The sequence below is a fragment of the Streptomyces fradiae genome (genome assembly GCF_041270065.1).
In the GTDB taxonomy this organism is placed as follows: domain Bacteria; phylum Actinomycetota; class Actinomycetes; order Streptomycetales; family Streptomycetaceae; genus Streptomyces.
This window is the reverse complement of record NZ_CP065958.1, coordinates 4493979-4716876: the sequence shown is the minus strand read 5'-3', so window position 1 is coordinate 4716876 and position 222898 is coordinate 4493979. Positions and strand designations below refer to the sequence as shown.

Annotated in this window: 217 protein-coding genes (1 of these 217 running past the window's edge); 89 read left to right on the top strand and 128 right to left on the bottom strand. The window is 72.7% G+C overall.

The window, feature by feature from the left end; translation table 11 throughout:
- The 13 genes from JAO84_RS21660 to JAO84_RS21600 form a co-directional block, all read right to left on the bottom strand.
- Window positions 1-287 carry the 5' portion of a YccF domain-containing protein gene (locus JAO84_RS21660; RefSeq protein ID WP_370414373.1) on the bottom strand. It extends 121 nt beyond the left edge of the window, so only the first 287 of its 408 coding nucleotides appear in the window; its start codon is at window positions 285-287; its stop codon lies beyond the left edge, outside the window.
- The gene (htpX, locus tag JAO84_RS21655; protein ID WP_370414372.1) at window positions 284-1147 is read right to left on the bottom strand and encodes a zinc metalloprotease HtpX; all 864 of its coding nucleotides are present in this window, start codon (window positions 1145-1147) and stop codon (window positions 284-286) included. The genes JAO84_RS21660 and htpX overlap by 4 nt, the downstream gene beginning before the upstream one ends.
- A 138-nt stretch (window positions 1148-1285) precedes the next feature.
- A complete protein-coding gene (gene mscL, locus JAO84_RS21650; RefSeq protein ID WP_370414371.1) occupies window positions 1286-1756 on the bottom strand; it encodes a large conductance mechanosensitive channel protein MscL in 471 nt (156 codons plus the stop codon).
- Between the two features lie 55 nt (window positions 1757-1811).
- On the bottom strand, window positions 1812-3353 hold the full coding sequence (locus JAO84_RS21645) for an NADH-quinone oxidoreductase subunit N (protein ID WP_370414370.1): 1542 nt from the start codon (window positions 3351-3353) through the stop codon (window positions 1812-1814).
- On the bottom strand, window positions 3350-4921 hold the full coding sequence (locus JAO84_RS21640) for a NuoM family protein (protein WP_370416832.1): 1572 nt from the start codon (window positions 4919-4921) through the stop codon (window positions 3350-3352). Before JAO84_RS21640 ends, JAO84_RS21645 begins: the two co-directional genes overlap by 4 nt.
- A gap of 27 nt (window positions 4922-4948) precedes the next feature.
- Window positions 4949-6985 carry an NADH-quinone oxidoreductase subunit L gene (locus JAO84_RS21635; RefSeq protein ID WP_370414369.1) on the bottom strand — a complete coding sequence of 679 codons (2037 nt, stop codon included), beginning with the start codon at window positions 6983-6985 and terminating at the stop codon, window positions 4949-4951.
- Complete coding sequence (gene nuoK / locus JAO84_RS21630) at window positions 6982-7341, bottom strand: NADH-quinone oxidoreductase subunit NuoK (protein WP_370414368.1); 360 nt, start codon at window positions 7339-7341, stop codon at window positions 6982-6984. Before nuoK (JAO84_RS21630) ends, JAO84_RS21635 begins: the two co-directional genes overlap by 4 nt.
- A complete protein-coding gene (locus JAO84_RS21625; RefSeq protein ID WP_370414367.1) occupies window positions 7341-7931 on the bottom strand; it encodes an NADH-quinone oxidoreductase subunit J in 591 nt (196 codons plus the stop codon). The genes nuoK (JAO84_RS21630) and JAO84_RS21625 overlap by 1 nt, the downstream gene beginning before the upstream one ends.
- On the bottom strand, window positions 7928-8476 hold the full coding sequence (locus tag JAO84_RS21620) for an NADH-quinone oxidoreductase subunit I (protein ID WP_370414366.1): 549 nt from the start codon (window positions 8474-8476) through the stop codon (window positions 7928-7930). Before JAO84_RS21620 ends, JAO84_RS21625 begins: the two co-directional genes overlap by 4 nt.
- A gap of 2 nt (window positions 8477-8478) precedes the next feature.
- Window positions 8479-9447: an NADH-quinone oxidoreductase subunit H gene (locus JAO84_RS21615; RefSeq protein WP_370414365.1), complete on the bottom strand. Its 969-nt coding sequence runs from the start codon at window positions 9445-9447 to the stop codon at window positions 8479-8481.
- Window positions 9444-10835 (bottom strand): NADH-quinone oxidoreductase subunit C, encoded by a 1392-nt coding sequence (locus tag JAO84_RS21610; RefSeq protein ID WP_370414364.1) that lies wholly within the window; start codon window positions 10833-10835, stop codon window positions 9444-9446. The genes JAO84_RS21615 and JAO84_RS21610 overlap by 4 nt, the downstream gene beginning before the upstream one ends.
- Window positions 10832-11401 (bottom strand): NADH-quinone oxidoreductase subunit B, encoded by a 570-nt coding sequence (locus JAO84_RS21605; protein ID WP_370414363.1) that lies wholly within the window; start codon window positions 11399-11401, stop codon window positions 10832-10834. The genes JAO84_RS21610 and JAO84_RS21605 overlap by 4 nt, the downstream gene beginning before the upstream one ends.
- Window positions 11392-11880: an NADH-quinone oxidoreductase subunit A gene (locus JAO84_RS21600; RefSeq protein ID WP_370414362.1), complete on the bottom strand. Its 489-nt coding sequence runs from the start codon at window positions 11878-11880 to the stop codon at window positions 11392-11394. The genes JAO84_RS21605 and JAO84_RS21600 overlap by 10 nt, the downstream gene beginning before the upstream one ends.
- A gap of 162 nt (window positions 11881-12042) precedes the next feature.
- Here JAO84_RS21600 and JAO84_RS21595 point away from each other — a divergent pair, with 162 nt between their 5' ends.
- From JAO84_RS21595 to JAO84_RS21575, 5 genes are all read left to right on the top strand, one after another.
- A complete protein-coding gene (locus JAO84_RS21595; RefSeq protein ID WP_370414361.1) occupies window positions 12043-13212 on the top strand; it encodes a sensor histidine kinase in 1170 nt (389 codons plus the stop codon).
- A gap of 159 nt (window positions 13213-13371) precedes the next feature.
- Window positions 13372-14658: a sensor histidine kinase gene (locus JAO84_RS21590; RefSeq protein WP_370414360.1), complete on the top strand. Its 1287-nt coding sequence runs from the start codon at window positions 13372-13374 to the stop codon at window positions 14656-14658.
- A gap of 206 nt (window positions 14659-14864) precedes the next feature.
- Window positions 14865-15524 (top strand): response regulator transcription factor, encoded by a 660-nt coding sequence (locus JAO84_RS21585; RefSeq protein WP_265864081.1) that lies wholly within the window; start codon window positions 14865-14867, stop codon window positions 15522-15524.
- A gap of 379 nt (window positions 15525-15903) precedes the next feature.
- Window positions 15904-17841 (top strand): 2-oxoacid:acceptor oxidoreductase subunit alpha, encoded by a 1938-nt coding sequence (locus JAO84_RS21580; RefSeq protein ID WP_370414359.1) that lies wholly within the window; start codon window positions 15904-15906, stop codon window positions 17839-17841.
- A gap of 70 nt (window positions 17842-17911) precedes the next feature.
- On the top strand, window positions 17912-18913 hold the full coding sequence (locus tag JAO84_RS21575; RefSeq protein ID WP_370416831.1) for a 2-oxoacid:ferredoxin oxidoreductase subunit beta: 1002 nt from the start codon (window positions 17912-17914) through the stop codon (window positions 18911-18913).
- A 20-nt stretch (window positions 18914-18933) separates the two neighbouring features.
- Here the strand turns inward: JAO84_RS21575 and JAO84_RS21570 are convergent, their stop codons facing one another.
- The 4 genes from JAO84_RS21570 to JAO84_RS21555 form a co-directional block, all read right to left on the bottom strand.
- Window positions 18934-21171: a bifunctional serine/threonine-protein kinase/ABC transporter substrate-binding protein gene (locus JAO84_RS21570; protein WP_370414358.1), complete on the bottom strand. Its 2238-nt coding sequence runs from the start codon at window positions 21169-21171 to the stop codon at window positions 18934-18936.
- Between the two features lie 2 nt (window positions 21172-21173).
- The gene (locus JAO84_RS21565; RefSeq protein WP_370414357.1) at window positions 21174-23498 is read right to left on the bottom strand and encodes a bifunctional serine/threonine-protein kinase/ABC transporter substrate-binding protein; all 2325 of its coding nucleotides are present in this window, start codon (window positions 23496-23498) and stop codon (window positions 21174-21176) included.
- On the bottom strand, window positions 23495-24337 hold the full coding sequence (locus JAO84_RS21560) for a hypothetical protein (RefSeq protein WP_370414356.1): 843 nt from the start codon (window positions 24335-24337) through the stop codon (window positions 23495-23497). The genes JAO84_RS21565 and JAO84_RS21560 overlap by 4 nt, the downstream gene beginning before the upstream one ends.
- 75 nt (window positions 24338-24412) lie before the next feature.
- Window positions 24413-24835, bottom strand: a complete 423-nt coding sequence (locus JAO84_RS21555) for a winged helix-turn-helix transcriptional regulator (protein WP_370414355.1) — start codon at window positions 24833-24835, stop codon at window positions 24413-24415.
- Window positions 24836-24934: 99 nt separating this feature from the next.
- Here JAO84_RS21555 and JAO84_RS21550 point away from each other — a divergent pair, with 99 nt between their 5' ends.
- From JAO84_RS21550 to JAO84_RS21540, 3 genes are all read left to right on the top strand, one after another.
- Window positions 24935-25801 carry an NAD(P)H-binding protein gene (locus JAO84_RS21550; protein ID WP_370414354.1) on the top strand — a complete coding sequence of 289 codons (867 nt, stop codon included), beginning with the start codon at window positions 24935-24937 and terminating at the stop codon, window positions 25799-25801.
- 198 nt (window positions 25802-25999) lie between these two features.
- A complete protein-coding gene (gene rarD / locus JAO84_RS21545; protein ID WP_370416830.1) occupies window positions 26000-26953 on the top strand; it encodes an EamA family transporter RarD in 954 nt (317 codons plus the stop codon).
- Between the two features lie 93 nt (window positions 26954-27046).
- On the top strand, window positions 27047-27886 hold the full coding sequence (locus JAO84_RS21540; RefSeq protein WP_370414353.1) for a hypothetical protein: 840 nt from the start codon (window positions 27047-27049) through the stop codon (window positions 27884-27886).
- Between the two features lie 643 nt (window positions 27887-28529).
- Here JAO84_RS21540 and JAO84_RS21535 read toward each other — a convergent pair.
- Window positions 28530-28847 carry a DUF6401 family natural product biosynthesis protein gene (locus JAO84_RS21535; protein ID WP_370414352.1) on the bottom strand — a complete coding sequence of 106 codons (318 nt, stop codon included), beginning with the start codon at window positions 28845-28847 and terminating at the stop codon, window positions 28530-28532.
- Window positions 28848-28940: 93 nt separating this feature from the next.
- On the opposite strand from JAO84_RS21535, the gene JAO84_RS21530 reads away from it, so the two are divergent.
- Window positions 28941-29393 (top strand): VOC family protein, encoded by a 453-nt coding sequence (locus JAO84_RS21530; RefSeq protein WP_265863946.1) that lies wholly within the window; start codon window positions 28941-28943, stop codon window positions 29391-29393.
- 25 nt (window positions 29394-29418) lie between these two features.
- Here the strand turns inward: JAO84_RS21530 and JAO84_RS21525 are convergent, their stop codons facing one another.
- From JAO84_RS21525 to JAO84_RS21515, 3 genes are all read right to left on the bottom strand, one after another.
- On the bottom strand, window positions 29419-30138 hold the full coding sequence (locus JAO84_RS21525; protein ID WP_370414351.1) for a DUF6882 domain-containing protein: 720 nt from the start codon (window positions 30136-30138) through the stop codon (window positions 29419-29421).
- Window positions 30139-30148: 10 nt separating this feature from the next.
- Window positions 30149-30667 (bottom strand): DUF1203 domain-containing protein, encoded by a 519-nt coding sequence (locus JAO84_RS21520; protein WP_370414350.1) that lies wholly within the window; start codon window positions 30665-30667, stop codon window positions 30149-30151.
- Between the two features lie 72 nt (window positions 30668-30739).
- Entirely contained in the window at window positions 30740-31858 is a 1119-nt protein-coding gene (locus JAO84_RS21515; RefSeq protein WP_370414349.1) for a hypothetical protein, read from the bottom strand.
- Between the two features lie 158 nt (window positions 31859-32016).
- Between JAO84_RS21515 and JAO84_RS21510 the strand changes: the two genes are divergently transcribed.
- Window positions 32017-32559 (top strand): EF-hand domain-containing protein, encoded by a 543-nt coding sequence (locus JAO84_RS21510; protein WP_370414348.1) that lies wholly within the window; start codon window positions 32017-32019, stop codon window positions 32557-32559.
- Between the two features lie 37 nt (window positions 32560-32596).
- On the opposite strand, the gene JAO84_RS21505 is transcribed toward JAO84_RS21510, so the two are convergent.
- From JAO84_RS21505 to JAO84_RS21495, 3 genes are read right to left on the bottom strand one after another with little or no spacing between them, the layout of a single operon-like run.
- Window positions 32597-33190 carry a histidine phosphatase family protein gene (locus JAO84_RS21505; protein ID WP_370414347.1) on the bottom strand — a complete coding sequence of 198 codons (594 nt, stop codon included), beginning with the start codon at window positions 33188-33190 and terminating at the stop codon, window positions 32597-32599.
- A complete protein-coding gene (locus JAO84_RS21500; RefSeq protein WP_370414346.1) occupies window positions 33183-33380 on the bottom strand; it encodes a DUF397 domain-containing protein in 198 nt (65 codons plus the stop codon). The genes JAO84_RS21505 and JAO84_RS21500 overlap by 8 nt, the downstream gene beginning before the upstream one ends.
- Complete coding sequence (locus JAO84_RS21495; RefSeq protein WP_370414345.1) at window positions 33377-34243, bottom strand: helix-turn-helix domain-containing protein; 867 nt, start codon at window positions 34241-34243, stop codon at window positions 33377-33379. Before JAO84_RS21495 ends, JAO84_RS21500 begins: the two co-directional genes overlap by 4 nt.
- 143 nt (window positions 34244-34386) lie before the next feature.
- On the opposite strand from JAO84_RS21495, the gene JAO84_RS21490 reads away from it, so the two are divergent.
- Together JAO84_RS21490 and JAO84_RS21485 are read left to right on the top strand one after the other, a co-directional pair.
- The gene (locus JAO84_RS21490) at window positions 34387-34785 is read left to right on the top strand and encodes an ATP-binding protein (RefSeq protein WP_370414344.1); all 399 of its coding nucleotides are present in this window, start codon (window positions 34387-34389) and stop codon (window positions 34783-34785) included.
- 273 nt (window positions 34786-35058) lie between these two features.
- Complete coding sequence (locus JAO84_RS21485; RefSeq protein ID WP_370414343.1) at window positions 35059-35883, top strand: helix-turn-helix domain-containing protein; 825 nt, start codon at window positions 35059-35061, stop codon at window positions 35881-35883.
- 24 nt (window positions 35884-35907) lie between these two features.
- Here JAO84_RS21485 and JAO84_RS21480 read toward each other — a convergent pair whose 3' ends face one another.
- The 3 genes from JAO84_RS21480 to JAO84_RS21470 all read right to left on the bottom strand — a co-directional run bounded on the left by JAO84_RS21480 (window position 35908) and on the right by JAO84_RS21470 (window position 38061).
- Window positions 35908-36702: a phosphotransferase family protein gene (locus tag JAO84_RS21480; RefSeq protein WP_370414342.1), complete on the bottom strand. Its 795-nt coding sequence runs from the start codon at window positions 36700-36702 to the stop codon at window positions 35908-35910.
- Between the two features lie 78 nt (window positions 36703-36780).
- On the bottom strand, window positions 36781-37233 hold the full coding sequence (locus tag JAO84_RS21475) for a hypothetical protein (RefSeq protein WP_370414341.1): 453 nt from the start codon (window positions 37231-37233) through the stop codon (window positions 36781-36783).
- A 9-nt stretch (window positions 37234-37242) separates the two neighbouring features.
- Entirely contained in the window at window positions 37243-38061 is an 819-nt protein-coding gene (locus JAO84_RS21470; protein ID WP_370414340.1) for a barstar family protein, read from the bottom strand.
- Between the two features lie 145 nt (window positions 38062-38206).
- Between JAO84_RS21470 and JAO84_RS21465 the strand changes: the two genes are divergently transcribed.
- The 3 genes from JAO84_RS21465 to JAO84_RS21455 all read left to right on the top strand — a co-directional run bounded on the left by JAO84_RS21465 (window position 38207) and on the right by JAO84_RS21455 (window position 40243).
- Window positions 38207-38872, top strand: coding sequence for a hypothetical protein (locus JAO84_RS21465; protein ID WP_370414339.1), 666 nt, complete (start codon window positions 38207-38209; stop codon window positions 38870-38872).
- Window positions 38869-39069: a hypothetical protein gene (locus tag JAO84_RS21460; RefSeq protein ID WP_370414338.1), complete on the top strand. Its 201-nt coding sequence runs from the start codon at window positions 38869-38871 to the stop codon at window positions 39067-39069. The genes JAO84_RS21465 and JAO84_RS21460 overlap by 4 nt, the downstream gene beginning before the upstream one ends.
- 187 nt (window positions 39070-39256) lie before the next feature.
- A complete protein-coding gene (locus JAO84_RS21455) occupies window positions 39257-40243 on the top strand; it encodes a HEAT repeat domain-containing protein (RefSeq protein ID WP_370414337.1) in 987 nt (328 codons plus the stop codon).
- Here the strand turns inward: JAO84_RS21455 and JAO84_RS21450 are convergent.
- A complete protein-coding gene (locus tag JAO84_RS21450) occupies window positions 40230-41327 on the bottom strand; it encodes a helix-turn-helix domain-containing protein (RefSeq protein ID WP_370414336.1) in 1098 nt (365 codons plus the stop codon). The genes JAO84_RS21455 and JAO84_RS21450 overlap by 14 nt on opposite strands.
- A gap of 118 nt (window positions 41328-41445) precedes the next feature.
- On the opposite strand from JAO84_RS21450, the gene JAO84_RS21445 reads away from it, so the two are divergent.
- The 3 genes from JAO84_RS21445 to JAO84_RS21435 all read left to right on the top strand — a co-directional run bounded on the left by JAO84_RS21445 (window position 41446) and on the right by JAO84_RS21435 (window position 45178).
- Window positions 41446-42432, top strand: coding sequence for an alpha/beta hydrolase (locus JAO84_RS21445; RefSeq protein ID WP_370414335.1), 987 nt, complete (start codon window positions 41446-41448; stop codon window positions 42430-42432).
- A gap of 26 nt (window positions 42433-42458) precedes the next feature.
- The gene (locus JAO84_RS21440; protein ID WP_370414334.1) at window positions 42459-43658 is read left to right on the top strand and encodes a serine hydrolase domain-containing protein; all 1200 of its coding nucleotides are present in this window, start codon (window positions 42459-42461) and stop codon (window positions 43656-43658) included.
- A 194-nt stretch (window positions 43659-43852) separates the two neighbouring features.
- Window positions 43853-45178, top strand: coding sequence for a M28 family metallopeptidase (locus tag JAO84_RS21435; protein WP_370414333.1), 1326 nt, complete (start codon window positions 43853-43855; stop codon window positions 45176-45178).
- A gap of 69 nt (window positions 45179-45247) precedes the next feature.
- Here JAO84_RS21435 and JAO84_RS21430 read toward each other — a convergent pair whose 3' ends face one another.
- A complete protein-coding gene (locus JAO84_RS21430; protein WP_370414332.1) occupies window positions 45248-46450 on the bottom strand; it encodes an outer membrane lipoprotein carrier protein LolA in 1203 nt (400 codons plus the stop codon).
- Between the two features lie 182 nt (window positions 46451-46632).
- On the bottom strand, window positions 46633-47643 hold the full coding sequence (locus tag JAO84_RS21425; RefSeq protein ID WP_265863924.1) for a polyprenyl synthetase family protein: 1011 nt from the start codon (window positions 47641-47643) through the stop codon (window positions 46633-46635).
- A 208-nt stretch (window positions 47644-47851) separates the two neighbouring features.
- Here JAO84_RS21425 and JAO84_RS21420 point away from each other — a divergent pair, with 208 nt between their 5' ends.
- Window positions 47852-49900 carry a CocE/NonD family hydrolase gene (locus tag JAO84_RS21420; RefSeq protein WP_370414331.1) on the top strand — a complete coding sequence of 683 codons (2049 nt, stop codon included), beginning with the start codon at window positions 47852-47854 and terminating at the stop codon, window positions 49898-49900.
- A gap of 32 nt (window positions 49901-49932) precedes the next feature.
- On the opposite strand, the gene JAO84_RS21415 is transcribed toward JAO84_RS21420, so the two are convergent.
- Both JAO84_RS21415 and JAO84_RS21410 read right to left on the bottom strand, forming a co-directional pair.
- Window positions 49933-51237, bottom strand: a complete 1305-nt coding sequence (locus JAO84_RS21415; RefSeq protein WP_370414330.1) for an LPXTG cell wall anchor domain-containing protein — start codon at window positions 51235-51237, stop codon at window positions 49933-49935.
- Window positions 51238-51380: 143 nt separating this feature from the next.
- Complete coding sequence (locus JAO84_RS21410) at window positions 51381-52667, bottom strand: LPXTG cell wall anchor domain-containing protein (RefSeq protein WP_370414329.1); 1287 nt, start codon at window positions 52665-52667, stop codon at window positions 51381-51383.
- A 304-nt stretch (window positions 52668-52971) separates the two neighbouring features.
- Here JAO84_RS21410 and fahA point away from each other — a divergent pair, with 304 nt between their 5' ends.
- Window positions 52972-54204: a fumarylacetoacetase gene (fahA, locus tag JAO84_RS21405; RefSeq protein ID WP_370414328.1), complete on the top strand. Its 1233-nt coding sequence runs from the start codon at window positions 52972-52974 to the stop codon at window positions 54202-54204.
- On the opposite strand, the gene JAO84_RS21400 is transcribed toward fahA, so the two are convergent.
- From JAO84_RS21400 to JAO84_RS21390, 3 genes are all read right to left on the bottom strand, one after another.
- Window positions 54201-54659, bottom strand: a complete 459-nt coding sequence (locus JAO84_RS21400) for a hypothetical protein (protein ID WP_370414327.1) — start codon at window positions 54657-54659, stop codon at window positions 54201-54203. The two genes, fahA and JAO84_RS21400, sit on opposite strands and share 4 nt — an antisense overlap.
- 63 nt (window positions 54660-54722) lie before the next feature.
- On the bottom strand, window positions 54723-55559 hold the full coding sequence (locus JAO84_RS21395) for a carbohydrate-binding protein (protein WP_370416829.1): 837 nt from the start codon (window positions 55557-55559) through the stop codon (window positions 54723-54725).
- 136 nt (window positions 55560-55695) lie between these two features.
- Window positions 55696-56616 carry an AraC family transcriptional regulator gene (locus JAO84_RS21390; RefSeq protein WP_370414326.1) on the bottom strand — a complete coding sequence of 307 codons (921 nt, stop codon included), beginning with the start codon at window positions 56614-56616 and terminating at the stop codon, window positions 55696-55698.
- Window positions 56617-56863: 247 nt separating this feature from the next.
- Here JAO84_RS21390 and JAO84_RS21385 point away from each other — a divergent pair, with 247 nt between their 5' ends.
- On the top strand, window positions 56864-57463 hold the full coding sequence (locus JAO84_RS21385; protein WP_370414325.1) for a hypothetical protein: 600 nt from the start codon (window positions 56864-56866) through the stop codon (window positions 57461-57463).
- 57 nt (window positions 57464-57520) lie between these two features.
- Here JAO84_RS21385 and nuoN read toward each other — a convergent pair whose 3' ends face one another.
- From nuoN to JAO84_RS21315, 14 genes are read right to left on the bottom strand one after another with little or no spacing between them, the layout of a single operon-like run.
- On the bottom strand, window positions 57521-59170 hold the full coding sequence (gene nuoN, locus JAO84_RS21380; protein ID WP_370414324.1) for an NADH-quinone oxidoreductase subunit NuoN: 1650 nt from the start codon (window positions 59168-59170) through the stop codon (window positions 57521-57523).
- Window positions 59167-60738, bottom strand: a complete 1572-nt coding sequence (locus JAO84_RS21375; protein ID WP_370414323.1) for an NADH-quinone oxidoreductase subunit M — start codon at window positions 60736-60738, stop codon at window positions 59167-59169. The genes nuoN and JAO84_RS21375 overlap by 4 nt, the downstream gene beginning before the upstream one ends.
- A 5-nt stretch (window positions 60739-60743) precedes the next feature.
- Window positions 60744-62645 carry an NADH-quinone oxidoreductase subunit L gene (gene nuoL, locus JAO84_RS21370; RefSeq protein ID WP_370414322.1) on the bottom strand — a complete coding sequence of 634 codons (1902 nt, stop codon included), beginning with the start codon at window positions 62643-62645 and terminating at the stop codon, window positions 60744-60746.
- Window positions 62646-62655: 10 nt separating this feature from the next.
- Window positions 62656-62955 carry an NADH-quinone oxidoreductase subunit NuoK gene (gene nuoK / locus JAO84_RS21365; RefSeq protein WP_265863913.1) on the bottom strand — a complete coding sequence of 100 codons (300 nt, stop codon included), beginning with the start codon at window positions 62953-62955 and terminating at the stop codon, window positions 62656-62658.
- Window positions 62952-63782 carry an NADH-quinone oxidoreductase subunit J gene (locus tag JAO84_RS21360; protein WP_370414321.1) on the bottom strand — a complete coding sequence of 277 codons (831 nt, stop codon included), beginning with the start codon at window positions 63780-63782 and terminating at the stop codon, window positions 62952-62954. The genes nuoK (JAO84_RS21365) and JAO84_RS21360 overlap by 4 nt, the downstream gene beginning before the upstream one ends.
- Window positions 63779-64375, bottom strand: coding sequence for an NADH-quinone oxidoreductase subunit NuoI (gene nuoI, locus JAO84_RS21355; RefSeq protein WP_265864077.1), 597 nt, complete (start codon window positions 64373-64375; stop codon window positions 63779-63781). The genes JAO84_RS21360 and nuoI overlap by 4 nt, the downstream gene beginning before the upstream one ends.
- Window positions 64350-65729 carry an NADH-quinone oxidoreductase subunit NuoH gene (gene nuoH / locus JAO84_RS21350; protein WP_370414320.1) on the bottom strand — a complete coding sequence of 460 codons (1380 nt, stop codon included), beginning with the start codon at window positions 65727-65729 and terminating at the stop codon, window positions 64350-64352. Before nuoH ends, nuoI begins: the two co-directional genes overlap by 26 nt.
- Window positions 65726-68167: an NADH-quinone oxidoreductase subunit G gene (locus JAO84_RS21345; RefSeq protein ID WP_370414319.1), complete on the bottom strand. Its 2442-nt coding sequence runs from the start codon at window positions 68165-68167 to the stop codon at window positions 65726-65728. Before JAO84_RS21345 ends, nuoH begins: the two co-directional genes overlap by 4 nt.
- A complete protein-coding gene (gene nuoF / locus JAO84_RS21340; RefSeq protein WP_265863909.1) occupies window positions 68164-69513 on the bottom strand; it encodes an NADH-quinone oxidoreductase subunit NuoF in 1350 nt (449 codons plus the stop codon). Before nuoF ends, JAO84_RS21345 begins: the two co-directional genes overlap by 4 nt.
- Window positions 69513-70253 (bottom strand): NADH-quinone oxidoreductase subunit NuoE, encoded by a 741-nt coding sequence (gene nuoE, locus JAO84_RS21335; RefSeq protein WP_370414318.1) that lies wholly within the window; start codon window positions 70251-70253, stop codon window positions 69513-69515. Before nuoE ends, nuoF begins: the two co-directional genes overlap by 1 nt.
- Window positions 70250-71569, bottom strand: coding sequence for an NADH-quinone oxidoreductase subunit D (locus JAO84_RS21330; protein WP_370414317.1), 1320 nt, complete (start codon window positions 71567-71569; stop codon window positions 70250-70252). The genes nuoE and JAO84_RS21330 overlap by 4 nt, the downstream gene beginning before the upstream one ends.
- The gene (locus JAO84_RS21325; RefSeq protein WP_370414316.1) at window positions 71566-72297 is read right to left on the bottom strand and encodes an NADH-quinone oxidoreductase subunit C; all 732 of its coding nucleotides are present in this window, start codon (window positions 72295-72297) and stop codon (window positions 71566-71568) included. Before JAO84_RS21325 ends, JAO84_RS21330 begins: the two co-directional genes overlap by 4 nt.
- Window positions 72294-72848 carry an NADH-quinone oxidoreductase subunit B family protein gene (locus JAO84_RS21320; RefSeq protein ID WP_265863904.1) on the bottom strand — a complete coding sequence of 185 codons (555 nt, stop codon included), beginning with the start codon at window positions 72846-72848 and terminating at the stop codon, window positions 72294-72296. The genes JAO84_RS21325 and JAO84_RS21320 overlap by 4 nt, the downstream gene beginning before the upstream one ends.
- A 17-nt stretch (window positions 72849-72865) precedes the next feature.
- Complete coding sequence (locus tag JAO84_RS21315) at window positions 72866-73225, bottom strand: NADH-quinone oxidoreductase subunit A (RefSeq protein WP_030494815.1); 360 nt, start codon at window positions 73223-73225, stop codon at window positions 72866-72868.
- 692 nt (window positions 73226-73917) lie between these two features.
- Here JAO84_RS21315 and JAO84_RS21310 point away from each other — a divergent pair.
- Entirely contained in the window at window positions 73918-74748 is an 831-nt protein-coding gene (locus tag JAO84_RS21310) for a C40 family peptidase (RefSeq protein WP_370414315.1), read from the top strand.
- 82 nt (window positions 74749-74830) lie between these two features.
- Here JAO84_RS21310 and JAO84_RS21305 read toward each other — a convergent pair whose 3' ends face one another.
- The gene (locus JAO84_RS21305; RefSeq protein ID WP_370414314.1) at window positions 74831-75742 is read right to left on the bottom strand and encodes an NAD(P)-dependent oxidoreductase; all 912 of its coding nucleotides are present in this window, start codon (window positions 75740-75742) and stop codon (window positions 74831-74833) included.
- A gap of 84 nt (window positions 75743-75826) precedes the next feature.
- Between JAO84_RS21305 and JAO84_RS21300 the strand changes: the two genes are divergently transcribed.
- The gene (locus tag JAO84_RS21300; protein ID WP_370414313.1) at window positions 75827-76840 is read left to right on the top strand and encodes a helix-turn-helix domain-containing protein; all 1014 of its coding nucleotides are present in this window, start codon (window positions 75827-75829) and stop codon (window positions 76838-76840) included.
- On the opposite strand, the gene JAO84_RS21295 is transcribed toward JAO84_RS21300, so the two are convergent.
- The gene (locus JAO84_RS21295; protein ID WP_265863900.1) at window positions 76806-78092 is read right to left on the bottom strand and encodes a geranylgeranyl reductase family protein; all 1287 of its coding nucleotides are present in this window, start codon (window positions 78090-78092) and stop codon (window positions 76806-76808) included. The genes JAO84_RS21300 and JAO84_RS21295 overlap by 35 nt on opposite strands.
- A 114-nt stretch (window positions 78093-78206) precedes the next feature.
- Here JAO84_RS21295 and JAO84_RS21290 point away from each other — a divergent pair, with 114 nt between their 5' ends.
- Together JAO84_RS21290 and JAO84_RS21285 are read left to right on the top strand one after the other, a co-directional pair.
- Window positions 78207-78953, top strand: a complete 747-nt coding sequence (locus tag JAO84_RS21290) for a peptidase inhibitor family I36 protein (RefSeq protein WP_370414312.1) — start codon at window positions 78207-78209, stop codon at window positions 78951-78953.
- The gene (locus tag JAO84_RS21285) at window positions 78950-80320 is read left to right on the top strand and encodes a phosphodiester glycosidase family protein (protein ID WP_370414311.1); all 1371 of its coding nucleotides are present in this window, start codon (window positions 78950-78952) and stop codon (window positions 80318-80320) included. Before JAO84_RS21290 ends, JAO84_RS21285 begins: the two co-directional genes overlap by 4 nt.
- 19 nt (window positions 80321-80339) lie before the next feature.
- Here JAO84_RS21285 and JAO84_RS21280 read toward each other — a convergent pair whose 3' ends face one another.
- From JAO84_RS21280 to mqnC, 3 genes are all read right to left on the bottom strand, one after another.
- Window positions 80340-81038, bottom strand: a complete 699-nt coding sequence (locus JAO84_RS21280) for a demethylmenaquinone methyltransferase (RefSeq protein WP_370414310.1) — start codon at window positions 81036-81038, stop codon at window positions 80340-80342.
- Between the two features lie 101 nt (window positions 81039-81139).
- Window positions 81140-81739 (bottom strand): hypothetical protein, encoded by a 600-nt coding sequence (locus JAO84_RS21275; RefSeq protein ID WP_370414309.1) that lies wholly within the window; start codon window positions 81737-81739, stop codon window positions 81140-81142.
- A 20-nt stretch (window positions 81740-81759) separates the two neighbouring features.
- Window positions 81760-82959 (bottom strand): cyclic dehypoxanthinyl futalosine synthase, encoded by a 1200-nt coding sequence (mqnC, locus tag JAO84_RS21270; RefSeq protein WP_365754416.1) that lies wholly within the window; start codon window positions 82957-82959, stop codon window positions 81760-81762.
- A gap of 181 nt (window positions 82960-83140) precedes the next feature.
- Between mqnC and JAO84_RS21265 the strand changes: the two genes are divergently transcribed.
- Window positions 83141-84265 carry an alpha/beta hydrolase gene (locus tag JAO84_RS21265; protein ID WP_370414308.1) on the top strand — a complete coding sequence of 375 codons (1125 nt, stop codon included), beginning with the start codon at window positions 83141-83143 and terminating at the stop codon, window positions 84263-84265.
- Window positions 84266-84283: 18 nt separating this feature from the next.
- Here the strand turns inward: JAO84_RS21265 and JAO84_RS21260 are convergent, their stop codons facing one another.
- Window positions 84284-85153, bottom strand: a complete 870-nt coding sequence (locus JAO84_RS21260; protein WP_370414307.1) for a menaquinone biosynthetic enzyme MqnA/MqnD family protein — start codon at window positions 85151-85153, stop codon at window positions 84284-84286.
- A 257-nt stretch (window positions 85154-85410) separates the two neighbouring features.
- On the opposite strand from JAO84_RS21260, the gene JAO84_RS21255 reads away from it, so the two are divergent.
- From JAO84_RS21255 to JAO84_RS21235, 5 genes are all read left to right on the top strand, one after another.
- Complete coding sequence (locus JAO84_RS21255) at window positions 85411-85614, top strand: cold-shock protein (RefSeq protein ID WP_046908818.1); 204 nt, start codon at window positions 85411-85413, stop codon at window positions 85612-85614.
- Window positions 85615-85742: 128 nt separating this feature from the next.
- Complete coding sequence (locus tag JAO84_RS21250) at window positions 85743-86165, top strand: DUF1992 domain-containing protein (protein WP_370414306.1); 423 nt, start codon at window positions 85743-85745, stop codon at window positions 86163-86165.
- 122 nt (window positions 86166-86287) lie between these two features.
- Window positions 86288-88195: a protein kinase gene (locus JAO84_RS21245; RefSeq protein ID WP_370414305.1), complete on the top strand. Its 1908-nt coding sequence runs from the start codon at window positions 86288-86290 to the stop codon at window positions 88193-88195.
- A gap of 17 nt (window positions 88196-88212) precedes the next feature.
- Window positions 88213-88725 (top strand): DinB family protein, encoded by a 513-nt coding sequence (locus JAO84_RS21240; RefSeq protein ID WP_370414304.1) that lies wholly within the window; start codon window positions 88213-88215, stop codon window positions 88723-88725.
- A 94-nt stretch (window positions 88726-88819) separates the two neighbouring features.
- Window positions 88820-89011, top strand: a complete 192-nt coding sequence (locus tag JAO84_RS21235) for a hypothetical protein (RefSeq protein WP_370414303.1) — start codon at window positions 88820-88822, stop codon at window positions 89009-89011.
- Window positions 89012-89102: 91 nt separating this feature from the next.
- Here JAO84_RS21235 and JAO84_RS21230 read toward each other — a convergent pair whose 3' ends face one another.
- The 3 genes from JAO84_RS21230 to JAO84_RS21220 form a co-directional block, all read right to left on the bottom strand.
- Window positions 89103-89366 carry a hypothetical protein gene (locus JAO84_RS21230; RefSeq protein WP_370414302.1) on the bottom strand — a complete coding sequence of 88 codons (264 nt, stop codon included), beginning with the start codon at window positions 89364-89366 and terminating at the stop codon, window positions 89103-89105.
- Window positions 89363-90235 carry an oxaloacetate decarboxylase gene (locus JAO84_RS21225; protein WP_265864075.1) on the bottom strand — a complete coding sequence of 291 codons (873 nt, stop codon included), beginning with the start codon at window positions 90233-90235 and terminating at the stop codon, window positions 89363-89365. Before JAO84_RS21225 ends, JAO84_RS21230 begins: the two co-directional genes overlap by 4 nt.
- A gap of 202 nt (window positions 90236-90437) precedes the next feature.
- Window positions 90438-91229: an alpha/beta fold hydrolase gene (locus tag JAO84_RS21220; RefSeq protein ID WP_370414301.1), complete on the bottom strand. Its 792-nt coding sequence runs from the start codon at window positions 91227-91229 to the stop codon at window positions 90438-90440.
- Window positions 91230-91327: 98 nt separating this feature from the next.
- Here JAO84_RS21220 and JAO84_RS21215 point away from each other — a divergent pair, with 98 nt between their 5' ends.
- Window positions 91328-91951 carry an HAD-IA family hydrolase gene (locus JAO84_RS21215; RefSeq protein ID WP_370414300.1) on the top strand — a complete coding sequence of 208 codons (624 nt, stop codon included), beginning with the start codon at window positions 91328-91330 and terminating at the stop codon, window positions 91949-91951.
- Window positions 91952-92044: 93 nt separating this feature from the next.
- On the opposite strand, the gene JAO84_RS21210 is transcribed toward JAO84_RS21215, so the two are convergent.
- Both JAO84_RS21210 and JAO84_RS21205 read right to left on the bottom strand, forming a co-directional pair.
- The gene (locus JAO84_RS21210) at window positions 92045-92281 is read right to left on the bottom strand and encodes a hypothetical protein (protein WP_370414299.1); all 237 of its coding nucleotides are present in this window, start codon (window positions 92279-92281) and stop codon (window positions 92045-92047) included.
- A gap of 71 nt (window positions 92282-92352) precedes the next feature.
- Entirely contained in the window at window positions 92353-92724 is a 372-nt protein-coding gene (locus JAO84_RS21205) for a winged helix-turn-helix transcriptional regulator (RefSeq protein ID WP_370414298.1), read from the bottom strand.
- Between the two features lie 100 nt (window positions 92725-92824).
- On the opposite strand from JAO84_RS21205, the gene JAO84_RS21200 reads away from it, so the two are divergent.
- Entirely contained in the window at window positions 92825-93454 is a 630-nt protein-coding gene (locus JAO84_RS21200) for an NADPH-dependent F420 reductase (protein WP_370414297.1), read from the top strand.
- Here the strand turns inward: JAO84_RS21200 and JAO84_RS21195 are convergent.
- Window positions 93451-95307 (bottom strand): glycoside hydrolase family 15 protein, encoded by a 1857-nt coding sequence (locus tag JAO84_RS21195; protein ID WP_370414296.1) that lies wholly within the window; start codon window positions 95305-95307, stop codon window positions 93451-93453. The two genes, JAO84_RS21200 and JAO84_RS21195, sit on opposite strands and share 4 nt — an antisense overlap.
- A gap of 150 nt (window positions 95308-95457) precedes the next feature.
- On the opposite strand from JAO84_RS21195, the gene JAO84_RS21190 reads away from it, so the two are divergent.
- Window positions 95458-96366 (top strand): helix-turn-helix domain-containing protein, encoded by a 909-nt coding sequence (locus tag JAO84_RS21190; RefSeq protein WP_370414295.1) that lies wholly within the window; start codon window positions 95458-95460, stop codon window positions 96364-96366.
- Here JAO84_RS21190 and JAO84_RS21185 read toward each other — a convergent pair.
- The gene (locus JAO84_RS21185; RefSeq protein WP_370414294.1) at window positions 96344-96754 is read right to left on the bottom strand and encodes a Zn-ribbon domain-containing OB-fold protein; all 411 of its coding nucleotides are present in this window, start codon (window positions 96752-96754) and stop codon (window positions 96344-96346) included. The two genes, JAO84_RS21190 and JAO84_RS21185, sit on opposite strands and share 23 nt — an antisense overlap.
- A 13-nt stretch (window positions 96755-96767) precedes the next feature.
- Window positions 96768-97217, bottom strand: coding sequence for a DoxX family membrane protein (locus JAO84_RS21180; protein WP_370414293.1), 450 nt, complete (start codon window positions 97215-97217; stop codon window positions 96768-96770).
- Window positions 97218-97401: 184 nt separating this feature from the next.
- On the opposite strand from JAO84_RS21180, the gene JAO84_RS21175 reads away from it, so the two are divergent.
- The 5 genes from JAO84_RS21175 (at window position 97402) to JAO84_RS21155 (ending at window position 103380) form a co-directional block, all read left to right on the top strand.
- Window positions 97402-98586, top strand: coding sequence for a flavin-containing monooxygenase (locus JAO84_RS21175; RefSeq protein WP_370414292.1), 1185 nt, complete (start codon window positions 97402-97404; stop codon window positions 98584-98586).
- Window positions 98587-98656: 70 nt separating this feature from the next.
- Window positions 98657-99568: a class A beta-lactamase gene (bla, locus tag JAO84_RS21170; RefSeq protein ID WP_370414291.1), complete on the top strand. Its 912-nt coding sequence runs from the start codon at window positions 98657-98659 to the stop codon at window positions 99566-99568.
- A 118-nt stretch (window positions 99569-99686) separates the two neighbouring features.
- Window positions 99687-101921 carry an acetate--CoA ligase family protein gene (locus JAO84_RS21165; protein WP_370414290.1) on the top strand — a complete coding sequence of 745 codons (2235 nt, stop codon included), beginning with the start codon at window positions 99687-99689 and terminating at the stop codon, window positions 101919-101921.
- 80 nt (window positions 101922-102001) lie between these two features.
- On the top strand, window positions 102002-102727 hold the full coding sequence (locus tag JAO84_RS21160; protein WP_370416828.1) for an enoyl-CoA hydratase/isomerase family protein: 726 nt from the start codon (window positions 102002-102004) through the stop codon (window positions 102725-102727).
- 68 nt (window positions 102728-102795) lie between these two features.
- The gene (locus JAO84_RS21155; RefSeq protein ID WP_265864072.1) at window positions 102796-103380 is read left to right on the top strand and encodes a flavin reductase family protein; all 585 of its coding nucleotides are present in this window, start codon (window positions 102796-102798) and stop codon (window positions 103378-103380) included.
- Between the two features lie 17 nt (window positions 103381-103397).
- On the opposite strand, the gene JAO84_RS21150 is transcribed toward JAO84_RS21155, so the two are convergent.
- Window positions 103398-104711 (bottom strand): MFS transporter, encoded by a 1314-nt coding sequence (locus JAO84_RS21150; protein WP_370414289.1) that lies wholly within the window; start codon window positions 104709-104711, stop codon window positions 103398-103400.
- Window positions 104712-104798: 87 nt separating this feature from the next.
- Window positions 104799-106049 (bottom strand): MFS transporter, encoded by a 1251-nt coding sequence (locus JAO84_RS21145; RefSeq protein WP_370414288.1) that lies wholly within the window; start codon window positions 106047-106049, stop codon window positions 104799-104801.
- Window positions 106050-106124: 75 nt separating this feature from the next.
- On the opposite strand from JAO84_RS21145, the gene JAO84_RS21140 reads away from it, so the two are divergent.
- Window positions 106125-107111, top strand: a complete 987-nt coding sequence (locus JAO84_RS21140) for a GlxA family transcriptional regulator (protein ID WP_370414287.1) — start codon at window positions 106125-106127, stop codon at window positions 107109-107111.
- A gap of 20 nt (window positions 107112-107131) precedes the next feature.
- Here JAO84_RS21140 and JAO84_RS21135 read toward each other — a convergent pair whose 3' ends face one another.
- Together JAO84_RS21135 and JAO84_RS21130 are read right to left on the bottom strand one after the other, a co-directional pair.
- Complete coding sequence (locus tag JAO84_RS21135; protein ID WP_370414286.1) at window positions 107132-108187, bottom strand: Zn-dependent alcohol dehydrogenase; 1056 nt, start codon at window positions 108185-108187, stop codon at window positions 107132-107134.
- A 273-nt stretch (window positions 108188-108460) separates the two neighbouring features.
- Window positions 108461-109375 (bottom strand): SDR family oxidoreductase, encoded by a 915-nt coding sequence (locus JAO84_RS21130; RefSeq protein WP_370414285.1) that lies wholly within the window; start codon window positions 109373-109375, stop codon window positions 108461-108463.
- A gap of 101 nt (window positions 109376-109476) precedes the next feature.
- On the opposite strand from JAO84_RS21130, the gene JAO84_RS21125 reads away from it, so the two are divergent.
- Window positions 109477-110403: a cyclase family protein gene (locus JAO84_RS21125; protein ID WP_370414284.1), complete on the top strand. Its 927-nt coding sequence runs from the start codon at window positions 109477-109479 to the stop codon at window positions 110401-110403.
- A 174-nt stretch (window positions 110404-110577) separates the two neighbouring features.
- On the opposite strand, the gene JAO84_RS21120 is transcribed toward JAO84_RS21125, so the two are convergent.
- The 4 genes from JAO84_RS21120 to JAO84_RS21105 form a co-directional block, all read right to left on the bottom strand.
- The gene (locus JAO84_RS21120) at window positions 110578-111012 is read right to left on the bottom strand and encodes an ATP-binding protein (protein WP_370414283.1); all 435 of its coding nucleotides are present in this window, start codon (window positions 111010-111012) and stop codon (window positions 110578-110580) included.
- A 381-nt stretch (window positions 111013-111393) separates the two neighbouring features.
- Window positions 111394-112266, bottom strand: coding sequence for an acyl-CoA dehydrogenase family protein (locus tag JAO84_RS21115; protein WP_370416827.1), 873 nt, complete (start codon window positions 112264-112266; stop codon window positions 111394-111396).
- An 8-nt stretch (window positions 112267-112274) separates the two neighbouring features.
- Complete coding sequence (locus tag JAO84_RS21110; RefSeq protein WP_370414282.1) at window positions 112275-113408, bottom strand: acyl-CoA dehydrogenase family protein; 1134 nt, start codon at window positions 113406-113408, stop codon at window positions 112275-112277.
- On the bottom strand, window positions 113408-114598 hold the full coding sequence (locus JAO84_RS21105) for an amidohydrolase family protein (RefSeq protein WP_370414281.1): 1191 nt from the start codon (window positions 114596-114598) through the stop codon (window positions 113408-113410). Before JAO84_RS21105 ends, JAO84_RS21110 begins: the two co-directional genes overlap by 1 nt.
- Before the next feature lie 136 nt (window positions 114599-114734).
- On the opposite strand from JAO84_RS21105, the gene JAO84_RS21100 reads away from it, so the two are divergent.
- Complete coding sequence (locus JAO84_RS21100; protein WP_370414280.1) at window positions 114735-116240, top strand: class I adenylate-forming enzyme family protein; 1506 nt, start codon at window positions 114735-114737, stop codon at window positions 116238-116240.
- Here JAO84_RS21100 and JAO84_RS21095 read toward each other — a convergent pair.
- Together JAO84_RS21095 and JAO84_RS21090 are read right to left on the bottom strand one after the other, a co-directional pair.
- Entirely contained in the window at window positions 116237-116548 is a 312-nt protein-coding gene (locus JAO84_RS21095; RefSeq protein WP_370414279.1) for a hypothetical protein, read from the bottom strand. The genes JAO84_RS21100 and JAO84_RS21095 overlap by 4 nt on opposite strands.
- Window positions 116549-116599: 51 nt before the next feature.
- Window positions 116600-116974: an STAS domain-containing protein gene (locus tag JAO84_RS21090; RefSeq protein ID WP_370414278.1), complete on the bottom strand. Its 375-nt coding sequence runs from the start codon at window positions 116972-116974 to the stop codon at window positions 116600-116602.
- Between the two features lie 266 nt (window positions 116975-117240).
- On the opposite strand from JAO84_RS21090, the gene JAO84_RS21085 reads away from it, so the two are divergent.
- Both JAO84_RS21085 and JAO84_RS21080 read left to right on the top strand, forming a co-directional pair.
- Window positions 117241-117831 carry a sigma-70 family RNA polymerase sigma factor gene (locus JAO84_RS21085; RefSeq protein WP_370414277.1) on the top strand — a complete coding sequence of 197 codons (591 nt, stop codon included), beginning with the start codon at window positions 117241-117243 and terminating at the stop codon, window positions 117829-117831.
- On the top strand, window positions 117828-119135 hold the full coding sequence (locus tag JAO84_RS21080) for a zf-HC2 domain-containing protein (RefSeq protein ID WP_370414276.1): 1308 nt from the start codon (window positions 117828-117830) through the stop codon (window positions 119133-119135). The genes JAO84_RS21085 and JAO84_RS21080 overlap by 4 nt, the downstream gene beginning before the upstream one ends.
- Before the next feature lie 20 nt (window positions 119136-119155).
- Here JAO84_RS21080 and purU read toward each other — a convergent pair whose 3' ends face one another.
- Window positions 119156-120007, bottom strand: coding sequence for a formyltetrahydrofolate deformylase (gene purU, locus JAO84_RS21075; RefSeq protein WP_265863859.1), 852 nt, complete (start codon window positions 120005-120007; stop codon window positions 119156-119158).
- 61 nt (window positions 120008-120068) lie between these two features.
- Window positions 120069-120515 carry a hypothetical protein gene (locus JAO84_RS21070; protein ID WP_265864068.1) on the bottom strand — a complete coding sequence of 149 codons (447 nt, stop codon included), beginning with the start codon at window positions 120513-120515 and terminating at the stop codon, window positions 120069-120071.
- Between the two features lie 181 nt (window positions 120516-120696).
- Here JAO84_RS21070 and JAO84_RS21065 point away from each other — a divergent pair, with 181 nt between their 5' ends.
- Window positions 120697-121968, top strand: coding sequence for an ABC transporter substrate-binding protein (locus JAO84_RS21065; RefSeq protein ID WP_370416826.1), 1272 nt, complete (start codon window positions 120697-120699; stop codon window positions 121966-121968).
- Between the two features lie 34 nt (window positions 121969-122002).
- On the opposite strand, the gene JAO84_RS21060 is transcribed toward JAO84_RS21065, so the two are convergent.
- A complete protein-coding gene (locus tag JAO84_RS21060) occupies window positions 122003-123232 on the bottom strand; it encodes a hypothetical protein (protein ID WP_370414275.1) in 1230 nt (409 codons plus the stop codon).
- A gap of 139 nt (window positions 123233-123371) precedes the next feature.
- On the bottom strand, window positions 123372-124754 hold the full coding sequence (locus JAO84_RS21055; protein WP_370414274.1) for a transcriptional regulator: 1383 nt from the start codon (window positions 124752-124754) through the stop codon (window positions 123372-123374).
- 321 nt (window positions 124755-125075) lie between these two features.
- On the opposite strand from JAO84_RS21055, the gene JAO84_RS21050 reads away from it, so the two are divergent.
- The 4 genes from JAO84_RS21050 to JAO84_RS21035 all read left to right on the top strand — a co-directional run bounded on the left by JAO84_RS21050 (window position 125076) and on the right by JAO84_RS21035 (window position 129307).
- Window positions 125076-125741 (top strand): bifunctional DNA primase/polymerase, encoded by a 666-nt coding sequence (locus tag JAO84_RS21050; protein WP_265863856.1) that lies wholly within the window; start codon window positions 125076-125078, stop codon window positions 125739-125741.
- A gap of 191 nt (window positions 125742-125932) precedes the next feature.
- Window positions 125933-126778: an ABC transporter ATP-binding protein gene (locus JAO84_RS21045; RefSeq protein ID WP_265863855.1), complete on the top strand. Its 846-nt coding sequence runs from the start codon at window positions 125933-125935 to the stop codon at window positions 126776-126778.
- Complete coding sequence (locus JAO84_RS21040) at window positions 126775-128409, top strand: transporter (RefSeq protein WP_370414273.1); 1635 nt, start codon at window positions 126775-126777, stop codon at window positions 128407-128409. Before JAO84_RS21045 ends, JAO84_RS21040 begins: the two co-directional genes overlap by 4 nt.
- Before the next feature lie 427 nt (window positions 128410-128836).
- Complete coding sequence (locus JAO84_RS21035) at window positions 128837-129307, top strand: subtilase-type protease inhibitor (protein ID WP_370414272.1); 471 nt, start codon at window positions 128837-128839, stop codon at window positions 129305-129307.
- Window positions 129308-129333: 26 nt separating this feature from the next.
- Here JAO84_RS21035 and JAO84_RS21030 read toward each other — a convergent pair whose 3' ends face one another.
- The gene (locus JAO84_RS21030) at window positions 129334-129633 is read right to left on the bottom strand and encodes a hypothetical protein (protein WP_370414271.1); all 300 of its coding nucleotides are present in this window, start codon (window positions 129631-129633) and stop codon (window positions 129334-129336) included.
- Window positions 129634-129835: 202 nt separating this feature from the next.
- Here JAO84_RS21030 and JAO84_RS21025 point away from each other — a divergent pair, with 202 nt between their 5' ends.
- The 3 genes from JAO84_RS21025 (at window position 129836) to JAO84_RS21015 (ending at window position 132212) form a co-directional block, all read left to right on the top strand.
- Window positions 129836-130654: a helix-turn-helix domain-containing protein gene (locus tag JAO84_RS21025; protein WP_370414270.1), complete on the top strand. Its 819-nt coding sequence runs from the start codon at window positions 129836-129838 to the stop codon at window positions 130652-130654.
- Window positions 130651-130890: a DUF397 domain-containing protein gene (locus JAO84_RS21020; protein ID WP_370414269.1), complete on the top strand. Its 240-nt coding sequence runs from the start codon at window positions 130651-130653 to the stop codon at window positions 130888-130890. Before JAO84_RS21025 ends, JAO84_RS21020 begins: the two co-directional genes overlap by 4 nt.
- 92 nt (window positions 130891-130982) lie before the next feature.
- Window positions 130983-132212, top strand: a complete 1230-nt coding sequence (locus JAO84_RS21015) for a hypothetical protein (RefSeq protein ID WP_370414268.1) — start codon at window positions 130983-130985, stop codon at window positions 132210-132212.
- A 55-nt stretch (window positions 132213-132267) separates the two neighbouring features.
- On the opposite strand, the gene JAO84_RS21010 is transcribed toward JAO84_RS21015, so the two are convergent.
- From JAO84_RS21010 to JAO84_RS20995, 4 genes are all read right to left on the bottom strand, one after another.
- Window positions 132268-133203: a GNAT family N-acetyltransferase gene (locus tag JAO84_RS21010; RefSeq protein WP_370414267.1), complete on the bottom strand. Its 936-nt coding sequence runs from the start codon at window positions 133201-133203 to the stop codon at window positions 132268-132270.
- Between the two features lie 82 nt (window positions 133204-133285).
- Entirely contained in the window at window positions 133286-134170 is an 885-nt protein-coding gene (locus JAO84_RS21005; RefSeq protein WP_370414266.1) for a N,N-dimethylformamidase beta subunit family domain-containing protein, read from the bottom strand.
- A gap of 36 nt (window positions 134171-134206) precedes the next feature.
- Window positions 134207-135061 carry an alpha/beta fold hydrolase gene (locus JAO84_RS21000; RefSeq protein ID WP_370414265.1) on the bottom strand — a complete coding sequence of 285 codons (855 nt, stop codon included), beginning with the start codon at window positions 135059-135061 and terminating at the stop codon, window positions 134207-134209.
- 603 nt (window positions 135062-135664) lie between these two features.
- The gene (locus JAO84_RS20995; RefSeq protein ID WP_265863845.1) at window positions 135665-136357 is read right to left on the bottom strand and encodes a metal-dependent transcriptional regulator; all 693 of its coding nucleotides are present in this window, start codon (window positions 136355-136357) and stop codon (window positions 135665-135667) included.
- Window positions 136358-136507: 150 nt separating this feature from the next.
- Here JAO84_RS20995 and JAO84_RS20990 point away from each other — a divergent pair, with 150 nt between their 5' ends.
- Window positions 136508-137263, top strand: a complete 756-nt coding sequence (locus JAO84_RS20990) for an SIS domain-containing protein (RefSeq protein WP_265863843.1) — start codon at window positions 136508-136510, stop codon at window positions 137261-137263.
- Between the two features lie 64 nt (window positions 137264-137327).
- Here JAO84_RS20990 and JAO84_RS20985 read toward each other — a convergent pair whose 3' ends face one another.
- Window positions 137328-140246 carry a hypothetical protein gene (locus JAO84_RS20985; protein WP_370414264.1) on the bottom strand — a complete coding sequence of 973 codons (2919 nt, stop codon included), beginning with the start codon at window positions 140244-140246 and terminating at the stop codon, window positions 137328-137330.
- A 128-nt stretch (window positions 140247-140374) separates the two neighbouring features.
- A complete protein-coding gene (locus tag JAO84_RS20980; RefSeq protein ID WP_370414263.1) occupies window positions 140375-141697 on the bottom strand; it encodes a PAS domain-containing protein in 1323 nt (440 codons plus the stop codon).
- A gap of 432 nt (window positions 141698-142129) precedes the next feature.
- Here JAO84_RS20980 and JAO84_RS20975 point away from each other — a divergent pair, with 432 nt between their 5' ends.
- Genes JAO84_RS20975 through JAO84_RS20965 form a run of 3 tightly spaced genes read left to right on the top strand, consistent with a single transcriptional unit; the run spans window position 142130 to window position 143527 of the window.
- Window positions 142130-142558: a DUF3995 domain-containing protein gene (locus tag JAO84_RS20975; protein ID WP_370414262.1), complete on the top strand. Its 429-nt coding sequence runs from the start codon at window positions 142130-142132 to the stop codon at window positions 142556-142558.
- Window positions 142542-143054, top strand: coding sequence for an RNA polymerase sigma factor (locus JAO84_RS20970; protein WP_370414261.1), 513 nt, complete (start codon window positions 142542-142544; stop codon window positions 143052-143054). The genes JAO84_RS20975 and JAO84_RS20970 overlap by 17 nt, the downstream gene beginning before the upstream one ends.
- The gene (locus JAO84_RS20965) at window positions 143051-143527 is read left to right on the top strand and encodes a hypothetical protein (RefSeq protein ID WP_370414260.1); all 477 of its coding nucleotides are present in this window, start codon (window positions 143051-143053) and stop codon (window positions 143525-143527) included. The genes JAO84_RS20970 and JAO84_RS20965 overlap by 4 nt, the downstream gene beginning before the upstream one ends.
- A 27-nt stretch (window positions 143528-143554) precedes the next feature.
- Here the strand turns inward: JAO84_RS20965 and pdxH are convergent, their stop codons facing one another.
- Complete coding sequence (gene pdxH / locus JAO84_RS20960) at window positions 143555-144238, bottom strand: pyridoxamine 5'-phosphate oxidase (protein ID WP_370414259.1); 684 nt, start codon at window positions 144236-144238, stop codon at window positions 143555-143557.
- A 217-nt stretch (window positions 144239-144455) separates the two neighbouring features.
- On the opposite strand from pdxH, the gene JAO84_RS20955 reads away from it, so the two are divergent.
- Window positions 144456-145556: a citrate synthase 2 gene (locus JAO84_RS20955; protein WP_370414258.1), complete on the top strand. Its 1101-nt coding sequence runs from the start codon at window positions 144456-144458 to the stop codon at window positions 145554-145556.
- Here JAO84_RS20955 and JAO84_RS20950 read toward each other — a convergent pair.
- From JAO84_RS20950 to JAO84_RS20930, 5 genes are all read right to left on the bottom strand, one after another.
- Window positions 145535-146617: an isopenicillin N synthase family dioxygenase gene (locus JAO84_RS20950; RefSeq protein WP_370414257.1), complete on the bottom strand. Its 1083-nt coding sequence runs from the start codon at window positions 146615-146617 to the stop codon at window positions 145535-145537. The genes JAO84_RS20955 and JAO84_RS20950 overlap by 22 nt on opposite strands.
- Window positions 146618-146714: 97 nt before the next feature.
- Complete coding sequence (locus JAO84_RS20945) at window positions 146715-146789, bottom strand: putative leader peptide (RefSeq protein ID WP_370416825.1); 75 nt, start codon at window positions 146787-146789, stop codon at window positions 146715-146717.
- A gap of 81 nt (window positions 146790-146870) precedes the next feature.
- On the bottom strand, window positions 146871-147485 hold the full coding sequence (locus JAO84_RS20940; protein WP_370414256.1) for a TetR/AcrR family transcriptional regulator: 615 nt from the start codon (window positions 147483-147485) through the stop codon (window positions 146871-146873).
- Entirely contained in the window at window positions 147473-148195 is a 723-nt protein-coding gene (locus JAO84_RS20935; protein ID WP_370414255.1) for an enoyl-CoA hydratase family protein, read from the bottom strand. The genes JAO84_RS20940 and JAO84_RS20935 overlap by 13 nt, the downstream gene beginning before the upstream one ends.
- On the bottom strand, window positions 148192-149778 hold the full coding sequence (locus tag JAO84_RS20930; protein ID WP_370414254.1) for a 4-coumarate--CoA ligase family protein: 1587 nt from the start codon (window positions 149776-149778) through the stop codon (window positions 148192-148194). Before JAO84_RS20930 ends, JAO84_RS20935 begins: the two co-directional genes overlap by 4 nt.
- Window positions 149779-150147: 369 nt before the next feature.
- On the opposite strand from JAO84_RS20930, the gene JAO84_RS20925 reads away from it, so the two are divergent.
- The 3 genes from JAO84_RS20925 to JAO84_RS20915 all read left to right on the top strand — a co-directional run bounded on the left by JAO84_RS20925 (window position 150148) and on the right by JAO84_RS20915 (window position 153958).
- The gene (locus JAO84_RS20925) at window positions 150148-151413 is read left to right on the top strand and encodes a hypothetical protein (protein WP_370416824.1); all 1266 of its coding nucleotides are present in this window, start codon (window positions 150148-150150) and stop codon (window positions 151411-151413) included.
- Between the two features lie 65 nt (window positions 151414-151478).
- Entirely contained in the window at window positions 151479-152708 is a 1230-nt protein-coding gene (locus tag JAO84_RS20920; protein WP_370414253.1) for an AAA family ATPase, read from the top strand.
- Entirely contained in the window at window positions 152705-153958 is a 1254-nt protein-coding gene (locus JAO84_RS20915; RefSeq protein ID WP_370414252.1) for a VWA-like domain-containing protein, read from the top strand. Before JAO84_RS20920 ends, JAO84_RS20915 begins: the two co-directional genes overlap by 4 nt.
- Here the strand turns inward: JAO84_RS20915 and JAO84_RS20910 are convergent.
- The 9 genes from JAO84_RS20910 to JAO84_RS20870 all read right to left on the bottom strand — a co-directional run bounded on the left by JAO84_RS20910 (window position 153951) and on the right by JAO84_RS20870 (window position 163734).
- Window positions 153951-154418 (bottom strand): hypothetical protein, encoded by a 468-nt coding sequence (locus tag JAO84_RS20910; RefSeq protein ID WP_370414251.1) that lies wholly within the window; start codon window positions 154416-154418, stop codon window positions 153951-153953. The genes JAO84_RS20915 and JAO84_RS20910 overlap by 8 nt on opposite strands.
- Before the next feature lie 92 nt (window positions 154419-154510).
- A complete protein-coding gene (locus JAO84_RS20905; protein ID WP_370414250.1) occupies window positions 154511-155650 on the bottom strand; it encodes an acyl-CoA dehydrogenase family protein in 1140 nt (379 codons plus the stop codon).
- Complete coding sequence (locus JAO84_RS20900) at window positions 155647-157575, bottom strand: biotin carboxylase N-terminal domain-containing protein (RefSeq protein ID WP_370416823.1); 1929 nt, start codon at window positions 157573-157575, stop codon at window positions 155647-155649. The genes JAO84_RS20905 and JAO84_RS20900 overlap by 4 nt, the downstream gene beginning before the upstream one ends.
- A gap of 20 nt (window positions 157576-157595) precedes the next feature.
- Window positions 157596-159206 (bottom strand): acyl-CoA carboxylase subunit beta, encoded by a 1611-nt coding sequence (locus JAO84_RS20895; RefSeq protein ID WP_370414249.1) that lies wholly within the window; start codon window positions 159204-159206, stop codon window positions 157596-157598.
- Entirely contained in the window at window positions 159203-160915 is a 1713-nt protein-coding gene (locus JAO84_RS20890) for an acyclic terpene utilization AtuA family protein (protein ID WP_370414248.1), read from the bottom strand. The genes JAO84_RS20895 and JAO84_RS20890 overlap by 4 nt, the downstream gene beginning before the upstream one ends.
- Window positions 160912-161703 (bottom strand): TIGR03084 family metal-binding protein, encoded by a 792-nt coding sequence (locus tag JAO84_RS20885; protein WP_370414247.1) that lies wholly within the window; start codon window positions 161701-161703, stop codon window positions 160912-160914. Before JAO84_RS20885 ends, JAO84_RS20890 begins: the two co-directional genes overlap by 4 nt.
- Before the next feature lie 196 nt (window positions 161704-161899).
- Window positions 161900-162490, bottom strand: coding sequence for a DUF664 domain-containing protein (locus tag JAO84_RS20880; RefSeq protein WP_370414246.1), 591 nt, complete (start codon window positions 162488-162490; stop codon window positions 161900-161902).
- Between the two features lie 80 nt (window positions 162491-162570).
- Window positions 162571-162759: a DUF1272 domain-containing protein gene (locus tag JAO84_RS20875; protein ID WP_370414245.1), complete on the bottom strand. Its 189-nt coding sequence runs from the start codon at window positions 162757-162759 to the stop codon at window positions 162571-162573.
- A 72-nt stretch (window positions 162760-162831) separates the two neighbouring features.
- Complete coding sequence (locus tag JAO84_RS20870) at window positions 162832-163734, bottom strand: DMT family transporter (protein ID WP_370416822.1); 903 nt, start codon at window positions 163732-163734, stop codon at window positions 162832-162834.
- Window positions 163735-163948: 214 nt separating this feature from the next.
- Between JAO84_RS20870 and JAO84_RS20865 the strand changes: the two genes are divergently transcribed.
- The gene (locus tag JAO84_RS20865) at window positions 163949-164869 is read left to right on the top strand and encodes a LysR family transcriptional regulator (RefSeq protein ID WP_370414244.1); all 921 of its coding nucleotides are present in this window, start codon (window positions 163949-163951) and stop codon (window positions 164867-164869) included.
- An 82-nt stretch (window positions 164870-164951) separates the two neighbouring features.
- The gene (locus JAO84_RS20860; protein WP_370416821.1) at window positions 164952-165611 is read left to right on the top strand and encodes a DNA alkylation repair protein; all 660 of its coding nucleotides are present in this window, start codon (window positions 164952-164954) and stop codon (window positions 165609-165611) included.
- A gap of 13 nt (window positions 165612-165624) precedes the next feature.
- On the opposite strand, the gene JAO84_RS20855 is transcribed toward JAO84_RS20860, so the two are convergent.
- Window positions 165625-166380: a helix-turn-helix domain-containing protein gene (locus JAO84_RS20855; protein WP_370414243.1), complete on the bottom strand. Its 756-nt coding sequence runs from the start codon at window positions 166378-166380 to the stop codon at window positions 165625-165627.
- Window positions 166381-166673: 293 nt separating this feature from the next.
- Here JAO84_RS20855 and JAO84_RS20850 point away from each other — a divergent pair, with 293 nt between their 5' ends.
- On the top strand, window positions 166674-167345 hold the full coding sequence (locus tag JAO84_RS20850; RefSeq protein ID WP_370414242.1) for a DUF4097 family beta strand repeat-containing protein: 672 nt from the start codon (window positions 166674-166676) through the stop codon (window positions 167343-167345).
- 93 nt (window positions 167346-167438) lie between these two features.
- Here JAO84_RS20850 and JAO84_RS20845 read toward each other — a convergent pair whose 3' ends face one another.
- Window positions 167439-170288 (bottom strand): FAD-binding and (Fe-S)-binding domain-containing protein, encoded by a 2850-nt coding sequence (locus JAO84_RS20845; protein ID WP_370414241.1) that lies wholly within the window; start codon window positions 170286-170288, stop codon window positions 167439-167441.
- A 51-nt stretch (window positions 170289-170339) separates the two neighbouring features.
- On the opposite strand from JAO84_RS20845, the gene serC reads away from it, so the two are divergent.
- Window positions 170340-171458: a phosphoserine transaminase gene (serC, locus tag JAO84_RS20840; RefSeq protein ID WP_265863811.1), complete on the top strand. Its 1119-nt coding sequence runs from the start codon at window positions 170340-170342 to the stop codon at window positions 171456-171458.
- A gap of 90 nt (window positions 171459-171548) precedes the next feature.
- Here serC and JAO84_RS20835 read toward each other — a convergent pair whose 3' ends face one another.
- The gene (locus tag JAO84_RS20835) at window positions 171549-172553 is read right to left on the bottom strand and encodes a WD40 repeat domain-containing protein (RefSeq protein WP_370414240.1); all 1005 of its coding nucleotides are present in this window, start codon (window positions 172551-172553) and stop codon (window positions 171549-171551) included.
- Between the two features lie 138 nt (window positions 172554-172691).
- Between JAO84_RS20835 and JAO84_RS20830 the strand changes: the two genes are divergently transcribed.
- A complete protein-coding gene (locus JAO84_RS20830; protein WP_370414239.1) occupies window positions 172692-173051 on the top strand; it encodes a DUF6083 domain-containing protein in 360 nt (119 codons plus the stop codon).
- Between the two features lie 83 nt (window positions 173052-173134).
- Window positions 173135-173827, top strand: coding sequence for a GDSL-type esterase/lipase family protein (locus JAO84_RS20825; RefSeq protein WP_370414238.1), 693 nt, complete (start codon window positions 173135-173137; stop codon window positions 173825-173827).
- Here JAO84_RS20825 and JAO84_RS20820 read toward each other — a convergent pair.
- Both JAO84_RS20820 and JAO84_RS20815 read right to left on the bottom strand, forming a co-directional pair.
- The gene (locus tag JAO84_RS20820; RefSeq protein ID WP_370414237.1) at window positions 173824-174219 is read right to left on the bottom strand and encodes a RidA family protein; all 396 of its coding nucleotides are present in this window, start codon (window positions 174217-174219) and stop codon (window positions 173824-173826) included. The two genes, JAO84_RS20825 and JAO84_RS20820, sit on opposite strands and share 4 nt — an antisense overlap.
- Window positions 174216-174641, bottom strand: a complete 426-nt coding sequence (locus JAO84_RS20815; RefSeq protein ID WP_370414236.1) for a carboxymuconolactone decarboxylase family protein — start codon at window positions 174639-174641, stop codon at window positions 174216-174218. The genes JAO84_RS20820 and JAO84_RS20815 overlap by 4 nt, the downstream gene beginning before the upstream one ends.
- A 37-nt stretch (window positions 174642-174678) precedes the next feature.
- Between JAO84_RS20815 and JAO84_RS20810 the strand changes: the two genes are divergently transcribed.
- Entirely contained in the window at window positions 174679-175224 is a 546-nt protein-coding gene (locus JAO84_RS20810; RefSeq protein WP_370414235.1) for a MarR family winged helix-turn-helix transcriptional regulator, read from the top strand.
- Between the two features lie 18 nt (window positions 175225-175242).
- Here JAO84_RS20810 and JAO84_RS20805 read toward each other — a convergent pair whose 3' ends face one another.
- Window positions 175243-176235, bottom strand: a complete 993-nt coding sequence (locus tag JAO84_RS20805; protein ID WP_370414234.1) for an aldo/keto reductase — start codon at window positions 176233-176235, stop codon at window positions 175243-175245.
- A gap of 182 nt (window positions 176236-176417) precedes the next feature.
- Window positions 176418-177002: an RNA 2',3'-cyclic phosphodiesterase gene (gene thpR, locus JAO84_RS20800; RefSeq protein ID WP_370414233.1), complete on the bottom strand. Its 585-nt coding sequence runs from the start codon at window positions 177000-177002 to the stop codon at window positions 176418-176420.
- A 33-nt stretch (window positions 177003-177035) separates the two neighbouring features.
- Between thpR and JAO84_RS20795 the strand changes: the two genes are divergently transcribed.
- Window positions 177036-177548 carry a GNAT family N-acetyltransferase gene (locus JAO84_RS20795; protein WP_370414232.1) on the top strand — a complete coding sequence of 171 codons (513 nt, stop codon included), beginning with the start codon at window positions 177036-177038 and terminating at the stop codon, window positions 177546-177548.
- Between the two features lie 50 nt (window positions 177549-177598).
- Here the strand turns inward: JAO84_RS20795 and JAO84_RS20790 are convergent, their stop codons facing one another.
- The 4 genes from JAO84_RS20790 to JAO84_RS20775 form a co-directional block, all read right to left on the bottom strand.
- Window positions 177599-177967, bottom strand: coding sequence for a hypothetical protein (locus JAO84_RS20790; RefSeq protein WP_370414231.1), 369 nt, complete (start codon window positions 177965-177967; stop codon window positions 177599-177601).
- A gap of 106 nt (window positions 177968-178073) precedes the next feature.
- The gene (locus JAO84_RS20785; RefSeq protein ID WP_370414230.1) at window positions 178074-178574 is read right to left on the bottom strand and encodes a lamin tail domain-containing protein; all 501 of its coding nucleotides are present in this window, start codon (window positions 178572-178574) and stop codon (window positions 178074-178076) included.
- A 171-nt stretch (window positions 178575-178745) separates the two neighbouring features.
- On the bottom strand, window positions 178746-180092 hold the full coding sequence (locus JAO84_RS20780) for an MFS transporter (protein ID WP_370414229.1): 1347 nt from the start codon (window positions 180090-180092) through the stop codon (window positions 178746-178748).
- A gap of 54 nt (window positions 180093-180146) precedes the next feature.
- Window positions 180147-180590: a MarR family winged helix-turn-helix transcriptional regulator gene (locus tag JAO84_RS20775; protein ID WP_265863799.1), complete on the bottom strand. Its 444-nt coding sequence runs from the start codon at window positions 180588-180590 to the stop codon at window positions 180147-180149.
- Window positions 180591-180721: 131 nt separating this feature from the next.
- On the opposite strand from JAO84_RS20775, the gene JAO84_RS20770 reads away from it, so the two are divergent.
- Complete coding sequence (locus JAO84_RS20770) at window positions 180722-180994, top strand: hypothetical protein (protein WP_370414228.1); 273 nt, start codon at window positions 180722-180724, stop codon at window positions 180992-180994.
- Here the strand turns inward: JAO84_RS20770 and JAO84_RS20765 are convergent.
- Complete coding sequence (locus JAO84_RS20765; RefSeq protein ID WP_370414227.1) at window positions 180964-182418, bottom strand: NCS2 family permease; 1455 nt, start codon at window positions 182416-182418, stop codon at window positions 180964-180966. The two genes, JAO84_RS20770 and JAO84_RS20765, sit on opposite strands and share 31 nt — an antisense overlap.
- 140 nt (window positions 182419-182558) lie before the next feature.
- Between JAO84_RS20765 and JAO84_RS20760 the strand changes: the two genes are divergently transcribed.
- From JAO84_RS20760 to JAO84_RS20725, 8 genes are all read left to right on the top strand, one after another.
- Complete coding sequence (locus JAO84_RS20760) at window positions 182559-182837, top strand: DUF2530 domain-containing protein (RefSeq protein ID WP_370414226.1); 279 nt, start codon at window positions 182559-182561, stop codon at window positions 182835-182837.
- A gap of 151 nt (window positions 182838-182988) precedes the next feature.
- Window positions 182989-185385 (top strand): HAD-IC family P-type ATPase, encoded by a 2397-nt coding sequence (locus JAO84_RS20755; RefSeq protein ID WP_370416820.1) that lies wholly within the window; start codon window positions 182989-182991, stop codon window positions 185383-185385.
- A gap of 50 nt (window positions 185386-185435) precedes the next feature.
- Window positions 185436-186323 (top strand): hypothetical protein, encoded by an 888-nt coding sequence (locus JAO84_RS20750; RefSeq protein WP_370414225.1) that lies wholly within the window; start codon window positions 185436-185438, stop codon window positions 186321-186323.
- Window positions 186324-186542: 219 nt separating this feature from the next.
- Entirely contained in the window at window positions 186543-186950 is a 408-nt protein-coding gene (locus JAO84_RS20745) for a hypothetical protein (protein WP_370414224.1), read from the top strand.
- Window positions 186951-186996: 46 nt separating this feature from the next.
- Window positions 186997-187791, top strand: coding sequence for an ATP-binding cassette domain-containing protein (locus JAO84_RS20740; protein ID WP_370414223.1), 795 nt, complete (start codon window positions 186997-186999; stop codon window positions 187789-187791).
- Window positions 187788-189131 (top strand): hypothetical protein, encoded by a 1344-nt coding sequence (locus JAO84_RS20735; RefSeq protein WP_370414222.1) that lies wholly within the window; start codon window positions 187788-187790, stop codon window positions 189129-189131. The genes JAO84_RS20740 and JAO84_RS20735 overlap by 4 nt, the downstream gene beginning before the upstream one ends.
- A complete protein-coding gene (locus tag JAO84_RS20730; RefSeq protein ID WP_370414221.1) occupies window positions 189128-189760 on the top strand; it encodes a hypothetical protein in 633 nt (210 codons plus the stop codon). The genes JAO84_RS20735 and JAO84_RS20730 overlap by 4 nt, the downstream gene beginning before the upstream one ends.
- Before the next feature lie 209 nt (window positions 189761-189969).
- Window positions 189970-190572 (top strand): hypothetical protein, encoded by a 603-nt coding sequence (locus tag JAO84_RS20725; RefSeq protein WP_370414220.1) that lies wholly within the window; start codon window positions 189970-189972, stop codon window positions 190570-190572.
- Window positions 190573-190582: 10 nt separating this feature from the next.
- Here JAO84_RS20725 and JAO84_RS20720 read toward each other — a convergent pair whose 3' ends face one another.
- Both JAO84_RS20720 and JAO84_RS20715 read right to left on the bottom strand, forming a co-directional pair.
- On the bottom strand, window positions 190583-193786 hold the full coding sequence (locus JAO84_RS20720) for a sacsin N-terminal ATP-binding-like domain-containing protein (protein ID WP_370414219.1): 3204 nt from the start codon (window positions 193784-193786) through the stop codon (window positions 190583-190585).
- 659 nt (window positions 193787-194445) lie between these two features.
- A complete protein-coding gene (locus JAO84_RS20715; protein ID WP_370414218.1) occupies window positions 194446-195384 on the bottom strand; it encodes a DUF3027 domain-containing protein in 939 nt (312 codons plus the stop codon).
- A 370-nt stretch (window positions 195385-195754) separates the two neighbouring features.
- Between JAO84_RS20715 and JAO84_RS20710 the strand changes: the two genes are divergently transcribed.
- The 4 genes from JAO84_RS20710 to JAO84_RS20695 all read left to right on the top strand — a co-directional run bounded on the left by JAO84_RS20710 (window position 195755) and on the right by JAO84_RS20695 (window position 199358).
- Window positions 195755-197152 (top strand): MFS transporter, encoded by a 1398-nt coding sequence (locus tag JAO84_RS20710; RefSeq protein WP_370414217.1) that lies wholly within the window; start codon window positions 195755-195757, stop codon window positions 197150-197152.
- A gap of 121 nt (window positions 197153-197273) precedes the next feature.
- Complete coding sequence (locus JAO84_RS20705) at window positions 197274-197756, top strand: DUF2771 domain-containing protein (protein ID WP_370414216.1); 483 nt, start codon at window positions 197274-197276, stop codon at window positions 197754-197756.
- Window positions 197757-197763: 7 nt separating this feature from the next.
- Window positions 197764-198516 (top strand): futalosine hydrolase, encoded by a 753-nt coding sequence (locus JAO84_RS20700; protein WP_370414215.1) that lies wholly within the window; start codon window positions 197764-197766, stop codon window positions 198514-198516.
- Window positions 198504-199358 (top strand): 1,4-dihydroxy-6-naphthoate synthase, encoded by an 855-nt coding sequence (locus JAO84_RS20695; RefSeq protein WP_370414214.1) that lies wholly within the window; start codon window positions 198504-198506, stop codon window positions 199356-199358. Before JAO84_RS20700 ends, JAO84_RS20695 begins: the two co-directional genes overlap by 13 nt.
- Window positions 199359-199381: 23 nt before the next feature.
- Here the strand turns inward: JAO84_RS20695 and JAO84_RS20690 are convergent, their stop codons facing one another.
- Complete coding sequence (locus tag JAO84_RS20690; RefSeq protein ID WP_308404074.1) at window positions 199382-199765, bottom strand: cold-shock protein; 384 nt, start codon at window positions 199763-199765, stop codon at window positions 199382-199384.
- A gap of 207 nt (window positions 199766-199972) precedes the next feature.
- Here JAO84_RS20690 and JAO84_RS20685 point away from each other — a divergent pair, with 207 nt between their 5' ends.
- Window positions 199973-200245, top strand: a complete 273-nt coding sequence (locus JAO84_RS20685) for a hypothetical protein (protein ID WP_370414213.1) — start codon at window positions 199973-199975, stop codon at window positions 200243-200245.
- On the opposite strand, the gene JAO84_RS20680 is transcribed toward JAO84_RS20685, so the two are convergent.
- Window positions 200242-200913 (bottom strand): HAD family hydrolase, encoded by a 672-nt coding sequence (locus JAO84_RS20680; protein WP_370414212.1) that lies wholly within the window; start codon window positions 200911-200913, stop codon window positions 200242-200244. The genes JAO84_RS20685 and JAO84_RS20680 overlap by 4 nt on opposite strands.
- An 80-nt stretch (window positions 200914-200993) precedes the next feature.
- Between JAO84_RS20680 and JAO84_RS20675 the strand changes: the two genes are divergently transcribed.
- Genes JAO84_RS20675 through JAO84_RS20665 form a run of 3 tightly spaced genes read left to right on the top strand, consistent with a single transcriptional unit; the run spans window position 200994 to window position 203925 of the window.
- Window positions 200994-202019 (top strand): FecCD family ABC transporter permease, encoded by a 1026-nt coding sequence (locus JAO84_RS20675; protein WP_370414211.1) that lies wholly within the window; start codon window positions 200994-200996, stop codon window positions 202017-202019.
- Complete coding sequence (locus tag JAO84_RS20670; protein ID WP_370414210.1) at window positions 202016-203074, top strand: FecCD family ABC transporter permease; 1059 nt, start codon at window positions 202016-202018, stop codon at window positions 203072-203074. The genes JAO84_RS20675 and JAO84_RS20670 overlap by 4 nt, the downstream gene beginning before the upstream one ends.
- A complete protein-coding gene (locus JAO84_RS20665) occupies window positions 203071-203925 on the top strand; it encodes an ABC transporter ATP-binding protein (protein WP_370414209.1) in 855 nt (284 codons plus the stop codon). Before JAO84_RS20670 ends, JAO84_RS20665 begins: the two co-directional genes overlap by 4 nt.
- A 149-nt stretch (window positions 203926-204074) precedes the next feature.
- On the opposite strand, the gene JAO84_RS20660 is transcribed toward JAO84_RS20665, so the two are convergent.
- On the bottom strand, window positions 204075-204860 hold the full coding sequence (locus JAO84_RS20660) for a hypothetical protein (RefSeq protein WP_370414208.1): 786 nt from the start codon (window positions 204858-204860) through the stop codon (window positions 204075-204077).
- A 41-nt stretch (window positions 204861-204901) separates the two neighbouring features.
- On the opposite strand from JAO84_RS20660, the gene JAO84_RS20655 reads away from it, so the two are divergent.
- Window positions 204902-207538, top strand: a complete 2637-nt coding sequence (locus JAO84_RS20655; protein WP_370414207.1) for a helicase-associated domain-containing protein — start codon at window positions 204902-204904, stop codon at window positions 207536-207538.
- Here the strand turns inward: JAO84_RS20655 and JAO84_RS20650 are convergent.
- From JAO84_RS20650 to JAO84_RS20625, 6 genes are read right to left on the bottom strand one after another with little or no spacing between them, the layout of a single operon-like run.
- The gene (locus JAO84_RS20650; protein ID WP_370414206.1) at window positions 207535-208248 is read right to left on the bottom strand and encodes a DUF6193 family natural product biosynthesis protein; all 714 of its coding nucleotides are present in this window, start codon (window positions 208246-208248) and stop codon (window positions 207535-207537) included. The two genes, JAO84_RS20655 and JAO84_RS20650, sit on opposite strands and share 4 nt — an antisense overlap.
- 46 nt (window positions 208249-208294) lie before the next feature.
- A complete protein-coding gene (locus tag JAO84_RS20645) occupies window positions 208295-209770 on the bottom strand; it encodes an HAD-IA family hydrolase (protein WP_370414205.1) in 1476 nt (491 codons plus the stop codon).
- A 22-nt stretch (window positions 209771-209792) separates the two neighbouring features.
- Entirely contained in the window at window positions 209793-210878 is a 1086-nt protein-coding gene (locus JAO84_RS20640) for an ABC transporter ATP-binding protein (RefSeq protein ID WP_370414204.1), read from the bottom strand.
- A 2-nt stretch (window positions 210879-210880) separates the two neighbouring features.
- Entirely contained in the window at window positions 210881-211732 is an 852-nt protein-coding gene (locus tag JAO84_RS20635; RefSeq protein WP_370414203.1) for an ABC transporter permease, read from the bottom strand.
- Complete coding sequence (locus tag JAO84_RS20630; protein ID WP_370414202.1) at window positions 211720-212616, bottom strand: ABC transporter permease; 897 nt, start codon at window positions 212614-212616, stop codon at window positions 211720-211722. The genes JAO84_RS20635 and JAO84_RS20630 overlap by 13 nt, the downstream gene beginning before the upstream one ends.
- Window positions 212613-213773, bottom strand: coding sequence for an ABC transporter substrate-binding protein (locus JAO84_RS20625; protein ID WP_370414201.1), 1161 nt, complete (start codon window positions 213771-213773; stop codon window positions 212613-212615). The genes JAO84_RS20630 and JAO84_RS20625 overlap by 4 nt, the downstream gene beginning before the upstream one ends.
- Before the next feature lie 243 nt (window positions 213774-214016).
- Between JAO84_RS20625 and JAO84_RS20620 the strand changes: the two genes are divergently transcribed.
- On the top strand, window positions 214017-214757 hold the full coding sequence (locus JAO84_RS20620) for a GntR family transcriptional regulator (RefSeq protein WP_370414200.1): 741 nt from the start codon (window positions 214017-214019) through the stop codon (window positions 214755-214757).
- A 90-nt stretch (window positions 214758-214847) separates the two neighbouring features.
- The gene (locus JAO84_RS20615) at window positions 214848-216491 is read left to right on the top strand and encodes a DNA repair helicase XPB (RefSeq protein WP_370414199.1); all 1644 of its coding nucleotides are present in this window, start codon (window positions 214848-214850) and stop codon (window positions 216489-216491) included.
- Between the two features lie 241 nt (window positions 216492-216732).
- Here the strand turns inward: JAO84_RS20615 and JAO84_RS20610 are convergent, their stop codons facing one another.
- Window positions 216733-216909 (bottom strand): hypothetical protein, encoded by a 177-nt coding sequence (locus JAO84_RS20610; protein ID WP_370414198.1) that lies wholly within the window; start codon window positions 216907-216909, stop codon window positions 216733-216735.
- A gap of 288 nt (window positions 216910-217197) precedes the next feature.
- Here JAO84_RS20610 and JAO84_RS20605 point away from each other — a divergent pair, with 288 nt between their 5' ends.
- On the top strand, window positions 217198-219228 hold the full coding sequence (locus JAO84_RS20605; protein ID WP_370414197.1) for a UvrD-helicase domain-containing protein: 2031 nt from the start codon (window positions 217198-217200) through the stop codon (window positions 219226-219228).
- Here the strand turns inward: JAO84_RS20605 and JAO84_RS20600 are convergent.
- From JAO84_RS20600 to JAO84_RS20580, 5 genes are all read right to left on the bottom strand, one after another.
- The gene (locus JAO84_RS20600) at window positions 219225-220112 is read right to left on the bottom strand and encodes an aminoglycoside phosphotransferase family protein (protein WP_370414196.1); all 888 of its coding nucleotides are present in this window, start codon (window positions 220110-220112) and stop codon (window positions 219225-219227) included. The genes JAO84_RS20605 and JAO84_RS20600 overlap by 4 nt on opposite strands.
- 130 nt (window positions 220113-220242) lie before the next feature.
- The gene (locus JAO84_RS20595) at window positions 220243-220464 is read right to left on the bottom strand and encodes a helix-turn-helix domain-containing protein (protein WP_370414195.1); all 222 of its coding nucleotides are present in this window, start codon (window positions 220462-220464) and stop codon (window positions 220243-220245) included.
- Window positions 220464-220955, bottom strand: coding sequence for a DUF2975 domain-containing protein (locus JAO84_RS20590; protein ID WP_370414194.1), 492 nt, complete (start codon window positions 220953-220955; stop codon window positions 220464-220466). The genes JAO84_RS20595 and JAO84_RS20590 overlap by 1 nt, the downstream gene beginning before the upstream one ends.
- A 209-nt stretch (window positions 220956-221164) precedes the next feature.
- Window positions 221165-222331 carry a methyltransferase domain-containing protein gene (locus tag JAO84_RS20585; RefSeq protein ID WP_370414193.1) on the bottom strand — a complete coding sequence of 389 codons (1167 nt, stop codon included), beginning with the start codon at window positions 222329-222331 and terminating at the stop codon, window positions 221165-221167.
- Between the two features lie 3 nt (window positions 222332-222334).
- Window positions 222335-222820, bottom strand: coding sequence for a hypothetical protein (locus JAO84_RS20580; RefSeq protein WP_370414192.1), 486 nt, complete (start codon window positions 222818-222820; stop codon window positions 222335-222337).
- Window positions 222821-222898: the final 78 nt, after the last annotated feature.

Below are 222898 nucleotides of genomic sequence, written 5' to 3'. Positions count from 1 at the left end.
ATCGTGATGCACTGCGCGATGCCGGTGACGATGTGGCCGAGGGCCAGCCACCAGCCGGCCAGGATCAGCCACAGCACGTTGCCTATGCAGGACGGGGCGCCCGCGTCGGGGCGGTCGATGACCGTGCGGCCGAAGGGCCACAGGGCGTAGAGGGCGATGCGGAAGGCCGCGATGCCGAAGGGGATGCCGATGATCGTGATGCAGAGGATCAGGCCGGCGGCGAGATAGCCGAGGAACAGCCAGAAGCCGCTGAACACCAGCCAGATGATGTTGAGGATTGTCTTCACGGGCGGCGACCTGCCATCTGCTCGAGCCGGGCGATGCGCTCCGCCATCGGCGGGTGGGTGGAGAACATTTTGGACATCCCCTGCCCCGGGCGGAAGGGGTTCGCGATCATCATGTGGCTGGCGGTCTCGATCTTGGGCTCGGGCGGCAGCGGGAGCTGCTTCGTGCCCGCCTCCAGCTTGCGCAGGGCGCTGGCGAGGGCGAGCGGGTCGCCGGTGAGCTGGGCTCCGGAGGCGTCCGCCTCGTACTCCCGGGAGCGGGAGATGGCCAGCCGGATGACGGAGGCGGCGATCGGGCCCAGGATCATGATCAGCAGCATGCCGAGCAGTCCGGGGCCACGGTCGTCGTCGGAGCGGCCGACCGGGATCAGCCAGGCGAAGTTCACCAGGAACAGGATCACGGAGGCGAGCGCGCCGGCCACCGAGGAGATCAGGATGTCCCGGTTGTAGACGTGGCTCAGCTCGTGCCCGATGACACCGCGCAGCTCGCGCTCGTCGAGGATCGCGAGGATGCCCTCGGTGCAGCACACGGCCGCGTTGCGCGGGTTGCGGCCGGTGGCGAAGGCGTTCGGCGCCTGGGTGGGCGAGATGTAGAGCCGTGGCATCGGCTGGCGGGCCTGGGTGGAGAGCTCGCGGACCATCCGGTAGAGGGCCGGGGCCTCGAACTCGCTCACGGGCCGGGCGCGCATGGCGCGCAGCGCCAGCTTGTCGCTGTTCCAGTACGCGTACGCGTTGGTGCCGAGCGCCACGAGGACCGCGACGATCAGGCCCGTACGCCCGAAGAAGCTGCCGATGACGATGATGAGGGCCGAGAGCCCTCCGAGGAGTACGGCGGTCCTCAGCCCGTTGTGCCGGCGGTGCACGGTACGCCCTCCAAGTGGTGCGGCAGGGGAACCCTTCTGTCCAGTGGACCCTCCCTTCCTGGTCAACGCCACGCGGGAGGTACGGGTTCCCCGGCCGCGCCGGGGCCGCGCCGGGTGCGGTGTCCGCCGTACGGGTGACTAGCGCTGGGCGGGCACCGGGGTCTTCGTCAGGCCGGCCTTGGCGAGGGCGTCGTCGAGCGGCTCGACCTCGCTGGTGCAGTGGCCGCAGCGGGTGGCGATGGCCGGGATCTCGGTGAAGCAGCGGGGGCAGTCGCGCTTCTCGGCCTTGGGGTCCTTCGCCTCCTCCTTGGCGAACTTCTCCTGGATCTTCGTCATGGGGACGACGATGAGGAAGTAGAGGACGGCGGCCGTGATGACGAAGGCGATGACGGCGGCGATGGCCAGGCCGTAGGGGAAGACCGTGCCCTGGATCTTGAAGCTGGCCTCGCTGAAGTCGCCGACCGAGCCTGTCGCCAGACCGATGAGGGGGGTGATGAACGCCTTGCTGAAGCCGGTCACGACGGCCGTGAACGCCGAGCCGACGGCCAGACCGATGGCCATCGAGACGACGTTCCCGCGAAGTATGAAGTCCTTGAAGCCGTTCAGCACGGTGGTTCCGCTCCTAGCGAGGTTTCAGTGGTGGGGGGATCAGAAGAGGCCGGGTTCAGAAGAGGCTGTTCGACGCGTAGCGCAGCGCGAACTGCGGCCAGCCCGACAGCACCACGCCCGCGGCCGCCGTCAGCGCGACCGCCAGGGTGACCGGGACCGTCGCCCTCATCCGTACGACCGCCACGCCCTCGGTCACGCCCTCCGGCCCGCGGAACAGCAGGGCCGTCCAGCGCAGGTAGTAGGCGAGGCCGATCACGACGTTGAGGCCCATGAGCACCGCGAGCCAGCCGAGGCCGGCGTCGACGGCCGCCGAGAAGACGGTCACCTTGGCGAAGAGGCCGATGATACCCGGGGGCAGTCCGGCCAGGTTCAGCAGGAAGAAGGCCATCACGAGGGCGGCGGCGGGGCTCGCCGCGTACAGGCCTCGGTGGTCGGAGATCCGGGCCTCGGGGCGCGTACGGGCGACCAGGGCGACCACCGCGAAGGCGCCGAGGTTCACCGCCGCGTACATCAGGGCGTACGCGACGGTCGAGCCGATCTGGTCGTCGCCGGAGTACGCGGCGGCGGCGATCGGCACCAGGAGGTAGCCGGCCTGGGCGACGGACGACCAGGCGAGGAGGCGGACCGCGCTCCACGCGCGCGTGGCGACCTGGCGCAGGGCAGCGACGTTGCCGATGGTCATGGTGAGCGCGGCGAGGGCGGCGAGCGCCGGGCCCCACACGTCCGCGTAGGAGGGGAAGGCGACGACGGTCACCAGGATGATCCCGGTGAAGCCGACGACCTTGCCGACCACGGAGAGGTACGCGGCCACGGGCAGCGGGGCGCCGACATAGGTGTCGGGCACCCAGAAGTGGAAGGGGACGGCGGCCGTCTTGAAGGCGAAGCCGACGAGGGTGAGGACCACGCCCGCCTGGGCGAGGGTCTGCAGCTGGCCGGGGACGTCGCCGAGGCGCTGGGCGATCTCGGTGAGGTGGAGGGTGCCGGTGGCCGCGTAGACGAAGCTGGCACCGAGCAGGGTCACGGCGGTGGCGGTGACGGACGACAGGAAGAACTTGAGCGCCGCCTCGCCGGACAGCCGGTCGCCGCGCCGGAGGCCGACCAGCGCGAACGCGGGCAGCGAGGCCACTTCGAGGGCGACGACGAGGGTGGCGAGGTCGCGGGAGGCGGGCAGCAGAGCGGCGCCGGCGGCGGAGGAGAGCAGCAGGAACCAGTACTCGCCGGCGGGCAGCTTCCGGCGGGCGCCGTCGGTGTCGTCGAGCGAGAGCAGGGCGGTGACGAGCGCGCCCGCGAGCACCAGGAACTGGATGACCAGGGTGAAGGTGTCGGCGGTGTAGCTGCACGCGCGCAGCTCGGTGGCGGCGGTGAGGCAGAAGGTGGAGCGGTCGGCCGCGCGCAGCGGGGCGAGCAGTGCGAGCGCGGCGGCGAGGCCGGCGATCGCGGTCCAGCCGAGGAGCCGCTTGCGCGCCTCGGGGACGAACAGGTCGGCGACGAGGACGACCAGCGCGACCAGCGCGGTGAGGGTGGGTGGCGCGATGGCGAGCCAGTCGACGGACTGGACGAGATCGGCGCCCTGGGCGAGCTGCAGCACTGGCTTCACTGGTTGCCTCCCGCGAGGAGCTGCTGGACGGCCGGGTCGGTGAGGCCGAGGAGGACGGCGGGCCACAGTCCGGCGAGGACGGTGAGGGCGACGAGCGGGGTCCAGGCGGCGAACTCGTACCCCTGGACGTCGGCGATCACGGTCTCGCCGGCCGGGCGGGGGCCGCCCATGCAGACCCGGCGGACCACGACGAGGAGGTAGGCGGCGGTGAGCAGGGTGCCGAAGGCGCCGATCGCCATGAAGGTGAGGAAGGCGGGGCGGCTGAGGCCCGCGGCCGGTTCGAAGGCGCCGAACAGGGCGAGCATCTCGCCCCAGAACCCGGCGAGGCCGGGCAGGCCGAGGGAGGCGACGGCGGCGAAGGCGAGCAGGGCGCCGAGGCGGGGGGCGCGGCCGTAGAGGGCGGCGCCGGTGGCCCCGGCGAGGGTGTCGAGGTCGGCGGTGCCGTAGCGGTCCTTGAGCGCGCCGACCAGGAAGAAGAGCAGGCCGGTGATGAGGCCGTGGGCGATGTTGGCGAACAGCGCGCCGTTGACGCCGGTGGGGGTCATGGTGGCGATGCCGAGGAGGACGAAGCCCATGTGGCCGACGGAGGAGTAGGCGATGAGCCGCTTGAGGTCGCCCCTGGCGCCGGGCTTCGCGAGGGCGAGGCAGGCGAGCGATCCGTAGATGATGCCGGCGACGGCGAAGGCGGCGAGGTACGGGGCGAAGGTGTGCATGCCGTCGGGGGCGATCGGCAGCACGATGCGGACGAACCCGTACGTGCCCATCTTCAGGAGCACGCCGGCGAGGAGCACGGAGCCGACGGTCGGGGCGGCGGTGTGGGCGTCCGGGAGCCAGCTGTGCAGCGGCCACATCGGGGTCTTCACGGCGAGCCCGATCCCGATCGCGAGGACGGCGATGACCTGCACGGATGTGGTCAGTCCGCGGCCGTTGTCAGTGGCCAGTGCCACCATGTCGAACGTGCCCGCCTTGACGCCGATGAGGAGGAGGCCGAGCAGCATGACGATAGAGCCGAGCAGGGTGTAGAGGACGAACTTCCAGGCGGCTGCCCGCCGGCCCGGGCCGCCCCAGCGGGCGATGAGGAAGTACATCGGGATGAGGACCGTCTCGAAGGCCAGGAAGAAGAGGACCAGGTCGAGGACGGCGAAGGTCGCCAGGGTGCCGGACTCGAGGACGAGCAGCAGGGCGACGAAGGCCTTGGGGGCGGGGCCTGCGGGTCCAGTGGATCCCGTGGGGGGCTTGAAGTAGCTGTAGAGCGCGCAGAGGAAGGTCAGCAGCGCGGTCAGGAGCAGGAGGGGGAGGGAGATGCCGTCGACACCGAGGTGGATCCGCACGTCGAGTGCCTTGATCCAGGTGATGTCGGTGGTGGCCTGCATCGTCGAGGGGTGGTCGTGGTCGAAGCCGAGCGCGAGGACGATCGCGGCGATCAGGATGACGCCGGTGACGGTCACGCCGTGGCGGAGCACGGCCTGGTCGGGTGACTTCCCCTTCAGTCCGGGCGGGGCGGGCAGGAGCGCGGCGGCGGCGCCGAGGAGCGGGCCGGCGACGATCAACGCCAGAAGGAACTGCATCACGGATTCGCTGATATCGATCACGGCTCACGCTCCGGCGGCGACGTTGGCGAGGACGACGGCGACGATCGCCAGGACGACGGAGCCGGCGAGCAGCGCGCTGAGGTAGGTCTGCACGTTGCCGGTCTGGGCGCGGCGGACGAGCCAGCCGAGACCCTTGGCGGTGCTGCCCGCGCCGTTCACGTACGTGTCGACGACCTCGCGGTCGAGGAAGCGCACCAGGGAGGCGCCGGCGAGCACGGGGCGGACGAACAGGGTCTGGTAGACGGCGTCCAGGTGGAAGCCGTCGGCGGCGTGCGGGTGCAGCGGGCCGAGCAGGGCGCGGCCGGGGTCGGCGGGGTCGGTCGCCGGGTGCGGCAGGTCCAGGGCCTCCGCCTCGACCTGGCCGGCCTCGGCGTCGGGGTGGGCGACGGTCGGTGCGGCGAGCGCCCCGGCGGCCGGCGCGGGCGCGGCGCCGACCGGGACGCCCTGGACGGCGGCCGGGGGCGGCGCGGTGCGGGCGACGAGGGTGCGCCGGATCGCGTAGGTGAGCGCGGCGCCGACGACGGCGAGGCCGGTGCCGAGCACGGCCGTCACCAGGGTCGGGGTCAGCGGGTGTCCGTCGAACCAGTCGTCGAGGTAGCCGGCGGTCAGTCCGAAGCCGAAGGAGGGGATGGCGAGCACCCACAGGACGGTGGTCATGGCGACCGGCTGCCGGCCGTGGTCGGGGGCCTCGGCGCCCCGGCCGCGGAAGGCGAGCAGCCAGAGCCGCATCGCGTACGCGGCGGTGAGCAGCGCGGTGAGGAGTCCGGCGACGAGCACGATCCAGCCGGCGCCGGCGGGGGCGACGGTGCGGTCGCCGGTGGCGGTGTGCTCGGCGGCGACGAGGACGGCTTCCTTGGAGAAGAAGCCGGCGAAGGGCGGGATCGCGGCGAGCGCGAGGAGGCCGACGGTCATCGTCCAGTAGGCGTCCGGGATGCGCTTGGTCAGTCCGCTCATCCGGGACATGGCGGTGAGCGAGTTGGTGCCGGCGGCGTGGATGACCGCGCCGGCGGCGAGGAAGAGGAGCGCCTTGAAGGCGCCGTGCGCGAGGAGGTGGAAGACGGCGGCGCCGCGGTCGGCGACGGCGAGCGCGCCGGCCATGTAGCCGAGCTGGCCGATCGTCGAGTAGGCGAGGACCCGCTTGATGTCGTCCTGGGCGAGCGCGGCGAGCGCCGAGCCGACCATGGTGACCGCGGCCATGACGGCGAGCACGGTCAGCGCGGCGGCGGAGGCGGCGAAGACGGGGAGGAGCCGGGCGACGAAGTAGATGCCGGCGGCGACCATGGTCGCCGCGTGGATGAGCGCGGAGACGGGGGTGGGGCCGGCCATCGCGTCGGGCAGCCAGGTGTGCAGCGGGAACTGCGCGGACTTGCCGGCGACGCCGGCGAGCAGCAGCAGTGCGATCAGGGTGGGGTGGTCGAGGCCGCCGGTGGCGACCGCGCCGAGCACGCCGGTGATCCGGAAGGTGCCCGCGTCGGCGGCCAGGGCGAACAGGCCGATGAGGAAGGGCACGTCGCCGAGCTTGGTGACGAGGAAGGCCTTGAGGGAGGCCGAGCGGGCCTCGGGGGTCTCCCAGTAGTGCCCGACGAGGAAGTACGAGCAGATGCCCATGATCTCCCAGCCGACCAGGAGCACCATCAGGTCGCCGGAGTAGACGACGAGCAGCATCGCGGAGGTGAAGAGGGAGACGAGCGCGGCGTACGAGGAGTAGCGCGGGTCGTGGCGCAGATAGCCGGTCGAGTAGATCTGCACACAGGTGGCGACCACGCCGACGAGGACCGCGACGAGGGCGGCGAAGCCGTCGATGTGCAGGGCCAGGTCGATCGGTACGGAGCCGGTCGGGGTGAGCTGGGTGGCGGCGTCGATCGCCTTCCCGCCGCCGTGCCGGGCCGCGACGACGACCGCCAGGACGGCGGCGGCGAGCGTGGGCAGGACGGCGAGGGGACGGGCGAAGCCGGGGGCGGTGCGGCCGAGCAGGAGACCGGCGGCGGAGCCGAGGAAGGGGAGGAGGGGGACGAGGACGGCGAGGGTCGTGGTGGTCACGCGGTGGCCTCGGCCTTCTCGTCGGCGGACGGCTTGTCGGCGGGTTCCGGTTGTTCCTTCGCGTCGCGGAGACGGTCGACGTCCGAGGTGCCGCGGTTGCGGTAGACCATCAGGACGATCGCGAGACCGATGCCGATCTCGGCGGCGGCGATGGCGATGACGAAGAGGGTGAGCGCCTGGCCGGCGTGCAGGGTGTCGCGGAGCCAGACGTCGAACGCGACCAGGTTGAGGTTGACGGCGTTGAGCATGAGCTCGACGGACATCAGGACCAGGATCGCGTTGCGGCGGGCGAGGACGCCGTACAGGCCGACGGAGAAGAGGAGCGCGGCGAGGACGGCCGGGTAGGCGAGGTGCATCAGTCCCGCTCCCCTTCCTGCTGCTTGCGGGACAGGACGATGGCGCCGACCAGGGCGGCGAGCAGCAGCACGGACAGCGCCTCGAAGGGCAGCACCCAGTGCTGGAAGAGGATCTCGCCGGTCACCTTCGTGGAGCCGAGGGCCGGCCCTTCGAGGTCGATCCAGGTGGTACGGAAGGCGTCCACGACCACCCACACCAGCGCCGCGGCGGCGGCGACCGCCACGGCGAGGGCGACCGGCCGGTTGCCGGAGTCGGAGTCCGGGGAACGGCCGACGGGGGCCCGGGTGAGCATGAGCCCGAAGAGGAGGAGCACGACGACGGAACCGACGTAGATCAGCACCTGAACCCAGGCGATGAACTCGGCGGTGAGGAGCAGGTACTCGACGGCGAGCCCGCCGAGCGCGACGACCAGCCACAGGGCGGCGTGCACGAGCTGCTTGGTGGTGACGGCGACGAGGGCGGCGCCGAGGGTGACGAGGCCGACGAGGAGGAAGGTGATCTCGACGCCGGTGGGCGAGAGGAAGCCGTGGCTGTTCTGGGCGGCTGCGGCCAAGGGCTGGGCGGCGAGAGTCTGTGCTGCCAGGGTCACTGCGGGCCCTCCTGCTGCTGGGCCTGGGCGGCGGCCTTTTCCGCTGCCTTGCGTGCCGCGGCGATCTCCTTCGGCTCCTCCGCGCGCGGGTCGAGCGCGGGCGGCTCCGGCACCGTCCACATCCACTCGCGGAGCTTGTCGCGCTCGTGCGTCAGCTCGTGGATGTCGGTCTCCGCGTACTCGAACTCGGGCGACCAGAACAGCGCGTCGAAGGGGCACACCTCGATGCAGATCCCGCAGTACATGCAGAGCGAGAAGTCGATGGCGAAACGGTCGAGGACGTTGCGGCTGCGCTCGCGGCCGCCGGGGGCGGCGGCCGGCACCGTCTCCTTGTGGGAGTCGATGTAGATGCACCAGTCGGGGCACTCACGGGCGCACAGCATGCACACCGTGCAGTTCTCCTCGAACAGCCCGATGACCCCGCGGGTACGGGGCGGCAGCTCGGGCTGCGCGTCCGGGTACTGCGCGGTGACCGACCTGCGGGTCATCGTGCGGAGGGTGACGGCGAGGCCCTTGGCAAGGCCGGAACCGGGAATCGGAGCCATGGTTACTGGATCGCCACCTTCACGATGCCGGTGAGCGCGATCTGCGCGAGGGCGAGCGGTACGAGGGTCGTCCAGGCCAGCTTCTGCAGCTGGTCCTCGCGCAGGCGGGGGTACGAGACCCGCAGCCAGATCACGACGAAGGCCAGGACGGCGGTCTTCAGGAGCGTCCACACCCAGCCGAGGCCGTCGGCGCCGCCGGGTCCGTGCCAGCCGCCGAGGAAGAGGACGGTGGTGAGGCCGCAGAGCACGACGATGCCGGCGTACTCGGCGAGCAGGAACAGCGCGAAGCGCAGGCCGGTGTACTCGGTGTACGCGCCGAAGATGATCTCCGAGTCGGCGACCGGCATGTCGAACGGCGGGCGCTGCAGCTCGGCGAGCCCGGCGGTGAAGAACACCAGCGCGCCGACGATCTGCCAGGGCACCCACCACCACTCGAAGGCGTTCAGGATGCCGGGGAGGGAGACGGTACCGGCCGCCATCGCGACGGACGCGGCGGCGAGCAGCATCGGCAGCTCGTACGCGAGCAGCTGAGCGGCGGTACGGAGCGCGCCGAGCAGGCTGAACTTGTTGGCCGACGCCCAGCCGGCCATCAGGCTGCCGAGCACCCCGACGCCCATCACGGCGAGCACGAAGAAGATGCCGGCGTCGACCACCCGCCCGACGGCGCCCTCGCTGGGCCCGATCGGGATCGCGACGAGCACGAGGAGGTACGGCAGGAGCGCGACGGCCGGCGCGAGCTGGAACACCCGCCGGTCGGCGTCCTTCGGGACGACGTCCTCCTTCTGCGCGAACTTCACCCCGTCCGCGACCAGCTGCGCCCACCCGTGGAACCCACCGGCGTACATGGGCCCGAGCCGGCCCTGCATGTGCGCCATGACCTTGTGCTCGGTCTGCCCGACGACGAGCGGCAGGACGAGGAACGCGGCGAAGACGATGATCAGCCGGAGGGCGACGTCGAGTACGTCGTTCACGCGGGGTCGCCTCCGGCGGGGTCGGTGGGGTTGGTGGTGGGCTCGCCCTGCGCGGGCGGGGCGGCTTCGCCTTCGGCGGGCGGGGCGGGCTCGCCCTGCGCGGGCGCTTCGGGCTCCGGAGCCGGAGCCTGCGGCTCCTCGTCGAACGCCGGGCGGGCGTGGTGCCACGGGGCGTCCGAGCTGCGGGTACGCGGCGGGGCCGCGGGCCGCTCCGACGGCGCGTCGCCGCCGGACACGGCAGCGTCCTGGCTCGGACCGGCGGGAGCCGCCGGCGCAGCCGGGTTTCCCGCCGTGTCGGGCGCGGCAGCGTCCGGGCCTTCGGCCCGCTGGCTGGCGGAGCCGCCGCTCGCCGTACGGCTACGGCGCGGGCCCGCAGGAGCTGCTGGGGCCGCTGTCGGCTCACCGCCGCCTGCGGCGGGCGCCGCCGGCGCGGAAGCGTCTCGGTCTTCGGCCGGCGCTGCCGAGCCGGGCTCAGCCGTTGCCCCAGCTCGCTGGCTCGCGGAGCCCGCACTCGCGCTGCGGTTTCGGCGCGGGCCGGCCGCGGGGGCGGACGGGGTTTCCGGCACGGCCGGAGAGGGCTGGGTACCGGCGGCGGCAGGCGCCTCCGGTGCCGCCGGGGTGGCCTCGGTCTGCTGGCTTGCGGAGCCCTCGCCCGCTGTGCGTGCGCGGCGGACCGGGCGGTCGGCCGTCGGGGGCTGGCTCGCCGAGCCCTCGCCCGCCGTACGGGTACGGCGCACCGGGCGGTCGCCGCCGGCCGCGGCTGCGCCGCGGGCGGGGCGGGAGGGGGCCGGGGGGAGTTGGCCCTTGAGGGGGCCCCAGTCGTTGGGGTCGGGGACGCCCGGGGGGAGCATTTGGCGGCGCTTGGGGGCGTGGGGGTCGTGGGACTCGCCGGGTTCCTTGGCGCCGGGCCAGGCCTTGGCGACGCGGGCGGCGAGGACGAAGTCCTTGCGGAGGGGGTGGCCCTCGAAGGTGTCGGGGAGGAGGAGGTGGACCAGGTGGGGGTGGTCGGTGAAGGTGATGCCGAACATCTCGTGGGTCTCGCGCTCGTGCCAGGCCGCGCCCGCGTAGACCGCGATGGCGGACGGCAGGGACGCGGCCGCGTGCGGAACCGTCGTACGGACGAGGAGGCGGCGCACGGAACCCGGGCCCACCGACGCCACGTGCGCGCACACCCGGAAGCCGACGCCCGGCTCGTCCACCGCGCTCAGCCAGTCGAAGTACGTGAGGCCCAGCTTGTCCCGGGCGATCTCCAGCGCCGCGATCCACGAGCCGACGGGCACATCGACCGTCAGCAGGTCGTACGCCCGCTCCGCCGTCGCCTCCTCGCCGAAGACCTCGGCGACCGAGTCCGGCAGCGCCGCGTAGCTGTCCGCGAAGTTCTCGCTCATGCCTTGCCTCCCGGGGCAGGGGGCTGCACCAGACCGCTCGTCAGCTGGGCGACCGAGGGAGCACTCCCGTACCGCTCCTCCAGGCTCTCCCGCGCGATCTTCTCCTGGAGCTTGAGGATGCCCTGGAGCAGCGCCTCGGGCCGCGGCGGGCAGCCCGGCACGTACACGTCCACCGGGATGATCTGGTCCACGCCCTTGGTGACGGAGTACGAGTCCCAGTACGGACCGCCGCAGTTCGAGCAGGCGCCGAAGGAGATGACGTACTTCGGCTCCGGCATCTGCTCGTACAGGCGCTTGACCGCCGGCGCCATCTTGTCGGTCACCGTGCCGGAGACGATCATCAGGTCGGCCTGGCGCGGGCCCGGCGCGAAGGGGATCACGCCGAGCCGGATGAAGTCGTGGCGGGCCATCGACGCGGCGATGAACTCGATCGCGCAGCAGGCGAGGCCGAAGTTGAAGACCCACAGGCTGTAGCGGCGGCCCCAGTTCAGGACCACCTTCATGGGCTCCGGCGCCAGTCGGGCGAGCGGGCCCAGCTTGGGGGCGGGCAGGGGGGTCACAGCCATGCCAGGACGCCCTTCTTGTACGCGTAGAGCAGGCCCACGGCCAGGAAGCCGAGGAAGACGAACATCTCGACCAGCGTCGTCGCCCCGTATCCGGGCGCGGCGAAGACCGTGGCCCAGGGGAAGAGGAAGATCGAGTCGACGGCGAAGATCACATAGAGGAAGGCGTACACGTAGTAGCGGACCTGTGTGTGGGCCCATCCCTCCCCCACCGGGTCGACGCCGCACTCGTAGGTGAGGAGCTTCTCCGGGGTCGGGACGACCGGGCGCAGCAGCCGGCCCGCGCCGAACGCGACCGCGACGAAGAGCACGCCGAGCACGGCCAGCAGTCCGACGACGGAGTACGTCTCGAAGTAGTCCGCCGCGAAGTAGTCCGCCGCGTGAGTCGTCGCGTGGTGCGTCGCCGCGTGGTGCGTCCCCGCGTTCGGCGTCGCGTGGTTCGTCGCCGCGTACTCCGCCGCGACGACGGTCGGTTCCCGCACGTCCGTCCGCCCCTCGGTATCAGTGTCCTACGCACGCGAGTCTAGGCCCTGCTAAAGGGAGCGTAAGCAGGCCCCGGTAGGGCCCGGTAGGGATATCCCCCCTGCCGCTCCGGCCACCTCCCCCATGGCGTGCGCGGCCCTCCAACCGACAACCTTGATCCCATGAGCAGCCTCAACGACACCCCGCCGCCGCCCGCCAGCCTCGCCTACGGCCGGCACACCTGGAAGGAGGTCGCGCACCTCCTCGCCGATCTGCCGTGCGCGCTGGCCGGGTTCGTGTACGCGGTGGTGACGATCGCCCTCGGCGTGGGCCTGTCCGTCACCGTCATCGGCCTGCCGCTCCTCGCGCTCGGCCTGGCCGGGGCGCGCGGCATGGCCGGCGCGGAACGGGCCCGGGCCCGCGGGCTGCTCGGCGTGCACGTGGAGCGGCCGAGCCGGCTGCCGCACCGGGACGGGTTCCTGCCGTGGCTGTGGGCGCAGCTGAAGGACCCGGTGGCGTGGCGCAGCCAGCTGTACGGGTTCATCCGGCTGCCCTGGGGCGTGCTCACCTTCACCGTGACCCTGGTGTCGCTGATCGTGCTGTGGCCGGTGCTGCCCTTCGTGGCGCGCGGGCTCGGCAACGTCGACCGGGCGATGGTGCGCGGGCTGCTCTCCCCCTCCGACGAGCTGGAACGGCGCATCGCCGAGCTGGAGTCGGACCGGGGGGTGGTGGTCGACACCGCCGCCGCCGACCTGCGGCGCATCGAGCGCGACCTGCACGACGGCGCGCAGGCCCGGCTCGTGGCCCTGGCCATGGGGCTCGGCCTCGCCAAGGAGAAGCTGCTCGACGACCCGGAGGCCGCCGCCGCGATGGTCGACGAGGCGCACGGCGAGGTGAAGCTCGCACTCCAGGAGCTCCGCGACCTCGCCCGTGGCATCCACCCGGCGGTCCTCACCGACCGCGGTCTCGACGCGGCGCTCTCGGCGGTCGCCGCCCGCTGCACGGTGCCGGTGAAGGTCTCCGTCGACCTGCCCGAACGGCCCGCCGAGGCGATCGAGGGCATCGCCTACTTCACCGTCTCCGAGCTGCTGCAGAACGTCTCCAAGCACGCCCGCGCCCGGTCCGCCGCCGTGGACGTGTGGCGGACGGAGGAGCGGCTGATGCTGCAGGTACGGGACGACGGCGCCGGCGGCGCCGACCCGGCCGCCGGCAGCGGCCTCGCGGGGCTCGGCGAGCGGCTCGGCGCGGTCGACGGGGTCCTGGCCGTCGACTCCCCGGCCGGCGGGCCCACCGTCGTCACCGCCGAACTGCCGTGGCGCGACCGCGACCGCGACCGCCCGGCTGCGTCGTAAGGCCTCTGCCTCCGTCGGCCGGTAGGGAGAACCCCCGCCGGTAGGGAAAACCCCCCGCCACAGACGCCCACCTGCCTCATGGTTCCGGGCCCCTCCCACCCGCGAAGGTGGAACACGAGCGAACGCCCCGACCGCCCCCGCGTGAGAAACGGATCTCCGATGGCCACCCACCGCCTGCCCGCCGGCCTCCGCGCCCCCTTCGAAGGACGCACCTGGCGCGAGCTGGGCTACGTCCTGACCGGCTTCCCGCTGAGCGTCCTCTACTTCTGTCTCGCCGTGTCCCTGGTGTCGACCGGTGCCGGGCTGCTCGTCACCTTCCTCGGCATCCCCGTCCTGGCCGGCGCGCTCGCGATGTGCCGCGGGTTCGGGGCCGTGGAGCGGGCGCGGGCGCGCGGGATGCTCGGGCTCGACGTGGCGGCGCCGGAGCCGGCCCGGGGGAAGACCGGGGGCGCGCTGTCCTGGATGGGCGCGACGCTGAAGAGCGGGGCGTCCTGGCGGCATCTGCTCTACGCGCTGCTGCACTTCCCGTGGGCGGTGTTCACGTTCTCGGTGACGGTGGCGCTGTGGTCGTGGGGCTGGAGCCTGTTCACGTATCCGCTGTGGCAGTGGGTGCTCCCGATGTACGCCGGGCAGGCCGGGCTGCAGATCTACGGGGACGAGGCGCACTCCGTCTATCTGAACTCGCCCTTCGAGATCGCCGTGACGAGTCTGGTGGGCCTGGTCTTCGTGCTGGTCGGGCCGTGGGTCCTGCGCGGCATGGTGGCGGTGGACCGGCTCATGGTGGCCGGGCTGCTCGGGCCGTCGCGGCTGGCCACCCGGGTGACGGAGCTGGAGTCGGACCGGGGCGTGGTCGTGGACACGGCCGCAGCCGACCTGCGGCGCATCGAGCGCGACCTGCACGACGGCGCGCAGGCCCGGCTCGTGGCCCTGGCCATGGATCTGGGGCTCGCGAAGGAGAAGCTGGCCGGGGATCCGCTGGCCGCGGCGGTGATGGTCGACGAGGCGCACGGCGAGGTGAAGCTCGCCCTCCAGGAGCTGCGTGACCTCGCTCGCGGCATCCACCCGGCGGTCCTCACCGACCGCGGTCTGGACGCGGCGCTGTCGGCGCTGGCCGCCCGGTCGACCGTGCCGGTGTCGGTGGAGGTGGACCTGCCGAAGCGGCCGGCCGCGGCGATCGAGGGCATCGCGTACTTCACGGTGTCCGAGCTGCTGCAGAACGTGTCCAAGCACTCCCGGGCACGGCGGGCGTGGGTGGACGTGTGGCGGTCGCAGGAGCGGCTGATGATCCAGGTGCGGGACGACGGCGTCGGCGGCGCCGACCCGGCGGCCGGCAGCGGCCTGGCCGGTCTCACCGAGCGGCTCGACGCGGTCGACGGGGTGCTCGCCGTCGACTCCCCGGCCGGCGGCCCGACCACGGTCACCGCCGAGATCCCGTGGCGCCGCTGAACCGCCGTACCGCGCCCCTGATCCGCCACGCCGGCCGGGCCGCCGGGCCCCTGAACCGCCATACCGGCGGGACCGCCAGTCCCCTGGCCGAGTTGAACCCCGTTCCCGCCCCCCGCGTCCCTACTGCTGCGATGCTGAGCGTCGGCAGCGAGACGAACAGGGGTGTGAGGAACATGGGTGGCGCGGTGGGCGAGCGCGTGGTGGGAGTGCGCGTGGTGATCGCCGAGGACTCGGTGCTGCTGCGCGAGGGTCTGACGCGGCTCCTCACCGATCTGGGGCACGAGGTCGTGGCCGGGGTCGGGGACGGCGAGGCGCTGGTGAAGACGGTGTCCGACCTGGCGGGCGAGGGCGCGCTGCCGGACGTGGTGGTCGCCGACGTACGGATGCCGCCGACGCACACCGACGAAGGGGTACGGGCGGCGGTGCGGCTGCGGAAGGAGCACCCGGGGCTCGGGGTCCTGGTCCTGTCGCAGTACGTGGAGGAGCAGTACGCCACGGAGCTGCTTGCCGGTTCGAGCACCGGGGTGGGGTATCTGCTCAAGGACCGGGTGGCCGAGGTCCGGGAGTTCGTGGACGCGGTGGTACGGGTGGCCAGGGGCGGCACGGCCCTCGACCCGGAGGTCGTGGCGCAGCTGCTCGGCCGCAGCCGCAAGCAGGACGTGCTCGCGGGGTTGACGCCGCGCGAGCGGGAGGTCCTGGGCCTCATGGCGGAGGGGCGCACGAATTCGGCCATCGCGAAGCAGCTGGTGGTGAGCGACGGCGCGGTCGAGAAGCACATCAGCAACATCTTCCTGAAGCTGGGGCTCTCGCCGAGCGACGGGGACCACCGCCGGGTGCTCGCCGTACTGACCTATCTCAACTCGTAGCCCCCGGCAGACCGCGTCGGCCCCCGGACCACCGACTTCCTGGACTTCTGACGCACCGTCAGCTATCCAGGGAAGCCCAGAGGGAGTCCAGAGGGAGTCCAGGGGCGGTATCGGCTCCACCCCGTCACCAGCCACAAGCGGAGCGCGACCCCCGGCTGGAGCGTCACTGGACCAGAGGGGTCACAGAGAGCGACAATTGGCCATATAAAGGCGTCACGGGCGTCTCGAAATGAGGTCCACGATGCGAGAAGTCCCGGGAAGGCCTCCCTCACAGTCGTAGGGTGGGCCACGGGACGACCGGGCAGCCGGCCGTCTCACGAGCCTTCTCCGCGGGACGTCTCGACGGAGAGAACCCTTGCCGCGAGGGAGGTCCAGTTCAGTGACCAGCCAGGTCAGCAGCGAGGCCGGTGAGGCCCTGGTCGGGGAGCAGCGCAGTGCTCCGACGACGGCCGAGCACGGCGCCGCGAAGGAAGTCCGCCGGCTCGACCGGGTGATCATCCGCTTCGCGGGTGACTCCGGTGACGGCATGCAGCTCACGGGTGACCGGTTCACCTCGGAGACGGCGTCCTTCGGGAACGACCTCTCCACGCTGCCGAACTTCCCCGCGGAGATCCGCGCCCCCGCCGGCACGCTGCCGGGCGTGTCCTCGTTCCAGCTGCACTTCGCCGACCACGACATCCTGACCCCGGGCGACGCGCCGAACGTCCTGGTCGCGATGAACCCGGCCGCGCTGAAGGCCAACATCGGGGACGTGCCGCGCGGCGGCGAGATCATCGTCAACACCGACGAGTTCGCCAAGCGCGCCATGGCCAAGGTGGGATACGAGACCTCCCCCCTGGAGGACGGCTCGCTCTCCGGCTACCACGTGCACCCGGTGCCGCTCACCACCCTCACCGTGGAGGCCCTGAAGGACTTCGGGCTCTCCCGGAAGGAGGCCGAGCGGAGCAAGAACATGTTCGCGCTCGGGCTGCTCTCCTGGATGTACCACCGGCCCACCGAGGGCACCGAGGCCTTCCTGCGGAGCAAGTTCGCGAAGAAGCCCGAGATCGCCGAGGCCAACGTGGCCGCCTTCCGGGCCGGCTGGAACTTCGGCGAGACCACCGAGGACTTCGCCGTCTCCTACGAGGTGGCCCCGGCCACCCGGGCCTTCCCCACCGGCACGTACCGCAACATCTCGGGGAACCTGGCCCTCTCGTACGGCCTGGTCGCCGCGTCCCGCCAGGCGGACCTGCCGCTCTACCTCGGCTCGTACCCGATCACCCCGGCCTCGGACATCCTGCACGAGCTGAGCAAGCACAAGAACTTCGGTGTGCGCACCTTCCAGGCCGAGGACGAGATCGCCGGCATCGGCGCCGCGCTCGGCGCGGCCTTCGGCGGCTCGCTCGCCGTGACCACCACCTCCGGCCCGGGCGTGGCGCTCAAGTCGGAGACCATCGGACTCGCCGTCTCCCTCGAACTGCCGCTGCTGATCGTCGACATCCAGCGCGGCGGCCCGTCCACCGGTCTGCCCACCAAGACCGAGCAGGCCGACCTGCTGCAGGCCATGTACGGGCGCAACGGCGAGGCCCCGGTGCCGATCGTGGCCCCGAAGACCCCGGCCGACTGCTTCGACGCGGCGCTCGACGCGGCCCGGATCGCGCTCACCTACCGGACCCCGGTGTTCCTGCTCTCCGACGGCTACCTGGCCAACGGCTCCGAGCCCTGGCGGATCCCGGACCCGGACGAACTCCCGGACCTCACCACGACGTTCGCCACCGGCCCGAACCACACGCTCGCCGACGGCACCGAGGTCTTCTGGCCGTACAAGCGCGACCCGGAGACCCTGGCCCGCCCGTGGGCGCTGCCCGGCACCCCCGGACTCGAGCACCGCATCGGCGGCATCGAGAAGCAGGACGGCACCGGCAACATCTCGTACGACCCGGCCAACCACGACTTCATGGTCCGCACCCGGCAGGCCAAGATCGACGGCATCGAGGTGCCCGACATCGAGGTCGACGACCCGGACGACGCGAACACCCTGGTGCTCGGCTGGGGCTCCACGTACGGGCCGATCACCGCCGCCGTACGCCGGCTGCGCCGCGCCGGCCACCCCATCGCCCAGGCGCACCTGCGGCACCTCAACCCGTTCCCGAGCAACCTCGGGGAGGTTCTCAAGCGGTACGAGAAGGTCGTCGTCCCCGAGATGAACCTGGGCCAGCTCGCCACCCTCGTACGGGCGAAGTACCTCGTCGACGCCCGCAGCCACAACCAGGTCAACGGAATGCCGTTCAAGGCCGAGCAGCTCGCCGCGGCCCTCAAGGAGGTCATCGATGAGTGAGTCGGGATCGGAGTCGGCTGTGACCGAGTCTCTTCTGCAGCTGGTGCCGAAGTCCGAGGCCAAGCTGTCCATGAAGGACTTCAAGTCCGACCAGGAGGTCCGCTGGTGCCCCGGCTGCGGCGACTACGCCGTCCTGGCCGCCGTGCAGGGCTTCATGCCGGAACTCGGCCTGGCGAAGGAGAACATCGTCTTCGTCTCCGGCATCGGCTGCTCGTCCCGCTTCCCGTACTACATGAACACCTACGGGATGCACTCCATCCACGGCCGCGCCCCGGCCATCGCCACCGGTCTCGCGACCTCGCGCCGCGACCTGTCGGTGTGGGTGGTCACCGGTGACGGCGACGCGCTGTCCATCGGCGGCAATCACCTCATCCACGCCCTGCGCCGCAACGTCAACCTGAAGATCCTGCTGTTCAACAACCGGATCTACGGCCTCACCAAGGGCCAGTACAGCCCCACCTCGGAGCTCGGCAAGATCACCAAGTCGACCCCGATGGGCTCGCTCGACGCGCCCTTCAACCCGGTGTCCCTTGCGCTCGGCGCCGAGGCCTCCTTCGTGGCCCGGACGGTCGACTCCGACCGCAAGCACCTCACCTCGGTGCTGCGCCAGGCCGCCGAGCACAACGGCACGGCACTGGTGGAGATCTACCAGAACTGCAACATCTTCAACGACGGCGCCTTCGAGGTCCTCAAGGACAACGAGCAGGCCAAGGAGGCCGTCATCCGCCTGGAGCACGGGCAGCCGATCCGCTTCGGCGCCGAGCTCGACAAGGGCGTGGTCCGCGACCCGGCCACCGGCGACCTCCGCGTCGTGACGGTGACCCCGGAGAACGAGCCGCAGGTCCTCGTCCACGACGCCCACTCCACCTCCCCGACGACCGCCTTCGCGCTGTCCCGGCTCGCCGACCCCGACACCCTCCACCAGACGCCCATCGGGGTGTTCCGGTCGGTGGAGCGGCCGGTGTACGACACGCTGATGGCGGAGCAGTTGGAGAAGGCCGTCGAGCAGCAGGGCAAGGGCGACCTGGCACAGCTGCTCACGGGCAAGGACACCTGGACGGTGGTGGGCTGACCCGGAGCACCCGCTCCTGATCAGTCGCGCTTCGCTGCCTCGGCGTACGGGCCGAGGCAGCGGGGCCTTCCGGAGCTGATCCGCCACAGGAACAGCCCTTGGAGCTGGGCCTCCGAGGTGTTGTTGGCGCGGGCGTCGTAGGACCTGGCCACCCCGCGGTACACCGCGTCGTCCTTCAGGAACGCGCTCCAGACCGCCGCGCCCGGGCGCTCCGCGTTCCACTTCGCGGCGCTGCGCAGCGCCTGCCCCGTCCAGAACAGGGCGTCGTACGACTCCACCGCGAACCGGTCGACCGGGTCCGTGGCCGCGAGCCGCCAGCGCCTGCGGTACGCGGCGGCGAACTCCTTCGCGGCCGGGACCGTGTCGGGATCGGTGTAGCCCGTCCCGAAGTACCAGCCCTCGGCGGCCGGTCCGGCGACGGCGAGGAACTCCGGCCCGAGCGCGGGCTCGACGCTTCCGCACGGGCCCCGGTATCCCTGCTGCCGCAGCGCCTTGGCGCACAGGGCGGCCCGGCGCGGCGACGTCCCCACGTGCATCACGCCCGTCGGGGAGGTCGCGAGCGCGGCCCGGACCGCCGGGCCGAAGTCCTCGCTGTCGGCTGCCACCCGGTGCACGGTGACGGTGCCGCCGGCGGGCGGCGAGTTCGTGATGCTCCGGGCGGCGAGCCAGCTGTAGGCGCCGGCCGCGCGGTCCTCGATGACGGCGGTGCGGCCGCGTCCGTGGTCGCTGAGCCAGCGCCCGAAGGGCACGATCATCACGTCGGGGTAGGGCCGCGGTTCGAAGTACGTGCGCATGTCCGGCGCCTGGCCCCGGATCTCCCCCTCGGGGACCGACGCCACCACGCTGAGCACCGACACCTTCGCGTCGACGAGCGCGTCCGCCGCGGCGATCGCCGTCGCGGTGGTGGTCGGGCCGAGCACGGCGACCAGGGCCGGGTCCCGGAGGAGGGCACGGGCCCCGGCGGCGGCCCGCCGCGGGTCTCCGCCGTCGTCCGTCACCTTGAGCACCAGGTCGAAGGGCCGGTCCGGGCGGGCGTTGAAGGTCTCCGCGGCGAGGCGGAGCCCGCGTTCCTGGCCGCGCCCGTCCGCCGCGCCGGGGCCGCTGAGGTCGGTGAGGACACCGACCGTGTACGCCGCCCTGGGCGCCCCCGTACCACCGCCGGTGCCGCTGCCGGTTCCCGATCCGGTGGGGTCGCGGCCGAGCAGCCAGGCGGTGAGGCCGCCGGTGGCCGCGACGGCCCCGGTCGCGCCGAGGACGAGGAGGCGGCGGCGCGAAGTCCCCTGTGGCGCCTCGGGGTTGAGCACCGTCGGGTCGGCGACCGGCAGGTCCAGGACCCGTGACGAACGCTGGGCGATCAGCGCGGGCAGACCGGGCGGCAGCCAGTCGCCCGCCGCCGGGCTCTCGTAGCCCTCGTTGCTGTCGTTGCCCTCGTTGCCCTCGTTGCTGCCCTCGTACGGGCCGAGGGCGTCCCGCACCTCGGCGGCGGTCGGCCGGTCGGCGGCGTCCTTGGCGAGGCAGGCGGTGACCAGCGGGAGCAGGGTGTCCGGTACGTCGTCGAGGTCGGGTTCCTCGTGGACGGTGCGGAACACGACCGCGGCCACCGCGCCCGTGCCGAAGGGGCGGCGGCCGGTCAGCGCGTACGCGAGGACGCAGCCGAGCGAGAAGACGTCGGCGGCCGGGCCGACCTCGCCCGCGCCGGTCACCCGGGCCTGTTCGGGGGCGAGGAAGCCGGGGGTGCCGATCATCGCGTCGGTGGCGGTGAGCGCGGTGGCGCCGCTGACCCGGGCGATGCCGAAGTCGATGAGGCGCGGTCCGTCGAGGGCGAGGAGGACGTTGCCGGGCTTGACGTCCCGGTGGACGAGCCCGGCCCCATGCATGCCGTCGAGGGCGGCGGCGAGCCGGGCGCCGAGGGCGCGGACGGTGGGCTCGGGCAGTGCGCCGTGCAGCCCGACCGCCTCGGCGAGCGAGGGCCCCGGCACGTACTCGGTGGCCAGCCAGGGCTCCCGGGCCTCCGGGTCGGCGCCCAGGACCCGGACCACCCAGCGGCCGGTGATCCGCTCGGCGGTGGCCGCCTCGCGGCGGAAGCGGGCCCGGAAGGCGGGGTCGGCGGCATGCTCGGCCCGGATGAGCTTGAGCGCGGCGAGCGCGCCGCCGGCGGACCGGGCCAGGTAGACCACGCCCATGCCGCCGGCGCCGAGCCGCCCCAGGAGGCGGTAGCCGGCGATGGCGGAGGGGTCGGCCTTCTTGAGCGGCTGCATGCTCAGGCCTTCTTGGACGTGTCGGTCTTGGTGGGCGTGGGCTTGCCGGTGGGCGTTTTGACGTCCGCGGGTGCGGGGCCGAGGTACTTGTAGGCCCCGTTCTGCACGCCGTACAGGAAGGTGCCGACGCCGGTCAGCTCGCCGTTGTCGCCGAACCGGTAGCCGCCCATGGCGCCGGTGTACTTCTGCTTGCGCAGGGCCTGCCACAGGCCCTTGCGGGTGGGCGGGCTCTTGGCGGCGCTCGTGGCGAGCCAGGTCGTGGTCAGGTTCACCACGTCGTAGGCCTCGCCGGTGTAGAAGGCCGGGGTGGTGCCGTAGCGCTTACTGTGGGCGTCGAGGAAGTCCTGGGTGCGCCTGCGGTCGGCGGGCTTCTCCTTGGGGTCGGCGGCCCGCCGGACGGGGTCGACGACGGGCGCGCAGACGAACCAGCCCTCGGCGGCGGGTCCGGCCTCCTTCAGGAATGCCGTCCCGAAGACGTGCTGGCCGGCGAACCGGGGCCCGGTGAAGCCGAGTTGGTCGAGCGCGCGGGCGGCGAGCACGGCGGTGGAGCGGACGCCGTTGTGGACGTACGCGTCGATGCCGGCGTCGGTCATCTCGCCGATGATCCGGCGGTAGTCGACGGCCCGGCCGGGGACCACCCGGTAGTGCGGCGTGATGCCGGCGTACTCGAAGCCGAAGCCGACGCCCTTGGTGTACTGCCAGCTGTACTGGGAGTCGGTGCGTTCCTGGAGGACGCCGGGGCGGCGGATCCGCGGCAGCAGCGTCGCGGACCAGGCGAGATAGGTGCCCGCCATGAAGTGGTTCGGGATGGCGCGCAGCACGGTCGAGTTGGGCGGGCCGCCCCCGTCCACGGTGAAACGGTTGTAGCCCGCCGAGACGGTGAGCAGCGGCACGCCGGCCTCCTGGAAGGCGGGGAGCGCGGCGATGCCGGTGTCGTCGGAGGTGGGGCCGAGCACGGCGAGCACGGAGGGGTCGGAGGTGAGCCGGCGGGCGGCGGCGAGGGCGCCGGCGCTGTCCCCGCGGTCGTCGGAGACCTTGAGTTCGAGGGTGAAGGGCTTGCCCTGGTGCTCGGCGTTGAACCGCTCGACGGCGAGCCGGGCGCCGCGCTCCTGGGCCCGGCCGATCTCCCGGGCGGGGCCGGAGAGGTCGGCGAGGACGCCGATGGACCAGGTGGTGCGGGGCCCGGGTGCGGGGTGCTTCCCGTCGGTGTCTTCGTGCTGCCTGAGCACGGCGTACGCTCCGCCGCCCGCCGCGAGCAGAGCCGTACCGGCGCCACCGGCGAGCAGCAGGAAGCGGCGCCTGCCGGGCCCCGGCGGGGCGTCGGGGCCCGCCGGGCCCGTGCCGGGTGCGGTCGGGTCGATGTCGGGGAGCGCCAGCATGGCCGCCGAGCGGGCGGCGATGGTGGCGACGACGGGCGCGGGCAGCCAGTCGGCGGGGGCGCCGGGGGCGTCCTCGGTGAGCTCCCCGGCGATCTCCTCCGCGGTGGGCCGCTCGCCGGGCCGTTTGGCCAGACACCGTTGTACGAGGCCGAGCAACGCGGCTGGTACGTCGGCGAGTTCGGGCTCGTCGTGCACGGTGCGGTACAGGAGCGCGTCCAGGGAGCCCGTACCGAACGGCGGGCGGCCGGTGGCGGCGAAGGCGAGCAGACAGCCGAGGGCGAAGACGTCGGCGGCGGGCCCGATCTCGGCGGCGCGGGCCTCGGCCTGCTCGGGGGCGAGGAAGCCGGGGGTGCCGACGACCATGTCGGTGGAGGTCAGCCCGGTCTCGCCGGTGGCCCGGGCGATGCCGAAGTCGATGAGGCGCGGGCCGTCGACGGCGAGCAGCACGTTGCCGGGCTTCACGTCCCGGTGCACGAGCCCGGCCGCGTGGACGGCGGCGAGCGCGCGGGCGACGGCGCCGCCGAGGATCCGTACGCTCCGCTCGGCCAGCGGCCCGTGCGCGCGGACGGCCTCGCCGAGGGACGGGCCGGGCACGAAGGCGGTGGCCAGCCACGGCTCCGGCGCGTCGGGGTCGGCGCCGATGACCGGCACGGCCCAGGGGCTGACCACCCGGCGCGCGGCCGCCACCTCGCGGCGGAAGCGGGCCCGGAAGTCGGCGTCGTCGGCCCCGTGGGACTCGTCGGCGTGGTCGGCGTGGGTGACCTTCACTGCGGCGAGTTCGCCGGTGTCGGTGCGCCCGAGGTAGACCACGCCCATGCCACCGGCGCCGAGCCGCCCGAGGAGGCGGTACCCGGCGATCGACGACGGGTCGGAGGAGTGGAGCGGCTGGAGCGCGCCGGGCTGGGGGGTGGGGGCAGGCTGGGGGCCGGGCTGGGCCGCAGGGCTCACGACTGGGCTCCCCACTGCTTCTTGAGGCGGTCCTGCATGATGACGTTGGCCCGGACCTGGGCGTCGTTGGTCTCCGCCTCGGTGTGGCCGGGGGCTCCCTTGACGACCGTGGCGAACGTGACCTGGCCGACGCGGGTCTGCATCCAGGTGTAGAACTGCGGTCCCTTGACGGCGTCGCTGACGTACGAGCCGCGCTCGAGGAGGAGGTCGGTCGTGCTGGTGTTGCCGTTGACGCCGTACTCGGTGCCGAGCGACGTGAGGCCGGTGATGCGTTCACCCTGGCGCAGCTCCTGGTCCGGGCAGCGCAGCGCCTCCTCCAGGGTCTCGGCCATCTCCCAGTCGGCGTCGGAGTCGGTCCGGTGGATGGTGACGGTGGCGGCGACCCGCAGCGTGCCCTTGCCGCCGGCGGCCGGGATCTCGCTGTAGGCGGTGGCGCTGGCGAGCACGGAGCGGGGCAGGCCGCCGGTGTCCCAGACGCACTCGGCGCCGAGGACCGGCCAGTAGCCGGCCGGGCTGAGGTACGGGGAGCGCTTCTCGTAGTCGGGGCCCCAGGCGTCGGGGCCGGCCACGACCGCGAGCGCGAGCTTCTGGGCGTCGGCGGCGGTGCGGGGCGCGCGCCGGGGGTCGAGGGTGTCGGGGCGGGTGGGGGTGGGGGTGGGGGTGGGGGTGGCCGACGGCTTGGCGGAGGCCGGGGACGTGGAGGCCTTGCCGGGCGGGGCCGCGCCCGTCTCCGTACCCGTGTCCTTGTCCGTACCGCCCGAACAGCCCGCCAGTAACAGGACGGCTCCAGCCGCCCAGGCACCGGCGGCGCGCAGCAGTCTTCGCCTCGTGTGCGCCACGATTCCCCCGCCCCCACACATCACATGGTCAGCAGATCGTACGACGCGGGGCACCAACAAGCCCTGGAAACAGGATCATTGAGACATCGCCTGCGCCCGGCGGGACTCCGCGCGCCGCTCGTCGTAGCGCTCGCGGGCCTCCTCCACGGCACCGAGCCGCTGCTCGGTCCAGCGACCGAGCTCCGCGATCAGGCGGGCGGCCTCGGCGCCGAGCGGGGTGAGGCTGTAGTCGACGCGGGGCGGGATGACCGGCTGGGCGGCGCGGTGCACGAAGCCGTCGCGCTCCAGGGTCTGGAGGGTCTGGGTGAGCATCTTCTCGCTGACCCCGCCGATCTTCCGGCGCAGTTCGCTGAAGCGGTAGGAGCGGTCGAGCAGGGCGATCAGGATCAGGACGCCCCAGCGGCTGGTGACGTGCTCCAGGACGAGGCGCGAGGGACACATCGCATCGTTGATGTCGGGCTTCTTCTCGCTCTTCGAGGGCTCTCCACTTACCGGCATACCAGTACCTTACTTCAAAGTGGGTACTTACGAATGGTTAGCGCCCGACTTACGGTGAGTACGCCACCAACCAACGCCGGAGTGAAGGAAGAGACCCCCATGAGCATCGTCGTCACCGGAGCCACCGGAAAGCTCGGCCGCCTCGTCATCGACGCCCTCCTCGCCACCGAGCCCGCCGGGAACGTCGTGGCCGTCGTCCGCGACAAGGCGAAGGCCGCCGACCTGGCCGAGCGCGGGGTCGAGCTGCGGATCGCCGACTACTCCCGGCCCCAGACGCTGGCCGGGGCCTTCGCCGCCGGGGACCGGGTGCTGCTGATCTCCGGCAGCGAGGTCGGGCAGCGGGTGCCGCAGCACACCGCCGTGATCAGCGCCGCCAAGGCCGCCGGCGTCGCCCAGCTCGCGTACACCGGCGTCCTCGGCGGCCCGGACGCCGACTTCCGGCTCGCCGACGAGCACAAGGCGACCGAGCAGGCGGTCCTCGACTCCGGCCTGCCGTACACCTTCCTGCGCAACGGCTGGTACACGGAGAACTACACCGAGAACCTCGCGCCCGTGCTCGCCCACGGCGCCGTCGTCGCCAACGCCGGCGAGGGGCGGATCGCCTCCGCCACCCGCGCCGACTACGCCGCCGCGGCCGCCGCCGTACTCACCGGCCCGCTCGACGAGCACACCGGCCGGGCGTACGAGCTGAGCGGCGACGTGTCGTGGTCCTTCGCCGAGTACGCGGCGGAGGTCGCCCGGCACTCCGGCAAGGCGATCGTCCACTCCGACGTGCCGGCCGCGGCCCACCTGGAGATCCTGCTCGGCGCCGGCCTGCCGCAGCCCTTCGCCGAGATCCTGGTCGACGTCGACGCGGCCGTCGCGCGCGGCGCCCTCGCCGCCCGCGGGAACGACCTGTCCCGCCTCATCGGCCGCCCGACCACGCCGATCGCCGAGACGATCAAGGCGGCGCTGGCGGCTTCGTAGGAGGCCGCGTCACCCTCCTCGTCACAGGTCTTCTTGATCGGTCAGGACCGTATGGCGATACGGGCATGACAGCCGGCCCTGCTCGGCGCTACCTTCGTCAGGTATGCGCGGCGCAGGGCCGACGGAGCGGGAGGTCCGGTGGAGACGAAGAAGAACGAGGCACGAGCGGGACTGCTCTACGGGATCGGCGCCTACGGCATGTGGGGTCTGGTCCCGCTCTTCTGGCCGCTGGTCAAGCCGGCCGGCGCGGTCGAGATCCTGGCCCACCGGATGGTCTGGTCGCTCGCGGTCGTCGGCCTCGCGCTGCTCGCGCTGCGCCGCTGGGGCTGGATACGCGAGCTGGTGCGCAGCCCGCGCAAGCTCGCGCTCATCACCGTCGCCGCGACCGTGATCAGCGTCAACTGGGGCGTCTACATCTGGGCCGTCAACGACGGCCGGGTCGTCGAGGCCTCCCTCGGCTACTTCATCAACCCGCTCGTCACCATCGCCCTCGGCGTCCTCGTCCTGAAGGAGCGGCTGCGCCGGGCGCAGTGGGTGGCGGTCGGGGTCGGCTTCGCCGCCGTGGTCGTCCTCGCGGTCGGCGCCGGGCGCCCGCCGTGGGTCTCGCTCACCCTCGCCTTCTCCTTCGCGCTCTACGGCCTGGTGAAGAAGCAGGTGAACATCGGCGGCCTGGAATCGCTCGCCGCCGAGACCGCCGTGCAGTTCCTGCCCGCGCTCGGCTATCTGCTGTGGCTGGGCAATTCCGGTTCCCTGGCCTTCGGCGCGCACGGCGCCGGGCACGCGGCGCTGCTCGCCGCGACCGGCCTGGTGACCGCGATCCCGCTGATCTGCTTCGGCGCCGCCGCGATCCGCGTCCCGCTCTCCACGCTCGGCCTGCTGCAGTACCTGGCGCCGGTCTTCCAGTTCCTGCTCGGCGTCGCCTACTTCCACGAGGCGATGCCGGCGGAGCGCTGGGCGGGCTTCTCGCTGGTGTGGCTGGCCCTGACGATCCTCAGCTGGGACGCCCTGCGCACGGCGCGCCGCAGCCGGGCGGCGGTGGAGGCGGCGAAGGCGGAGGCGGAGGCCGCGGCCATGGCGAACGTGGAGACCGCAGCGACCGTGGCGGCCCCTCCGGAGGCGCTTTCCACCCCATCGGCGCAGCCCGGCCGCTGACCGCGCGCGAGGGCCGCGGGGGCGGTGTTACGTCGGGAGTCAAGGGGCGCGCCCCCGGGCGGGCCCGTCGCCTCTCCGAAGAGAGACCGTGCCATGACGCACCCCCTCCCCCTCGCCCTCTCGGTGGACTTCGGCCAAGGATTCACGGACGCCTGGTCGGCGATCGCCGAGTTCATCCCGAAGTTCATCGGCTTCCTCGCGATCCTGCTCATCGGCTGGTTCGTCGCGAAGCTCATCGCCCGCGTCGCGGACCGTCTGCTGCGCCGCGTCGGCTTCGAGCGGATGGCCGAACGCAGCGGTGTCGCGAACACGCTGAAGGGCTCGAAGTACGACGCCACCGGCATCATCGTCAAGATCCTCTACTACGCGATCCTGCTGATCGCCCTGCAGCTGGCCTTCGGGGTCTTCGGCCCCAACCCGGTCAGCGTCATGATCAACGGCATCGTGGCCTGGCTGCCCCGGGCGATCGTCGCCTGCGTCATCGTGGTCGTGGCGATGGCCATCGCCCGCGCCGTCCGGGACATCGTGGGCGGGGCGCTCGCCCAGATGTCGTACGGCAAGGTCGTCGCCACGGCGATCTGGGCCTTCATCGTGGCGCTCGGCGTGATCGCCGCGCTCGGCCAGGCCGGCATCGCCACCGCGATCACCGGCCCGCTGCTCACCGCCGTGCTCGCGACCATCGCGGGCGTCGTGATCGTCGGTGTCGGCGGCGGCATGATCACCCCGATGCGCTCCCGCTGGGAGCGCTGGCTCTCGACCGCCGAGACCGAGACCGCCCGCGCCAAGGACCAGATCTCCGCCTACCAGCAGGGCCGCGAGGACGCCCAGCGCGGCCTCCCCTCCGCCCAGGAGCGGCAGGGCATGGAGCGCCGCGAGCGCGGCGCTCGGGGCGAGCAGGGTGGGGGCGAGGAGCCGCCGCCGCGGATGGGGTGAGGACGCTGGGCGGGGTACGGGGGCGGTCCGCCGCCGGACCGGGTCGGCCGGTCCGGGGCTGATGAGCCGGGCCGCAGCCGGACGGTGGTCCGCGACGGACCGGGTCGGCCAGACCGGAGGTCGGCCGTCCCGGAAGCTGATGGACCGAGCCGCCAGCCGGACAGCGACCGAGCGCCGCCGGACGACGGTCCGCGACGGACCAGGTCGGCCAGACCGGAGGTCGGCCAGACCGGGCGCTGATGGACCGGGGCGGCCGGGCCGGAGGTCGGCCGGGCCGGGCGCTGATGGACCGGGCCGCAGCCGGACAGCGGTCCGCCGACGGACCAGGTCGGCCGGACCGGAGGTCGGCCTGGCGGCCGAGTGCCGCCGAACGGCGGGCCGGGCTCGGTTTCCCCCACCGGCCCCGGGTCGGCCGGGCACAGGTGGCGGATGGGCGTTCGCCGGGCGCGGGCGGATGGCGATCGAGCACGGTCGGGGCTCGGGCCCGGTGTCCACCGGCCTCGGCCGACAGCGAGCAGGCACCGGTCCGGGACCGGCCGGCCCCGGACCGTGGCGGTCAGCCGGACGGCAATCGGGCGAGGTCGGGCGCCGGGCGGCAATCAGCTCCCGGACCCGCTCCCGCCGGCCCCGGCCGGCCCGGCGGCTACGCCGCCAGCAGGTCGTGCTCGCGGATCAGCCAGCAGACGGCGGTCAGCCGCAGGGTGGCGAAGTCGTGGCCGATCGGTTCGATCCAGTCGACCTCGGTCAGCCAGTCGGTGAACCCGAGGACGTAGTCGGCGAGTTCCTCGCGGCGCACGGTGCGCGGGCGGGGGCCGCGCTGGGCGGGGATCAGGGCGTCGCACACGGCCGCCGCGTGCTGATCGACGGCGGCCACCAGCCCCGGCTCGAAGCCGAACTCCGAGAGCCGGGGCATGTACGTAGCGGCGACACCGACCAGGGGGCAGTCGGGCGAATCGTTCATTCCTTTACATTACGCGCGCGCGGGCGGATTCCGGCCGTGACCTTCGTCGCAGCACGAGGGGCCGATGTCAGTGGCCGCGCCTATAAAGGGACGATGACCGCACTCCACTGGAAGCTCGTCATCGACGCGGCGGACCCGCACGCCCAGGCCGCGTTCTGGGCCGCCGCCCTCGCCTACCACGAGGAGGACCACAGCCCCCTCATCACCCGGCTCCTCGACGCGGGCGCGGCCCCCGCCGAGGCCACGCTCACCGTCCGGGGCCGGCTCGCCTGGCGCGACCTCGCGGCCGTACGGCACCCGGACGACCCGTTCGACCCGGACACCGACACCGGCCTCGGGCACCGCATCCTCTTCCAGCGCGTGCCCGAGCCGAAGACCGTCAAGAACCGCCTCCACCTCGACCTCCACCCCCCGAAGGGCACCCGCGACGCGGAGGTCGCCCGGCTCACCGGCCTGGGCGCGAAGGTGCTGCGGGAGGTCGCGGAGCAGGGCGGTTCCTGGACGGTGATGGAGGACCCGGAGGGCAACGAGTTCTGCGTGCAGTAAGCCAAGCTGACCGGCCGGGCGACGGCTAAAGGGTCCGCGGGTCCTTCGGCAGGACCTTCATCTCCACGCCCGCGATGCGGCCGAGGGAGTCGAAGGTGATGTCGGCCGTGCCGGCGCCGCCCGGAAGGTCGGCGACGATTCGGGCGGGCTCGGCGCGGTACGGGGCGCCGTGGTGGTCGAGGTAGCCCTCGACGACATGGCGGGCCGAGTGGCCGATCAGGCCGGCGCCGGTGAGCAGCACGCGCGGCAGGGCGATCGGGTCGAGGGCGGGGCGCGGGACCTGGGGGTCGTCGGGCAGGAAGTAGACCTGGGTGGTGGGGCCGGCGGGCGCGCCGATGTAGCCGGGCGCCTCGGCGACGCCCATCCCGGCGAAGGCCAGCGTCTCGGCGGCCCGCCGCGGGTCCTCGAAGCCGCTCAGGTCGAGGACCTCCGCGGTGAGTTCGGGGATGCCGTGCGCCCGCCCGTACCGCTCGACCGCCCCGGCGAGCGCGGCCACCTCCCGGCCGCGAAGTCCGGGGTTGGCCCAACCCCACATCCAGGACCGGTCGTTCATGTCGTACGTCCCGAGGACGCCGACTCGCAGCTCGACCCCGCCCTGCTGGTAGCGGCAGGCCTCCAGGTCGGCCGACCACTCCCCCTCGGGCAGGAAGCCCATCAGGGCCTCCAACTGGGCGGCGCCCCAGGCGGCATGGCGCTCGGCCTCGAACAGAAACGCGTCACTGAACGAACTGAAGGAATCGACCATGCGGTCGACCCTAGAGGGAGTCGCGTCGCACCTCGAAGTGGAAGCAGCCGTACTCCACGGCCCGTACGTGCACGAGCGCGACCCCCGGATCGGCGAACGCCTCCGCGAACGCCCGGTCGAACCCGGCCGTGGCCGCCTCCGGGATCTCGAACAGCCGCCCGCCGACGATCCGCCCGCCGGCGTCGTACCGCCGCAGGGTCCGCAGCGCGCCGGGCCGGTCGAAGGGGTACGCCCGATGCGCCGGGTCCGGCCCGCCGCACTCCTCGGCGTGGATGAACACGGGCCCCTGCTCGTCGTACGCCCCGGGCTCGGCCTCGCTCCCGGCCGCCCACCGCCGCAGCGGCGCGTACGACACGAGCGCGATCCGCTCCCCGGCCCGCGCGGCACGCAGACAGCAGCGCAGCGGGCTTCCGGCGGCGTCGCCGTCGGCCGTGAAGGCCCGGCAGGGGCGCCCGGCGTCGTCGACGGAGCGGAGCTGGGCGAGGGCGGCGGAGGGGATGGCGAGTGCGGTGTACGTGGTAGTGGTCATGGCACCAGGGTCACGCTGGTGCGACGTCGCCCGCTGGCGGTATTCGGACGCGTAGCTGGCGGGGAGCCGGCGTCACAGCCTCCGGACGACCTGCGCCTCGGCCCGTTCCACGGACGCACGCCCGTGGACGTGGACGAGCGCGAGGTGGAACAGGGACGGGGCGACCGGGGCCCAGTGGTGGAGGCGTTCGGGGGCGAGCATGAAGCGGGTGACGTCGGCTGTGCGGAAGGGCACGTACGCGATGTGCTGGTGCTCCCAGCGGTCCGCGACGCCGCGGCTCATCCGCTCGCGCAGGCCGTCGCCGGTCAGGTCCTTCAGGCGGGCGTAGAAGTGGGCGCACCACTGGCGCCGCTCGACGTCGAGGGCGAAGGCGAGCAACTCCAGGGTGTACTCGTGGGGTTCGAGCGACAGCTCCTCCCGCATGCCGCGCCGGGCGACGGCGTGCAGATCGGGCGCGTTGCGGCCGGCGGAGTCGATGTGGCGGGCCAGGCCCTCGTTGACGGAGGAGTTCCAGACCCCGGAGCCGACCCGTACCCGGTTGCTGCGGCGGGTGACCACGAGGAGGTGGTCGGCGGTGACGACGGCGATGTTCGCGCCGAAGCTGCACTGCAGGAAGTCGGGCGCGGCGAGGGGGTCGGCCGGGTCGAGGTAGCGGCCGCGCGGGGTGGTGCCGTCGGGCAGGCGGCGGTCGAGCTGCTGGGCGGCGAGGAAGGTGAAGTAGTCGGTGGGCCGCAGCCGCAGGTGCACCTCGGGCCGTTCGTCGAGCGCGGTACGGGACACCTCGACGGACTCGACGGCGTACCGCGGTCCGTTCCACACCGGCGCCCGCTCCCCCGCCTCGGCGGCCCGGCGCTCCTCCGCCTCGATCTCCTCCCTCCACGGCTCCATCCCCTCCGGCAGCCGCACCTCGCCCTCCAGGACCTGCACGTGTACGGACTCGGGCGCGATGGCCTGGTCCCCGTCCCCCTCGACGAGCAGCGCGGAGGTGTGCAGCGGCCCGATCGCGAACGTCGACCACGCCACCGGCCCGCCCCCGCCGCTCTGCGCTCGCCGGTACGTGAAGCTCCGTACCGCCCCGGCCGACCGCCGCCGAATCCTGAACCACACGTCCTGGGTCCACTGTTGGAAGAGCGTCGCGAAGACGACGCCGAGGATCGCGCCGACGATGCCGTTGCCGAGGTCTATGTCCACGCGGGGCAGCGTAGGCCAGCGGCGTCGCGTGAATGGACGCGGTCCGTGATCACCGGAACGAGTGGATTCCGCGGAATTCCCTATTCCGGATCGATCTCCTGCAGCAGGCTGAGCAGGCCCGCACGACAAGATCACGGCACGGAAGGACACGACGCCCCATGACCACGGACGTCATCACCACCAAGCTTGAGCGCGAGTTCGACAGCAAGGACGCCAACGGCGACGGCTACCTGGACTGGTCGGACTACCAGAGCCTCGCCGACCGCTACATCGCGGCGTACAAGCTCGACAAGAACGAGTACCGGGCCAGGGCGCTCGTCGCCAGCCAGCAGATGAACTGGATGGAACTGCTGCGTCACTCGGGCGTGCAGGGGGACCGCCTCACCAAGGACGAGTTCGTCACCGCCAGCCGGCTGGCGGCCGTCGACACCAGCCGCCTCAACGTGGTCGAGGGCTCCGCCCACGCGATCTTCGACGTCGTCGACGTCAACGGCGACAACGAGATCAGTCGGGACGAGTTCGCCCGCCTCCTGAAGGACGTGTGGAAGACCGACTCGCCCGACGCGATGGAGGCGTTCCACCGACTGGACACGGACGGGGACGGCTCGATCTCCCGCCAGGAGTTCATCCGCGCGACCCGCGAGCACTTCTACTCGAACGACCCGGACGCGCCGGGCAGCCTGTTCTACGGCCGCGTCTGATCACGTAACCCGGTAGGTGCCCGTGCGCCCGGCTTGGCTACGGGACGTTCCAGGCGGAGACGTACGGCTGCCCGTCCTCCTCGGCCAGGAAGCTGAGGCTGCCGGGGTGCGGGTGCCCGAACATCCGGCTCTCGGCGGCGTCGAGACCGAGCCAGCGCACGGTGAGCACGCGGGTGAGATGCCCGTGCGCGACGACGGCGACGTCTCCGTCGCCCGCGCGCAGGAGCGTACGGACGCGGCCCAGGACCGCGTCCACCCGCGCGGCCACCTGCTGGAGCTCCTCCCCGGGGTGATCGGCGTCCCCGGGAACGACCCCGTCCCGCCACAGATCCCACCCGGGCTTCAACTCCCTGATCTGCTCGGCGGTCAGCCCCTCGTAGCCGCCGTAGTCCCACTCCAACAGATCCGGATCGGGCTTGACGCCCGTCAGCCCGGCCAGCTCGGCCGTCCGCATGGCCCGGCCCAACGGACTGCTGAACACGGCGCCGAGCCGCCGCGACGCCAACCTCGGCCCCAGCGCCCTGGCGGCGGCCTCCCCGGCGGCGGTCAGCGGCACGTCGGTGCGGCCGGCGTGCCGGCCCGAGAGACTCCACTCGGTCTGCCCGTGCCGGATCAGGATGAGCTCACCCATGGTCGCGCGACGCGTGGGCGACGAACCCGGCCCATGCGCCGACGCCGAAGGCGAGTCGGGCGCCTTCGGCGACCTTGGAGTCGCGGACGTGGACGGTGCCGGGGGTGGTGGCGACCTCGACGCAGTCATCGCCTTCGCTGTTACTGCTGTAGCTGCTCTTGAACCACGCCAACTCGGCCTTGCGGATCATGTCTCTCCCAGCAGTCGCTCGATGAAGGCCCGCGACTCCCCCGGAGTGAGGGCCTGAGCCCGGATAATGCCATGGCGCAGCTCCAAGATCCGAAGCTGTTTGAGGTCGGAGACCGGGCGGCCGTTGAAGAGACCCTCGGAGCGCCCCACGGCAGTGCCGTCCCCGAACTTGAGCAGCTCGATCATCCCGCCCGAGCCGGGGTGATCGGCTCGCTCGGTTGGCATCACCTGGATCTCGACGTTGGGCAAGTCACCGACCCCCAGCAGATGTTCGAGCTGGCCACGCAGCACCATCTTGCCCCCGATGGGGCGCCGCAGCGTCACCTCTTCCTGGACGAAACTGAACTCTGGCCCCGGCATGCGATCCAGCACTGCTTGACGTGCCACACGGGACGTCACGTGCCGCTCAAGTTCAGCCGGGCCGTAGGCGGGGCGCCGCGTCCTGAGCAGCGCTCGCGAGAACTCCTCGGTCTGCAGAAGTCCATGCATGCTGTAGTTGCTGTACATGCAGAACTCCACCGCCCGAGCTTCCATCTTCGCCAGGCTCCGCAGCTTCTTCGGGTAGCGGACCTCCATGACGTCCTCCTTCAGGGCCCGAATGACCCCGCCCGCTCCCAGCACGGTGTCTGCCCTGTCCAGGAACTCCGGGCGGGGGATGCGCTCGCCGCGCTCCAGCTTCCGGATCATGTCCTCGCCATAACCGGTCAGTTCGCCGAACTCGGCCACGCGTAGGCCCTTGGCCTCCCGCCAGGTCCTGAGCTGGCGTCCGACCGTGGCCAAGACGGCCTTGGCCGGCTCGTCGCCGGGATCGACCTCCCAGCCCGCGTCCTCGACGACCGCACCGTCCACCTCGTCCACGCTCATGCGTGCCCACCTCCTCGTGGCGGCCCTCTACCCGGAGCGCGGTCCGAGACAGTCGAGACACGACCGGACAGTCTCAAGACAGTAACCGTACGTAAGGGCATGTTCGATGGGCAGCGTAAGCACATCCCGCCACGCTGGGTGACATGAATCAGGAACCCACCCAACTCGTGGCGTCCGTACGCCAATTCGGAATTCAGCTCTCCGCCACCCCGCGCGGCGCCCGTCTCGCCCGGCTGCTCGCCGTCGAGCAGCTGCGTTCCTGGGGCCTTGACCACCTCACGGAGCCCGCCGCCCAGATCGTCGCCGAGCTCGCCGCGAACGCCGTCACGCACGGCCGCGTGCCCGGCCGGGACTTTCGACTCGGGCTCTTCGTGCTCACGGGCACTCTCCGTGTCGAGGTCACCGACACGCGGGGTGACCGGCTGCCCGTCGCGGCGGCGGGGTGCGGGCTGCGGATCGTGGAGGGGCTCGCGCGGGAGTGGGGCGTACGGCTCGGTCCCGTACCGCGCAAGACGGTGTGGGCGGAGCTGGCCCTGCTGTAAGCGGCGCCCCGTCGTGGCGACCACGTCGTGGACGCCCGCGTCGCGGTGACCCACGACGTAAGGGTTTTAATCCCGGGGAAATCCCTGACCCAACCCCTCCAGCCTCCCCCTCACCCACCATCACTCACATGGGTGACTTGGGCCAACTGGACTGGATTTGTTGCCGGTTGCCTGGCATATGCTCGCCGCGACAACTCCAGACATACGTCGGCCCCCGGCCGGGACTGGCATCCCGATCGAGGGCCTGACCAACGAGGAAGCAGTACCTTCCCGATGGCTTTCAAGCACCCTAGCGCGCCCTCGCGCGCCTCCGGGCTCATTCACGTCAATGTCCGGCTCACCACGCGCTATGTGGTGGTCGGCAACGATCTCGCCCAGCACCGCAAGCTCTCCCTGCAGGCGCGGGGGCTGGCGCTCTACCTCGAGTCGCTGCCCGCCGGGGCCTCCGTCGGAATCAAGGCGATCGCCGCCCAGTGTCCGAACAGCGAGCTGTGCATCGCCCGCGCCATGCGGGAGCTGGAGGCCGTCGGCTATCTGAAGCGCTTCAGGGAGCGGCTGCCGGACGGGCGGTTCGTGCACCGTACGGTCTCGTACAACCGGCCGGGGGCTGAGCCCGAGCCCGTACGCAAGACGCCGCCCCGGCCCCCGTCCCCGCCGCCCGTACGGGAGAAGCCCGCACCTCCGGCTCCGAGCCCGGCTCCGCGCCCGGCTCCGCCGCCGCCCCCGATCCCGCTCGCGGAACGCCACCGCGCCGCCGCGGAACTCCTCGCGGGCCTGCGCGTCCACGACCCCCGGCTGCTGCTCTCCGAGCGCGACATCGAGCGCCTGGCACCAGGGGTCACGGCCTGGCTCGACCGGGGCGCCCGCCCCGACGCCATCCGCCGCACCCTCTCCGCGAACCTCCCCGCCGACCTCGCCCACCCGGCCGGCCTCCTCACCCACCGCCTCACGGCCCTCCTCCCACCCCGCCTCCCCACCAAACCGGCAGCCGCCGCCCCCATCCCCCTCCAGAACTGCGACACCTGCGACCGCGCCTTCCGCTCCCCCGCCCCCGGCCATTGCCGCGACTGCCGCCCGGCAGAGGCACCGGCCGCCTGAGAAAGCCCGACCGCGATGGGCGTCTCACATCCGGGACTTCAGCACGTCGACCTCGCAGCCCGGTGCGAAGGGGTCGAAGCCGTGCTCGATCAGCCAGCGAACCGCCAGCAGGCTCCGCAACGCCCACCACGCGCGGATCACGTCGAGGTCGACCTCGGTGCCGTGGCCGTAGCCGTGGCCTTGGCCGTAGCCGGCGAGGACGTCGTCGAGGCGCTCCTCGTGTCCGAGCGTGAAGGTGGCGAGGTCGTACAGGGGATCGCCCTGGCCCGCCTCGGACCAGTCGATGATGCCCGTCACCTCGTCGCCTTCGACGAAGACGTGCGCGATCTGCAGGTCGCCGTGCGTGAACGCCGGAGTCCACGGCCGGAGCGCGGCCTGGGCGACCCGGCGGTTACGGGTGACCAGGTCGGCGGGGAGGAGGCCCCTGGTCACGAGCAACTCGCACTCGGCGTCGAGTTCCGCCGCCAGCGCGACGCTGCTCCGGCCTGCCCGGCCCGGCCAGGGCGGCAGCGGCGCGTCGTGCAGCGTACGGATGGCGGCACCCGCCGCGGCCCACGCCGCCGACGACCCGCTCGACGGTCCGGTCGACGCCCCGCTCGACGCCCCGCCGAGGCGCCCGAGCGGCGCCCCCGGGAGTGCGGCGATCGCGAGCACGGGCGGCTTGCGCCACAGGACCTCCGGGGTCGGGACCGGCGCGCGAGACATCGCCTCGACCTCGACGTCGATACGCGCCTGATCGGCGTCCACCTTCAGGAACACGTCGCCGACGCGCAGGGTCGCGCGCTCGGAATGGGCGACGACGACCTCGACCTCATCCATGGGTGACGAGTATCCCGGTGGCGATCGCCGACGTCGCCGGAGTTATCGCCCGCGATGACACAAGCCGACCACGTCCCGCTACCTGCTCGAGCGCCACCGCATCCAGTAGTCGAGCCCATCGACCCGGTAGCGGGCCCCTTCAACGAACCGCAACTCGCCCACCAACCGCCGCGTGTCGTCCGGCGCCTGGCGGTGCGGGGCAAGCAGCTGCTCCAGTTCGTCGTAACGGGCGTCGATCCCGCCGCGGCCCGGATGACTCTCCGGACCGACCTCACCGGCCTCACTACGCTCGTTCCACCTGGCGAAGATCGCCCATTGCTCGCGTTCCAGCCCCACCGCGGCCTCGCTCGCGGGCCAGACCTGGTATTGATCGGCCTCGTCGGCGTGGTCGTACTCGTCGCTCTGGAAGTAGTGCGGCCTCCCGCCGATGTCGGCAAGGCCGGCGCGCGGTCCGTCGTACCAGTCCGACTCGGCGTACACCCGCTCGAAGCCGTCCGCGATCAGTTGCTGCTCATCCCAGGTCCCCGCCACGCGGGCAGGCTACCGCCGAAGGACGACGCTCACGCCCCGCTCCTCGAAGATCTCCCGGAGCTCGTCGAACAGCCCGGCGTCGTACTCAGCCCACCGCTCCCTCGCCCGGGCGGAGGAGTCCCACAGCAGGGTGAAGGGAGCGGCGGCACCCCAACCGCCCCTCAGGCAGTCATCCAGCGCGTCGAGGTTCCACCCGAAGTACCCGCCGGGCCCGTTGACGGCCTCGCCGATCGCGCAGTAGAAGCTGTCGCGGTCGACGACGTGCCGGCCGTCCAGGGTGAACGTCTGCCCCGCGGGCGCGTCGGGCTTTCCCCGGCGTCGGTACGTGTGGGACCACAGTGCCACCGACAGCCACGCGCGTCGCCCCTCGGGGGCGAGACCGTGCCACATGCCGGTGCGGTTCAGCCGCCCCGTGCGGACCAGGTCCCAGATGGCGTCCGCGCCGGGCAGGGCGTTCTCGCACCAAAGCGTCGTCGTCAGGTCGACGAGATCGGCGCCGTGGGCGGAGGGCTGGACGTCGGTCAACGTGACGTCGTTGACGAAGTACGAGCCCATGGTGACGCCCTCGGCGTCGAGGAGCTCGACCCAGGCGTTCCCCGCCACGGCGCGACGGCCGCCGACGTGAGCCAGGCTCTTCAGGAGACCGCCCTGCGCTCGGCAGCCCACGAGGCGCACGCGACGTGCGCCCTCCTCCGTGTCCGACGGCGTATCCGGCAGCGGGGTGAACAGCCCTTCGGCGTCGCGGGCGAAGCCCCAGAAGTCGGCGTCGTCCTCGTCCGCGGTCAGCGCGTACGTCCAGCCCTCGCCGCCCCGCCTCGATGTCTTCATCACACCACTCCCTGGGCCTCGATCCTATCGACGCCATCCGACTCCCTCTCGGCACCGCCGAGTGCTACCTTGAACGCGTTCAAGATGACTTGAACGCGTTCAATCGTGAGGGGGGGGGGGAAGGACGATGGAGGAAGGTCGGAGAGTGTCCACCCGGCAGCGGGGGTGGGTCGTCGCGGGGGTCGTGGTGGCGGGGCTCACCGCCCTTCTGGGGCTGGTGGCAGCGCCGCTCCTGGGCGGGTTGTTCCTGGTCACGGCGGTGGTGACCCTCCTGCCGCTGCCGATGGCGGAGAGCCCGAAGATCTGCGCCCGGGTCTGCCTCGTCACCGGGCTCGGCCTGCTGGTGTGGACGTTGGTGGGCGCCGTGATCGGCATGTTCCTGTTCGTACCGGCCGCCCTGATCCTGGTGATCGCGGCCTTCGTGGGACCCGGCAGCGGCAGCCGGCCGGGGCCCTGGTTCTCCGCGATCACGCCCCTCGTCGCCGCGGCGGCTCTCGCCCTGAGCCTCCATCAGATGAACCAGGTCGACCCCGACAACGAACCGCCGCCCTACTTCCGCGCCACCGTGGACTCCATGGACCGCGCCCGCGACCCGCAGTTCAACCAGAGCACGGAGCGGCTGTGGGACTACGGCGCCACCGATGTGCAGGTCTACGAGCGCGCCGGGCAACCGGTCGTCGACGTGAACATGCCGGAGACCTTCACTCGCGGCCGGACCGAGAGCGACCTGAGGGACGAGATCGCCGACCTCCCCGGAGTCGTCCACGTCTACCGCTGCGACTTTTACACCTGCACCGGCGAGCAGCCGTGAACGATCGCGACGCCTGGTACGACGACCGCGCCTGCGAGGACGCCGTCCGGCGCGCCGACCGCGTAACCCGCTTCGCCTGGACGGCGATCGCCACGACGACCGGGACTCTCGGCTGCGCACTGATCGCCGCCCTCGCGATCGGCACGGGCGCGGTGCTCGCGGTCGTCTACCTGTGGATGGCGGCTCTGGCGGGCTAGCCGGGCGGACGGGCTGCGGCCCGAGAAGGACCTGTCCGCCCACGTCGCCGTCGGTCATCGGAACGTCTACTTGTGGCCGGAGGAGCGCAGGGAGGTCGGGTGGGCGAGGACGTCACCGAGGGGCGGCCGCTCGTGGGGGTCCTTGCGCATGCACGCGGCGGTCAAGTCCCTCACCTAGCATCGCCGCATGGCGACCTTCGTGCATCTCACCCCCGCCGTCCACGCCACCCGCATCCGGCGCAGCGGGATCAAGGCCCACGGGCCCGGGCCCGGGGCGAAGTCGGGGCGCGGGGTGTACATGTTTCCCGTGGTGGAGTCGTACGCGCTCACCCACCAGTGGCTGCGCGAGCTGGCCCGGCGGCCCGGGCCGCGGGGGATCGTCGCCGTGCACGTACGGCTGCCGGACGAGGAGGCGGTGAGCGTCGGGCGGTACGGGGAGCGGGAGCCCGAGGTGACGACGGCGGCCGGGGCCGTGCGGCGGATACGGGGGCTGGAGGACGCGCGGGGGTGGGAGGTGTTTCTGCCGCGCGCGGTGGGGCGCGGGGAGATCCGGTACGTGCGGGAGGTGCGGCAGGTCAACGGCTGGCGGTACATGCCCGACGCGCACGGCACCGCGCCCTGCCCCTGCGACGCCTGCCAGGTGCCCGGCGGGTACAACGCGCGGCGGACGCGGGAACGGCGCGCGCTCCCGGAGTACGGTCCCGCGCCGGCGTCCCGCCTGCTGCTCGCCCGGCTCGACCGGGCCGAACTCCGCGACGACACAGCCGCGTTGTGCGAGACGCTGCGCTGGTACCGGCTCCGCAGGCGCGGCCCGGTGGCCCGGCTCGCGCGGCTCGCCGGGCATCCGGACGCGGGCGTACGGCAGGAGCTCGCCCGGGCGGTGGCGCGCTGGTCGACGCCCGGAGTGGACGCGCTGCTGCGGGAGTTGGCCGACGACGCGGCCGACGCGGCCGTACGACAAGCCGTGGCCGAGAGCATCGCGTACCGCGACACCCCCGGCGCCGACGCCCTGCTGACCGACCTGGCCGGCGACCCCGACCCCGACGTCCGCGACATCGTGGTCGAGGGCCTGGTGCGCCGCGAGACGCCCGAGGCGGAGGCCCTGCTGCGGGTGCTGGCCGACGACCCGGACGAGCGGGTGCGCGAGACCGTGGCCGTGCTCACCCAGGAGTAGGCAGCAGCCGCCACGCCGTCAAGGCCAGCCGCGCCCGCGTCAGGCCCGTCGGGTCGGTCAGGTCCAGGCCAAGGGCGCGGGACAGGTGGTCGAGGCGGCGCGAGACGCTGCTGTGGTGGAGGTGCAGCAGGTCGGCGGCGCGGCGGAGGGAGCCGGTGGCGCAGTAGGCGTCCAGGGTCTCCAGGTCCTCCGGGTTGCCGTTGCCGGCGAGCCGGGCCAGGGCGGCCACGTCGGGGTTGGCGCGGGCCACCGCGTCCGGGACCTCGGCAAGGAGGGCGAGGGCGCCCAACTGCGCGTAGTGCAGCACCGGTTCGCGGGTCGAGGTGAAGCGGAGCGCGGTACGCGCCCGGTGCCAGGACGCATCGAGCGCGTCGGCCCCCGCGAGGGCGAGCCCCGCCCGTACCCCCTCGGGAAATCCGTCCCGGTCCACGGCGGTGGCAAGGAGCACGCCCGTCCCCTCGCACGGCGCGGCGAGCGACGCCGCCTTCACCAGGCCGCCGGGGCAGATGCCGGCCCCGACCCGGTCGAGCGGTACGGCCGCCGAGCGCACCGCGACGACGTGCAGCGGCGCCCCGGCGGCGAAGCCGAGCAGCCGCAGCGCGCGGGCCCGGGCCACCTCGTCCGTACCGGCGGAGACGGCCAGTTCGACGAGGGCCGGGTCGGCCATGGTGGTACGGGTCGGGCCGTAGCGCTCGACGGCCGCCGCGACCGCGATCGCGAGCCGGTCGAGCAGGATCTCGTCCAACTGGTGGGGCGCGCCCGCCCGTTCCAGCCACACCGTGCCGATCTCCTCCTCGTCGAGGAGGACCGGCGCCGTGGGGGACACCGGCTGCGACGGGGCCGAGGTCGGGGCCGAGGTAGGGGCCGGGGCCGGGGCCTCCGTGCCCAGCGGCGAGAACCGGATGGCCCGGCCCGAACCGTGCAGCCGGATGCCGGCGACGCACTCCGCCAGGCCAGCCGAGGCACGCGCGAGGGCCGGAAGGTCGACGCGGCGGCGCATCAGGGTGTCGTAGAACGCGACGACGCGGATCGCTCCGTCGACGTACGGATCGAGTCCGGACACGCGCAGGGCCAGTGCCTCCATGCCGGAAGGATAGAAGCCGCGGCCGGCCGGCGGGGGCGCCGATCGGTGCGCGTCCGGCCCCGGACACGCGACGGACGGCGGCTGCCCGGCGGCCGTGGCCGCCGTGAGGATGGGCGTCATGGATCCCGAACTCGAAGCCTTCGTCCCGCTGTTCCCCGATGCCGACTTCGCCGACCCGGTCGCCGCCCGCGCCGGGTTCGGCAAGCTGGCCGCCGCCGTGCCCGCCCCGGAGACCGAGGGCCTGACGGTGGAGGACGCGACGGTGCCGGGCGCGACGGTGGACGGCGAAAGCCACGAGCCGGAGCAGCCCGACGTGCCCGTACGGATCTACCGGCCGCGCGGCGCGCGCGGCGCCGTCGTCTGGCTGCACGGCGGCGGGTACGTCATGGGCGACCTCGACAGCGAGCACCCCTGGGCCACCCGGATCGCCGTCGGCTCCGGCCAGGTCGTGGTGTCGGTGGGCTACCGGCTCGCGCCGGAGCACCCGTACCCCGCCGCCCTCGACGACGCCTACGCCGTACTGAAGTGGACGGTCCGGAACGCCGACCGGCTCGGCGTCGACCCCGACCGGATCGCCGTCGGCGGGCACAGCGCGGGCGGCGGCCTGGCCGCGGCGCTCGCCCTGCGGGCGCGCGACGAGGGCGGCCCGGCGATCCGGTTCCAGCTGCTGAACCAGCCGCAGCTGGACGACCGCCAGGAGACGTGGTCGCAGCGCCACTTCACCGACACCCCGTGGATCGACCGCGACAAGTGCGCTGCCTCCTGGCGCAGTTACCTCCACGGGGTCGGCGGAGTCGGCGGTGTCGGTGGTGTCGGCGGTGTCGGTGGTGTCGGCGGCGAGCCCCCAGCCGGCGGGTACGCCGCGGCCGGCCGCGTCGAGGACCTGACCGGGCTGCCCCCGGCGTACATCGCGACCGCCGAGCTCTGCCCCAACCGCGACGAGGACATCCACTACGCGCTGCGCCTGCTCCAGGCCCGCGTGCCCGTCGAGCTGCATCAGTGGCCCGGCACCTTCCACGGCTCGCAGGCGATCGTCACGGCCGATGTCTCGCAGCGCCAGAACGCCGAGCTGGGCGCGGTGCTGCGCCGCGCCCTCACCGACTGAAGACCCCCAGCGAGGAGTACGACCTCATGAAACTGCGCCTTGCCCTGCTCGGGCTCGCCGCCTTCAGCCTGATGGCGAGCACCACCCCCGCCACCGCGAGCACACCCACCGCCCCCGCCCCCACCCCCGGGCTCGACCCCGCCGGGCTCCAGTCCGCCCTGGACGACCTGCACGCCGCGGGGATGCCCGGCGCGTTCGCCGAGGTACGGGACGCCGGGCGCACCTGGCGGGGCGCGGCCGGCGTCGCCGACCTGGAGAGCGGCCGGCCGGTCCGGCCCGACCTGCTGCACCGGGTCGGCAGCATCACCAAGACCTTCACCTCCGCCGCCGTCCTCCAGCAGGTCGAGCAGGGCCGGGTCCGGCTCGACGCGCCGATCGGCGACTACCTGCCCGACCTGGTGCCGGGCGAGCGCGGGCGGGCGGTCACGGTGCGGATGCTGCTCAACCACACCAGCGGCTTCGCCGAGTACATCCCGTACGCCTTCCCGTCCATCACCGGCGCCGACGGGCCGGTCTCCTCGAAGAGCCTCGACGAGAACCGCTACACGCACTTCCGGGCGACCGACCTGATCGCGCTCGGTCTCGCCGCCCCGCCGTCCGCCGAACCCGGCGCTCTGCCCGGCGTCTACTCGAACACCAACTACCTGCTGCTCGGCGAGCTGTTGGAGCGGGTGACGGGCGTCCCGGCGGAGGAGTACATCACCCGGAACGTCATCGAGCGGGCCGGTCTGCGGCACACCTTCTTCCCCACCGGACCGCGGATCGAGGGACCGCACTCGAAGATGTACGAGGCGCTGTGGGGCGCGCTCGAACCGCCGCGCGACTACAGCGTCTACACCATGTCGTGGGACATGACCGGGGCCGGCCTGGTGTCCACCATGGAGGACCTGAACCGTTTCTACCGGACGCTGCTCGGCGGCCGGATCATCTCCCCGGCCTCGCTGGCGCAGATGCGGCGCACGGTGCCGGTGATCGCCCTGGACGGGTCGACGATCTCGTACGGCCTGGGGCTGCAGAAGGTCGAGGTGCCGGGCTGCGGCACCTTCTGGGGGAACGAGGGGACGGTGTGGGGCGCCGGGGCGGTGTCGATGACGCGTGAGGACGGCAGGCGCCAGATGTCCATCGCCATCAACCTCATGCGGTGGAGCGGAGCTCATCCCGTCAACGACGCGCTGTCGACGCTGAAGCTGCGGACGCTGGGGTGTTCGGAGAGCGAACAGCCCTGACCGGATTCTGCTCTTGACGGGAAGTCAAACTCTCACTGAACATTCGTCACGCACGGCACAGCCGCCCGTGCGCTGCAGTAGGCACACCACGCACCTGTACCTGCACCTCGCACAGCTCCACGCCTCGCGTCACCCACGGCGCGAGGCGCTCGCACGTTCCGTCCCATCCCCAGTTCGGAATCCGGAGCCCCCACATGAATCTCTCCGCGAGACTTTCCGCCTTGGCCGGCGCCTCGGCCCTCGTCCTCGGCGCCTTCGCGGGCGCCGTCCCGGCGAACGCCGCCCCGGCGAGCCCGGCAGCCCCGGCCGCCGTCACGCCGCCCGACATCTCGGTCACCAACGTCAAGCAGCACCTCGCCGACCTCCAGTCGATCGCCAACGCCAACGGCGGCAACCGCGCCCACGGCCGTACCGGCTACAAGGCGTCGATCGACTTCGTGAAGGCCAAGCTGGACGCGGCCGGGTACACCACCGCCCTCCAGCAGTTCTCGTACAACGGCTCCACCGGCTACAACCTGATAGCCGACTGGCCGGGCGGCGACCCCAACCAGGTCGTCATGTCCGGCTCGCACCTCGACTCGGTGACCTCCGGGCCCGGCATCAACGACAACGGCTCGGGCTCCGCCGCCATCCTGGAGAACGCGCTCGCCGTCTCCCGCGCCCAGCTCCAGCCCACGAAGCACCTGCGCTTCGCCTGGTGGGGCGCCGAGGAACTGGGCCTGGTCGGCTCGAAGTACTACGTGAACAACACGCCGTCCACCGAGCGCGCCAAGATCAAGGCGTATCTGAACTTCGACATGATCGGCTCGCCGAACCCGGGCTACTTCGTCTACGACGACGACCCGACGATCGAGCAGACCTTCAAGACGTACTACGCGGGGATCGGCATCCCGACCGAGATCGAGACCGAGGGCGACGGGCGCTCGGACCACGCGCCGTTCAAGAACGTGGGCGTGCCGGTCGGCGGCCTGTTCTCCGGCGCCGACTACACCAAGACCTCGGCGCAGGCGCAGAAGTGGGGCGGCACGGCCGGCCAGGCCTTCGACCGCTGCTACCACTCCTCGTGCGACACGTCGGCGAACATCAACGACACGGCCCTGGACCGGAATTCGGACGCCATCGCGTACGCGATCTGGAACCTGTCGAGCGGCTCCACCACTCCCCCGCCGACCGGCACGGTCTTCGAGAACACCGCCGACGTGTCCATCCCGGACGCGGGCGCCGCGGTGACCTCGTCGGTGACCGTCAGCGGCGTGTCCGGCAACGCGCCGAGCAACCTCGCCGTCGGCGTCGACATCGTCCACACGTGGATCGGTGACCTGGTCGTCGACCTGATCGCGCCGGACGGCTCGGTCTACAACCTGCACAACCGGACCGGCAGCAGCACGGACAACATCAACCAGACCTACACGGTGAACGCGTCGAGCGAGGTCGCCAACGGTGTCTGGAAGCTGCGCGTCCAGGACAAGGCCTCGGCCGACACGGGTTACATCAACAGCTTCAAGCTGACGTTCCCGTAAGAAACGCCCGGGTGGGTCGGTGACCATCGCCCCGACCCACCCGGGGTCCCAACCGGTACTGCTCCAGGCCTACTTGGCCGAGTCGGCCGTCGCGACGAGCTTGTCGGGCGTGACCGCACCGACGTAGACCGTGCCGTCGTCCGTCATCAGAACGTTGACGATCTTCGTCTTGAAGACGGTGCCGGAGCCGAACTTCCCGCTCACCTTGTCGCCGAGGGCGTCCAGGAAGCCCTGGACCTCCTTCGGCGCGTCGTCCGTCTTGGGCGCCGGGGCGCCGGTGTTCAGCTTGGCGACGGTGGTCCAGCCCTCGCCGATGATCTGGGGCTCGCCGGCACCGCCCTTGCCGCCCTCGCCCAGGCCAGGGAGGAGCCCACCGAAGCCCTTGCCGAACTCGTCCTCGGCATCCTTGCCGGCGTCCTTTCCGGCCTTCTCCGCCGCGCCCTCCGTCACCTTGGCACCCTTCGGCGCCTTGAAGTCGAAGGTGTCGGCGGCCGGCTTGGCGAAGTCCACCTTGGTGAAGCCCGCGTCGACGACCGGCTTGCCGCCGCTGACGGAGTCGAGGGTGAACTTCAGCGGCGTACCGGTGGACGCGTCCACCGCGATCTTGACCGACTCGACCGTCGAACCGGCCTGCTTGGGCTTGATCACCAGCTGGTACGCGTCCCGGCCGGCCACCTTGGCCGTACCGCCGACGGTGATCGAGGTGGTGTCCCCAGCCGCCTTCAGGACCTCGTCGGCGAGCTGCTTGGGCGTGCCCGGCAGCTCCTCGTGCCCCTTCGGAGCCTTGCCGTGCGGGCCCTCACCCTTAGGGGACTGGCCCTTCTCGTGGAAGACCTCGCCCGACTTGCTGTCGTACGCCCAGACGTCGTCCCCGTTGTGGATCAGGCTGTACTCGTCCGAGCCGTCGAGCACCGTGAGCTTCTGCCGCTCCGGACCGTCGGCCGCCACCCGCAGCGTGTGCGAGCCCGACACCAGCTCGGCGAGCTTCGCCGACGGGTCGGCGGTCGAGGACCCGCCGGGCCCGGACGGCACGGCCGACGGGAGCAGACCGGCGACGGACGGCAGCCCCAGGTCGGTGCTGATCTTGAACGTGCCGGACAGCGTCTGCGTGTCCGAGGCGGCGATCTTCTCGATGAGCTGCTGCGCCGTGATCTCCGGCAGATCCGGGTCGCCGGACGCGGCGAGCGCCGGCACCAGGCCGATGGTCGCAGCGGCCACTCCGGCCACCGCGACCGGGACGATGTAACGACTCGCCTTGCGCTCTGCTGCCATGGTCTGCGTTCCCTCCGTGCCCTGATGGACCCTGTTTCGATGGATCCATCACACCAGGACGGCGGCCCGGAATCGTCAGCCCCCGGGATCAACCTTCCGTACCCCTCCAGGATGACCCGCCCCTAGGGCAGCCCCCCGAACGGCTACCCCCGAACGGCCAACCCCGAACGGCTGCCGGCCGGCTAGCCCGCCCGGTGCACCACCGCGTCGCACATCTCCTGCAGGGCGGCCTTCGCGTAGCCCTCGGGGAGCGGGGTGAGCATGGAGCGGGCCTCCTCCGCGAAGCGGACGGTGTCGCGGCGGGCCTGTTCCAGGGCGGGGTGGACGCGCAGACGGCGGAGGGCCTCGGCGTGGCGGGCGTCGTCGGTGAGGTCGCTCTCGATCAGGGCGAGCAGCTCCAGGTCCTCCGGCCGGCCGTGGGCGGCCGCGGCGGCGCGCAGGTGGAGGACGGGCAGGGTGGGGACGCCCTCGCGGAGGTCGGTGCCCGGGGTCTTGCCGGACTCGTGGGAGTCGGAGGCGATGTCGAGGACGTCGTCGGCGAGCTGGAACGCGACGCCGAGCCGCTCCCCGTACTGGGTGAGGATGTCGACGACGGACTCGTCGGCGCCGGACATCATCGCGCCGAAGCGGCAGGAGACGGCGACGAGCGAGCCGGTCTTGCCGCCGAGCACGTCGAGGTAGTGGTCGACGTGGTCGCGGCCCTCCTGCGGTCCCGCGGTCTCCAGGATCTGGCCGGTGACGAGCCGCTCGAACGCCTCGGACTGGATGCGGACGGCCTCGGGGCCGAGGTCCGCGAGGGTGTGCGAGGCGCGGGCGAACAGGAAGTCACCCGTGAGGACGGCGAGCGAGTTGCCCCAGCGGCTGTTGGCGCTGGCGACCCCGCGCCGTACGGCCGCCTCGTCCATCACGTCGTCGTGGTAGAGCGTGGCGAGGTGGGTGAGCTCGACGACGACGGCGGAGGGCACGACGCCCGGCGCGTACGGGTCGCCGAACTGCGCGGCGAGCATCACGAGCAGCGGCCGGAACCGCTTGCCGCCGGCGAGCACCAGGTGCTGGGCGGCCTCGGTGATGAACGGCACGTCGCTCTTGGTGGCGTCGAGGAGGCCCGCCTCCACGGCGGCGAGACCGGTCTGGACATCGGCTTCGAGAGCCTGGTCCCGCACGCTGAGGCCGAACGGCCCGACGACGGTCACGAGGGGTTCTCCTGTCTGCTGACGCCTGCTGACGCTTGCCCTGACGCTTGCCGGACCGCACGCCTGCGACGTCCCGGTGACAGGGATTGTCGATGTGTCGGTCCACTCACTCAAGCCAGCGTATCCGGTCACGTTTCGATCACCGTGGGCGCCTGCCCGTCACCCCCGGTATGTTCGTGATCAGTCGATACGACCAGGAGTAGGCGTTATGTCCCGAACGAAGCCGCGGATCCGTACCGACTTCCCTCACGAGACCCGGCACGAGGACCTCCGCATCCCTCTTCCGGACGGCACCCGGCTGTACGCGCGCGTCTGGCGGCCGGTCACCGACGACCCCGTACCGGCGCTGCTCGAATACCTTCCGGACCGCCTCACCGACCGGACCGCGCCGCGCGACTGGCAACGGCATCCCTGGTACGCGGGCCACGGCTACGCGTCCGTACGGGTGGACGTGCGCGGCCACGGCAACAGCGAGGGCCTGCCCGGAGACACCTACGACGCGTACGACGCGGTCGAGCTCGCCGACGGCGTGGCGGTGGTGCGGTGGCTGGCCGAACAGCCCTGGTGCACCGGCAAGGTCGGAATGTTCGGGATCTCCCGGGGCGGCACCGGCAGCCTGCAGGTCGCCGCGCTCGCGCCCGAGCCGCTGAAGGCGATCGTGACCGTCTGCGCGACCGACGACCCCTACGCCGCCGACGTGCACTACCGCGGCGGCTCGGTCCTCGCCGCCGGCCTGCCCGCCCGGGCGGCCGCCCTGCTCGCCGCCGTGTGCCGGCCGCCGGACCCGCGGTACGCCGGCGACGGCGACGGCGACGAGGAATGGCGCGAACTGTGGCTGCGGCGGCTGGCGGCCGTACGCCCGTTCGTGCACACCTGGCTCGCGCACCAGACCCGCGACGCGTACTGGCGGCACGGCAGCGTCCTCGAGAGCGTCCGCGAGGACCAGGGGGCGATCCGCGCCGCCGTGCTCGCCGTCGGCGGCTGGCTCGACCCGCGCCGGGACACCGTGCTGCGGCTCGTCGAGCATCTGCCGCAGGACCGGGTGCGCGGCATCATCGGGCCCTGGTCGCACCAGTATCCGGACCGCTGTCTTCCGCCGGGACCGGCGATCGGCTTCCTGCAGGAGACCCTGCGCTGGTGGGACCACCACCTCAAGGGCGTCGACAACGACGTGATGGCCGAGCCGCTGCTGCGCTCCTGGATCGGCGACTCGCACCCGCCGGCCACGGTGTACGAGGAGCTGCCGGGCCGCTGGGTCGCGGACCCCGCCTGGCCGTCGCCGAACGTCACCCCCGTGACGTACGCCTTCCAGGGCACCCCGGTCGTCGTGGACTCGCCGCAGCGGACCGGGCTCGACGCGGGGCGCCTCGTGCCCCGGGGCGACGACGCGGACCTGCCGCCCGACCAGCGGGACGAGGACGCGTGCTCGGCCTGCTTCGACTTCCCGGTGCCGGAGGACGCGGACCCCGTCGAGATCCTGGGCCGGCCGACGGCGCACCTCCGGCTGATGACGCCCGCGCCGACCGGCCAGGTCGTCGCCCGGCTCTGCGACGTCGCCCCGGACGGCTCCTCCACCCTGGTCACCCGGGGGATGCTGAACCTCTCCGCCCGTTACGGCGCGGACCGCGCGGTGGAGGCGCAGGTCGGCGAGTGGGAGTCGTACGTCGTCGAGCTCGACGGCACCGGCCACGCCTTCGCGCCCGGCCACCGGGTGCGGCTCGCCGTCTCCTCCGCGTACTGGCCCTGGATCTGGCCCCAGCCGGACGCGGCGGGCTTCACCCTCGACCCGGCCGGCTCCGCCCTCACCCTCCCGGTCCGCGCCCGCACGGACGACGCGGTGAGCTTCGAGGCGCCCGAGCAGTCCGAGCCCCTCGGCGTGAGCTACCCGCGCACCCTTGAGGAGCCGCGGCCGGCGCGGGTGGTGGTCCGGGACGTGGCCAAGGGCGAATGGCGCCTGGAGCTCGACCCGCGCCCCGGCGGCACCCGGGTCCATCCGGACGGCCTGGAGTACACGGAGGAGGCGACCGAGACGTACACGATCGCCGAGTCCGGCCCCCTGACCGCCCGCACCCGCGCCGACCGGACGATCCGGCTGCACCGCCCCGAGCTCGCGTGGGACGTGCGGATCGAGACCCGCTCGGAGGTCTCCTGCGACGCGGACGCCTTCGTCACCTCGGACGAGGTGATCTGCAAGGAGGGCGACGAGGTCGTCTTCCACCGCACCTGGGAGGAACGCATCCCCCGCACGGCCGGCTGACCGGCGACCCCGCCGCCCTGTCCCCGACTTGCTTACGCGCCGGCGCCGGCCTTCCGGCGCCGCATCACGACCACGGCCCCGGCCCCGAGCACCACGGCCGCGCCGCCCGCGAGGGCGATCGGCATCGTGGCGGAGCCCGCACCGGTGCTGGCGAGGTTCCCACCGGTGGAGCCGGCGGACCCGGACGTGCCGTTGTTCACCGGAGTGGTGGACGAGCCGCCCTGCTGGGAGGTGTTCCCGTTGCCGCCGGAGGATCCGGTGCCGGTACCGGAACCGCCGGTGGAACCGGAACCGGAACCGGAGCCGGTCCCGGTGCCGGGCTTCTTGGCGGCGATGTCGAACTCGAAGGTGTCCAGGTCGGGCGTGCCGCCGCAGGACTCGTCGTCGTTCCAGTAGTCGGCCGCGTAGCCGAACGCGCCCTTGCCCGCGGCCGTCTTGCCGTCGACGGTCAGCCGCAGCTTGATGTCCTTCTGCGCCTTGGCGCCCAGCGAGCCGATCTGCGGGATGCCCTGGGCCACGTTGTACGTCTCCCAGGCGCCGCCCGTGGAGTACTGCAGCTTCAGGTGGGCGTCGAGCAGCTTGTCCTGCGTGTCGAAGGCGTGGAACATCAGGAACGGCCAGACCTCGTCCATGGCCTTGGTGGTGCCGTTGGTCAGCCGCAGGGTGTAGTCCGCGGTGGTGCCGGCCGTGACCTTCGAGGGGCCGGTGAGACGCGCGGTGAAGAGCGGCTCGGGCACGCACTCGTGACCGGCCTCCGCCTCCTCCAGGGCCTTGTCGGCGGCGTCGAGCTCGGCCTTGGCCTTCTCCACCTTCTTGAGCGCCTCGGCCTTCGCCGCCCGCGCCGCGGTGAGCGCGTCGGCGAGCGCCTTGTCGGCCTTCAGCTGCTCGGCGTCGGCCGCGGTCTTGGCCTCGGCGGCGGTCGCGGCCTTCTGCTTCGCCTCGTCGAGGGCGGTCTGCGCGGCGGCCTTGTCGGCCTCGGCTGCCTCGTCGAACTTCTTCTGCGCGGCCACGACGGCGGCGTCGGCCGCCGCCTTGTCCTCGGCGGCCTTGTCGGCGGCCTTCTTGGCGTCCTGGGCGGCGGTGCGCACCGGGGTGGTGCCGGTCTCCAGGTCGGCGAGCGCCGCGGTGGCCTCCCCGTAGGCCGCCTCGGCGGCGTCGAGCGCCGCCTCGGCCTTGGTGACGGCCTCACGCAGCTTCTGCAGCTCGTCCTGCTGCTCCGCCCGGGCGGCGGGGCCGGACGGCTTGGTGTCGGCGAACGCGGGCGCGGCCGAGAGGAGCACGACCGGCGTGGTGACGGCGGCGGCCACGGCGGTCGCGAGGAGGCGACGAATCTTCACGGTGGACCTTTTCTGGTCGGACAAGAAGCGCGAATGGGAAGGGGAATTGGGAAGGGCACCGAATCGGAAGGCCCGCATTCCGATCGGAATGCGGGCCTCCCTTCTATGCCGTGGGACGTCAGGCGTCTCTAGGCCTGAGGACGTCAGGCGTCCGAACCGGCCTTACGGCGGCGGACCATGACCATCGCGCCGGCACCGAGCACCAGGGCCGCGCCGCCCGCGAGGGCGATCGGCATCGTGGAGGAGCCCGCGCCGGTCTTGGCGAGCGAGCCGCCGGTGGTCGACGAGCCGGACGTGCCGTTGTTCACCGGAGTGGTGGACGAGCCGCCCTGCTGGGTGGTGTTGCCGTTGCCACCGGTCGAGCCGCCGTTGGAGCCGCCACCCGTGCCCGTGCCGGGCTTGTGGGCCTTGACGATGCCGAACTCGGCGTAGGCGCCGCCCTCGTCGTAGCCGCAGGAGCCGTCCTCGTTGATGTAGGCGCCGCCGGCGACCACGACGCCGTCGCCGGCGGGGGCCTTGGTGTCGACCGCGACCTTCAGCTTGAAGTCGAAGGACTTGCCCGGCTTGAGGGAGGAGAGGCTGGAGAAGCCCTTCTCCCCGTCGACCGCCTGCCACTTCGGGCTGGTCGCGGAGGACCAGGTGAGGTGCAGGTACTTGTCGAGGTCGTCGCTCATGTTGAAGGCCTCGGCGTAGCCGCCGACCTCGCCCAGCTCGACCTTGCCCTTGTTGGTGACGCGGAAGGTGAAGACGCCGCTGGTACCGGCGGTGATCTTCTTCGGGCCGGTCACGGAGGTGACGAGGTTCTTGTCGACCTCGCACTCCTCGCCCGGCTCCTCCTCCAGAGCGTCCGCGAGCGCCTTCTTGGCGGCGTCGAGCTCCTTGGCCGCCTTCTTCTTGGCCTCCTGGGCCTTCGAGATCTCACGGGCGGCGGCGACGCGCGCGTCGTCCAGGGCGGTCTTCGCCTCGGTGGCGGCGGCGGCCTTGGTCTCGGCGGTGGTCTTGGCCGTGGCGGCGTCGGCCTCCGCGGCGGTGACGGCCTGCTGAGCGGCGGTCTTCTGCTCCTCCGTCGCGTCGGCGGGCAGGGCGGCCAGGTCCTTCTTGGCCTGCTCCAGCTTCGCGTCGGCGGCGGTCTTGGCGGCGGCGGCCTCGTCGGAGGCCTTCTTCGCCGCGGCAGCGGCGACGACCAGCGGGTGGTCGTCCTTGGTGAGCGCCTCGAACGCCTCCTGGGTCTTCTGGTCGGCGATGACGGCGGCGTCGTACGCGGTCTGCGCCTTGGTCACCGCGAGGCGGAGCGCCTCGATGTCGGCCTTCTGGTCCTGCGTCTGGGCGGCCGGCTTGGTGTCGGCGAACGCGGGCGCGGCGGAGAGCAGCACGACCGGGGTGGTCACGGCGGCGGCCACGGCGGTCGCGAGAATGCGGCGAATCTTCAAGATGGACCTTTTCTGGTAGGACCAAAGGGAAAACAAACAGAGTTGTGGGGTGCGCGCCTGCGGATATCTCACGCGGCGCGGCATAGCAGCGATCCTATGATCGGAATAGGGTCCTGGAATAGCCGGATTGACGGGCGCACGACGGGCGCTATGTCGACACAGCGCCTTCACAGGCTCCATAAAGCACGCCAACCCGGACAGTTGCCCACGGAGGCCGCACTTTCTGTGTGACACATGTCATCAGCGCCTCGGCGCACGCCCCGTAACGTGTCCCCCACACACCTGGAAAGCGAGGCAAGCACCGATGCCCGAGCAGAGCCCGCTCGACCTGCCCGAGGGCGACCCCTTCGGCCCGCACAACCTTCCGTACGGCGTCTTCTCGACCGCCGATGAGCCGGACCGCCGGAGGCTCGGCGTCCGGATCGGCGGGTACGTGCTCGACGCCGGGGCCGCCGCGCACGCCCTCGGGTCGCCGTATGCCGCGCTGCTCGACCGGCCGAGCCTGAACCCGCTGCTCGCGGCCGGCCGCACCGCCTGGCGCGATGTGCGGCGGGCGCTCGTCGGGTGGGTGACCGTGCCCGCGCACCGGCCGGTCGTGGAGCCGCTGCTGCACCCGCTCGACGCGGTGACCCTGCATCTGCCGTACGAGGTCGCCGACTACGTCGACTTCTACGCGAGCGAGCACCACGCGACCAACGTCGGCAAGATGTTCCGCCCCGACGGCGACGCGCTCACCCCGAACTGGAAGCACCTGCCGATCGGCTACCACGGGCGCGCCGGCACCGTCGTCGTGTCGGGTACGGATGTCGTACGGCCCGCCGGTCAGCGCAAGACCCCGGCCGACCCGGCGCCCGTCTTCGGGCCCTCGGTCAAGCTGGACATCGAGGCGGAGGTCGGCTTCCTCGTCGGCACCCCGTCCACGCTCGGCACGCCCGTCCCGCTCGCCGACTTCCGTGAGCACGTCTTCGGGCTGACCCTGCTCAACGACTGGTCGGCGCGGGACATCCAGGCCTGGGAGTACGTGCCGCTCGGCCCGTTCCTCGGCAAGTCCTTCCAGACCTCGGTCTCCGCCTGGGTGACCCCCCTGGAGGCCCTGGACGCGGCCCGGGTCGCGCCGCCCGCGCGGGACTTCGCGCTCCAGCCGTACCTGGACGACTCCGCCGAGGAGGAGCCGGGCGGCTTCGACCTGCGGATCAGCGTCGCCATCAACGGCGAGGTGGTGGCCGAGCCGCCGTTCGCCTCCATGTACTGGACGGCCGCCCAGCAGCTCGCCCACATGACCGTCAACGGCGCCTCGCTCCGTACCGGCGACCTCTACGGCTCCGGTACGGTCTCCGGCCCCGAGGTCGCCCAGCGCGGCTCGCTCCTCGAACTCACCTGGAACGGCCGCGACGCCCTCGACCTGCCCGACGGCAAGCGCACGTTCCTGGAGGACGGCGACGAGGTCACCCTGACCGCCTGGGCCCCGGGCCCGGACGGCACCCGCGTCGCCCTCGGCGAGGTCACCGGCCGGATCGCGCCGAGCCCGTCCGCCTAGGAAGCGGCTTCCGCCATGTGTGCCTCCCCCGTGAGGCACACATGGCACAGGCAGTGCTCCGGGTGCGGGCTGTACGGCGAGACGGCGGCCCGGTACCGGCGCGCGTACCGCTCCAGCGTCTCGGCGATCTCGCCCGCCGCCTCCGCCGTGCCGAACCCGCCGCCGTACCGGTGCGCGGCGATGCGCTCCAGTACGCGCGGGCTGTGCACCTGCTTGGCCCGGAAGCCGAACAGATGGCGCGTCGCCAGATCGAGGACGATCCACCGGCTGGTGTGGCGCTCACGGCCGAGCGCCGTGAGCCGCTCGCCCCCGGGCCCCCAATAGGCCCGGAGGACGTACACCTTCGCCCCGCCGCGGAACGCCTTCGTGCCGTTGCGCAGCTCCTGGCCGCCCTCGCCGCACCGGCGCCAGGTCACCACGTTCGCGGCCACTACCCAGACCGGTTCCATCGTCATCCCCCCTTGTCACATCAGCGTAGGGCGGACTCCCTGGACGTACGACGGGTTAACCGCGTCCCCTCACACCGCCCGCCACAGCGCCGGCACCGCCGGCGGCTCCCAGCCGGGCTGGGCCGTGTGCGCCTGGAGGCAGAGATAGCCCCGCCCGGCGTACGTGACGGCGTCCCCGGCCCGGTACGCGGTGCCGACCGCCCACGTCCCGCCCGGGGCCGTCGAGGTCGGGGTGGGGGTCGGGGTCGGGGTGGGGCTCGGGCTCGGGTCCTGGGGGACGTCGAGGACGAAGTCGAAGGCCGCCTCCTTGCCGCCGCCCGCGTCCCGCACGCTCATCAGGAGCCGCGCGTCGAAGATCGAGTCGGTGTTGTTGCGGGGCTCGCCCGGGAAGTACAGCTGGGTGGTGAGGATCGGGCGGCCCGGCGCCTGCACCTTGACGTGGATGTGCCGGGTGCGGCCGGGGTAGAGGCCCGGCACGATCGTGGTGAGCGCGAAGGCGCCGTCCGCGCCGGTGAACTGGTGGCCGCGGAAGCGGAATCCGGTGTTGTCGTAGGCGCCGTTGGTGTCCGCCTGCCAGAAGTCGAGCAGCACCCCGGAGATCGGCCGGCAGGCCCGCCCGAAGACATAGCCGCTGAGCGTGAGCCGTACGCCCGCCGTGCCCGGCTCCAACAGGCTCGTGCGCAGCGGGGAGTTGGGCTTGAAGTAGGGGCCCTCGATCTGCGGGACGGTCGGCTCGTCGCCGTCGTCGCACGCGGGCGTCAGCGGCACGGTGCCCGCGCCGTCGGTGAGCGTCCGGGCGAGCGCCGGGACGCCCATGAGCACCGCGGGCGCGGCCATGCCGGCGGCGAGTGCGGCGCGCAGCACGGTCTTGCGGGTGACGTGTCCGGTACTGGTCTCGCGGTCCATACGGTCCATGCGGTCCATGCGGTCGTCCTTGCGGTCCATGCCTGCTCCTCCTGTGGGGGGATCGAGCGGTCGACCAGAAACCTAGGCGCGGGCCACGGGCCGCTTCGATGGACGGAGCGCGGTGGTCATGGTGCTTTCAGAAGCCCTGTCGCTTCCGGAAGTCGCCGGGGCTCATTCCGGTCTCCCGGCGGAAGAAGCGGCAGAAGTACGCGGGGTCCTCGAAGCCGGTCCGCGCCGCGATCTGCCGGACCGTCAGTTTGGTACGGGCGAGCAGGCGTTGGGCCTCCTGGGTGCGGGCCTCGCGGAGCAGCCCGGCCGGGGTGCGGCCGACGGCCGCCCGTACCGCCTCGGTGAGATAGCCGGGCGTGACGCCGATCCGCTCGGCGCAGTCCCGGACCGAGCGCGGTACGTCCGCCCCGCCGTCCTTTCCGGTACGGGCGATCAGCCGGGCGAACTCCTCGGCGACGGCCGCGGGCCGCCCGGGCGGCGGGGCCGGCGCGGGCGGAGCGTCCACCGGGCCGCCGAGCCGGGCCGTGCGCACCAGCAGGACGTGGAGCAGCGAGCGCAGCACGGTCGCGAACCCGGTGTCCCCGTGCCCGTACTCCTCCCTCAGCTCGGCGATCAGGCGTCCGGTGCGGGTGTGCGCGGCCGGGTCGAGGCGGAGCCAGGGGCGTTCGCCGATGCGGCGCAGCAGGTCCCGGTCGCCGGGGTGGTCGACGAGGAACTCGGGGGTGAAGAGGACGACGGAGCCGTCGAGGCCGTGGACGTCCTCCCAGTGGTGGAGCTGCCCGGGCAGGATCAGGCCGAGCTGCGGCGGGCGGAGCTCCCAGCGGTTCAGGTCGACCACATGGGCGCCGGTGCCGTGGGTGACGTGCACGATCTCGTAGAAGGTGTGCCGGTGCGGGAACGCGGCCCGGGACATCGGGCCGATGGTGTCGAAGCTGCCGACGGCGAAGGGGACGTCCTCGGGCAGCCGCACCTCCAGGCGGTGCACGGGCGGTTCGCCGCGCCGGGACGCGGTGCAGGGGCTGTCGGGCAACGCGGTGGTGCCGCGCATCGTGCGGCCTCCCTCTCCTCAGCGGGGTCGAGTCGACGCGGTCGGGCAACAGAGCCGAGCCCAATGGTCGAGACCAATCCGGGCGGTTACTCACGATGACACGGTGACCCCCAATGGGTCACCCCCGCGTGCGGCCTCCCCGGCCCGCGGGTGAGGCTGCAGGGGACGGCGGGTGCCGGGGAGAGCAGCCCGCCCGCGTCAGGCGGCCCGATCGGGCACGCCCACCCCTCCCGAGGAGCAGACACACATGTCCGCACGACCCCGCCCCCTCATGGCCGCGCTCGCGCTGGCCGCCGCGACCTCGCTGGCCCTGGGGGCCGCCCCGGCCGTCTCGGCCGCCGCACCCGTGGCGAAGGCGAAGGACCCGAAGGGCCACGACTTCCCGCACCCGGACCTGAAGAAGACGTACGAGGCCACGAAGAAGTACAAGTCCGAGCAGGCCGCCATCGACGACGGCTACCTGCGCACCGACGACTGCGTGGAGGACCCGGAGCTCGGCGGCATGGGCTACCACTACGTGAAGCCCGCGAACCTCGGCTCCACCGACCCGACCCGGCCCGCCGCCATCCTGTACGCGCCGGACCACAAGACCGGCAAGCGCGAGCTGGTCGCCGTCGAGTGGGTCGTCCCCAACACCGGCCAGCCCGTGCCGCGGATCTTCGACCGGAACTTCGACGGGCCCTTCGACTTCCCGCCGGTCGGCCCCCACTACTCGCTGCACGCCTGGATCTTCAAGAAGAACCCGAAGGGCGTCTTCACCCCGTACAACCCGCGCGTGCACTGCACCCCGTGCACGGAGGACAAGCAGCATCCGAAGCAGCAGCCCGAGCACAAGCAGCAGCCGTAGGGCGTACGACGAAGGGCCCGGCCCCCCACGCGGGAGACCGGGCCCTCAGTCTTACCGTCAGCGCACGAACACGCTCGCCTGGCCCGCCAGGTCCAGGAAGTACTGCGGCGCGAAGCCGAGCACGAGCGTCACGACCACACCGGCCGCGATCGCCACCGAGGTGAGCCCGGAGGGCACAGCGACCGTGGGGCCGTCCGCCTTCGGCTCGCTGAAGAACATCAGCACGATCACCCGGATGTAGAAGAACGCGGCGACCGCCGAGGAGATCACACCGATCACGACGAGCCCGCCCGCGCCGCCGTCCGCCGCCGCCTTGAAGACCGCGAACTTGCCGGAGAATCCGGAGGTCAGCGGGATGCCGGCGAAGGCGAGCAGGAAGACCGCGAAGACCGCGGCGACGAGCGGCGAACGGCGCCCGAGTCCGGCCCACTTGGACAGGTGGGTGGCCTCGCCGCCCGCGTCCCGCACCAGGGTGACGACGGCGAAGGCGCCGATCGTCACGAAGGTGTAGGCGCCCAGGTAGAACAGCACCGAGGAGACGCCGCTGGGCGTGGCCGCGATGACACCGGCCAGGAGGAAGCCGGCGTGGGCGATCGACGAGTAGGCGAGCAGCCGCTTGATGTCGGTCTGGGTGATGGCGACGATCGCACCGCCCAGCATGGTGACGATGGCGACGCCCCACATGACCGGCCGCCAGTCCCAGGTGAGGCCCGGCAGCACCACGTACAGCAGGCGCAGCAGCGCGCCGAACGCGGCGACCTTGGTGGCCGCGGCCATGAAGCCGGTGACCGGGGTCGGGGCGCCCTGGTAGACGTCCGGGGTCCACATGTGGAACGGGACGGCGCCGACCTTGAAGAGCAGGCCCATGAGCACCATGGCGAAGCCGATGAGCAGCAGCACGTCGTTGCCCATGGTGCCGGCGAGCGCCGGGTCGATCGCCGGGACGGCGCCGCTGACGACATCGGCGATCGTGGCGTACGAGACGGAGCCCGCGTAGCCGTAGAGCAGGGCGATGCCGAACAGCAGGAAGGCGGAGGAGAAGGCGCCGAGGAGGAAGTACTTGACCGCGGACTCCTGCGACATCAGCCGCTTGCGGCGGGCGACGGCGCACAGCAGGTAGAGCGGCAGCGAGAAGACTTCCAGCGCGATGAAGAGGGTCAGCAGGTCGTTGGCTGCCGGGAAGACCAGCATGCCGGTGACCGCGAACAGGAGCAGCGGGAAGACCTCGGTGGTGGTGAAGCCGGCCTTGACGGCAGCCTTCTCCTGCTCGCTGCCGGGTACGGCGGCGGCCTCGGCGGCGAAGGAGTCGACCCGGTGGCCGTGGTCGGCCGGGTCGAGCCTGCGCTCGGCGAAGGTGAGCACCGCGAGGACGGCGGCGAGCAGGATGGTGCCCTGGAGGAACAGGGCGGGTCCGTCGACGGCGATGGCGCCCATGGCCGCGATGTGGGCCTTGGTGGAGCCGTAGCCGCCGGCGGCGAGGCCGACGACGGCCGCGAAGGCTGCGGCGAGCGCGAGGACGCTCAGGAACACCTGGGCGAAGTAGCGGCCCTTGCGCGGCACGAAGGCCTCGACGAGGACGCTGACCACGGCGGCGCCGACCACGATGAGGACGGGTGCCAGCTGGGTGTACTCGATGTGGGGTGCCGGGATCTTGTCGATCGGCCCGGCGGCCGTCGTCCACAGGGTGTGGACAGCCGTTGGAGTCACTTGGCCGCCTCCACTTCGGGCTCGGGGTCCGTCTGCTGGACATCGGACATGGTGTGCTGGACCGCCGGGTTGACGACGTCCGTCAGCGGCTTGGGGAAGACCCCGAGGAAGATCAGCACCGCGATCAGCGGGGCGACCACCGCGAGCTCGCGGACCCGCAGGTCCGGCATGGACCGGGTCTCCTCCTTCACCGGGCCGGTCATCGTCCGCTGGTAGAGGACGAGGACGTAGAGCGCGGCGAGGACGATGCCGGTGGTGGCGATGATGCCGGCCACCGGGTAGCGGGAGTACGTGCCGACCAGGACCAGGAACTCGCTGACGAACGGGGCGAGTCCGGGCAGCGACAGGGTCGCCAGACCGCCGATCAGGAAGGTACCGGCCAGGATCGGCGCGGCCTTCTGCACACCGCCGTAGTCGGCGATGAGCCGCGAGCCGCGCCGGGAGATCAGGAAGCCGGCGACCAGCATCAGGGCGGCGGTCGAGATGCCGTGGTTGACCATGTAGAGCGTGGCGCCGGACTGGCCCTGGCTGGTCATCGCGAAGATGCCCATGATGATGAAGCCGAAGTGGGAGATCGACGCGTAGGCCACCAGGCGCTTGATGTCGCGCTGGCCGACGGCGAGCAGCGCCCCGTACACGATGCTGATCAGCGCCAGGGCGACGATCACCGGGGTGGCCCACTTGCTGGCCTCCGGGAAGAGCCCGAGGCAGTAGCGGAGCATCGCGAAGGTGCCGACCTTGTCGACCACCGCCGTGATGAGGACGGCGACCGGGGCGGTGGACTCCCCCATCGCGTTGGGCAGCCAGGTGTGCAGCGGCCACAGCGGCGCCTTCACCGCGAAGGCGAAGAAGAAGCCGAGGAACAGCCAGCGCTCGGTGCTGGTCGCCATCTCCAGGCTGCCGTTGGCGCGCGCCTCGGCGATCTCGGTGAGGGAGAAGTTGCCGGCGACGACATAGAGCCCGATGACGGCGGCCAGCATGATGAGGCCGCCGACCAGGTTGTAGAGCAGGAACTTGACCGCCGCGTACGAGCGCTGGGCCGCCGCGTTCTCGTCGGTGCCGCTGTGCGCGCGGTCGCCGAAGCCGCCGATGAGGAAGTACATCGGGATGAGCATGGCTTCGAACAGGATGTAGAAGAGGAAGACGTCGGTGGCCTCGAAGGAGAGGATCACCATCGCCTCGACCATGAGGATCAGGGCGAAGAAGCCCTGGGTGGGCCGCCACCGCTTGGAGGAGGTCTCCAGCGGATCGGCGTCGTGCCAGCCGGCGAGCACGATGAACGGGATGAGCAGCGCGGTGAGCCCGATGAGGGCCACCCCGATGCCGTCCACGCCGAGCTCGTAGCGGACGCCGAAGTCCTTGATCCAGGCGTGCGACTCGACCAGCTGGTAGCGGTCGCCGCCCGGCTCGAAGCGGACGAAGACGACCGCGGCGAGCGCGAGGGTGGCGAGCGAGATCAGCAGCGCCAGCCACTTGGCGGCGGTGCGGCGGGCCGCCGGGACGGCCGCGGTGAGCACCGCGCCGACCGCCGGCACGGCCGCCGTGACCGTAAGGAGCGGGAAAGACATGACAGTTACACCGCCCTCATCAGCAGGGTCGCGGCGATGAGCACGGCCGTGCCTCCGAACATGGAGACCGCGTAGGACCGGGCGTAGCCGTTCTGGAGTTTGCGCAGCCGGCCGGAGAGTCCGCCGACGGAGGCCGCGGTGCCGTTGACCACGCCGTCGACGAGGCTGTGGTCGACATAGACCAGGGAGCGGGTCAGGTGGGTGCCGCCGCGGACGAAGACGACGTGGTTGAAGTCGTCCTGGAGCAGGTCGCGGCGGGCGGCCCGGGTGAGCAGGGAGCCGCGCGGGGCGACGACCGGCACCGGGCGGCGCCCGTACTGGAGCCAGGCGAGTCCGACGCCGAGGACCATGACGACGACGGTGGCGGCGGTGATCGCCCCGGCGCTGATCGGCGGGTGCCCGTGCTCGAACGAGGTGACCGGCTCCAGCCACTTCACGAAGCGGTCGCCGATGCCGAAGATGCCACCGGCGAACACCGAGCCGACGGCCAGCAGGATCATCGGGATCGTCATCACCTTGGGCGACTCGTGCGGGTGCGGCAGCTCGCCCTTCTCGTCGGGCTGCCAGCGCTTCTCGCCGAAGAAGGTCATCAGCATCACGCGGGTCATGTAGTACGCGGTGATGGCGGCGCCCAGGAGGGCGCAGGCGCCGAGGATCCAGCCCTCGGTGCCGCCCTTGGCGAAGGCCGCCTCGATGATCTTGTCCTTGGAGAAGAAGCCGGACAGGCCGGGGAAGCCGATGATCGCGAGGTAGCCGAGGCCGAAGGTGGCGAAGGTGATCGGCATGTACTTGCGCAGGCCGCCGTAGTGCCGCATGTCGACCTCGTCGTTCATGCCGTGCATGACCGAACCGGCGCCGAGGAACAGCCCGGCCTTGAAGAAGCCGTGGGTCACCAGGTGCATGATCGCGAAGGCGTAGCCGATGGGGCCGAGGCCGGCCGCCAGGACCATGTAGCCGATCTGCGACATCGTCGAGCCGGCCAGTGCCTTCTTGATGTCGTCCTTCGCGCAACCGACGATCGCACCGAAGAGGAGCGTGACGGCGCCGACGACGGTGACGACGAGCTGGGCGTCCGGCGCCGCGTTGAAGATGTCGGCGGAGCGGACGATCAGATAGACACCGGCGGTCACCATGGTCGCGGCGTGGATGAGGGCGGAGACCGGGGTCGGGCCCTCCATCGCGTCGCCGAGCCAGGACTGCAGCGGCACCTGGGCGGACTTGCCGCAGGCGGCGAGCAGCAGCATCAGCGCGACGGCGGTGAGCTTGCCCTCGCTGGCCGCGCCGTCGGCTGCCTCCTGCAGGACCGGGTTGAAGGCGAAGGTGCCGAAGGTGGTGAACATCAGCATGATCGCGATCGACAGGCCCATGTCGCCGACCCGGTTGACCAGGAAGGCCTTCTTGGCGGCGGTGGCCGCGCTGGGCTTGTGCTGCCAGAAGCCGATCAGGAGGTACGAGGCGAGGCCGACGCCCTCCCAGCCGAAGTAGAGCAGCAGGTAGTTGTCGGCGAGGACGAGCAGCAGCATCGCCGCGACGAACAGGTTGAGGTAGCCGAAGAAGCGGCGCCGGCGCTCGTCGTGCTCCATGTACCCGACCGAGTACAGGTGGATGAGCGTGCCGACTCCGGTGATGAGCAGCACGAAGGTCATCGAGAGCTGGTCGAGCTGGAAGGCGATGTCCGCCTGGAAGCCCTCGACGGGGATCCAGGTGTACAGGTTCTGGTACAGGGTCCGGTCGTCGGCGCTCTTGGAGAGCATGTCGGCGAAGAGGACCAGGCCGATCACGAAGGACGCGCCGGCGAGCAGGGTGCCGAGCCAGTGCCCGGCCTTGTCGAGCCGCCGTCCGCCGCACAGCAGGACGGCCGCTCCGAGCAGGGGCGCCGCGACGAGCAGCGCGATGAGGTTGTCCACGGTCAGCCCCTCACAGCTTCATCAGACTGGCGTCGTCGACCGAGGCCGAGTGACGGGCACGGAAGACGGACACGATGATCGCGAGTCCGACGACGACCTCCGCGGCGGCCACGACCATCGTGAAGAAGGCGATGACCTGGCCGTCGAGGTTGCCGTGCATTCGGGAGAAGGTCACGAGCGCGAGGTTGCAGGCGTTGAGCATCAGCTCGACGCACATGAAGAGCACGATCGCGTTGCGCCGGATGAGCACCCCGGTGGCACCGATGGTGAACAGCAGTGCGGCGAGGTACAGGTAGTTGACGGGGTTCACCGCGAGGCCTCCTCTCCGTCACGGGCCTTCCGCCCCAGGCGCTCCGCGGAGCGCTGCTCCAGGGCCTTGAGGTCGGCGAGGGCCTCGCCGGACACGTCGCGGATCTGGCCCCGCTTGCGCAGGGTGGAGATCACGGTCAGCTCGGCGGGGGTGCCGTCGGGCAGCAGACCGGCGATGTCCACCGCGTTGTGCCGGGCGTAGACGCCGGGTGCGGGGAGCGGCGGCAGGTGCTTGCCGTCCCGGACCCGCTGCTCGGCCAGCTCGCGCTGGGTGCGGGCGCGTTCGGTGCGCTCGCGGTGGGTGAGCACCATCGCGCCGACGGCGGCGGTGATGAGCAGGGCGCCGGTGATCTCGAAGGCGAAGACGTACTTGGTGAAGACGAGGGCGGCGAGGCCCTCGACGTTTCCGCCGTAGGCCCCGTTGGCCGCGCCGAGCCCGTTGAACTGCTTCAGGCCGGCGTGGCCGATGCCGGCGGCCAGCAGGACGCCGAAGCCGAGGGCGCAGGCGGCGGCCCACCAGCGCTGTCCCTTGATGGTCTCCTTCACGGAGTCGGCGGCGGTGACGCCGACGAGCATGACCACGAAGAGGAACAGCATCATGATCGCGCCGGTGTAGACGATGATCTGCACGATGCCCAGGAAGTAGGCGCCGTTGGCGAGGTAGAACACCGCCAGGACGATCATGGTGCCGGCGAGGCTGAGCGCCGAGTGGACGGCCTTGCGCATCAGGATCGTGCACAGCGCGCCGATGACGGCGACGGTGCCGAGCACCCAGAACTGGAAGGCCTCACCCGTGGATGTGGTGTAGGCGGCGGCGAGCGCGCTCATGCGTCCACCTCCTCCGGTTCGCCCTTCTCGCCCTTGGAGACGGCGACCTGACGGACGGTCCCGGGCGCGGCCTCGGTGACCAGGCCCCGGTAGTAGTCCTGCTCGTCGGTGCCGGGGTAGATGGCGTGCGGGCTGTCGACCATGCCCTCTTCCAGGCCCGCGAGGAGCTGCTCCTTGGTGAAGATCAGGTTCTCGCGGGAGGAGTCGGCCAGCTCGAACTCGTTGGTCATCGTGAGCGCCCGGGTCGGGCAGGCCTCGATGCAGAGTCCGCACAGGATGCAGCGGGCGTAGTTGATCTGGTACACCCGCCCGTACCGCTCGCCCGGCGAGTAGCGCTCCTCGTCGGTGTTGTCCGCGCCCTCCACGTAGATGGCGTCGGCCGGGCAGGCCCAGGCGCACAACTCGCAGCCGACGCACTTCTCCAGACCGTCGGGGTGACGGTTGAGCTGGTGCCGGCCGTGGAAGCGGGGCGCCGTCGTCTTCTGCTGCTCCGGGTACTGCTCGGTCAGCCGCTTCTTGAACATGGCCTTGAAGGTCACGCCGAAACCGGCCACCGGATTCTGGAAATCAGACACCGTCCGTCCCCCTTTCATCACTCTCGGTAGCAGTATCGGGGCCACCACTGACAATCAGCTCCCGCTCGCTGCGGGGCCGGCGCCGCGGTACGGGCGGCAGGGACTGTCCTGGCTTGGGCGGCACGGGGAAGCCGCCCGCCATCGGGTCGAACTCGCGGCCTTCGGCGGCCGAAGGCGCCTGCCCCTCGGCGCCCTTGGCGCCCTTGCCCTTCCGGTCGCGGAACACGTCCGCCACGAAGGACAGCAGCAGCACCGCGAGCACGGCTCCGGCGACGTACAGCACGATCGTCTGGAAGCCGTAGTTCTCGTTGCGCAGCGCCCGGACGGTGGCGACCAGCATCAGCCAGACCACCGAGACCGGGATGAGCACCTTCCAGCCGAGCTTCATCAGCTGGTCGTAGCGGACGCGGGGCAGGGTGCCGCGCAGCCAGATGAAGAAGAACAGCAGCAGCTGGACCTTGAGGACGAACCAGAGCATCGGCCACCAGCCGTGGTTGGCGCCCTCCCAGAATCCGGAGATCGGCCACGGGGCGCGCCAGCCGCCCAGGAAGAGGGTGGTGGAGACGGCGGAGACGGTCACCATGTTCACGTACTCGGCGAGCATGAACAGCGCGAACTTGATGGACGAGTACTCGGTGTTGAAGCCGCCGACGAGGTCGCCCTCGGACTCCGGCATGTCGAAGGGGGCGCGGTTGGTCTCGCCCACCATGGTGACGATGTAGATGATGAAGGAGACCGGCAGCAGGATGATGTACCAGCGGTCGGCCTGCGCCTCCACGATCGCCGAGGTCGACATCGACCCGGAGTAGAGGAAGACGGAGGCGAAGGCGGCGCCCATGGCGATCTCGTACGAGATCATCTGGGCGGCCGAGCGCAGTCCGCCGAGCAGCGGGTAGGTCGAGCCGGAGGACCAGCCGGCGAGCACGATGCCGTAGATGCCGACGGAGGCGACCGCGAGGACGTACAGCATCGCGATCGGCAGGTCGGTGAGCTGCATCGTGGTGCGCTGGCCGAAGATCGAGACCTCGTTGCCGGCCGGGCCGAACGGGATCACCGCGATCGCCATGAAGGCCGGGATGGCCGCGACGATCGGGGCGAGCACGTAGACGACCTTGTCGGCCCGCTTGACGATCACGTCCTCCTTCAGCATCAGCTTGACGCCGTCCGCGAGGGACTGGAGGAGGCCCCAGGGGCCGTGCCGGTTGGGGCCGATGCGCAGCTGCATCCAGGCGACGACCTTGCGCTCCCACACGATGGAGAAGAGCACGGTCACCATGAGGAACGCGAAGCAGAAGACGGCCTTGATCGCGACGAGCCACCAGGGGTCCGTGCCGAACAGGGACAGGTCTTCAGCGGCGAGCAGCGTGGTCACGCCTGCACCTCCTTCGTGGTGACCGCCGGGCCGATGCGGACCGGGTCGCCGGGGCGGGCGCCGGTGTCGGTGAGGATGCCGTGGCCCGTGGAGTTGAGCGGGAGCCAGACGACGCGGTCGGGCATCTCGGTGACGGCCAGCGGGAAGGTCACCGCGCCGGCCGGGCCGGTGACTTCGAGCTGGTCGCCGTCCTTGACGCCGGTGTCCTCGGCGGTCCGGGCGGAGAGCCGGGCGACGGCGGCGTGCCGGGTGCCGGCCAGGGCCTCGTCGCCCTCCTGGAGCCGGCCGAGGTCGAGAAGGAGCCGGTGGCCGGCGAGGACGGCCTCGCCGTCGCCGGGGCGGGCGGCGGCCTGGCCGGGCTCGGCGGGCTCGGTGGCCCGCTCGCCGGTCCAGCCGCCGAGCCGGTCCAGCTCGCCCCGGATCGACCGCAGGTCGGGCAGGCCCAGGTGGGCGTCCATGGCGTCGGCCAGCATGTGAAGGACCCGGGCGTCGGTCGGAGCCAGCGACCTCGTCATCTGCTCGGGCTTGAGCGCGGCCTCGAAGAGGCGGGCGCGGCCCTCCCAGTTGAGGAAGGTGCCGGGCTTCTCGGCGACCGCCGCGACCGGCAGGACCACGTCGGCCCGCTCGGTGACCGCGCCGGGGCGCAGCTCCAGGGAGACGACGAAGGCCGCGTCGAGCGCCTCACGCGCGCGTGCCGGGTCCGGCAGGTCGTCGACGTCGACGCCGCCGACGAGCAGTGCGGTGAGTTCGCCGGTGGCGGCGGCCTCGACGATCTGGCCGGTGTCGCGGCCGTAGCCGTGCGGGAGTTCGCGTACGCCCCAGACGGCGGCGACCTCCTCACGCGCGCGTGGATCGGTCGCGGGCCGTCCGCCGGGCAGCAGGGCCGGGATGGCACCGGCCTCGACGGCGCCGCGCTCGCCGGCCCGGCGCGGGATCCACACCAGCGCGGCGCCGGTGGCGGTGGCGGCCCGTACGGCTGCGGTGAGCGCGCCGGGCACTCCGGCGAGCCGCTCGCCGACGGCGATCACGGCGCCGTCCTCGCGCAGCGCCTCGGCGGCGGCCAGGCCGTCCTCGGAGAGGCCGACCCGGGAGGTGAGGGCGTCGAGCCACTCGGTCTCGGTGCCGGGCGCGGCCGGAAGGAGCGTGCCGCCGGCCTTCTCCAGGCCGCGGGTGGCGTGCGAGGCGACCGCGTAGGTCCGCTGGCCCTTCTTCCGCCAGGACTTGCGGAGCTTCAGGAAGACGCCGGGCGCCTCCTCCTCGGACTCCAGACCGACCAGGAGCACCGCCGGGGCGGCCTCCAGGGACCGGTACGTGACCCCGCTCCCGTCCAGGTCGCGCCCCCGCCCGGCGATGACGGAGGCCAGGAAGTCGGCCTCCTCGCCGGAGTGGACACGGGCCCGGAAGTCGACGTCGTTGGTGTCGAGGGCGACCCGGGCGAACTTGGCGTACGCGTAGGAGTCCTCGACCGTGAGCCGCCCGCCGCTCAGGACGCCGGTGCGCCCGCGGACGAGCCCGCGCGCGGCGGCCTCCAGGGCCTCGGGCCAGGACGCGGTCTCCAGCCGGCCGGTCTCCGGGTTGCGGACCAGCGGCGTGCTGAGCCGGTCGCGCTGCTGCGCGTACCGGAACGCGAACCGCCCCTTGTCGCAGATCCACTCCTCGTTGACCTCGGGGTCCTCGGCCGCGAGCCGCCGCATGACCTTGCCGCGCCGGTGGTCGGTGCGGGTCGCGCAGCCGCCCGCGCAGTGCTCGCAGACGCTCGGCGACGACACCAGGTCGAAGGGCCGGGAGCGGAAGCGGTACGCCGCCGACGTCAGGGCCCCGACCGGGCAGATCTGGATGGTGTTCCCGGAGAAGTACGACTCGAAGGGGTCGCTGTTGCCGATGCCGACCTGCTGGAGCGCGCCGCGCTCGAGCAGCTCGATCATCGGGTCGCCGGCGACCTGCTGGGAGAAGCGGGTGCAGCGCGCGCACAGCACGCACCGCTCGCGGTCGAGCAGCACCTGCGGGGAGAGCGGGATCGGCTTCTCGAAGGTGCGCTTCTGGCCCTCGAAGCGGGTCTCGGCCTGTCCGTGCGACATGGCCTGGTTCTGCAGCGGGCACTCGCCGCCCTTGTCGCAGACCGGGCAGTCCAGCGGGTGGTTGATGAGCAGCAGCTCCATCACCCCATGCTGGGCCTTCTCGGCGACCGGCGACGTCAGCTGCGACTTGACCACCATGCCGTCGGTGCAGGTGATGGTGCAGGAGGCCATCGGCTTGCGCTGGCCCTCGACCTCGACGATGCACTGGCGGCAGGCACCGGCCGGGTCGAGCAGCGGGTGGTCGCAGAAGCGCGGGATCTCGATGCCGAGCTGCTCGGCGGCCCGGATGACCAGCGTCCCCTTGGGGACGGAGATCTCGATGCCGTCGATGGTCAGCGTGACCGCATCCTGGTCTGTCATGCGTTCACCTCCCGGTGCTTGTCCGCCCAGGCGGTGGACTTGGCGGGGTCGAAGGGGCAGCCCTTGCCCGTGATGTGCTGCTCGTACTCCTCGCGGAAGTACTTGAGCGAGGAGAAGATCGGCGAGGCGGCGCCGTCGCCGAGGGCGCAGAAGGACTTGCCGTTGATGTTGTCGGCGATGTCGTTCAGCTTGTCGAGGTCGGCCATGACGCCCTTGCCGGCCTCGATGTCGCGGAGCAACTGGACCAGCCAGTAGGTGCCTTCGCGGCAGGGCGTGCACTTGCCGCAGGACTCGTGGGCGTAGAACTCGGTCCAGCGGGTGACGGCGCGGACCACGCAGGTGGTCTCGTCGAAGCACTGCAGCGCCTTGGTGCCGAGCATGGAGCCGGCGGCGCCGACGCCCTCGTAGTCGAGCGGGACGTCGAGGTGCTCGTCGGTGAACATCGGGGTGGACGAGCCGCCCGGGGTCCAGAACTTCAGCCGGTGCCCGGGCCGCATCCCGCCGCTCATGTCGAGCAGCTGGCGCAGGGTGATGCCGAGCGGGGCCTCGTACTGGCCGGGCGAGGCGACGTGGCCGCTGAGCGAGTAGAGCGTGAAGCCCGGGGACTTCTCGCTGCCCATCGAGGTGAACCAGTCCTTGCCGCGGTTCAGGATCGCGGGAACCGAGGCGATGGATTCGACGTTGTTCACCACAGTGGGGCACGCGTACAGACCGGCGACCGCGGGGAAGGGGGGTCGCAGCCGGGGCTGGCCGCGGCGCCCTTCGAGCGAGTCGAGCAGCGCGGTCTCCTCACCGCAGATGTACGCGCCGGCGCCCGCGTGCACGGTGAGCTCGACGTCCAGGCCGCTGCCCTGGATGTTCTTGCCGAGGTAGCCCGCCTCGTACGCCTCCCGCACGGCCTCGTGCAGGCGGCGCAGTACGGGGACGACCTCGCCGCGCAGATAGATGAAGGCGTGGCTGGAGCGGATCGCGTAGCAGGCGATCACGATGCCCTCGATGAGCGAGTGCGGGTTGGCGAAGAGCAGCGGGATGTCCTTGCAGGTGCCCGGCTCGGACTCGTCGGCGTTGACGACGAGGTAGTGCGGCTTGCCGTCGCCCTGCGGGATGAACTGCCACTTCATACCCGTCGGGAAGCCGGCGCCGCCGCGTCCGCGCAGACCGGAGTCCTTGACGTACGCGATGAGGTCGTCGGGCGACATCGCGAGGGCCTTGCGCAGGCCCTCGTAGCCCTCGTGCCGGCGGTAGGTCTCCAGGGTCCAGGAGTTCGGCTGGTCCCAGAAGGCCGACAGGACGGGTGAGAGCAGTTTCTCGGGGCTGCTGTTGTTGATCTCGGCCGCCAACGTCATCACTCTCCCTCCTCACTGGCTGCCTCGCCGCGGGGGTGGACGATTCGGGTGTGCGGGGCCTCGCCCTTGGCGAGGCGCAGGCCGACCAGGGAGGCCGGTCCGGCGCCGCCGGTGGCCTCGACGGCGCCTTCGCGCTCGTCGGGGAAGCCGGCCAGGATGCGGGCGGTCTCCTTGAAGGTGCACAGGGGCGCGCCGCGGGTGGGCGAGACGGGCCGCCCGGCGATCAGGTCGTCGACGAGCCGCTTGGCGGACTCGGGCGTCTGGTTGTCGAAGAACTCCCAGTTGACCATCACGACGGGCGCGAAGTCGCAGGCCGCGTTGCACTCGATGTGTTCGAGGGTGACCTTGCCGTCCTCGGTCGTCTCGTCGTTGCCGACCCCGAGGTGCTCCTTGAGCTCCTCGAAGATGGCGTCGCCGCCCATGACCGCGCAGAGCGTGTTGGTGCAGACGCCGACCTGGTAGTCGCCGGACGGCTTGCGCCGGTACATGGTGTAGAAGGTGGCGACGGCGGTGACCTCGGCCGTGGTGAGGTCCAGCATGTCGGCGCAGAACCGCATGCCCGTACGGGTCACATGGCCCTCCTCCGACTGCACGAGGTGCAGCATCGGCAGGAGCGCGGAGCGGGACCCCGGGTAGCGGGCGATGATCGCCTTCGCGTCCTCCTCCAGGCGGGCGCGGACCTCGGCCGGGTACTCGGGGGCGGGCAGCTGGGGCATCCCGAGACTGACGTTCTCCGTCATCGGTCGACGCCTCCCATCACGGGGTCGATGGAGGCGACGGCGACGATGACGTCGGCGACCTGGCCGCCTTCGCACATCGCGGCCATGGCCTGCAGGTTGGTGAACGACGGATCACGGAAGTGGACCCGGTACGGACGCGTGCCGCCGTCGGAGACGACATGGACGCCGAGTTCGCCCTTGGGCGATTCGACGGCCGCGTACGCCTGCCCGGCCGGAACCCGGAAGCCCTCGGTGACCAGCTTGAAGTGGTGGATCAGGGCCTCCATGGAGGTGCCCATGATCTTCTTGATGTGGTCGAGGGAGTTGCCGAGGCCGTCGGGGCCGAGGGCCAGCTGGGCGGGCCAGGCGATCTTCTTGTCGCCGACCATGACCGGGCCGGGCGCCAGGCGGTCCAGGCACTGCTCGACGATCCGCAGCGACTGGCGCATCTCCTCCAGGCGGACGAGGAAGCGCCCGTAGGCGTCGCAGCTGTCGGCGGTCGGGATCTCGAAGTCGTAGTTCTCGTAGCCGCAGTACGGGTCGGTCTTGCGCAGGTCGTGCGGGAGGCCCGCGGAGCGCAGGATCGGCCCGGTGGCGCCGAGCGCCATGCAGCCGGTGAGGTCGAGGTAGCCGACGTCCTGCATGCGGGCCTTGAAGATGGGGTTGCCGGTGGCGAGCTTGTCGTACTCCGGCAGGTTCTTCTTCATGGTCTTCACGAACTCGCGCACGGCGTCGACGGCGCCCGGCGGGAGGTCCTGGGCGAGGCCGCCGGGGCGGATGAACGCGTGGTTCATGCGCAGGCCGGTGATCAGCTCGTACAGGTCCAGGATCATCTCGCGGTCCCGAAAGCCGTAGATCATGATCGTGGTGGCGCCGAGCTCCATGCCGCCGGTGGCGATGGCGACCAGGTGCGAGGAGAGCCGGTTGAGCTCCATGAGGAGCACCCGGATGACGCTCGCCCGGTCCGGGATGTCGTCGGTGATGCCGAGCAGCTTCTCCACGCCGAGGCAGTACGCCGTCTCGTTGTAGAACGAGGTGAGGTAGTCCATGCGCGTGACGAGGGTGGTGCCCTGCGTCCAGGTGCGGAACTCGGCGTTCTTCTCGATGCCGGTGTGGAGGTAGCCGATGCCGCAGCGGGCCTCGGTGACGGTCTCGCCGTCGATCTCCAGGATGAGCCGGAGCACGCCGTGGGTGGACGGGTGCTGGGGGCCCATGTTGACGACGATGCGCTCGTCGTCGGCCTTGGCGGCGGACCGGACGACCTCGTCCCAGTCGCCGCCGGTGACCGTGTAGACGCTGCCCTCGGTCGTTTCGCGGGGGTTCGAAGCGGTGTTCACGAGTACGACCTCCGCTGGTCCGGAGCCGGGATCTGGGCGCCCTTGTACTCGACGGCGATGCCGCCGAGGGGGTAGTCCTTGCGCTGCGGGTGGCCCTGCCAGTCGTCCGGCATCATGATCCGGGTGAGGGCGGGGTGGCCGTCGAAGACGATGCCGAAGAAGTCGTAGGTCTCGCGCTCGTGCCAGTCGTTGGTCGGGTAGACCGCGACGAGCGACGGGATGCGCGGTTCGGCGTCGGGCGCCGAGACCTCCAGGCGGATCAGCCGGCCGTGGGTGAGCGAGCGCAGGTGGTAGACCGCGTGCAGCTCGCGTCCCTTGTCGCCCAGGTAGTGGACCCCGGAGACGCCCGTGCAGAGCTCGAAGCGCAGGGCGGGGTCGTCGCGCAGGGTGCGGGCGACCCGGACGAGGTGCTCGCGCGCGATGTGGAAGGTGAGCTCGCCGCGGTCGACGACGGTCTTCTCGATGGCGTTCCCGGGGACCAGGCCCTGCTCCTCCAGGGCGCCCTCCAGCTCGTCGGCGACCTCGTCGAACCAGCCGCCGTACGGGCGGGTGGCCTCGCCGGGGAGCCGGATCGAGCGGACCAGGCCGCCGTAGCCGGAGGTGTCGCCGCCGTTGTTGGCGCCGAACATGCCGCGCTGGACGCGGACCTCCTCGCCGTGCTCCCCGCGCTGGCCCGGCAGGTTCTGCGCGCTGAGCTCCTTCTCGGGGTTCGGTGTCTCGTCGCTCACCGGAGCAGACCCTTCATCTCAATGGTCGGCAGCGCCTTGAGCGCCGCCTCCTCCGCCTCGCGGGCCGCTTCCTTCGCGTTCACGCCGAGCTTGGAGCCCTGGATCTTCTGGTGGAGCTTGAGGATCGCGTCCATCAGCATCTCGGGGCGGGGCGGACAACCGGGCAGATAGATGTCGACCGGGACGATGTGGTCCACACCCTGCACAATGGCGTAATTGTTGAACATTCCGCCCGACGAGGCGCAAACGCCCATCGAGATGACCCACTTGGGGTTCGGCATCTGGTCGTAGACCTGCCGCAGGACGGGCGCCATCTTCTGACTCACCCGGCCGGCCACGATCATCAGATCGGCCTGGCGCGGCGAGCCGCGGAAGACCTCCATGCCGAACCGCGCCAGGTCGTAGCGGCCGGCGCCGGTCGTCATCATCTCGATGGCACAGCAGGCGAGGCCGAAGGTCGCGGGGAAGACGGAGGCCTTCCGGACCCAGCCCGCGGCCTGTTCGACGGTCGTCAGCAGAAAACCGCTCGGCAGCTTCTCTTCGAGTCCCATGGGTACCCCTCAGCCCCTCAGTCCCATTCCAGGCCGCCGCGCCGCCACACGTACGCGTAGGCGACGAAGACGGTGAGCACGAAGAGCAGCATCTCCACGAGCCCGAAAAGCCCCAGGGCGTCGAAGGTGACGGCCCAGGGGTAGAGGAAGACGATCTCGATGTCGAAGACGATGAAGAGCATCGCCGTCAGGTAGTACTTGATCGGGAAGCGACCGCCCCCGGCCGGCGTCGGGGTGGGCTCGATGCCGCACTCGTACGCCTCAAGTTTTGCCCGGTTGTACCTCTTTGGCCCGATAAGCGTGGCCATGACCACGGAGAAGATCGCAAACCCCGCTCCCAGGGCACCGAGCACGAGGATGGGCGCGTACGCATTCACGCTCCTCGCTCCTTCCAGTCGTCCTTGACCGTTGGACCGCACCGTCGGATCCGCGAGGTCCTCACCGAGTCGCTGAAGATCGCTCCCATGTGAGGCAGTTCACAAGCCCGACGTCCGCGTATCTTAAGCCCGCCCCTCTGTGATCTGCGACACGGGGTACGCCAAGGACTTTGTGATCTCCACCACCTGACGAACGATCATGAAGTCGGATGAGCGGTGATCTTGCCACTCGAAGCGCCCAGGTGATCACCAGATGTGACATCCGCACCGGAAATCGCTGGTCGGAGGGGGTGTTGCACTATCAAGCGTTGGGGCCTACAAGCAAATTGGCGATGGAACGCGTGGGGGTGATAAAGGATCCGGCCATCGCCCGGTCGAGGGGTCGCGCGGACGCGGGTGGACACGTGCACGCGTTCACGAGCGGGACCGCGACCCGAATGTGACCTGTGCCACACCATCCCGCCCGCCGGAAGAACGGGGCTTGGCCATGGACGTGAAGAGGTGGTAAGCGGCGGGCAATTCGGACCTTTCCTCGAAAACCCGTGATCAAGGCCCCAATGAGCCGCGCCCGATTTGCCCGTTACGGCGTCAATAAGGGCGCACAAGAAGCGGATTCGGCGGTTCCGAACGTAACTGTGGCGCAACCCACGTTTCTTGAAGGGAACCCTGAAGCCCTGATAGCGGTTGTTCCCATGTCCCAGACCGCTCCCATACGTAGCCACCGGAAGCCCCGCCAGAGCGCCTCGAAGCTCGCGCTCCGCGCCGGAGTTGCCGGTGGCGTCCTCAGCACCATCGCGGTGGCCGGTGCCGCCGGCCCCGCGAACGCCGAGCCGCTGACCGAGAAGACCCTCGAGATGCCCACCCTGGGCTCCCTCGACGCCGACCTCGCCAGCGCCGTCTCCGCCTCCGCCGAGGCGAGCCAGCAGGAGGCGCTGGACCAGAGCCTCGCAGCCCAGGAGGACGCGGCGCTGAAGAAGGCCGCCAAGGACGCCAAGAAGGCCAAGGCGGAGGCCGACCGCAAGGCCGAGGCGGAGAAGGCCGAGAAGGCCCGCGCCGAGGCCCAGGAGCGCGCTTCCCGCGCCTCGGCCCGCACCACGCTCTCAGCAAAGTCGTCGTCGTCCTCCTCGGACTCCGTGGGCAGCTCCTCCAGCAGCTCGCAGGTCGCCACCGGCTCCGCCGCCGCGATCGTGGCCTTCGCCAAGGCCCAGGTCGGCGACGCCTACGTCTCCGGCGGCACCGGCCCCAACTCCTGGGACTGCTCCGGCCTCGTCCAGGCCGCCTACCGCCAGGCCGGCATCGACCTGCCGCGCATCTCGTACGACCAGTCGAGCATGGGCACGTCGGTCTCCCTGAGCAACCTGCAGCCGGGCGACATCCTCTACTGGGGCTCGCGCAGCGGCTCGTACCACGTCGCGATCTACGTCGGCGGCGGCAAGTACGTCGGCGCGCAGAACCCGTCGACCGGTGTCGTCGAGCGCGACCTGGACTGGGACCCGCCGTCGGGCGCCGTGCGCATCCTCTGATCGCACCCGTACGCAGTCACGCGGAAGGGCCGTCACTCCTCGGGGGAGCGACGGCCCTTCGCCGTATGAACCCTTATGGGTGCTACTTCCGGAATGCCTCGATGATCCGGGCGTACGAGTCGGCGCCGTGCCCGGCCGCCACCGCGTCCTTCATCATCGCCAGGTGCAGTTCCGGCAGCCGGTTGTCCACGCCGCGGGCCTCGGCCGCGTGCAGCAGGTGTCCAATGGCGACGGCCTGGATGTCGAGGGTCGCGTCGTCGCCCGGGTACTCCCCCGCGTCGATCTGGCCGGCGTACGAGGTGAGGAACCATGCGACCGTACGCAGCCAGCGCACCGCGATCGCCGTGAAGTCCTCGGCCCGCACCCCGTCTGCGCCGGTGAGCGCGGTGGCGTGCAGCCAGCCGCCGAAGACCGACCACATCAGGCCGAGCAGCCCCGCGTCGTACAGCGAGGCGAGCCCCGCGTCCGGGCCCAGGTCGACCGGGTCGCCGAGGACGGCGAGCGCCGGGCGGTGGGTGGCGAGGAGCTCCGGGGCGCCCGCGTACAGGATCATGTTGGCGCTGTCGCCGATGCCGGGCGGGGTGGTCATGACGCCGCCGTCGAGGTAGCCGATGCCGTGCCCGGCGGCCCACTCGGCCTCGGCGCGGGCCTGCTCGGGCGAGCCCGAGGTGAGGTTGACCAGCGTCTTGCCGCGCAGTGCGGCGGCGACCGGGTCGAGCAGGGCGCGTACGGCGGGGTAGTCGAGGACGCAGACCACGACGAGCTCGCTCGCCGCGACCGCCTCGGCGACGGTCGCGGCCCGGCGGGCGCCGCGGGCGACGAGGGGTTCGGCCTTCCCGGGGCTGCGGTTGAAGACGGTGGTGGGGTGCCCGGCGTCAAGGAAGGCGGCGGCGAGGGCCGTGCCCATCCGGCCGAGCCCGATGACGGTGACGTTCTGCTTGTCGCCGGCGTTGCTGTGGTTGCCGTGGTTGCTGTGGGTGTTCGTGGTGGTCATGGCTCCACGCTCGCAGTGGCCGGATCCCGCCGACAGGAGCAGGACTGACGCCCGGCGCACGATTCCTGCCATAGGCTCGCCGGCATGAAGGCAACCGGCACCGGAGTCGTCGCCGTCGCCCTCGTACCCGACGAGCAGGGCCGCGTCTCCCCGTACGACCTGTACGAACTCTCCACCGTGGGCATGGTGTTCGGGATGCCGCACACGGATCTGGCCGACCCCTGGTACGAACTCCGGGTCTGCGGCGGCCCCGCCCCGCACGCCACCCACGGCCTGGACGGCCTCGCGGGCGCGGACACCGTGATCGTGCCGTCGGTGCCGGACGCGGTGGTCGAGGGCCGCCAGGAGCTGTCCGCCGGGCTGCTCGGCGCGCTGAGCGCGGCGGCGGACGCCGGGGCGCGGATGGTGTCGATGTGCAGCGGCGCCTTCGCGCTGGCCGCGGCCGGGCTCCTGGACGGGCGCCGGGCCACCCTCCATCACGCGTACGGGGCCGAACTCGCCGCCCGGCACCCACGGGTCACCGTCGACACCGACGTCCTCTTCACGGACGAGGGGACGGTGCTCACCGGCGCGGGCGCCGCCGCCGGCCTGGACCTGTGCCTGCATCTCGTACGGAAGGACCTGGGCGCGGCGGTCGCGGGCGCGCTCGCGAGCCGGCTCGTCGTCCCGGCGCAGCGGGCGGGCGACCGGCCGCAGTTGGTCGAGGCGCCGCTGCCGGCGGAGGCGGCGGACCCGTTCGGGCCGGCGCTGCAGTGGGCCGCGGAGCACCTCCACGAGCCGCTGACGGTCCAGGAGTTGGCCCGCCGGGCGCGGATGAGCGCGCGGACCTTCCACCGCCGGGTACGCGAGGCGCACGGCACCACGCCGCTGCGGTGGCTGCTCGATCAGCGGGTGGCGCGGGCGCAGACGCTCCTGGAGTCCACCGATCTGCCGGTGGAGCGGATCGGCGAGGCGAGCGGGCTCGGCTCGGCGGCGAATCTGCGCCGTCACTTCACCCGGGCGGTCGGGGTCTCCCCGACCGCCTACCGGACCGCCTACCGAACCCGCTTCACCGGAGCGGTGCTCAGGCCTTCGGGGCCACCTTCGACAGGCCGTTGATGATGCGGTCCATGGCGTCGCCGCCCGTCGGGTCGGTGAGGTTGGCCAGCATCTTCAGGGTGAACTTCATGAGCAGCGGGTGGGTGAGACCGCGCTGCGTCGCGATCTTCATGATCTTCGGGTTGCCGATGAGCTTCACGAAGGCGCGGCCGAGCGTGTAGTAGCCGCCGTAGGTGTCCTTGAGGATCTGCGGGTAGTTCCGCAGGGCGAGTTCGCGCTGGGCGGGGGTGGCGCGGGCGTGGGCCTGGACGATGACGTCGGCGGCGATCTGGCCGGATTCCATCGCGTAGGCGATGCCCTCGCCGTTGAACGGGTTGACCAGACCGCCGGCATCGCCGACGAGCAGCAGGCCCTTGGTGTAGTGCGGCTGCCGGTTGAAGGCCATCGGCAGCGCCGCGCCGCGGATCGGCGTGGTCATGTTGTCCGGCGTGAAGCCCCAGTCCTCCGGCATGGAGGCGCACCAGGCCTTGAGGACCTCGCGCCAGTCCAGCTCGCGGAAGGCCTTCGAGGAGTCGAGGATGCCGAGGCCGACGTTGGAGGTGCCGTCGCCCATGCCGAAGATCCAGCCGTAGCCGGGAAGCAGCCGGTCCTGCGGGCCGCGCCGGTCCCACAGCTCCAGCCAGGACTCCAGGTAGTCGTCCTGGTGCCGGGGGGTCGTGAAGTACGTGCGGACGGCGACGCCCATCGGCCGGTCCTCGCGCCGGTGCAGACCCATCGCGAGGGAGAGGCGGGTGGAGTTGCCGTCGGCGGCGACGACGAGCGGCGCGTGGAAGGTGACCTCGCGCTTCTCCTCGCCGAGCTTGGCGTGCACCCCGGTGATCCGGCCCGTACGGTCGTCGATGACCGGCGCGCCGACGTTGCAGCGCTCGTAGAGCCGGGCGCCCGCCTTCTGCGCCTGGCGGGCCAGCATCTCGTCGAAGTCGTCGCGCTTGCGGACGAGTCCGTAGTCCGGGTAGGAGGCGAGATCCGGCCAGTCCAGCTGGAGCCGCACGCCGCCGCCGATGATCCGCAGGCCCTTGTTGCGCAGCCAGCCGGCCTCTTCGGAGATGTCGATGCCCATCGACACCAGCTGCTTGGTGGCCCGCGGGGTGAGCCCGTCGCCGCAGACCTTCTCGCGCGGGAACGCGGTCTTCTCCAGGAGCAGGACGTCCAGCCCGGCCTTGGCCAGGTAGTACGCGGTGGTCGAACCGGCCGGGCCGGCCCCGACGACGATCACGTCCGCGCTGTGCTCGGAGAGGGTCTGCTCGGTCACGGCGGGGTCTCCCGAAGACTCGACGGTAGGGGGCGAAAGGACGTACCGGGGCAGTCTATGGGGGCCCGTAACCCGCTGTCGGGAGGGCCACCCCTCAGGGCAAGATCGTCGTCCATGACCATCCATCGCACACACGCGCGAAGAGCGGCGCTGGTCTCGGCGCTCCTCGCCCTGCTCAGCGCGGCCTTCCTCGTGCTCCCCGCGAACGCCGAACCGGCTCCCTTCGACGACTGCCCGGCGAACACCCTGTGCCTCTACAGCGGCACCAACGGCACCGGCGAGCGGCGCGACTTCACGGAGGCCCAGAACACCCCGGCGTACGACCCGGCCTGGGACGACAAGACGCTCTCCGCCAAGAACAACACCAAGCAGTGGGCCTGCCTCTACGTCGACGCCGGCTACGGCGGCCTACTGCAGACCATCAAGCCGGGCGCCCCCGACGAGTACGCCACCGGCGACGCCCGCTTCGTGAACACGCTCAGCGGCCACAAGCTGGTCCCGACCCGGGCCCTCTGCTTCACCGGCTACGAGCGCTGCCCCGACAACCGGGTCTGCACCTTCAAGGAGCCCAACGGCCGCGGCCCGATGACCGTCCACCTGCCCTCGGCCGACGCCGCCACCGGGAACTACGGCAACAGCTACGGCACCGAGGCCGCGCCGAAGTCGGTCTTCAACCGCACCCGCAAGCACGTGTGCTTCTACCCCGAGCCCACCTTCGGCGGCACCTGGACCGACCCGGCCGACCTGAAGAAGTACGGCGCCTACGTCGTGCTGCGGGGCGACAGCACCACCGTGCCGGCGCCGTTCGCCGGCACCTTCCGCTCGCACGAGCTCGTCAACGGAACCGCGGAGTGCCAGTGACCAGGAACCGGAAGCCGCTGGCCGCCCTCGCCGCCGCCGTCAGCGCCCTCACCCTGACCACCACGGCCGCCGCCGCCCCCACCGTCGAGGAGCCGCCGAGCAGGCTCGCCCTCGGCTGGACCCAGGGCACCCCGGTCGCCCTCGGCCCCGGCGTCACCCACACCACCTGGACCGAGACCACGCTCGACAACCGCAGCGCGGCCAGAATCCTCCAGATCGTCGAGATCGACCCCACGGCCGGCGCGACCACCCTGGAGAGCTTCGTCGGCACCGCCGACTCCAACGCGGAGACGGTCGTCGACCAGCTCGCCGCGGTCACCACCGTCGCCGCGCGCCACCCCGCCGCGGGCGTCAACGGCGGCCTGTTCCAGAAGGAGCCGTCCGGCAGGGTGGTGCACACCAGCGCCTCGGCCATCGACGGCGTGCTGCACAGCTCCAGTTGCTGGAGCGGCGGCAACGGCAGCACCGGCGCGGTCATCCGCTACGGCATCCCGTACATCACCAAGCTCCTCACCGACATCAAGCTCACCGCGACCACCGGCGAGTCGATCCGGATCGACGACGTCAACCGGACCCCCGGCCACGTCTCGCACTGCGCGCGCGACCAGTTCGATGTCAAGGTGAGCTCCAGCCCCCTGGTCTACTCCGACCCCAACGAGATCGTCGCGTTCACCGACGACTACGGGGCCACCGTCCCCGCGCCCGGCACCGACCCGAACGGCGCGGCCACCACCGACAGCGGCTTCGAGGTCGTCCTCGACGCCCACGGCACCGTCACCGACGCCCACGAGGGCCGCGGCGGCATCGCCGTCCCGGCCGGCGGCCGGATCCTCCAGGGCATCGGCACCGGGGCCGAGTGGCTGCGCAGCCGCTTCGTCCGTGACGACCGGGCCACGGTCGAGACGAAGCTCCGTGACGTCACGATGGGCCGGGACATCCCGCTGGACGCCTCCGTCGACGTCGTCAGCTCCTTCCACCAGCTGCTGCGCAACGGCGACATCCCCGTCGAGCTGCCCAACTCCTGCAGCGGCACGGCGACGGGCGCCGACGGCACCGCCCTGATCTGCACCGACTCGCGCACGGCGCTCGGCACCAACGTCAAGGGCCACCCGGTGCTCATCACCCTCACCGGCCAGGCCAACGAGGACGGCGACTACCTCCGCACCTTCGCGGAGATCCTCGACTCCAAGGAGCTCGCCCTCATCGACGCGCTCAACCTGGACGGCGGCGGCTCGACCACCCTGGTCACCGGCACGACCGTGCGCACCCCGCCGACGGACACCGAGAACGGCGTGAAGGTGCACCGCAAGGTGGCCGACACGGTGTACACGGGCGTCGGCGGCTACGGGATGTACGCGAAGCCCTGACGCCGTGAGGGCCTGAGGCCTACTGCCCGGGCTTGAACCCGCGGTGCATCGCCACGATGCCGCCCGTCAGGTTCCGCCAGGCCACCCGCTCCCAGCCGGCCTTCCGCATCATGGACGCGAGGGCCGGCTGGTCGGGCCAGGACTGGATGGACTCGGCGAGGTAGACGTACGCGTCGGGGTTGGACGACACCGCGCGCGCGATCGGCGGCAGCGCGCGCATCAGGTACTCCTCGTACACCGTGCGGAACGGGCGCCAGGTGGCGTGCGAGAACTCGCAGATGACGACCCGGCCGCCGGGCTTCGTCACCCGGTACAGCTCGCGCAGCGCCTGGTCGGTGTCCTGGATGTTGCGCAGGCCGAAGGAGATGGTGACGGCGTCGAAGACGTCGTCCTTGAAGGGCAGCTTGGTGCCGTCGCCGGCCGTGAACGGCATCCACGGGTGGTTCTTCTTGCCGACCCGCAGCATGCCGAGCGAGAAGTCGCAGGGCACGACATAGGCCCCGGCGCGCGCGAAGGGCTGCGAGGAGGTGGCGGTGCCGGCGGCCAGGTCCAGGATCTTCTGCGCGGGGCGCGCGTCGACCGCCTTGGCGACCTCCTTGCGCCAGCGCCGGTCCTGGCCGAGCGACAGCACGTCGTTGGTGAGGTCGTAGTTCGCCGCGACGTCGTCGAACATCGAGGCGACCTCGTGCGGCTGCTTGTCCAGGGTTGCGCGGGTCACTGGCGTTCGCCTCACCTTGTGTCGTACGGCCGGAGCTCGTCGGCAGAGCGTCCCGGATGACGTTGTGCCCGCATTGTCGCAGGGCACGGGGGACAGACGGGTCAGCGGGCCCGGTACACGAGCCGTCCGCCCAGGACCGTCGCCACGCAGGTGGCCGGGCCCCGGCGGACCAGGTCCGCGCGGTCCCGCACGTCGAAGACGGCGAAGCGCGCGGGGCCGCCCGCCGCCAGGGCGGGAAGCAGCACGAGCGGGGCCGGCGTCAGGGACGGCGGGCCCGGGAGGTTCGGCGGGCGCTGCCCGACGGCGAGCCCGGCCCGCCGCACCGCGTCCTGGGCGGCCCGCCCGCGCAGCTCGCCGCCGATCGCGACGGTGCCGTGCGCGAGGAGCCGCTGCACCCCGCGCCGGGCGCTGGCGCCGAGCCGTACCGGGTCGGTGCGGAAGATCTCCCGGGCCCGCTCCCCGACGATCGGCTCGGTGCCGTACGTGTCGGCCTCGCGCGGATCCGGGTGGTAGGTCCCTTCGAGCAGCTCGGGGCCGTACGGGTTGAGCAGTCCGGGCGTCAGGATGCCGGGCCACAGGCGCAGCCGCGCGTCCTGGTGGGCGGCGGCCAGCTCCTCGTACGGGCCGACGGCCGCGAGGCGGGCCCCGTCGACGAGGACGGCGGTCTCGGGCGAGGCCTCGGCGGCGTGCAGGGTGAGCACGGTGATCCGGTCCCCAGGCCTCAGTTGGCGTCGAGGAGCTTCAGCTCCGGGTGCGCCGTGCCGCCCTCGATCGCGATCGAGGAGATGTGCGAGACCACCCGCTCGTCGACCGGGTCGTTCGCCGGGTCCTCGTGGACGACGAGGTGCTCGTAGGTCGTCGAGCGCTGCGCCGGCACCCGGCCCGCCTTGCGGATCAGGTCGATGATCTCCAGGCGGTTGGAGCGGTGCTTGGCGCCGGCCGAGGAGACCACGTTCTCCTCCAGCATGATCGAGCCGAGGTCGTCCGCGCCGTAGTGCAGCGACAGCTGGCCGACCTCCTTGCCGGTGGTGAGCCAGGAGCCCTGGATGTGCGCCACGTTGTCGAGGAAGAGGCGGGCGATCGCGATCATCCGCAGGTACTCGAAGAGGGTGGCCTGCGTCCGCCCCTTCAGGTGGTTGTTCTCCGGCTGGTACGTGTAGGGGATGAAGGCCCGGAAGCCGCCCGTCCGGTCCTGCACGTCACGGATCATCCGCAGGTGCTCGATGCGCTCGGCGTTGGTCTCGCCGGTGCCCATCAGCATGGTGGAGGTCGACTCGACGCCCAGGCCGTGGGCGATCTCCATGATCTCCAGCCAGCGCTCGCCGCTCTCCTTCAGCGGGGCGATCGCCTTGCGCGGCCGCTCCGGGAGCAGCTCGGCGCCGGCGCCCGCGAAGGAGTCGAGTCCGGCCCGGTGGATCCGGGTGATGGCCTCCTCGACGGAGACCTTGGAGATCCGGGCCATGTGCTCGACCTCGGACGCGCCGAGGGAGTGGATGACCAGCTCCGGGAACTCCTTCTTGATGGCCGAGAAGTGCTCCTCGTAGTACTCCACGCCGTAGTCGGGGTGGTGGCCGCCCTGGAACATGATCTGGGTGCCGCCGAGCTCCACGGTCTCCGCGCAGCGGCGCAGGATGTCGTCGAGGTCGCGGGTCCAGCCCTTCTTGGTGTCCTTCGGCGCCGCGTAGAACGCGCAGAACTTGCACGCCGTCACACAGACGTTCGTGTAGTTGATGTTGCGCTCGATGATGTACGTCGCGATGTGCTCGGTCCCCGCGTAGCGCCGGCGGCGCACCGCGTCGGCGGCGGCGCCGAGCGCGTGCAGCGGCGCCGAGCGGTACAGGTCGAGCGCCTCCTCGGGGGTGATCCGGCCACCCGCGGCGGCGCGGTCGAGAACGGACTGCAGGTCGGCCTTCTCGGTCACCGGGTGTGTCCCTTTCGGAGGGGGTTCGGACGCGTACTTCGGGCGTGCTGATCGGACCCGGCCAGCCTACGCCAGGGCCCTCCGGCGGATTCGTGCCGGTCCCGAGCCAACCGAACCGCCGCCGCGGCCCTCTCCTTCTCCGGAATCCTCCGTATCGCCCGAATCGCACCCGGAGCACGTCATGACACGTCGTCGCCGCCCGACCCGGACCCTCGCGGCCTTCGTCGCGCTCGGTTCCTCCCTCGCGCTGGTCACCGGCTGCGCCTCCTCCGACGAGGGCGACCCGGTCTCGTTCGACACGCCCCGGAACACCCGTCAACCGCAGCAGCAGGCCGCCCAGCAGCAGCACGGGAAGGGCGGCGCGGGCCACGGGAAGGGCACCGGGCACGACGGCAAGGGCAAGCCGGGCGCGGGCGTGCCCGAGACCGTCTTCCCGACCGGCCCGAAGGCCTCCTTCACGGTGCAGCGCGACCTGGAGGACGGCACCAAGATCGGGGTGACCGAACTCCAGGGCGAGAAGTCGGGATTCACCGGGCGGGTGTGGGTGTGGGCACCCAAACAGTATTTCGACCCGGCCTACGCGGAGACCGGCTTCCCGGTCCTCATCACCCTGCCCGGCGGAAAGGGCTACCCGACGAATTACTGGACGGGCAAGGGCATCGACTTGCCGGGCCACATCAACGAGTGGGTCGAGGAGGGAAAGAGCCTTCCGTTCATCGTCGTGATGCCCGTGCTCAACCCGGACGCCAACTTCTACTACGACGGAAGCGATATTCCGGGCCATCCGAAAATCGGCAGCTGGCTGACCGAGGACGTGCCGGATTTCGTCCGGGCCAATTTCCGCACCTTCGCGTCCCGGGACGGCTGGGCCTTCATGGGCTCGTCCTCGGGCGGCTTCGTCGGCCTCAAGTCGGTGCTGCAGAAGCCGGACCGGTTCAAGGCCGTGATCGCCTCCGGGCCGGACCTCGTGCCCGACTCGCCGCTGTGGAAGGGCCACGAGCGCGAGCGGCAGGCCAACAACCCGGAGCGGATGGCCGCCGCGCTCGGCCGGAAGCCCGACACGCCCGGCAACCAGGTGTACGTCGCCTTCCAGATCGGCACCAAGGAAGTGGGTGTGGCGAAGAAGGTGCGGGCCTTCATGCGCGTCTACACGAAGGGCCCGCTCAAGACCCGGCTCCAGGTCATCCAGGACGGCGAGCACAACGCGCGCTCGTACATGCGGGGCATGGACGAGGGCACGATGGCATGGCTGAGCGCGCACCTGCAGGGCCCGGTGCCGATGGAGACACCGGAATCCGCCTCGTAACGGCGCCCGTAGAGGGGCTTACGCGCGCGGGGCGAGGAGCTCCACGCGTACGTCCGCCGGGAAACCGGTCGTCGGACCGGTCCGGCGGGCGAACTCCCGCACGCCGGCGAGCTGCTCGGGCCCGAAGCGGAAGTCGAGCGTCCGGAAGTACCGCTCAAGCAGCTCCGCGTCGAAGGACTCCCAGCGCGCCGCCTGCTCGGCCACCTTGGTGACCTCCTCCAGGGACAGGTCGCGCGAGGCCAGGAACGCCCGGTGCACATCGCGGACCACCTCCGGCTCGCGGGCCAGGAAGTCCTTGCGGACCGCCCACACCGCGAAGACGAACGGAAGCCCCGTCCACTCCTTCCACATCAGGCCCAGGTCGTGGACCTGGAGCCCGAGCCGCGGCGCGTCGTGCAGCGAGGCCCGCAACGCGGCGTCGCCGATCAGCACCGCCGCCTCCGCCTCCTGCATCATCAGCCCCAGGTCGGGCGGGCAGCTGAAGTAGTCGGGCGCCACTCCGTACGACTCCGCGAGCAGCAGCTGCGCCAGGCGCACGGAGGTGCGCGAGGTGGAGCCGAGCGCGACCCGTGCGCCGTCCAGCTCCGCCAGCGGCCGCTGGGAGACGATCACGCACGACATGACGGGCCCGTCGCAGCCGACGGCGATGTCCGGCAGCGCGACCAGCTCGTCCGCATGCCGGAGATATTCGACGAGGGTGATCGGGCCGATGTCGAGGTCGCCGCGGACCAGCCGCTCGCTGAGCTTCTCCGGGGTGTCCTTCGTCAGCTCCAGGTCGAGCAGCGTTCCCGTACGGGCCAGGCCCCAATAGAGGGGCAGACAGTTCAGGAACTGGATGTGGCCGACCCGGGGCCGGCTGCGCTGGTGGTCATCGGTTGCATTGTCCACATCGCGAGGCTAGACCCGTCTCGTACGGTGGACATCGCCGGGGCCGCGCCTGGCGCGCCGCCCCGTCAAACATGTGAGTGACGTGATCTTTCCCTCTACCGCTTCGCGCACGCTGCGTGCTACGCTCGACGCAAGTTGCAGTTTGGTTTCCCTTGCAGTACAGAGCCTGCGGAGCATGTGACCCGCAGGCTTTTGTAGTTTTCAGACTTGGTTGCAGGTTCTGGAGCAGGGCGACCCTTTGGCCCATAGGAGGGCTCATGGCTACCGGAACCGTGAAGTGGTTCAACGCTGAAAAGGGCTTCGGCTTCATTGCCCAGGAAGGCGGCGGCCCGGATGTCTTCGTCCACTACTCCGCGATCAACGCCTCTGGCTTCCGCTCCCTCGAGGAGAACCAGCAGGTGAACTTCGACGTCACGCAGGGCCCGAAGGGCCCGCAGGCGGAGAACGTCACCCCGGTCTAAGTGACCCCGGGGTCGACGATCGCGATCCTCTAGAGCTGTACCCAAGGAGCTCCGCTCCGTGCGCGCGACGCGCACGAGCGGGGCTCCTGCCCGTTTCCGGGCCGTGCACCGGGTCGTACGCTGGACGCATGACCGAACGGAAACCGCCCGGAGTCAGCTTCGAGTCATTCGTCGACAAGCAGATCCGCGAGGCCGCCGAGCGCGGGGACTTCGCCCGCCTGGAGGGCTTCGGCAAACCCCTCGGCGACGACACCGCGCCGTACGACGAGCTGTGGTGGATCAAGCAGAAGATGCACCGCGAGGGCATGGCCGCGCTGCCGCCCGCCCTGGCCCTGCGCAAGGAGGCCGAGGACGCGGCCGAGGCGGCCCGTACCGCCGGCTCCGAGTCCCAGCTCCGCCGGATCCTCGGCGAGATCAACACCAAGATCGCCGAAGCCCTGGTCCGCCCGCCGGCCGGCCCGCCGCTGAACCTGCGCCCGTTCGACGTGGACGCGGCGCTCGAGGAGTGGCGCAAAGCCCACCCCGAGCGAAAGGCGCACCCCGGGCGATAGCCGGACAGCGCCCGGCCGGCCCGTCCGGAACCGCCATCCCTTCCTCCTGAGCCCTCATCTACCCTGAGGCGCGTTCGACTTGACCATGCATCAGGTGTGACGACCAGGGGGACCGGACCGGCATGAGCGGCGAGAACGGGAAAACCACGCCCACGGGCGGAAACGGGGACGCGGGCGGCAGCGGGATGGAGCCGCTGCGGGCCGGCGATCCGCGGGTCATCGGCCCGTACCGGCTGCTCGGGCGGCTCGGGTCCGGCGGGATGGGGCGGGTGTATCTGGCGCGCTCCGGGGGCGGGCGGACCGTCGCGGTCAAGGTCGTGCACGCCGAGCACGCGCAGGACCCGCAGTTCCGGGCCCGGTTCCGCCGGGAGATCGCCTCCGTACGGAAGGTCGGCGAGCACTACACCGCGCCCGTCCTCGACGCCGACCCCGAGGCGGACCGGCCCTGGGTCGCCACCGGCTTCGTGCCCGGGCCGTCCCTGGAGCAGGTGGTCCGGGAGCACGGGCCGCTGCCCGCCGACTCGGTCCTGGCGCTCGCGCTGGGCCTGCTGCGGGCCCTCCAGGGCATCCACGGCGCCGGGATCCTGCACCGGGACCTCAAGCCGTCCAACGTGATGCTCACCGTCGAGGGCCCCAAGGTGATCGACTTCGGCATCGCGCGGGCCCTGGAGCCCTCCGTCGAATCGCTCCTGACCAGCACCGGCATGGTGGTCGGCTCGCCCGGCTTCATGGCCCCCGAACAGGTGCGCGGCGAGTCCCTGGGCCCGGCGGCCGACGTCTTCGCGCTCGGCTGCGTGCTGATGTACGCGGTGACCGGGCGGCTGCCGTTCGGGCACGGCGCCGGCAACCAGCACGCGATCATGTTCCGGATCGTGGAGGCCGAGCCGGAGCTCGACCGGGTGGAGTCCGAGGCGCTGCGCGCCTTCCTCGCCCGCTGTCTGATCAAGGACCCCGCCGAGCGCCCCACCATCGCCGCGCTCCTCGCCGACCCCGCCCTCCCGGGCGAGGAGTCCGGGCACGGCCCGGTGGCGGGCGGGGCGTGGCTGCCGCCCGACCTTGTGGCCCGGCTCGCCCGGCAGGCGGCCCGGCTGCTCGATGTCGAGGCGCTGTCGGAGGAGCTGGAGCGGGAGGCGGAGACCGAGGCGGAGACCCCTGATACGGGGACGGTCGGGCTGCGCCCGAAGGCCCCGGGGGCCGGGGACACCCCGGACGCGGTGGGCACGGTGGGCGCGACCCCGGTCGCCGTGCGCCGCGAGCCGCGCCGTGCCTCCCGGATCTGGACGATCGTCGCGGCCGTCTTCGTCGTCCTGGGCATCAGCGGCACCGTCGTGAAGCTCATCGACGACAACGCCCGCCAGCGCGACCTCCAGGGCGCCCCCGCCACCCCCGGCGGCACCCCGGGCGCCCCCGGCACCTCGTCCGGCGCCCAGAGCTCCGCCCCGCCCGCGACCACGACCGCCGGCCCCACGTCCGCTCCCCCGCCCGGCGGCACCGCCACCGTGCCCCCGGGCGGGCAGGAGCCGCCGGCCGATCCCGGCGTCGGGGGTACGGTCTCCGGTGGCGCCTCCGGGGGCTCCTCCGGCGGGGGTACGCAGCCCAGGCCGCCCGCGACCGCCACCACGGCCGCGCCGAAGCCCGCGCCGGCCCCGGCGCCCGCGAAGACCACCGCGCCGAGCAGCAGCGGCCAGGTCCCGTCGGGCTTCGTCGGCACCTGGACGTACACGAGCGCGTACAACATCGGCCAGCCCAAGACCGTCTACCTCTACCGCGTCGCTCCCGGCCAGATCGCCGCCCGGATGATCACGGAGATCAACGGCGCCCACTGCGAGCACGTGGCGAAGCTGGTCTCGGTCACCGACGGCGGCAAGCGCGTCAACCTGGGGAGCGCCATCCTCGACCAGGCCAGGTCCAGCGGCTACCCGTCCTGCACGAACGGCGACGCGTCCGCGTTCGTCCTCGCCGTGCCGACCGGCCTCACCCACGACGTCGGTCCGGCCCACGGCGAGGGCTACCACTACGAGCGGGCCTGAGCGCGTACCGTGACGCCATGAAGAGCGCCGAGCTTCTGACCGATGCGTTCGGCCGGGTCCAGGAGGCCGTGCACCAGGCCGTCGAGGGACTGTCGGACGACCAGCTGACCGCCCGTGTCGACCCCGACGCCAACTCGATCGCCTGGCTGGTCTGGCATCTGACGCGGATTCAGGACGACCATGTGGCCGACGCGTTCGGCACGGAGCAGATCTGGACCTCGGACGGCTTCTCCGGCCGCTTCGGCCTCCCCTTCCCCGAGGACGCCACCGGCTTCGGCCACAGCAGCGCCCAGGTCGCCGCCGTCCGCGCCCCCGCCGAACTGCTCCTCGACTACTACGACGCGGTGCACGCCCGCACCCTCGAACACCTCGCCTCCCTCACCAACGCCGATCTCGACCGCGTGGTCGACACCCGCTGGACTCCGCACGTCACCCTCGGTGTCCGGCTCGTCAGCGTCATCGCCGAGGACAACCAGCACGCGGGGCAGGCGGCGTACGCGCGGGGCGTCGTCGAGCGGCGGGGCGCCTAGCGCTCGGAGGGGCGCTCGGACGGTCCGCGGGCGCCTCTCGCTCTCCTGCGGTAACGCTGCGTGACCGTCGGGCGGGCCGGGTCGTTCCCCGGGCATGAACCTCACCACCACGTCCCGCGGCCTCGTCGCCGCCCTCGCCCTGACCACCGGGCTGCTCGCCTTCGGCGGCACGGCCACGGCGTACGCCGCCACCCCGGCCACCACCGCCACCGCCGTCGTCCTGGAGGACGGGCCGGAGCCCGTCGAGCTCAACGAGCTGGGCCTGCCGGACCTCCTGGACGACTGACGGGCGACTGACGGGCGGCTGACGGAACCAGCGCGAAACGGCCGGACACCACGAGGGCGGTGTCCGGCCGTTCTCGTACGTACGAGCAGGGCTAGGCGTCGTCGGGGGCGCCGATGCGGCCGACCAGGGCCTGGACGGCCTCGACCGCGCTGCCGTCGTGGTCACTGCCGGCCGTACCGCTGCTGCCGTACTGGACGTTGGCCGCGCGGTCGATCTCCACGAACGCGTCCGTCTCGTTCTGCGAGTGGGAGTTGTCGATCACGGTGACGAGGCTGCCGCTCGCGGCGGCGGGCGCCGCGCCGGCGGCCAGCAGGGCGGCGGCGAGCCCCAGGGCCTTGGCATTCAGCCGGATCACGCGCCCACCCGCTCACGGTCCCCGTGGTGCTCGTGGTGGCGGGTGATGTTGCGCTCCAGGAGGCGGGTGGAGGCGGCGACGCCGACGCCGCGGTCCGGGTCGAAGGAGGGCAACCGGCCGTCCGCCGACCTGAGTTCGGCGAGCGCCGAGTCCATCGCCTGGTGCGCGGCGAAGAGGCACGGCGTGCTGTAGATCGCCACGTCGACGCCGAGCTCGGAGAGTTCGGAGAGCGAGAGCCGCGGCGACTTGCCGCCCGCGATCTGGTTGAAGAGCAGCGGCTTGCCGTCGACCACGTCACGGATCCGCCGGATCCACTCCACGCTCCGTACCCCGTCCACGAGCACGACGTCGGCGTCCGTCGCCGCCAGGCACTTCGCGCGCCGCAGGATGTCGTCCTCGTCCGTCGCGTCCGTCCGCGCCACGACCACCATGTCCCGCCGGGTCTGCAGCACCATCTCCAGCTTCGCCAGGTACTCGTCGAGCGGCAGCACCTGCTTGCCGTCCGCGTGCCCGCACCGCCGCGGCCGCTTCTGGTCCTCCAGGATCACCCCGGAGGCCCCGATCCGCTCCAGGCCCTCGACGACGTGGCAGGCGACCTCGGGGTCGACGTAGCCGTCGTCGATGTCCACCAGGAGGTGGTGCCGCGGGAACGCGCCGCGCAGCCGCTGCACGAAGGCCACCATGTCCGGCCAGGCGATGAACCCGATGTCCGGAAGCCCGTAGTACGAGGCGGCGAAGCCGAAGCCGGACACGAACATGCCGTCGTAGTGCTCGGCCGCGACGGACGCCGAGTACATGTCGTAGACCCCGATGAGCGGGGTGGTGCCGGGCGCGGCGATCCGCGCCCTGAGCTCGTTGCCGTAACCGATGTGAACCACTGACTCTGTCTCCCTCTGATGCTTCTGGTGCTGCTGACGTGTCGTCGACACGCTGGCTCTTTGCCAAAACCAGATGTTTTCGGGAGAAGCGGCAGAAAATCCCGTGAGGAGCGCTTTACTCACTCTCCAGGCGGACGGCTTTCACCTGCGGAATCGTCACCGCGTGCGTCCGGCCCGTCCGTCCGTCCGTCCGTCACAGGAACGACCGCACCACCGGCACGAGCAGCGGCGAGAACATCAGGTCGTAGTGCGTGGCCCCCGGGATCACGGCGAGGCGGGACGCGGGCCGGTCGGCGCCGTCCCAGCCCGGGTCCTTGTGGCCGCCGCCGAGCAGCCCGTAGAACTCCACCATGTGCGCCGGGCTGATCCCGTCCGCGTCGGCGAAGACGAGCAGCACGGGCGCGGTGACCCCGCTCAGCTCCTCGGTCCAGTCGTAGTCGCGGCGGTTCATCGACGCGACCTTCTCGACGAGCACCGGCCAGTCCTCCGGCCGCGGCGCGAGCCGCTCGTACAGCTCGTACATCGGCGACTGCTTCAGCGCGTCCGCCGCGCCCTCGTGCATCGCGTCCATCTGCGCCCGCACGCCCGGGAACCACCCCTCGCGCCGCGCCGGCATCGACACCAGCACGACCCGGTGCACCAGATCCGGGTGCTGCACCGCGAGCCGGGCGGCGGTCCCGGCCCCGAGGGAGTAGCCGAGGACGTCGACGGCGGGCAGCCCGAGCTCCTTCACGAGCCCGGCCACGTCGTCGGCCATCGCCTCCATCGACATCGGCCGGCCGACGACGTCCGGCGTCCGCCCGTGCGCCTGCAGATCGACGGTGATCACCCGACGCCCCTCGCCGAGCCCGGCGGCCAGCAGCGGCTGGAACATCTCCCCGGCGCCGAAGCCGCCGTGGAGCAGGACGAGCGGCGGAACGGTGTCCTCGCTCGTGCCGTGCTCCTCGAAGTACAGGGACATTCCGTTGACATCGGCGTAGGGCATCGCTTCGTCTCCTCCGTGCGGCCGTCGGCTTGGCTTGGCTTGGCTTACGAGGGGTAGACGGCGCCGGCCCCGAAAACTCATCGAAGTACCCTCCCCGAATGACCAGCGAGAGCAACTTCGTCCTCTTCGACGTCGACGGCACCCTCATGGACGCCGTCGAGAACCAGCGCCGCGTCTGGCACGCGTGGGCCGGGCGGCACGGGCTCGACGGGGCCGAGGTGTACGCCGTCGCGCTGCGCACGCGGCCGGTGGAGACGTTCGCGGCCGTGGCGCCCGGGGCGGATCCGGCGGAGTGTCTGGCGCTGCTGCACGCGCTGGAGGACGAGGACGTGCGGACCGGGGTGTACGGGGCGTTCGCCGGGGCCGGCGAGCTGTTGCGGGCGCTGCCCACCGGGCGCTGGGCGCTGGTGACGTCGAACTACGAGCACCGGGTGCGGGGGCGGTTCGAGCGGACCGGGCTGCCCGTGCCCGAGGTCGTGGTGGACGCGGCGTCGGTGGCGGAGGGCAAGCCGTCGCCCGTGCCGTATCTGCGGGCGGCGGAGATCCTCGGGGCGGACCCGGCGCGGTGTCTGGTGATCGAGGACGCGCCGTCCGGCGTACGGGCGGGGCGGGCAGCCGGGATGACCGTCTGGACCGTCAACACGGCGACGGCCGCGGAGGGTTCGCAGCGGCACTTCGCGACGCTCGCGGAGGCGGCGCCGGAGATCCTGGCCTGGGTGTGAGCCGGCGCCCCTGACGCGCGCGGGCCCGGGGCGAGGTCGTGAGCGCCTCGCCCCGGGCCCGGGAGTGACAACGTGGTGTCGCGCTGCGGAGACTCAGCCGCCGATGGGCAGGCCACCGAGGACCGGGAGGCTCTTCACCGGCAGGTTGCCGAGGCCCGAGGTCGTCGCGCCGTCCAGCGGCAGGGTCTTGGTGACGTTGCCGACGCCGCCGACGCTGTCCGTCACCTGCGCGAGCGGCAGCGCCGACTCCGCGGCGTTCGCGGCGGGCGCGACGGCACCGGCGACGGCGAGGGAACCGAGTACGACGGCGGCGGCCTTCAGCTTCTTCATGGGGATCCTGCCTCTCTGGGGGACGACCGGGCGCGGGCCCGGCGATCGATACGCCGTGGATAACGACAAGGTCACGGCGCAGACACCCCTTCCCCTCCGGCTTTCTCCTGCGCGGCCATCACCTCGTCCCCGTGCTCGAAGGCCCACGCGCCGATCAGGTCGATGGCGGGCAGCAGGGTTCGGCCCAGCGGGGTCAGGGCGTAGGCGACGTGCGGGGGCGACGCCCCGGGTCGGGGGCTCCGGTCGATCAGGCCGTTGAACTGCAGGCGGCGGAGGGTCTCGTTGAGGACCTTGGAGCTGATCCCGCCGATGCGGTCGCGGAGTTCGACCGGGCGCTGCGGATCGTCACGGAGGGCCCAGAGGACCACCGCGTTCCAGGTGTTGGAGAGCAGGTCGAAGGCGAGGCGGGCGCGGCAGTCCGCGAGAAAGTCGTCGGGCGTCACGTACCGAATGGTGCCCGAGCGGCTCTCTAGCGTCGGTGTCATCGGCTCATCGGCCGACGGAGAGGCCGACGGAGAAGCCGACGGAGAGAGGGGAACCAGCATGCGGATCGGCGTCCTGGGAACGGGCAACATGGCCGACGCGCTCGCCACGCAGTGGGTGCGGGCAGGGCACGAAGTGACCATCGGCGGGCGGGACTTGGCGCGTGCGGCCGGGCTGGCCGCACGGATCGGGGACGGGACGCGGGGCGGCGGGCTGCGGGAGGCCGCCGAGTTCGGGGAGGTCGTCCTGGCCGCCCTGCCGTACGGGGCGGGCGCCGGCGTCGTACGGGAGCTGCGCACCGCCCTCGCGGGCCGGACGCTCGTCGACTGCTCCAACCCCGTCGGGCCGGGCTTCGAGCTCCTGACGGAGGGCGGTCCGTCGGCCGCGCGGCAGCTGGCCGACGCGGCACCGGAGGCGCGGGTCGTGAAGGCCTTCAACCTCTGCCACGAGGGGGTGTGGCGGCTGAGCCCGCCGGTCTTCGACGGGCGGCCGCTCGCCGTCCCGGTCTGCGGCGACGACGAGGCCGCCGTCGCCCGAGTGCGCACCCTGGTCGCGGACCTCGGCTGCACGCCGTTCGCGGGCGGCGGCCTGGACCGCGCGGGCCTCCTGGAGGCCACGGCCGCACTCTTCATCGCGCTCTGGGTCGGCGAGGGCGCCGACGTCCAGGCCATCGCCCCGCCGCTGGGCTAGCGCGAAGGTCCGGCTCCCGCCTCCCTCGCGTCCAACGCCTCGTCCAGCGTCGTCGCCGCCATGATCAGCGAGAGATGGGTGAACGCCTGCGGGAAGTTGCCGAGTTGCTCGCCGCTGGGCCCGATCTCCTCGGCGAAGAGGCCGACGTGGTTGGCGTACGTGAGCATCTTCTCGAAGGTGAAACGGGCCTGCCGCACCCGGCCGGCCCGGGCGAGCGCGTCCACGTACAGGAAGGTGCACAGGCTGAAGGTGCCCTCGGCGCCGCGCAGGCCGTCCGGGGAGGCGGCGGGGTCGTAGCGGTGCACCAGGCTGTCCTGGACGAGGCTGCGCTCGATGGCGTCGAGGGTGCTCAGCCAGGCCGGGTCGGTGGGGCTGAGCAGGCCGGAGCGCGGGATGAGCAGCAGGGACGCGTCGAGGACGTCCCCGCCGTAGTACTGGACGAGCGCCTGTCGGCTGCCGCTCCAGCCGCGCTGCATGACCTGGGCGTAGATCGCGTCGCGGGCCGTGCGCCAGGTGTCGAGGGCGGCGGGGCGGCCGAACTCCTCGGCGAGCCGCAGGCCGCGGTCGAAGGCCACCCACGACATCACCCGGCTGAAGGTGAAGTCGCGCTGCCCGCCCCGGGTCTCCCAGATCCCCTCGTCGGGTTCGTCCCAGGACTTCGCCAGCCAGTCGAGCAGCCCGGAGACCGCCCGCCAGCCCTTGTGGGTGGGCTGGGTGTCGAGGCCGCGGCCCTGGGCGAGGGCGTAGAGGGCCTCGCCGTAGATGTCGAGCTGGAGCTGGTCGGCGGCGCCGTTGCCGACGCGTACGGGCGCGGAGCCGCGGTAGCCCTCGAAGTCGGTCAGGATCTCCTCGGGCAGCCACGGGTCGCCGTCCACCCGGTACATGATCTGGAGCGGCCGCACGGCCTCCGCGGTCTCGGTGCGTTCCTTCACGCGGTCGGTCAGCCAGTCCGTGAACGCCGCCGCCTCGTCCACGAACCCGAGGTCGAGCAGGGCCCGGACGGCGAGCGAGCCGTCGCGGATCCAGGTGTAGCGGTAGTCCCAGTTGCGTTCGCCGCCGACGAGTTCGGGCAGGCCGAGGGTGCCGGCGGCGATCGGGGCGCCGCTGGGCAGATACGTGAGGAGCTTGAGGGTGATCGCGGAGCGGTGCACCATGTCGGGCCAGCGACCCCGGTAGCGGGCCGTGCGCACCCAGCCCTGCCAGAAGTCGACGGCGTCCCACAGGGCCGCTTCGGCCTCCTCGGGGCCGGGCAGCGGCGGGGCGGGGTCCTGCGGGCCGGTCACCGTGAAGGAGGCGCCGGCGACGGCGCCCTCGGTGAGGGTGAGGCGGCCGCGTACGTCGAACTCGCCGTCCCGCTCAAGGGGGACGTTCGACTGGAGGTACGCGGCGATGCCGGGCGCGCGGAAGACGGCGGTGGGGCCGTCGAGCGTGGTCTCGTGCGGGTCGCGGCCGAAGCCGAAGCGCGGCCGGCACTCCAGGGTGAAGGTGACGGTGCCGCGGGTGCAGCGCATCACGCGCAGGATGGCGTGCCGGTCGGTGGCGCGGCCGGTGCGGTCGGGCGGCATCCAGTCGATCAACTCGCCGACGCCGTCGGGGGACATGAAGCGGGTGACGAGCAGGGCGGTGTCGGGGTAGTAGAGCTGTTTCGTCGTCACCTCGCCGCCGCCGTCGACGGCATCGACGGACAGGCGGAACCAGCCGCCGCGGTCGTGGTCGAGGAGCGCGGAGAAGACGCCCGGGGAGTCGAAGCGCGGCACCGCGAACCAGTCGACGACGCCCTCGTCCGAGACGAGCGCGCACGTCTGAAGGTCGCCCACCAGGCCGTGCGCGGCGATGAGCGGGTACCGCTTCACGCTTCCACTATCGGGCACAGCGCCGCACACCGCACCGCGCGGGAACCCGATCGTTCCGGGCACGGATCGTCGGGTGCTGGGAGGGTGGGGGTTCCTACGGTGAAGACACCCCGGAAGAACCGGGGTGGAAGGACAGGCGGAGGGACTGACGTGCTGGAGGGGCTGAACCGGGCGCTGGACCATGTGGAGCGCCATCTCGCGGACCGCGAGGTGGACGTCGCCGAGGCCGCGCGGATCGCGGCGACCTCGGAGTACCACTTCCGGCGCCTGTTCTCGGCGCTCGCCGGGATGCCGCTCTCGGTGTACGTACGGCGCCGGCGCATGACCCTGGCCGGGGCCGAGGTGCTGTCCGGCGAGCGGACGCTCCTGGACGTGGCCGTGTCGTACGGCTACGGCTCGGGCGAGGCCTTCGCCCGCGCGTTCCGCTCCGTGCACGGCATCGGGCCGGGCGAGGCCCGGCGCGCCGGAGCCGCGCTCGTCTCGCAGCCGCGGATGTCCTTCCGAGTCGTCATCGAAGGGAGCAGCAGCATGCGATACCGGATCGTCGAGCAGGACGCGTTCCGTCTGGTCGGGCGGAAGGCCCGGATCCCGCTCGTCCACGAGGGGGTGAACCCGGCGGGCGCCGCGTTGGTGGAGAGCCTGGGCGTGGAGACGATCGTACGGATGAAGGCGCTGTCCGACCGGGAGCCGGCGGGGGTCCTGTCGGCCGTGGAGCATCTGTCCGAGAGCCGTGAAGAGGGCGCCGAGGTGGACTACTGGATCGGCGTCGCGACCGGCCCGGACAGCCGGCCCACGGAGGATTCCGACGCGCTCGACGTCCTCGACGTGCCGGCCGGGACCTGGGCGGTCTTCGACGACCACGGCCCGTACCCGAGCGCGCTGCAGGAGCTGTGGCGGGACGTGTTCACGCAGTGGTTCCCGTCCAACCCGTACACGAGCCGGCCGGGTCCGGAGCTGCTGCGGACCCAGCCGGTGGAGATCGGCACGAACACGGACTCCCAGCTGTGGATCCCCGTCGAGCGCACCGGCGAACGGGTCAGCGGGAGCGCCGGGGCCTGAACACCGGCACCTGGAACTCGCCCTTCTCGCCCTCCGGCCTGAAGGCGAGCTCCAGGTCCATGCCGATCCGGAGCTCCGCCTCCGGGCAGTCGACGATCTCGGTCATCATCCGGGGGCCCTCGGCGAGGTCGACGACGGCGGCGACGTACGGGACGCGGTCGCCGAACGGCGGGAGGTCGTTGCGGTGCACGACGGACCAGGTGTAGAGCACCGCGCGCCCTTCCGCCCGGCGCCATTCGACCTGCTCGCTCCAGCAGTGCGGGCAGAACTCGCGCGGATAGTGGTGGGGCCGGTCGCAGGCGGTGCAGTGGCGGAGCAGCAGCCGGCCCTCGGCGGCGGCGTCCCAGTAGGGCCGGGTGAAGGCGTCGACGTCCGGCGTCGCTGTCATCGGAGGGGTCCCATCAGAAGAGTCCGATCGCGTGGTCGAGGGACCAGGTCTGCCAGGACATCGCGAAGAGGGCGACGACCGATATCAGCGCCATCATCGCGTTCTGCCCCTGCTCGGCCCAGTCGTGGATCATCAGGACGAGGTAGAGGAGGTTGAGCAGCAGCCCGCAGACGAGGGCGACGGGGGTCAGCAGGCCGGTGACCAGGCCGAGGCCGAGGGCGAGTTCGGCGTAGACGACCACGTACGCCATGAGCTTGGGGCGCGGGGTCACCACGCTCCGGAAGCCGGTGCGCACCGCCGCCCACTTGTGCTTGCCGGCGACGTCCGCCGCCCAGGCGATGCCCGTGCCGCGTTCGAACCAGCCCTTCTTGTCCTTGTGGCGCCAGCTCTCCAGCCACCACAGGCCGAGGCCGATGCGGAGGACGGCGAGCCATTCGGCGCCGGTGAGCCAGATCGTCTGCATGTGCCGTGCCTCCCCGAGCCCGGGACAAGGAAAACTGACAGACCGTCAGTTCACCGGATCCCGACACATCTCCGCAAGACCTCTGTCAGACCGCTGCCAGACCTCTGCGAGCGTGATCGATTCGCAACCGAACTCCCTCTTGACCGAGACCCACGGCGTGTACGCGTCATTACGCTCAGCATTCATGACCGTCACCCCCCAGCCCCACCCCGTTTACGTCGTCGGCGCCGGCCCCGGCGGCCTCGCCGTCGCCGCCGCCCTGCGCGCGCGGGGCGTACGGGCCGTCGTCCTGGAGAAGTCGGACGCCGTCGGCGCCTCCTGGCGCCACCACTACGACCGGCTGCGGCTGCACACCACCCGGCGCCTCTCCTCGCTGCCCGGCCTGCGCATACCCCGCTCCTTCGGACGGTGGGTGGCCCGCGCGGACGTGGTGCGCTACCTGGAGAAGTACGCGGAGTTCCACGATCTGGAGATCGTGACGGGGGTGGAGGTGACCCGGATCGAGCAGGAGCAGGAGGAGTGGATCCTGCACGCGACGGGCGGGCGGCGGCTCGTCGGCTGCGCCGTCGTGGTCGCCACCGGCTTCAACCACACGCCCCGGCTTCCCGACTGGCCCGGCCTGGACACGTACACGGCGAAGGCGGAGCTCGTGCACGCGAGCGCGTACCGCAACCCCGCGCCGTACGAGGGCCGGGACGTCCTCGTCGTCGGCGCGGGCAACACCGGCGCGGAGATCGCGGCGGACCTGGCCGACGGCGGCGCCGCCCGGGTCCGGCTCGCGGTGCGCACGCCCCCGTACATCGTGCGCCGCTCCACCCTCGGGTGGCCCACCCAGCGCAGCGGCATCCTCATCCGCCGGCTCCCGGTGGGCCTGGTCGACCGGCTGACCGGGCTGCTCGGCCGCTTCATGACCGCCGACCTCTCCGCGTACGGGCTGCCCCGGCCCACCGGCGGCCTCTACTCGCGCGTGCGCGCCGGGGCGATCCCGGTGCAGGACGTGGGTCTGGTCGCGGCCGTACGCGCCGGGAAGGTCGAGCCGGTGGCCGCCGTCGACTCCTTCGAGGGCGGCGAGGTCGTCCTCGCCGACGGCTCCCGCATCACCCCGGACGCGGTCGTCGCGGCGACCGGCTACCGCCGGGCCCTGGAGCCGCTGCTCGGGCACCTCGGCGTGCTCGACGAGCGCGGGCGGCCGGTCACGGGCGCCGGCAAGGGCGGGAAGGCCGGGAAAGCCGGGAAGGCGGCACTGCCGCAGGGGCTGTACTTCACCGGGTTCACCAATCCGATCAGCGGGATGTTCCGGGAGATGGCGCTCGACGCGGAGCGGATCGCGGGCCGGATCGCCCGGCGGCTGGCGAAACGCCGGGCGTAGCGGACGACTTGGCGTGCCCGGGCGCCGTAGGTTCGGAGCTGACCGATCTCCGTTCGAAAGGCACCCGATCATGCGCCCCGACCTCACGACGACCCGCCGGACCGTCCTCGCCGCCGGCGCCGGGGCGGCCCTCGCGGCCGCCCTGCCCGCCACCTCCGCCCATGCCGCACCCCGCGAGAACGGCCGGGCCCGACAGCGGTTACGCGCCCTGGAGCAGGAGCACGGGGCGCGCCTCGGGGCGTACGCCTACGACACCGGGAGCGGGCGCCTGGTGACGTACCGCGCGGACGAACTCTTCCCGATGTGCTCGACGTTCAAGACGCTCGGCGCGGCGGCGGTGCTGCGGGACCTCGACCGGGACGGGGAGTTCCTGGACCGGCGCATCCGCTACACGCAGGAGGACGTGACGCGTTCGGGCTGGTCGCCGATCACGAAGGACCATGTCGGCGACGGGATGACGGTCGCCGAGCTGTGCCGGTACTCGATCACCCACAGCGACAACACGGCCGCCAATCTGCTGCTCCGCGAGCTGGGCGGCCCCACGGCGATCACCCGCTTCGCCCGCTCGGTCGGTGACCCGGTGACCCGCCTCGACCGCTGGGAGCCCGAGCTGAACTCGGCCGAGCCGTGGCGCACGACGGACACGACGAGCCCGCGCGCCCTGGGCCGTACGTACGGCCGCCTGGTCCTCGGCGACGCCCTCGCCCCGGCCGACCGGCGCCTGCTCACCGGCTGGCTGCTCGCCAACACGACCAGCGGGCAGCGCTTCCGCAAGGGCCTGCCGGCGGACTGGACCGTCGCCGACAAGACGGGCGGCGGGCGCTACGGCGGCAACAACGACGCGGGCGTCGCCTGGCCGCCCGGGCGCCCGCCGGTGGTCCTGACGGTCCTGACGACGAAGCCGGCCGAGGACGCGGCGGCCGACGACGTACTGGTGGCGCGGGCGGCGGGGATCCTGGCGGACGCGGTGAGCGCGGGCTAGTCCTGCCCGGCCCGAGGACTCGGCTTCCGCACGCCTATTCCTGACTTACCGTCAGTTGAGTAATCTGACTCATCGTCAGATCGGTTTTCGGTGTTCGGGACGGGCGGTGCGGACGACGATGCTGGGATCGACTCACGGGACCTTCACCACCGATCTCCGGGCGCGGGTCGTCGCCTGCGGGGAGCAGCCCGACCGGACCGTCGTGCACGGCGTCACCGCCGTCGAGGGCGACACGGACGTCAGCGGGCGCCCGCTGTACGCGCCGGTGCCCGAGCTCGACCGGTTCTTCCGGCCCGAGGTGGTGGCGGTGGTCGGGGCCTCGGACACCGAGGGGCGGCCCAACACCGGGATCACCAGGCAGCTGCTCGACTGGGCCGGGCGGGTCGGGGCGCGGGTGGTGCCCGTGCACCCGACCCGTACCGCCGTGTTCGGAATCGACTGCGTGCCGTCCGTGGCCGAGCTCGACGAGCTCGGGGTGCCCGTCGACCTGGCCGTGCTCCTCGTCGCCGATCCCCTCCCGGTGATCGAGCAACTCGCCGAGTCCAAGGTGAAGTTCGCGGTCGTCTTCGCGTCCGGCTTCGCCGAGACCGGCGAGGCGGGCGCCCGCGCCCAGGAGCGGCTCGCGGCGGCCGTCGAGCGCTCCGGGATCCGGCTCCTCGGCCCCAACACCAACCTCAACGCCTTCGAGCGCTTCCGGGAGGATCTGGACGGGCCGGCCATTGCGCTCATCACCCAGTCCGGGCACCAAGGGAGGCCCGTGTTCACCCTGCAGGAGCTGGGCGTCCGGCTCTCGCACTGGGCGCCCACCGGCAACGAGGCCGACCTGGAGACCGCCGACTTCATCTCGTACTTCGCGCACCGGCCCGAGGTCGGGGCCATCGCCTGTTACGTGGAGGGGCTGAAGGACGGCCGGTCGTTCCTGCTCGCCGCCGACCAGGCAGCCCGCAACCAGGTGCCCGTCGTCGCCGTGAAGGTCGGCCGCACCGAGGCCGGCGCCCGGATGGCCGCCTCGCACACCGGGAAGCTCACCGGGGCGGACCAGGTCGTCGACGCGGCCATGCGCCAGTTCGGGGTGATCCGGGTCGACGGGCTCGACCAGCTCCAGGACACCGCCGCGCTGCTCGCCCGGGCCCGCAAGCCGGTCGCGGACGGGGTCGTCGTCTACTCCATCTCCGGCGGCACCGGCGCCCACTTCTCCGACCTGGCCACGGCGGCGGGGCTCACCCTCCCCACGCTCTCGCAGGCCCGGCAGGACGAGCTGCACCAGTGGATCCCGGAGTACCTGAGCGTGGCAAACCCGGTCGACAACGGCGGGCACCCGGTGGGCGACTGGCGCGGCCGGAAGATCATCGACGCGATCCTCGCCGACCCGGCGGTCGGGGTGCTGATCTGTCCGATCACCGGCCCCTTCCCGCCCATGAGCGACAAGCTCGCCCAGGACCTGGTCGACGCCGCCGAGCGGACCGACAAGCTGGTGTGCGTGGTGTGGGGGTCGCCGGTCGGGACCGAGGACGCCTACCGCACCACCCTCCTCGGCTCCTCCCGCGTCGCCACCTTCCGCACCTTCGGCAACTGCATCGGCGCGGTCAAGGCCTACCTCGACCACCACCGCTTCACCACCGGCTACCGCTCCCCCTTCGACGAGGCCCCACGCACCCCGTCCCCGTCCCTGCGCAAGGCGCAGGCCCTGATGCGGCCCGGCCACCGGCTCAGCGAGCACGCGGCGAAGCAGCTGCTCCGCGCGTACGGGATACGGGTGCCCCGCGAGCAGCTGGTGACCAGCGCGGCGGCGGCGGTACGGGCGGCCGGGCTCGTCGGCTACCCGGTCGTGATGAAGGCCTCCGGCCCGCAGCTCGCGCACAAGACGGAGCTCGGCCTGGTGAAGGTCGGACTGACCTCGGCGAGCCAGATCCGGGACGCCTACCGGGAGTTGACGGACATCGCCCGTTACGAGGGCATCGACCTGGACGGCATCCTGGTGTGCCAGATGGTCGGGCGCGGGGTCGAGATGGTGGTGGGCGTGACGCACGACGCGCTCTTCGGGCCCACGGTCACGGTGGGTCTGGGCGGGGTCCTGGTGGAGGTCCTGAACGACGCGGCCGTGCGCGTACCGCCGTTCGGTGAGCGCGAGGCCCGCGACATGCTCGGCGAGCTGCGCGGCCGGGCGCTGCTCGACGGGGTGCGGGGGGCGCCGCCTGCGGACCTGGACGCGCTGGTGGAGGTGGTCCTGCGGGTGCAGCGCATGGCGCTCGAACTCGACGGGGACCTGGCCGAGTTGGACATCAATCCGCTGATGGTGCTGCCGCGGGGGCAGGGGGCGGTGGCCCTGGACGCGCTCGCGGTCTGCCGGTAGTCGAAGGGGTTCGCGTGTCGGACGTTCTGCACTCCGCCGAGAACGGCGTCTCATGGATCACGCTCAACCGCCCGGAGGCGATGAACGCGGTCACCTGGGACCAGCGGGAGCGGATCATCGCGCTCCTCGCCGAGGCCTCCGCCGATCCGGCGGTCCGGGCGGTGGTGATCACGGCCACCGGCCGGGGCTTCTGCGCGGGCGCGGACCTGCGCGGCGGGCCGTCGGCGGCGGGCGGGGAACGGGTGCAGGGCGACGTGGCCCGGATGATCCGGCGGGGCGCGCAGCGCTTCATCGCCGCCGTCCTCGACTGCGAGAAGCCGGTGATCGCGGCGGTGAACGGCACGGCGGCCGGGATCGGGGCGCATCTGGCCTTCGCGTGCGACCTGGTGCTCGCCGCCGAGTCGGCGAAGTTCGTTGAGGTGTTCATACGGCGCGGGATCGTGCCCGACGGCGGCGGGGCGTATCTGCTGCCGCGGCTGATCGGCCCGCAGCGGGCGAAGGAGCTGATGTTCTTCGGCGACGCGCTGCCGGCGGCGGAGGCGCGGGCGATGGGCCTGGTGAACCGGGTGGTCCCGGCCGAGAATCTGGCGAAGACCGCTCGCGAGTGGGCCGAACGCCTCGCCCAGGGCCCCACCCGGGCCCTCGCCCTCACCAAGCAGCTCGTCAACGCCTCCTTGTCCACCGACCGCGCCGGCGCCTTCGCGGCGGAGGCGACGGCGCAGGAGCTGTGCATGACGACGCGGGACGCGCAGGAGGGGGTGGCGGCGTTCGTGGAGCGGCGGACGCCGTCGTACGAGGGCAGGTAGCCGCCGTCACACCCTTCTCTTCTGACGGTCCGTCAGCTTCAATGAGGGGCATGATGGGACACGCTGGGATGGCGGCCACCGCCGTCCGATACCTCAGGTCGGCCGGGGCGCCCACGGCCGTGGATCCGCTCCCCCGCCCGGCGCTCCGGGCGGTGCGGGACGACGAGCGGATGCCCGTCGATCCGGGGGAGTTCCGCCGCGTCCTCGGCCACTTCGCGAGCGGGGTCACGATCGTCACGGCGGTCGACGAGACCGGCCCGACGGGCTTCGCCTGCCAGTCCTTCGCCTCGCTCTCCCTCGACCCGCCCCTGGTCGTCTTCATGGTCGCCCGTACGTCGACCACCTGGCCCCGCATCGCCCGCGCGGGCCGCTTCTGCGTGAACATCCTCGGCGCGGACCAGGGCCCGCTCTGCCGCGCCTTCGCGGTCAGCGGCGCGGACAAGTTCGCGGGCGTGCCCTGGACCCCCGCCCCGACCACCGGCTCCCCGCGCCTGCCGGGCGCCCCGGCCTGGGTGGACTGCGAGATCGCCGCGGTCCACACGGGCGGCGACCACCTGATCGTGGTGGGCCGCGTGGAGGCCCTGGGGGCGACGGACGAGACCGGCGACCCGCTGCTCTTCCACCGGGGGCGGTTCGGCCGCTTCGACGGCTAGGTCCTCGGGCGGCCGCCCTATACCGCCGCGAGCGGCTCCGGCTTCGGTTCCGGCTTCCGCCGGATCACCAGGGCCATCAGCGCCGCCGCCGCGCACAGCGCGCCCGAGGCGTACCAGACGATGTCGTACGAGCCGAAGACGTCCCGCGCCAGGCCGCCCGCGAAGGCGATGACGGCGGCGCCGACCTGGTGGGAGGCGAGGACCCAGCCGAAGACGATGGCGCTGTCCTCGCCGTAGTGCTCGCGGCAGAGCGCGATGGTGGGCGGGACGGTGGCGACCCAGTCGAGGCCGTAGAAGACGATGAAGAACAGCATCGGCGGGTGCACGGCCGGTGCGAGCAGCATCGGCAGGAAGAGCAGCGAGACGCCGCGCAGCGCGTAGTAGACGGCGAGCAGGCGGCGCGCCTCGAAGCGGTCGGTGAACCAGCCGGAGGCGATCGTGCCGACGACGTCGAAGACGCCGATCACGGCGAGGAGCCCGGCGGCCGCCGTGACCGGCATGCCGTGGTCGTGGGCGGCCGGTACGAAGTGGGTCTTGACCAGGCCGTTCGTCGAGGCGCCGCAGATCGCGAAGGTGCCGGCGAGGAGCCAGAAGGGGCCGGTGCGGGCCGCGCGGAAGAGGACGGTGACGGCGCGGCGGGCGGCGCCGGTGACGGGCGCGGGCTTCGGCGCGTACTCCCCGCCGTACGGGGCGAGCCCGACGTCCGCCGGGTGGTCGCGGAGCAGCAGCCAGACGAACGGGACGACGGCGAGCGCGGCGAGCGCCACCGTCACGGCCGCCGGCTCCCAGCCGTGGTGCTCGACCAGCCACGACAGCAGCGGCAGGAAGACCAGCTGGCCCGAGGCGCCGGCCGCGGTGAGGATGCCGGTGACCAGACCGCGCCGGGCGGTGAACCAGCGGTTGGTGACGGTCGCGGCGAAGGCCAGCGCCATGGAGCCGCTGCCGAGGCCGACGAGCACGCCCCAGTAGAGGACCAGTTGCCAGGCCGCCGTCATCCATACGGTGAGCAGCGAACCGGCCGCGATGACCGTGAGCGCCACGGCCACCACCCGGCGGATGCCGAACCGGTCCATGAGCGCGGCGGCGAACGGCGCCGTCAGGCCGTACAGCGCGAGGTTCACCGACACCGCGAAGCCGATCGTGCCCCGCGACCAGTGGAACTCCTCGTGCAGCGGCTCGATGAGCAGCCCGGGCAGCGAGGCGAAGGCGGCCGCGCCGATGATCGTGACGAAGGTGACGGCCGCGACGAACCACGCGCGGTGGATACGAGGGGTACGGACGGGGCCGTCGGGCGTACGGGCGGCGGCGGGGGTCTCGGTTGTCTGGGTCACGTCATCAAGGATCCCGAGCACCCCGCCCTCCCACCATTGGCCCGAATGACAGCTTTCCAACGGATCGGGCCACGACCCCTGGCCGGGTCAGAGTCGCGGCAGCGTCCTGATCGGGCGCACCACCAGCAACGCCCCCACCACAATCACCGCGATCCCCGCCCCCACGAGCAGCACCCGCTCCGTCCCCACCACCACCGCCACCGGGCCCGAAAGCGCCCGCCCCACGCCCATCATCAGCAGCGATCCGGCCACGTCATACGCGTGCATCCGGTTCAGCGCGTCCTGCGGGACATGCGTCTGGACGGACGTCGACCACATCACCAGCCAGAACGCGAAGGCCGCCCCCGCCAGGAACGCGCCCGTGTGCAGCAGCGGCACCGGCGCCCCGGTCCCGAGCAGCAGCAGGTTCACCGGCAGGCCGAGCAGCGCCACCGCGCCGGCGGCGAGCGGGCGCACCGGGCGCAGCCGGAGCGCGAGGAGGCCGCCGACGGCGCTGCCCGCGCCGTTGACGGCCATCAGCACGCCGTACGTGGCGGAGCCGTACTCCTCGGTGATCAGGCTCGCGGTGAGCGGCACCATCGGCCCGGCGACCGTCAGGCCGTACACCGTCCAGATCGCGATGACCCCCCACAGCCAGCTGCGGGCCCGGAACTCCCGCCATCCGAGGGCCATTTCGGCGAGCAGCGAGCCGCGCGGGGCGTCGTCGGACGGCACCGGGGCGACGCGCAGCAGGACGAAGCAGACGGCGCTGACGGCGAAGGTGGAGGCGTTGACGGCGAAGGCGGCGCCCGCGTTCCAGAGCGCGACCAGCAGACCGGCGAGGGCCGGGCCCGCCATGGTCATCAGCGCCTCGACGACCCGCAGCACGGCGTTGGCCCGCTGCACGTCGGGTGCGATGCGCGGGATGGTCGACGCGACGCCCGGCTGGAACAGCGCGGCGCCGACACCGGCGACGGCGGACAGCACGTACACCGCCCACAGCGGCGGGCTGCCGAGCGCGAAGGCGACCGCGAGGAGCAGCGCCCCGGGGAGGCGCAGCAGATCGGCGATGATCATCATCCGGCGGGCGGTGAAACGGTCCGCGAGGACCCCGCCGAAGAGCACGAAGACGGCGAAGGCCGCCGTCCACAGGCCGAGCGCGTAGCCGACGGAGGAGCCGGAGTGGCCGGCGCCGATGAGTCCGGCCGCGAAGGCGACCGGGACCATGCCCTCGCCGAGGACGGCGACGGCGCGGGCGACGAAGAAGAGCCGGAAGTTACGGTTCCAGAGCGCGGGCGGCGCGGAGTCCCCTCGGGGAATCTGCGCGGCGGTCTCAGACTTGTACGTGTTGTCCGTCACGAACACACACACGTACCAGCAAGGTGGTCTGGACCACCACTGCTTTACGCAACCGCTTTCCGAAGGGAGTCCAGCATGCGGGCGCACCGCGTCGCCGTCCTCGCCCTGCCCGGGCTCCTCCCCTTCGAACTCGGCATCCCGCACCGGATCTTCGGCCGCGCCAAGGACCCGGCGGGCCGGCCGCTGTACGAGATCGTGACCTGCGCCCCGGTCCCCGGACCGGTGCAGACGGACGCCGACTTCGCCATCCACGTCGAGCACGGCCCGGAGGTGCTCGCCACCGCCGACACGGTGGTCGTGCCCGCCTCGTACGAGCTGGGGCCGGTGTACGAGGAGGGGCGGCTGACCGACGAGCTGGCCGCCGCGCTCGCGCGGATCCGGCCCGGCACGCGGCTGGTGTCCATCTGCACCGGCGGGTACGTGCTCGCCGCGGCCGGGTTCCTCGACGGGCGCCCGGCGACCACGCACTGGGCCTCCGCCGAGCACTTCCAGCGGGCCTTCCCGAAGGTGCGGGTCGACGCGGACGTGCTGTTCGTGGACGACGGGGACGTGCTGACCTCGGCCGGGGTGGCCGCCGGGATCGACCTGTGCCTGCACATCGTGCGCCGCGACCACGGCACCGCCGTCGCCAACGAGGTGGCCCGGCGCACGGTGGTGCCGCCGCACCGGGACGGCGGGCAGGCGCAGTACATCGCGCGGCCCGTGCCCGAGCCGGGGAGCTCGACCACGACCGCCGCCCGGGCCTGGGCCCTCGCCCACCTCCACGAGCCGATCCAGCTGCGCGACCTGGCCGTACGGGAGTCGATGAGCGTACGGACCTTCACCCGCCGCTTCCGCGACGAGGTCGGCGTCAGCCCCGGCCAGTGGCTCACCCAGCAGCGGGTGGAGCGCGCCCGGCACCTCCTCGAGTCCACGGACCTGCCGGTCGACCAGATCGCCCGCGACGCCGGCTTCGGCACCGCCCAGTCGCTGCGGACGCACCTCCAGGCGGCGATCGGGGTGACGCCGACGGCGTACCGGCGCACCTTCCGTACGGCGACGGCGGGTGCGCCGGCCGTCTGAGCCGGGCGCGGGTCCGAGGGTCAGAACGTGAGCACGCCCCTCGCCACCTTCCCCTGCTCCGCGTCCTCCACCGCCCGCGCGAAATCCTCCACCGGGTAGGTGGCGGTGACCAGTTCGTCGAGCAGGAGGCGGCCCGAGCGGTACAGCTCGGCGTACAGCGCGATGTCCTTCTGCGGGCGCGAGGAGCCGTAGCGGCAGCCGAGGATCGACTTGTCCAGGAACATCGCGGCGGGCGGGAAGCTCGCCTCGGCGGTCGGCGCGGTCATCCCGAGCAGGATCGCCTGGCCGTGCCGGTCGAGCAGGTCGATCGCGGTGCGGACGAGTCCGGTGTGGCCGACGCACTCGAAGACGTGGTCGGCGCCGGTGGGCAGCACGTCCCGTACGGCGTCCGTGGACGTCGACGTCAGGAAGTGCGTGGCGCCGAAGAGGCGGGCCACGTCCTCCTTGGCCGGGTTGGTGTCGACGGCGACGATGGTGGGCGCGCCGGCGATCCGCGCGCCCTGGATCACGTTGAGGCCGATGCCGCCGGTGCCGATGACGACGACGGTCTCGCCGTGGGCGACCTTGGCGCGGTTGAGGACCGCGCCGACGCCGGTCAGGACGCCGCAGCCCATGAGGGCGGCGGAGGTGAGCGGGATGTCCTCCGGGATCTTCACCGCCTGGACGGCCTTGACGACGGTCCGCTCGGCGAAGGAGGAGTTGGACGCGAACTGGAAGAGGGGGGTTCCGGCCCGCGAGAACGGCCGGCCGGGCCTGCCGATGGCCTTGCGGCACATGGTGGGCCGGCCCCGGTCGCAGTCGGCGCAGGCGCCGCAGTTCGCGAGCGTGGACAGCGCGACGTGGTCGCCGGGCGCGACATGCGTGACGCCGGGCCCGACGGCCTGGACGACCCCGGCGCCCTCGTGTCCGAGGACGACGGGCGCGGGGAACGGGATCGTCCCGTCCACGACGGACAGATCGCTGTGACACAGCCCGGCGGCCCGTATGCCGACGAGCACCTCGCCAGGTCCGGGCTCGCGAACCTCCAGGTCGTCGACGACCCGGACCTCCTTGCCGTCGAACACGACGCCTCTCATGCTGCATGCACCTCCGTCGTGGGCGGGGCCTGGGGATTTCCCCCACCCCACCCCTTCCCGAAACTCTGACGAGACCGCCGAGCCCTGCGGGCCCGGCGAGACCCCAAGGACCTGGGGCGTTGCCCCGGTCCCGGCCACCCGAGCGAACCGGGCACGGCCCGGGGCCCGGCGGCGCGGGCCGACCCGAACGGTCCGCGGCCGAGGCCGGGGCGCAGCCCGGGGCCCGCCCGGCGCGGGGCCGGCCCACGGCACGCCCCACCCCCACGACACCCCCTACGCGTTCGGGCGCGAGCCCCGGGCTGCCGCGCGGGCCATTTCCTCCAGCTGTTGGAGCATCGGCATGGGGTCGATGCCGACCGTGCCCGGGAGGAAGTCGGCGATGCGGTCCGGGGTCCAGGTGCCGGACTCGGCGTAGGCGGCGCGGAGTTCGCGGGGTTGGGACCAGACGGCGATCTTGGGGCCGGCGATCGTGTAGACCTGGCCGGTGATGCGCTCGGCCTTGGCGCGGTCGGAGAGGAGGTAGACGACGAGGGCGGCGACGTCCTCGGGTTCGCCGATCTCCTTGAGCTCCATGGGCACGTTGGCGGACATGCGGGTGCGGGCGACCGGGGCGACGGCGTTGGCCGTGACGCCGTACTTGTGCAGGCCGAGCGCGGCACTCCGCACGAGGGAGATGATGCCGCCCTTGGCGGCGGAGTAGTTGGCCTGGGCCACCGATCCCGCGTGGTTGCCGCTGGTGAAGCCGATGAGGGTGCCGGACCCCTGGCGGCGCATCACGGCGGAGGCGGCCCGGAAGACGGTGAAGGTGCCCTTGAGGTGGGTGGCGACGACCGGGTCCCACTCCTCCTCGGTCATGTTGAAGAGCATCCGCTCGCGCAGGATGCCGGCCACGCACACCACCCCGTCGATCCGCCCGTACTCGGCGAGCGCCACGTCCACCAGGCGCTGCCCGCCCGCCATCGTCGAGATGTCGTCGGCGACGGCCACCGCCGCGCCGCCCGCCGCCTCGATCTCCTTCACCACCGCCTCGGCGACCGCGCTCGTCGGCTCGCCTCCCTCGATGGAGACCCCGTAGTCGTTGACGACGACCTTCGCGCCCTCGGCGGCGCAGGCGAGGGCGACCGCACGGCCGATCCCCCGCCCCGCGCCCGTGACGGCGACGACCTTCCCTGCCAAGAAGTTCCCCACGCCCGGCCCCTTCCCGCGGTTTCTGACGGTCCGTTAGATTCATTCGTCAGCGGGATTCTACGACCCGTCAGATACCGGAGAACAAGACCTCGGAGGCCCCGATGTCACTTCCCGTCGAGTTCCACGAGATCGCCAAACGCGTGAACAACTGGGGGCGTTGGGGGCGCGACGACGAGATCGGCACCCTCAACCTGATCACCGACGACGTCGTACGCACGGCCGCCGCGACCGTCCGGACCGGCCGCCGCGTCCCGCTCGCCGTCGACCTCAAGCAGGACGGCGTGCAGACCGGCATGATCGCCGGCCGGGTCAACCCGCTGCACGTCATGGTGCAGATCAACCAGGAGCTCTTCGGCCCCGGCACGGTCGCCACCAGCGACGACGCGGTGACCATGGGCCTGCAGGCCGGCACCCACTGGGACGCCCTCACGCACGCCTCCCACTCGGGCCGGATCTACAACGGGCGCCCCGCCGCCACCGTCACCGCCCACGGGCGCTCCGAGTTCAGCGGCATCCACACCGCCCGGCACGTCGTGAGCCGCGGGGTGCTGCTCGACGTGGCGGCGGCCAAGGGGGTGGACCGGCTGCCCGGGGACCACGCGGTGACGCCCGAGGACCTCGACGAGGCCGCCGAGTTCGGCGGGGTGACCGTACGGTCCGGGGACGTCGTGCTCGTACGCACCGGGCAGATCCAGGTGTATCTGGCCGGCGACAAGCACGGCTACGCCTTCCCGTCGCCCGGCCTGTCCGTCCGTACGCCCGAGTGGTTCCACGCCCGGGACGTGGCGGCGGTCGCCGACGACACGCTCACCTTCGAGATCTTCCCGCCGGAGATCGAGAACCTGTGGATGCCCGTGCACGCCCTCGATCTGGTCGAGATGGGCATGCTGCAGGGCCAGAACTGGAATCTTGAGGAGTTGTCCACAGCCTGTGCACAGGAGCGGCGTTACGCGTTCCTGCTCTCCGCGATGCCCGAGCCCTTCGTCGGCGGCACGGGCACACCGGTCGCACCGGTGGCGGTGTTCTAAAAAACCAGGACCGGGGCTACCGCGGGTGGCGGCACACTCGCGCGCGCCCCGAGCACGGCACGATTCGCCGCCACCCGTCACGACCCGCGCACGTCGAGGGGGCATGGCGCGGCCCCTCGACTCCCCTCGCAGAACGAATCGCTCACCCAAGGGTGATCAATGCACCACGAACCGTCAACAGCGCACCCGTGAGGGTGACACCGACGCGACGGACTCCGCCGCCGGCGCCCGGTCCACCTCGCACCAGATGCTCTTGCCCGCGCCCTCGCGCTGCCAGCCCCACCGGTCGGCGAGCCCGTCCACCAACTCCAGGCCGCGCCCGTTGGTGTCCTCGCCCTCCGCGTGCCGGGGCCGCGGCGGCCGGTCGCTCGTGTCGGCGACCTCGACCCGCACCCCGCCCCCGCCGAACAGCATCCGGAGCACCGCCGGACAGCCCGTGTGGACCACGGCGTTGGTCACGAGCTCGGAGATGAGCAGCACCAGCGTCTCCGCCAGCGGCTCGTCCTCCCCTATGCCGGACCCGGCCATTCGCGAACGCGCCCATCGCCTGGCGCGCCCCACCTCCGCCGGGTCGGGCCCGACCTCCAACTGCACCTGAAGCACCTGCACCGTTCACACCATCCGAACCGGCGGACACACCTTTACGGAACGTGATTCCCTTGTGGGACAGCATGGTTGACGTACAGTCACGGCAACAAGCGCTTCGGGCATATTCCAGCGCGAAGGAGTACGCATGGTCCATACTGTGCGACGCACGCCCCGAGGAGTCGAACGCGGGGCGCGCCGGCCTGTCCGAGCGGCGGGCATTCCCGGCCGCGGAGCCACCGCATCGGCGGCACCGGCGCGGTCCGGGCCCACAAGCACTCGCATCCCACGGAGCGTACCGGAGCGGACCGCCGACTCCGGCGCGTGACGACCCCCGCGAAGGACACAACACGGTATCGACGCTGTGTGACCCGACGGGTACGACGCGGCACCGGGAGCGCGCCCCTACAACCGGGCCGCGACCAGCTCCTCGGCCGCCGCCCCGCCGAGCCCGCGCTCGGCCCGTACCCAGGCCCGTTTCAGATGCAGATGCACATCGGCCTCCCAGGTGAAGCCCATTCCGCCGTGCACCTGGAGGCAGTCGCGGGCGCCGGCCACGGCGGCCTCGTCGGCGAGCAGCCGGGCCCCGGCGATCTCGGCGGGGTCGGCGGTGACGGCGGCGGCGTAGACGGCGGCGCGGGCGAGCTCGGTCCGTACGAGCATTCCGGCGCACAGGTGTTTCACGGCTTGGAATCCGCCCACGGGCTGTCCGAACTGTTCGCGGGTACGGGCGTGGGTGACGGCAAGTTCGGTGCATCGGGCGGCGCTGCCGAGCTGCTCGGCGGCGGTGAGGAGCGAGACCAGGTCCGCGTCGAGCACGCCAATGGCCCCCGCGGGCACCCGGTGCAGCGGCGTCAACGGGTCGACGGACCGGATCGGGACGGCCCCCGCCGCCTCCCCCAGCACCACGTCCGCCGCGTCCAGCCACTCCACCACCGCGCTCCCACCGTCCACGGTCGTCACCACGACCTCCCCCTCCGCCGCCCCCGGCACCTCGCCCGCCGCCAGATGCGTGGCGATCAGCGGCCCGGGCAGCAGCACCCGCCCGGCCTCCTCGAAGAGGAGCACCGCCTCGGGCAGCCCGAGCCCGACCCCGCCCGCCGCCTCCGGCAGCCGCAGCGCGAAGAACCCGGCCGCGCCGAGCTCCCGGAACAGCGCACGGTCGAGGGTCCCCTTGTCCACCGCAGCCCGGAGGGCCGCCCGCCCGAAGCGGGCGGCGAGCAGCTCCCGTACCCCCCGCTTGAGCGCCAGCTGATCCTCGGTCAGTCGGAAGTCCACGGTGTCGGTCACCGGCCCTTCGGCAGGCCGAGGATGCGCTCGGCGACGATGTTCCGCTGGATCTGGGAGGTGCCCGCGGCGATCGTGTACGACAGCGAGGACAGCCGGTCCAGGTTCCAGTCGCGCCCGAGGTCGAGCGCGTCGGGTCCGAGGACGGCGGCGGCCGCGTCGTACAGCTCCTGACGGGCGTGCGAGTAGCGCAGCTTGAAGACGGAGCCGCCGACGCCGGGGACGCCGCCGGTGGCCTGGGCCTCGCTGACGTTCCACTGGGTGAGCCGCCACAGGGCCTGGAACTCGGCGCCGAGCCTGCCGAGCCGGCGGCGCAGGACGGGGTCGTCCCAGCGTCCGTTCTTCCGGGCCTCGCGGGCGAGTTCGCCGAGGACCCGGCGGCAGGCGACGACCTCGCCGACGAAGGCGGTGCCGCGCTCGAAGGAGAGCGTCACCATGGTGACCCGCCAGCCGTCGTTCTCCTCGCCCACCCGGTTCGCCACCGGCACCCGCACCTCGTCGAGGAACATCTCGGCGAACTCGGTGGACCCGGCGAGGGTGCAAAGCGGCCGGACGGTGATGCCGGGGCTGGACATGGGCATCGCGAGCCAGCTGATCCCGCGGTGTTTCGGGGCCTCCGGGTCGGTCCGTACGAGGAGTTCGCACCAGTCGGCGACCTCGGCGTGCGAGGTCCAGATCTTCTGCCCGGTGACGACGTACGCGTCCCCGTCCCGTACCGCCCTGGTCCGCAGCGCCGCCAGGTCGGAGCCGGCCTCGGGCTCGCTGAAGCCCTGGCACCACACCTCGTCGCCGCGCAGCACCGGCTCCAGCCAGCGGGCCCGCTGCCCGGCCGTGCCCTCGGCGGCGATGGTCGGTCCCGCGTGGAGGAGGCCGACGAAGTTGGCGCCGACGTACGGGGCCCCGGCCTTCTCGGTCTCCTCCAGGAAGATCAGCCGCTGGGTCGGCGAGGCGTCCCAGTGCACGTGCCCGTACCCGGCGTCGTACAGCCGGCGCTGCCAGCCGCAGTCGTAGGCGCGGCGGCCGGGCCAGTCGAGCGGGTCGGGCTTCGCCGGCAGCTTCGGCAGCTCGGCGGCGAGCCACTCCCTCAGCCCCGCCCGGAACTCCTCCTCCGCCTCCGAGTAGGTGAGCTCCATCAGACGATGCCCAGGCCCAGCATGCGGATGGCGTTGCCGCGCATCAGTTTGTAGACGGTCTCGTCGTCGAGTCCCTTGACGTGGTCGAGGGCGACTTCCTTGGTGTGCGGGAAGGTGGAGTCGACGTGCGGGTAGTCGGTCTCGAAGGTGGCGTTGTCGCGGCCGACCACGTCCAGGGACGCGATGCCGTGCTTGTCGCGGAAGAAGCAGCAGAAGATCTGCCGGTAGTAGTACGTGGACGGCGGCTCGGGGATCAGATCGCGCACCCCGCCCCAGGCCCGGTGCTCCTCCCACACGTCGTCGGCGCGCTCCAGGGCGTACGGGATCCAGCCCATCTGCCCCTCGCTGTACGCCAACTTCAGTCGCGGGAACTTCACGAGCACGCCGCTGAAGAGGAAGTCCATCATCGAGGCCATCGCGTTGTTGAAGCTGAGGCTGGCCTGGACGGCGGGCGGGGCGTCGGGGGACGCGGCGGGCATCTGGCTGCTGGAGCCGATGTGCATGTTGACCACGGTCCCGGTCTCCTGGCACACGGCGAAGAAGGGGTCCCAGTAGCCGGAGTGGATGGACGGCAGCCCGAGGTGGGTGGGGATCTCGGAGAAGGTGACGGCCCGGACCCCGCGCTCGGCGTTGCGCCGGATCTCGGCGACGGCCAGGTCGATGTCCCAGAGCGGAATGATGCACAGCGGGATCAGCCGGCCGCCGCTGTCGCCGCACCACTCCTCGACCATCCAGTCGTTGTAGGCGCGGACGCATGCCAAGGCGACCTCCTTGTCCTTGGCCTCGGCGAAGGTCTGCCCGCAGAAGCGCGGGAAGGTGGGGAAGCAGAGCGAGGCCTCGACATGGTTGAGGTCCATGTCCTTCAGGCGCGCGACCGGGTCCCAGCAGCCGCGCCGCATCTCCTCCCTGGTGATCCCCTCCAGGGTCATGTCGTCCCGGTCGAAGCCGACGGCGGCGATGTTGCGCTTGTACGGGAACTTCAGGTCCTCGTAGATCCACCAGTCGGTGGGCGGCCCGTCGGGGTCCATCGTGATCTGGTACTTCCCGCCGACGTACGCGAGCTCCCCGATGCCCGCCGTGAGGGGCTGCGGCCCCCGGTCGCGGTACTTGGCGGGGAGCCAGGTCTCGAAGAGGTGCGCGGGCTCGATCACGTGGTCGTCGACGCTGATGATGCGGGGCAGTTCCGTCATGACCCCTCCAGTTTTCTGATGACCCGTCAGATACAGACTGGGCATCAGGCTAGCCCCGCACCTCTGGACCGACAAGGACCGTCCCTCTACGCTCTCGGCACGATCTGACGATCCGTCAGCCAGAAGGAGTACGGGCATGACCGAGACCGCACACGCCCTGGGTGCCTCCCGCACGCTCTGGGAGCTCGTCGTCCGCCGCGCCGCGCTCACCCCCGACCGGCCCGTCCTGCTCCAGGAGGACCGGGTGCTCACCTTCGGGGAGCTGCGCGAGCGGGCCGAGCGCTGTGCCGCCGGGCTGTACGGGAAGGGGGTGCGGCCCGGGAGTGTGGTGGCGTGGCAGCTGCCGACCCGGATCGAGACCGCGGTGCTGTCCTTCGCGCTGGCCCGGCTCGGGGCCGTACAGTCGCCGGTCATCCCGTTCTACCGGGACAAGGAGGTCGGCTTCGCGCTGCGCGCGTCCGGCGCCGAGTTCTTCGCCGTGCCCGGGGTCTGGCGGGGCTTCGACCACACGGAGATGGCCCGGCGGCTCGGCGCCCGCGGGGTCTTCGAGGCGTACGAGAGCCTCCCGGACGGTGACCCGGCAGTGCTGCCGCCCCCGCCCTCGCCCTCCTCCGGCACCGATGTGCGCTGGATCTACTGGACCTCCGGCACCACCTCCGACCCCAAGGGCGTGCTGCACACCGACCGCTCGCTCATCGCGGGCGGCTCCTGCCTCGCCCACGCGCTGCACCTGAGCGAGAGCGACGTCGGCTCGATGGCCTTCCCGTACGCGCACATCGCCGGGCCCGACTACACGGTCATGCTGCTGCTCTACGGCTTCCCGGCCGTCATGTTCGAGCAGTTCGCGCTGCCCGACGCGCTGGAGGAGTACCGCAAACACGGCGTCACGGTGGCGGGCGGCTCCACCGCCTTCTACTCGATGTTCCTCGCCGAGCAGCGCAAGCAGCCGGGCGAGCCGATCATCCCCACCCTGCGGCTGCTCGCGGGCGGCGGCGCGCCCAAGCCGCCGGAGGTCTACCACGCGGTGGTCCGCGAGCTGGGCTGCCAGCTCACCCACGGCTACGGCATGACCGAGGTCCCGATGATCACCATGGGCGACCCGGGCGACACCGCCGAGAACCTGGCGACGACGGAGGGCCGGCCGCCCGCCGGGATGGAGATACGGATCGCCGAGGGCGGCGAGGTCCGGCTGCGCGGCGAGGCGGTGTGCCGGGGCTATCTCGACCCGGCGCAGACCGCCGCCGCCTTCGACGAGGACGGCTTCCTCATCACCGGCGACGTCGGGCACCTCACCCCCGGCGGGCACCTGGTCCTGACCGGCCGCCTGAAGGACGTCATCATCCGCAAGGGGGAGAACATCTCCGCCAAGGAGATCGAGGACCTGCTGCACGAACACCCCGGCGTCGGCGACGCCGCCGTCATCGGCCTCCCGGACGCCGAACGCGGCGAGCGGGTCTGCGCGGTGATCGAACAGCCGGCGGGCGCCGCCCCGCTCACCCTGGAGGAGCTCACCGCCTTCCTCCGCACGGCCGGCCTGTCCGTCTTCAAACTGCCCGAGCAGCTGGAGGTGGTGGACACCCTGCCGCGCAACGAGACGCTGCGGAAGGTCCTCAAGTACAAGCTGAGGGAGCGGTACGCCTAGTCCGTCTCTTCGGGCGCAGGCTCCTCCTGGCGCTTGGCGCGTCGCCCTCTCCACCACGCGACGAGCGCGAAGATCCCCGCGAAGGCGGCCACACCGCCCTTGATGCCGAGCTTCACCGCCACGTACCCGACGAACAGATGCCTGGGCCAGTCGAGCGCCCAGAGGACCCCGACGATCAGCGCGGCGACGGCGACCGCGACCGACACCCCGACGACCGTGCGGGTCGCCTTCGTGGGCTCGCCCGCATCCGGCTTGCCTGCATCCGGCTCGCCCGGCTCCTTGTTCTTCTCTTTCCCCGTGTCATGCACAGATCTACGATCGGGTCGACTTTCCGCATTTCCGTACGACTTCAGGAGGATTCACGCCGACAGGGGCGCGGCCGTGTCGTCGAGGGCGGCGGGGACGTCCGCGTACACCTCGAAGAGGCGGCGGACGCCGAGCGCGGCGAGGACGCGGTTGACGTGAGCGCCGTCCTCCGCGCCGCGGGCGGGCAGGATCAGCCGGAGCCGGCCGCCGCAGGAGCGCATCAGGCGGCGGGCGGCGACGAGCACGCCGACGCCGCTGGAGTCGCAGAAGCGGACCGCGGAGAGGTCGAGGACCACGTCGTGGCGGCCGCCCGCGACCGCGTCGTGGAGCCGTCTGCGGATCAGCGGCGAGGTCACGAGGTCGAGCTCCCCGCTGATCCGCAGCACGGTCCATGGTTCCTGCCGGTCCTCGTCGACCTGGATCGTCACGGGCGGCGCCTTTCAGACGTGGGGGGAATCACCGGAGCGATCACCGGTCTTCACCGAGGGCGATCAGAGGGCGATCAAACGGAGGGGTGCCTTCCTGTCTCCTCCCGCTGCCCCCGCACACCGCTCCGAAACCCCCGGATCCAGGGTTGTCGCTTTCCTTACCATCCGCCGGGCCCGTCAAGAGGGCACTTGCCGCAAACCATCGTGTCCGGCGTCTCCGCGCATTACTTTGGAGTTCTGAAGTCGGGTCGGGAAGGTGTCGGAGCATGGCGACGAAGGACACACCGCCGCGCTGGGACCGCAGGATGCAGCAGCGTCTTGCGCGCGGCGAGGCCGCGGCGCTCGGCGAGTTCTACGACCGCTTCGCCTCGCTCGTGCACAGCCTGGCCCACCGGGTCCTCGACGACGACGAGGCCGCCGACCAGGTCACCCGCGAGGTCTTCGGCTACATCTGGGAGAACCCCGACGCCTACGACCCCAAGCAGGGCAACATGCGCGCCTGGGTCGCCCGGCTCGCCCAGCGGCAGGCCGTCCACCGGCTGCGCCAGGCCGAGGCGCTGGCCTTCGCGGAGAGCGGCGAGGGCACGGCGGAGGAGCTGGAGCAGAAGGTGCGCCGGGCCTCGGTCGCGGCCCGCGCCGACTACATCGTGACCTCGATGCCGACGCCGTTGCGGCAGGCGCTCGAACTGGCGTATTTCCAGCGCCGCGACTACCGGCAGACCGCGGCCGACCTCGGCGTCACCGAGGACGAGGCGCGGCGCCGGCTGCGGCTCGGGCTGCAGCTGCTCTCCACCGCCAACACCCGCCCGCTGGAGGGCTCGCCGCCCGGCGGCGGCGGTTACGGACGGACGCCGTGAGCGGGGCGAACGACGACCCCGAGGAGGTCGCACGCGCTCCGTGGATACCGGGCCCGCGCCGGTCGGCGGACGACCACGCGGACCTGACGTCGCCGTTCGGCGGGCCGTACGAGGAGCCGGAGGGGTACGGGGCGGAGCCCGAGCCCGAGCGGCAGGAGCCGCCGGAGGCCCCGGAGCCCGAACCCGCCCCCGAGCCCGCGCTCGAACTGCCGCACCGCGTGCTGAAGTCGCTGCTCGGCGCGTGGGCGCTCTCCGCCTGCTCGGCCGCCGAGACCCGGGCCGTCGAGGACCACCTCACCGAGTGCGCCCCGTGCGCGGAGGAGGCGCTGCGGCTGCGCGACGCGGTCGGGCTGCTGCACGCCGAGCGCGATCTGGACCTCGACCCGCTGCTGCGCTCGCGGGTCCTGGAGAACTGTCTGGGCCGCCGTCCGGCCCGTATCCCCGTACCGGCGTGGGCGACTCCGTACGACGCGGAGACCGCCCGGCTCGACGCGCTGCTCCGCGACATCGGCGAGTCGGAGTGGCACGCGCCGGTGCGGCTGCGGTGGTTCGAGGGCGAGCGGGCGGTGAACCGGAAGACCACGGTGGCCGGGGTGATCGGGCACCTGCTCGCCGTGGACGGTCTGGTGGCGGCCTCGCTCGGCCTGGATGACCCGCTGGGGAAGGGGATCGGCGAGCTGGCGCCGGCCGAGCGGACGGAGACGTACTGGAAGACCGCGCACCTGCCGCCGACCCGCGCGATCCGCGAGCCGTGGCGGGAGCAGAGCCACACCCTGATCCGGACGGTGTCCTTCGCCGGGCGCGGGGTGGCGGACCTCACGGTCACCTACGGGGACTTCGCGCTGCCGCTGCAGGACTCGCTCCTGGAGCGGGCCTTCGAGTGCTGGCGGCACGCGGAGGACATCGCGAACGCGGTGGCCTATCCGTACGACCCGCCGAGCGGCAGCCATCTGCACGGCATGATCGACCTGGCCGCCCGGCTCCTCCCGGCGGCCCTCGCCGACCGCCGCCGCACCGGCCTCGCGGGCCCGCCCCGCGAGCTCGTCACGGCCGGCGCTCCCGGCCGCTCGGTGCATCTGGAGATCGAGGGCGCGGGCGGCGGCCACTGGTACATCGCCCTGGACTCCCCCGCCGCCCTCGGCTCCCCGGACCACACCGTGGCCCAGGTCGCCATGGACGGCGTCGAGTTCTGCCAGCTCATCGCCGGCCAGGTCCCGCCGCAGGACGCGGCCGCGGGCCAGGACGGCGACCGCGAGGCGATCCGCGACGTCCTGTTCGCGGCGGCCTCACTGAGCCGGATGTAGCGGGCGCAGCCCTCCGGGGCCTACGCGAAGACGACCGTCCGGCGCCCGTTCAGCAGGATCCTCCGCTCCGCGTGCCACTTCACGGCCCGCGCCAGCGCCTGGCACTCCACGTCGCGGCCGATCGCGACGAGCTGGTCGGGGGTCACCTCGTGGCCGACGCGCTCGACCTCCTGCTCGATGATCGGGCCCTCGTCGAGGTCGGCCGTCACGTAGTGCGCGGTGGCGCCGATGAGCTTCACGCCGCGCGCGTGCGCCTGGTGGTAGGGCTTGGCGCCCTTGAAGCTGGGGAGGAAGGAGTGGTGGATGTTGATGATCCGGCCGGAGAGCTGCTTGCACAGGTCGTCGGAGAGGACCTGCATGTAGCGGGCCAGGACGACCAGCTCCACGTTCTCCTCGCGGACCAGCTCCAGAAGCTCCGCCTCCGCCTCCGCCTTGGTGTCCTTGGTGACCGGAATGTGGCGGAACGGAATGTCGTACGAGCCCACCAGCTCGGCGAAGTCGGTGTGGTTGGACACCACCGCGACGATCTCGACCGGCAGCGCGCCGATCGAGGAGCGGAACAGCAGGTCGTTCAGGCAGTGCCCGAACTTCGACACCATCAGGACGACGCGCATCCGCTCGTCGGCCCGGTCGATGTGCCAGTCCATCCCGAAGGAGTCGCCCACGGCCGCGAAGCTCGCCCGCAGCTTGTCCACCGTGACCGGCGCCTCGGCGGAGAAGTGGACCCGCATGAAGAAGAGACCGGTGTCACGGTCTCCGAACTGCTGGCTGTCCTCGATGTTGCAGCCGGTGATGAAGAGGTAGCTCGACACGGCGTGCACGATGCCCTGTTTGTCGGGGCAGGAGAGGGTGAGGACGTACTGGTCGGTCATCCGCCTAGCCTGCCACAGACGGGCGGACCCCCCGGGCCACGTCCGTCAGGCGGAACGCCGGTCACGCCGCCCGCGTGATGATCCGCAGCACTTCCAGCGAGCGCGGCGGCTCGTCCGGGTCCTCCCCGTCCGCCGTCGCCATCCGTACATGCGCCTCCCGCGCCGCCCGGACCGCCTCCGGCCAGGCGTGGTGCTCCATGAACGCGGACACATGGGCGTCCGCGCCCACCTGGTGCATGATGCGCAGCACCCGCAGCACGGCCACGTCGACGAGGGCGGCCTCGCCGGAGTCGCGGAAGATCGTCCCCACGTACTTCTCTGCTGACCAGCTGTCCAGCCAGGTGTCCTCGACGAGGCGGTAGACGGCGTCGGTGACGTCGCCGTACCCGTCCTGGCCGGCCAGCCAGGTCGTCTCGTGGAAGCCCGGGTCCGAGAGCATGTGCAGCGCGGAGCGCACATTGGCGCGCCAGCGCCACCACGGCATGTCGTTGAGCGGCATGCCGCCCATGGTGGAGGAGCGACGGCCGCGACGGGAAGAGTTCATGGAAGGGGAGGTGCTACCGGACACCGTTCGATCGTACGTTCCCGCGCATCCGGGATCGAGCGACCCCCGTAATTCACCTTCACGTCACCCCGCGTTGATGCTCGCTCACTGCCGCGTTACCCGTGGGGCGGAATTGTGCATGCCCATGACCGGTAGGCGACTTACTTCCCTTCTCGCGTACGTCACGACAGCGGCGGCCGCAGCGTCGCTGCTCACCGGCTGCGGCGTACTCCCTGGAGCCACGGGGGGCTCCAGGGAGCCCGTCACCGTCATGACCTGGGCTCCCGACCAGACCCGCGCCACCAATATGCCCGGAATGCCCGCCATGGCCCAGGCCTACGCCCGCTGGGTCAACGCCAACGGCGGCCTCGACGGGCACGAACTCCGCGTCCTGACCTGCAACGATCAGAACACCAACGCGGGCGCCGCCGCCTGCGCCCGCCGCGCCGTCCACGAGGGCGCGGTCGCCGTCGTCGGCTCGTACAGCCAGTTCGGGCGCTCCTTCATGGCCCCGCTGGAGTCGGCGGGCATCCCGTACATCGGCGGCTACGGCATCTCCGAGGACGAGTTCACCAGCTCCCTCTCCTACCCCGTGAACGGCGGCCAGGCCTCGCTCCTCGCCGGGCACGGCATGCAGCTCGCCGAGAGCTGCCGCAAGGTCTCCCTCGTCCGCCCCGACAACATCGCCGGCGACCGGCTGCTCAACCTGCTGAACTCCGGCCTCCGCAAGGCCAGTCACCACGGCGCGGTGGACATCCCGGCGCGCGAGGACTCCGCCGAGTACACCGAACCGGCCGCCCGCGCCCGTACGAAGGCCGGCTCCGACGAGGGCTGCGTCACCGCCGTCCTCGGCGAACGCACCCAGACCTTCTTCGACTCGTTCCGCCGGCTGCCCGAGCCCTCCGCGAAGAAGGACGCCGACGCCACCGACGTCCGGATCTCCTCGGTCCTCGGCAGCGTCGGCCAGCCGCTCATCGACCGCTCGGGCGGCGCGCACAGCCCCTTCGAGGGCGCCTACGTCACCGGCTGGTACCCCTCGGCCGACAGCAAGGCCTGGGAGCCGATGCGGGAGGTCATCAAGGAGCACGCCTTCGTCGACAACCGGGTCGACCCGACGGACGCGGGCGTGCAGACCACCTGGATCGCCTACACCGTGCTCAAGCAGGTCGTCGAGTCGCTCGACAGCGACAAGATCAGCTCGCTGCAGATCAGCCACGCCCTCAACCAGGGCGCGAAGATCGACACCGGCGGCCTCACCCCGCCGCTGCGCTGGCGCTACGACGACCTCCTCGGCGCCCGCGACTTCCCCCGGATCGTCAACCACGACGTGACCTTCCAGGTGGTACGGGAAGGTCAGCTGGTGGCGCAGAAGCCCGGCTTCGTCGACGTGGGCGAGACGGTCCTGGCCGCGCCGTAAGGGCCGGGCGCCGGGACCGTCCCCGTCAGCCGTTCTACAGCTGGGTGTAGGTGCGCTTCGTCAGTCCGTACTTGTCGGCGGTCGGGTTCCAGAGCCCGGCCGCCTGCTTCTTGGCGGCCGTGGCCTCCTGGCTCTTCTTGTCGGCCTCGTTGGTCTGGCTGGTGTTGCGGGCGCGGTCGTCCTTGCAGACCTTCTTGTTGCTCTTCGCCTGGTCCGCCCAGAGCGCGTAGTGGTCGTCGGCGGAGGCCGAGGCCTGCCAGGCCTTGACGAGCGCGGCGGACAGGGCCGCATTGTTCGGCAGCTTGTCGATGGTCAGGCCCTGGAGGCGGGTGACCAGTTCGCGCCGCTGCTTGGCCGCGCCGCGCAGATCGCTCGCCGCCCCGTCGAGGTTCTCGCACTTACGGATCGACGCGACGGCGCTGATCACCGCGTCACGGCTGTTGTTGCTGTCCGCGAGGAGCTTGTCGAGCTCCTCGGCCTGGCCCTTGGCCGGATCGGCCGCCGGCTCGCCCGACGGCTGGCCGGACGGCGCGGCGGAGCTCGCAGCGACGTTCTGGTCGCCCTTCCCGGTCGCGTCGTCCTTCTTGTCGTCGTCCCCGCCGCTGAGCAGCATGCCCGCGCCGAGGCCGACCACCGCGCACCCGATGACGACGGCGGCGATCAGCGCGACCGGCGACTTGCGGCGCGGCGGCTCGGGCTCGTCGTCGTAGTAGGCGTCCTGGTAGGCCTGCTGCTGGTACTGCTGCGGAGGCTGAGGGGGCTGCTGGTAGCCGTACCCGGGCTGCTGCTGGTGCTGCGGCGCCGGCGGCTGGTGCGGGTAGCCGTACCCGGGCGCGGGGGCCGGGGCCTGCGGCGGGTTCGGGGTCTCGCTGCGGAAGAGGTTGTCGAAGTCGGCCAGCGGCGGCCGCTCACCCGGTACGGGCGCAGCCGGCGGTACGGGCGCCATGTACTGGGTCGCGGCCTCCTGCGGGGCCTGCGACTGCGGCGGAACCGGCGGCAGGTACTGCGTCGCCTGGTCCTGCTGCACCGGCGCGATGTACTGCGTCGCCTGCGCGTCCGGCCCCGGGTACCCGTACCCCGGCTGCGGGGCCGGGGGCTGCTGCGGATAGCCGTACGCCGCGGGCTGGGCCGGCGGCTGTTGCGGCGGGACCGGCGGCAGGTACTGCGTGGCCTGGGCGTCCGAGGGGCCACCAGGGGTCACCTCAGGGGGGAGGGGCTGAGCGGCCGGATAGTGCTGCTCCGGCCCCTGTCCGCTGTGCGTCACCGGGACTCCTACTGATGGACCTACGAAATCGTCGGTTCACGCTACCGGGTGCGCCAAGGCGTCCGCACACACGTGTGACAGAGGTGTGACGTTCACCGCTCCGCCACCCCGCCACCCCCGCCGCCGCCCTCGCCGACCGTCACGCCGCGTGCAGATCGAGCCGCGCACCGAACTCGCGGACCGCCGCCTCCGCCGCGTACGGCTCAAGGCGGTCGCGGAGGTCGCCCAGGTACTCGATGCCCCGGCTGGACCGCAGGGTTCCGAGGAGTTCCAGGGCCCGGGCACCGGTCTGGCAGGCCTCCTCGACCTCGCGCTGCTGGACCTGGGCGGCGGCGAGCAGGGCGAGCCCGATCGCCCGGCGGCGGGCCCGCGACGCGGGGTGCCCGGCGAGCGAGCGCTCGGCCGCGCGGGCCGCCTCGTGCGCCTGCCCCAGGTCGCGGTGGCAGTGCGCCAGCTCGTCCGCCAGATAGGCCTCGTCGAAGTGGGCGATCCAGACCGGGTCGTCGCCCGACTCCGGATCGGCCCGGTCCAGGGCCTCCTCGGCGCGCGCCGCGACGTGCGCGAAGGAGCGGGCGTCGCCGAGCAGCGCGTGCCCGCGCCCCTCCGCCGCCAGGAACATCGCCTCCGCGCGCGGCGGCACCTGCCCCCGGGCGCCCTCCTGCGCGGCCCGGGCGAGCTGCGCGATCTCGCGCGGGTTGCCGAGCTGGGCGGCGAGGTGGCTCATGGACGCGGCGAGCACGTAACCGCCGTACGCCCGGTCACCGGCGGCCTGCGCGAGCCGCAGGGCCTGGATGTAGTAGCGCTGGGCGAGCCCGGCCTGCCCGGTGTCCACGGCCATGTAGCCGGCCAGCTCGGTCAGCCGCGCGGCCGCCGCGAACAACTCGCGCCCCACCGCCTCCCGGTAGGAGCCGGACAGCATCCCGGACACCACGCTGTTGAGGTAGTGGACGAGCACCGGCCGCACGTGCCCGCTGCCGAACTGCCGGTCCAGGTCGACAAGGGCGCTCGTCATCGCCCGGACCGCCGCGACGTCCGAGGCGCCGACCCGCGCCCCGGCGTGCCGCGCGACCTGCGGATCGGCGCCGGTGATCAGCCAGTCGCGGCTGGGCTCGACGAGCGCGGACGCGGCGACCGTGGACCCGGACAGGAAGTCCCGCCGCCCCACGTCGCTCCGCCACAGCTCGCAGACCTGCTCGATCGCCCCGAGCACGGTCGGCGCGAACTGCAGACCGACCCCCGAGGCGAGATTGCGCCCGTTGGCCATCCCCACCTCGTCGATGGTGACCGTCCGCCCGAGCTTGCGGCCGAGGGCCTCGGCGATGATGCCGGGCGCCCGGCCGCGCGGCTGCTGCCCGCGCAGCCAGCGCGCCACGGAGGTCTTGTCGTACCGCAGGTCGAGGCCGCGCTCCGCGCCGACCATGTTGACCCTGCGGGCGAGGCCGGCGTTGGAGCACCCGGCCTCCTGGATGAGCGCCTGCAGCCGTTCGTTGGGCTGGCGGGCGACGAGTGGCCTGGCTGCCATGGTGAACCCCCTGAGGCCGGTGCGGTGATCGGCTCCGGCCCTTGAGCGCGGTGACGGAACGGCTGATCACTGCCCGGCGGATATCCGGTCAATGCCGATGTGAACACGCGAAACCGGACACGCCGGTCGACACGACCGCACAGCGGCCCGGCGCCGACGCCCCCCGTCCCCTTCCGTACCCGCCCGCCGCTCCCCGGTCCCACGCGCGCCCCCGCCCGTGCACCTGTGCGCCCCGCATGCAGGATCGATGCGCCACACCGCTGTCCACGACGCCCGTAACCCCAGGTGACGTGGGGAGTTGTCTTCGACGTGGAAGAGACCATGGGAGTCACGGAAGCCGCACAGATCCCCAAGCAGCGGGGCGAGCTGCTGCTGGACAACGCGGTGCGGTACGCGGAAGAGCGGCACTGGGACGTGTTCCCCGGGACCTGGCTGGAGGCGGTCGAGGGCAGGGAGCGGTGCTCCTGCGGCGCGGAGGACTGCCCGGCGCCGGGCGCGCACGCGGCCCGTCCCGACTGGTCGACGCAGGCGACGGGCAGCGCCGTGGGGGCGCGGCGGATGTGGTCGAAGCAGCCGAAGGCGTCGATCCTGCTGCCCACCGGCCGTACCTTCGACGCGATCGAGGTGCCCGAGTCGGCCGGCTTCCTCGCCCTGGCCCGGATGGAGCGGATGGAGCTGACGCTCGGCCCGGTGACCTGCACGCCGGACCGCCGGATGTACTTCTTCGTGCTGCCGGGCGCGGCGGTGAAGGTACCGGACCTGGTGCGGAAGCTGGGCTGGGTGCCGTCCTCGATCGATCTCACCACCCGCGGCGAGGGTTTCTACGTGGCCGCCCCGCCCACCCGCGTCGGCGGGTCGGGCGCGGTGCAGTGGGCCCGCAAGCCCACGCCGGCCAACCGCTGGCTGCCGGACGCGGAGGAGCTGATCAGCCCGCTCGCGTACGCGTGCGGCCGAGAGGCCGCGGACACCCGGACGCGCCGGTCCTAGAGCCGGGCGCGCCGGTCCTGGAGTCGGTCCCGGGACCGGAGGCGTCCGGACGGACCTCGGCGGGCGGTCCGTTGCCCGGTTCCGGCAATGTCCGGGGCGGGTCATGGCCGCGTCCTGGCCATGTGGCGCGATCGCGTTCAGCCGTAAGGTGGTTTCCGACTACACGGGGACAACCGAAGGGTTGACGCAGCATGGTGCCTGACCAGGCATTCGAGGGAGAGTTCGCGGCGGCGGGCGGTGCACCGGAACACGGTGCGCCGCCCGCTGTACATGTCGAGGGGCTCTGGAAGCGTTTCGGACAGCAGATCGCGGTCAACGGCATCGATCTCGTCCTGCCGGCAGGCAAGTTCATCGGTCTCGTCGGCCCGAACGGCGCCGGCAAGACCACCACCCTGTCGATGATCACCGGTCTGCTGCGGCCCGACGCCGGACGGATCCGGGTGGCCGGCCACGACGTGTGGGCCGACCCCGAGTCCGTCGCCCAGGTGAAGGCCCGGATCGGCATCCTGCCCGAGGGCCTGCGGCTCTTCGAGCGCCTCTCGGGCCGTGAACTCCTCGCGTACAGCGGCCGGCTGCGGGGGCTGCCGGGCGCCGAGGTCGACAAGCGGGCGACCCAGCTGCTCGACGTGCTCGACCTGGCCGGCGCGCAGCACAAGCTGGTCGTGGACTACTCGACGGGCATGCGCAAGAAGATCGGTCTCGCGGCGGCGCTGCTCCACAACCCGGAAGTGCTGTTCCTGGACGAGCCGTTCGAGGGCGTCGACCCGGTGTCGGCGCAGACCATCCGCGGTGTCCTGGAGCGCTACACCTCCTCCGGCGCCACCGTCGTCTTCTCCAGCCACGTCATGGAGCTGGTGGAGTCGCTGTGCGACTGGGTGGCCGTGATGGCCGCCGGCCAGATCCGCGCGCAGGGCCCGCTGGAGCGGGTACGGGGCGAGGCGCCGTCGCTGCAGGCCGCGTTCCTCGAACTGGTCGGCGCGAACGGGCGGGACGCCGGCGAGTCGCTGGACTGGCTGGGCGGCGGTTCGGCCCGATGAGCACCACCGCCACCGGCGCGGCGACCCCCGTGGCCGTACCGTCGCTGACCTCGGTCTTCGTACGGCTCAAGCTGTCGCTCCTGAAGAACGGCCTGAAGCAGTCGGGCGGCCGGACCGCCGCCTATGTCGCGTCGATCGTCGTGTCGGCGCTCTTCGCCGCCGGCATGACGCTCGCCTTCCTGCTGCTGCGCGGCAGCGCCGACGCCGCCCTCGTGACGGTGCTGATCGCGGGCGTGCTCGCGCTGTCCTGGACGTTCATGCCGCTGTTCGTGCCGAGCGGCGACGAGACCCTCGACCCCTCGCGCCTGACGATGCTGCCGCTGCGGCCGCAGCCGCTCGTCCGCGCGCTCCTCGTGGCCTCGCTGGTCGGCGTCGGCCCGGTCCTCACCCTGTGCCTCGCGGTCGGCTCGGCCCTCGCGCTCGCGCACGGCCCGGCCGGCGTGATCGTCGCCGTGCTCGCCGTACCGCTGCTCGTCCTCGGCTGCGTGGCGCTCTCGCGGTCCGTCGCAGCGGCGAACGTACGCCTCCTCACCTCCCGCAAGGGCCGCGACCTGGCCGTGCTCTCCGGCCTGGTCATCGCGGTCGGCATGCAGCTGGTCAACTTCGGCGCCCAGCGGCTCAGCCGGGCGGGCGGCCTGTCCAGCCTCGAACCGGCCGCCGAGTTCGTCGGCTGGCTGCCGCCCGCGTCCGCGATCTCCGCGATCGACGCGGCGAGCACCGGCGACTACGCGGTCGCCGCCGCCAAGCTGCTCCTCTCGGCCGCGGCCCTGGCCGGCCTCGTGTACTGGTGGCAGCGCTCGCTGGTCCGCCTGATGGTCGAGCCGGACGGCTCCACCATCGGCGCCGCCGCCGACTCCGCCAAGGACAAGTCCGCCTCGTCCGGCCTGCTCGGCCGCATCCTGCCCGGCGGACGCACCGGCACGGTCATGGAACGCAGCCTGCGCTACGTCTGGCGCGACCCGAAGACCAAGGGCGCATGGGTGACCTCGCTGGCGATCGGCCTGATCGTCCCGCTCTTCAACGCCATGCAGGGCACCGGCTCGCTGTACTTCGCCTGCTTCGCCACCGGCATGCTCGGCGTGCAGATGTACAACCAGTTCGGCCAGGACACCTCCGCCTTCTGGATGGTCGCCCAGACCATCTCGACGCCCGCCGACGCGTACGCCGAACTCCGCGCCCGAGCCCTGGCCATACTGATGGTCACCCTGCCGTACACGCTCCTCGTGGTCGTCGCCACCGCCGCCGTCCTCGGCGACTGGGGCTCCTTCCCCGAGGCGCTCGGCACGGCGCTCGCACTGCTCGGCGCGATGATGGCGACGGGCGCGTTCGCCTCGGCGAACTTCCCGTACTCGATCCCCCAGGACAGCGCGTACAAGAACGTCGCGCCCGGGCAGGGCGGCCTCGCCTGGATCTCCATCTTCGGCGGCATGATCGCGGGCGCGATGCTCTGCGCCCCGGTCATCGTCGCCAACGTCGTCCTCCACCTCACGGACCAGGAGTCCCTCCTCTGGCTCCTCCTCCCGGGCGGCCTGCTGTACGGCGCGCTGCTCGTCTGGGGCGGCCTGAAGCTGGCGGCCCCGCGGGTGGCGAGCCGGCTGCCGGAGATCCTGGCGGCGGTGAGCAAGGGCTGAGCCTGTAGCTGGAGCTGTAGCTGGAGCTGTCTGTACGTCGTGGGGCCCGGTCCGGGATGCGGACCGGGCCCCACGGCGTTCCGTGGCCCTCCGCGACCTTCCGCGACCTCCTGAGGGCGGCGGTTCCGGACGATCATGGAAACGGCCGTTTCGGAATCGCCGCAGGTCAGACGATTGTTTCGGCTTGTACGGCCCTGGCGCGCGGCCCGTCCGGAGAGCGGAACACCGCCTCCCAACTGCCCGAACGACCAGTCGGTCGCAGGGCGGGACGACTCGTACACGCGTGCGGCCGGATCCTTGCGACCGGATGTGCGATCACGCTCCGCGTCGACAAGACTCCGGACCGCAGTCGACGAGCACCGCGCCTGACCATCGCGGCCGAACCGTCGACCCGCATCCCCCGATACCCCCGTGAAGGGACAGCCTCGTGCGTTACTTCCGTACCCTCGGCGCGACCGCGTTCGCCACCGCGACCGGCCTCGCCCTGCTCAGCACCGTGTTCACCGGCTCGGCCACCGCCGAACCCGTCTCCGCGGACTCCGCCACGACGCCCGGCCTGTACGCGCCGACGGCCCTGGTCCTCACCGTCGGCCAGGGCGAACACCGCGGCACCGCCACGATCGTCCGCGCGGTCACCCTCGCCTGCTCCCCGACCCCCTCCGGCACCCACCCGGCCCCGGTCGAGGCCTGCCGCGAACTCACCGAGGCGAAGGGCGACTTCACCCGCCTGGGTACGGACGCGGGCTCGCGCCACCGCCCCTGTACGCGCGAGTGGGAACCGGTCACGGTGACCGGCGACGGCGTCTGGCAGGGCAAGCGGGTCCGCTGGACGGCCACGTACGGCAACGGCTGCGAGCTGCGCGCGGCGACGGGCGAGGGCACGGTCTTCGCGTTCTGATCCGGCGGCCGTCCGCACCCCCGCCCCTACGCGAGCGCGCGGACGGCCATCTCGTACAGCAACCCCGGCTCCACGAACGGATCCTCCTCGGTCGGCCGCGACCGCCACCCGAGCGGCCACGTCACCCCGTACAGCGCCGGAATCCCGACAAAGGCCTCCCCGCCGCCGGCGCCCCCGCTCCGGCCCAACGCCCGGGCCGGAGCGGGCCACGCGTGCCCGGCGGCCGCGCCGGGCGGGAGCAGAAAGTAGTGGTACTGCGGCCCCGTCTCGGCGCGCACGATGGGCCCGGCGCGGAAGTCCGTGAACTCCATGAGCCGGTACGCCACGTCCTCCCCGAGAAACCCGGCGATACGGACGGCGTCGAAGTGGACGCCGACGTGACGGAGAGCATGCCCGGTCGCAGGTACCCAATGGGGCAGCGTGTCAAGTGACTTGCGCGAATTCATGCGGTCAGCTTGGTGGCCCCGCTGTACTTGTGACCAGCGCCACAGCGTTGATGTGGCGGACTGTGCACGTGGGAGGCCGGGTGTGAACACAGGCAAGGGCAAGGGCTCAGGGGCCGCGAAGGCGTTCGGGAGGCTGCTGCGCTTCTATCGCGAGCGAGCGAAGGTCTCGATGGAGCGGCTGGGGGCGGAGACCAGCTATTCCAAGTCCCAAGTGGCCATGATCGAGCGGGGAGAGAGGAAAGCGAAGGGCGACTTCGTCGCGATCTCGGACGCCTTCCTGGGTGCACAAGGTGCACTACTGGAGGTCGCGGAGGAGGTGACGGCGAGTGGTGTAGCGGCCTGGTTCGAGGACTACTTGGAGGAGGAGAAGAAGGCGGCGGGCATCCACTGGTACGAGAATCATCTCGTCCCCGGACTGCTCCAGACCCCGGACTACGCGCGGGCCGTCTTCGAGAGTGCCGTCCCGGCGATGGATGCGGACGAGATCGAACCGAGCATCACGGCCCGCATCGAGCGCCAGGCGCTGTTCTTCCGAACGCCTTCACCGGTGGTCACCTTCGTCTTGGAGAAGGCGGCGCTCACCAAGCCGCTCGGCGGCAAGGGCGTTCTTCGCAAGTGCCTGGCGTACGTACGCGAGTGCGCGGACCTGCGCAACGTGAGGATCCAGGTCATGCCGGAGGACCGAGAGACCCACGCCGGGCTCAACGGTCCGTTCATCCTGCTGGAGACCGAGAACCGTAAGAGCCAACTCGTCTATGTCGAAGGACAAGGCGGCAGGTACTTTCTCAGCGAACAGCCGGACGTGGGGGACACCTTCGCTCGCTACAGCGAGCTGCGGGCGCAGGCCCTCACCCCGGAGGACTCCGCACGACTCATCGAACAGGTGGCACGATCGCTATGAGCACCGACCTCAACTGGTTCAAGAGCAGCTACAGCGGCGACCAGCAGGGCGCCTGTGTCGAAGTGGCCTTCGCCTGGACGAAGTCCTCGTACAGCAGCGAGCAGGGCGGCGCCTGCGTCGAGGTCGCCGCCTGCCCCCACGCCGTTCACGTCCGCGACTCCAAGGACACCGTCCTCCCCTCCCTCACCCTCTCCCCCACCGCCTGGGCGGCGTTCGTCGACTCCGCCGCCCGCTGACGCGGGGACGACTCCCGAACGATCAGGAACCGCCGGGCCATAGGCTCGGCGGTTCCTGATCGTTTTCGGTGTCATCGTCCGAGGAGTCGTACGTGATCAAGCTCGCTTCCCCCGTCAGACCGGTCCTCGTCGCCGGCGCGCCGCTCGCCACCGAGGCGGCCGTCGCGCAGGCGATCTACTGGGATCCGGTCGACCAGCTCTGGTACGTGTCGCAGAGCGACGGCACGCCGGGGAACGAGACCCGCGTCATCATTTCGCGGTACACCGTGGACGGGACCCCGAAGGACGCGATGTACCTCGTCAACTCGGGGCACGGGGTGAGCCTGGGCGTCGAGCAGACCCCCACCGGGGTCCACGTCTGGACCGACGCCCTGCCGGACGGCGGCTGGGCGACGGCCCTGGCCCGCGTGCCGTACGTGCCCGGCAGCAACACCCCCGGCACCGAGGTGGACGTCTCCGCCTCGTCCGTCACGACGTTCCGGCCGCGCACCGGTGTCTTCCGGGTCTCGGCGAAGATCGACCCGACTTGTAACGAGCTGATCTACCGCTGGCAGTCGGACGACAAGTCGTCCGGCACCGCCTCCGGCGGCTACGACCGCTACGACCTTGCCGCCGCCGCTGCCGGAACGTTCACTCCGCTGCAGACGGTGGCCTTCGGCCCCTCCGGGAAGACCCTTCAGGGCTACACCAGCCTGGACGGCCACCTGTACCAGTACTACGGCCAGCAGGAGGTCGACAACGCGACCGTGACCTGCACGGACTGGGCGACCGGCGTCCAGCTCCAGTCCGTCCTTCTCAGGGACTTCCCCGGGCTCAACAACCGGGAGCCGGAAGGCCTCTGCACGTACGTGGGCACGCCCGGCGACCCGGTCGGCTCACCCGGCACCGTCGCCTTCGGCATCGCCGCCAAGCCCGCGACCGGGCGGCAGATCAACATCGCGCGCTTCCCGCACGCGGGCACGAACCCGTGGGTGAAGGTCCCGTACGACACCGCGCTCTACCAGCCGAACAGCGCCAACTACGACCCGCAGTACCGGATATCGGGCGACCAGGTGCACGTGCACTTCTCGCTGTCGAAGAAGCCCGTTCCGCCGTCCACCACCGTTCCCGCGTGGGGGCAGACGGAGACGCTGTTCGTGCTGCCGCCGCAGGCCCGGCCGCACCGGACGCAGCGGCTGGTCGGCGTGGTGAGCGGGGGCGCGGTGGACGGGGACACGCAGACCGTGCGGTTCGAGGTGACGACCGACGGCGCGGTGACGCTCTTCGACGAGCGGAACCTGGTCGGCTGGGTCGGCGGCGACTTCTCCTTCTGGCTCTGCTGAGACCGGCAACCCGCGTTCGGGCTGCGGGGCGCGCGTATGGAGCCCGGACGCTGTCCTACAGCGTCAGGCGCCAGTCCTGGCCCACCAGGTCCTGGCCATAGCTGTGGTGTGGCTTCTCCGCGACGAGCTCGAAGCCGGCCCGGGTGTAGATCTTGCGCGCGGCGGAGAGCACGTCGTTGGTCCACAGCACCAGCTCGCGGTAGCCGGCCTCCCGCGCGAACTGGATGCAGGTATGGACGAGTCGGTCCCCGAGCCCGTATCCGCGCGCCGCCGGGTCCAGCAGGAGCAGCCGCAGCCGGGCGGTGTCCGGAGCCGCGTCCCGTACGCACATCACGCTGCCGACCGGTCTGCCGTCCAGCTCGGCGATCCACACCCGCTCAAGGAGCGGGTCATGGTCCTCGGCGAAGTCGGCAACGATCCGCGCGACCAGGGCCTCGAAGTCGGCGTCCCAGCCGAACTCCTCGGCGTACAGCGCCCCGTGCGCCTGGACGATCCACCCCAGCTCCCCGGGGGCCGGCTCGCGCAGCCGGATCTCCGACCGGGCGGGCGGGCCGGTGAGCGTGGCGCGCACCGTGCGCAGCGCCTCGGTCAGATTCCGGATCCTGACCCCGCCGCAGCCGCGCAGCAGGTCGGAAACGGCCTCCTTGGACCGCTCGTCCAGCTCGGCCGCCGCGGCCCGCCCGGCCTCGGTCAGCCGGACCTGATGGTGGCGCGCGTCGTCGGCGTACCGCTCCCGGGTGATCAGCCCCTGCTCCTCGAACCGGCCGAGCATCCGGCTCAGGTGCGACGCCGCGAGCCCCAGGTCCTTGCGGATGCTCTGGACGTGGGTGCGGTCGCGGCGCGCGAGCTCGTAGAGGACCCGCGCCTCGGTGAGGGAGTACGGGGTGCGGAGCTTCTCCGGGTAGTCCAGCGCGCCGATGAGCCGGGTGTACACGCGGTTGAACTCCCGCACCTCGGACACCGCCGCCTCGATGTCGTCCAGGCCGCTCATGGTTCCACCCTCTTCCCCACGAAATTACTTGACCCAATACTTGCTCCGAGTCAAGCATTTCGCAAACGACAGGTGCGCCGACTCACGAGGGCGCGGTGGCGCGGCGCCCGGCCGGCAGCACACCGTCGAGCAGCGCGGCGGCCTGCCGGCGGGCCTCCGGGTCGATGTGGCCGGGCTCGGACAGGGCCAGCGGGCGGCGCAGCGCCACGGATCCGGGGACGGCGGCCGAGCGGACGGCGGCCGAGGAGTGGACGACGGCGCGGTGGCGGCGCGGGTCGACCCGGCGGGCCCGTACGTCCTCCTCGGTGGCGTACGTGACGTCGTAACCGGCCTCCTCCAGCCAGCGGTACGCGCTGACCTCGGCGCCGAAGGCCGCGGGCATGCCGAGGCCGGGGTGGGGGCGCAGGCCCGGGTAGGCGAGGGGGACGACGGCGAGGACGTCGGAGCGGCGGGCGGGTTCGCGGACGACGAAGGGGGCGTAGGCGCGGTAGCCGTCGGCCGTGAGGACGGCGAGGAAGACGCCGGACACCCAGGTGCCGGGGACGGGCAGCCGCCAGGGGCGGTCGACGGGGACCTCGGCGGCCGTGTGGAGGAGGCGGGAGCGCTCGCCGCCGTAGAACCCGAAGCGGTGGATCTCGATCTCGCAGGTACGGGCGGTACGAGCGGTGGTCGCCGCCGACAGGTGGAGGGTGAGGGTCTCGCCGGGCGCGACGGACGCGGAGGCGGGGCGGCCCTGGATCTGGGGCCGGCGGAGGTCCACGCCGCGGGTCTCCTTGGCGCCGATGACCCAGCGGCCGGAGCCGGGATTCCGGTTCTCCCGTACGACGGGATTGTCGCCGGTGCGGGGCGCGGGGCCGGCAGCGGCGGCGGCCGGCCCGGACGTCATCGCGGCGGACGCGGCGCCCGCCGCGCCCGCCGCGATCAGCACGGTACGGCGGGTGGGCCCCACCGGAGGTCTGCTTGTCATAAAACGATCATCGTATGGGCGTGGCGGCCCTGTCGATCACGAGGTGAGGACGCCGTTCAGGAACGGGGCGACGGCCTCCCACCACGCGTCGGCGTGCTCGTAGTGGAGGAGGTGGCCGGCGTCGGGGATCTCCGCGTACGCGCCGTGCGGGAGGACGCGGACCATCTCCTGGGCCTCGGCGCGGCCGAGTTCGCCGTCGAGGCCGCGGACGACGAGGGTGGGACAGCGGACCTGGGCGAGGGAGTCCCAGTGGGCGTCGTGGACCCAGGTCTCGCGGGACGTGAGCATCTGGGCGGGATCGAAGACCGGGCCCCAGCCGCCGTCGGGCCGCTCGGTCATCACCTCGGCGAAGAAGGCGCCGCGGGCCGGGTTGGGGCGCTCCACCCACGGGTCGTCCTCGCCGAACCACTGGCGGACGGCGTCGAGGGAGGGGAACGGGGTCGGCCAGCGGCGGAACCAGTCCTGCCACTCGCGCTGCGAGGCCGCGCCGAGCGCGGAGGCCCGCATGTCGCAGATGACGAGCGCGTGCACCAGGTCGGGGTGCTCGGCGGCCAGCTGCCAGGCGGTGAGGGCGCCCATGGAGTGCCCGACGAGGGTGACCGGGCCGAGCCCGAGCCGCTCGACGGCGGCGAGCGCGTCCGCGACGTACGCCTCGCGCGTGAAGGGGCCGGACGCGGGCTTCTCGCTCGCGCCGTGGCCGCGCTGGTCGAGGGCGATCGTGCGGTGCCGGGCCGCGAGCCGGCCGGCCGCCGGGGCCCAGTGGGAGGCGCGGCCCATCAGCCCGTGGAGCAGTAACACGCCCGGCCCGGTCTGCGGTGCCGTCCGTTCCGTGAAGTCCCAGGCCGCCAGGCGTACGCCGTCGGCTCCCGTGACGTCGAGTCGTCGCACCATGCTGCTCGGCACCCCCTCTTTCCCGTGGAACTGCGCCAGACTATCGAACCTGTATTCGAAAATGCGCTTCTGCCGCTCAACACCCCACGTTCGAGTGACAGTGCTCAAGGATTGACGGCTGCGGCCGAGGGGAGATCTTTTGCGGGAGGCGGACCGCTCGGGGAAAACGGTCCGAGGGGATTGACCCTGGGAGCTCGGGGCTCCGGGTCAGCACAGGGGAGGACGGACCCCGGCGCCTACGGGCGCCGGGGTTCTTCGTCTCGTCCCACGTCTCATGGGCGACGACCCTCATCGCACCAGCGTGGCACGGGAGGGCCTGCGGGCGTGGCGATTCCGCCGTAAAACGGGCCCGGCGTGAACCGGGCGCGTCAACGGGGCGCGTCAACGCGTCCGGGCGCGGACGGGCGCCGCGCGCCGGGGCGGCGGGCGGCGAGGGCCCGGGGCCGCCGGGGCGGCAGCGGGCCGGGGCGGCAGCGGGCCGGGCCTCAGCGCCGTACGCGGGGCGCCGCCCTTCGTACCCGGCCCGGCGGCACCCGGCCCGGCGGCACCCGGCCGCCCGGCGTCAGCGCCCGGCGACACCCGGCCCGGCGTCAGCCCTCGCCGTCAGCGCTTCGCGACGAAGACGTGCGCCGCGACCTCGCTGTCCAGCTCGGCGGCCTCGCCGCTGCTGCCCACGAGGACACCGCCCGGCGACTCCGTCACCGACACCACGGAACCGGGCTGCACGCCCGCGCGGCGCAGCGTGTACATCAGCTGGGCGTCCGTCTGGATCGGCTCGCCGATGCGGCGGACGATCACCGTCTTGCCCTCGCCGCCGGCCTCCAGGTCGGCGAGCGAGACCATCGAGTCGTCGAGGAAGGACTCCGCCTCGGCCTTCTCGCCCAGCTCCTCCAGGCCCGGGATCGGGTTGCCGTACGGCGACTCCGTCGGGTGGCGGAGGAGCTCCAGGACGCGGCGCTCCACGGCCTCGCTCATCACGTGCTCCCAGCGGCAGGCCTCGGCGTGGACCTGCTCCCACTCCAGACCGATCACGTCGACGAGCAGGCACTCGGCCAGCCGGTGCTTGCGCATCACCCGGGTGGCCAGGCGGCGGCCCTCGTCCGTGAGCTCCAGGTGGCGGTCGCTCGCGACGGCCACCAGACCGTCGCGCTCCATGCGGGCCACGGTCTGGCTCACGGTCGGACCGCTCTGGTCCAGCCGCTCGGCGATCCGGGCGCGCATGGGGACCACACCTTCTTCCTCGAGCTCAAGGATGGTGCGGAGATACATCTCCGTGGTGTCGATCAGTCCGGACATACGTGCCCCTCGATGAGTCGTGCGCTGGCCCTGCACCAATTCTGACGCATCGCACCGACAACCGGGGCTCGTCGGTGCGAGGCGGTATTGACAGAGCAATGGTCCAGACCGCACCGTGATCGGCGACCACGACGAGAAGGAGCCGCCGCCATGGGCGAGAGCAAGCTGGCCGGACAGTTCTTCGACGCCGCGATCGGCCTGCTCCAGAAGGTGCGGGACGAGGACGCGGACGACATCGCGGCCGCGGGCACGGCCATCGCCGAGGCCGTCGCGGCGGGCGGCCGGCTCTTCGCGTTCGGCGCGGGTCATTCCTCGCTGGCCGCCCAGGACGTGGTCTACCGGGCCGGCGGCCTGGCCCTGATGAACCTGCTCGCCGTCCCCGGCGTCGTCGGCGTCGACGTGATGCCCGCGACCCTCGGCTCCGCCCTGGAGCGGGTCGACGGCCTGGCCGGCGCGGTCCTGGACTCCTCCCCGGCCCGGGCCGGCGACGTCCTGATCATCATCTCCCTGTCCGGCCGCAACGCCCTGCCGGTCGAGATGGCGATGAACGCGCGCGCCCTCGGCCTCACCGTGATCGGCGTGACCTCGGTCGCGTACGCCACGGAGACGAAGTCCCGGCACGTCTCGGGCACGTACCTCAAGGACCACTGCGACATCGTCCTCGACTCCAAGATCGCGATCGGAGACGCCGAACTCACCCACGAGGGCATCGAGGCCCCCTTCGCCCCCGCCTCGACCGTCGTCACCAGCGCCCTCATGCAGGCCACCATGGCCGCCGCGGCCGAGGAGCTGGTCCGCCTCGGCATCGAGCCCCCGCTGCTTCGCTCGGGCAACGTGGACGGCGGCCACGAGTGGAACGGCCGCGTGATGACCGAGTACGGCGACCGCATCTTCTTCCGCCACTGAGACCGGAAACGACTCGGGGGCCGCGGCGAGAACTCGCCGCGGCCCCCGAGTTTTGTGTCAGGTCCTACGAGACGTAGTAGCCGGCGACATCCGCCAGCAGATCCACGTACCCGCTCTTGTTGTAGAAACTCACCTTCCCGTTCACCACGGGCACCACGACGAGGTTGGGGATCGTGGTCCCGGCGGTGAAGTTCAGGTTCGACGCGGAGGTGCGGGTGGTCCCGTCCGGGAAGACGGCCACGAAGCTGCCCGCGGTCGGCGCGACCGCCGTCACGTTCATGACCACGGCCGTCACCCCGGTCGCCGGTATCCCGCCCTGCCCGGCCACCGCCAGCGTGACCGTCCCGTCCGGCCCGACCTTCGCCTTCGGCACCCCGAGCCCGCTCCGGGTGTCCATGAGCCGGGTCGGGGCCATCGGCTTGTAGGCGGATCCCGTCGCGTCCATGGTGAAGTAACCGGCCACGTCGGCGAGCAGGTCCACGGACCCGTTCTTGTTGTAGAAGGTCACCTTGCCGTCCGCGCCGACGGGGACGACGACGAGGTTGGGGATCGTCTGCCCGGCGACGAAGTTCAGATTCGACGCGGACGTACGAGCCGTCCCCGACGGATACACGGACACGAAGCTCCCCGCTGTCGGCCCGGTCGCGGTCACGTTCATGACCACGGCCGTCACCCCGCTCGCCGGCACCCCGCCCTTACCGGTCACCTGGAGGTCGACGCTCTGCCCTGCCCCGACCTTCGCCTTGGCGACCCCGAGCCCGGACCGGGTGTCCATCAGGCGGTTGGGAGTGACGGGCTGGTACGTGGCGCCCGAGCCGTCCGTGACGTAGTAACCGGCGACGTCCGCGATCAGATCGACGGACCCGTTCTTGTTGTAGAACGCGACCTTCCCGTCCGCGCCGACCGGCACGACGACGAGGTTGGGGATCGTCTGCCCGGCGACGAAGTTCAGATTCGACGCCGAGGCCCGAGCCGTCCCGGACGGATACACGGACACGAAACTGCCCACGGTCGGCGCGGTCGCGGTCACGTTCAACACCACGGCCGTCACCCCGACCGGCGGCACGCCGCTCTTGCCGGCGACCTGGAGCGTGACCGTCTCGCCCTGGCCGACCTTGCCCTTGCGGACGCCGAGGCCGGACCGGGTGTCCATGAGCCGGGTCGGCGTCATGGGGTGGTAGACGCCGAGGCCCGCCGTGCCGGGCTTGGTGACCGAGAAGGTGCCGAGTGGGGTGACCTCGCCCTCCGCCACGACCCGGGTGTTCACGGCCGAGAGGGTCCACACGCCGGCGGGTGCGCCGGTCAGGTCGAAGTCGGCGACGAGCGCGTCACGGCTGGTGTCCACGGACACCGTCGTGCTCTCGACCCTCGCACCGGACGGGTGCTCGATCCGCAGCCGGTGGTAGTCGGCGTTGAGTGCCGTTCCCGACAGGACCACTCGTGCCTTGGTGCCGCTCGCGGCGGTGGTGGGATCCACCGAGCGGAACGTGACGGGGTCGGCGCCGCACACCGGCGCGGTGCAGACCAGCTCGGCGGAGTACGCGGTCCGCGAGGTCCATTCGCGCAGCCCGAGGACCATCACGGTCGGCTTCGGCACGCCCGTGATCCAGTCGCCGAGGTAGCAGTCGATCTCGGTGTCCCGGTCGTCGCAGCGGTCGACGCTCTTGTCGTAGAGGGACAGGGTCGCACCCCGGCCCTCCGTCTCGGTGTCCTTGACCACCGCGTCGTACCGGTCGTGCTGGTACGTCTCCAGGCCCGCGCACACCGCGGTGTGCTGCTCGTCGAGAACGCCGGTGAGCGGCCCGTAGCCGTAGCTGATGTTCGCCGGGCGGGCGCACTCCGGAGCAGGCCCGCCCGCGCCGGCGATGCGCTGGGCGTCGAGGCGGTAGGGCTGGCCGGCGTGGATGCTGTGCCACGACGGGGTGATGACGACCTGGTAGCGGGTCGCGCCCATGGCCCCGCAGTCCTCGTACGTGGTGTTGCACGCGAGCCCGCCGGTCGGGCCGAACACGGTGTGGCGGGCGTCGTTGAAGCCGTCCCGCTCGTTCAGGTACAGCACGTCGGCGGTGTCGGGCGTGGTCACCTGGCGGCAGACGGGCGTGCCGGGCGCGGGCAGTGTGCCCGTGGCGGCCGGGGCGCCGACGGCCGTCGCCGGGGTGGGCTCGCAGCCCTTGGCGGTCCCGGTGACGTCGCGGCGGACGAGGTCGAACGCGCCGGGCGTGCCCTCTCCGGCGACGACCACGCGGTAGGACTTACCCGCGGCCAGGGCGCAGGCGGCCCAGCCGTTGCGGTAGTCCGGCTCCTCGCAGACCTGGCGACCGGTGTCCTCGACCACCCAGAACCGGGCGTTGGAGTCCTTGGTGACGGACACCTTCTGGATCTGGACGAGCTCCTTCGCCGAGTGGGCGGAGGCCGGGATGTCGGCGCAGCGCGCGAAGGCGCCGTCCGCGGTCGAGAAGGGGGTCGTGGCGGTGGCCGTCGTGAAGTCGCCGGCCGGGAGGGTCGGGCAGGCCCCCGTGCCGTCGGCGATCTCGTCGACGCGCTGGAGGAACAGGCCGTACGACGAGCCCGGCGGCACGCTTCCGGCCACCGTGTACGCCTTGGCGTAGTGCGGGGCGGTGCCGCTCAGGCTGCAGGTGCCGTACCGGGTCGCCGCGGTCGCGCAGACGGTGGCTCCGGTCGCGTCGACGATCGCCATCGCGGGGCTCCATGAGCCGACCATCCGGTCCGCGACCGCCACGATCACCGCGCCCGCGGGGAACGGCAGCTTCAGACAATCGACTTCCTCGACGGAGTCGAGGGTGCCCCGGTTGTAGCCGGCGACGGCGTCCGTCGTCTGGGTGCACGCGGTCTCCGCCGTGGCGGCGGTGGCCGGAGCCGTGGCGACGAGCGGAAGCAGCAAGGACAGCACGAGCGTGAGCGTGGCGAGCAGAGCGGTGTACGGCGCGGATCTGGTCGCCGTGACCGACGACGGTTGTTGCATTCCCGGTCCCCCCAGGAGCAGTGATCAGAGCGGTGATCAGTCAGCAGTTCGACGTGATGATCGCACAGGCGAGCGACATCGCGGATCGAGTTATCCACAGGGGGCGTTCAAGCCACTCGCAAACCAGTTCAAGCCAGACCCGCGCCCCACTCCCCCGCCCCGTCCAGCGCCGCCGCGACCCGGGACGCGACCGTCTCCGCGTACTCCGTGTCCTCGCGTTCGAAGGCGGGGCGGGCCGGGGAGCGGAGGAAGGTGGTGATGCCGAGGGTGCGGGCGCGGGAGCGGAGGGGGACGCAGAGGGCGTGGGCGGCGTCGGGGGGCCAGAGGCGGTCGGTGCCGGGGGTGGTGCTGGTGCGGGTGGTGCCGGGGCGGGCGAGGGCCCGGACGGCGGGGTGGGAGGGGGCGTAGCGCAGGGGGATGCCGGCGGTGGTGAGCGGGGCGACCGGGCCGGGGGCGCCGGACGGGGTGGCGAGGGCGCGGACCAGGCGTCCCTCCGGGGTCGCGCGGTCCACCAGGACGTGGTCGGCGAAACCGGCGAGCGCGAAGTCGAGCAGCACCGCGGCGGCCCGCACCGGGTCCTCGACCTCGGCGGCCGCCGCGCCCGCCCGGTGCAGCTGGCTCCAGCGGAAACGCAGCCGGTCCGCGTCCTGCGCGGCCAGCCGGTCCTCCGTGACGTCCTGGAACAGCCAGGCCACCCCCAGCGGCACCGGCTCCGGCCCCTCCGCCAGCGGCGAGGCGAGCCGGACGAAACCGCAGCGCCAGCAGCGGCGGCGCTCGCCGCGCGCACCGCGCAGGGTGACCCACACGTCGGCGGGCGCCGCCGGGGAGCCCGCGGCGAGCACGTGCTGGAGGGCGCCCTCCAGCTCCTCCACGCCCTGGGTGACCAGCTCGCCGAGCGGCCGCCCGAGCAGCGAACCGCGCGCCGCGCCGAGCGCCCGGGCCGCGTGCGCGTTCACCACGGCCGGCCGCAGGTCCACGTCGACCAGGACCACGCCCCACGCGGCGTCCGCGAACAGCGCCTCGCTCAGCGCGAGCGAGCGCTCCAGGTCGATCTGTACGTGCACCTCGCTGAAGGCGCAGTACACCCCCGCCGGGCCGCCGTCCGCGCCCCGCACCCCCGCCGTCTGGGTACGGACCAGGACCCGCCCGCCGTCCTTCCGCAGCAGCGCGAACTCGTGCACCTGGCGTCCCGGCGCGGTCATCGCGCCCCGCAGCCGCGCCGCGATGTCCGCGGCGTCCGCGCTGCGCGCCGCCCAGCCGTCGAAGCCCTGCCGCCCGACCGCCTCGCCGGCGCTCCAGCCGAGGATCCGCTCGGCCTCCCGGTTCCAGTGGGTCACTCTGCCCGTGGCGTCGAGCGCGCACAGCGCCGCGTCCATCCCGTCGAGCAGGGCGGCCAGCAGGTCCGCCCCGGGAAGATCCGCCCCAGGAACACTCGCCGTCGAAGCAGTCATCGACACCCCCGCTTCATTCAACTGGAAACGTGACCCAGGACACAGCCCGTTGCCGAAAAAACAGCTTCCGGAAAATGGGTTGAGCGAGCGGAAGCGGCTTCTTAGTGTGTGGTCACACGCGAAAGGAGGTGATCCGAAAACATGGTTTCTTTTCGGACTCGTGAGGTGACTGCGGGCTAAGGCCTGCCGTCGCACTCTTGTGCACCTCGGCAGGCCTTCTGCCGACATCATCGCAGTCACCCGACCCGTGGGCCGCCGGTCAGTCCGGCCGGCTCCCGCCCGACCTAGGCGCCTAGGCGGACGGGACCAAGGCCCACGGGTCGCCTGCGTTTCCGGGACCGGATCAGCTGTGGCGCACGTCACAGGGAACGTTCCGCGTACTCGTCTCCTCCTCTGGGTGTCGGTTCGACCGGGGACACAGGGGAGGAATCCGTGAGGGACAACCGCATGGCCGCGCGGGGCGGGGCAGTGCTGCTCGGAGTGCTCGCGCTCCTGCACGTGTACTGGGCGACGGGCGCCGTGTGGCCCGCGGCCGACGAGCGGGGGCTCTCGCTCGCGGTCCTGGGGAGCGTGGTGTCCTTCGGACCCGCGGTCGTACTGCCGCTCGCCGTGATCGAGGCCGTGGGGGCGGTGTGCGTGGGGACGTACGCATGGGGGCGCGGGGGCCGGTTCGCGCGGCTCGCCCGGCTCGGGACCGCCGTCTTCGCCGGCGGGCTGCTGCTGCGCGGCGCCGTCGGGGTCGTCTGGATCGTCGCCGGCAAGGACGGGTCGGGTGCCGTGTTCCCGTGGCTGAACGCGCTCGCGTACACCCCGCTCTGCCTCGTACTCGGCGGGGCGGTGGCCCGTGAACTCCGGCGCTGAGCGGGGTGTCGCGCTCGCCCGGGCCGCCCGGCGCGGCGACACCCTCGCCCTGCACGAGCTCCTCGACCACCTCACCCCGTACGTCACGCGCGTGTGCGGCCCGATCGCCCTCGACGACGGCCCCGACGCCGCCCAGGAGGCGCTCCTCGCCGTCTTCCGCTCGCTGCGCAAGCTGCGCGATCCGGCGACGCTGTACGGCTGGGTGCGGACGATCGCCGTACGGGAGGCGGTACGGGTGGCCCGGCGGGCCGCCCGTGAACGGCCCGCGCCGGACGGGCTCGCCGAGGTGCCGCAGCGGGGCGATCCGCAGCTGGCCGCCGACATCGGGGACGTACTCGCCCGGCTGTCGCCCGAGCACCGGGCCGTGCTCGTGCTGCGCGATGTCGAAGGGCTCGACGAGGAGGCCGCCGCGGCCGTCCTCGGCATTCCCGCCGGTACCGCCAAGTCCCGGCTGCACCGGGCCCGGCAGAGCTTCCGAAAGGCGTGGTCCGCATGACGGATGACAACACGGACCTGAACTGCGCCGATGTTCTCGATCCCGTGCGGCGGCTGCGCGTCATGGCCGGCGCCGTCCGCGGCGCGCGCCTCGTCGAGCGGGTGCTGCCCGCCGACCCCGCCGACGTGTGGGCCGTCATGAGCGACCTCGAAGGCGGCTTCGGCGACTTCCAGCCCGACATGCGGACCGTGCGCGTGCTGCGCGTCGACGGCGAGCGCGTCGAGGCCCTCGCCCGCAGCCGTTACGGGATGCGCGCCCGGCTCCACGGGGTGCTGCGGCCCGGCTGGTGCTGGCTGCAGAGCCGGTTCCTGGTGGTCGGCATGGCCGCCGCGGCGGAGGACGGCGGGGGCACGCGGGTGGCGCTCACCGGGGGCGTACGGGTGCCCGGGCGCGCCGCGCTCGTACCGTTCGGCGCGCGCCGGGAGCTGGAGCGGGGGATGGCGCGGCTGGCGGCGCGTTTCCCGGGACCGTGAGTCCCGGGGCCGTAACTCCTCGGGCCCTCAGGGGGAGAGGCGCTCGACCCGCCAGGCCTCCCCGTCCCCGTCCCGTACGTACCGCAGCCGGTCGTGCAGCCGGTTCTCGTGGCCCTGCCAGAACTCGACCGCGTCCGGCACCACCCGGAAGCCGCCCCACTCCGGCGGCACCGGGACCTGCTCGCCCTCCGGGTAGCGGGTGTGCAGCTCCTCGTAACGGGCGAGCAGCTCGGCGCGGGACTCGATCACCGTGGACTGGTGGCTGGCCCAGGCGCCCAGCTGGGAGCCGTGCGGCCGGGTGCGGAAGTAGGCGACCGTCTCGTCCCGGCCGGTGCGCTCGGCGCGGCCGGTGACGATCACCTGGCGGGCCAGCGGGTGCCAGGGGAAGAGCAGCGAGACGTACGGATTGGCCGTCAGCTCCCGGCCCTTGCGCGAGCCGTAGTTGGTGAAGAAGACGAAGCCGGCCTGGTCGTAGTGCTTGAGCAGCACCGTACGGGAGGACGGGCGGCCGTCGGGGGCGGCGGTGGAGACGACCATGGCGTTCGGCTCGTGGATCGCCGGGTTGGCGGCGGTCTCCTTGAACCAGTGCGCGAACTGCTCGACCGGGTCCGGGGCGAGATCGGCCACGGTCAGCTCCATGGTCCGGTACACCTCGCGCATGTCGGCGGGATCGAGAGCGTCGGGATCGAGGGCGTCGGTCACGGGCTCCATCCTGCCGCAGTGGCGGAGTTTGCCCGGCACCGCGTGCCGTTAACCCTCCGTCCCCGGAACGGCGCAGTGTGCCGGATGTCACGCTTCCCCGCATCATCGGAACCGTACAGACTCATGCGCTGGATCCCTGTTGCGTCCTGCCAACCAACCGCCGAATGATTGATCATCGATCAGTCGTTCCCCGAACGACCGATCCCCACGATTGAGGAGCCGCCCCATGTCCGACTTCGTACCCGGGCTCGAAGGAGTCGTCGCGTTCGAGACGGAGATCGCCGAACCCGACAAGGAAGGCGGCGCGCTGCGCTACCGCGGGGTCGACATCGAGGACCTGGTCGGTCACGTCTCGTTCGGCAACGTCTGGGGCCTGCTCGTCGACGGCGCCTTCAACCCCGGCCTGCCGGCCGCCGAGCCGTTCCCGATCCCGGTGCACTCCGGCGACATCCGGGTCGACGTGCAGTCCGCGCTCGCCATGCTCGCGCCGGTCTGGGGCCTGAAACCGCTCCTCGACATCTCCGCCGAGCAGGCCCGCGACGACCTCGCGCGCGCCGCCGTCATGGCCCTGTCGTACGTCGCGCAGTCCGCGCGCGGCCAGGGCCTGCCGATGGTGCCGCAGAGCGAGATCGACAAGGCGCAGTCCATCGTCGAGCGCTTCATGATCCGCTGGCGCGGCGAGCCGGACCCGAAGCACGTCAAGGCCGTCGACGCGTACTGGACCTCGGCCGCCGAGCACGGCATGAACGCCTCCACCTTCACGGCGCGCGTCATCGCCTCCACCGGCGCCGACGTCGCCGCCGCCCTCTCGGGCGCGGTCGGCGCGATGTCCGGGCCGCTGCACGGCGGTGCGCCGTCCCGTGTGCTCGGCATGATCGAGGAGATCGAGCGGACGGGCGACGCGACGGCGTACGTGAAGCAGGCCCTCGACAGGGGCGAGCGCCTGATGGGCTTCGGCCACCGCGTCTACCGCGCCGAGGACCCGCGCGCCCGCGTGCTGCGCCGCACGGCGCGCGAGCTGGCCGCGCCGCGCTTCGAGGTGGCGGAGGCGCTGGAGAAGGCCGCCCTGGAGGAGCTGCACAACCGCCGCCCGGACCGCGTCCTGGCGACGAACGTCGAGTTCTGGGCGGCGATCGTCCTCGACTTCGCCGAGGTCCCGGCGCACATGTTCACGTCGATGTTCACCTGCGCCCGTACGGCGGGCTGGTCGGCGCACATCCTGGAGCAGAAGCGCACCGGGCGGCTCGTGCGCCCCTCGGCCCGCTACACGGGCCCCGGCCAGCGGAACCCGCGCGAGATCGAGGGCTACTCCGACATCGCGAGCTGACCGCCGGATGCGCTGAGCAGGTCCGCGTGGTGGCGGGCCGCGGCGAGGGGGTGGGCGCGGAGCTTGCCCTTCAGCTCATTGCGGCCGTACTCGGCGAACAGCGGGTTCGCCGGGTCGGCCGTCACGCCGGGCGCGGCAGCGGCGTACGGGAACTCCAGCGGGGTGATCCGGGCGTCGAGCCGCGGGTTGTAGAAGAACGGCACGGAGAACCGTTCCGTCGCGCCGGGCGGTGACACCACGCGGTGGTTGGTGGCGACCAGGTAGCCGTCCGTGGCCACCTCCAGGAGCTCGCCGAGGTTGACGACGAACGCGCCCGGCAGCGGCGGCACGTCGTGGAACAGACCGTCCTCCCGCTCCACCTGCAGCCCGCCCACCTGGTCCTGCAGGAGCAGGGTCAGGAACCCGTAGTCCTTGTGCGCCCCGACGCCCTGGTCGTCGCCCGCGTCGCCGCTGCTGCCCGGGTAGCGGACCAGCTTGAGGTGCGGGTGGGCGTGGCGGCCGAAGGCCGCGTCGTAGAAGTCCCGGCGGGCGCCGATCGAGGCGAGCAGTTCGTGCAGCAGCCGCTCGGCGACGCCGGAGAGGCGCTCGATCCAGTTCAGCGCGGCGAGCCGCAGCTCGGGGAGTGCCTCGGGCCACTGGTTGGGCCCCTGCAGCCACCAGTACGGGGGCTCCCCCGGCCCCGGCAGATGCGCCGGCCGCTCGGCCCCGATGTCCAGCTGGTCCCGCCAGTCCCGGGCTCCGGCGGTCCGCTCGTCGCCGACCCGGGTGTAGCCGCGGAAGTGCGGCGAGTTCGTGGTGTCGAGGGCCAGCCGGTCGGCCTCGGGCAGCGCGAAGAAGGCGTGCATGGCGTCGGTCAGCGCGCGGGTCTCCGCCTCCGTCACGCCGTGCCCGACGAGCTGGAAGAAGCCCACGTCGTGGGCGGCCGAATGCAGCTGCGCGTGCAACAGGCGGCGGGCCTGCGGGCCGCGGTCGGCGGCGGAGAGGTCGACGATGGGGAGCTGGGAGGGGTACGAGGCGTTCGTACGGTCCGAGGGGTACGAGGGGTACGAGGGGTGACTCATGGTGTGCGTCCGCGTGGGGTGTACGGCGCCCGGACGTGCGTCGCGGGGGTGTGCGGCGCTTCCGGGCGAGGGGTGGGGGTGTCCTTGACGGTCTGGTTCAGCGGTGACCGGGACAGCCCATGCTCGCGACGCGGAGCAGATCCACGTGGCGGCGACGTACGAGCGAAAGCATGCGACCAGCGTACTGCGGGGGCGGGGCGGGCGATGTGACGGCGGTCATGCGGGCCCGCCCGCCGGGGCTCAGCCCAGGGCGTCAGCCCAGGGCCTCGTCCAAGATCCGCGCCCATTGCGCGACCACGCGCTCGCGACGCGCGCGGTCGTCCGTCAGGAGGGTGGCGAGGCCCAGGCCGCGGGCCATGTCGAGGAGGCCCTGGACGGATTCGCGGACGCCGGGGCGGGACTCGTCGGCGGCGAGGAGGTCGACGGCGATGCGGTGGGACTCGCGGCCGACGCGGGCCTCGAGTTCGGTGACGCGGGGGCGGAGCTGGTCCTCGTTGGAGGCGGCGACCCAGAGGTGGAGGGCGGCGCGGAAGAGGGGGCCGGTGTAGAGGTCGACGAGGGCGGCGACGACGGCGCGGCGGTCCTGGGTGGGGATGGTGCGCAGGGCCTGGGAGCGTTCCTCGGCCACGTACTCGACGGCCGCCGTGAAGAGGTCCTCGCGGGTCGGGAAGTGGTGCTGGGCGGCGCCCCGGGAGACCCCGGCCCGCTCGGCGACCACCGCGACGGTGGAGCCCGCCCAGCCGTGCTCGGCCAGGCAGGCCACCGCCGCCTCCAGGAGCCGCTGCCGGGTGGCGCGGCTCCTGTCCTGCTTGGGGCCGGGCTTCGGGCCGGGCTTCGGGCCGGGCTTCGGGCCGGTCACAGTCGCCACGCAGGGTCCCGTCGTTCGAGGAAGGCCGTCATCCCTTCGCGCGCCTCGGCCGAGGCGAACAGCGAGGCCGACAACTGCACCAGCTCCTCCGCCTCGCGTTCGAAGGTTTCCAGGACTCTAGCCGTGACCAGGCGCTTCGCCTCCCGCAGGCCCTGCGGGGAGGCCCGGCGCAGGCCGTCCAGGATCGGGTCGAGGTCGGCGGTGGGCCCCGTCACCAGGCCCATCGCCCGCGCCTCCGCCGTACCGAAGCGCTCCCCCGTCAGGTAGTGGCGGGCCGCCGCCCGCGGCTCCAGCTTCGGGAGGAGGGTGAGCGAGATGACCGCGGGCGCGACCCCGATCCGTACCTCCGTGAGCGCGAAGTCCGAGCCCTCCGACGCCAGGACGACGTCGCACGCGCCGAGCAGCCCCAGGCCGCCCGCCCGCGCGTGCCCGTCGACCACGCCCACCACCGGCTTCGGCAGCTCGACGATCTGCCGGAGCAGGTCGACGAAGGCGTACGGCCCGGGCGGCGCCTTCAGGTCCGCGCCCGCGCTGAACGTACCGCCGGTGTGGGTCAGGACCACCGCCCGTACGCCCGGGTCCTTGCCGCAGGCGGCCAGCGCGTCCGCGAGCGCGGTCACCAGGGGCGCCGAGAGCGCGTTGCGGTTGGCCGGGGAGTCCAGGGTGAGTGTGGTGATGCCCCGGTCGGACGCTGTCTGGATGAGGCTCATGCGCGATTCCTCAGTTCCCGGCGCAGGATCTTGCCCGACACCGCTCGGGGCACGGTGTCGATGAACTCCACCTGCCGGATCTTCTTGTACGGGGCGACCCGCTCGGCCACGTAGGCCATGACCTGCTCGGCGCTGAGGTCAGGCACAGCGGGCTGGCGCACCACGAAGGCCTTCGGGACCTCCGTGCCGTCCCCGTCCACGACCCCGATGACGGCCGCGTCGGCGATGGCCCCGTGGGTGAGCAGCAGCGCCTCCAGCTCGGCCGGGGCGACCTGGAAGCCCTTGTACTTGATGAGCTCCTTCACCCGGTCGACGACATACAGCCAGCCGTCCTCGTCGACCCGCCCGATGTCCCCGGTGTGCAGCCAGCCGTCCGCGTCGATCATCGCCGCGGTGGCGTCCGGCCGGCCCAGATAGCCCTTCATGACCTGCGGGCCGCGGATCGCGATCTCGCCCGACTCGCCCGCCGGGACGTCCTTCGCCGGGTCGTCGAGCGCGACCAGCCGCATCTCGGTCGACGGCAGCAGCTTGCCGACCGTGCCCGGTGGGGGGTTCTCGGTGGCGAGCGGCACCAGATGGGTGCCCGGGGACAGCTCGGTCATGCCGTACGCCTGGAGGATCGGCGGCAGTCCGAGCCGTGCCGAACAGGACTCGGCGAGGGCGGCGTCGAGCGGGGCGGCGGAGCAGACGATGTACTTCAGGGACGACAGGTCGTAGTTCGCGACCGCCGGGTGCTTGGCGAGCGCGAGGACGATCGGCGGCGCCACGAACAGGACGTCGATGCGGTGCTTCTCGATGGCGGCCAGGAAGCCGTCGAGCTCGAAGCGGGGCAGCACGACGACGGTGGCGCCCTGCCGCAGCGGGGCGTTCATCAGCGCCGTCAGGCCGTACACGTGGAAGAACGGCAGCACGGCGAGGATGCGTTCGCCGGAGCCCATCGGCATCAGCGGTTCGAGCTGGGCGAGGTTGGTGGCGATGGAGGTGTGGGTGAGCATGACGCCCTTGGGGACGCCGGTGGTGCCGGAGGAGTACGGGAGGGCGGCGACGTCCGTGTCCGGGTCGATGTCGAGGACCGGCTCGGGGGCGGTGGAGGCGAGGAAGGACTGCAGGGACCTGGTCGCGTCCCCCTCCGGCGCCGCGTCGCAGAGGAAGATCTCCTCGACGCCGCCCGCGAGTTCGGCGGCCGCGCGGGCCGTCGCAAGCAGCGGCGACACGGTCACGATCCAGCGCGCGGCGGAGTCGCGGAGCTGCTTGGCGAACTCCTCGGGAGTGGCGAGCGGATGCACGGTGGTCACGGACGCGCCGGCGCGGGTCGCCGCGTAGAACGCGACCGGGAACAGCACGGTGTTGGGGCTGTGCAGAGCGAGGACGTCGCCCTTGCGCACCCCCGCCTCGGCGAGGCCCGCGGCCACCCGCCGGTGGCAGGCTTCCACCTGCGCGTACGTGAGGGTGAGCGCCCCGTCCCCGCCGGTGCCGTCGATCAGCGCCGGGCGCTCGCCGAACTCTGCGGCACGGCCGAGGACGGCGTCGTGGATGGGACGGGAGACGACCGGAACGTCGGCGAATTCACTGCGGAACACCATGTGTACATGCCCCCTGAGCGACAGGATGTCTGGTGCGCGTGCGTTGTGGGCAGATCTGGGCCGACCTTGGCAGCACTACGAGAAACAAGCAAGCGTGCATGCATGATTCAGGATTTACCCTGGCGGGTCGCGACCGCGTGTGGTTACGATCGGCGCGATGACGACTCATTCTGCTCTCAGATTGGGGGTCCCGTCCGCGCAAGGTGAGTGCTGATGACCACTCACATCGCGAACGGTGCCACCCGTTTCCCCGCTTCTTCACTTCCCGGTTCTTCACTTCCCGGTTCTTCACTTCCCGGTTCTTCGCTTCCGGCTTCCTCGCTTCCCGCCTTCTGGTCGCGCGTGCGCGCTTTCGCCGTGCCGGCCGCCATGATCGAGGCCGCCACCGCCCGCCGCCTGCGCGGCGACTGGGCCGGGGCGTGCGCCGCCGCGGGCTTCGACGTCGACCTGGACCTCAAGCTGCTCGTACGGACCCGAGGCCGCGAACTGGCCGCCCGCGTACGGGCGGACCTGCGGCACCTGGCGCCGGACCTGCTGCGCTGGCATCTGCCCCGGGTCGCGCCCGACGGACTCCTTCGGCCCGGCCTCACGATCGCGCTCGCGCGGTACGACGACTCCACGAGCGACCGGCCTCCCCTGCACCTCGTGGTGCGCACCCCGCCCGCCTGGGCCGGGGGCGGGCAGCGCGTCTCGCTCGCCCTGTGGGACGGGGTGGATCCGACCTGGGACGACCCGGCCGTCCACCCCGCCGCACATCCGCATCCCCGGCCCAGCCGGCGCTTCCGGCTCGACCTGCACCGGCATCTGTGGGACGCCCGCCGGGCCGGTGAGCTGCGGGAACGCTCCGGGGCCGGGCTCGGCCCGGACCTGCCGCCGCTGCCCGAGGCCGAGCGCTGGGCGGCCGAGGCCCGGATCCTGCTCGCCGCCGAGGGGCGGACGGCCGGCGCCGTGGCCGTACGGGCCGGGGAGCGGCGACTGGTCCTCGACGTCGGCGGTTCCGACTCCGTACGGGCCGACGGCGGCTCCGGCGGCGCTTCGGGTACGCGGCTTCCACTGCTGCCCGACGCGGCGACCTGGCTGCCGCCCGACCTGGAGCTGCTGCGCGCCGGGGCGGTCGAGCCCGGGCGGCTGCACCCGCTGGTCGCCGCCGCGCTCGCGCCGGGGGCCGCCCCCGCCGTACGGGTCCCGGACGACCCGGGCGCGCCGCGCATCGTGGAGTGCCGGGGCGCCCGGCACCGGATCGCCCTGGTCGACGGCGTCCTCGCGCCGCTCGACCACGATCCGGCGCAACTACGGCGCGAGGAACTGCTCGTCGCGCTGTCCGGCACCCCGCTGCCCTGTCTGCGGGCCATCGACGAGGCGCACCGGCGCCCGGACTGCCTGGACGGGGTCCGGGACCGGATCGTCCACGGCGACGTGGCCGGGGCCCTGGCCGTCGTCGAGGGGCTGCTCGGTCCGGCGGCGGTGCTGCGGGACGGGCCGCTGCGCGGCGCGCTGCACAGCGCGAAGACGCAGCGGCTCTCGTACGGCCTCTACCGGGCGGGGCTCGCCGGACCGCCGCCGCCCCGCTTCCTCCACGAGTTCCGGCTGGACGGCAACCCGCACACACGCTCGCGCCGCCGCCACGCGTTCTAGGCCCGAGCCGGCCTGAGCCGGACCCGCGCCCTCCCCTTCCCTCCTCACACACCACGGTGACCCTTATGACCATATTTGCTACGCCCTCCGCCGAGCTGGACATCGCCGCCGACCTCCTCACCCTCCTCCGCACCACCGACACCGAACCCCGCCCCAACCCCCAGCTGGAGGCCGTGACCCTCGCCGTCGCCGCCGACCTGCCCGTACTGCTGTGGGGCGAGCCCGGCATCGGCAAGACCGCCGCGCTGCACCAGCTGGCCGAGTCGCTCGACCTGCCGCTCACCACCGTGATCGCCAGCGTGCACGAGCCGTCCGACTTCTCCGGCCTGCCGATCGTCGGCGACGACCCGGCCGAGCAGGGCGTGCCGCTCGCGCCGCCGGACTGGGCGGTGCGCCTTGTCCGGGCCGGGCGGGGGCTGCTGTTCCTGGACGAGCTGTCCACGGCCACGCCCGCCGTGCAGGCGGCGCTCCTCAGGCTCGTCCTGGAGCGGCGCATCGGCTCGCTCCAACTGCCGCCCGGGGTACGGATCGTGGCCGCCGCCAATCCGCGCGCCTCGGCGGCGGACGGGTGGGAGCTGAGCGCGCCGCTCGCCAACCGTTTCGTGCATCTGCAGTGGACCCATGATCCCGAGGTGGTGGTACGGGGCCTCGGCGGCACCTGGCCGCGCGCCACGCTGCCCCGGCTCGACCCCGAACTGCTGCCCGGCGCCGTCGACTTCGCCCGGCGGGCGGTGACCGGGCTGCTCACCGCCCGGCCCACCCTCGTCCACCGGCTGCCGGGCAGCGAGACCCGCAAGGGCGGTGCGTGGCCGTCGCCGCGCAGCTGGGACATGACGCTGTCCCTGATCGCCTTCGCGACGGCCGCCGGGGCGACCCGGGACGTGCTCGCGCAGCTGGTGCGGGGCACCGTCGGCGACGGGCCCGGGCTCGAACTCCTCGCCTGGATCGACCGGATGGACCTGCCGGACCCGGAGGTGCTGCTCGCCGACCCGGCGGGCGCGGAGCTCCCGGAGCGCGGAGACCGGCGGCAGGCCGCCCTGGAGGGCGTGGTCGCCGCGGTCAACGCCCGCCCGGACCGGGCACGTTGGGACGCGGCCTGGGAGCTGCTCGTACGGGCGGCGGAGACCGGGCCGCCGGACCTGGTGGTGGTGCCGGCCACGACGCTGGCCGCGCTGCGCCGGGAGGAGTGGGAGGTGCCGGTGGCGATCGAGCGGCTCGCGGGCGTGGTGGACGTGTCCCGGCGCGCGGACCGCGTGCCGGCGGGGGCGGGTGCGGGGGCGGGGGCGGGCCGATGAGCGCCTCCACCGAGGCCACGGCCCCGCTCTCCCTCGACCGGGAGAAGCTGTACGCGGCGCGGCTGCGGGCGGTGCGGGCGCGCCCGTATCTGGCGACGGCCCTGTTCGCGCTGCGGGTGGTCGAGTCGCGGCGGGTGCCGACGATGGCGGTCGACCGGTACTGGCGGTGCTACGCCTCGCCGGGCTTCGTGGCGCGCACGTCGGTCGACGAACTGGCCGGGGTGTGGGTGCACGAGGTCGCGCACCTGATCCGCGACCACCACGGACGCGGCGACCGGATCGCCCGCCGGGAGGGCTTCGAGGGGCGGCCTGCGGACCGGCTGCGGCTCAACATCGCCGCCGACTGTGAGATCAACGACGACATCTACGGGGACGGGCTCGACACGCCGGAGGGGATCGTCACGCCGGCGCTCCTGAACGTGCCCAAGGACGAGCTGATGGAGGACTACGTACGGCGGATCCGCCTGGAGTCGCTGCCCGGCGGGCTGCACCTGTGGCTGGACTGCGGCAGCGGCGCCGACGGCCTGGAGCGGGAGTGGGACCTCGGCCCGGACGGCGCGGACGGGCTGAGCGAGCAGGAGCAGGACGCGGTGCGCTTCAAGGTGGCGCAGGGGCTCGCCGGGCCGCCGGGCGAGGCACCGGCGGGGTGGCGACGGTGGGCGGAGGAGGCGTTCCAGCCGCCGCAGCCGTGGCGGGAGTTGCTGGGCTCGGCGATCCGCGCGGCGGTGGGCGGCGCCGGGGCCGGCGACGACCACAGCTACGGGCGGCCCTCGCGCCGCTCGGTCGCCCTGCCCGGCACGATCCTGCCGAGCCTGCGGCGCCAGCCGCCCCGGGTGTCGGTGGTCATCGACACCTCGGGCTCGGTCAGCGACGCGGAGCTCGGCGCCGCGCTCCTGGAGGTGGCCGCGATCTCCCGCGCGGTCGGCGGGCGGCGCGACCTGGTGCGCGTGGTCTCCTGCGACGCCGCCGCCCGCGTCGCCGACCCGCTGTGCGCGGCGGAGGGCATCACCCTGATCGGCGGCGGCGGCACCGACCTCCGCTCCGGCTTCACCACCGCCCTGCGCCGGCGCCCCCGCCCGGACGTCGTGGTCGTCCTCACCGACGGCCAGACCCCCTGGCCCGCCACCGCCCCGCCCTGCCGCACGGTCGTGGGCCTCTTCCCCCGCCCGTACTACCGCCTCCGCCCGGGCGACGACGGCTACGTCCCGGACACCCCACCGGACTGGGCCCGCACCGTCCGCATCAGCTGACCCGGCGGCTGACCGCCGCCTGCCCGCGGTCCAGCCAGCGCACCGGCCAGTGCAGAAGGACAGCCAGACAGAGCAGCCAGCCGAGGGAGTGGACGGCCCAGACGCCGGCGAGGGTGGGGCCGCCCCAGGCCTGGTGGTAGTCGGTGTCCGCGTACCAGAGCGGGTAGCCGAGGTTGCGGACCGTGTTGAAGGCGGCGTACGCGAGGAGGACGAAGGCCGCCAGGTCGAGCGGCAGGCCGAGCACCGTCCGGGCCAGCACCCGCGGGCCGGTCCAGCGCCCGGGTCCGGCGGGCGCGAGGCGGGACCGGAGACGGGCGGCGCGGGTGGGCTGCCCGACGAGGACGAGGACGGTCGCCGCGAGACCGACCGGGAGGGCCAGGAAGGCGCGAGCGGCGGTGCGGAGGTCGCCGGCGGCGGTGGCGGCGACGCGGGTGCGGGTGCGGATCGTGGTGGCGGGCATGGGGGCACCTTCGCGGGCGGACGGCGTCCCCGTCGTCGTACCGGGGAGCCAGATCCCACCTCGTACCGTGGTACCCCCGCTGGGGCCCCCGCTCAGTAGGACTTCGGCAGGCCAAGCGTCTGGTGCGAGACGAAGTTGAGGATCATCTCGCGGCTGACCGGGGCGATCCGGGCCACGCGGGCCGCCGTGATCAGGCGGGCGAGGCCGAACTCGCGGGTCAGGCCGTTGCCGCCGAGGGTGTGGACGGAGGTGTCGACGGCCTTCACGCACGCCTCGGCGGCGGCGTACTTCGCCATGTTCGCCGCCTCGCCCGCGCCCAGGTCGTCGCCCGCGTCGTACAGGGCGGCGGCCTTCCGCATCATCAGGCGGGCGAGTTCGAGTTCGATGTGGGCCTGGGCGAGGGGGTGGGCGATGGCCTGGTGGGCGCCGATCGGGGCCTTCCAGACCTGGCGCTCCTTCGCGTACTTCACGGCCTGCGCGAGCGCGTAGCGGCCCATGCCGATCGCGAAGGCGGCCGTCATGATCCGCTCCGGGTTGAGCCCCGCGAAGAGCTGGAGGAGGCCCGCGTCCTCGTCGCCGACCAAGGCGTCGGCCGGCAGGTGCACGTCGTCGAGGGTGAGCTCGAACTGCTTCTCGTTCGCGTCGAGTTCCATCTCGATGTGGCGCCGTTCGAAGCCCGGCGTGTCGCGCGGCACGATGAAGAGACACGCCTTGAGGTTGCCGGTGCGGGCGTCGGAGGTGCGGCCGACGATCAGGGTCGCGTCGGCGATGTCGACGCCCGACACGAAGACCTTCCGGCCGTTGAGGACCCAGCCGTCCTCGGTCCGGGTCGCGGTCGTCGTGATCCGGTGGGAGTTGGAGCCCGCGTCGGGCTCGGTGATGCCGAAGGCCATGGTGCGGGTGCCGTCCGCGAGACCCGGCAACCAGGCCCGCTTCTGCTCCTCCGTGCCGAAGCGTGCGATGACCGTGCCGCAGATCGCCGGCGACACGACCATCATCAACAGCGGCGCGCCGGCCGCGCCCGCCTCCTCCAGGACGATGGACAGCTCGGTCATGCCGCCGCCCCCGCCGCCGTACTCCTCGGGCAGGTTCACGCCCAGATAGCCGAGCTTGCCGGCCTCGGCCCAGAGTGTGGCGCGGTCGAAGCCGGGGCCGTGGCGGTGGCCGAGGGCGGAGACGGCGGCGCGGAGGGCGGTGTGTTCCGCCGATTCGATGAGGCTGAGGGTGCTCATGGGGTCGGGTCCTCCTGTGCTTCGGTCGGTACGGGGGCGGGCTGTACGACGGCGAGCAGGGCGCCGACCTCTACCTGGCGGCCGGGGGCGGCGTGGAGCGCGGTGAGCGTGCCGGAGGCGGGTGCGACGACCCGGTGCTCCATCTTCATGGCCTCCAGCCAGAGCAGCGGCTGCCCGGCCTCGACCCGGGCGCCTGCTGCCAGGCCCTCGGCGATCCGGACGACGGTGCCGGGCATGGGCGCGAGCAGGGAGCCGGGCGCGCGGCTCTCGGTGGGGTCGGTGAAGCGGGGGCGGGCGGTGAGCCGGTGCGGGCCGACGTGGACGACCCCGCCGGGGTAGCGGGTGACCTCGAAGTCCCGTACGACGGACGCCACTTCGAGCCGTACGCGGTGCGGGGTGGCGGACACGACGGTGACGCCCTCGGGGGCGGTGACCTCGTGGCCACCGGTACGGGTCGGGCGGTACCGGACCTGGTACGCGCCCCCGGCCCCCTCGTACGTCTTCACCTCGTCCTGCGAGCGGACGTTGCGCCAACCTCCCCCGAAGCGGCCCGCGTTGGCGGCCGCCTCCGCGAGCGCCGCCGCCACCGCCGCCTGCTCCACGGAGGCCTCGGCGCGCGGGGCGGCGGTCAGGGCGTCCAGGTGCCGGTCGTAGAAGCCGGTGCCGAGCCTGGCCGGGTCGGCGAAGTCGGGGTGGCGGAGGGAGGCGACGAGCAGGTCGCGGTTGGTGGCGGGGCCGTGGAGCCGGGCCTGTTCCAGGGCGCGGGCGAGCTTGCGGACGGCCTCGGCGCGGGTCGGCGCGTGGGCGACGACCTTGGCGAGCATGGCGTCGTAGTGGACGCCGACCGTGTCGCCGGAGGCGTAACCCGTGTCGACGCGCAGGCCGGGCCCGGCGGGGAACTCGACGGCGTGCAGCACGCCCGTCTGCGGGGTCCAGCCGCCGGCCGGATCCTCGGCGTAGAGCCGGGCCTCGACGGCGTGGCCGCCGCGGGGCGCGGGCGGCTCCGGCGGCAGCGGACGCCCCTCGGCGACGGCGAGCTGGAGGGCGACCAGGTCGAGGCCGTGGACCTCCTCCGTGACCGGGTGCTCGACCTGGAGGCGGGTGTTCATCTCCAGGAAGTGCGCCCGGCCGTCGGCGACCAGGAACTCGACGGTGCCCGCGCCGACGTACCCGACGGCCTTCGCGGCGACCGCCGACCGCGCGTACAGCTCCTCGACCAGCGCGTCCGGGAGCCCGGGCGCCGGGGCCTCCTCGATGACCTTCTGGTGCCGGCGCTGGAGGGAGCAGTCGCGGGTGCCGAGGGTCCAGACGGTGCCGTGGGTGTCGGCGAGGACCTGGACCTCGACGTGCCGACCGTCCTCCACGTACGGCTCGACGAACACCTCGCCGTCCCCGAAGGCGCTCAGCGCCTCCGCCGACGCCGCCTTCAACTCCCCTTCCAGAACGCTCAGTTCGCGTACGATCCGCATGCCTCGGCCGCCGCCGCCGGCCGCCGCCTTCACGAGGACCGGCAGGTCGGCCTCGGTGAGCGCGGCGGCGTCGAGGGGCGCGACGCCGAGGAGCTCCTTGGCCCGCGTCTTGGACGCCATCGCCTCGATCGCGGCCGGCGGCGGCCCGATCCACACCAGGCCCGCCTCGGTCACGGCCCGCGCGAAGTCGGCGTTCTCGGAGAGGAAGCCGTAGCCGGGGTGCACGGCGTCGGCGCCCGCCGCGAGGGCGGCGACCACGATCAGGTCGCCGCGCAGATACGTCTCCGCGGGCGTCGCGCCCGGCAGCCGTACGGCCGCGTCGGCCTCCCGTACGTGCAGGGCGTCGGCGTCCGGGTCGGAGTGGACGGCGACGGTGGCGATGCCCAGGTCGCGGCAGGTGCGGAAGACCCGGCAGGCGATCTCGCCCCGGTTCGCCACGAGGACAGCGGAAATCAGCTCGGTCATCAGCGCAGGCCTCACATTCGGAAGACGCCGAAGCCGCCGCGCGCGCCCTCGACCGGTGCCGTGTGGATCGCGGACAGGCAGAGCCCGAGGACGGTGCGCGTGTCGCGCGGGTCGATGACCCCGTCGTCGTACAGCCGCCCGGAGAGGAACATCGGCAGCGACTCGCTCTCGATCTGTGCCTCGACGAACGCCCGCATCCCGGCGTCCTGCTCCTCGTCGTACGGCTGCCCCTTCGCCTCCGCGCTCGCGCGCGCGACGATCGACAGCACCCCGGCGAGCTGCTGCGGCCCCATGACGGCGGACTTGGCGCTCGGCCAGGCGAAGAGGAAGCGCGGGTCGTACGCCCGGCCGCACATGCCGTAGTGCCCGGCGCCGTACGACGCACCCATGAGCACCGACAGGTGGGGCACCTTCGAGTTCGACACCGCGTTGATCATCATCGCGCCGTGCTTGATGATGCCGCCCTGCTCGTACTCCTTGCCGACCATGTAGCCGGTGGTGTTGTGCAGGAAGAGCAGCGGGATGTCGCGCTGGTTCGCCAACTGGATGAACTGGGCCGCCTTTTGGGACTCGGCGGAGAACAGCACGCCCTGTGCGTTGGCGAGGACGCCGATCGGGTAGCCGTGCAGGCGCGCCCAGCCGGTCACCAGGCTCGTCCCGTACAGCGGCTTGAACTCGTCGAAGTCCGAGCCGTCGACCAGCCGGGCGATCACCTCGCGCGGGTCGAACGGGGTCTTGAGGTCCCCGGGGACGATCCCGAGGAGCTCCTCCGGGTCGTACTTCGGCGGCTCGACCGGCTCCCGGCCCGCCGCCGGATCGGGGTGTGCCTTGCGGTGGTTGAGGCGGGCGACGATCCGGCGGGCCTGGCGCAGTGCGTCGGGCTCGTCGACGGCGTAGTGGTCGGCGAGACCGCTGGTGCGGGCGTGCATCTCGGCGCCGCCGAGGGACTCGTCGTCGCTCTCCTCGCCGGTCGCCATCTTCACCAGCGGCGGGCCGCCGAGGAAGACCTTCGACCGCTCCTTGATCATCACGGTGTGGTCGGACATGCCGGGGACGTAGGCCCCGCCGGCCGTCGAGTTGCCGAAGACGACGGCGATGGTGGGGATGCCGGCGGCGGAGAGCCGGGTGAGGTCGCGGAAGAGCGCCCCGCCGGGGATGAAGATCTCCTTCTGGGAGGGCAGGTCGGCGCCGCCGGACTCGACGAGCGAGATGACGGGGAGGCGGTTGGCGAAGGCGATCTCGTTCGCTCGCAGCGCCTTCTTCAGGGTCCACGGGTTGGAGGCGCCGCCGCGCACGGTCGGGTCGTTGGCGGTGATCAGGCACTCGACGCCCTCGACGACCCCGATGCCGGTCACCAGGGACGCCCCTACGGGGTAGTCGCTGCCCCAGGCGGCGAGCGGCGACAGCTCCAGGAACGGCGAGTCGGGGTCGACGAGCAGCTCGATCCGTTCGCGGGCGAGCAGCTTGCCGCGCTTGTGGTGCCGGGCCGTGTACTTCTCGCCGCCGCCCGCGAGCGCCTTGGCGTGCTCGGCGTCGAGCGCGGCCAGTTTCTCCAGCATGGCGGCGCGGTGGGCCGCGTGGTCGGGTCCGCCGGTGTCGAGGGCGGAGGCGAGCACGGTCACAGCAGTTCCTCCGGGATGTCGAGGTGGCGCGAGCGCAGCCACTCGCCGAGGGCCTTGGCCTGGGGGTCGAAACGGGCCTGGGAGGCAACGCCCTCGCCGAGGATTCCGGCGACGGTGAAGTTGAGCGCGCGGAGGTTGGGCAGCACGTGCCGGGTGACGGTCAAGTCGGCGGTCTCCGGGAGGAGTTCGCGGAACCTGTCGGTGGTGAGCGCGTGCGCGAGCCAGCGCCACTCCACCTCCGTCCGGACCCAGACGCCGACGTTGGCGTCCCCGCCCTTGTCTCCGCTGCGGGCGCCGGCGACGAGGCCGAGCGGCGCGCGCCGGGTGGGCCCATCGGGCGGCGGCTCCGGAAGCTCCGGATCCGGTACGGGTTCCAGGGCCCGGGTCGTCGGCGGTACGGGCACGGGGGCGCGGGTCCCGTCGGGCAGCACCGCCGTGTGCGGGACCTCCCCGACGGGGACGTACGCGCTGTCGAAGACCCCGTAGGGGGCACCCTTGCCCGGCGGGGCGGTCACATGGAAGCCGGGGTAGGAGGCGAGGGCCAGTTCGATCGCCGCCCCTGTCAGGGTGCGGCCGACCTTCTCGGGGTCGGGGTCGCGGACGACGAGCCGGAGCAGGGCGCTGGCGGTCTCCTCGGTGGGCGCGTCGGGGTGGTCGGTGCGGGCGAGGTCCCAGCGGGCCTCGGCGGGCGGGTTCTTGGCCAGGGCGTCGTGGAGCTGCGCCCGCACGAGCTCCGCCTTGGCCTCGATGTCGAGGCCGGTGAGGACGAACACGACCTCGTTGCGGAAGCCGCCGAGCCTGCTGAGCCCCACCTTGAGCGTCGGGGGCGGGGCCTCGCCCCGTACGCCCTCGATCCGCACCCGGTCCGGGCCCTCCTGGGTGAGCCGGACGGTGTCGAGGCGTGCGGTGACGTCGGGGCCCGCGTAGCGGGCGCCGCCCGTCTCGTAGAGGAGCTGGGCGGTGACGGTGCCGGTGTCGACGAGGCCGCCGGTGCCGGGGTGCTTGGTGATGACGGCGCTGCCGTCGGCGTGCAGTTCGGCGAGCGGGAAGCCGGGGCGGCGGAGGAGAGCGGGGTCGTGGCCGTGGAAGAAGGCGTAGTTGCCGCCGGTGGCCTGGGTGCCGCATTCCAGGACGTGGCCGGCGACGACCGCGCCCGCCAGCTTGTCGTACCAGTCGGCGTCCTCCGGGGCCCAGCCGAAGAACCACTGCGCGGGCCCGGTGACGAGCGCCGCGTCCGTGACCCGGCCGGTGACGACCACGTCCGCGGCGGCGGTCAGGCAGGCCGCGATGCCGGCGCCGCCGAGGTAGGCGTTGGCGGCGAGGACGCCGTCCCGGCCGGCCGGTAGCCGGTCCGCCGGCAGCCGGTCGCCCTCGACGTGCGCGATCCGGACCGGCAGGCCAAGCCGGTCGGCCAGGGCGCGCAGGGCGTCGGCGAGTCCGGCGGGGTTGAGGCCGCCCGCGTTGGCGACGATCCGGGTGCCGCGCTCGTGGGCGAGCCCGAGGCCCTCCTCCATCTGGCGCAGGAAGGTCTTGGCGTAACCGGCGGAGGGGTCCTTGAGGAGGTCGCGGCCGAGGATGAGCATGGTCAGCTCGGCGAGGTAGTCCCCGGTGAGGACGTCCAGCTCACCTCCTGTGAGCATCTCCCGCACGGCGTCGAAGCGGTCGCCGTAGAAGCCGGAGGCGTTGCCGATCCGGAGGACGCGCTTCACGCGGCCCCCTTGGGGGCGCGGCCGTCGCCCGCCGGGCCGGCGAAGGCCTGGGCGATGCCGAGCCATTCCTCGGCGTCCGCGCCGACGGCGGTCAGGGCGGTGTCGTCGCGGTGGGCGCGCTGGGTCACGAGCAGGCAGAAGTCGAGGGCGGGCCCGGTGATCTTCTGAGCCGCGTCCTCCGGCCCGTACGTCCACAACTCGCCGCTCGGCGCGGTGAGTTCGACCCGGAAGGGCTCGGCGGGCGGGGTCAGGCCGCGCACGAAGTACGCGTAGTCCCGGGCCCGCAGCCCGATCCAGGCCACGTGCCGCAGCCGCGCGGTCGGCTGCCGTACGACTCCGAGGGCGTCGGCCACGTCCTGGCCGTGCGCCCAGGTCTCCATCAGGCGCGCGGTCGCGAGCGACCCGGCGCTCATGGCCGGCCCGTACCAGGGGAACCGCGTCCCGGGCGGCGCCTCGGCCAGGACCCGGTGCAGCCGCTCGCGGCCCTCGCGCCAGCGGGCGAGCAGGACGGCGGGCGGCTGGGCGGCGCCCTCGTCGGCGCCGTCGTCGACGAAGCGGTCGGGCGCGGCGAGCGCCTTCTCGGTCTCGGCGGCGAAGCCCTCGGGATCGGTCGCGGCGAGCAGCGCGGCGGCGTCGGTCCAGGCGAGGTGGGCGATCTGGTGGGCGACCGTCCAGCGCGGCGCGGGCGTGGGCAGCGCCCACTGCTCGTCGGTCAACTCCCTTACCAGTTCGTCGACTTCCTCGCTCTCGGCGCGCAGGTCGGCGAGGACGGCTGCGGGGTCGGACACGGTGCGCTCCCCTCGGGGGACGGGCGGGTCACGGACGTGCGTGAGGAGCATGGCAGCCGGGCCAGAAACAATCAAGCGTGCTTGCTTTGGATTCTGCGCACGGTTTCGGGCCGCCATGCCGAGAGCCGGGAACGCGAGAAGGGCCGGGGGTTTCCGCCCCCGGCCCTTCTCGCGTGCGCCCCTCAGGGCCTGCCTCCTACTGACCTACCCGCCCGTCGACGCACTCCCGCAGCAGATCCGCGTGCCCGCAGTGGCGGGCGTACTCGTCGATGCGGTGCACCATCAGCTCGCGGATCGCGATCTCGTCGGAGCCGACCCGCTCGCCCAGGTCGGCGTAGGCGGCGAGGGCGGCGTCCGTCGCCGCCTGCTCGCGCTCCAGGTCGCGGAAGGCCTCCGCGACCACGTCCGGATCGGCGACGGCGCCGTGGAAGTCGGCGTCCCGCGCCCCGTACAGCTTGGGCTGCCGCTTGTCGTCGCCGAGCCAGCCGCGCCAGTCCCGCTCGACCTCGGCGAGGTGCCGTACGAGACCGAGGAGCGACATGGTGGACGGCGGGACGGAACGGCGGGCGAGCTGTTCGGCGTCCAGGCCCTCGCACTTCATGCGGAGGGTGAGGCGGTAGTCGTGGAGGAAGTCCTGCAGGGTCGCGAGCTCTCCGTCGGGCCCGGGGCCCTGCTTGTCGCGGGGGTCGTCGTCGGGGTCGACCCACATGTCGGGGTAGACGGTGGCCGTCGTCCAGCGCTCAGGGGTCTCGCGGGTCTCGGGGGATTCGAATTCGCGTGCGGTCATGTCTGCATCGTGGTACGCAACGGGCCGCGCCCGCCACCGAGTTGTTGTCGGTGACGGGCGCGGGCCGGGTGACTTCGGGTTCAGGCGGTGACAGTTGCCCGGGTCGGGCGGGCGACCAGTTCGCCGCCACAGTTGGGGCAGACGTCATGCATCGCGTCCGCGCAGGGAACGCAGAAGGTGCACTCGTACGAACAGATCCGGGCGGGATCGCCGAGGGCAAGGACGGTCGTCTCACAGCGTTCGCAACGCTCGCGCATCTCAAGGGCCATGGCGCCATCCTGACCCATGGCCGAATACAGGTGGTCGCGCGGGGGGTTCGTACGGGGTCAGGGCTCGGCGGTTCAGGACTTGGCGCGGCGGCCGACCTGGGTCCGTACCGCGCCCATGCTCGCCGCGATGACGAGGGCGATGGCGAGCGCGTCGGTCAGGCCGAGGGACTGATCGAGGACGAGGAAGCCGGCGGTGGCGGCGATGGCCGGTTCCAAGCTCATGAGGATCGCGAAGGTGGGCGCGGGGAGGCGGCGCAGGGCGAGGAGTTCGAGGGTGTAGGGCAGCACGGAGGACATCAGGGCGACACCGAGCCCGAGCCCGATGGTCGACGGCACGAGCAGCTTGTCGCCCGCCGAGACGATGCCGAACGGCAGGCTGATGACCGCGCCGACGCCCATCGCGAGCGCGAGCCCGTCGGCCTGCGGGAAGCGGCGGCCGGTGCGGGCGCTGAAGACGATGTACGTGGCCCACATCGCGCCGGCGGCGAGCGCGAACCCGGCACCGAGCGGATCGAGCCGGCCGAGGCCGCCGCTGCCCAGGCCGCTGAGGAGGACGACGCCGGCGAGGGCGAGCCCGGCCCAGAGCAGGTTCACGAGGCGGCGGGAGGCGAGGACGGAGAGCGCGAGCGGGCCGAGCACTTCGAGGGTGACGGCGGCGCCGAGCGGTATGCGGGCGGCGGAGAGGTAGAACAGGATGTTCATGCCGGACATCGCGGTGCCGAAGGCGAGCACCGTGCCCCAGTCGGCGCGGCTGTAGCCGCGCACCTTGGGCCGGCAGGCGATCAGCAGGACGGCCGCGGCGAGGATGAGCCGCAGGGTGACGACGCCGAGGGCGCCGGCCCGGGGCATGAGCAGCACGGCGACGGCGGATCCGAACTGTACGGAGAGTCCGCCGGCGACGACGAGCGCGACGGGGCCGAGGCGGGTGGCGCGAGTGGCGACCGGGGCGGTGGCGACGCCCGGGGCGGCGGCCACCGGGGTGGCGGTGGCGATGTCCTTGACCGGGCTGTCCACCGGCGTACTCCTTGCCTTGCTGTGCTGCACATCCGAAGCGCGTCCGAAGCGCACCCAAGTCCACAGTAGTGGACTTCACGGTTCAGAGTAATGGACTGCACTGTGTGATCCGGAACCCGCCCTCTCGGTACGGACTCCTCCGCTTCACGCTACGAGCCTCCGCGCGGCACCGGAAATGCCGATTGCGCTGCGGTTATGCTCCGCACGCATGAGCCGCACGAACATCGAGCTCCGCCATCTGCGCTGCTTCCTCGCCATCGCCGAGGAGGGCAATCTGACCCGGGCCGCCACCCGGCTCCACCTCACCCAGCCCGCGGTCTCCCGCACCCTCGCCGCCCTGGAGAAACACCTCGGCGTCCGGCTCGTGGACCGCTCCACGCACCATCTGGCGCTGACGGCGGAGGGACGGGGGTTCCGGGAGCGGGCGACGGCGGCGGTCGCCGCGTTCGACGCGGCCGTGGCGCCGGGCGGCGGCCCGCACCACCGCCCGCTGCGGCTCGGGCACGCCTGGTCGGCCTTCGGCCCGTACACCACGCCCCTGCTGCGCCGCTGGCGTCAGGAGCATCCCGAGACCCCGCTCGAACTCCTCCGCATCGACGACCGCACCGCCGGCCTGCTGCGCGGCGAGGTCGACGCGGCGCTGCTGCGCGGGCCGGTGGACGTGCCCGGCCTGGCGACCGAGGAGCTGCTGCGGGAGGCGCGGGTGGCGGCGCTGCCGACGGACGGCGAGCTGGCCGCCCGTACGGAGCTGACGCTCGCGGACCTGGCGGACGAGACCGCCGTCCTCAACACGGTCTCCGGCACCACCACCCTCGACCTCTGGCCCCCGGACCACCGCCCCCGCACGACCCTCACCGTCGCCAACACCGACGACTGGCTCGCCGCCATCGCGGCGGGCCGCGGCATCGGCGTCTCCTCCGCCTCGACGGCCGCCCTCCACCCCCACCCGGGCGTCACCTACCGCCCCCTCCCGGACGCCCCACCCCTCCCCGTCCTCCTCACCTGGCGCCCGGCCGCCCCGCACCCGGCGACCCCGGCACTCCTAGCCCTCGCCCGCGAGATCGCCCGCCGGCCGGAGCCCCGCGCGGAAGGGTGACTGTCGGACCCCTTCCGTACGCTGGAGGCCGCGCCCGGGACTGCTGTGACACGAGGAGGTCGGCGTGACGGTGGACGAGGTGATGGCCGAGCTGGCCGGCCTGGAGGAGCCCAAGGTGCGGGCCGTGAACGAGCGGCACGGGGACGATCACGGGGTGAACCTCGGGAAGCTGCGGGCGCTGGCCAAGCGGCTGAAGACGCAGCAGGAGCTGGCGCGGGAGCTGTGGGACACGGGTGACAGCGCCGCGCGGCTGCTCGCGCTGCTGGTCTGCCGGCCGAAGGAGTTCGGGCGGGACGAGCTGGACGGGATGCTGCGCTCGGCGCGGACGCCGAAGGTGCAGGACTGGCTCGTCGGGTACGTGGTGAAGAAGAGCCCGTACGCCGAGGAGCTGCGGGTGGCGTGGTCGGCGGACCCGGATCCGGTGGTGGCGAGCGCCGGGTGGGCGCTGACCGCCGAGCGGGTCGTGAAGAAGCCGGCCGGGCTCGATCTGCCCGGGCTGCTCGATGTCATCGAGGGGGAGATGAAGGACGCCCCCGACCGCCTCCAGTGGGCCATGAACACCACCCTCGCGCAGATCGGCATCGAGCACGCCGAGCTGCGGGCGCGCGCCCTCGCCATCGGCGAGCGGCTCGAAGTGCTCAAGGACTACCCGACCTCCCCCGGCTGTACCTCCCCCTACGCGCCGGTCTGGATCGGCGAGATGGTGCGCCGGCAGGAGGCGCAGGCGACCACATCTTCCTGACCCTCCGCCTGAGTCAGTCCCCCTCGCCCTCCGGGGCGCGCGTCGGCGGCTGCACGTGCAGGATGTCCCGCGCCTGCTCCGCCGCGCGCGTGATGCTCTCGGAGATGAAGTCCAGGAACCGCGCGACGTTCTCCAGGCGCACGGCCGCCGGGGTGCCCGCCCCGAGGACGCCGACGCCCTCCCGCGCGGTCTCGGCGAGCCGGGTGTTGGCCCGGGCGCTGGCCATCGTCGACTCGTACCAGACGTCGGAGTCCACGAAGTAGCGGTCGCGGCGCCGTTCGTCGCGCTCCCGCCGCACCAGGCCCTGCTCCTCCAGGAAGGCGACGGCCTTGGAGACGGAGGCCGGGCTGACCCCGAGGTGCTGGACGAGTTCGGCGGCGGTGACGCCCTCCGCGTCGCTGAGCAGCAGCCGGCCGAGCACCTGGGCCGACATGCGGTTCATGCCCGAGGCCATGAGGACGCCGGTGAAGCTCTCCTCGTACGCGCGCACCTCCGCCGCGTCGCGCCCGTACGGCTGCTCGGCCGCGGCCGCGGCCTGCGGATCGCGCGGCGCGGCCGCCGGCTGGTGGCGGCGCTGGGCGCGGTGGCCGGTGGCGCGCTGGGCGGCGTCGGCGCGGTAGGCGGTGGGGCCGCCGTTGCGCATGACCTCGCGGGTGACGGTCGAGGTGGGGCGGTCGAGGCGCCGGGCGATCTCCGCGTAGGCGAGGCCGTCGGCGAGTCCCAGGGCGATCTGCTGCCGTTCCTGCTGGGTGAGCCTGCCGCCGGGCATCGCGCCCTCCTTCTTCCGTCTTCCGGTCTTCCGGTCTTCCGGTCATCCGCTGAGTCCGCGTAATGCGCCTGAGTCCGGGCAATGCCCCACCTTAGCGTTCGCGCTCAACTCATTGCAACGCACCCACCCCCTGACGTTGCATTAGACGTCAGCATCGTTGCAATGATTTCGCCCATCTGGCCTGCGATTACTGGGATTCAGCGCATCTTCCTTGTTGCCACAACCATGAACGCAACGTAGCTTTCTCGATGTCGGAAACAAGAACCGGCACCCAATCAGACCAGGAGCTCACCATGCAGAAGTTCGCCACCACCACCGCCGTCTCCGTCGTCCTCGACGTTCCCGCCGGCCACGTCCGCCTCATCGCCGCCGACCGCGCCGACGCCACCGTCGAGGTCCGCCCCGAGAGCGCCGGCAAGAGCCGCGACGTGAAGGCCGCCGAGCAGACCGATGTCACCTTCGCGGACGGCGTCCTGCGGATCACCGCCCCCGAGGGCAAGAACCAGATGTTCGGCCCGTCCGGCTCGATCGAGGTCACCGTCCAGGTGCCGGCCGGCTCCCGCGTCGACGCCAAGGGCGCCGCGCTCGACCTGCGCGGCGTCGGCCGCCTCGGCGACGTCGTCTGCGAGGCCGCGCAGGGCCCGGTCAAGCTCGACGAGGCCGCGAGCGCGCGGATCGCCCTCCAGGCCGGCGACATCACCGTCGGACGTCTCGGCGGCGACGCCGAGATCAGCACCCAGATGGGCGCCCTCCACATCGCCGAGGCCGTCCAGGGTACCGTCTCCCTGACCACCAGCAAGGGCGACATCACCGTCGGCGCCGCCCGCGGCGTCTCCGCCTCGCTGGACGCCGGCACCTCGTACGGCCGGATCCACAACTCCCTGAAGAACAGCGACGGTTCCGGCTCCGCGCTGACCGTCCGCGCCACCACCAGCTACGGCGACATCACCGCCCGGAGCCTCTGACCACCGCCTCTGACATCGGACCCCGAAGAAGTACGCTCCATGGCCGGGACGCGCAGTAGACCGGAATGGCCGGCCACCACCGATCCAGGGCCCTCACCGATCCAGCTCCTCCGCAAGAACCTCCGCCAGATGGCGCACGTGGTACTCCGGTGCCAGGTGCGCCATCTGCGTTCGGCAGGAGAAACCGTCCGCCAGGACGACCGCGTCGGCGGGCGCGGACCGCAGGGCCGGCAGCAGCCGGTCCTCGGCGCAGGCCACCGACACCTCGTAATGGCCCGGCTCGAAACCGAAGTTGCCGGCCAGTCCGCAGCAGCCGCCCGCCAACTCCCCCTCCAGACCTGCCCGTTCGCGCAGCCTCCGCTCGGCCGCGTCGCCCAGGACCGCGTGCTGGTGGCAGTGGGTCTGGCCGGTGACCGGCTGGTCCGCGCGGGGCGGGACCCAGTCGGGCGCCAGCTCCTCCAGGGCCTCCGCGAACGTCCGTACGGAGGCGGCCAGTCGGGCGGCGCGCGGGTCGTCCGGCAGCAGCTCGGGCAGCTCGGTGCGCAGGGTCGCCGCGCAGGACGGTTCGAGGACCACCACCGGCCGGCTCGCACCCCCGGAAGTCCCCTCCCCCGCCGTCATCACGTCGAGCGTCCGCCGCATCACCTTCCGGGCCGCGCCCAGCTGCCCCGTCGACACATAGGTGAGGCCGCAGCAGACCCGCCCCGGCGGCAGCTCCACCCCGAGCCCGGCGTCCTCCAGGACCCGGACGGCCGCCTCGCCGACCTGCGGCGCCAGGAAGTTGGTGAAGGTGTCCGGCCACAGGGTGAGCGACGGCGCGCGGTTCGAGGCGCGCTGGGCGAACCAGTACGCGAAGGAGCGCTCCGCCACCCTCGGCAGCGCCCGCTCCGGCGTCACCCCCGCGAGCCGCGCCGCGAACGGCAGCCGCATCGCCGTGTTCAGGCCCCGCCCGAAGTGCGCCAGCCAGCCCGGCAGCCGGCCCATCGTCCAGTGCGAGCGCGGCCGGCGAAGCAGCCCGCCGGGGCCCGCGTAGTGCCGGTCCAGGAACTCCGCCTTGTACGCGGCCATGTCGACGCCCACCGGGCAGTCGCTGCGGCAGCCCTTGCAGGACAGACACAGGTCGAGGGCCTCCATGACCTCCGCCGAGCGCCAGCCGTCGGTGATCACCTCACCGAGCGCCATCTCGTGCAGCAGCCGCGCCCGACCCCGGGTGGAGTGCTGCTCCTCCCCGGTCACCCGGTACGAGGGACACATCACGTCCGTCCCCGACCCCGAGCCGGACCCCGAACTCGGCGCGCCCACCCGGCACTTGGCGACCCCGACGCACCGGGCGGCGGCCCGCCCGAGGCCCGCGGCCGAGCCCACCACCGGCAGCCCCTCGAACCGCAGCCCGGAGTCCAGCGGCTCGGGCCGCACCAGCATCCCCGGGTTCAGACCGCCGTCCGGGTCCCACAGGTCCTTGACCTCGCCGAAGAGGGCGACGAGCTCCTCCCCGTACATCTTCGGCAGCAGCTCGGCCCGCGCCTTGCCGTCCCCGTGCTCGCCGGAGAGCGAGCCGCCGTGGGCGACCACGAGGTCGGCGACCGCCTCCGAGAAGCGCCGGAAGTCCCGTACCCCGCCATCCCCGTACAGGTCGAAGTCGATCCGTACATGCACGCAGCCGTCACCGAAGTGCCCGTACGGGATCCCCCGGAGGCCGAATTCGGCCAACAGGCCCCGGAACTCCCGCAGATACGCGCCGAGCCGGGCCGGCGGCACCGCGCAGTCCTCCCACCCCGGCCAGGCGTCCCCGCCCCCGGGCAGCCGGGTCGCCGTGCCCGCCGCGTCCTCGCGGATCCGCCACAGCGCCCGCTGCCCGGCCGGGTCCGTCACCACGACCGCGTCCAGGGCGTCCGCCGCCCGCGCCAGCTCCCGGGCCGCGCCCGACCCGTCGACCTCGCAGAACAGCCAGGCCGCGCCCTTCGGAAGCCCGGAGGCGCCGCGTACGAGATCGGCGGCCATGCCCTCCACGGTCAGCGGGCGGTACGGCAGCAGGCCCGCCGCCGCGTCGGCGGCCGCGCTCTCGTCGGCGTACCCGAGGACGACGAGCACCGGCTCGGCGGGCAGCGGCACGAGCCGCACCTCCGCCTCCGTCACCACCCCCAGCGTGCCCTCGCTGCCGCAGAAGGAGCGGGCCACGTCGACACCGCGCTCGGGCAGCAGTGCGTCGAGCGCGTAACCGGAGATGCGGCGCGGCAGGCCCGCCGGATAGCCGGTCCGCAGCAGCGCCAGGTTCCGCGCGACCAGCTCCGTCAGCCCGGCCGGCGCGCCCTGCCCGTCCTGCCCGAGGCGCAGCCGCCGCCCGTCGTAGGTGAGGACGTCGAGCGCGCGGACGTTGTCGGCCGTCGTGCCCCAGGCGACGGAGTGCGCGCCGCACGCGTTGTTGCCGATCATGCCGCCGAGGGTGCAGCGGGAGTGCGTGGACGGGTCGGGGCCGAAGGTCAGCCCGTACGGACGGGCCGCGGCCCGCAGCCGGTCGAGGACGAGCCCGGGCCGGACGACGGCGGTCCGGGCCTCCGGGTCGAGGGACACGACGTCGTCCATGTGGCGGGTGAAATCGAGCACGACGCCCGTTCCGGTGGCCTGTCCGCCGATCGAGGTCCCGCCGCCGCGGGCGACGACCGGCACCCCGTACTCACGGCAGACGGCGAGCGCGGCGGCCACGTCGTCGGCGTCGCGCGGGGCGACCACGCCGAGCGGGACCCGCCGGTAGTTGGAGGCGTCCATGGTGGTCAGGGCGCAGGCTGTGGCGGAGAAGTCGACGTCACCGGCCGCACCACCGGCGGCACCACCGGCGACAGCGGCGCGGAGCGCCGCCGCGAGGTCCCCGGTCGCGCCGGGCCCCGTTCCCCTTCGAGCTTGGTGTGATCCCACGACTACCCAGTGTCTCAGCCTTCGTCTCATCCGGCGGACATGCGTCTGCCCCGGCCGCCCCGAACCGATACGCTCCGCCTCGTGGCCGATATCCAGATTCCCGCTGACATGAAGCCCGCCGATGGCCGTTTCGGCGCGGGCCCCTCCAAGGTGCGTACGGAGGCGCTGGACGCCCTGGCCGCCACCGGCACCTCTCTCCTCGGTACCTCCCACCGCCAGGCTCCGGTCAAGAACCTGGTCGGCGAGGTGCGTGCCGGGATCCGTGACCTCTTCTCGCTGCCCGAGGGCTACGAGGTGATCCTGGGCAACGGCGGCTCCACCGCCTTCTGGGACATCGCGACGCACGGTCTCATCGAGAACAAGTCGCAGCACCTCACCTTCGGCGAGTTCTCGTCCAAGTTCGCGAAGGCCGCGAAGCTGGCCCCGTGGCTGGCCGAGCCGACCGTGATCTCCGCCGACCCGGGCACCCACCCGGAGGCGGTGGCCGAGGCCGGCGTCGACGTCTACGCCTTCACCCACAACGAGACCTCCACCGGTGTCGCCACCCCGCTGAAGCGGGTCGCGGGCGCCGACGAGGGCGCGCTCGTCCTCGTGGACGCGACCTCGGGCGCCGGCGGTCTGCCGGTCGACATCACCGAGACCGACGTCTACTACTTCGCCCCGCAGAAGTCCTTCGCCGCCGACGGCGGCCTGTGGCTCGCGGCCTTCTCGCCGGCCGCCCTGGAGCGCGCGAAGAAGATCCACGAGTCGGGCCGGCACATCCCGGAGTTCTTCTCCCTCCCGACGGCGATCGACAACTCGCTGAAGAACCAGACGTACAACACCCCGGCGCTCGCGACCCTCTTCCTGCTCAACGAGCAGCTGAAGTGGATCAACGGCCAGGGCGGTCTGGACTGGGCCGTGTCCCGCACGAAGGAGTCCTCGGACGCGCTGTACGGCTGGGCCGAGGAGTCCAAGTACGCGACCCCGTTCGTCACGGACCCGGCGAAGCGCTCGCAGGTCATCGGCACGATCGACTTCGCGGACGAGATCGACGCGGCCGCGATCGCCAAGGCGCTGCGCGCCAACGGCATCGTGGACACCGAGCCGTACCGCAAGCTGGGCCGCAACCAGCTGCGCATCGCGATGTTCCCGGCGGTCGACCCGGCGGACGTGCGCGCGCTGACGGCGTGCATCGACTACGTGATCGGCCAGCTGTAACACCGGCAGTAGTCCTTCTCACGTGTACGAGGGCCCCGCACCGGCCGTGTCCGGTGCGGGGCCCTCGTGCGTCACCTGGGTCCCTAGGGGTCAGCCCTTGCGGAACAGGCGCTTCAGGCCGACCACGACGACGGTCGCGAGGCCGAGCACGATGACGCCGACCGTGAAGTTGCCCTGTTCGCCGTCCGTGCCCGTGGCGGCCGAACCGGTGCCGCCGCCGGGCTTCTTGGCGTCCCCGGGACTGGTCGGGCCGGTGGGCTGCGCCCCGCCGCGCTCGATGCGGATCACCCGGCTCTGCTTCCCCTCCGAGCCGAACAGGAAGGCCGAGCCGTCCGGGGTGTACGTGACCGATTCCGCCTGGCCCTGGAACGGGGCTCCGACGGAGGTGCCGTCGTCGGCGAGGCGCCCGTCCTTCCACGCGTACTCCTTGGCGAGGAGATAGCCGCGCAGCACGAGGCGGGTGCCGTCCGGCGAGAAGGCCCCGTCGGTCACCCAGGGGACCTCCCCGATGCGCTTGAAGACGTTCGTGCGGGTCGGGTCGAGGCGTTCGGGGCCGGCGTAGAGGCCGCCACCGTCCTCGTTCTTGCTGGCGATGTAGACCCGGCCGGTCTTCGGATGGACCATCAGCGCCTCGGCGTTGCGCGCCCCGTCGGCGTACTTCACGTCGTACTGGGTGGCCTTGACCGTCCGGTCCCCGAGTTCCTTCGGCTCGGGGAAGCGGTAGATCCAGACGTGGTCCCACGAGCCGTCGAGGTTGTCGCCGATGTCGCCGACGTAGATGTTCCCGTCGGGGCCGACGGAGATCGCCTCCATGTCGCGGGGGGTGCCGACGCCCTTCATGGTGAGGGTCGCGACGGTCTTTCCCGTACGGGAGTCGATGCCGTAGATCAGGGGCGCGTCCTGGTCGTTGTGCGTCCAGTAGATCCCGGGGTGGGCGCGGCTCGCGGCGAGGCCGCTGGACTCGGTGATCCGGGGGTCCTCGATGACGAAGTCCCGGTCGGCGTCCGCCGCCGCGGCCGGACCGGCGGCAGCCAGGGGCAGGCCGAGGGCGAGGACGAGGGCGGCGGCCCCGGAGACGCCGAGCAGTGATCGCATGACCCCAAGCCTGCCACGGGCCGCCCGGGAGGGGCTTGCGCACTCGTTCGGTGGATCTTTACCCGTTTGCCGGATCTGATGGTTCCGCGGCGGGTTCAATGTGCCCGATACCGAGAACTACCCTTCTGGACGGTTTGCGTGAGTGACCCCGTACGCCTGGGGGACGTACTGGCCGGCATGGCCACGCCGGGCGGAGGCGGCATTCCGGCTCAGCCGGGGGCGGGCGGTACGACGTGCAACCGGTGCGGCGCCCGCGCCGATTGGCACCGTACGATCCGCGACAAGTGGATCCTGATCGAGCTCGGCGAGTGGCCGGTCGGCGCCGTCCCGCCGGGCAAGCGGTGGCGCGTGGCGGGGGAGGGGACGGCCGTCAACCTCGGCCGTGCCCAGCCCTCCGACACCTGCCGGATCTGTCACTTCGACGTGTGCCCGTCGCAGCCGGCCCCGGTCGGCTCGCCCGCCCTGCTCGCGCAGTGGCAGAAGAACGCCTGGGGCTAGACCCGGCTGAGGCCCTCCCCGGTGTCCGGGATCACGTCGCCGCGTGGCTGTCCCCCGCCGGGGCGTCGGTGATGATGTCGACCATGCGTTTTCTGTTCGTCGGCGACAGCATGACCATCGGACGCGCCGGCGACTTCACCTGGCGGTACCGGATGTGGCAGCACCTCGAATCCGTGCTGCCCGGACCCGGACCCGGCGGGTACGAGATCACCGGCCCGCGCACCGCGTTGTACGAGCCGGCCCACGACGCCGCCACCTCCGACGCCTACGCCGACCCGGCCTTCCCGGCCGCCGCCCGCCGCCATCTGGCCGGCTGGGGCGAGGGCTGGCTGCACATGGCGCCGCTGATCGGGGAGACGGTGGCGGCGACCCGCGCCGATGTGCTGCTGATCTCGCTCGGCCTGATCGACCTGGGCTTCTACACCAACAGCGACCAGACGGCGGACAACGTCCGCGCCTTCCTGGCCGCCGCGCGCGCGGCGAACCCGCACGTCCGGGCGGTCATGCTGCCGGTCATCCCGAACGTACGGGCCGAGTACGACGCGCCGTTCGCCGCCGAGTGCGTCCGCTTCAACGAGCTGCTCGCGAAGACGGTCGCGGACCTGGACTCGGCGGCCTCGCCGCTGCTGCTCGGGACGATCCCGGAGTCGTACGACATCCACGCCGACACCTACGACGGCACCCACCCGGGCCCGACGGGCGAGCACAAGCTGGCCGCGGCCTTCGCGAACGCCCTCCACCAGGCATGGGGCGTGGGCGGCCCCTACCGACCTTAGGGTTCCACCACCGCGTCGACCTCGATCTCGACGAGCCAGTCGGGGTCGATGAAGCGGGAGACCTCGACGAAGGTGGTCACCGGCCGGACGGACGCGAAGCGTTCGCCGTGGGCGCGGGCCGCCTCCTTCCAGCGGGTCACGTCGGTGAGCATGACCCGGGTGCGGACGACGTCGTCGAGCGAGGCCCCGGCCTCCGCCAGGGCCGCCTCGGCGATGTCGAGGCAGCGGACGGTCTGCGCGTACACGTCGCCGACACCGGCGGTGCCGCCGCCGTCCGCGATGGGCGCGGTGCCGGCGACGGCGACGTGGGCGCCCTTGCGGACGGCCCGGGAGAAGCCGATCTCGGGTTCGAGCGGAGATCCTGAACTGACGTTGGTCCTGGCGCTGTTCATGCGACGCGGACGAGGCGGTTGGCGAAGGTGGAGACCGTGTAGGTGCCGATGCCGAGGACGACTTCGAGCGCGTTCTGGCGGGTGTGGCCGTGGGCGAGGAAGGCGTCGAGTTCGGCGTCGGAGACGGCGCCCGAGGAGGCGAGCACCTGGAGGGTGAACCGGCGTACGGCGTCGAGCCGTTCGGGTGCGGGCGCCGGGCCGAGGGCGGCGAGCTTGGCCTCGTGCATGTCGACGCACAGGTGGCACTGGTTGCGGGCGGCGACGGTGAGGATGACGGTCTCGCGGGCGTGCGGGTCGAGGGTGGTCGACTCGAAGATCTCGTTGAGCTTGAGGAAGCCTTCGAGGGTGTGCGGGGAGGTCTCCTTGAGGGTTGCGGCGGCGCGCTGGATACGGGTGGGAAGGTCGAGAGCGTCGAGTGTCATGGCGGTCCCCCTGGCGAGTACAGATAGAATAGACAACATGGTTGACCATGCCGATGAGGAAAACGTAAACCAGGTTGTCGATCGCCGCAAGGGGATTCCCGAAAGGCAGGACGACACCCCCGGCTTCGAGCTGCCCCTGCTCCTCTTCGCCGGGTTCCGGACCCTCATCGACCGGCTGCACACCGAACTGGCCCGGCAGGGCCACCCCGAGATGCGCCCGGCGCACGGCTTCGCCCTCCAGGCCATCGCCGCCGGCCCGTACGGGGCGACCGCCAGCGACATCGGACGGCGGCTCGGGGTCTCCAAGCAGGCGGCCGGCAAGACCGTCGACCGGCTGCTCGCCCTCGGCTACGCCGAGCGCGCCGACGACCCGGGCGACGCCCGACGCAAGCTCGTCCGCCTCACCCCGTACGGGATCGACGCGCTCGCCCGCTCGGCCGCCGTCTTCGACGAGCTGCGCGCCGACTGGGCCGCCCGGCTCGGCGCCGACCGGGTGCGCGACCTGGAGGACGCGCTGCGGGCGGTCGTCCCCGCCGAGACCGCGTTCCGCCTGGACGCGACCAGCTGGCTCGGCGGGGTGTGAGCCACTGTCAGACGGCGCTCACCAGGCGAAGGCCTCCGGCGCCGGGCCCGGGCCCGGGAAGATCTCGTCGAGGCCGGTGAGGACCTCCTCGCTCAGCTTCAGTTCGAGCGCGCGCAGCGCGCCCGCCAGCTGCTCGGGCGTCCGCGGGCCGACGATCGGGCCCGTCACGCCCGGGCGGGTGAGCAGCCAGGCGAGCGCCGTCTCGGCCGGGTCCAGGCCGTGCTTGGCGAGCAGGTCCTCGTACGCCTGGATGCGGGCCCGCTCCACCGGGTCGGCGAGCCGCTCGGCGGTCCGGCCGCCGGCCCGGCGCCCGCCCTCGGCCTGCTTCCGGATGACGCCGCCGAGCAGCCCGCCGGCCAGCGGCGACCACGGGATGACGCCGAGCCCGTACTCCTGGGCCGCCGGGATCACCTCCATCTCGGCGCGCCGCTCGTAGAGGTTGTAGTGGCACTGCTCGCTGACCAGGCCGACCATCCCGCGTCGGGCCGCGGCCTCGTTCGCCTGGGCGATCTTGTAGCCGGGGAAGTTGGAGGAGCCGGCGTAGAGGATCTTGCCCTGCTGGATCAGGGTGTCGACGGCCTGCCAGATCTCGTCGAAGGGGGTGTGCCGGTCGATGTGGTGGAACTGGTAGACGTCGATGCGGTCCGTGCGGAGCCGCTTGAGGCTGGCCTCGACGGCCCGCCGGATGTTCACGGCCGACAGCCTGTCGTGGTTGGGCCAGACCGGGCCGGTGCCCTCGGCCATGTTCCCGTACACCTTGGTGGCGAGCACCACCTTGTCGCGGTGCGCCGGGTCCTTGGCGAACCAGGAGCCGATGATCTCCTCGGTGCGGCCCTTGCCGGCGGTCTGGCCGTAGACGTTCGCCGTGTCGAAGAGGTTGACGCCCGCGTCGAGCGCGGCGTTCATGATCGCGTGGCTGGTGGACTTGTCCGTCTGCGGTCCGAAGTTCATCGTCCCCAGGACGAGTCGGCCGACCTTGAGTCCCGTGCGTCCGAGCTGCGTGTACTCCATGGGGATCAAGCCAACTGCCTGGAGTCCACTCGAAGCAAGGGCCGGAGCGGGGGCCGGGGCGTCGGACGACGGGTCGCCGACTACTGGCCGCCCACCAACGACGTCACCGCGATGATCGCGAACATCAGGACGAGCACGCCGGCCATGATCCGGTTACGGGTTTTCGGGTCCACCCATCGAGGTTAACGCCCCCGCTCGGCCGCTCCGCCCAGGGGCCACGTGGCGATCGTCTCGTACCGCGGCCGCTTCCCCGCCGGACCGCCGCCGGGAAGGTGGCTGCGGACCAGGCACAGCTCGGTCACCTCCCAGCGGGCGCCCTCGAAGTCCTGCATCCCGGCGACGAAGGGCCGCAGGTCGGTGTCGTTCGCGCGGGAGCGGGCGACGGTGAGGTGCGGGTGGTACGCGCGATGCTCGTCCATCGGGACGCCGGCGCGGCGCGCGGCGGCGTCGGCCCGCTCGGCGAGCAGCCGCAGCTCGTCCAGGCCGCCCGCCGCGCCGGTCCACAGCACCGCCCGCCCGAAGTGGCCGCCCCCGTGCAGCCGCAGTGGGAAGGGCGCGGTGCGGTGGGCGGCCCGGCCGAGGCGGGCGCGCAGGTCCGGGAGCAGCTCCTCGTCGACCTGGCCCATGAACGCGAGCGTGAAGTGCCACCCGGGCCGCGAGGCCCAGCGCAGCCGGTCGGCGCCGGGCAGCTCGGCCAGCCGGTCGACCTCGTGGGCGAGCTCGGCGAGCTGCGCGGGCGGAGGGATGACGGCGGTGAAAAGCCTCATGGGGCGAGTGTGACAGGGACTAGCCTCGGACGGATGGACACCATGATCAGGATCAGGCGGGGCGGGCCGGCGGACGTGCCCGCGATGCTGGCGATATTCGACAGCGCGGTGGTCTGGCTCAATGCGCGGGGCATCACCGCGCAGTGGGGCACCGAGCCGTTCAGCGCCCGGCCGAAGACCGTGGAGGCGATCGAAGCGCTGGTGACCGAGGGCACCCCGTGGATCGCGGAGATCGACGGCGTCCCGGTCGGGACCCTCACCCTCACCCCGCACCCGGGCGCGTACGTGGCCCCCGCGGACGAGCCGGAGCAGTACGTGCGCTACCTCGCGACCGACGGCCGCCGCCACGGCCACGGCGTCGGCGCCGCCCTCCTCGCCCACGCCGCCGACGAGACCCGCCGCGCCGGCGCCTCCCTGCTCCGCGTGGACTGCTTCGCGGGCAGCGAGGGCCGCCTCGTCCGCTACTACGAACGCCAGGGCTTCACCCGCACCGAGGCCTTCACGGTCGGCGACTGGCCGGGCCAGGTGCTGGAGCGGCGGGTCTGACCCGCCGCTCGCCCGCACCCGGCCCCAGGGGCCCTGGGCGGCGCTCCCCGTCAGCCGCGACCCTGATGCGCCGGGACGTCGACCCCGACCTCGACGAACGGGGTCACGAGCACCTCGAACTGCTCCGCGGTCAGATTCCCTCGCTTCAGGATCCCTCGGGCCGCCGTGGAGATTGCGGCCCGGGCGTCGGAGTGCAGCCCCGCGAGGTGCGCTTCGAGCTCGGCGGCGCGCGGGAGGAGAGCGCTGCGGATCCGGTGGTCGAGCTCGGAGTTCTCGGCGGCGGACGGCACCGCTGCCCGGCTCGCCTCCTTGCCGCCTTCGGTGCGGAGGTCGACCATCCGGTCGAAGGCCGTCGCGAGCGACTCGGGTGGCAGCACCCGAACCCGGTCGACGAACCGTTCGGTGACCGCATCGAGCATGGACCGGTCCCTTTCGCTAATTCGGGAACGGCGATGGTACTGGGTTCCGGCGGGTTCGGTGACCGCACCCGCCGGATCAGCCGTGCTCAGCCGCGCTCGGGCGGGATCAGCCGTGGAAGGTGATGTAGCCGTTGCCGTCGCGGTCGTTGGCGCTCTTGGTGTACGAGTGCGTGTCGGCGTAGGCGCCGCCCGGCTTGATCAGCTTGATGGTGTCGCGGTCGTTGTTCCAGATGAAGTTGCAGTTGTTGCGGTAGGCGACGTTCTTGGCGTCGGACTCGGTGCCGCGGTTGCCGCGCAGCTGCACGTAGTCGCCCGGCTGGAGGTAGTGGTTGATCCGGAACACGTACGTGTTCCCCACGGCGTCCTTCACGGTGTAGCCCTTGAGGTTCACCGTGGTGGTCCGGGAGTAGTTCTTGATCGTGACGAACTCGGCGGCGGCGTTGCCGCCGTAGCACCGGTTGTCGTCCCGCCCGGGGGCGTCGTACTGGACGCCCTTGATCTTCAGGGCCGAGGAGTACTCGGTGGCCTGGGCGGCCGGGGCGGTGGTCAGGGCGGCCAGGGTGCCGGCGGCGAGGGCGACGGCTATGGCGGCGGAGCGCTTGCGCAAGTGGGATCTCCTGTGATGCTGCGATGGCTCAGAGTGCTTGAGCGGCGCTCAACATACACAGGATCTTCACGATTCATCCGGCGAATGCGCGGATCGGTACGACGACGGGCGCGAGATACGCAGAAGGGCGGACCGGCCGTCGAGGCCGGGCCGCCCGTTCACACGGAACCGCTACGCCGCCGTCGCCAGCCGCGCCCGGCGCTCGTCCGGGACGAAGCGGACGCTGGGGTGGCCGTGGTGCCAGCGCATCGAGAGGCGGAGGCCGCCGACGCGGGCCAGGATCAGGCCGATGGTGGCCGCGGCGAGGAGGGAGACGAGGCCGCCGGTGGCGAAGCCGACGCGGGGGCCGAAGGTGTCGGTGACCCAGCCGAGCAGCGGGGCGCCGATCGGGGTGCCGCCGGCGAAGACCATCATGTAGAGGCTCATCACCCGGCCCCGCATGACCGGGTCCGTCGCCATCTGGACCGCCGAGTTGGCGCTGATGTTGACCGTCAGGCCGATCATGCCGATCGGCACGAGCAGCAGCGCGAACAGCCAGAAGGACGGCGAGAGCGCCGCCGCGATCTCCAGGGCGCCGAAGACGCCCGCCGCGATCACCAGCATCCGCAGCCGGGTCGAGGCGCGCCGGGCCGCGAGCAGCGCGCCCACCAGGGAGCCGGCCGCCATGAGCGTGTTGAGGAAGCCGTACGCGCCGGCACCGACGTGGAAGATGCCCTCCGAGAAGGCGGTCAGCCAGATCGGGAAGTTGAAGCCGAAGGTGCCGATGAAGCCGACGAGGACGATCGGCCAGATCAGATCGGGCCGCCCGGCGACGTAACGGAGGCCCTCACGCAGCTGGCCCTTGCCGCGCGGTGCGCGCTCGACCTTGTGCAGCTCGCTCTGTCGCATGAGCAGGAGCGCGCCGATCGGCGCGAGGAAGGACAGGCCGTTGATCAGGAAGGCCCAGCCGCTGCCGATCGAGGCGATCATGACGCCGGCGACGGCGGGGCCGATCAGTCGGGCGGACTGGAAGTTCGCCGAGTTCAGCGAGACCGCGTTGCGCAGCTGCCGCGGGCCGACCAGCTCGGAGACGAAGGACTGCCGGGTCGGGTTGTCGACGACGGTGACCATGCCGAGGAGGAAGGCGATCAGATAGACGTGCCAGACCTGGACGTGTCCGGTCAGGGTCAGTACGGCGAGGGTCAGTCCGCACAGGCCGAGCGCGGCCTGGCTGACCAGGAGCAGCTGTCGCTTCGGGAGGCGGTCGGCGATGACACCGCCGTACAGACCGAAGAGCAGCATCGGCAGGAACTGGAGGGCCGTCGTGATGCCGACGGCGGCGGCGGAGCCGGTGAGGCTCAGGACCAGCCAGTCCTGGGTGATCCGGGCCATCCACGTACCGGTGTTGGAGACGATCGCTCCGGTGAAGAACAGCCGGTAGTTCCGGATCCTGAGCGAGGAGAAGGTCCCCTTGCCCTGGCGGGGGTCGGTGGTGGGTTTATGGACGGGTGCGGAGTCTGCTCCGGGTCCCGTGCTCAAAGTGCGTCGCCTCCTTGGCGCCTCGGGTTCGTCCTATGCGTTCCATAGGGCGTTCTACAGGTGGGCGAGCTTCTCCAGGACCGGAGCGGCGGCGCGCAGCTTCGCCCACTCGTCCTCGTCCAGACCCTCGGCGAGGGAGGCCAGCCAGGCGTTCCGCTTGCGGCGGGACTCCGCGAGCATGGCCTCGGCCTGCTCGGTCTGGCTGACCACCTTCTGCCGGCGGTCGTCGGGGTGCGGCTCCAGCTTGACCAGGCCCTTGGCCTCGAGCAGCGCGACGATGCGGGTCATCGACGGCGGCTGGACGTGCTCCTTGCGGGCCAGCTCACCGGGGGTGGCCGAGCCGCAGAGCGACAGGGTGCCGAGCACCGACATCTCGGTGGGGCTCAGCGATTCGTCGACGCGCTGGTGCTTGAGGCGTCGGCCGAGCCGCATGACGGCGCTGCGGAGCGCACTCACGGCTGCGGCATCGTCGGCGGTGCCATGGGACAGGTCAGGCATGTCCTTAGCGTAACTCATTACTCTCTCTAAAGACCAATCGAAAACCTTCCGTCGCAATCTGTCACCCAAATGAGTGAGACCGATCCGGAAAGTGACGCGGGACGGCCTTCCATGGCGCGAACCTGACGGGCATGGATTCGACCGTGCTCAGCCTGCGCATCGACGGAGAGCTGCTCGAACGGCTCCGCGCACACGCCGCCAAACGCGGAATGAGCGTCCAGGACTATGTCGTCCGGACGCTCATTCGCGAAGACTTCGACGAACGGTTCAAGACCGCCGTCGACGAGACGGAGAAGTTCTACGGGGCCTCCGACGCGCCCCGCGGCCAGGTCCGCGATCAGGACCTCGATCGGGACCTCGACCAAGCCCTCGATCAGGTCAGGCCCAGCGCCGGCATCGCGTAGTAGAAGACGAAGACCGCCGACACGACGTACATCGCCACCGGGACCTCACGGCCCCGGCCGGCCACCAGCCGCAGCAGGCTGAAGCTGATGAAGCCGATGCCGATGCCGTTGGTGATCGAGTACGTGAACGGCATCATCACCATCGCCAGGAAGGCCGGCATCGCGATGGTGTAGTCGCTCCAGTCGATCTCCTTGACCGACCCGGCCAGGATCAGGAAGCCCACCGCGAGCAGGGCGGGGGTCGCCGCCTGCGAGGGCACCATCGTGGCGAGCGGCGTGAGGAACAGCGCGACCGAGAACAGCGCGCCCGTCACCACCGAGGCGAGGCCCGTGCGGGCGCCCTCGCCGACACCGGCCGTGGACTCCACGAAGCAGGTGGTGGCGGAGGACGAGGTGGCGCCGCCGGAGGCGACCGCGAGGCCGTCGACGAGCAGGACCTTGTTGATGCCCGGGAGGTTGCCGTCCTTGTCCATCAGCTTGGCCTCGTCGCCGACGCCGAGGATCGTGCCCATGGCGTCGAAGAAGCAGGACAGCAGCACGGTGAAGACGAAGAGCACGCCGGTCAGGACGCCGACCTTGTGGAAGCCGCCGAACAGGCTGAACTGCCCGAAGAGGCCGAAGTCGGGGCTGGCGACCGGGTTGCCGGGCCACTCCGGGCTGGTCAGGCCCCAGGAGGGGATGTCGGCGACGGCGTTGACGACCACCGCGAGGACCGTCATCACGACGATCGAGATGAGGATGGCGCCCGGCACCTTGCGGACGATCAGCGCGAGGGTGAGCAGGGTGCCCAGGATGAAGACGAGCACCGGCCAGCCCATGAGGTGCCCGTCCCCGCCGAGCTGCAGCGGGACGGTGGTGTGGGCGGCGTCCGGGATCCGGGAGACGAAGCCCGAGTCGACCAGGCCGATCAGCATGATGAAGAGGCCGATGCCGATCGCGATGGCCTTGCGCAGGCCGACCGGGACGGCGTTCATCACGCGCTCGCGCAGACCGGTGGCGACCAGGAGCATCACGACGATGCCGGCCAGGACCACCATGCCCATGGCGTCCGGCCAGGACATCTTCGGCGCGAGCTGGAGCGCGACGACGGTGTTCACGCCGAGGCCGGCGGCGAGCGCGATCGGCACGTTGCCGATGACGCCCATGAGGAGCGTCGTGAAGGCGGCCGTCACGACGGTCGCGGTCACCAGCTGGCCGCTGTCGAGCTGGTGCCCGTACATGTCCTTGGCGCTGCCGAGGATGATCGGGTTCAGCACGATGATGTAGGCCATCGCGAAGAAGGTGGCGAAACCGCCGCGGACCTCACGGGCGACGGTGGAGCCGCGCTCGGAGATCCTGAAGTAGCGGTCGAGACCGGAGACGGGCCGCTGCGGCGGCGCGGAAGGCTCCGGGGAGGTGGCCGTGGCGGTGGCCGTGGTGCTCATGGGTTGTCCTCGTATGGTCAATTTGGCGGTTCATACGAAGGGAACCCGCCAGAGGCAAACCGTTTCAGTATGAACACATGAACGAGGGGGAGTCCATCTCCGCGCGTAGACCCCTGATTCCGGCGCCTAGACTGCCTCCCATGGCGAAGTGGACACCGAAGCACGAGGCACCCGAGCCCCTGGAGGGGCCCGTCGTCGCCACCATCACGGGCGGCACGATCCTCTGGTTCGTCCTGTTCCTCGTCCAGATCCCGTTCTACGGCTGGTTCGCCGACCGGGACCTGACCTCGTGGGTGTGGACCTGCCTGGCCGGCGCGGGCCTCGGCCTGATCGGCATCTGGTACGTACGGAAGCGGGACGCGGCGATCAAGCGGCACGCGGCGCAGCGGACGCCCGAGGGCGAGGGCCAGAGCACCTAGGGGTCCGCGTCATACCTGGGGCCCCTTCCGGTCCTCCCCCGGTCTGATCTTCGGACTTCTCGGCGGGTGAGCGGCCGCATCCGGTCGTACCGTCGAAAACATGACGCAGCGGGCGAAGATCGACACGGACGGCAGCGGCGCCACGGCCGACATGACGCCTGGGACCACGGCCGGGACCACCGCCGGGACCACCGCCGTCGTCGTCCACCGCCCACAGGGCCTGACCGCCGCTCAGGTCGCCGAGCGAGTGGCGCGCGGCGAGGTCAACGACGTCCCCGTACGGAGCTCCCGCTCCACCACCGACATCGTCCGCGCCAACGTCTTCACCCGCTTCAACGCGATCATCGGCGTGCTGTGGGTGATCATGCTCTTCGTCGCGCCGATCCAGGACAGCCTCTTCGGCTTCGTGATCATCGCCAACACCGGCATCGGCATCGTCCAGGAACTGCGCGCCAAGAAGACCCTCGACGGGCTCGCCGTCATCGGCGAGGCCAGGCCGACGGTCCGCCGCGACGGCGCCGCCGCCGAGATCTCCACCTCCGAGATCGTCCTCGGGGATCTCATCGAACTCGGTCCCGGCGACAAGGTCGTCGTCGACGGCGAGGTCGCCGAGGCCGACAGCCTGGAGATCGACGAGTCGCTGCTCACCGGCGAGGCCGACCCCGTCGTGAAGAAGCCCGGCGACCGGATGATGTCCGGCTCCTTCGTCGTCGCCGGCGGCGGCGCCTTCACCGCCACCAAGGTCGGCCGCGAGGCCTACGCCGCGCAGCTCGCCGAGGAGGCGTCCCGCTTCACCCTCGTCCACTCCGAGCTGCGCACCGGCATCTCCACGATCCTCAAGTACGTGACGTGGATGATGATCCCGACCGCGCTCGGGCTCGTCATCAGCCAGCTCGTCGTCAAGGACAACGACTTCAAGGAGTCCGTGGCCCGCACCGTCGGCGGCATCGTCCCGATGATCCCCGAGGGACTGGTCCTGCTCACCTCCGTCGCCTTCGCGATCGGCGTGATCCGGCTCGGCCGCAAACAGTGCCTGGTGCAGGAGCTGCCCGCCATCGAGGGCCTCGCCCGGGTCGACGTCGTCTGCCTCGACAAGACCGGCACGCTCACCGAGGGCGGCATGGACGTCACCGAGCTGCGCATGCTGAACGGTTCGGAGGAGGCGTACGTACGGAAGGTGCTCGGCGCGCTCGGCGAGTCCGACCCGCGGCCCAACGCCTCCCTCCAGGCCATCGTCGACGCCTATCCGGACTCGGTGGACTGGCGGTGTACGGAGTCGCTGCCGTTCTCGTCGGCGCGGAAGTACAGCGGGGCGGCGTTCAGCGAGGGCGACGGCGAGAACTCGACCTGGCTGCTCGGCGCGCCCGACGTACTGCTCCCGGCCGGCGACGCGTCCCTCGCGGAGGTCGACCGGCTGAACGAGCAGGGCCTGCGGGTGCTGCTGCTCGCCCGTACCGTCCACGAGCTCGACTCGCCGGACGTGGCGAAGGACGCGCGGGCCTCCGCGCTCGTCGTCCTGGAGCAGCGACTGCGGCCGGACGCCGCCGACACCCTCGCGTACTTCGCCGACCAGAACGTCACCGCCAAGGTCATCTCCGGCGACAACGCGGTCTCGGTCGGCGCCGTCGCCGGCAAGCTCGGCCTGCCCGGCGCCGAGAACACCGTGGACGCGCGCACCCTCCCGACCGACCGGGACGAGATGGCGAAGGCCCTGGACGAGGGCACCGTCTTCGGGCGGGTCACCCCGCAGCAGAAGCGGGACATGGTCGCGGCGCTCCAGTCGCGCGGGCACACGGTCGCGATGACGGGCGACGGCGTCAACGACGTCCTCGCCCTCAAGGACGCCGACATCGGCGTCTCCATGGGCTCCGGCTCCGAGGCGACCCGGGCCGTCGCCCAGATCGTGCTGCTCAACAACTCCTTCTCGACGCTGCCGTCGGTGGTCGGCGAGGGGCGCCGGGTGATCGGCAACATCACCCGGGTGGCGACCCTCTTCCTGACGAAGACGGTCTACTCGGTGCTGCTCGCGATCCTGGTCGTGGTCAGCCAGGTCGAGTACCCCTTCCTGCCCCGCCACCTGACGCTGCTGTCCACCCTCACCATCGGCGTTCCCGCCTTCTTCCTGGCCCTCGCGCCCAACAAGGAGCGGGCCAAACCGCACTTCGTCCGGCGGGTGATGCGGTACGCGATCCCGGCCGGCGTCATCGCGGCGGCGGCCACCTTCGCCACGTATCTGCTTGCCCGGCACCACTACACGGGCCCCGGCGCGCTCGACGCCGAGACCAGCGCCGCGACCCTCACCCTCTTCCTGGTCTCCATGTGGGTCCTCGCGATCATCGCCCGCCCCTACACCTGGTGGCGCATCGCCCTGGTCGCGGCCATGGGCGGCGCCTTCCTCCTCGTCCTCGTCGTGCCCTGGCTGCAGGACTTCTTCGCGCTCAAGCTGGTCGGCGTGACGATGCCGTGGACGGCGGTCGCGATCGCGGCGGCGGGCTCGGCGGTGCTGGAGTTCGCGTGGCGGTGGGTGGGGCGGCGGTTCCCGGCGTAGCGGGCGAGGCGACATGGCGGCCGGGGCGGACCGGGCCCTAGCGTGCCCCCATGTCCTTCGACACCGACGTGAACGCGCGGTTCGCCCGACAGGCGTGGCAGGCCATGGAGCCCGTGCACGCGGTGACGTACTTCGCGGCGGAGTGCCGGGAGGCGAACCGCGAGGTCGGGCTGCGGGGGTTCTGGATGGGGTACTTCGGGGCGCGGGCGGCGCCGTTGGGGGCCGTGGCCGCCGGGGTGGTGGAGGCCGCGTTCTACAACTTCCATCCGGCGATGGTGCGGCGCTCCGTGCCGGACGCGTGGTCGTACGCGGCGCCCGAGGCGGTGCTGCGGGCCCGGGCCGCGGGGGCGACGGCGGCGCTGCGGCGCGTGGCCCCGTCGGCCGCCGGGGCGGCGGCGGAGCTCGTACCGCTGCTCGCCCGTGTGGTGGCCGCCGCCGACGGCGCCGGCCGCCCGCTCTTCGCCGCCAACCGCGACGTGCCCGCGCCCGACGACCCGGTCGGCGCCCTGTGGCAGGCCACGACCACGCTGCGCGAACACCGCGGCGACGGCCATGTGGCCCTGCTCGCGGCGGAGGGCCTGGACGGCTGCGAGGTCCACGTCCTCTTCGCGGCGGCCGAGGGCGTCCCGCCCGCGACCCTCCGCGACAACCGCGGCTGGTCCGACACCGACTGGCGCTCCGCCGCCACCCGCCTGGCGGCCCGGGGCCTGTTGGCCCCCACCGGCACCCCGACCGCCGAGGCCCGCGCCCTCCGCGCCCACCTCGAGTCCCGCACCGACACCCTCGCCGTACGCCCCTTCCTCGCCGCCCTCGCCCCGCCCGAGGCCGACCGGGCGGTGGCGCTGCTGGGCGTCCTGGCCGACGAGATCCTGACCTCGGGCACCATCCCCTTCCCGAACCCGATGGGGCTGCCGGCGCGCCGGGCCCGCCGGCCATGAGGACGGCCGGGGCGGGGCACGGCGGCCGATTCCGGCCCTTACGGCAACTTTCGGCCCACTCTTGCCAATTGTGACCCCCGCCACGCCCGGCGCGATCAGAGGCGCGTTACTGTCACCGACATCGCTATCGCAATGACCAAGCCGTAGCGATGGCGACGCAGTCCTGCAACTGACCCCTGCGGACGGACTGCCGACCACCGCCCAAGGGGGAACAATTTCATGAAGCTCACCCGCACCCGGATAGCCACCCTGGGCCTCGCCACCGTGCTGGCCCTGCCCGCCGGTGTCGCCGTCGCCGGCGAGATCAGCGGCAGCCGGCTGCCGTTCTCCATCGCAACCTCCGGCTCCAAGGAGGACGGCGACCGCTGGAACGGCCCCGGCTCCGGCCACGCCCGCGCCTGCGGCGACGTGCCCACGTCCGACCTGAAGACGTTCAGCGCGTACGTCTACCAGGACAAGTCCTTCATGCCCGACCCGCAGATCGCGTCCACGTCCCGGAACTACCGCTCCGGCTACGGCTGCGGCTCCTACGGCGGTACGACGACCGGCGGCAAGTACTACACGAAGGGCACCTGGGCCGGTGTCTCCGGAAGCCGTGCCTACGGCTACGTGGCCGCCGAGAACTGAGCATTGAGAACCGGCAACCGAGAACCGAGAAACTGGTCAGGAAAGCGTGTCCGACCGCACTGAGAACCACCCGGCCGGCGCCACGGCGCCGGCCGCCTCCGTCGAGGGCGCCACGGTCCGGTACCGGGCCGTGACCGCCCTCGACGGGGTGGACGCGGAGTTCCACTCCGGTGTCACGGCCCTCCTCGGGCCCAACGGGGCCGGGAAGACCACCCTGTTGTCGCTGCTCAGCACCGCCCGCCGGCCCGACACCGGGACGGTGCGGCTGCTCGGCGAGCCGGTGCGCGGGCGGGCGGCGACGCTTCGGGTGCGGGAGCGGATCGGGGTCCTTCCGCAGGCCTTCGGGCACTATCCGCGGTTCACCGTACGGGAGTTCGTCGAGTACGCCGCCTGGCTGCGCAAGGTGCCGACCCGCGAGCGGCGCGACCGGGTGCGCGAGGTGCTGCGCCTGGTGGACCTGGAACGGCAGGCGGACCAGCGCATGGGCGCCCTGTCCGGCGGGATGCTCCGGCGGGCCGGCATCGCCCAGGCAATGGTCAACCGGCCCGCGCTGGTGCTGCTCGACGAGCCGACGGTCGGCCTCGACCCCGCCCAGCGGGTCGGCTTCCGCACCCTCATCCGCGACCTGGGCGAACGCGCCGCCGTCGTCATGAGCACCCACCTCGCCGAGGACGTCGCCCAGGTCTGCGACTGCATCCATGTGCTCCTGGAGGGACGGATGCGCTTCAGCGGCACCGCCGCCGAACTCTGTGCCGGCCGGGACGGGGACGGTGAGGTCAACGGACCGGCCCTGGAGGCCGGTTACCTCGCCGTCGTGGAGCAGAGCGGAGTACGGGTGTGATCCGGGTCCTCGGCGTTCTCCGCGTCCTCGGCCACGAGATGCGGCGCGGCGAGGCGGGCAAGGTCGCCGTGCTCGCGGCGGCCGCCGGCGTCTGGTACCTCGCCTCCGCCGACCCCGCGACCAGCGACTGGATCGGCTGGTGGAACCAGGCGAGCATCAAGGTCCAGGTCTTCGGCGTCATCGTCATGGGCTCGCTCATGAGCGCCGCCGCGGCCTGGAGCGCCGGCCGCGCGCACCGCACCCGTACCAGCGCGTGGGCGGACACCACCCCCCGGAGCGGCTGGTCACAGGCGCTGCTCCTGTGGGGCGCGGCCTGGCTGTGGTCGGTGGCGGCGTACGCCGTCATGACCGCCGTCGCCTTCACTCGTACGGCCGGTGTCAGCGAGGTCACCGATCCCGTGTGGAGCCCGCTGGTCCTCGCCGTCGCGATGACCGGCCTGCAGATCGCCGCCGGGGTCGCCGCCGGAACCCTGCTGCCGTCGCGGATCGTCGCCCCGGCGATGGGCGTGTTCTGGTACGGGGCGTTCGTCGTCCTGGCGTTCGCGCCCGGGCTCTCCGTGGGGCGGCTGCTGCCGGCCATCGACGACCACTGGGACGTCACGTTCCGGCCCGACACCTTCCGGTTGCTCGTCGCCGCCGCGTGGTGCGCGGCGGCGGCCCTGGCGCTGCTCGCCCTGCCCGCGCTCGTACGGCGCGCGGTGGTCGTGCCCGGCCCGGTCCTCGCGGTGCCCGTGGTGGTGGCGCTGACCGCCGCGGGCGTGCTGCTGAGCCTCCGCGCGCCGGACCCCGACCCCTTCTGGGCGACCCGCGCACCCCAGCCGGCCGAACCCGCCTGCGTGACCCAGGGCCGTACGACCGCGTGTCTGTGGCCCGCCGACCGGCATCTGCTGCCGGAGGCGGAGTCGGCGGCGCGGGTCGTGGACCGGGCGACGGGACAACTGCCGGGTTTCCGGCGGCATTTCTACGAGACGGGCCTGCGGGCGCCGAGGGGCGGGGGCGCCGGGAACGCGCCCGGCGCCGAACTGCCGGTCTACCGGCCGATCGTGGACCGCCGCACGCTCACCGAGTCGATGCTGGACGCCGCCCTGCCCGCGCCGCCGCCCGGCTGCGCGCCGATCACGCTCGCGGAGACCGGCGGCTACCCGGACGTCTTCCTCGTCCAGGCGGTGCTGCGGTCCCGGGCGGGGCTGCCGGTGCCGTACTACGGGGAGCGGTTCTCCGACGCCGTCGAACGCGTACGGAAGGCCCCGGCCGCCGAGCAGGACCGGTGGCTCTCCGGCGCCGCGGCGGCCGTCGGCACGTGCGCGCCCGTACCGGCGCTCCCCGGCGCTCCCCGGTGAGCGCCGCGAACCCGGCCCGTCCGGCCCTCGCCTTCGCCCGCAGCCGCGGGGTGCCCGCGGCGGCGGCGACCGCGCTGGTCCTGGCCGTCGCGACGGCGGTGTTCACCCGGTCGCGGGTGGAACTCCCCGACTTCCGCCACCTGGTCGACTTCAGCGTGCCGGTGGCGGCGGTCGCGCCCGTCGCGTACGCCGTGGTCCTCGGCACGACCCTGCACACCCCGCAGGCGGACCTGGAACACCTCTCGGCCCGCCCCATGCACCTGTTCCGGCGCCTCCATGTCCTCGCCCTCACCCTGCTCGCGGTCGGACTCGCGGCCCTGCCGCTCCTCACCGGCACCCCGCCCGAGGTCTTCACCGCCTCCGCCCGCAACGCGATCGGCCACCTCGGCCTCGCGGCCCTCAGCGCCCGCCTCTTCGGCTCGGGCCTGGCCTGGCTCCTCCCCCTGGCCACCTTCGGCCCGACCCTGCTGCTCGGCGTGGGCGAGGACAACACCCCGGAGTGGTGGGCCTGGTCGATCCAGGGGCCGTACGAGGGAGGTGCGGCGCTGATCGCGGGGGTGCTGTGGGCGGCGGGGGTGGCGGTCGCGGGCCGGCCGGGAGGACAGTCGGGCACGGGCGTGCCAGACTGAAACGAATGGCGTCGCGCGGGTGCACGGGGTGACAGTCCCCGGCAGGCTCCCGGGGCGGACGTCCTCGGTCGGACGGCCACGGTTCGGGCGCCCTCGGTTCAGGCGCCGCGCGATTCCCTCGCCTCTTTCGGCACCTTCTCCTTCAGCTCATTCTTCTTCGCCGGTCGCGTCACCGGCGCGCTCCGGCGCCACAGGGAAGAAGTCACGAGATGACCACCACCAACAGCCGCGTCAAGCGCGGGCTCCCGCCGCGCGCCAGCACCACGATGGACATGGGGAACGACCATGCCCTGCAGATCCTCGACTTTCCCTCCGGAATGAGGGCGATCGTGGAGGGCGGCCGGGCCGTCGAGCAACTGCCCGCCACACCGGGCGAGATCGCGGCCCCGCCCGAGGCCGGACAGCAGACGGCGGGCGAACCCGTCGGTTACAAGGAAGCGGCGGTACGCACCACCGACGAACAGATCTGGTTCAAGAACACCTTCTGCCCCGGCGCCCAGGCCTGTGTCCAGGGCTTCGACTGGGCGATCTGCGGCACCGACCACGCCGTCGGATACGGGACCGGGATCACGATGGTCGGCGCCGAGGGGACCAGCAACGCCACGATGTTCGTCGACGTGTGGGAGTGCATCTGCGTAGGCCCGTTCTGCATCGGCGGCACCGAATGCTTCTGGGTGGAGAACTGGCACGGCATCGTCGTGCCCGGACACTGGCTGTCCGCGAGCACGAACGCGCCCGACCCCAAGTGGCTGCGGTGGCGGCTCGAAGGGGCGGGCGGCGACACCCAGGTGAGTCTCGCCGCCAAGTACTGACCCCCTGCGGTCAATCGAACCAGCGGTCCCGGGCCAGCTCCGCCGTCCTCGACGGGTCCTCCAGCAGGGCCGCGACCTCGAAGCGGCGGGGCCATTGGCCGGCGGCCCAGGCGAGGCCGGCGGCGACGCCCTCCAGGGTGGCGGCGTGGATGACGCCGTCGGGGGTGCGGCGCCAGTCGAGTTCGGTGCCGGCGGCGCGGAGTTCGTCGTGTTCGACGTAGGTGGCGGGGGTGGCCGGGCCGAGGAGGGCGTGGACCGAGGAGGGGACCTCGTGTTCCTCGCCGGTCGTGGTGACCTCGGCCTCGACCGCCTCGCTCAGGCGGCGGACCTGGAACAGCTCGGCCAGCTCCGCGGCCCGGGCCGGGGCGACCGGCAGCAGCGGAAGCCCCGCGGTGAGGGGCAGCAGGTCGGGCGCGTCGGCGACCAGCGCGTCGGCCGCGTCGACCACCACCAGCTCGCCGTCGACCACCGCCCGCAGCTCGTCCGGCAGTGTCACCTGCTCCGGGTCGAGATCGGCCAGGGCCGTGTACAGGGCGTGCAGTTGGGCGCCGGAGACCTCGCGGGACGGGTCGGCGAGCCGCCCGAGGAGCTCCGCCGCGCCGCCCGGCTCGTCGAGCAGCGCGGACACCGAGGTGCGCACGCCCAGGGCCCGCAGCACCTGCTCGTCCTCGAAGCCGGTCGCGTCGGCCGCGTCGTAAAGCCCGATGAGCAGCGGATCCGTGCCGGCCGCCCGCAGCCCGGCGGGCCGCCGCCCGTCCAGGACGGGGTGGTCGCGCAGCCACCACGCCGTGTACGAGCGGACCGTCTCCGTCGTGCCGTCCGGCAGCAGCACCCGTACGGGCTGGGTCAGCGCGTCCCGCAGCGGCGGCCGCGCGAGCAGGGCGAGGGCGCGCGGCCAGGCGTCGTCGTCGACCAGGTCCAGGTCCCGTACCGCCACGATCTCCGTCGCCACCGGCGGCACCGAGGTCTCGGGCAGCCGGTCGAGCACGTCCTCGCACCACACGTCGACCGCGTCGAGCAGCCCCGCGTCGTCCGGCTCCGCGAAGTCGCCCTCGCGCGGCTCAAGTTCGTCCGGGTCGAGGACCAGGTCCGCGGCCCGCACCAGCTGGAAGCCGGCGAGCACCCCGCACGCGGCGAGCGGCTGCTCGCCCCAGCGCTCGGCGAGCTCGGCGTCCACGAAGGCGAGTTCGTCCTCCCGCATCACGGACGCGAAGGCCGAGCCCGGCATGACGAGTTCGCCCGCCGGGGCCGACTCCCCGTCCTCGTCCGGCAGCGCGAGCGCCCCGAGCCACGGCTCGTCGCCGGGCGCCAGATCCGCGTCCCGTACGAGCGCGAGCACGGTCTCGGCGAGCTCGTCCGCGTCCAGCGTGTCGGCGTCCTCGTCCCAGATCTCCCCCGCGTCCAGCGAGGCGGCGACCGCCGCCCGAACCTGCGGCGTGGTAAGCACCGCGCGCGGCGTCGCCGGTACGGCGCCCAGCTTCTCCAGGACCGGGTGCGCGGCGTCCGGGTGGGCGACCTTCAGGCCGAGCCGGGCCAGGTCGACGGGGGTGTGCTCCTGCGGGAGCAGGACCTGGCGGGGGCCGATGGTGGTACGGACCCCGGCGGCCTGCGGCGCGCCCTCCTCGTCGTCGGCCGGGTACGAGGCGGCCGTCCGGGCGTCACCGAGCAGCGGCACCGGGAGGCCGGTCAGCCGGTCCGGGTCGACGCCGGCCAGCGAGTCGTACAGCCGCCACCACCACTCCGGCGCCCGGTCCACGCCCGCGAGCCGGTCGATCGCCTCGGTCAGCGGCAGCCGCCCGACGCCCAGCGTGCGCAGCTCCACCCGGCGTTCGAGCCCCGCCGGCAGCAGCGTCGGGAACACCTCCGCGAGCACCGCGACGGTCTCCGCGCCCGCGCCCTCCACGACCTCCGCCTCGATCGGCCGCAGCGCGGGCAGCTCCTCCGAGGCGACGGCCGGCGCCAGGAACGCGATCCGCGGCAGCCGCTCCAGGACCGCCCCGCGCACCGCCCCGTCCAGGACGCCCTTGCCGAGCGGCCCCGGTACGAGGTCGAGCGTGCCGGTGCTCACCGGCTGCCAGTCGGCGAGCAGCTCCGCGTACGCCTCGCCCGCCTTCTCCACCAGGAAGTCCGTGAGCGGCCCGGGCGCCGGATGGCGGCGCGCGGTGTCCAGCGGGAACGAGGCGATGAGCAGCGCCGGGATGCCCAGCGGCTCGTCGGTGGGGGTCGGCGCGTGCACGACGGGCGCGGTGCGCGGGAACTGCGGCGCGCCGTCCGCGTCCACCGGTACGGCCCAGGTGACCGACCAGTGCGGGCGCAGCCGCTCCTCGGTCGGCCGGTCCTTCAGGAGGGCCGGGTCGAGCGGTCCCGCGTGGCTGACGGTGCGCCAGCGGCGGGTGCCGGCGGCGGAGTCGGCGATGTGGGTGTAGCCGTCGCGGTCCTCCCGGGTGAGGGTACGGGTGCCCTCCGGGGTCTCGACGACGACCTCGGTGAGCCCGGGCAGGGTGAGCAGCAGCGCGTCGTCGACGGAGTCGAGCAGCCGCTGTGCCAGACCCTCGGCGGCGGCGTCCCGCAGCGGCAGCACGACGACCGTGTCGTAGCCGTCGGGCGCGGTGCCCTCGGCGGGCAGCGGCAGGCGGAGCAGCGGTACGTGGCCGTCCCGGCGGCGCAGTTCGTCGCCCAGGCCCGGGCTGTGCCGGGCCACGTCGGCGGCCAGCTCGCGGGCCTCGGCGAGCGACCAGCGGACGCCGCCGTGGCGGCCGAGGACCGCGGGCTCGTCGGTGACGGCGAGCACGGCGGCGAACCCGACGCCGAACCGGCCCACCGCGCCGGAGCCGGCGTCCGTGTCGCGCTCGGTGCGCTTCGCGGACGCGCGGAGCGTCGACAGCGACTCCACGCCGGTGGCGTCCAGGGGGGCGCCCGTGTTGGCCGCGGCCAGTACGGCGGGGCCGTCGGCGCCGGCCGGGTGCAGGGTGAGCCGGAGCCGGCCGGTGACGGCGGCGCGGCGGGCGGCGTCCGACGCGTTCTGCGCCAGCTCGACGACGAGCCGGTCCCGGTAGCCGCCGAGGACCAGGTCCTCCTCGGCGTTGGCGTCCTCCCGGAACCGCGCCCCGCCGGCCGCCCACGCGTCGAGCACGCTTCTGCGGAGCCGTGCGGTACCGAAGGGGTCGGTTCCGTCGGTCGACGTCCTGACGCTGACGCTCACGCCTGACTCCACTCTGCGGGACGGTTCGTTTTCGGGGTACCGACCGGTTCCGAACCCCGGCCGGTGCCGAAGGTACCGCGCGAAGCGGGGTGCGCGCGGCGGGGCACCCACCTGCGGGGCCTTGCGCCCCCGGGCGGGGCCTGGCGCTCCTCGCGGGGCCTGGCGCTTCCGCGCCGCGGGATGGGCCTGGTCCCTGGCCGGGCCTGGCGCTCCCTGCGGAGCCTGGCGCTTCCGCGCCTGCGCTTCAGCGTGCGGGGCGCCCACCTGCGGACCCTCCCGCCCCGACGGGGCGTGGCCCTCCGCCCCGACGAGGCTGCGCCCTGCCACCACCTCCGTTGTGGGCATACGTTCCGCAGGGGCGGAACGGGTGGGCACAACGGACGGCGCCCCTTGCCGGGCCTAGGCTTCCGCGCCTGAACGGTCACCCATGGGCGCCGCACCGGTGGTGCGGGTCCAGGCGCAGGTGCGGAACGCGCCCGCATGGGCGCCGTCCCGTGTGCCCACCCGTCCCGCCCCAGCGGGACGAATGCCCACACGGGGTGGGGCGGAGGCCGACGGCCACACGTGCGGTGGGACCCCGCGCGTGCAGGCACCGCCCCGACGGGGCGAAGACGCAACGGTTGGGCGAACCGCCCGGCGCGGGAGGCGCCGTCCGCACGGGCCGCAGCCCCCTACGAGTGCCCCAGGTCCTCCGACGCCCCGTCCGGCTCCGTCGTCGAGCCCGAGTCCTTCGCCGGGCGCAGCGGGAACTCGTCCGCCGCCATCGAGTCGAGGACCGGCGGCGCCGGACGCGGCGGCTTCGGCATGACGGCCGCCTCGGAGTGGCCGCCGCAGCCGTACGACAGGGAGACGACCCGCCCGTCCGCCGGGGAGAACTCGTTCGCGCAGACACCGAACGCCTGCTTCAGCGACCCCGCGATCGGCACCAGGAAGGCGCACGACTCGCACGTCGCCGGCGCCGCCTGCGCCATCGGGGTCTTCGCCCCGAACGCCTCGTCCCAGCGGTCCGCCGCCACGTGCAGCCCGTACCGCGAGAGCACCCGCGCCCGCCGCATCCCGAGCTCCTCCGCGACCGCCGCGATCGCGCCCCGCGACGGCGTGCGCGAGGTCAGCTCGGCGTCCTCCTCGTCGAGGTGGTCCACCATCTCCTCCGAGACGGCGGAGTTCGGCGGCGGCGTGTCCTCGCCCGAGTAGCCGGGCTCCAGGCGCAGGTCGTCCTGCTCCGTCGGCAGCAGGTCCCCGGGCCCCATGTCGCCGGGCCGCAGCCGCTCGCTCCACGGCACCCACTCGGGGGCCATGAGGGCGTCGGGACCGGGCAGCAGGACGGTTTCGTCAAGCGTGACGTTCTTGGCCCGGGACGCCCGGGTGACGGTCACGGCCCAGCGCCAGCCCCGGTAGCCGGGCTCCTTCGACTCGAAGAAGTGCGTGACGACCCGGTCGCCCTCGGCGACGACCTCCACATGCGCGCCGACCACGCCGGGCGCGGCCGCCTCGTCGGCGGCCTCCCTCGCGAGGTCTACCGCCTCGGCGCACAGACGGTCGGGGGTACGTACGGCTCGCGGGGCACGCGTGGCTCGCGGGGTACGGCTTCGCGTCGTCGCAGCACTCACAGGTCTCGCTTCTCTCCTACGCCGTCTCACGGGTGCGCCGGCCGAGGAGCGGGAGCAGGCGGGAGGGAGGTACGGGGCCGTGGGCGGAGCGGACCAGAGGGCCGCATCGACGTCCACGCCCGACATGTCTCTCGTGCTTCTCGCGTGTCTCGGGCACACCTATCGTCATCCATTCTGCGGGATGCCGAAGAGGCGCGCGGCCGAGAACATCCGCCGGTGGCGCGCTACGCACGCTACCCCGTTCGCAGCGCTCAGCCCACCTGCCCGCCCCAAGTGGCCCGCATCGCGGACCGCGGAACGGGGGCCGCGGCCCCCGGAACACGGCCCACAGGCCCCGCCGGGCCCTGTCAACGGTTCGTCCGACCGGTCCGTGGGGCACTATGACGGAGTGGCAGCCGCACGGTCTTCCGCACGATCCCACGATCATGCCGGGCCGCTCAGCCGAGCGGGCCGGAAGGTGGGCCGCGCCCTGCACCTGCCGTTCACGGGCACCGCGAAGGGCATCCGCAAGGCCACGCACGCCCACGGGGCCGGCGAATCCGGCCTCGGGAAACTGATCGAGCTGCACGCCGTGAACGGCGCCGGCGACGTCATGATCACCGTCGCGCTCGCCTCCACGGTCTTCTTCTCGGTACCGACCGACGAGGCGCGCGGCCGGGTCGCGCTCTACCTCGCGATCACCATGGCGCCCTTCACCCTCCTCGCCCCCGTCATCGGCCCGCTCCTGGACCGGCTCCCGCACGGCCGGCGCGCGGCGATGGCGGGCGCGATGCTGACCCGGGCGGTCCTGGCCATCCTGATGTCGGGCGCGGTCGCGACCGGCGGGATCCAGCTCTATCCGGCGGCGCTCGGCGTGCTCGTGGCCTCGAAGGCGTACGGGGTGGTGCGCAGCGCCGTCGTGCCCCGCCTGCTGCCACCGAACTTCTCCCTCGTGAAGGCGAACTCGCGGGTGACGCTGGCGGGCCTGCTCGCCACCGGCATCGCCGCGCCGATCGGCGCCGGGCTGCAGACGGTCGGGTCGGGCTGGCCGCTGTACGGGGCGTGCGCGCTGTTCCTGCTCGGTACGTACTGGGCGCTGCGGCTGCCGCACAAGGTGGACTCGGCGCGGGGCGAGCGGCGGGCCCACCTGCTCACCCACGGCGAGAAGAAACCCAGCCTGCGGACGGTGGGCCCGGCGGTCCTGCACGGCCTCCAGGCGAACGCCTCGCAGCGCATGCTGTCGGGTTTCCTGATCTTCTTCCTGGCCTTCCTGCTGCGCGTGCACCCGCTGCCCGGGCAGAGCGCGGCGGTGTCGCTCGGCATGGTGGCGGTGGCGGCGGGCGTCGGCAACGCGTGCGGGACGGCGGTCGGCTCGCTGCTGAAGGAGCGGGGGCACGGGCCCGAAGTGATCATCGCCACGATGCTGTCGATCGTCCTCGCGACCGCCGTGCTGGCCGCGATCTTCTTTGGCGGTCTGATGGTGGCGGTCCTCGGCGCGGTCGCCGGCCTGACCCAGGCCCTGTCCAAGCTGTCGCTCGACGCGCTGATCCAGCGCGACGTCCCGGAGACGGTGCGGACCTCGGCGTTCGCCCGTTCGGAGACGGCCCTGCAGATGGCCTGGGTGGTGGGCGGCGCGATCGGCATCTCGCTGCCGCTGAACGGCTCGGTGGGCATGGCCGTGGCCGCCGGCATCCTGGCGCTCGGCTGGCTCCTTGCCGTACGGGGCCTGGTGGCGGCGGCGCGGAGGCCGGGACGGAAGGGGGGAGCGCGGAAGGAGAAGGTGGCGTAGGGGGTGGGCGCCGGTCCGTACGGGTGCGGGAGGGCAGGCGCGGGGCCCCGTGGGTGGGCTCGCGCGCGGCACGCCGTACCCCCGCGTGGCAGGACGGCAGGGGCCCGATAGCCTTCGGCTCATGACCGTTGCGTTCCTCACCCGTAAGCGCCGCCGGGCCGCCGTGGCCCTCGGGGCCGTCTCCGCGGGGCTCCTCGTCCTCTCCGCCTGTGACAAGCCGACCCCGGTTGCGACCGTGACGGTCGGGTCCAAGTCGGTGAACTCCGAGGCCGCCTGCTACAACGACGGCGACCCCATCGCGGAGAAGCAGATCGCCGCCTGCCTGAACAAGAAGTCCGAGCACTCCATCTCGGTCGACCCGTCCGACAAGGTCCGCTTCGGCGTCGACCCGGACATCGCCGACAACGGCTGGACGATCTTCCTGGGCGGCCAGGCGGCCGAGCCGGAGCCGTTCAAGAAGACCTACCGGACCATTCCGGCCAGCGCCTTCTTCTCCACCCAGACGGGCGAGGAGACCAACCAGACGCAGGTCACGATCGTCGAGAACACCGGCAAGTCGGTGACCGGCATCTGGCACTTCGAGCTGAAGAAGAAGGAATCCTGATCCACCGGTGATCCACCGGATTCTCATCGTGACGGCCGTGGCGGCGGAGGCGGACTCCGTCGCCGCCGGCCTCACGGCACTCACGACACCCCCCGCCGGGTCGGAGGGGCCCGTCGTCGACGTCCTCGTCGGGGGTGTGGGGCCCGCGGCCGCCGCCGCGGCCACCGCCACGGCGCTCGCCCGGGCACACGCCCAGGGCGCCCAGAACCGCCCGTACGACCTGATCGTCTCCGCCGGGATCGCCGGCGGTTTCCTCCCGCACGCCCCCATCGGCACCGTCGTCGTGTCCGACAGCATCGTCGCGGCCGACCTGGGCGCGCAGTCGCCCGACGCGCCCGGCGGCTACCTCTCCGTCGAGGAGCTCGGCTTCGGGCGCTCCGCGCACCCCGTGCCGAAGCAGCTCGTCGACCGGATCGCGGGCGCGATCCCCGGCGCCGTCACCGGCCCGGTGCTCACCGTCTCCACCGTGACCGGCACCGCCGCGCGCGCCGCCGAGCTGGCGGCCCGTCACCCGGGGGCCGCCGCCGAGGCGATGGAGGGCTTCGGGGTGGCCGAGGCGGCCGCGGCGTACGGCGTGCCCGTCGTCGAGGTGCGGGCCGTGTCGAACGCCGTCGGCCCGCGCGACCGCGCCGCCTGGCGCATCGGCGAGGCCCTGGCCGCGCTGCGGGACGCCGTCGAGCGGCTCAGCCGCACCGTCTTCGTGACCGCTCTCGTGACCGCTCTCGTGGAGCCGGAGGAGTTCCCGTCGTGCCCAAGCTGAAGATCGCCTACTCGCCGTGCCCGAACGACACCTTCGTCTTCGACGCCTGGGCGCACGGCCGGGTCCCGGACGCCCCGCGGCTCGACGTGACCTTCGCCGACATCGACCTGACCAACGGCTGGGCGGAGGCCGGCGACGCCCCGTACGACGTCCTGAAGGTGTCGTACGCGGTGCTGCCGTGGATCCTCGACGAATACGCCCTGCTGCCCTGCGGCGGCGCCCTGGGGCGCGGCTGCGGGCCGCTGGTGCTCACCCGGGAGGCGGGCGACCCGGCGGATCTGGCCGGCAAGACGGTCGCGGTGCCGAGCGAGCGCTCGACGGCCTATCTGCTCTTCCGGCTGTGGGCGGCGGACACCGTCCCGGGAGGGGTCGGCGAGGTCGTCGTGCTGCCCTTCCACGAGATCATGCCGGCGGTACGGGACGGCAAGGTGGACGCCGGTCTCGTCATCCACGAGGCCCGTTTCACGTACCAGAACTACGGTCTGCACGCGCTCGCCGACATGGGCGAGCACTGGGAGCACACCACCGGCCTGCCGATCCCGCTCGGCGCGATCGTCGCCAAGCGCTCGCTCGGCGAGGACATGCTGCGGCGGCTCGCCGACGCGGCGCGCGCCTCGGTGCGGATGGCCTGGGACGACCCGTCCGCCTCCCGCCCCTACGTACTCGAACACGCGCAGGAGATGGAACCCAAGGTGGCCGATCAGCACATCGGCCTCTACGTCAACGAGTTCACGGCGGACCTCGGCGAGCACGGCTACGCGGCCGTCCGCGGCCTGCTCACCCGCGCCGCGGCCGAGGGACTCGTACCGCCCCTCGGCCCGGACGCGCTGCGTTTCCCGTAACCGGACGGGAACCGGACGGGCGACTACACGTCGAGCTGGTCGGCGACCGCCCGCAGCAGGCCGGCGATCTTCTTGCCGTGCACCTTGTCGGGGTAGCGGCCGCGCTCCAGCATCGGCGTGATGTTCTCCAGGAGCGTGGTGAGGTCCTGCACGATGGACGCCAGTTCGTCGGGCTTACGGCGCTGCGCCGCGGCGACGGACGGGGCCGGGTCGAGGACCGTCACGGAGAGCGCCTGGTCCCCGCGCTGCCCGGCGACCACGCCGAACTCCACGCGCTGACCCGGCTTCAGGGCGTCGACTCCGGCGGGCAGCACCGACGAGTGCACGAAGACGTCGCCGCCGTCGTCGCGGGAGAGAAAGCCGAAGCCCTTCTCGCTGTTGAACCATTTGACCTTGCCGGTAGGCACGTCCGTTCCCTCGTCCTCGTACTCGATGGGTGTGCCGGGGTCCCGGCCCTGTGGAAACTCTGGAAGGAAAATCTTGAAGCTGGAAGTCTGGAAGCGGAAAGAATGACAGCGGGTCACCGACCCGCCGGAACCCAGGCTAGTGGGCTGTGGCCCGGTGACAAGACGTCTCCGGTCCGTTCCCCTCGGCCTGGGAACTACCCTGGCCGAATGCGTAACGAAACCCCCAAGGCCCCGGCGCACGACAGCGCGCCCGGTGACGGGCTCGTCCGGGCCGGTGTGATCCTCTTCGCCGTCGGGGCGGTCGCGACCCTGGTCACGGTGGCTCCGCTGTTCCTCGGGACCGATCCGTTCCCGACCGTCGCCTACCTGGTGTCGATGCTGATGGGCGTCGGCTTCCTCGTCGCCGGCGCCGGGGTGCTGCGGTCGATCGCCGCCGGGCGGCGCCGGGCGCGGGCCGTGCAGGCCCGCCAGGCGGCCTAGCCGCGCAGGTCCTTCACGTACGCCTCCCACCAGGGGCGGAAGTCCGTCAGGTCGGTCAGGACCACGTCCGCGCCGGCCGCCCGCAGGCCCTCCGGGGTGTACGGGCCGGTGGCCACGGCCACCGAGAGGGCGCCGGCCGCCTCCGCGCCGCGGATGTCGCCGAGGTGGTCGCCGACGTACACCGTCGCGCCGTGCGCGCGCAGCGCCTCCGCCTTGCCCTCGGCCCACAGGCCGCCGACCACGGCGTCCGGGTCGATGCCGAGGTACGAGAGGTGCAGCTTGGCGTGCGGCTCGTTCTTGGCGGTGACGACCAGGGTCCGGCCACCCGCTTCGCGAACGGCTTGAATCGCATCCCGCGCGCCGGGCAGCGGAAGGCTCGACTCGATGGCGTACGTCGGGTAGAGGGCCCGGTAGCGCTCCACCATCGCGTCCACCCGCTCCGCCGGGAACCACTCGGCGATCTCCTGCTGCAGCGGCGGCCCGAGCCGGGAGACCGCCAGGTCGGCGTCGATCGTGACCCCGGTCTCGGCGGCGAGCGCCATGTAGACGGCGTGGATGCCGGGGCGGGAGTCGATGAGGGTCATGTCCAGGTCGAAGCCGACGGTGGGAGCCGTGGCGGGGGCGGCGGCGGGGGCTGCGGCGGGGGCGGTGCCGGTGCGGGATTCCATGGGGGCCATTGTGCCCAGGTGTTCGAAACAGGACCGGGGCGCCGTCCTCACTTAGCGAAGCCTTGGCTAACCTCATCTCCATGTCCGCTGCACGTAACCGACGGGTCGGCCGACGCGCCACTCGGCGCGTCGTCGCGACCACGGCGGCCCTGGTCGCCCTGCTCGTCGCGGTTCTGCTCAGTCTCGCGGTCGGTGCCCGCGCCGTCCCGCCGTCCACCGTGCTCGACGCGCTGCTGCACGGCGCCACGGGCGACGACGCCGAGGTGGTGCGGCAGCTCCGGGTGCCGCGCACGCTGATCGGTCTGATGGTCGGCGCGGCGCTCGCGCTCGCCGGGACCGCGCTGCAGGGCATCACCCGTAACCCGATCGCCGACCCCGGCATCCTCGGCATCAGCCAGGGCGCCTCGGTCGGCGTCGTCCTCGCCCTCGCGTTCGCCGGGGTGCACACCCTCACCGGGTACGTGTGGTTCGCCTTCGCCGGCGCCGCGCTCGCGTCCGTCGCCGTGTACGCGATCGCGTCGAGCGGCCGGGGCGGGGCGACGCCCGTGAAGCTGGCGCTCGGCGGCGCGGCGATCAACGCGCTGCTGCTGTCCGTGACCACCGGCGTCCTGACGACGAAGGCGTCGGCGCTCGACGAGTTCCGGTTCTGGCAGATCGGCTCGCTGGACGGCCGGGACGTCCAGGTCGTCGGCCAGATCTGGCCCTTCCTGCTGCTCGGCGCGGTCCTCGTGCTGTCCGTGGCGCGCGGCCTTGACGCGCTCGCGCTCGGCGAGGACGTGGCCAAGGGGCTCGGGCAGCGGGTGGCGACGGTACGGATCGTCGGCGGGGTCGGCGCGACCGTACTGACCGGCGCCGGGGTCGCCGCCGCCGGGCCGATCGCCTTCGTCGGCCTCGCCGTACCCCACATCGCCCGGGCCGTGGTCGGCGGCGACCACCGCTGGCTGCTGCCGATGGCGGCGCTCATCGGGCCGGTGATGCTGCTCGTGGCGGACGTGCTCGGGCGGATCCTGTTCCCGCCGGGCGAGGTCCCGGCGGGTGTGATGACCGCGCTGATCGGCGTGCCGTTCCTGGTGACGCTGGTGCGCCGGAAGGCGGTGCCGGCATGAGCGCCACACAGATGCGGATGCGGCCTCACGGCTACGGGGTCGTACGCGTCGCCGGGCGCGCGTCCTTCCTCGTGCACCGGCGCTCCGCCGTGGCCGCCGCCGTCCTGCTCGTCCTCCTGGCCGCCGTCGCGGTGGTGTCGCTGTGCGTGGGCGAGCGGTTCATCGGGCCCGGCGAGGTCCTGCGGGTCCTGCTCGGCCCCGAGGAGTCGCTGATCGTCGAGGAGCTGCGGCTGCCGCGCCTGGAGACGGGCCTGATGGTCGGCGCGGCGTTCGGCGTCGCGGGCGCCCTCATCCAGACCGTCGCCCGCAACCCGCTGGCCAGCCCCGACGTCATCGGCATCAGCCAGGGCGCGGGTGCGGTCACGGTCGCCGCGATGACCTTCGGGCTCGCCTCGTACAGCGTGATCCCGTACGTGTCGATCGCGGGCGGGCTGCTCGCGGCCGGCCTTGTGTACGTGTTCGCGTGGCGCGGCGGGCTGCACGCGACGCGCTTCGTGCTGATCGGCATCGGTTTCGCGATCGCGCTGCGCTCGCTGACCCATCTCTTCATGACGAAGGGCGACTACCTGGTCGCCCAGCAGGCGCAGATCTGGATGACCGGCTCCCTCAACGGGCGGGGCTGGGACGAGGCGGCGCCGCTGCGCTGGACGCTGCTCGTGATGCTGCCGGCGGTGCTGTGGGCGGCGCGGGCGCAGCGCTCGGTGTCGTTGGACGACGACACGGCGACGGCGCTCGGCGTACGGCTCGGGCGGGTGCGGCTCGGGCTCGTGACGGTGGGCGTGGTGCTGGCGTCGGTCGCGACGGGCGTCGCCGGGCCGGTCGACTTCGTGGCGCTGCTCGCGCCGCAGATCGCGCGCCGGGTCACCCGGACGGCGCAGATCCCGCTGCTGTGCTCGGCGCTGCTCGGCGCGCTGATCGTGGTCGCGGCCGATGTGCTCGGCCGGCGGCTCTTCGCGCCCACCGAACTGCCGGTGGGCGTTCTGACGGCGGCGGTGGGCGCCCCGTATCTGATCTGGCTGATCGTGCGCGGTGCGCGCACCGGAGGTGGGCGTTGAGCAGGCTGGAGACCCGGCCGGAGACCCGGCTGAGGACGCGTGAGCTGACGCTCGCGTACGAGGAGCGGACCGTCGTCCACGAGCTGGACCTGGCGATCCCGGACGGCAAGGTGACCGTCATCGTCGGCCCGAACGCGTGCGGCAAGTCCACGACGCTGCGGGCCCTCGGGCGGCTGCTCAAGCCCAAGGGCGGCGCCGTCCTGCTCGACGGCGAGGAGCTGGCCAAGCTCCCGACGAAGCGCGTCGCCCAGAACATCGGCCTGCTGCCGCAGACCCCGGTGGCCCCGGAGGCGATCTCGGTCGGCGACCTGGTCGCGCGGGGGCGGCAGCCGCACCAGGCGTGGTGGAAGCAGTGGTCGGAGGAGGACGAGCGCGCGGTCGTCGACGCGATGGCCCGTACGGACGTCACCACCCTCGCCGACCGCTCCGTGGACGAGCTGTCCGGCGGCCAGCGCCAGCGCGTCTGGATCGCGATGGCCCTCGCCCAGGAGACCGATCTCCTCCTGCTCGACGAGCCCACCACCTACCTGGACATCGCCCACCAGGTCGAGGTCCTCGACCTGGTCCGCCGCCTCAACCGCGCCCGCGGCCGCACGATCGTCCTCGTCCTCCACGACCTCAACCAGGCCGCCCGCTACGCCGACCACCTCGTCGCCATGAAGTCCGGCCACGTCGTCGCAGAGGGCGCCCCGGACGAGGTCGTCACCGCCGACCTCGTCCGCGACGTCTTCGGCCTGGACTCGGTCGTCGTCCCCGACCCGGTGACGGGCTCGCCCCTGGTGGTCCCGGGCGCGCCGTGGTCGGCGGACGGGGTGGGAGAGACGGAGCAGGACGAGGCGGTACGGGGGTAGGGGCGGGGGCCGGGCCGGGCCGGGCCGGGAGGGCGCCGGCCCGGGAGGGCGCCGGCTTCGCCGCGCCGCGCGCGGCCGGCCTCGCCGAGCGGCGCCGGCCCGCCCTCAGCCTCGGACCCCGAGCGGAGCCGGACCGAGACCTGGGCGCCTCAGGCCCTGCGGGCCCGCCACAGCAGGTACAGCGCCGAGACGATCGCCGCGGTGCGGAGGGTCCAGGGCCAGGTGGCGGAGAAGGCGGCGCCCATGGCGGCCTCGCCCGGGGGGATCGGGGCGCCCCAGCGGCCTTCGACGCGGCCCCAGAGCCAGATGGCGCCCCCGGCGGCGGCCAGGCCGGGCAGGGTGAGGGCGGCGATGCGGCGCTCGCGGGAGAGGTAGGCGAGGAGCCAGCCGGCGGCGACGGGGGGTACGGAGCCGAGGGCCGCGCCCGCGAGGAGCAGGAGGGCCGACGTGAGGAGCAGCGGGCTGCCGAAGCGGGGGAGGCGGAACTTCCGCTTCGCCTCCGGAGCCTCTTCGGCCTCCTCCTGCTCGTCCCCGGACTCCTCGTCCTCCTCCGGTGGGGGCTTCAGGAGCTCCGGGATCTCCACTCCGCCCATGAAGCCGGCGACCCTGCCGGTCGGATCCGCCGCGTCGGCGGCCTCGCCGTCCCACCAGTCCGCTGCCCGCGGAGACGGAACCTCCGCATCCGGGACCTCCACCGGCGGTGCCGCCGGCGCCGACGGCACCGGCGCCACCCGCCCCACCACCTCGTCCGGCGTACCCAGGTCCCCGAGGATGCCCCGCACCCCCTCGCCCCGCACGGCGCGCCGGCGTTCGATCTCGTCGCGCAGGCCCGAGACCAGCTCGCGGCGCTCGGCCGCCGGGAGCTGTCGCTGCTGCGCCAAGTCCCCGATTCGGCTCAGATAGTCGAAGACCAACCGGTCGTTCTCGATCCCCACGGCACGACGGTAGCGCCTGTACAGGGGCTAACGTGGTCCGGATGGGGATCGGTGGGATCGGTGAGCTCGACCGGGAGGCGCACGTGCCCAAGGAGACAGGCGTCGGGACCGGCGCCGGCGCGGCGCCGCGGACGCTCGCGGAGGCGCTCCGCGCGGGTGGGGACGAAGGGCTCGCCGCGCTGCTGCGGGCGCGGCCGGACCTGCTGTCGCCGGTGCCGAACGACCTGACGCAGCTGGCGACGCGGGCCGGCACCCGTGGTTCCGTCGTACGGGCCCTGGAGCGGCTCGACCGGTTCGCCCTGCAGACGGCCGAGGCGCTCGCGGTGGCCCCCGACCCCGCCCCGTACCCCGTGCTCCTCGCCCTCCTCACCGGCGACGGGACCGACGCGGCGATCGACCCTGACACCGGCCGGGACATCGGCCCGGACATCGGCCCGGACATCGAGGCGGCGCTGCCGCGCGCCGTCGCCGTGCTGCGCGAACAGGCCCTGGTGTGGGGCGACGACGAGCGGCTGCGGCTCGTACGGACCGCGCGCGAGCTGCTCGCGCCGTCGCCGCAGCACCCCTCCCCCACCGGGCTCGGCCCGAGCGTCGCGGAGGCCACGGCCGGGATGTCGCCGGGCCGGCTGCAGGAGATCATCGCGAACGCCGGGCTGCCCGCGACGCACGACCCGGTGTCGGCGGTGGCGGCGCTGACGGAGCTGTTCACGGACCGTACGAGGATGGCGGCGCTGCTCGACACGGCGCCGCCGGACGCGCTCGCGGTCCTGGACCGGCTGGTGTGGGGGCCGCCGTACGGGGAGGTGACCGCCGATCCGGCGCCGCCGGTGCGCTGGCTGCGCGACCGGGGCCTGCTGCTTCCGGTGTCGACGCGGACCGTGGTGCTGCCCCGCGAGGCGGCGCTGCATCTGCGCGGCGGGCGGGCGCACCGTGCGCCGGAGCCGGTGGCTCCGGAGGTGACGGCGGCCCGCGAGTACCGTCCACAGGTCGTGGACAACGCGGCGGCCGGCCAGGCGCACACCGCGCTCGCCACCGTCGAGGAGCTGCTGAAGTCCTGGGACCAGGGCGGGCCGCAGGTGCTGCGGGCGGGCGGCCTGGCCGTACGGGACCTCAAGCGCACCGCCGCGGCCCTCGACGTGTCGGAGCCGATCGCCGCGTTCTGGCTGGAGCTCGTCCACGGGGCCGGGCTGCTGGCCTCCGACGGCGAGGCCGACGAGCGTTACGCGCCGACCCCCGCCTACGACGACTGGCTCGACCTGCCGCCCGCCGAACGCTGGGCCGGGCTCGCCGCCGCCTGGCTGGCCGCGACCCGCACCCCGGGCGTGGTCGGCGGCCAGGACGCCAAGGGCCGCACCCTCTCCGCGCTCGGCCCGGGCCTGGACCGGGCGCAGGCCCCGGAGGTACGCCGCCGGGTCCTCGCCCTGCAGGCCGCGCTGCCGCCGGGCGCCGCCGCCGACCGGGAGGCGCTGCTCGCCCGGCTGCGCTGGGACCGGCCGCTGCGGGGCGCGGCCGGCGAGGGGCAGGGTGCCGGGGCCGGGGGCAGCACCGCCACCGCCGCCCTCGCCGACCTGCGCGAACAGCTCGCCGTCTGGACCCTCGACGAGGCCGAACTCCTCGGCATCACCGGCCGCGGCGCCCTCGCCACGCCCGCCCGCGCGCTGCTCAACCTGCCGCTCGCCGAGGCGGCCGCGGACGACGCGCTCCAGGGGCACTCCCACGACTGCGAGCCGTCCGTCGCCGCCTCCCGCGCAGCGACCCTGCTCGCGCCGCTGCTGCCCGAGGCCGTCGACCACGTCCTGCTCCAGGCCGACCTGACGGCCGTCGCCCCGGGGCCGCTGCGGCGGCCGCTGGCCGACACCCTGGCCGTGCTCGCGGACGTCGAGTCGAAGGGCGGCGCGACCGTCTACCGCTTCACGCCTGCCTCCGTACGGCGGGCGCTCGACGCCGGGCGCAGCGCCTCCGACCTGCAGGACTTCCTCACCGCGCACTCGCGCACCCCGGTGCCGCAGCCCCTCTCGTACCTCATCGACGACGTCGCCCGCCGCCACGGGCACCTGCGGGTCGGGGCCGCCTCGGCGTATGTGCGCTGCGACGACGACACCGTGCTCGGCGAGATCCTCGCCGACCGGCGCGCCGCGGCCCTCCGGCTGCGCCGCCTCGCCCCGACCGTCCTCGCCGCGCAGGCCGACCCGGCCTCGCTCCTGGAGGGCCTGCGGGCCATGGGCTACGCACCGGCCGCCGAGTCCGCCGAGGGCGACGTCCTCATCACCCGCGCCGATGCCTACCGCACCCCGCCCCGTACCGCCCCGGCCCCCGTCCCCGACGGCCCCCCGGCCCCCGACGCGACCCTCCTCAAGGCGGCGGTACGGGCCATCCGCGCCGGCGACCACGCGGCCACCGCCGTCCGCAAGGAGCCCACAACCCCCCTGGCCCCCGGCCAACTCCCCCGCACCACCCCCGCCGACACCCTGGCCACCGTCCAGGCCGCCGCCCTCACCGGCTCGGCGGTCTGGATCGGCTACGTCAACGCCGAGGGCGCGGCCAGCCAGCGGGTCATCGCCCCGGTCCGGGTGGAGGGCGGCTTCGTGACCGGCTACGACCACACGGCCGACGAGGTCCGCACGTACCCGCTGCACCGGATCACGGGCGTGGCGGAGCTGGTGGAGGACGAAGGCTAGAGCGCCGGCCCGAGCCCCTCCGGGAGGGCTGCCGCCATGAAGGCGGCGGCTTCCTCCGGCGTTTCGGTGCGCACGAGCGGCTCGCCTCGGTTCCGTACCCCGTACAGCCCCTCGTCGTACGGGCAGAGCACATACCCGACCCAGGTCCTCCAGGGCTTCTCGACGCTGGTGGAGAACCAGAGGTTGAAGTGGCTGTGGACCGGCATCAGCCGGCGGAGCACCGGCTGGGCGTACGCCGCCGCCAGCAGGGCGTGGACGCGCGGGTGGCGGTCGTACGGCGGTATGTGGACGCGGTCGAGCTTGACGCGCCACGTCAACTCGACGGCACCGAACGGCTCCCGCTCGTGGACGAGGGCCCAGGGCCTGAACTGGATGAACGGGGCGTGCGCCCTGGTCTCCTCGAGCCCCGCACCGCCCGTCCACGCCGCCGTCGCCCTGACCGCCTCGGCCATGTCCGCCGTCCACCCACAGGCCAGGGGCGTGCCGTCGGCCGCCCGGAGGCGCACCAGGAAGGTCCGGCGCTCCTCGCGCGGCGGATGCACCATGACGCGCCGGCCGCTCGCCGCGCCGACGTACTCCGCGAGGCGACCCCGCTGCCCGTCCGACTCGGGCAGGGCGAGCCCGAGCCCCTCGGCCGTATGTCTCAGCGCAGCCCGCAGTGCCCCGTCAACATCCCAGCCGCCCTCGCCGAGCCCCACCCCGAAGTTCATCACTCCAGTGTGCCCGGATCGCACCGCCTGATGACCGCTCCTTTCGCTAGAGCGCGAAGGTCGTCACCACCGCCGCGTGGTCCGACGGCCACTCGTTCGCCGCGAAGTCCGGCCACGGGGACGGGGTGCCCGTGACCAGGGTGCGGGAGGCGAGGGTGCGCAGGCCGTGGGCGTTGTGGAGGATGAAGTCGATGCGGTCCTGGGGCTCGGGGGCGCCCGCGTGCGGGCCCTCCTCCGGGTGGACGGGGTGGATCGGGGACCAGGTGTGGCCGGGGGACGCGGCCGGGTCGGGGTGGGCCTCGCGGTAGGAGTCGCGCAGGCCGGCGGCCTCGGCGGCCTTGGTCACCGGCCAGGGGACGTCGGGCCAGTCCAGGTGGGAGGGGGCGTTGAAGTCGCCGACCAGGACGACGGACCGGTCCTCCTCCGCCTCCTTGGCGATACGGGCCAGCGTGTCCCGCATCTGGGCGAGCCGGATCTCCTCGTGGGCGATCAGCTCGTCCGCCGGGAGCCCGTCGAAGGCGGACTCGTACGGCCCGTACGGGGTGTAGTGGAGGTGCGCCGTCCAGACGTCGACCTCACGACCGGTCTCGTCGATCCGGATGCGGACGCCCGCCGCGCCGTAGAAGCCGACCTCGGGGTCGCCGAGGCGGGCGACGATCGGGTGGCGGCTGAGGATGCCGAGGTTCTCGCCGGCCGCGTGGTGGTGCCAGCCGAGGGCGGCGGCCAGTTCCTGGGTGGCGAGCTGCCCCGTCTCCTGGAAGCCGACGACGTCGGCCCCGCAGGAGCGGAGCACCGCGAGCTGCTTGGCCCGGAAGTCCTCGACCAGGCCGCCGCCGAGCCACAGGTTCCAGCTCATGACCGTGAGTTGAGAGCCAGTCAGATCTGTGAGGAGGGCGGGCGTGACGCCGATCAGGGACTCCCGTACGGTGCGGCCGGGCCCCTGAGCGATCGGGGTCACCGACGGGACCGCGAGCACCGCGCACCCCGCCGCCTCCGCCGACGCCACGCCCGTCGGGGTGTCCTCCACCGCCACGCAGCGCGCGGGCTCGACGCCGAGCGCGGCGCAGGCGGCGAGGTACGGCTCGGGCTCGGGCTTCGTCGTCGCCGTGTCGTCCGCGGTGACCGTGACCGTGAACCCGGGCGCGCCAAGGGCCGTGAGCGCGGCGACGACGGTGTCGGCGACGGCCCGGGGCGAGGCGGTGACGAGGGCGGTGGGGACGCCGTCGTCGGCCAGCGCGGTCAGCAGGTCGAGCGCCCCGGGCCGGGGCACGACGCCCGCCCGTACCCGGTCGGCGAACTCCCGGTGCAGCTCCGCCGCCAGCTCACCGGAGTCGGCGCCCGTCGCTGCGGCCAGCCAGGCGGCGGTGTGCTCGACGGCCCGGCCGAGGACGTCGGGCCGGTCGGCGTCGGTCAGCGGCCGGCCCGCGACCTGCTCCACCGCCTCCCACCACAGTCCCTCGGTGTCGACGAGCGTGCCGTCCATGTCGAACAGGACGGCGTGGAGCGGGCGTTCGGGGTTCACGTACGTACGTCACTTTCTGTTGCTACGGGCGGGCGGCGACCAGGACCGGGCGTTCGCGCAGGGTCACCGTCACAGCATCCCCCGCCGCGAACGCCGCCGCCTCGTGCGTGGCCAGATCCGCCTTGACCTCGGTGGTGTCGGCGAGCCGCACGGTGAGCCGGGTGGTCGCGCCGAGGAAGGCCGTCGCGACGACGCGCGCCGAGCACGCGCCCTCCGCCGAGACCCGTACGTCCTCGGGTCGTACGAGCACGTCCACCGCCCCCGTACCGGCGGCGGGCGGCTCGCCGTCCACCGGCAGGCGCCGGCCGAGTACCTCGACGGTGCTGCCGTCGAGGTCCCCGGGGATCCGGCTCATCGTGCCGACGAACTCCGCGACGAACGCGGTCGCGGGCCGCCCGTACAGCTCGGCGGGCGGCGCGCACTGCTCCAGGCGGCCGGCCCGCATCACGGCGACCCGGTCGGCCATGGACAGCGCCTCTTCCTGATCATGCGTCACGAACAGGGTGGTGATGCCGAGTTCGCGCTGGATGCGGCGGATCTCCTCACGGAGACTGAGCCGCACCTTGGCGTCGAGCGCGGACAGCGGCTCGTCGAGCAGCAGGACGCGGGGGCGCAGGGCGAGGGCGCGGGCGAGCGCGACGCGCTGCTGCTGGCCGCCGGACAGCTGGTGGGGGTAGCGGCCGGCCTTGTCGCCGAGGCCGACCAGGTCGAGCAGCTCGGCGGCCTGCGCCTTGCGCGCCGCCTTGGCGACCTTGCGCATGCGCAGGCCGAAGGCGACGTTGTCGAGGCAGTCGAGGTGGGGGAAGAGGCTGTACGACTGGAAGACCATGCCCGCGTCGCGCCGGTGCGCGGGCACGTGCGTGATGTCCTGGCCGTCGACGAGCACGGCCCCGGAGTCGGGCTGCTCGAAACCGGCGAGCATCCGCAGGGCGGTGGTCTTGCCGCAGCCGGACGGGCCGAGCAGGGCGAGCAGTTCGCCGGGGGCGACGGCGAGGTCGAGCCCGTCGAGGGCGGTGGTGGCGCCGAACCGGCGGCGCAGTCCGCGGAATTCGACGGTGGCGGCGGAGGCCGTGTCCGTACGCGGCGCGGAGGGGGCGGTCACGGTCATGGTCATCCCTTGGAGGCCTTGGAGGTACGGGTGGGGCGGGTCGCGCCAGGAGCCCGTCCGCCGGCCCCGGAGAGGGCCAGGAGCAGCACCCAGGTGACGAGGAGGCTGAGGACGGAGACGGCCACGGACATCTGCGCCTGGGAGCCGGAGATGTTCACGATCCAGACGGCGAAGGGCCGGAAGCCGAGCAGCTGCGCGACCGTGTACTCGCCGAGGACCAGGGCCAGGGTGAGGAAGGCCGCGTTCATCAGCGCGCCGCGCAGATTGGGCAGCACGGCCCGGACCAGCGCCTGGGTGCCGTTGGCCCCGCAGCTGCGGGCCGCCTCGACGAGGGTGCGGACGTCGACGGCCTGGAGGCCCGCGTCGAGGGCGCGGTAGGTGAAGGGCAGCGCCATCACCACGTACGCCAGGACGAGGATCACCGGGAAGTCCGGGTTCTGCAGCGCGACGAAGGTCTGGAAGAGGGGCGTGCGGGCCAGGTGTTCGGGGCCCCACTTCAGTACGGTGCCGAGGCCGGCGACGAACGCGATCGGCGGCACCACCAGCGGCAGCGAGCAGACCGCCTCGACGACCGGCTTCAGGCGGGGCGCGCCGAGCCGCAGGGCGACCAGCGCGGGCACCATCAGCAGCAGGACGACGGCGATGGTGACGGCGGCCAGCGCGAGCGAGAGCAGCAGGCTGGTGGTGAAGCCCTCGGTGCCGATGATCTTCGTGTACGCGTCGACGTTGAGGCCCTGCCCGGGCACGTCGACCGTGAAGATCACGGAGGCGGCGAGCGGCACCAGGAAGTACAGCCCGGCGAGCCCGAGGACGAGCGGGCGCCACGCGGAACGGGATCGGTTCAGGCGAGCCATCGCGAACTCCGGCGTTGCAGGGGCAGATAGACCGCCATGACGAGCCCGGCGATGACGACCATGTCGAGGCTGAGGGCGAGCGCCACGTTCTCCTGGCCGACGAGGACGTTGCCGGAGATGGCGTCGGAGATCTGCAGGGTGACGAGCGGGACGGCGCTGCCGACCATCGCGGCGGCGGTGGCGTACGCGGCGAAGGCGCTGCCGAAGAGCAGCACGAGCCCGCCGAGCAGGCTCGGCAGCAGCACCGGCAGGGCCACGTGGCGCCAGTACTGGAGGCCGGTGGCGCCGTTGTTGCGGGCGGCCTCGCGCCACTGGGTGCGCAGCCCGTCGAGGGCGGGGGTGATGGTGAGGACCATCAGCGGGATCAGGAAGTACAGATAGACGAGGACCAGGCCCCAGAAGCTGTAGAGGCTCCAGCCCTGCTCGGCGAGGCCGAGGTGCCGGGTGAGCACACCGGAGTTGCCGAGGGTGGCGACGAACGCGAAGGCGAGCGGGACGCCGCCGAAGTTGGCGAGCACACCGGAGGCGGTGAGCACGGCCTCGCGCAGCGCGCGGGAGCCGGAGGACACGACGGCCTGGGCGAGCGGCAGCCCGAGCAGGGCGGCGAGTCCGGCGGCGGTCGCGGAGAGCTTGACGCTGCCGAGCAGGGCGGTGAGGTACGCGCCCTGGAGGGAGGCGGTCAGGTTCTCCGTACCGTACGAGCTCACGCCCGTCGCCGGGTCGTCGACGGTGAGGGCGCCGCCGAGCATGGCGACGGCGGGGACGCCGAAGGCGATCGCGGTGAAGGCGAGCAGCGGGACGGCGGCGAGCCAGGCGGGGGCGCGGCGCCGCCGCTTCCCGGACGCGGTCCGGGGAGCGGCGGCCGCCATGAGGGAGCCGGTCATCCGGAGACGGCCTTGCCCCAGCCCTGGGCCAGCGTCGTCTTGGCCTTGGCCTGCTGGGCCTCGGTCGGGAAGGCCGGCACGCCGGAGACGGCGGGCAGCTTGAGGGCGGCGTCGTTGTCGAGGGTGCCGGCCTTCTCGAGGGCGGGCATCAGGACGGGGCGGGCGAAGCCCTTGAGCCACAGGTTCTGGCCCTCGGCGCTGTAGACGTACTCCTGCCAGAGGCGGGCGGCGGCCGGGTGCGGCGCGTCCTTGTTGATCGCCTGCGAGTAGTACTGGGCGTAGCGGCCGTCGGTGGGGACGGCGACCTTCCAGTCGAGGCCCTTGGACTTGAACTCCTCGGCGTAGCCCGCGTTCAGGTAGTCCCAGTCGATGGAGATGGGCGTCTCGCCCTTCTCGACGGTGGCGGGGGTGGACTCGACGGGCGTGTAGTTGCCGTTCTTCTTCAGCTCGGCGAAGAAGTCGAGGCCGGGCTGGATGTCGTCGAAGGAGCCGCCGTGGGCGAGGGCCGCCGCGTAGACGCCGCCGAAGGCGGAGCCGGACTTGGTGGGGTTGCCGTTGAGGGCGACCTGGCCCTTGTACTCGGGCTTGAGGAGGTCCGCGAAGGTGGTCGGGCAGTTCTTGACCCGCTTGGCGTCGCAGCCGATGGAGACGTAGCCGCCGTAGTCGTTGTACCAGCGGGCCTTCGGGTCCTTCTGGCCCTCGGGGATGTCGTTCCAGGCGGTCACCTTGTACGGGGCGAACAGGCCCTGCTGGGCGCCGCTGAGCGCGAACGAGCTGCCGAGGTCGAGGACGTCGGGGGCGCGGTCCTGGCCCTTGCGGGAGGTGACGGCGTTGATCTCGTCCTGGCTGGAGGCGTCGGGGTTCTCGACCTCGACCTTGATGCCGTACTTCTTCTGGAAACCGTCGATGAGGGCGCCGTAGTTGGCCCAGTCGCGCGGCAGCGCGATGGCGTGCAGCGTGCCCTCCTTCTTGGCCGCGGCGGCGAGGGCGTCCAGGCCGCCGAAGTCGGCGGCGGAGGTGGCGGTGGCGGCGTTCTTGCCGTCGGCGGTGGTGGTGCCCTCGGGCGCGGCACCGCAGGCGGTGAGGGCGAGCGCGGCGAGGACGGCGAGGGAGCCGCCGAGGACGGCGTTTCTCGGGAGGGTCGCGGGGACGGGCACGGCTTCTCCAGGAGCTTCGGGGGCGAGCTTCGAGGGAACTTCAGGGCGAGAACTTGTCTGAACAAGTCGGCCTCAGTACGCCGGGTGTGGATGACCTGAAGGTGAACGGAGACGGAACGGATCCCCGCTATTCCCTGCACAATCAAGCCTGTTGACGCGCATTTCCAGCCACAGACCCCCTGGTCTACGCTGACCGCACCGCACACACGCTGCACACACGTGGAAACGAGGGAACGGAACACGATGACCGCGCGCCACGAGCAGATCGCCGCGGAGCTCCGGCGGGCGATCCACCGCGAGGAGTACCCGGTCGGCGCGCACCTGCCCGCCGAGACCGAGCTCGCCACGCGGTACGGCGTCTCGCGCGGCACCGTCCGCCAGGCCGTCGCCGCCCTCGCCGCCGAGGGCCTCATCGGCTCCCGCCAGGGCGCCCGCCGGGTCGTCCTCGCCCCGCGCCGCAGCCAGAGCTTCGCCGAGCTGCGCAGCTTCGCCCAGTGGGCCCAGGCCATGGGCCGCACCGCCACGGGCCGGGTCGTCGCCCATGAGTACCGCCCCGCCACCGCCGAGGACGCCGCCCGCCTCCACCTCCCCCAAGGCACGCCGCTGCTGAACGTGCTCCGCCTGCGCGGCCTCGACGGCGAGCCCGTGCTCGTCGAGCGCACCGTCTACGCCGACTGGATCTCCCCCGCCGTCGAGGCCGTCGACCCCGACTGCGCCTCCGTCACCCAGCGCCTCTACGAGGACACCGGCCTGGTCTTCGCCCACGGCGAGCACGTCATCGACGCCATCTCCGCCGGCGCCCGCGACGCCACCCTCCTCGCCGTCCGCCGCACCAGCCCCCTCCTCCGCGTCCGCCGCGTCACCACCACCCACGACGGCCGCCCGGTCGAATGGTCCGACGACCGCTACCGCCCGGACGCGGTCAGCTTCACCGTCCACAACGCGATCGGCCACAACCCACTGATGCGCACGCCCGCGGGGTAGCGCCTCTTTCCGTCGCGTCAGGCAGACTGGATGTTTGGCCTGCAGGTTCCGGTCTGGAATCCGGCCGCGCGGAAGGGGATGCAACGCATCGTGAACGGTCCACTCATCGTCCAGAGCGACAAGACGCTCCTCCTGGAGGTCGACCACGAGCAGGCCGACGCCTGCCGGCGGGCGATCGCGGCGTTCGCCGAGCTGGAGCGGGCGCCCGAGCACATTCATACGTACCGGGTGACGCCGCTCGGGCTGTGGAACGCGCGGGCGGCCGGGCATGACGCCGAGCAGGTCGTGGACGCGCTCGTGGAGTTCTCGCGGTATCCGGTGCCGCACGCGCTGCTCGTGGACGTCGCGGAGACGATGGCGCGCTACGGGCGGCTCACGCTCAGCAAGCACCCCACCCATGGGCTGGTGCTCACCACCACCGACCGGCCGGTCCTGGAGGAGATCCTCCGGTCGAAGAAGGTCCAGCCGCTGGTCGGGGCGCGGATCGACCCGGACACGGTCGCCGTGCACCCCTCCGAGCGCGGGCAGATCAAGCAGACCCTGCTGAAGCTGGGCTGGCCGGCCGAGGACCTCGCCGGGTACGTGGACGGGGAGGCGCACCCGATCGACCTCGCCGAGGACGGCTGGTCCCTGCGCCCGTACCAGCAGCAGGCCGTCGAGGGCTTCTGGCACGGCGGCTCCGGTGTCGTCGTACTGCCCTGTGGCGCAGGAAAGACGCTGGTCGGCGCCGGGGCGATGGCGCAGGCCAAGGCGACCACGCTGATCCTGGTCACGAACACCGTCTCGGCCCGCCAGTGGAAGCACGAGCTGGTCAAGCGGACCTCGCTGACCGAGGACGAGATCGGCGAGTACAGCGGTACGAAGAAGGAGATCCGGCCGGTCACCATCGCCACGTACCAGGTGCTCACCACCCGCCGGAAGGGCGTCTACCCGCACCTGGAGCTCTTCGACTCGCGCGACTGGGGCCTGATCGTCTACGACGAGGTGCACCTGCTGCCTGCGCCGGTCTTCAAGTTCACCGCCGACCTCCAGGCCCGCCGCCGGCTCGGCCTCACCGCCACGCTCGTACGGGAGGACGGGCGCGAGTCCGACGTCTTCTCGCTCATCGGGCCGAAGCGCTTCGACGCGCCGTGGAAGGAGATCGAGGCGCAGGGCTACATCGCGCCCGCCGACTGCGTGGAGGTACGGGTCGACCTGACCGACTCCGAGCGGCTGGCGTACGCGACGGCCGAGGCGGAGGAGAGGTACCGCTTCTGCGCCACGACCGCGACCAAGCGCAGGGTCACCGAGGCGCTGGTGAAGAAGTTCGCCGGGCAGCAGATCCTCGTCATCGGCCAGTACATCGACCAGCTCGACGAGCTCGGCGCCCACCTGGACGCCCCGGTGATCAAGGGCGAGACCTCGAACGCGCAGCGCGAGAAGCTCTTCGACGCCTTCCGCAACGGCGAGATCAGCGTCCTCGTCGTGTCCAAGGTCGCGAACTTCTCCATCGACCTCCCCGAGGCCACCGTCGCCATCCAGGTCTCCGGCACCTTCGGCTCCCGCCAGGAGGAGGCCCAGCGCCTCGGCCGGGTGCTCCGCCCGAAGGCCGACGGCCACCAGGCGCACTTCTACTCGGTCGTCGCCCGCGACACCATCGACCAGGACTTCGCGGCCCACCGCCAGCGCTTCCTGGCCGAGCAGGGGTACGCGTACCGGATCGTGGACGCGAGCGAGCTGCTGCCCGGGACGTGATCCGGAACCCGGACCCGTCCTTGGACCGCTCCTGGGCCCGCTCCTAGTCCAGCGCGGCCAGGACCGGGCCCAGGACCGCCAGGGCGTAGGCGCCGGCCACGGCGACCGCCCGGGCCCGGTTCGACATCCCGTCGGGCGACGCGGCCGCGCCCACCAGGGCGCACAGTCCGGAACCGGCGAGGGCCCAGCAGCGCGCGAGGCGTCGGCGTACGGGCCGGCGTACTCAGATCAGCGGGCCGCGCTACTCAGAGAGGTGCGTGGGGCGGGGGTCACGTACGCCGGCCTCCTCGCCCAGCTCCCCGTACGAGCCGAGCAGGACGACGCCGACGGCGGCGGCGCCGAAGGCCCGTATCGCACGGAGGCCGAAGGCGAGGCGGTGGGGGATTCCGGTCATCGGGGTGAGGGTCGTCGCGGTCATGCATCCATCATCCGAAACGGACATTCCGAACACATCGGCCCAGGGGTCGAACCGGGGTCCCCCGTGAGTCGGACCTCACCCCCTACGGGTCGCCCCAGGGTCCTGCCGTACGCCCCCCCACAGCGCCCCCCGGCTCCCCCCGGGAAAACCGTTCGCGCCCCGCGCCCGCCCGGCGTTAGACTCGACGGCTTCCCCGCCTCCCGTCCCTCGTACGTGGAGCGCCGCCGTCCGGCCGGAAACCGGCGGCCACCGTGATGTGTCCGCGCCGTACCCACCGGAGGCCTCAGCATGTCCGTCGACGTCGACGATCCGCTCGCGCGCGAGCGCGCCCACCTCTCCGCCTCGCGCGCCGCGCTGCGCGCCATGCGCGAGGACGTCGAGTCGCTCGACATCAAGGACGTCACCGCGAACTGGGTCAACGCCGTCATCCTGACGCGCCAGATCGAGGACCGCATCAAGGCCCTCGCCGACCTCGCCGACACCCCGCTCTTCTTCGGCCGGCTCGACTACCTGCACACCACGCAGGAGGGCCAGCGCTTCTACATCGGACGCCGGCACGTGCACGACGCCGACGGCGACCCGATGGTGATCGACTGGCGTGCGCCGGTCTCGCAGCCGTACTACCAGGCGTCGAAGAAGAACCCGCAGGACGTCGGGCTGCGCCGCCGCTTCGGGTACACGGGCGGCGACCTCACGGCGTACGAGGACGAACACCTCTCCGACCCCGCCGAGCTCGAACAGACCAGCCGCCTCCTCCAGGCGGAGATCGAACGGCCGCGCGTCGGCCCGATGCGCGACATCGTCGCGACCATCCAGCCCGAGCAGGACGAGATCGTCCGCTCCGACCTGTCCGGCACGGTGTGCGTGCAGGGCGGCCCCGGTACGGGAAAGACCGCCGTCGGCCTGCACCGTGTCGCGTACCTCCTCTACGCGCACCGGGAGCGGCTCGCCCGCACCGGCACGCTCGTCATCGGGCCGAACCGATCCTTCCTCCACTACATCGAGCAGGTGCTGCCGGCGCTCGGCGAACTGGAGGTCAAGCAGGCGACGGTCGACGACCTGGTCGCGCACGTGGAGGTGCGCGGCACGGACGAGGCGGCGACCGCCGTCGTCAAGGGCGACGCCCGGATGGCGGAGGTGCTGCGGCGGGCGGTCTGGTCGCACGTATCGCTGCCGACGGAGCCGCTGATGGTGGTGCGGGGTTCGCGCCGCTGGCGCGTTCCGGCGTACGAACTGGAGGAGATCGTACGGGAGTTGACGGACCGTGACATCCGTTACGGGGCGGCCCGCGAGGCCCTGCCGCAGCGCATCGCGCACGCCGTGCTCGTACGGATGGAGCAGGCGGGCGAGGCGCCGGACGACCGGGTGCAGAACGCGGTCGCGCGCAACGCGGCGGTCAAGGCGGTCGTGAAGGAGTGCTGGCCGGCGGTCGAGCCGGCCAAGCTGGTCCTGCGGCTGCTCAGCGACCCGGACTTCCTGGCCGAGCACGCGGCGGGCGTGCTGAGCGAGGACGAGCAGAAGCTGCTGCTGTGGGCGAAGCCAACCCGCAGCGTGAAGACGGCGAAGTGGTCGGCGGCGGACGCGGTCCTGATCGACGAGACGACCGACCTGGTCGAGCGCACCCACTCGCTCGGGCACGTGGTCGTCGACGAGGCGCAGGACCTGTCGCCGATGCAGTACCGGGCGGTGGGGCGGCGCTGTACGACGGGTTCGGCGACGGTCCTCGGCGACCTCGCGCAGGGCACCACGCCGTGGGCGACGCAGAGTTGGGCGCAGGCGCTCGCGCACCTGGGCAAGCCGGAGGCGCTGGTGGAGGAGCTGACCGCCGGTTTCCGTGTGCCGCGCGAGGTCATCGCGTACGCCTCGCGGCTGCTCCCGCACATGTCGCCGGGCCTGGCGCCGGTGGAGTCGGTCCGTGAGAACCCGGGGTCGCTGGAGATCCTGCGGTCGGAGCCGGAGGCGCTTGACGCGAGCGTGGTGGCGGCGTGCGTCGAGGCGCTGACGCACGAGGGCTCGATCGGCCTGATCGCCGCCGACGCGCGCATCGCGCCGCTGGCGGAGGCGCTGGACGCGGCGGGGATGGCGTACCTCTCCCCGGGCGAGGAGACGACCGCCGAGTCCCGGCTGACCCTGGTGCCGGCCTCGCTGGCGAAGGGCCTGGAGTACGACTACGTGGTCCTCGACGAGCCCTCGGCCGTCGTGGACGGCGAGCCGGACGAGCGGACGGGCCTGCGCCGGCTGTACGTGGCGCTGACCCGTGCGGTGTCGGGCCTGGCGGTGGTGCACGCGGCGGAGCTGCCGGAGCAGCTGGCTCCCTAGTCCGCGTACTCCGCCAGGGCCTGGGTCCACGTCCGGTGGGCGACGGCGGCGAGGACCGGGTTCCGGCCGCCGCCGTAGTAGTCCTCGGTCACGATCCCCCAGCACAGTGCCCAGCCGCGGCCGCGCGCCCAGGTCGCGTCGTCGACCTGGGCCGCCGCGCGGAAGAGGGGGCGGGTGGCGGGGGTGAAGAGGGTCCAGGCGGCCATGGTGTCGACGGCCGGGTCGCCGGTGCCGAGGCCGCCGAAGTCGATGACGGCGCTGAGCCGGCCGTCGCGGGTGAGCAGGTTGCCGGGCAGCAGGTCGCCGTGGACCCAGACCGGGTCGCCTTCGTACGCGGGGAGGCGGAGCACCGACTCCCAGGCGGCGGTGGCGCGTTCGGCATCGAGGAGGCCCTGGGCGGCGAGTGCCCGGATCGCCCCGGGCATGTTGCCGTCCTCCCATTCGGTGACCGGCCCGCCCCGGAAGGAGGTGGGCCCGCCCGTCGCGTCCACTCCCCGTAGCGCAACCCCGAAGCGCCCCAACTCCCGTGCGGCGTGCGGGAGATCGGTGACCGGCGCGGCGTACGCGTCCTGCCCGTCCAGCCACTCGCACACGGACCACACCTGCCCGTACCCCTCGCCCGGCACCCCGCATCCCACGGGCACCGGCACGTCGAGCGGAAGCCCGGGCGCGAGCCGCGGCAGCCAGCGCTGCTCCTTCTCGGCGTCCCCGGCCGCCCAGGTGGCCTTCGGCAGCCGCACGACATACCCGTCCCCCAGCCGGAACATCGCGTTGTCCGTCCCGGCCGAGGTGAGCTCCCGTACGGGCAGCCCGGCCCACTGCGGGAACTGGGCGGCGACGAGCCGGCGGACGAGGTCGGCGTCAAGACGAGTCTGCGGCTGCATGCGCGCGAGGTTACGGCCGGCGGCGGCGAGGCCGCCACGGAGTTTGCGCCTCCCCGCGCTCAACGGCCGCCGGATCGCGGAGTCGTTCGAAGGCGAGCATGACCGGTGACGACGCGTCGGCAGGCACGGCTCATTCGCCCGCGGTGTCCTCGGCCTCCCAGCGCAGCAGGTCGCCCGGCTGGCACTCGAGTACCTCACAGAGCGCGGCGAGCGTCGTGAAGCGCACCGCCTTGGCGCGGCCGTTCTTGAGCACAGCCAGGTTGGCGGGCGTGATCCCCACGCGGTCGGCGAGGTCTCCCACGGACATCTTCCGCCTGGCCAGCATCACGTCGATGTCGACGGCGATCGGCATCAGATCACCTCGTCCAACTCGGCCTGCATCTGCGCCGCTTCGACGTCGCGGGCGACGGCCTGGGCGAGCAGCGTCCGCAGCACGAGCACGATGAGCGCGACTCCCAGGATGGCCACGCCGATCCCGCCCATGATGAGGGTGACGCCCGGATCGTCCCGCTGGCCGGGCGCGTTCAGGGCCGTGACCGCGAACCATACGAGCGCAGCCGCGACGATCGCACCGATGATGCCGTCCACGTACCGGAAGGCGGCGTGGGAGAACACCGTTCCGCGTCGCACCATCGTGACCAGTCGCCATACACAGACCAGGGCGACCTGGGCCGTCCCGATGCCCAGGATCGTGATCACCCGCAGCGGGGTCAGCGGGAGCGACCCGTCCTCCGGATCGCTCCCACTGACCAGCACCCACGCCATCAGCACCTGTACGAACACGGTGCCGGCGAGCACCACCACGAGCACGGCGCGCAGCGCGCCCACTGTCAGCTTTCCCATGACCCACCACCCCATCGATCCACGATGGAAATCTATCGAGTATCGATAGGTATGGCAAGGGCCGGGGGCGGCGTCAACGGTGGTGGTCATCCGCGGGAGGCTGGGAGCCGTTCGGTCCGCATCTCAACTCCAGCCATCCCCCCGGCGAACCAAACGGGGGCCGAAGCCCGGTCGACCGGTTAATCCCCGAGGCGCTCCGGGCCCGGTCGTCATCGCGCACCGGGAAGAAGGCATCCAGGGTGGTCCAGCCAAGGTGTGGCGCCGTACAGGGTCACCGTGAGGCCGAAACGGTCGAGCCCTGGGCGGCCGCGCGCCTCCCACCAGGCGTACGCGAGCTCCACGGAGTCCCACAGGCGCCGGCCCCCTTGCTGGTAGACCTCACCAGCCCCTCCGGCTCCGTCCGGCCACCGAACGGCGGCCCAGGACCGGTCCGTGAGCGAGTAGAACCACGCGGCCGGCACTCCGTCGGCGTCGGTGTGGGTGGTGTGGGCGATGTCGGGTACGGCGTGGCTGAGGGCGAACGCTGCGTCGGCAAGCCGATCGGGCCGCAGGCCGGTCCTTGCCGGAGCGGGCCAGTCCGTCACGTACGCCTCGCCGTCCGGCCACCCCAGCCGGTGCGACCGCGCCTTCATGAACTCCACCGGAGCCAGGAAGCGCCCCGAGGCCGTGCCGTCGGCGTGCACCGTGAGGCGGACGACCGCGTCACGGTTGCTGTAGTGGGTCCCGTACGGCACGACGATCACTCCGCCCGCTCGGATCTGCCCCAGCCAGGCGGCGGGGACGGCACGCACTCCGAACGTGCACAGCAGCCGGTCGTACGGCGCTTCGCCGGGGTACCCGGCGAGCGCGTCCCCGACGCCGATGGTGACGTCATGCAGCCCCTGGCTGCTCAGCCGTTCGCGGGCGGCGGCCGAGACACCCCCGTCGACCTCGACCGTGGTGACCTTGCGCGCACCACACCGATGCGCGAGCCGCGCGGCGGTCTCTCCCGTACCGGTGCCGGCGTCGAGCACGGTCATGCCCGCGTCCACGTCGAGAGCGGCGAGCAGCCGGTGCACGACGGTGGGCTGCGACGAGGACGACGTGGGTACGGAGCCGGGCTCGTCGCCGCCGCGGTGCTCGCCGTCGTCCCACTGCGTGACGATCGGCAGGTCGGAGTCGGCGTATCCGTACCAGGCGGCGGGGTCGGTACGGCGGTCGACCGCCGTGGTGGTGGTGGTCGCGGGGACGAACGGCCACATCACGTCGGGCAGGAATGCGGCCCGGTCGACGGCTGCGAAGGTCGACACCCAGTCCGTACTCAACGCGCCGGACGCGATGAGGCGGCGCCCCAGCTCGGTACGGCCGGGGCGCTCCTGGTGCGCGGGCACGGTCATGCCCTACCGGTGCTTTCCGCCGCCGGAGGGCGTGCTGGTGTCGGGGTTGGACGGGGGCGGCGGAGGCGGCGTCGAGATCGGCGCCGATCCGCCACTGTGACCCCCGCCCCCGCCTCCGCCTCCGCTTCCGCCTCCTCCACCGCTGCCGTTTCCCTTGTCGTCGGCCATCTTGGGCTTCCCTTCGTCGCTTCTGCGGATGTTGTCTGCCGCGGCCGTCCACTCGACGCCGTTCCCACCCCGGATGTGCGCGATGCGCACCACCCGCCCGTCGTCGTGCAGTTCATGCGTGACGGCGGTGAGCTCCCCCTCGGCCCCGCTGGCCGTGTCCCGAACGCGAGTGCCCAGCAGCGGATGCCGCTCGTACCCGTCCGGCCTGACGGCGTACGCCCCCGCCGCCTCGGCCCGCCGCATGAACCGCACCCACCCGGATGCGGCCCGCATGCGGAGGGCGCGGCTGGGGGCGCCGGGGGGCGGGTCGAACGCGGTCATGCTGTCTACTCCTCTCCTACGACGTGTTCGGGGTCGACTGCTCAACACCCGTGACCTGTATGGATGCTGTTCGTTTCC

What these genes read in the sequence shown, in the direction of transcription:
- JAO84_RS21640 (WP_370416832.1), bottom strand. Translation starts at nt 4,921, where the DNA reads ATGCAGTTCCTTCTGGCGTTGATCGTCGCCGGCCCGCTCCTCGGCGCC.
- nuoK (WP_370414368.1), bottom strand. Translation starts at nt 7,341, where the DNA reads ATGCACCTCGCCTACCCGGCCGTCCTCGCCGCGCTCCTCTTCTCCGTC.
- JAO84_RS21620 (WP_370414366.1), bottom strand. Translation starts at nt 8,476, where the DNA reads ATGGCTCCGATTCCCGGTTCCGGCCTTGCCAAGGGCCTCGCCGTCACC.
- JAO84_RS21610 (WP_370414364.1), bottom strand. Translation starts at nt 10,835, where the DNA reads ATGAGCGAGAACTTCGCGGACAGCTACGCGGCGCTGCCGGACTCGGTC.
- JAO84_RS21605 (WP_370414363.1), bottom strand. Translation starts at nt 11,401, where the DNA reads ATGGCTGTGACCCCCCTGCCCGCCCCCAAGCTGGGCCCGCTCGCCCGA.
- JAO84_RS21595 (WP_370414361.1), top strand. Translation starts at nt 12,043, where the DNA reads ATGAGCAGCCTCAACGACACCCCGCCGCCGCCCGCCAGCCTCGCCTAC.
- JAO84_RS21590 (WP_370414360.1), top strand. Translation starts at nt 13,372, where the DNA reads ATGGCCACCCACCGCCTGCCCGCCGGCCTCCGCGCCCCCTTCGAAGGA.
- JAO84_RS21575 (WP_370416831.1), top strand. Translation starts at nt 17,912, where the DNA reads ATGAAGGACTTCAAGTCCGACCAGGAGGTCCGCTGGTGCCCCGGCTGC.
- JAO84_RS21570 (WP_370414358.1), bottom strand. Translation starts at nt 21,171, where the DNA reads ATGCAGCCGCTCAAGAAGGCCGACCCCTCCGCCATCGCCGGCTACCGC.
- JAO84_RS21555 (WP_370414355.1), bottom strand. Translation starts at nt 24,835, where the DNA reads ATGCCGGTAAGTGGAGAGCCCTCGAAGAGCGAGAAGAAGCCCGACATC.
- JAO84_RS21550 (WP_370414354.1), top strand. Translation starts at nt 24,935, where the DNA reads ATGAGCATCGTCGTCACCGGAGCCACCGGAAAGCTCGGCCGCCTCGTC.
- rarD (WP_370416830.1), top strand. Translation starts at nt 26,000, where the DNA reads ATGTGGGGTCTGGTCCCGCTCTTCTGGCCGCTGGTCAAGCCGGCCGGC.
- JAO84_RS21540 (WP_370414353.1), top strand. Translation starts at nt 27,047, where the DNA reads ATGACGCACCCCCTCCCCCTCGCCCTCTCGGTGGACTTCGGCCAAGGA.
- JAO84_RS21535 (WP_370414352.1), bottom strand. Translation starts at nt 28,847, where the DNA reads ATGAACGATTCGCCCGACTGCCCCCTGGTCGGTGTCGCCGCTACGTAC.
- JAO84_RS21530 (WP_265863946.1), top strand. Translation starts at nt 28,941, where the DNA reads ATGACCGCACTCCACTGGAAGCTCGTCATCGACGCGGCGGACCCGCAC.
- JAO84_RS21525 (WP_370414351.1), bottom strand. Translation starts at nt 30,138, where the DNA reads ATGGTCGATTCCTTCAGTTCGTTCAGTGACGCGTTTCTGTTCGAGGCC.
- JAO84_RS21520 (WP_370414350.1), bottom strand. Translation starts at nt 30,667, where the DNA reads ATGACCACTACCACGTACACCGCACTCGCCATCCCCTCCGCCGCCCTC.
- JAO84_RS21510 (WP_370414348.1), top strand. Translation starts at nt 32,017, where the DNA reads ATGACCACGGACGTCATCACCACCAAGCTTGAGCGCGAGTTCGACAGC.
- JAO84_RS21505 (WP_370414347.1), bottom strand. Translation starts at nt 33,190, where the DNA reads ATGGGTGAGCTCATCCTGATCCGGCACGGGCAGACCGAGTGGAGTCTC.
- JAO84_RS21500 (WP_370414346.1), bottom strand. Translation starts at nt 33,380, where the DNA reads ATGATCCGCAAGGCCGAGTTGGCGTGGTTCAAGAGCAGCTACAGCAGT.
- JAO84_RS21495 (WP_370414345.1), bottom strand. Translation starts at nt 34,243, where the DNA reads ATGAGCGTGGACGAGGTGGACGGTGCGGTCGTCGAGGACGCGGGCTGG.
- JAO84_RS21490 (WP_370414344.1), top strand. Translation starts at nt 34,387, where the DNA reads ATGAATCAGGAACCCACCCAACTCGTGGCGTCCGTACGCCAATTCGGA.
- JAO84_RS21485 (WP_370414343.1), top strand. Translation starts at nt 35,059, where the DNA reads ATGGCTTTCAAGCACCCTAGCGCGCCCTCGCGCGCCTCCGGGCTCATT.
- JAO84_RS21480 (WP_370414342.1), bottom strand. Translation starts at nt 36,702, where the DNA reads ATGGATGAGGTCGAGGTCGTCGTCGCCCATTCCGAGCGCGCGACCCTG.
- JAO84_RS21470 (WP_370414340.1), bottom strand. Translation starts at nt 38,061, where the DNA reads ATGAAGACATCGAGGCGGGGCGGCGAGGGCTGGACGTACGCGCTGACC.
- JAO84_RS21455 (WP_370414337.1), top strand. Translation starts at nt 39,257, where the DNA reads ATGGCGACCTTCGTGCATCTCACCCCCGCCGTCCACGCCACCCGCATC.
- JAO84_RS21450 (WP_370414336.1), bottom strand. Translation starts at nt 41,327, where the DNA reads ATGGAGGCACTGGCCCTGCGCGTGTCCGGACTCGATCCGTACGTCGAC.
- JAO84_RS21445 (WP_370414335.1), top strand. Translation starts at nt 41,446, where the DNA reads ATGGATCCCGAACTCGAAGCCTTCGTCCCGCTGTTCCCCGATGCCGAC.
- JAO84_RS21440 (WP_370414334.1), top strand. Translation starts at nt 42,459, where the DNA reads ATGAAACTGCGCCTTGCCCTGCTCGGGCTCGCCGCCTTCAGCCTGATG.
- JAO84_RS21435 (WP_370414333.1), top strand. Translation starts at nt 43,853, where the DNA reads ATGAATCTCTCCGCGAGACTTTCCGCCTTGGCCGGCGCCTCGGCCCTC.
- JAO84_RS21430 (WP_370414332.1), bottom strand. Translation starts at nt 46,450, where the DNA reads ATGGCAGCAGAGCGCAAGGCGAGTCGTTACATCGTCCCGGTCGCGGTG.
- JAO84_RS21420 (WP_370414331.1), top strand. Translation starts at nt 47,852, where the DNA reads ATGTCCCGAACGAAGCCGCGGATCCGTACCGACTTCCCTCACGAGACC.
- fahA (WP_370414328.1), top strand. Translation starts at nt 52,972, where the DNA reads ATGCCCGAGCAGAGCCCGCTCGACCTGCCCGAGGGCGACCCCTTCGGC.
- JAO84_RS21400 (WP_370414327.1), bottom strand. Translation starts at nt 54,659, where the DNA reads ATGACGATGGAACCGGTCTGGGTAGTGGCCGCGAACGTGGTGACCTGG.
- JAO84_RS21395 (WP_370416829.1), bottom strand. Translation starts at nt 55,559, where the DNA reads ATGGACCGCGAGACCAGTACCGGACACGTCACCCGCAAGACCGTGCTG.
- JAO84_RS21390 (WP_370414326.1), bottom strand. Translation starts at nt 56,616, where the DNA reads ATGCGCGGCACCACCGCGTTGCCCGACAGCCCCTGCACCGCGTCCCGG.
- JAO84_RS21385 (WP_370414325.1), top strand. Translation starts at nt 56,864, where the DNA reads ATGTCCGCACGACCCCGCCCCCTCATGGCCGCGCTCGCGCTGGCCGCC.
- JAO84_RS21375 (WP_370414323.1), bottom strand. Translation starts at nt 60,738, where the DNA reads ATGTCTTTCCCGCTCCTTACGGTCACGGCGGCCGTGCCGGCGGTCGGC.
- JAO84_RS21360 (WP_370414321.1), bottom strand. Translation starts at nt 63,782, where the DNA reads ATGAGCGCGCTCGCCGCCGCCTACACCACATCCACGGGTGAGGCCTTC.
- nuoI (WP_265864077.1), bottom strand. Translation starts at nt 64,375, where the DNA reads ATGAAAGGGGGACGGACGGTGTCTGATTTCCAGAATCCGGTGGCCGGT.
- JAO84_RS21345 (WP_370414319.1), bottom strand. Translation starts at nt 68,167, where the DNA reads ATGACAGACCAGGATGCGGTCACGCTGACCATCGACGGCATCGAGATC.
- nuoF (WP_265863909.1), bottom strand. Translation starts at nt 69,513, where the DNA reads ATGACGTTGGCGGCCGAGATCAACAACAGCAGCCCCGAGAAACTGCTC.
- nuoE (WP_370414318.1), bottom strand. Translation starts at nt 70,253, where the DNA reads ATGACGGAGAACGTCAGTCTCGGGATGCCCCAGCTGCCCGCCCCCGAG.
- JAO84_RS21320 (WP_265863904.1), bottom strand. Translation starts at nt 72,848, where the DNA reads ATGGGACTCGAAGAGAAGCTGCCGAGCGGTTTTCTGCTGACGACCGTC.
- JAO84_RS21310 (WP_370414315.1), top strand. Translation starts at nt 73,918, where the DNA reads ATGTCCCAGACCGCTCCCATACGTAGCCACCGGAAGCCCCGCCAGAGC.
- JAO84_RS21305 (WP_370414314.1), bottom strand. Translation starts at nt 75,742, where the DNA reads ATGACCACCACGAACACCCACAGCAACCACGGCAACCACAGCAACGCC.
- JAO84_RS21300 (WP_370414313.1), top strand. Translation starts at nt 75,827, where the DNA reads ATGAAGGCAACCGGCACCGGAGTCGTCGCCGTCGCCCTCGTACCCGAC.
- JAO84_RS21290 (WP_370414312.1), top strand. Translation starts at nt 78,207, where the DNA reads ATGACCATCCATCGCACACACGCGCGAAGAGCGGCGCTGGTCTCGGCG.
- JAO84_RS21265 (WP_370414308.1), top strand. Translation starts at nt 83,141, where the DNA reads ATGACACGTCGTCGCCGCCCGACCCGGACCCTCGCGGCCTTCGTCGCG.
- JAO84_RS21255 (WP_046908818.1), top strand. Translation starts at nt 85,411, where the DNA reads ATGGCTACCGGAACCGTGAAGTGGTTCAACGCTGAAAAGGGCTTCGGC.
- JAO84_RS21250 (WP_370414306.1), top strand. Translation starts at nt 85,743, where the DNA reads ATGACCGAACGGAAACCGCCCGGAGTCAGCTTCGAGTCATTCGTCGAC.
- JAO84_RS21245 (WP_370414305.1), top strand. Translation starts at nt 86,288, where the DNA reads ATGAGCGGCGAGAACGGGAAAACCACGCCCACGGGCGGAAACGGGGAC.
- JAO84_RS21240 (WP_370414304.1), top strand. Translation starts at nt 88,213, where the DNA reads ATGAAGAGCGCCGAGCTTCTGACCGATGCGTTCGGCCGGGTCCAGGAG.
- JAO84_RS21235 (WP_370414303.1), top strand. Translation starts at nt 88,820, where the DNA reads ATGAACCTCACCACCACGTCCCGCGGCCTCGTCGCCGCCCTCGCCCTG.
- JAO84_RS21220 (WP_370414301.1), bottom strand. Translation starts at nt 91,229, where the DNA reads ATGCCCTACGCCGATGTCAACGGAATGTCCCTGTACTTCGAGGAGCAC.
- JAO84_RS21215 (WP_370414300.1), top strand. Translation starts at nt 91,328, where the DNA reads ATGACCAGCGAGAGCAACTTCGTCCTCTTCGACGTCGACGGCACCCTC.
- JAO84_RS21210 (WP_370414299.1), bottom strand. Translation starts at nt 92,281, where the DNA reads ATGAAGAAGCTGAAGGCCGCCGCCGTCGTACTCGGTTCCCTCGCCGTC.
- JAO84_RS21200 (WP_370414297.1), top strand. Translation starts at nt 92,825, where the DNA reads ATGCGGATCGGCGTCCTGGGAACGGGCAACATGGCCGACGCGCTCGCC.
- JAO84_RS21185 (WP_370414294.1), bottom strand. Translation starts at nt 96,754, where the DNA reads ATGACAGCGACGCCGGACGTCGACGCCTTCACCCGGCCCTACTGGGAC.
- JAO84_RS21180 (WP_370414293.1), bottom strand. Translation starts at nt 97,217, where the DNA reads ATGCAGACGATCTGGCTCACCGGCGCCGAATGGCTCGCCGTCCTCCGC.
- JAO84_RS21175 (WP_370414292.1), top strand. Translation starts at nt 97,402, where the DNA reads ATGACCGTCACCCCCCAGCCCCACCCCGTTTACGTCGTCGGCGCCGGC.
- bla (WP_370414291.1), top strand. Translation starts at nt 98,657, where the DNA reads ATGCGCCCCGACCTCACGACGACCCGCCGGACCGTCCTCGCCGCCGGC.
- JAO84_RS21165 (WP_370414290.1), top strand. Translation starts at nt 99,687, where the DNA reads ATGCTGGGATCGACTCACGGGACCTTCACCACCGATCTCCGGGCGCGG.
- JAO84_RS21160 (WP_370416828.1), top strand. Translation starts at nt 102,002, where the DNA reads ATGAACGCGGTCACCTGGGACCAGCGGGAGCGGATCATCGCGCTCCTC.
- JAO84_RS21155 (WP_265864072.1), top strand. Translation starts at nt 102,796, where the DNA reads ATGGCGGCCACCGCCGTCCGATACCTCAGGTCGGCCGGGGCGCCCACG.
- JAO84_RS21140 (WP_370414287.1), top strand. Translation starts at nt 106,125, where the DNA reads ATGCGGGCGCACCGCGTCGCCGTCCTCGCCCTGCCCGGGCTCCTCCCC.
- JAO84_RS21135 (WP_370414286.1), bottom strand. Translation starts at nt 108,187, where the DNA reads ATGAGAGGCGTCGTGTTCGACGGCAAGGAGGTCCGGGTCGTCGACGAC.
- JAO84_RS21125 (WP_370414284.1), top strand. Translation starts at nt 109,477, where the DNA reads ATGTCACTTCCCGTCGAGTTCCACGAGATCGCCAAACGCGTGAACAAC.
- JAO84_RS21110 (WP_370414282.1), bottom strand. Translation starts at nt 113,408, where the DNA reads ATGGAGCTCACCTACTCGGAGGCGGAGGAGGAGTTCCGGGCGGGGCTG.
- JAO84_RS21105 (WP_370414281.1), bottom strand. Translation starts at nt 114,598, where the DNA reads ATGACGGAACTGCCCCGCATCATCAGCGTCGACGACCACGTGATCGAG.
- JAO84_RS21100 (WP_370414280.1), top strand. Translation starts at nt 114,735, where the DNA reads ATGACCGAGACCGCACACGCCCTGGGTGCCTCCCGCACGCTCTGGGAG.
- JAO84_RS21085 (WP_370414277.1), top strand. Translation starts at nt 117,241, where the DNA reads ATGGCGACGAAGGACACACCGCCGCGCTGGGACCGCAGGATGCAGCAG.
- purU (WP_265863859.1), bottom strand. Translation starts at nt 120,007, where the DNA reads ATGACCGACCAGTACGTCCTCACCCTCTCCTGCCCCGACAAACAGGGC.
- JAO84_RS21070 (WP_265864068.1), bottom strand. Translation starts at nt 120,515, where the DNA reads ATGGGCGGCATGCCGCTCAACGACATGCCGTGGTGGCGCTGGCGCGCC.
- JAO84_RS21065 (WP_370416826.1), top strand. Translation starts at nt 120,697, where the DNA reads ATGACCGGTAGGCGACTTACTTCCCTTCTCGCGTACGTCACGACAGCG.
- JAO84_RS21055 (WP_370414274.1), bottom strand. Translation starts at nt 124,754, where the DNA reads ATGGCAGCCAGGCCACTCGTCGCCCGCCAGCCCAACGAACGGCTGCAG.
- JAO84_RS21050 (WP_265863856.1), top strand. Translation starts at nt 125,076, where the DNA reads ATGGGAGTCACGGAAGCCGCACAGATCCCCAAGCAGCGGGGCGAGCTG.
- JAO84_RS21045 (WP_265863855.1), top strand. Translation starts at nt 125,933, where the DNA reads ATGGTGCCTGACCAGGCATTCGAGGGAGAGTTCGCGGCGGCGGGCGGT.
- JAO84_RS21040 (WP_370414273.1), top strand. Translation starts at nt 126,775, where the DNA reads ATGAGCACCACCGCCACCGGCGCGGCGACCCCCGTGGCCGTACCGTCG.
- JAO84_RS21020 (WP_370414269.1), top strand. Translation starts at nt 130,651, where the DNA reads ATGAGCACCGACCTCAACTGGTTCAAGAGCAGCTACAGCGGCGACCAG.
- JAO84_RS21010 (WP_370414267.1), bottom strand. Translation starts at nt 133,203, where the DNA reads ATGAGCGGCCTGGACGACATCGAGGCGGCGGTGTCCGAGGTGCGGGAG.
- JAO84_RS21005 (WP_370414266.1), bottom strand. Translation starts at nt 134,170, where the DNA reads ATGACAAGCAGACCTCCGGTGGGGCCCACCCGCCGTACCGTGCTGATC.
- JAO84_RS21000 (WP_370414265.1), bottom strand. Translation starts at nt 135,061, where the DNA reads ATGGTGCGACGACTCGACGTCACGGGAGCCGACGGCGTACGCCTGGCG.
- JAO84_RS20995 (WP_265863845.1), bottom strand. Translation starts at nt 136,357, where the DNA reads ATGTCCGGACTGATCGACACCACGGAGATGTATCTCCGCACCATCCTT.
- JAO84_RS20990 (WP_265863843.1), top strand. Translation starts at nt 136,508, where the DNA reads ATGGGCGAGAGCAAGCTGGCCGGACAGTTCTTCGACGCCGCGATCGGC.
- JAO84_RS20985 (WP_370414264.1), bottom strand. Translation starts at nt 140,246, where the DNA reads ATGCAACAACCGTCGTCGGTCACGGCGACCAGATCCGCGCCGTACACC.
- JAO84_RS20980 (WP_370414263.1), bottom strand. Translation starts at nt 141,697, where the DNA reads ATGACTGCTTCGACGGCGAGTGTTCCTGGGGCGGATCTTCCCGGGGCG.
- JAO84_RS20965 (WP_370414260.1), top strand. Translation starts at nt 143,051, where the DNA reads ATGACGGATGACAACACGGACCTGAACTGCGCCGATGTTCTCGATCCC.
- pdxH (WP_370414259.1), bottom strand. Translation starts at nt 144,238, where the DNA reads ATGGAGCCCGTGACCGACGCCCTCGATCCCGACGCTCTCGATCCCGCC.
- JAO84_RS20955 (WP_370414258.1), top strand. Translation starts at nt 144,456, where the DNA reads ATGTCCGACTTCGTACCCGGGCTCGAAGGAGTCGTCGCGTTCGAGACG.
- JAO84_RS20950 (WP_370414257.1), bottom strand. Translation starts at nt 146,617, where the DNA reads ATGAGTCACCCCTCGTACCCCTCGTACCCCTCGGACCGTACGAACGCC.
- JAO84_RS20935 (WP_370414255.1), bottom strand. Translation starts at nt 148,195, where the DNA reads ATGAGCCTCATCCAGACAGCGTCCGACCGGGGCATCACCACACTCACC.
- JAO84_RS20930 (WP_370414254.1), bottom strand. Translation starts at nt 149,778, where the DNA reads ATGGTGTTCCGCAGTGAATTCGCCGACGTTCCGGTCGTCTCCCGTCCC.
- JAO84_RS20925 (WP_370416824.1), top strand. Translation starts at nt 150,148, where the DNA reads ATGATCGAGGCCGCCACCGCCCGCCGCCTGCGCGGCGACTGGGCCGGG.
- JAO84_RS20920 (WP_370414253.1), top strand. Translation starts at nt 151,479, where the DNA reads ATGACCATATTTGCTACGCCCTCCGCCGAGCTGGACATCGCCGCCGAC.
- JAO84_RS20915 (WP_370414252.1), top strand. Translation starts at nt 152,705, where the DNA reads ATGAGCGCCTCCACCGAGGCCACGGCCCCGCTCTCCCTCGACCGGGAG.
- JAO84_RS20910 (WP_370414251.1), bottom strand. Translation starts at nt 154,418, where the DNA reads ATGCCCGCCACCACGATCCGCACCCGCACCCGCGTCGCCGCCACCGCC.
- JAO84_RS20905 (WP_370414250.1), bottom strand. Translation starts at nt 155,650, where the DNA reads ATGAGCACCCTCAGCCTCATCGAATCGGCGGAACACACCGCCCTCCGC.
- JAO84_RS20880 (WP_370414246.1), bottom strand. Translation starts at nt 162,490, where the DNA reads ATGACCGCACGCGAATTCGAATCCCCCGAGACCCGCGAGACCCCTGAG.
- JAO84_RS20875 (WP_370414245.1), bottom strand. Translation starts at nt 162,759, where the DNA reads ATGGCCCTTGAGATGCGCGAGCGTTGCGAACGCTGTGAGACGACCGTC.
- JAO84_RS20865 (WP_370414244.1), top strand. Translation starts at nt 163,949, where the DNA reads ATGCCGATTGCGCTGCGGTTATGCTCCGCACGCATGAGCCGCACGAAC.
- JAO84_RS20860 (WP_370416821.1), top strand. Translation starts at nt 164,952, where the DNA reads ATGGCCGAGCTGGCCGGCCTGGAGGAGCCCAAGGTGCGGGCCGTGAAC.
- JAO84_RS20855 (WP_370414243.1), bottom strand. Translation starts at nt 166,380, where the DNA reads ATGCCCGGCGGCAGGCTCACCCAGCAGGAACGGCAGCAGATCGCCCTG.
- JAO84_RS20850 (WP_370414242.1), top strand. Translation starts at nt 166,674, where the DNA reads ATGCAGAAGTTCGCCACCACCACCGCCGTCTCCGTCGTCCTCGACGTT.
- JAO84_RS20845 (WP_370414241.1), bottom strand. Translation starts at nt 170,288, where the DNA reads ATGAGACGAAGGCTGAGACACTGGGTAGTCGTGGGATCACACCAAGCT.
- JAO84_RS20835 (WP_370414240.1), bottom strand. Translation starts at nt 172,553, where the DNA reads ATGCGATCACTGCTCGGCGTCTCCGGGGCCGCCGCCCTCGTCCTCGCC.
- JAO84_RS20825 (WP_370414238.1), top strand. Translation starts at nt 173,135, where the DNA reads ATGCGTTTTCTGTTCGTCGGCGACAGCATGACCATCGGACGCGCCGGC.
- JAO84_RS20820 (WP_370414237.1), bottom strand. Translation starts at nt 174,219, where the DNA reads ATGAACAGCGCCAGGACCAACGTCAGTTCAGGATCTCCGCTCGAACCC.
- JAO84_RS20815 (WP_370414236.1), bottom strand. Translation starts at nt 174,641, where the DNA reads ATGACACTCGACGCTCTCGACCTTCCCACCCGTATCCAGCGCGCCGCC.
- JAO84_RS20810 (WP_370414235.1), top strand. Translation starts at nt 174,679, where the DNA reads ATGGTTGACCATGCCGATGAGGAAAACGTAAACCAGGTTGTCGATCGC.
- JAO84_RS20805 (WP_370414234.1), bottom strand. Translation starts at nt 176,235, where the DNA reads ATGGAGTACACGCAGCTCGGACGCACGGGACTCAAGGTCGGCCGACTC.
- thpR (WP_370414233.1), bottom strand. Translation starts at nt 177,002, where the DNA reads ATGAGGCTTTTCACCGCCGTCATCCCTCCGCCCGCGCAGCTCGCCGAG.
- JAO84_RS20795 (WP_370414232.1), top strand. Translation starts at nt 177,036, where the DNA reads ATGGACACCATGATCAGGATCAGGCGGGGCGGGCCGGCGGACGTGCCC.
- JAO84_RS20790 (WP_370414231.1), bottom strand. Translation starts at nt 177,967, where the DNA reads ATGCTCGATGCGGTCACCGAACGGTTCGTCGACCGGGTTCGGGTGCTG.
- JAO84_RS20775 (WP_265863799.1), bottom strand. Translation starts at nt 180,590, where the DNA reads ATGCCTGACCTGTCCCATGGCACCGCCGACGATGCCGCAGCCGTGAGT.
- JAO84_RS20770 (WP_370414228.1), top strand. Translation starts at nt 180,722, where the DNA reads ATGGATTCGACCGTGCTCAGCCTGCGCATCGACGGAGAGCTGCTCGAA.
- JAO84_RS20765 (WP_370414227.1), bottom strand. Translation starts at nt 182,418, where the DNA reads ATGAGCACCACGGCCACCGCCACGGCCACCTCCCCGGAGCCTTCCGCG.
- JAO84_RS20760 (WP_370414226.1), top strand. Translation starts at nt 182,559, where the DNA reads ATGGCGAAGTGGACACCGAAGCACGAGGCACCCGAGCCCCTGGAGGGG.
- JAO84_RS20755 (WP_370416820.1), top strand. Translation starts at nt 182,989, where the DNA reads ATGACGCCTGGGACCACGGCCGGGACCACCGCCGGGACCACCGCCGTC.
- JAO84_RS20750 (WP_370414225.1), top strand. Translation starts at nt 185,436, where the DNA reads ATGTCCTTCGACACCGACGTGAACGCGCGGTTCGCCCGACAGGCGTGG.
- JAO84_RS20745 (WP_370414224.1), top strand. Translation starts at nt 186,543, where the DNA reads ATGAAGCTCACCCGCACCCGGATAGCCACCCTGGGCCTCGCCACCGTG.
- JAO84_RS20725 (WP_370414220.1), top strand. Translation starts at nt 189,970, where the DNA reads ATGACCACCACCAACAGCCGCGTCAAGCGCGGGCTCCCGCCGCGCGCC.
- JAO84_RS20705 (WP_370414216.1), top strand. Translation starts at nt 197,274, where the DNA reads ATGACCGTTGCGTTCCTCACCCGTAAGCGCCGCCGGGCCGCCGTGGCC.
- JAO84_RS20685 (WP_370414213.1), top strand. Translation starts at nt 199,973, where the DNA reads ATGCGTAACGAAACCCCCAAGGCCCCGGCGCACGACAGCGCGCCCGGT.
- JAO84_RS20680 (WP_370414212.1), bottom strand. Translation starts at nt 200,913, where the DNA reads ATGGAATCCCGCACCGGCACCGCCCCCGCCGCAGCCCCCGCCGCCGCC.
- JAO84_RS20675 (WP_370414211.1), top strand. Translation starts at nt 200,994, where the DNA reads ATGTCCGCTGCACGTAACCGACGGGTCGGCCGACGCGCCACTCGGCGC.
- JAO84_RS20670 (WP_370414210.1), top strand. Translation starts at nt 202,016, where the DNA reads ATGAGCGCCACACAGATGCGGATGCGGCCTCACGGCTACGGGGTCGTA.
- JAO84_RS20655 (WP_370414207.1), top strand. Translation starts at nt 204,902, where the DNA reads ATGGGGATCGGTGGGATCGGTGAGCTCGACCGGGAGGCGCACGTGCCC.
- JAO84_RS20650 (WP_370414206.1), bottom strand. Translation starts at nt 208,248, where the DNA reads ATGAACTTCGGGGTGGGGCTCGGCGAGGGCGGCTGGGATGTTGACGGG.
- JAO84_RS20640 (WP_370414204.1), bottom strand. Translation starts at nt 210,878, where the DNA reads ATGACCGTGACCGCCCCCTCCGCGCCGCGTACGGACACGGCCTCCGCC.
- JAO84_RS20635 (WP_370414203.1), bottom strand. Translation starts at nt 211,732, where the DNA reads ATGGCTCGCCTGAACCGATCCCGTTCCGCGTGGCGCCCGCTCGTCCTC.
- JAO84_RS20630 (WP_370414202.1), bottom strand. Translation starts at nt 212,616, where the DNA reads ATGACCGGCTCCCTCATGGCGGCCGCCGCTCCCCGGACCGCGTCCGGG.
- JAO84_RS20620 (WP_370414200.1), top strand. Translation starts at nt 214,017, where the DNA reads ATGACCGCGCGCCACGAGCAGATCGCCGCGGAGCTCCGGCGGGCGATC.
- JAO84_RS20610 (WP_370414198.1), bottom strand. Translation starts at nt 216,909, where the DNA reads ATGACCGCGACGACCCTCACCCCGATGACCGGAATCCCCCACCGCCTC.
- JAO84_RS20605 (WP_370414197.1), top strand. Translation starts at nt 217,198, where the DNA reads ATGTCCGTCGACGTCGACGATCCGCTCGCGCGCGAGCGCGCCCACCTC.
- JAO84_RS20600 (WP_370414196.1), bottom strand. Translation starts at nt 220,112, where the DNA reads ATGCAGCCGCAGACTCGTCTTGACGCCGACCTCGTCCGCCGGCTCGTC.
- JAO84_RS20595 (WP_370414195.1), bottom strand. Translation starts at nt 220,464, where the DNA reads ATGCCGATCGCCGTCGACATCGACGTGATGCTGGCCAGGCGGAAGATG.
- JAO84_RS20590 (WP_370414194.1), bottom strand. Translation starts at nt 220,955, where the DNA reads ATGGGAAAGCTGACAGTGGGCGCGCTGCGCGCCGTGCTCGTGGTGGTG.
- JAO84_RS20585 (WP_370414193.1), bottom strand. Translation starts at nt 222,331, where the DNA reads ATGACCGTGCCCGCGCACCAGGAGCGCCCCGGCCGTACCGAGCTGGGG.
- JAO84_RS20580 (WP_370414192.1), bottom strand. Translation starts at nt 222,820, where the DNA reads ATGACCGCGTTCGACCCGCCCCCCGGCGCCCCCAGCCGCGCCCTCCGC.